We start from the raw sequence: 230,686 nt of genomic DNA, 5'->3' as shown, positions 1-230,686 counted from the left end.
ATTTTATTCTTACTTATTGTCGGCATTACTTTAGTCATAGCTAAATCTTTTTTGGGGATAAGGAGTCGTCTCTTATTAGTAGAGTCTGACACTCCAATCGACCCCAACTCACTAACTCATGATGGGATAACTACCCTTTTGTCTAAGATGGGACATCCTGAGTTTAGGGGCGTCTGTTATGGATTTACGCTGAATTGGGCATTAAATGTAGCTGATGGGCATGAGACATTATTCTATAAACAACTTCATTTGTTGCGTGTTCATCAAGTAACTTTACCAACGATCATGCAGCAAATACGAATTAAAAGGAAGGAGAGCAAATCATTAACTGGAGATGAGCATACTATTGAAACCCTTCCTAAATTACTTAGAAAAATTTGTATGGCGCAATCTCCTTTGCAATATAAGACATATTATGGAAAATTAGTGTGGCAGTCTGATGTGCCAACCATTTTAAGTAAAATCGCTTCAAAATATTCTAATGTTAAACGTATTTTTTATAAAACACATACCTTTGCTTCTATGGGGGATGCAAACAATTATTTTGATCTGTTAAAAAGCATAGGAATTAATGGCCGCACTGCTGTAATTATTAGTACAGATGATCATGCCATGGGATTTAAGTTAGCAGGTCATTTATGGCGTTTTATAGATATTAATGGACTCTTTAAGCAGCACGTAGAAAAGCCTTATTATGAATTTACCTCAAAACAATTAGCTCATAAGCTTTATAAGTTATGTAGCAATGGGACATTGATAACCAGACTTACTGTTAATACAGACTTCATCGCATTGCAATCTCATGACAGTTTGTCTAGGACACTAAGTAATATGTATCCAAGGTTCCCGTTAAAGTCAAAGATGACCTATGCAGAAAAAATAGCATTTTTTACCATGGCCGCGTTACAAGGAGACCTCGAAACAGTAAAACAATGCTTAAAGGCTGGATTGTCGATTTTTTTCCATGATCAGTTGAGTGATGATTCCCCCTTACTAACCGCGTTGTTTGAGGGAAGACGCGAAGTAGTTCAAGCCATGATTTCCTCGCCTCGTTTTCTTATTAATAAAAGACGGAAATCAGATGGCTTTACCTTGTTGCATCTTGCTTGTGAGTCCGGGGGAGCTGATATAGTTGGGGATCTGTTGAAAATTAGAAGGATTCTAGTTGATGCACAAGATAAAAAAGGAAGAACTCCCTTAATGGTAGCGTGTGAGAAAACTACATTTACCCGAGATAAAAAATTATTTGAGCAATTACTCGCTCATGGTGCCTCACGTACCATTAAAGATCAGTCAGGACTAACTGCATTAGATCATGCTATTCAGAATGATCATTACGTAGCTATAAGAATGATCCGAGATAAAAAGTTATCCAAGACAATCCCTGCCTCTAGAGCAATAACTAAAACAGGGAAAATTGCATCTAATAAAGCCACTTTTTTTAATAAGACGTTCAAGACGACATCTAGTAATGAAGTCTCTCCATGCATGGAGAGTACTATGATGTGTTGACCTTGAATTAAAGTCTTATCGTCTATATCCGTCTTGGTAAAATAATTAATAGCACTCGTACATTTAGTTTCCTATAAGAAGCTGTTATGATGCTTGCAACAAAGTATTGCAGAATAAGGATATTTATGACTCTACGAGGTAACTCACTATTTGTTACTGTTTCAGCACTTATTTCTTTTAGTTTTTGCTCATATGCTTGTACTGATTTTAAATTAACGTCGAAAGATAATACTGTTATTATTAGCCGAAGCATGGAATTTGCCGCTGATTTGAAATCCAATTTACGCACCTCTCCTCGTGGTCGCGTCTTTAATACGACGACACCAAATAATAAACCAGGATTGAGCTGGAAAGCTAAATACGGTTATGTGTACGTAGATGGTTTTGGCGTTGATGCTAGCTTTGACGGCATGAATGAAGCGGGGTTAACATTCGAATACTTATACCTTCCTGGTGAAACTCATTACCAATCAATACCGGCAGGGAAAGACGGGCAAACAATCCCTTATTCTTTATTGGGTGATTGGGTCTTAGCTAATTTTCAGACTATAGATGAAGTAAAAGAAGCGCTAAAAAAGGTTTATGTAAGTAATCAGACCATTCCACAATTAGGCGATACTATCTTACCTGCCCATGCTTCTATTTATGATGCAAGCGGCAAAGGAATAGTTGTGGAATTCTACGATGAGAGGATTAATCTCTTTGATAATATTGGGGTGATGACTAATTCTCCCAAATACGATTGGCACGTCACCAATTTGAGTAATTATATTAATTTATCAGCAGATACGCCTCAAACAATTCAAACCAAGGGTATATCTTTGGCTTCATTAGGGCAGGGGTCTGGTGCAGTGGGGCTTCCTGGTGATGCTTCTCCTCCTTCTCGATTTGTAAAAGTAGCCTTTATGCTAAAAAATGTGTTTCCTGCAAACAATGTCCAAGATTTACTTAATTTGGCACAACATATTATGAATAATGTTGATTTGCCATCAGGATATGTTCGGTCTGTAGATAATGGCCAAACAGCTACTGACATTACTCAATGGGTCGTATTTAAAGACATCACACATAAAACATTTTATTATCGTACCTATAATGATATGACCCTACATAAGGTTGCTATGGATAAGCTAAGTTTTTCTGAAAACGCACCGCGTTTAAAGATGTCGTTACAAGGAGAACCCAATATTATGAATGTAACTGATCAGTTTTTGCAGACTGGTAAATAATAATGTGGTATTTGCTTATTTTTTATGCGATTATTAAGGTTAACTTAAGCTTAAATCCATTATAATAAGTGTTTGAACCGATAAAGACTGTACCCAAGGAATGAAATGAGTAATACGAAGCACTCACTAACAATTTTTAGCCTGACTATGATTACGGTTGGTTCTGTAGATAGTATTCGTAATTTGCCTGCCACGGCGTTATTTGGCAGCCAATTAATATTTTATTTTATTTTAGGCGCTGTGTTTTTTTTAATTCCCACCGCTTTAGTCTCAGCAGAGTTAGCTTCAGGATGGGCAAAGCAAGGTGGTATTTATATTTGGGTGAAAGAAGCATTTGGCAAAAAATCTGGATTTTTGGCCATCTGGTTGCAATGGATAGAAAACGTTATATGGTATCCAACGATTTTATCTTTCGTTGCAGGAACAATTGGATATTTAATTAACCCAGAACTAAGTAATAATCCTTATTTTCTTTGGGCGGTTATTATTACTTGTTTTTGGGGGGCGACCATCCTCAATTTACGCGGTATGAGCTCTTCTGCTTTATTTAGCAATATTTGTTCTTTGGCTGGCTTGTTATTGCCTATGTCTTTGATAATTGGCCTAGGTGCTGTGTGGATTGTGCAAGGGAATCCATTACAGGTTCAATTTGATATTCCAAGCGTAGTTCCTCATTTGGCTGATAAATCTATGTGGGTATCACTAACGGCAATTATTATGTCTTTCTGTGGAATTGAAATAGCAACCGTACATGCTAATGATGTTAAAGATCCGCAACATGCATTCCCAACAGCGCTCATTTATTCCGTAGGTATTATTTTAAGTACTTTAATTCTTGGTTCTTTAGCTATTGCTATTGTTTTACCAGGAAAAGATATCAATTTAGTGGCAGGAATTATGCAAGCTTTTGAGGCTTTCTTCACCAGTTATAACATGAGGTGGATGATGCCTGTTGTTGCAGTAATGCTTGTTTTAGGAGGGCTTGGTGGTGTAAGTAATTGGATCATAGCGCCAACCAAAGGTTTATTAGTTGCTGCAGAAGAAGGGAATTTACCTGACATGTTTCAGAAAACTAATGCTAAAGGTGCTCCTGTAGTGATGTTAGTCACCCAAGCAATGATCGTTACGGTGTTATCTGCTTTATTCCTATTCATGCCCAGTGTTAATGGTTCTTATTGGTTACTCACTGCATTAGCTGCACAACTATACATGTTGATGTATCTGATTATGTTTATTGCCGCGATTAAACTGCGTCTAAGCCAACCTTGTCATTATAGGCCATTTAAAATTCCTGGAGGGATTCTGGGCATGTTATTGGTCGCCAGTATTGGCATTATTGGTGTACTGACTACTTTAGGTGTGAGTTTCATTCCTCCAGAAGGTATTAATGTTGGCAGTACTATTCGTTATGAGCTGACCTTAATTATCGGATTAGTATTAATGTGTGCGCCACCATTTGTTAGCTCCTGGCTGCAATCAAAATCAAGTAGTGCCGATTTTGAGCCTGCAGTATAATTATCTCCTTGGTGCAATGAAATAAATGGTGTTGTGTTCTAACGAGAAAATTCGGGAACAATTTACCTCTTATCGCTTATGAATTACATTAATGAATTGTTAGTAGAGTTAACTGCGCGCTTACCTGAGTTAGAATGGAAAATCAGTAGTTTTAACTTATTCCTTTCAAGTCATGATATACCCTCAGGATTATTTCGCTCGGGCCCTGAACTAACCGGGGAGGGGTGTATTAATGAAATTAAAGCGGATATTCAAACATTATCTCAGCAAAAAAACGAACGCAGTGCTCACTATCTCTCTAATAAAATTAGACAAAAAGTAAATGTATTAGTTACTCTTTGTCAGATGGAGAGTCGGAAAAACAAAATGGAAGAAAAAGTCCATTTTGGTATTAAAATGCTAAGTACTCGTCAACAGTGGATTGCAACGCTTGAGCAAGATATTAAGGCTCTAGAGAAACAACAGCTGGCCATGATTAATACTTTAGAACAAATGCAACGCAATTCTAATATAACTGCTATTTTAAGCCTTCAAGGTGAGTTGGGCGAAGTAGAGAAGCGTTTGACATTGGCAAGAGAAACATTGAATCAAGCTATTCGTTAAAAATATAATAAATCAAATCATTAAAATGACTCTTTTGCTTGAGTTAATAATACGTTACATTAAGGTCGCGTATGTTAGACTTCTTTCGAAACGTTACTGTATCGGCGAATTGTTTCGTTGGTACGGTGCTCGAGTCCTCATGTACTGGCGCGTATATACCTCGGTTCCGCGCTGCGTTCCTTCTCGCACCTCGCTCGATACAGTGGGTTTCGAAAGAAGTCTATTTTATTAACTAAAACGGAGTTTTTTTCATGTCAGATAAATTTTCCCATATAACCAAAGACATTAGCACCCAGTTAGCTAAAATGCGTAAAGAAATGCCTGATGTTATGGCTGGATTTTCTGCTTTGTCTCAAGCCGCGACTAAAGACGGTGCTTTAGATAAAAAAACCAAGGAGCTTATTGCCATGGCTTTGGCTGTAGCGAAACAATGCCCTGGTTGCATCGGCTTTCATGCCCAAACATTAATCAAACTACAAGCAACGCGAGAAGAGTTATTAGAGACATTAAGCATGGCTGTTTACATGGGCGGAGGGCCTTCTTTAATGTATGCTGCAGAGGCTTTAGAAGCTTTTGAAGAGTTTAGTCAATAATTTGTGTTCTATGCCACGCGGCCTGACTCTTGACCCATAGGCGCTAATGGCGCTACCTTAAGCTTTTGTAGCCTCGATTAGCGCCGCGTAATACGGGCTATGATGTTCCCTTCTTTTCCTTAAAACAGGCCATTAGATCAAGAGCCTGTTTTAAGTTACAAAAACTTAAATTGATGTGTTACATGAACTCATTCGGAAAAGTTTATTAAATTTTAGTGTCCCTGACCTAGTAAAGAGCCAACATGAGCTATTTGATTGGTATTATTAGTACAAGGATAACTCTTGGTAATTCCCATCCAGGCTATTTGTGACACCGTCATTTTATCTTTGTCACTTTGCTGGCTGGAAAGTTCTTTATAGGTTTTTTGAATCAGGTCATTTAGAGTTATGGCATTAAGTTGAGTGCCTTGTGGCAGACAAAAAATAGGTCTTCCTTGGCTTCTGGCTGCTTCGTTAGCCTGCATAATCGTCTCAGCAATACTTTCACAGGTTATAGTAAGAACGTGATGGGCCGATCTGGCCCATGCTTGTGCTTGGGGATCGGCTTTAATTTCCATTTGAGGAATATTGTTCGCAATATTCATGTAATTATTAATCGTATCAGCATGAACGTAGCCACAAATAGACATTAAACTAATGAAGAATAAACGCATAATTAATCCTTAAAAAATCATTTATGAGAATGTAACAAATAGTATTCCGTAGGATCGCCAGGACAAGCGAATGGGCCACACTCAAGGAATGTACTTATTCCATTAGCAATAATCAATAATAGGAATAAGCCAATTAGAGCTTTACCCCCTCTGTGCTGAACTTTATACTCTATGTTAATACCTTGATCAAGAATAAGAGCGATTGCTATAAGAACGATAATAATAGCAAATCCTATGGCTGCCCAAGTGTATAGATAATAGCCAAATAGTGGCATTCCATATCCTAGATCATTTGGGGCTAAATGAAGTGTAATTTGACGGAATGAAACAGCTAATCCTAACAGCGCGGCGAGTAGCATCAATCCGTAATGTGCGGGCCTGAAACCAAGATATAAATTCATGAGCATGCCCATTCCTATGGCGACATAGGCAATTCGTTGTAATAAACACAGAGGACAAGGTAAATCGTGATAAATTAGTTGCTCTCCTAACACAAAACATAAAATACTAGATAGAAGCAATAATCCCAGCCAATTGCCTAAGAGATGCAATGTTCCTTCTTTGTTCATAGATTCACCAAATGGCTATGGTAATTAAAACTATAAAGAGCAAAAAGTAATACAATGAGGGATTGGGTTAGTATGGTTTTATTCGGTTTAAAAACTATCTGTAAGCTAATTATAAAATAAAATACAAATAATAACGCTATCAACATGATTGCTCCCTGTTCCTTGGATTATGATAGATAAAATTATAATTGTAGGTGTTCATATTGCCGTACTTCCTAATTGAGTTGTTGTATTTAAACTCCATGAGGTTTGATAAGACCAAATTTAAGGGCAATGAATAAAAAAATAAATAATGTCAGCGAAATTGTAATTCTTATAGTAAGCGCCTTAACCATTCGTTTTGAATTTCCTGAGTCTTTTACAAGGAAAAATAAACCGCTAGCCAGAGAGCCTGCGATAATAATCATCACAAAGATGATGAACAGTTTGGTAATCATTTGGTATACTCCGCAATTGCTATTTTCAGTCAGGAGTTGGGACAGCTAATAATTCGTCAACTTTAGTCGAAATACCTTGATTTTAGAGCTTCGTAGAGCAATGCATAGAATACATGTGCGACGAGGAACAAAAAATCAGTGCATTGCGGCTAATACAAGAGGACGGTCAACAGCCCCTGCCAAACCATAGAGCAATGAATAAAAGATGCCTAGTTTAACGTGTTTTAGTTTTCGTTTCACCCCAAATTGGTTAATGACCATTCTTGCAATGGTATTTATTTCGTTATTTATTCGCTTGGGTTTTTGGCAAATACAACGATCAGATGAGAAAGCGAGAATGGTTGCCGCAGAAGCCGTGTTAGCAAAGCAGCAACCTATTTCCTGGGATTTTTCTCAGAAAGAACCCATGCAATATCAACGGTTGAAGTTGCAGGGAAACTATTTAGCGCCGATTTTTTTGCTGGATAATCAGCATCATCAACATCAATTTGGTTATGATGTTCTTTCTCCTTTACTTCTTGCAGACGGTTCGGTAGTGATGGTAGATAGAGGATGGGTTCAAGGAGATAGCACACGACGTTCTTTTCCTGAAACTCAATCTCCAGATGGACTAATAGAAGTACAAGGAAGTGCCTATTTTCCTAGCAAAAAACAATGGATTTTGGGACCTGGCATGGAGGAAAAGGAAAATAAAGTAATTATCATTGAGCTTTTAGATACAAAAATGTTAAGTCATATTTTGCAAAAAAAAGTCTATCCGTTTATTATTCGCCTCAACAAGAAGGATACATATGGATTTGTACGTGAATGGGCTATAGTATCCATGCCTCCGCAACGCCATTTAGCATATGCACTGCAATGGTTTGTTATGGCATTTGCTGTTCTAGTTCTATTTGTGGCATTAAATCTAAAGAAAAAAAATGAAGAAACAAGTAACTAAATATTATACTTTATTGCTGTTAGCCATAATGTTTGCGGCTCCTGGTGTAGCTGCTTATTTATTTTATCAGCATCCAACATGGTTAAGCTCTACAAAAGTGAATAAGGGAACCTTATTGACCCCTCCAGTAGAGTTGGGCTCGTTAAATGCACAGGCCAAATGGCAAATTATTTTTTGGAGTCCAGGCTCATGTGAGCAGGATTGCTTAACTCAACTGAATGTATTAGCGCGAGTCCGTTTAGCTTTAGGGCGTAAGCTGTATTTGGTCGATCAAAAATTAATTCTGGGCGATAATAGCGCCTCAATAACAGATAAGATGAAAAAAGTGCTAAGAGAGCAGGACTTTCACCTGACGGAGTTATCCAAAGATGATAGGGCTAAATTAGAAGATTTATCTGCAGAATCAAAAATTTTTATAGCAAACCCAGATAATTTTCTGGTTATGAGTTATCGATCAGGAGTGAATCCGGATGATGTCTATAAGGATATAAAACTTTTGCTTAATACAACTGAAAAGAAGAGTGGCTAAGTTAATGCAGAATAATTCAATACGTATTGCGGCAACAATTGCCGTACTATTGGCCCTATTTGTGGTGATGCTGGGTGCATATACTCGCCTTACTGATGCTGGATTAGGTTGTCCTGATTGGCCGGGTTGTTATGGTAAAATGGTTCTTCCTAGCGCGGATGGTGCATTAAAGGAAGCACAATCAACATTTCCACAAATACCTATAGAATCCAGGAAAGCATGGACAGAAATGGCGCATCGTTATGTGGCAGGAACTTTAGGTTTATTGATCTTTTTTATCGCTTTTTCAGTATTACGTAAGCGTTTACAGGGACACCAGCTGCCTTGGCATCTACCTTTAGCTTTACTTGTCTTAGTCGTGTTTCAGGCTGCTTTGGGTATGTGGACAGTAACGTTGAAATTGTTACCTGTGGTAGTAATGGGACATCTTTTAGGTGGAATATTAATTTTTGCATGTTTGAGTCGTTTCCGATTACAAATGAGTACCCTTGTTGGACAAGATTTACCTCAATGGAGGCCTTGGTTGCGGCTGGGGGTGATTATCGTTTTTTTACAAATTGCATTGGGAGGATGGGTCAGCTCCAATTATGCGGGTATTTCTTGCATCGGCTTCCCTACATGTAATGGGGTTTGGTTACCTGAATTGTATTTTGCTAAGGGCTTCAATTTGTTTTCTCCAGTTGGAGCTAATTATCAAGGCGGACTTCTAGATAATGATGTTAGAGTCAGTATTCAGTTTATTCATCGTATCGGAGCGGTGATAACGGCATGTTATGTATTGGCATTGTGCGCGCTTATTTTAGTGAACAATAATTCAAAATATTTAACGCGCGCTGCTTGGCTACTCACTGCTCTGGTAACAGTTCAGTTTGCATTAGGTGTGCTGAATGTCATTTATCTATTACCAATAAAAATAGCGGTAGCTCATAATGGAATAGCGGCTCTTTTACTAGCGGTTATATTTAGTATGCTGCATTTTACGCGAGGAGGACAGAAGCATGCCTACTGAGATGGTATCTCCATTACCTGTTGATTGGCGTGACTATGTGGAGCTATGCAAGCCTCGTGTTGTTTTACTTATGTTACTAACTGTTCTGGTTGGAATGTATTTAGCAACCCCGGGTTGGATTAATTTATCTTTAATAAGTTTTACTTTGGTCGGTGTTGGTCTATGTGCTGGTAGTGCTGCAGCTATAAATCATCTTGTCGACAGACATATTGACTCCATTATGGCGCGCACGAAAAAAAGACCAGTGGCTCACGGTAGAGTTTCTGTCATTCAAGCCTTATGGTTTGCATTAATAATGGGGGCTTTAGGTTTAACTATTTTAGCAGTATTGGTTAATCAATTAACCGCCTTACTTACTTTTGTGACTTTAATTGGCTATGCTGGCGTCTATACTGGTTATCTAAAACGGGCTACATCACAAAATATTGTGATTGGCGGTTTAGCTGGAGCAGCACCTCCATTATTGGGGTGGACTGCGGTTACTAATCATTTGGATCCGCAGGCTTTGCTATTGGTTTTGATTATTTTTACATGGACTCCACCTCATTTTTGGGCCTTGGCTATTTATCGCTTTGAAGAATATCAAGATGCTCAAATTCCCATGTTACCTGTAACTCACGGTATTCAATACACCAAATTGAATGTTTATTTATATACAATCTTACTGTTGGTTGTTAGTGTATTGCCGTTTGTAGTTGGTATGAGTGGTTGGCTTTATTTGGCTGGAGCTTTAGGTCTTGGACTTAGATTTTTATTTTGGGCGCATAATTTATATCATACTGAAAAACCTGTAGTAGCAATGCAAACTTTTAGATTTTCAATTGTATATTTGATGTCTTTATTTGTATTCCTTTTAATAGATCATTATTTGTAAGGAGATAAAATGAGTGTGAAAATAAAGAGAGTTACTTTAATTGCTGCCATTCTCTTCTCCCTTGCTGGATTATTGGGTGGTGTGCTCTTGTCACAGCATTTTTACTTCAAGAAAAAAATAGATGTGGCTGAGTTTCATGGTACTTACCTTGAAAATCCTAGGACAGTGAATCAGTTCAATTTGACAGGAATAGACCAAAAACCATTTAACAATTTAAGCTTACAGGGGCATTGGACTGTAGTTTTTTTTGGATTTACTAATTGTGGTTATCTTTGCCCTACGACTATGGCAGAAATAAGTAAAATGTATAAAATTCTGGAAGAGAAAAAAGTTAAAAATTTACCCCATGTAGTGATGATATCTATAGATCCAGATCGTGATACTCTTGAGAAACTAGGACATTATGTGACCTCTTTCAATTCTACTTTTTATGGCGCAAGAGGAAATGAAGAAGCTATTAAATTAATGACCAGAGAGATGGGTATTGCGTATGGCAAAGTAGCATATAAAGATAACACCGATCCTAAAAATTATGATGTGCAGCACAGTGGTGCTTTAATGTTATTTAATCCACAAGGTGAATTAAATGCATTTTTTACTACACCGCACCATGCAGATTTATTAGCAAAGGATTATATGTTGTTAGTTTCTTAGAATTTAGAATTGCAAATTCTATAAAAAATGGGCAAAATCCACGACTTTTTGTGATTCACTGCCCATTTACTTGCGTGTAAACTATGTAAAGTGCTTTCCAAAAATCGTGGCTTTTGCCTCATGCTTAGCGAGTTTGTAAACAAAATCTTAGTTGTACTCATTGCAGTTTTATTGGAGCTATCTCTTAATAAGGGGCGTATGTTTAACGTTTTTACGTTGCTTTGAGAATTAGTAATTGCTTGCCTTGTTTATCTTGAGCATAACAAGGGACTTCCTCGTTATGACTTGATGGCTTTTTGTTGTAGTCATGATAAAAGAGGATAAAGTAATTACTAAACGCACCCTACTTTATTTGATTAAAGAGGGTGAGATTTTATATTTTTTAAACTAGGCTTTACTTAAAAGAGAAAAAATAATTGAGGAATCATTCATTCATGAAAATTGCAATATTAGCCACTAATCCACATTTGTATTCGCATAAGCGTTTAAAGGCGGAAGGAGAGGCTGCTGGCCACGAGGTTAAAATTATTAATCCTTTATATTGTTATATGAATGTTGCTGCATCTAATCCTAAGGTTCATTACCGCGGAGGAGCTTCGTTGCCTCATTTTGATGCGGTTATACCAAGAATTGGTGCCTCTAATACTTTTTATGGAACTGCGGTACTCCGTCATCTCGAGACCATGGGGATCTACACTTTAAATGAGTCTATTGCTATTTCTCGCTCTAGAGATAAATTTCGCTCATTACAATTACTTGCACGGAAAGGCATTCCTATGCCGCTAACGAGTTTTGCACAATCACCAGATGATACTGAGGACTTGATCCATATGGTCGGTGGTGCTCCTTTGGTTATAAAACTTCTAGAGGGAACCCAAGGTAAGGGGGTAATTCTTGCTGATAGTCACCAATCTGCGGTTAGTATTATTAATGCATTCAAAGAAATGCATACCAATATTTTAGTACAGGAATTTATTGAGGAATCGAGAGGGACTGACATTCGGTGTTTCGTCATTGGCGATAAAGTCGTTTCGGCTGTGAAGCGTCAGGCCAAAGAAGGCGAGTTTCGTGCGAATGTTCATCAAGGTGGTAAAGCAATAAAGGTCAAACTATCACCTCAAGAGCGAGCTATAGCGGTCAGTGCAGCTAAAACTATGGGGCTAAAGGTTGCGGGGGTTGATTTGATTCGTTCTAATCATGGTCCTTTGGTATTAGAAATTAACTCCTCTCCTGGTCTTGAAGGTATTGAGAAAGCTACTGGCTTGAATGTTGCAAAAAAAATAATTGAATACATTGAGAAAAACGCTAAGCCGATAAGCGTTAACCACCGTTTTCATGGTTAGTTTTAGTGTGAGTCTGATTTGGAATCTGATTTACCGATTAGCCAATCAGCATTTACTTCAAGTTCCTGAGCTAAGGTATTCAATAGGGCCTCATCGGGATTTGTGTTGCCATTCAGAAGTGCTTCTGCTTTGAATCTAGGAATTTTAATAAGTTTTGACAACACTTCTATTCGTTCAGCGGTAGTTTCTGGGACACCAATGCTATCTAATTCCTTATTAAGCCGTTCAGAAAATCTCTTGTTAAGCATATGTTGCTCCTTTTAGTGTCCCATTGGGTCTACTGACAAAATCTAGCTGGTAAGTGCTCAATAGAACTTTTGCATAACCGCAGTTTTTGTCCGATTGCTGCGTTGTGAGTGTTTCTCCGATGTTCATGTTACTTGTATGTAAACTCCGCTCCTCGAAACGCTCGCTTCTTGCTCTCAAGCAAAATCTGCTGGTTATGCAAGAAGTCTAATCTGGGCTTGAATCTGATTTTCTATCAAGATTCAAGCATACTCCGTGAACGACATCTCTACCTATCACGGGGAATCAACGTATATGTATTTGATATAGCATAAAACTGGAGTTTTGCAATTTATTCATTAAAACTCTACTGCCGGGATAATTGTTTCGTCGATACGGAGTTCGAATCCTTATGTACTTGCATGTACACCGCGGTTCTGAGTTCCAATTTGCGAGTTTGGAACGAAGTCTATTAGAATCATAAAGAGTTGCAACGTTGGTGTTCTTTGTTTCGTATTAACTGGCGGTAATTATTTGCATGATAATAACGCACAAAGTAATAAACAGGCCCAAAGCTAATGCCACTATTATGGGATAGGTATATTCTTTGTTCCTCGTTACTGCATCTAATACAATAGGGGGAGGGGAGGGATTTAGGCGAGTAAAAAGATAAATAATTATAATAAGGCCATAAAAATTCATAGAATAGACGCTTACCTTGGAGAGAAGTGAGCTCATATTGATTGCTTCAACATAGCCTATAGGGAAGTTTATTAGTATTAAACACAATGCCCATAATGCTTGGATCTTAGTAGAGGTTGTTTTTTCTTGAAGGAGTGCTTGCCAGATTATTGTAAGAGGCATTATCAATAAAGAAAAATAATAAAGCCAGCCAAAAGGGCTTAGCAATAACATAATGAGCAGAGTAAAACAAAATTCTTTATGATCCGCTGGATTGTTATTAGCAGTTTTTCTAAATAAATGAATCTTGCGAATGTACCAAAGTAATATAATACCAAATAGAGGAAGATAGATAATTTTGATAAATAAGGTACTTTGATGGGATTTTAAATCGACAAAAAGACGGAAAAGAAAACCATAAAGAGAGGCATTCCAATTATCTCCAAACCATGCAACACGTGATAGCATATTAAAATAAATGGAGTAAATATCCATGCCTTTATCCCAAAGGGGGATTAGGAATGCTAATAAGCAACAGAGAATCATTATGAGAAAAACTTTATAACGCTTTTGGTTGAGAACAAAAAGGAACAGTAAGGCCGGGAATAGTTTTACCGCAATGATGAATCCCCAAAATGTCCCTGCTAAGTAATCATATTTTCGCAGATAAAAATAATAGCCTGTGATAATAAAAAATGAACAGATGCCACCAATTTGGCCAATCCCCGTATTGATCAAAGTAGCGAACATCCCTAAGTAAATAAATAATAAAGTAAGCCAATATTTTTTGAAGAAATCTTCAGGGAAGCTTAACTTAAAACTTAACAAGGCACCAATAGCGCCTAATAGAAGAGAAGATAAAAACCACAGAGAAGAGGCTACGTGGAAGTTGAAGTTAGTTAATGGGACTAATAGCGGTAAGAAAAATGGGGGATTCAAATTGGCGGGTAATTTTACAGGTACTGCCATATAAGAGGCTACTAAATTGATATAAGGATCAGTTCCTTGCGCATAAGCTATTGCTGCGGAATAAAAGCAAGCAAAATCTGATCTCAGTTGCGATGTTTGCAAGAAATAAAAAAGTAAGCTGTAAATGCACAGATAAATTATTGTTGAAATTATTTTTTCAAAAGGGGTATTCATGGTTGCTTTTTATAGATTAGGTCGGGATAAGTATTGGTTGATAAGGTGTACCTTACATGATGAGTAAAGAAATTTAAATAGACCTCTGTCATCATTGTAGTGCTGGAAGAGACTCAATGGAATTTGGGCGTGTAATTTTGATTGACGGATATCTCGACTCATGTAAAATCGATCTTGTTTTTAGGGACTTCAAAAGCAGACGATTGATATTGAAGTTAATGCAATAATAGAATGTTTTAGGATAAAACATGCTTGATGATGCAGTTTCCAAATATCCTTGCGATCTTATTTTGTTTGGCACTTTAGGCGATCTATCTTGCCGTAAGTTATTGCCTGCTTTATATCATTTAGAACAGGCCAATCTTTTACATCCAGAGACCCAGATTATCGGTTGTGCTCGTGATGATTTATCTCTCTTGGCATACCTTGAGCTAATTAAAAAGAAAGTACAAAAATTCTTAACAGAGGCAATTGAAGAAAACGTATGGCTACGTTTTATTGCCAAAATGGCATACTGTAAGATGGATTTAACTTGCTCCGGTGATTATCAAAAATTAATTGATTATGTTTATCCAGACACGAGAAGAACTATCTCTTACTTTGCAATTCCTCCTGCGTTATATGCTCAGGTTTGCTTAGGTCTATCTTCTATTGGTTTAAATAAACAACCTGCGTGCTTGGTATTGGAAAAACCTATTGGTAAGGATTTACCTTCTTCAAGAGAAATTAATGATAGGGTTGCTTGTTATTTTACAGAGGATCAGGTTTATCGTATCGATCATTATTTGGGTAAAGAAACGGTACTAAATCTTTTAGTGCTGCGGTTCGCCAATTCAATTTTTTCATCAAACTGGGATTACAGCTGTATTGATAAGGTAAAAATCACCGTTGCCGAAGAAATTGGGGTTGAAGGTCGATGGGATTATTATGATCAATCCGGGCAAGTAAGAGATATGTTGCAAAATCATATATTGCAAATACTCTCCCTAGTAGCTATGGAGCCCCCTCGAGATCTTTCCGCGGAAAATATACGTAGTGAAAAGTTGAAGGTGCTCAAATCGTTACGCATGATAGACCAATATAATATCCACGAACATGCGATACGTGCTCAATATACTGGGAATGTTATACAAGATAAAGTAATCCCGGGTTATCTAGAAGAAGAGGGGGCGAATCAAAGCTCTCAAACGGAAACTTTTGTAGCAATTAAAGCGTTTATTGATAATTGGCGTTGGTCAGGGGTACCCTTTTATTTAATAACTGGTAAACGGCTGGCGAAAAAGCAAAGTGAAGTCGTCATTTACTTTAAGCGACAACCGCATAATATTTTTTCTGCAATTGGGAAAGAGCTCTCTCCTAATCAATTAATTATTCGCTTGCAACCTGATGAAGGGGTTGAGGTCAGGATTATTAATAAGATGCCAGGATTGGATAGACGAATGCAATTGCGCGATGGCCGGCTAGATTTAAGCTTTAATCATCTTTTCAATATGCATCGAATTCCTGATGCCTATGAACGTTTGTTACTAGAAATCATGTTGGGTAATCAATATTTATTTGTCAGTCGAGATGAAATAGAACAAGCCTGGATATGGATAGATAGCATAAAAGAGGCTTGGGAAGCGGAACATGCTCCACTTTATAGCTACGCATCAGGTGCTTGGGGACCTGATGAGGTACTACATTTATTCAAAGATCAGGCGTATGTATGGGATGAACATCATGCAACTACATAGCTTTAGTGATGCAACTTTGTTACACAGTGATCTTGTTGCTCAAATCAAACATGTTTTAGAGCAAGCTATTACACAACGAGGCTATGCTTATTTAGTGGTATCCGGAGGAAGAACTCCTGTTGAGTTGTTTAAGCTCTTAGCTCAAACCCAAATACAATGGGAAAAAGTAACAATTACTCTAACGGATGAGCGTTGCGTAGGGATGGAAGACAAAGATCGTAATGAGCGTTTGGTGAGAAATTATTTATTGCAGCACGAAGCAAAAAGAGCAAAATTTATCAGTTTGTTTGATGAGCATATTAATATCACAGAGAGTATCCAGAACGCCTCTAATATTATTGCCGCCTTACCTACTTTTGATGTTGTGATTTTGGGGATGGGGGAAGACGGACACACAGCCTCATTATTTCCTTGCAGTAAAGAATTGACTTATGGCTTAGATGATAATGCAGAGGCTGTGTTTTTAGTAACACCACAAACAGCATCTCATCAACGAGTGAGCCTATCAAAGAATAGACTACTTGATAGTCGGATTATATTTTTACATTTAATAGGCCCGAAAAAGCGCTCTATTTTTAACCAAGCTTTGGCCGAGTATGATCCTTTAAGCATGCCCATTCGTGCTTTTTTAAATAATCAGAGTACCAATATGCATGTGATGTACGCACCATAATAAGGAAAGAGACGTATGCATTCTGTTATAGCTCAAGTCACTGCTCGTATTCGTGAGCGTAGTAAGCAAAAAAGATTAGAGTATTTGGAACGTATTGCAATGGCGCGAGTTAAAGGCCCTTTGCGTAGTCAACTTCACTGTGGCAATTTAGCTCATGGATTTGCGGCTTGTGCTAAGCAAGATAAACTAAACTTACGGGGTGCAACTAAAGCCAATATAGCCATCATTTCTGCTTATAATGAGATGTTGTCTGCTCATCAACCTTATGTAACCTTTCCTGAATTAATAAAGCAAACAATTGCTAATGCAGGGGGCGTTGCTCAATTTGCTGGTGGTGTTCCTGCAATGTGTGATGGCATTACCCAAGGCCAACCGGGAATGGAGTTGAGTCTATTAAGTCGCGATGTAATTGCTATGTCTGCGGCTATTGGATTATCACATAATATGTTTGACGGCGGTTTATTGCTTGGTATTTGCGATAAAATAGTCCCGGGGCTTTTGATGGCAGCTCTTAGTTTTGGTCATCTACCCTTTATTTTTGTCCCAGCCGGGCCAATGCCTTCAGGTGTGTCCAATCAAGAAAAGGCTCGCATCCGTCAATTATATGCTGAGGGAAAAGTTGATAAAAACGCCTTGCTGGATGTAGAGGCTGCCTCCTATCATTCTCCTGGGACTTGTACTTTTTATGGTACAGCAAACTCTAATCAATTAATCATTGAAATGATGGGATTGCAATTGCCCGGTTCTTCTTTCATCAACCCCAATACTCTTTTTCGTGATGAACTAACTAAAGCTGCGGCACTCCAAATACTTGCTTTAACTGATTTAAGCACTAATTATATGCCAATAGGGCAGATGATTGATGAAAAAAGTATAGTGAATGGCATTGTTGGCCTATTGGCTTCAGGAGGCTCAACTAATCATACTATGCATCTAATTGCTATAGCTGCCAACGCTGGATTTATAGTGACTTGGGATGATTTTTCTCAACTTTCCGCTGTAACTCCATTGATTGCTAAAATTTATCCTAATGGGCATGCGGATATCAATCATTTCCAACGAGCCGGGGGCATGGCCTATTTTATTAAAACCTTATTAGATGCTGAGTTATTACATCCGGACGTAAATACTGTTGTGGGTTTTGGGTTAGATAAATATACGCAAAAACCCATCTTGCAGAGCGAACAATTATCTTGGGTTGATGGCCCCGCTTCCTCTAATAATACTGAAGTATTAACCTCTGTATCTAATCCTTTTAAGAAGCAGGGAGGCCTGCAATTATTGCGTGGTAATATTGGTCGGGCAGTCATTAAAACCTCTGGTTTGTCTGCAAATCATACCGTTATTAAGGCTCCAGCCGTCGTTTGTGCTAGCCAAGATGAGTTTGAACACTTATTTCATGCTGGATCATTGGATAAGAACTGTGTGGTTGTTGTGCGCTTTCAAGGGCCTAAGGCATGTGGCATGCCTGAGCTTCATCAGCTTACGCCAAAACTTGGCGTGCTTATGGATAAAGGTTATCACGTTGCTTTGGTAACTGACGGGCGTATGTCTGGTGCATCAGGGAAAGTGCCGGCTGCAATTCATGTAATTCCAGAAGCAATTGACGGTGGTTTGATTGCCAAAATTGAACAAGACGACATGATTCTTATTGATGTCGAAAGGGGAATTTTACAGGTTTTGGTTTCTGATGAAGTATTGGCAAAACGTGAGTTAGCTATGATGCCAAATAGTGATCATCTCTATGGTATGGGGCGTGAGCTTTTTGCTAATTTAAGAGCTCAGTTTACTGGAGCAGAGCAGGGGGCATGCAGTTTATTTAGGCAAGAAGAGAATCATTATGACGCAACTTGAGGATAAGCAATACGCCATTGTGGCCGATATTGGTGGCACTTTTGCTCGTTTTAGTCGTGTAAATCTAGATAATTTGTACCTAGATAAAATTGAAATTTATTCCTGTGCAGAAGTTATTAGCTTTGAAGCCGCTTTATTGACATATCAAGCACAACATTCGCTACATGAAATAAAATATATAGCTATTGCTATAGCATGTCCTGTAATTGGTGATTTAGTGTGTATGACTAATAGCCATTGGCGTTTTTCAATCCAAGAAGTACAAAGCAACCTTAGCCTATCTAAATTAAAAGTGATGAATGATTTTACCGCAATTGCAATGAGCCTACCGGTATTAAGGCATCATGAGCTAACCCAAATAGGTAAAGGGCATATAGATGCTAATAAACCACGTGTTGTTCTAGGTGCGGGGACAGGTTTAGGTGTTGCCTATCTTGTGCCCAATCCTCATGGGTATAAATCCTATAGTGGAGAGGGGGGGCATGCTAGTTGGGGCGCACAGACCGAACAAGAATGGTTTATTTATTCTTATTTAAAAAAAAATTATACGCATGTGTCATACGAGCGCTTGTTATCAGGACAAGGATTAGAGAATTTGTATCAGGCTATAGCTGCTTATCACCAGCAGACCGTCGCCTCTCTCTCCGCTGCACAAATTATCGCTTTAGCCTTGAAACAAGAGTGCACTATTGCTAAAGCAACCATAGAGCAATTTTTTGCAACCATGGGAGTCTATGCTGGCGATTTGGCATTAACTTTCGGAGCTTTGGGGGGAGTTTATATCGCCGGTGGCATTGCTCCTCGTTTACTTTCTTTTATTCCCCATACTGATTTTAGAATTAGGTTCGAAGACAAGGGGCGTTTTAGCGATTTTAATTCATTAATTCCTACTTATATTATCACTGCTGAGCAGCCGGGGATGATTGGGGCGTCAGTTTGTTTAAAACAATCTTTGCAGGGAGTCTCTGATGTCGTTTATTAATTGGAATCTTCAACCTTCGGTGGTGCTTTCTACCTCTTCCGTTATTCCTGTGATCGTGATTAGAGAGTTAGAGCAGGCAATTCCTTTGGCATCTGCGCTATTAGCTGGTGGCATCAAGGTACTAGAGGTGACTCTTAGGACTGAGGTTGCTTTGGACGCTATCCAAAGATTAACCTCCACTTTTCCCGACGCATTAATTGGTGCAGGGACAGTAACAACTCCTGGACAATTGCAGCAAGTTATAGAGGCCGGAGCTCGATTCGCCATTAGCCCGGGACAAACCCAGTCTCTATTAATGACAGGGTGTGATGGATCTATTCCTTTGATCCCGGGTGTTTCAAGCGTGTCTGATGTCATGGAGGGATTAAATTTAGGTTATACCCATTTTAAATTTTTTCCTGCGGCAGCAGCAGGGGGGATCTCTATGTTAAAGGCAATTTATGGACCCTTTCCTCAGGCACGCTTTTGTCCCACTGGCGGTATTAATGAAGAAAACTTCATGGAGTATCTAGCCTTGCCTAATGTCTCTTGTGTTGGTGGCTCATGGATAGTCCCTGATGCTGCAGTTGCTAAAGAGAATTGGCCCTTAATCACTAAATTAGCTCAGTCAGTACAGGGTGAATTAAAGGAAGTATAAAGTGTTAAAAGGAGTTAACTATGACATGGATGGTTGCAATTATTGGGTCTGTTGCTGGATTTTTATTTGGATACGATGAGGGAATTATTGCAGGTTCCCTGGAGCTGGTAAAAAATCACTTTGACTTAACGACCACCCACATCGGTGTAATGGCTTCCGCATTGCCTTTTGGGGCTTTATTGGGTTCAATGCTAGTTGGTGCTTTTATGGCATCACAAGGAGCGAAACGTTTTGGACGACGCTCTTTATTGTCTTTTTCTGGGTTTCTTTTTTTCCTTGGTGCCTTAGGCGCTGGGCTTGCTGACTCAACAGTAGTGCTAATACTATCGCGACTGATTCTTGGTCTAGCCATTGGTATGGCTTCGGTTATGACCCCTTTATATTTGGCGGAAACAGCAACAATGGAGGCTCGAGGAGCTGTAGTTGCCATTTACCAATTAGCAATGACTATCGGTATTGTTTGCTCTTATTCAGTGAACTATTTGCTTATTGAGCACCATGCTTGGCGGGTGATGTTTGCTTCAAGCGCCTTACCGGCATTAATTTTAGGGGTCGGAATTTTACTGATGCCTGAGTCACCAAGATGGCTATGTAGCATTGGACGTTGCGATTTAGCGACTAAGGCGTTAAAAAAATTACGTAAAAATCATTCTATTGATTATGAGTTACACGACATTGAAATGACTCTAGCTAGCGAACCTAAGAAGGGGAGTTGGTTGTTGCTATTAAAAAAACCGCTCTTACCAGTGCTGATGTTAGGAATGACTTTATTTTGCTTACAACAATTAAGTGGAATAAATGTAGTCATTTATTTTGCACCAGAAATTTTTAAGAATTTAGGGGTAGACAGTACGACAGGGCAAATATTAGCAACTATAGGAATAGGCTTAGTCAACTTACTGGTGACTATAATTGCTATTTTATCTGTTGATAAAATAGGTAGGCGTAAGTTATTGTTGTTTGGGTTCGCAGGAACATGCTTCAGTTTATTGGTTTTATGTGTCTTTTCATTGAGTCACATTGCTTGGCTTTCTTCTTTATCAGTTCTTTGCTTAACAGTATATATCTTTTCCTTTGCAATCAGTGTTGGCCCTATTCCTCATATTGTCATGGCCGAAATTTTTCCTCTCCATGTCCGGGGGGCGGGAATGGGGTTATCTTCCATGAGCAATTGGACTTTTAATACGGTAGTGATTTTTAGTTTTCCTTTATTACAAAGTGCATTGGGGATAGAGTATACCTTTGCCCTGTATGCGATAATCTGTTTCTTAGGTTTACTTTATACCTATTTTTATATGCCAGAAACGAAAAATATTAGCTTAGAACAAATTGAGAATTATATAATGACCGAGAAACCACTTCGTTTTTTAGGCAGAAAAGATGAAACAGTATTGTTAGATCATGTGCAAGTCCAGCCCAATTTATTAGCTTCAACACATGCTAATTAATAGTGATGTTTGAGCTAACATGATCACATGAACAATTTATAGGCTCTTTGGTAAGTAGTAACTGCCATGAGTTTTTAATTCAAAGCCGTTACTCAGTCTTACCAACTCTGTTTTATTCAAAACGCATGTTAATTTATTGCAGAGTCCATGAGTTTTTTTTCAATTTTTTCTCGTAAGTCAATTGCTCTAAGTACAGCAACATAGCTCCAGGTTAATGAAGCAGCCCCCTGTTGTATCCCCGTATTTAAATTGATTTGTTCGCTCAGATGCATTTCAGGCGCATATTTTTTAATGAGTCTTAAATAATTATCTCCAGTGCTTAGATAGCCCTTTATCAGTGTTTTATTAGTTTCATTCATTGCTACATTATTAGCCAAAGTAAAATAATATTCGGCTATAGTCGCAGTGAGAATAAACCAAGGATTACCTACACTATTTGTATTGTATCCGTCATAAGTATCACCTGGGTAGCGACCAAACAATATGGCTCCTGGATTATTTTTATTAATGGGGAACATCAGATTGAATTGCTGGTGCAAGGCCTTAACTGTATTTTTTACTAAATTATTTTGTGGGGAGTAGAGTCCTTCTGTTTGCTGATTGATTAGTATTGCTAAAATGACCGATGAATCCAGCTCTAATGTTTTTTGTGGGCCGCTATGAAATGGTAGGGATGCTTGGATGATATTATGAGTCGGATCAATATGGTACTTTAGCTGATCAGTAATCAAATCGGCTTGTTTCGCATAATATGCAGCCGCCTGGTTGTCGTTGAGGCGGCGAGCAAGAGCAGCTCCATTTAACAGTGCTTTTCTTTGCGCTATAGAGGTGAAAAAATGGTGACCATAGACCTCCTCCCAAAGATCAAAGTTGGCATCTTGCCAATGGTGAGCTACATATTCTAAATCCATTTTAATAGCGCCCATAGTGTGGGGATCCATTCCTCCATTGTAGAGATGAGTTTGAACATATTCCGTTTCTTGATGAGCCAGTAATTGTTGAGCGAATCTAATTAATACTAAGGCTCTAAGCGCTGGCCCATCATTTTGTGGCCTGCCCCAAGCGTGATCAAAAGGATATCCATCAACATAAAATTTAGGTTCGCCCAAAATATCTTGCCCCGGATTTGGATCTTTTTGATGTTGAATGGTTTCAGTCCAAGAAATATAGGTGAATAAAAGATTCTTATATTGATTTAATTGAGTTGACTCATACCAGTTTTCCACTAATCCCATTGCTATAGCAGAGTCACGCACCCAGTCATAATAATAATTAGGCTCATGTCGCGAAGGAGAGGCAACTATGGCACCATTGGCGAGGAAATTTGTAAAGAATTGTTGTCTTAAAACTGTGATTTCTTCTTGATTAAACACAGCGCTAAATGCTTGTGAAGCAACAAAGAACAGTAAAAAAAATATCCGTTTCAACATAACCTCCATGGTATAAATAGTTGTAAAAAACAAAAGGTCTCATAATACAGTAAATAAAAATGGCAAGCCATAGTCTTTAGGAGGACTTGAAATTGACAAGATAGTGGCGAGAAGAATATTGTTTTAGACGCTATAAATGGCGCTGCGTCAGAATTTGCAAATGAGAGAAGTGAACTTTTGGGGCTATTGGACAGGCTTTTTCATTAGTTTTGATATGAGGTAATAGATAGAAGGCAGTACTAAAAGAGTAAAAAAAGTACCTATACACAATCCCCCTATTAACACTATGCCGATAGCATGCCGGGACTCAGAGCCGGCATCATGCGATAGTACTAAAGGTATGGCGCCAAATACCATAGCTGCAGTGGTCATGAGAATAGGGCGTAAACGTAAAGAGCAGGCTTTTTTTATAGATTCGATTAAAGATAAACCTTCTTTCTGCAATTGATTGGCGAACTCAACAATTAAAATCCCATGTTTGCTGATTAAACCTATTAATGTGACCAAACCTACTTGAGTATAAATATTCAAGGATTGTCCAAAGAAGTATGCAAAGAATAAAGCACCAAAACAGGCTAAAGGAACGGTAAATAAAACAATCAAGGGGTAAATAAAGTTTTCAAATTGAGCCGATAAGATGGCATAAATAAAAAGTAAGGATAATGCGAATAAAAGTATCATTGTGTGTGATGATTCGTTATAGGCTTTTGCGGCTCCTGTCCAACTGAGTTTGTATTGTGGTGGCAGAGTTTCTTTAGCTATACGCAAAAGATCATTCATCCCTTTTTTAAAAGATTGGTTCGCTAGCAAGTGGGCATGTAATGTGGTCGAGCGCATTTGGTTAACGTGCTCTAGAGACGCAGGTTGAGTTTGTCTTTTCATTTGGGCAATTGATCCTAGAGATATACGCTTCCCATAAGGGGTATTTAAATAGAGTTCATCTAATGTCCAAGGTTTTGATGAGCCCCGAAGTGTCAGATTATAAACTATGCCATCTTTTTGAAAGGATAACGATTTGTCACCGCTAAAAAAAACTTCTACTGTTTTGGCGACTTGATTAGGAGTTAGTCCTAATTGAGCCAAGGCATTTTTGTCTATATCTATCGTGTATCCCATAGAATCTAGTCGCAAATCATAACGTGTGGAGTCAAATTTTTTGCTTTTATCCAAAGCCTCTTTGAGTTTTTCTGTGACATCAAATAAGTTATGAAAATTTTCAGTAGTGGATATAACCAAGTCTAATTCGCCGCCATTTCTTGTATCATCAAGACCAGGCAAACCAGAATCCCAACTCCATGCAGAAGCATCTATAGAGGGCAACTGCTCCATTTGTGGCTTAACTGCAGCAACGATTTGCTCCGCTGAGCGATTTCTGATGCTATGCGGTTTCAATGGCAGCACGGTCATAACGCCCCAACTTCCTGCAAACGTGAGTTTATTTTTCGCTTCGGATACAGCGTTTAGAGAGTTTTCTATTTTTTTTATGTTTGCCTCCATGCTGTCTAAATTATCTTCTGATGAAAGCGGGGTATATACTCCTATTAACCCCCTATCTTCTTTAGGAGCGGTTTCACTAGGTAATAGTTTAAAAAATAAAAAACTTAATCCGATGGAGCAAAGCACTATGGTAACGATGAATTTTTTTCTGAAAATTAGAGAGTGCAGTAATTTGCAATAAATTTGAGCTGTTTTTTCTAAAAAAGAATCAATTACAGGCCACAATTGTGTTGTATTTTTATTGAGAAAAGTGGCACACATTAATGGAGATAAGGTTAATGCAACTACTCCTGAAATGAATACACTACCTGCTAAAGCAGCCGCAAACTCAATAAATAATTGCCCTATCATACCATCAATAAAAGCAATAGGAGCATAAACACTGGCTAATGTAAAAGTCATGGCAACTATGGCAAATCCAATTTGTTTTGAGCCCTGGAGGGCTGCATCAAATGGAGTTAATCCATCTTCAATGTGACGCCAAATATTTTCAAGAACAATAATTGCATCATCAACTACTAAGCCCACGGCTAATACCATCGCAAGAAGAGTCATTTGATTAATAGAAAACCCTGCAATTTTTAGAAATAATAAGGAGCCTAGAAGAGAAATAGGGATAGCAATTAATGGAATAATAGTGGCGCGTATATTTCTTAAGAAGATAAAGACGATAATTAAAACTAAACAAATAGCCTCAAAAATAGAGGAACGAATATTTTTTAAAGAAGCTCGAATGAATTCTGATTGATCGGTAATAATTTTGACTTTTATATCATCTGGCAAAGTCTTCTTAATGGCTTTAAGTTCTTTACGGATTTCTGCTGAAATTTCGAGGGGATTTGCATCAGCCGCTCGGTTAATGGCAAGTACTAAACCTGAATGACCATTAACTCGTACTCTAAATTGACTGTGGTCCGTTGTTAATTTTACTTTTGCCAATGATTTGAGAAAAATAGGATGGTTGTTTTCTGTCTTTATTATAAGGTTTCTATAATCTTCAGGTGTTTTTAATTCAAAATCTAAAGAAGTAGGTATTTTGTCTTGATAGCTACCCGCCGGTAGGGAAAGCCTATTAAGAGCTATTGCATCGACAATCTCATTGACATTGACGCCAAACGCATAAAGTTTTTGGGGGGATAGATTGATTTCATAAGTATAAGGTTGTCCCCACACCTCAACTGAGGCGACTCCTTTAATACTACGAAAAGCATTTTTTAGATTAAGATGAGCGTAATGCGTTAACTCACCAAATGTTAATGAAGTAGACTCCAAAGATAATCCTACAAATGGTAAGCCATCGGATGGTTTTTGTCGTTCAACTTGCGGGGCTTTTATGGTATTAGGAAGTAGTGATTGAGCAAATCCAGCCGCTTCTCGAGTTGAGTTCAAAGCTTTATCCATAGAAGTACCTGCGCGAAAGCGCAGAATAACAATGGAATTATTAGGACTGGAGCGTGAAGTCATTGACTCAAGTCCTTCAATTCCAGCTAACTGTTCTTCCATGACGTTAGTTACTGCCGACTCAACTAATTCAGGACTGGCATTAGGATAATTGGTTTTTACTGTAATTATTGGAAAACTAATATCAGGGTACTCTCTGATTGGGAGCGAGTGGAAACAAAGTGCTCCTAAAAGCAGGATCATGCAGTTAATAATAATTGCAATAACCGGATGTTTAAGAAAATAACTTGTCAATTTCATAATAAAGATTTAACTCTGAGATTTATTTTTTTTTGGTTGATAAATCATAACTTCTAATCCCGGATATAGGCGTTCAGGATTTTTAATAATGACCTGATCTCCTGAGTGTAGGCCTGCGATCACTTCTATTTTATCTTTTTCTTGAATACCAGTTTTGACGGCAACTAATTCGATTTTTCTATTATTTACTTTATACATATGTGGCTTTCCTTTCTTAAGAAATAAAGCCGCGGTGGGCATAACCAATGCACCTTGTTTCTCTTTAACTACCAAGTTTACTGATACATTGGCTCCTATTAAACAAGACTCACAATGAATATCTATATCTGCCGGGCACATGTGAGTATCATCATCTATCATTTTTTGCATATGGCTTAATTGATAGGGTTGATCAAACACACGAACAAGTTGATTGACCTTGATTTGGGGTTGATTGGTGCAGGGGATATCTAACTCTACAACCAATGAGCTGGGGTCGTACACAGTGACTACTTGAGCTGACTCATTAACTTGGGCACCTTCTTTTATTTTATAGGCACCAATAATGCCGTTAAAAGGAGCATAAAAACGCATGTTGCTCAGTTCAATTTTGGTCTTAGCTAATTCTTTTCGGGCATCTATCCAGATTTGCTTTTTTTCTTCTACCTCTCGGGCACTAATAAATCCTGTTTTGCGTAAACTAAGCAGGCGTTTGTATTGAATGTTTGCTAGTTTTGCGGTGGCTTTAGAGAGCTGATAGCTTTTTTCAATATCTGGATTGGTAATTTTGGCGATTAAGTCGCCCTTTTTTACCGTTTGTCCGGACGAGAGCAAGATATCCAACATTCCTGAGCCCTTAGCAACAAGGATTGTTGTATGTTTGGGACGAATAGTACCTATAAGTTTTATTGTTTTCTGAATAGTGGACGGTGTGACTATCTCTATTTCAACAAATTTAGTGGGCGAAGAGGGGGGGAGTGGGGAGGAGGGATGTATTATAAAATAACTGATCAAACCAAGACTGAGAGTTGTTGCAATAATGAGGGGTTTTGAGAGTTTACTTTGCCAAGCGTTTTTTACCATTGATTTGAGAGACAAAATATTCTCCGAAAAATAGGATGATGTCTTCCTTTATATGAGAACTCAGTAATATATCATGAGATTGGTTTCCAATTAAACAAGTTCAAGAGGTAATCGCCTTTCTGGAGTTAGTGGTAGTAAGGACTCACAGCTTTCTAGCATTAACAATCTTGCTAATAGCTCTGACCCACTGCTCATTGCTGTTTAAGCTAGGGATAAGGATAAATTGTTTTCCTCCTAATTGGAGCCATTGTTCTTTGGCACGCATTCCTATTTCCTCAAGAGTTTCGAGACAATCTGCAGTAAATGATGGACAGACAACAGCAAGATGTTTCACTCCTTGCTCTGCGAGTGCAATAAGTCTTTCATCGGTATAGGGTTTTATCCAGGGTATCTTTCCTAACCGAGATTGAAAGGCAGTGCTGTATTGATTGGCTCTTAATTGCAATTCTTGGGCTAACAATAAGCTAGTTTGATAACATTGAGCTCTATAACACGCTTGGTTATCTGCAGATATTGGAGCACAGGCCTCAGGGCAAATTTCATCGCAGCCACTTTTATGGAGTTGACGCTCAGGAATACCATGATAACTAAAAAGTAGATGTTCAGCGTTATTGAAATAAGTTTTTATAAGCTGAGCTTGCGATGAAATATAGTCCGGGTGGTCGTAAAAATCACGAATGAGGTGGACGGATGGAATAACGGCTTGAGTTGCGATAATGCGCATCACCTCTTCCATGGACGAGCCGGTGGCCGCCGAGGAGTATTGTGGGTATAAGGGAAGAACTGTAATGTTGTCGCACTCCGTTAAGTCATGGATTGCTTGTGCAATAGAGGGGGTACCATAGCGCATGCCTAAAGCAACTTTATATTGTGAGCCTATGGTTTTTTGGAGCTCCTTCATTAGGTTCTGGCTATGAAACAGCAAAGGGGAACCTTGTTTAGTCCATATTAATTTATAGGCATGGACCGATTGTTTTGATCTAAATGGCACTATTAAGCCATAAACTAAAAGATAACGAAGTAGCGTTGGTATATCTATTACTCGCTTATCTGTTAGAAATTCACGCAAATAACGATTAATATCCGCACTATTCGGGCTATTGGGGGTACCAAGATTAATGAGTAATACGCCGTGTTTCATTGATAATGACTGCTTTGTTAGTACATAAACGCATTATATCTTAATATAAGATAGGCGACAGCAATTATTCCCGAGACAGCGGAGCAAAATAATAGACCTCTATTAAAACGTTTCTGCAAAGAGCAGTTGCCTCTGTACAGCCAAATTCCGAAAGAGGTCTAGTGTCTGAGATTATAACAAGGGTTGATTACATAAGATTAAGCAGTTTCCGTTGCCATAGCCTCACCGAGAGGAATAACGTTCGAGGCATGAAGACCTCGCTCGCCATTTATCACGTCATAGGTAACTGTTTGTCCAGGGGCTAATGTTTTGTAACCAACACCATGAATAGAGGAAAAATGAACGAAAATATCTTCGCCACCTCCTTCTGGTATGATAAATCCCCATCCCTTCGCGTTATTAAACCACTTGACTTCGCCTCTAGCCATAAATCCTCCTTTTGCTAAAGCTTATCAATCGTCGACTGACAATTAATGCCAGAAGAGCAATTGCATTCGTCCTTAAATGACAATTGTTAATTCCTATTAATACAATAGGTTATTTCAACATAACGCAAAATAGGTTCATTACTCAATAGATTTATTAAAATTTATCCAATTGAAATTTAATTTAAGGTGTAATTACCTTTCAATGAGCATTAGTCCGATTTTTTTAAAAGCATAGTGTGCGGTTATATTGCTAAACGAAATGGCCTAGGTAAAATGTCATTCATCTATAAAGGTCATATTAAAGTACTTATACATTCTATGAGTACCTTCATATAGCATTAATATCGAGGTTATTTTGTTTTTTATTGATGAACGAATTCAATCCACTTGTTTTATTCTTGGTGACTGGCCATTATCGCGCGTCTTACTGAAGAACGAACAAAATTATCCCTGGTTTATTCTGGTTCCTAGAAAAGATAATCTTCAGGAGATATATCAGTTAGAAAAAGAAGAGCGACAGATTTTAATGGAAGAGATTAATCAATTATCTCTATTGATTAATGAATACTTTAAACCAGACAAACTTAATATTGGTGCCCTAGGCAATGTTGTTCCGCAGTTACACCTTCATATTATTGCCCGCTGCAAGAAAGATGATTTATGGCCCCAGGGAATTTGGCAATCATCGATGCAAGCAACACTGTATGAAGAAAAACAACTTAATGCGCTTTTACCTAGTTTAAAAGATTTAATCAGAACTAGGGAACATGCGTTTTGAGATAAAAATCTTTCATTATTAAGTATTTATTATCATATTGTTTCATCGAAGAACGAAAAAAAATTAAAATTCTTAATAATTCCTTAAGATGTTTATGTTATCTTGATTCTATAGATGTTTAGTAAGGAGTCCGGATGGCTATATCCCACAGTACTTCTAGGATGTTGGCTCGTATGGTTGATAAACGTAATATCAAGGCCACTGATTGTTCTGACGTAATGAGTCAAGAGCCAGGTGATGAATTTGATGTTCCTCAACTAGTGCCAATTGAACAGTGCAAACCAGTGGCTCAGCCAAAGCCAAGTGTTCAATCAAAGCTCAAGGCTGATATGGGGCAGGCTCTTACTAATATTCTTGGACCAAATGCTACAAAACAACATTCTCCAATGGATAAAAAATCTGGATAAAATTGTAGCGGATTTGCAAAATTTTGTTATAGATAGTGTTAATGCTCTGGTGCTAAAGGCTGATTTTAAGTATATACTTTTTTTAAGATTATTCTTTTTTAGGGTTTGAGTATGGCTGCTGGAGGATTTGCTGAAACAGCGCATTGGCGTGATTCCGCACGCAGTGCCCGTTTTTTCATGGTAGATGCACGAGCTGCTTTTCCCATTTTTCTATTTTTAATGCATATAAGAATATGGACGGGAATTTTAGTCATAGTATCTGCTATATTTTTTGGCATCATTGAGCATTATGGTTTTACTGTTCCTGTTTTCTTACGTTGGCTTAGAAGCGCTTTAGCAGGTTCTGTGAAGTCGTCACAACCGTGGTGGAGATAAATGGAAAGAGATATTAGCAAATGTATGGCAACCATTGCAGGTAGTTTGAGTGCTAAGTTTTATTTAAATGACAGATTTGTTAGTTTTGATGAGGTTTTTGCGGATACTGGGCTGTTGCCTGCTATAGCAAAACGAGCTGATCAATTGTGTTCTCTATGCTTGGGTTATGGCTTAGGGGCTACTTATGATGAAGCGGAAGGTGCATTATTAGGTATACGAGTTGTATTTGATGAGGTAACACCTAATGTCTTACGTTTGCTATGTATGACTGATGTTCTTAATGAATTAATTCAAGGTGGCCCCAGTCGAGATTATACTCCGTTAGACGAATTAATGTACGATTGAGAATAAGTGTAAATATATTGTAAAAAAATTGAAATTTTTTAAGAATATAGGTTTTCTAGTGGTTTAATTTGATACACTAAATTTAATAGTATTACATCTTTTTGGGAGTTGTAAAATGTCAGGCCCATCTGAAGAAAGTGTTGGAAATAATAGATATAGTACCTTTCAGGCGCAGGTCAAGCATACTTCTTTGCAACCAGGAGTATCCTCAGAGTTTGCTCACAACACGCTGCTGCGTTTAATTAAACTATTGCAAAAACTAGAGCCAACAGTAAATGGACCTTCTGTAAATCTTGGTACAAAAGAGTTTAATAATAAAGGGCTTTCCGCACTACAAGAGTGCATTTCTTCTGTCGATAAGCAAATACAAGAAAAGAGTGAGAGCTTTAGCCCTCGGATTTAAATAAATTTATAAACAGAATAATCATTTTTTACGTCTATTCTTAATAATTACTGTTATACTTCTTTTACATCCTTATAAATTTGGGGTATTACCCCTTGCGACTAAAGTATTGATGTTATGAATGATAAACTCTCTGATGAACAAAATGAAGCCATTTTAAAGGCGTTAAATGAGGCTATTGAACATGGTCCATGGGATAAATCAAATTTTCTTAAGATAATTGGAAAGAATTTAGTTGAAATACGCGATGATTTTGTAAAGCAGCTGGGGGCTAGTAGCCTGCAGCAAATAAAAGCAGAGGCTCATTTAGCTAATCGTATGGCTTTAAGGAGTGGTCAGCAAGAAGTTTATATTTCTCTTTATTGCTATGAAGGTTCTAATATGCAGTCCTGGGAAAGAATAGTGACTAATTTGCCAAAACAAATGATTTCTAGACCAATTTATGCAAATGAAGACGATGTTAAAGCAATTATAAAAAGCAAAGAAAATAAGCTAAATGAAGCTTATGTGGCAATCTACATTAATCAATCAGATATTTTAGCTCTCCCTTCTGATAAATTATCAGTAGATAAGTTAGGTAAGACCTTATTAAGTTTAAAGGATAAGAGTTTAAATTTAGACAATATTAGTCGGTTTGTGCATTTAAGTGGTGTTTATAGTTACACTAACGGCCGATTAAGTAAAAGTTAATACATCATTTTTGTGCAAGACCGTTTTGACCCATACTGTATAAAAAGCAAAATATTTTATTATTTACTAATAGCATATGAAAATGTCGCAAAATAATGCGAGAGCAGTATATACTTGAATTAAATAATCTTAATTAAAAGTTTGCATCAATGGCACAACAAGGGCAGCAACAAGGTTCAGATAATGGGATGGCTCCGGTTTGGATTACCATCTTGCTATTCTTTACAGTGTATATCATATGGAAAACAGCTCACCAGCATATAGTTAGCGCTGTTTTCTTTATTAATATTTGGCAAGCTAAATTCCTTAATTTGTTTTTACATAATCAGTCTTTAACCGATCAAATTAATTTAATGCAAACCATAGATCCTAATACCGTTGAATGGGATCAATTGGTCGATATGACACGTAATGTTGGGGATTTTATGCGTTATCCCATCGTTGCTATTTTAGTGGTTTTGGCCATTGTTCTTTATAAGTCCAATATTACGTTAAAGTTTCGTAGAGCTCATGATATGAAAACGTTAAGAGCCCAAGAGCAATTTAATTGGCCAGCCATTATGCCGATTATAAAAGAAGATCTAGTAAGTCAGGATGTTAACAAAGGGCCCTGGGCTATGGCTTTAACACCGATGGAGTTTGCCCGTAAATATAAGTTACTGAGAAAAGACGATGCCCTGCTTGACAATCCCATACCAGGTCAGGAAATGACTGCTGGCATACGACGTGGAGATGCCAAACGGGTTTTTACCATGCAACTGGGGCCTTATTTTGATGGGTTTGAACGTCTGTCTCCCCAGGCTTATGCTTTGGCAGCCGTTTTTATGGCACGAATAAATAGGGATAGAGACGCAGCCAACCATATATTGAAAGTAATAGATCAAACGTTCGTGACAGGCAAACCAGATTTCACAGTGGCAAGGGCTACATTGAAAAAATATGAAAATAGTGAGCTTGTACAGGAAGTAGTTAGTAAGCATGCCTATGTTCTTTCCGTCATGGGTTCTTTAATTACAGCCGCTCGTACTGATGGCGTTGTTCCTAGTTCAGAATTTTTATGGCTAAAGCCCATAGATCGTCGATTATGGTATATGCTTAATTGTATGGGGAGACAAACACCTTACTCTGAAGTAGCCGGAGCTTTTGCTCATTGGCGAGCAGAGAAAGAAATGGGGCGTCGCTGTTTGGTACCAATGATAGATGAAGCGATTAGAGCATTAGAAATTGCTATTAAAGAAGTGAAGTTAACACCCCGTCAAATGGAGGAGTTAGAGCCATGATGCGTGGTATTGATACTCGAAATGAGTTAGATCCGTCCCTTCTTTTACGGGACACGAGGAGTTTAAGTCAAAAATTAGCGGATGCGTTCGCTGATCCGACAAATATTTCGATTACACTGTTTACTTTAGCAGCTATTGCTTATTATTTTTCAGAAGCAGCAACGTTGCTCATGCTTATCGGAGCTGGATTTTTTCTTTACAGTTATACTCGTAAGCAAAAACTACCGTTTCGATTGCCATTGATTGCCAGAGTAAAAGATTATAATGACCTGAAACCAGGTATTGGAAAACCTAATATTGCGCGTGGTATTGCCTTTTTTGGTAATGATCGCAAAACAGGTGAAGAGCTATGGTTTGCCAATGACGATATGCGTACCCATGCCTTAATTTTTGGATCTACCGGTAGTGGTAAAACAGAATGTTTGGTATCGCTTGCATATAATGCCCTTGTTCAGGCAAGCGGCTTTATCTATGTAGATGGCAAAGGAGATAACTCGCTTTACGCTAAAGTATTTTCTATGGTAAGAAGCATGGGGCGTGAAGATGATTTACTTTTAATTAATTTCATGACTGGTGCTCGAGATATTGTTGGCCCACAAGAGAAAAGATTATCTAATACTTTGAATCCATTCTGTCAGGGTTCTTCTAGTATGCTAACTCAATTAGTTGTTAGCTTGATGGGCTCATCACAAGGTGGTGGTGATGGAGATATGTGGAAGGGCCGGGCTATTGCATTCGTAGAAGCCTTGATGCGGCTATTAGTTTATATGCGTGACGATGGAGCGATACTGCTAGATGCAAATAGCATCAGAAATTACTTTGATCTACAACGACTGGAGTCCATCGTTGTTGATAAGGTATTCCCTCGTGATGATATGGAAAGTATCAATATAGAATCTGTACCTAAATTAGTAACAGACCCTCTAAGAAACTATCTGAATACGTTGCCTGGATACAATAAAGAGAAAAAAGGAAAACAAGTATCGCAGGTACTAGAGCAACACGGCTTTATCACCATGCAGCTGGTAAGAAGTTTCTCATCTTTGGCTGATACTTACGGACATATTATTCGTACTAATTTGGCAGAAGTAGATTTTAAAGATGTGATCCTCAATAGACGAATTTTAGTCGTGTTGTTACCTGCTTTGGAAAAATCTCCGGATGAGTTATCTAACTTGGGCAAAATTATTGTTTCTTCCTTAAAAGCAATGATGGCTGCAGGTCTTGGTGAAGATGTTGAGGGTGATTATCGAGATGTAATTCTAAGAAAACCAACCAATGCACCAACACCCTATATGTGCATCCTTGATGAGTATGGCTACTATGCTGTTCAAGGGTTTGCTGTGGTTCCTGCTCAGGCAAGATCGCTAGGATTCTCAGCTATTTTTGCTGGTCAAGATTTGCCTGCTTTCCAGAAAGCATCAAAAGAAGAAGCCGCGTCAATAGGTGCGAATACCAACATTAAAATTTGTATGAAATTAGAGGATCCTACCGAAACGTGGGACTTTTTCACCAAAACAGCAGGCGAGGCGTACGTTACGAAAGTAGATTCATTCCAAACAAAAGAAGGTGGTGTAACGAATAGCTATATGGATACCAAAAGCTCTTCATTTGAAAAAAGAGCTCGTGTAGATCTTCTTGATTTAAAAGAACAAACAGAAGGTGAGGCACATATCTTTTTCAAATCAAAAATTGTTCGTGCTCGGATGTTTTATGCAAATCCAAAACCAGTTAAGCAGTTAAAAATCAACCAATTCCTCAAAGTAGAACCGCCTCCTGATGAGTATATGATGAAGTTACAAAAACAATTGGCTTCATTCCAAAAGATATTGGAGAGTGGTGATTTAAGCATTAATAAAGTAGTAGAAAATGAAGAAATTACGTTGATAACTAAAGCATTACAAGAAACCAATATTGAAGAGCCTATAGAGCGTGGTGTAGCGGCTCTTATTGCTTTTCACGGTCATAACGCTCCTGAACCAGTTGAAGACTTAATTGAAGAGGAGGTTGAAGGTGCTCTGACCATCTTTAGTGCCTTGCGTATTACTCCTACTTCACCTCCTATTTTAGCAACAGATAAAGCCGCATTTGCTGAGGCTTTACTGCCAATTAATGAAACTAGAAACCAAATGATGATGATTGAACGTTTGGCTGGGGCAAAAGATAAGTACGCCGGAACCGTTTCTAATGAATTGATTAAAGATTTCCAAATGGCAACGAGCTATCCGCCCGATGATAGAGATGTAATTGACGTTCAAGAATTAACTGATGTCGTAAAAGGTTTATCATCAAAAATTGCCAACGAGCGTGAAAAAGCTAACAAGAAAAGTGAAGAAGAAATAAAATAATAAAAGAGCCGATTCAAAATGTAATAGAGCTTTAAATAGAGTGGTGTTGTAACAGCTAATCTCCTAGTTCTTTTTCTATTCATTATCTATCTTAGATAAAGCAAAGAATCTCCAAGTTCTTCAATAAGGGGATTCTTTGTTACATACAAGTATTGATTGTGCAATGCTCTCGCTAAGATAAATAAATTTTTCAAAAAAATAGCAATTTTATTAAATTCATTGTAACGTAATGGCTTATATGTTTTTATTATCACTAAGTTAAATTAAGATAGTTAGACAGCGATAAAATAAGAAGTTTATTTAAAAGGCGGGGATAGCAGTTGAGAGTAATGCTTACTAACTACATAACCACAGTAATCCGTATTCTAGGCTTAATGCTTTTGCTTCAGGTGAGTGCTTGTCATCGTTGGGGTGGCTATGTCCCTGAAAAAGAGGATCCTAAATTGCCATGTAAGGTATTAGGGGCCTGTGATGCAACGGTAATGAAAAAGATTAAAAAATTTAATAAAAGCGGAATAAAAATAATTACAATTGGACAAGATTATTTAATAAGCATCCCTGCTAGTCGCTTATTTGAAGAGCAAACCCCTCATTTAAAATGGGGTTCTTACCGTTTGCTAAATGAAATTGCTTCATTTCTAAAGCAATTTCGTAAAGTTGCAATCAATGTAACCAGCTATAGCAGCAAATATGTCTCTATGCATAGAGAGCTGGCTTTAACTACTGCTAGAGCGAGAGTAGTCGGTGAATATTTATGGTCGCAAGGAATTGATAGCCGTTTTATCTTTACACAAGGATTAGGTAGTGATAAACCTGTAGTAAGTTTCACTCAAGGTGGGGATTCATCGCCAAACGCGCGAATAGAAATTACGTTTAGAGATGCAGTTGCATAATTGAGGAAGAAATGAGTCGTGAGTCATGGGCTTTAATTAAACAGCATAAAAGTTTTAATGTTCATGTATATAGACGTGGTTTGTTGATGATAATTATTTCTCTTATATTGAGTTGTATTATTAGTTTGTTAATGTTTTATTTGTATTTACATCAGCCAGAAAGAGATTTTTATGCAACTAGTGGGATTACGCCACCAATAAAGCTTCAACCTTTATCGGCCCCCAATGAGTCATCAACTGCATTACTTCCTCCTGATCCACCGACGGATGATGTACAAAGAGTTATACCGCAATAAATAGAGGATATTATGGCTGAAGATGCCTTAACTGTTGTTGCTTTACGAAACAAATTTTATAAAGATAGTCAGCGTAAGGTTATGTTCGCGCTATTAATGGCTATCGTAGTTAATTTAGTTTTAGGTGCAATGCTGGTCTATATTATTACACATCCACCGGCCCCTAAATATTTTGCAACAAGCATTAATGGACGCATTACTCCATTATTTCCTTTGGATCAACCTAACCAATCCGATTCGGCTGTATTACAATGGGCAAATCAGGCTGCTATAGCTGCTTTCACCTATAATTTCGTAAATTATAGAGATGAATTACAGTCATCGTCTGGGTTTTTTACACCGGAGGGATGGGATCAATTTCTTAATGCATTACAACAATCTAATAACCTTGATGCAGTAAAGGCTAAGAAATTAATTGTTTCTGCTGTGGCAACTCGCGCTCCCATTATTCTACAAAAAGGGGTCTTAAATGGTAATTTCTCTTGGCGAGTGCAAATGCCCATTTTAGTTACCTATCAAAGTGCGAGTGAGTTTACGCAACAAAATAACGTAGTTACTATGCTAATTACTCGAGTATCTACTTTAAATTCTCCTCGAGGAATAGGTATCTCACAATTTGTTGTTGGTCCTGCCAGTGGTGGGGTAAGTTAATAATGAGAATTATGAGTAAAATATTAAGAATTTGTTTAGCAGTGGTAATACCTTGTTTTTTTACAATGACTTCTTTTGCTGTAAATCAAACAGATGATGCGCAACAGGCATTACAACAGCTGCGTTTATTACAGCAACGTCTTTCTCAAAATGCTGGACCTGATAATGGCCAGCCTGGTACCGATGCAAATCCAGCTGGAAGCGCTACAGCAGGAGCTATAAAGGTTCCAGGAGCCGCTCAAAATAGACCACCTGTGAATCCTAATCAAACGCAAAATTCTCCTGGTAATGAAGATCAGACGATTAGTCAAAATGATGCGGAGATTATTGATAATAAAGCATTTAAAGACATGACCCGCAATTTATACCCTTTAACTCCAGAACAAATTGTTCGCTTAAAGCAAATATATCAAACTTCTGAGTATGCCCAGACGTCAACAGCTGGCACACCGCCGAAGCCGACAGCAACATCTCAGTTTGTTAATTTATCGCCAGGCTCTACACCTCCAGTCATACGTCTGTCTCAAGGTTTTGTTTCTTCGTTAGTATTTCTTGATTCTACAGGATCTCCCTGGCCCATTGCTGCATACGATTTGGGGGATCCTGCCTCTTTTAATATTCAATGGGATAAGACTAGTAATACCTTAATGATCCAAGCAATAAAGTTATATAATTACGGTAATTTGGCTGTTCGATTAAAAGGTTTAAATACTCCCGTCATGTTAACACTGATACCAGGACAGAAAGCTGTAGATTATCGCGTCGATTTACGTATACAAGGAATTGGCCCCAATGCGAAAACCATGCCGATGGAGCAAGGAATTCCTGCTGCTGCAAATGATTTACTTCTTCATGTTTTAGAGGGAGTTCCGCCTCCAGGGAGTAAACGATTGGCAGTTAGTGGTGGAGATGCGCGAGCATGGCTTTCAAATGAAAAAATGTATGTGAGGACTAACCTTACCATACTATCTCCAGGATGGTTAGGCAGTATGACCAGTGCTGACGGGATGCATGCTTATGAGATGCAGAAATCACCGGTCCTCTTAGTATCCTGGCATGGAAAAGTGATGCAACTCAAGGTAGAAGGGTTATAAACAAATGGCAAGCAGAAAAGAAAATTTAAAGTCACTGTTTTCCAATACACGAACACGAGTGATTATCGTTTTTACAGCAGTATTATTGATACTCACTGTAGTAATTGGCTATGTAAAACTAAAAAATGCAGCTGGGGGAACAACAGCAAGTTCTTCCCTGCCTCAAGGCCCTGTAGGAATTCAATCTATCCCTGGAGTGCTTGATCCCACTGCTCAATATGCAAAATTACAACAGCAACAAAATGTTAATCAGGCTGTTCAGGCTGAAAAAAGTGGCAGTAGTGCTATTCCTACAATTATTAGGACTCAAGCTTTAGGAGAAGGCGTTGGGGTTATTGGATCGACTAATGGGGAAACTGGGGTAGGGTTTACTGCTTTAGCTCGCGAAGAGAGTGAGGGCCCACAAAATAGTTTATGGATACAAGCTCTGAAAAATGGCAGTTGTAGTAAAAATGCTATTGATCAGGTCGTAAGTCAAGGGGCGCAACTATCGGATTTAAAGGCAGCATGTACTTGTGTGCAATTAAAGGATGTTGGGTATGGCTTGCAAGATCTCGATCATATTTGTCAATGTAAAGAACTAAAAGCTGCTGGGTATAGTGCAAGACAATTAAAAGATATTGGCTATACTGCTGGACGCCTAAGGGATTGTGGTTTTGATGCATGCGAGCTTCGTAATGCGGGTTATACAGCTCAGGAAATGAAAGACGGTGGTTTCTCTGATGGTGAGTTGAAAGGTGCGGGCTTTTCTGATGCAGAGATAGCTAGAGCTAGTGGTTTGCCCGATGGAATTACCGCGGCTGATGTTTTAAAAGCGGGTTGCGGGGAAGCTGCGTTAACTAAATTACGTAAAGCCGGGGTAAGCGCGGCAGCCATAAGACGTATAAGTGGATGTAGTGCTGAACAATTAAAAGCAGCGGGCTTTACTGCTAAGGAATTGAAAGATGCTGGATTTAGTGCCGCGGACTTAAAGCGAGCCGGTTTTTCAGCCGATGAATTGAAGGCGGCAGGTTTTTCAGCTCGAGATCTATTAAATGCGGGCTTTTCTCCCGCGGATCTTGCTAAGGCTGGTTTTACCGCTGCAGAGATAAAAGCTGCTGGAATGGAATTACCTCCAGGCATTTCCCCGTCGGATGTAAAGAATGCTGGCTGTGATGTAGATGTTTTGAAAAAAGAAAGAGCGGCCGGGGTTAGTGCTGCTATGATTAGACAATATGCGGGTTGTAGCGCTCAGGCTCTGAAAGCCGCGGGCTTTAGTGACACGGATTTAGCTAATGCAGGATTCACACCACAGCAAATCAGTGCAGCAACACCTCTTTCGGATAGTGCTATTAAAGCTGCTGGCTGTGATCCCGAAAAATTAAAAAAATTATTAGCTGCTGGTGTTTCGGCTAAACGTATTAAAGATCTGAATGGTTGCAGCGCTCAAGCATTAAAAGAAGCCGGATATGATGCCAAATCTTTGTTAGATGCTGGGTATACTCCCGCACAATTACAGGCTGCAGGATTTACACCTAAACAGCTAGAAGATGCAGGTATAACTCCTGCCGCGACCATTGCAAATGGAAGAGTTGCTGATTGTAGTGTGGATGCCTTAAAAAAAGCTAGGGCGGCAGGAGTCTCTGCTTTGACTATTAAACAAACGCTTGGTTGCTCAGCTCAAGCACTCAAAGACGCTGGTTATACAGCTAAAGAACTTAAGGATGCGGGGTTTACTGCAGCAGAATTAAAAGCAGCAGGGTTTAGCGCCAAAGAGTTAAAAGATGCGGGATTTACCGCGAAAGAATTACGTGATGCAGGCTTTACTGCTGCACAGCTGAAAGCAGCTGGCTTTAGTGCCAAAGAGTTAAAAGATGCTGGTTTTTCAGCGGCAGAATTAAAAGCAGCAGGATTTAGTGCGGCTCAGCTAAAAGCAGCTGGTTTTAGTGCTAAAGAATTAAAGGACGCGGGCTTTTCGGCGGCTGATCTAAAAGCAGCAGGCTTTAGTGCCAAAGAACTTAAAGATGCCGGTTTCTCAGCATCAGATCTAAAAGCAGCAGGCTTTAGCGCTAAAGATTTAAAAGACGCTGGTTTTTCAGCGGCTGATTTAAAGGCCGCAGGGTACAGTGCTAAAGAACTGAAAGATGCTGGATATACTGCACAGCAATTAAGAGATGCCGGGTTTACTGCTAACCAGCTTCTTAATGCTGGATTTTCTCCACAAGAATCAAATGTAGCTGGTTTACAAAATCCACAGTTGCAACAAAATCCATCGAGTTTAAATGCAATGCCAGCTTTCCCTGGGACTACTTCGCAACAGGGAGCTGGTGCATTAGCCAATTCAAATAATGATCAGTTGCAGGCAATTATTAATAGGCAAAACCGAGAGCAAGCAGAGCAAAAATATCAACAAAAAATTCAACAAAGAACAAGTGATATGTTAGCTGCGGCTAATCAGGCGTTGCAAGGCTGGAAGCAAGTAACAGTTCAGGTTTACACAGAAGGCAATGCTGAGCAAGCAGAAAAAGGAGCAGAAAACGGGGCGGCTCAAAATATTAATAATTCAACAACTATTAATAATCAAAATGTATCTATCACGAATACTCAGCAAAGAGCCATAATCAGAACAGGGGATATACTTTTTGCAGTAATAGATACTTCGATAAATAGCGATGAGCCTGGTCCTATATTGGCAACAATTGTATCTGGTAAATTAAAGGGAACCAAATTAATCGGTAGTTTTAATTTACCCTCGAATGCAAATAAGATGGTTATTACCTTTAATACTATGTCTGTGCCTGGGGCTGCAAAAACAACTACAATTTCAGCTTTTGCTATCGACCCGAACACTGCTAGAACGGCTCTTGCCAGTCGTACTGATCATCACTATTTAATGCGCTATGGCTCTTTATTCGCATCGTCATTCCTACAAGGTTTTGGTAATGCATTTCAATCAGCCAATACCACAGTAACTATTGGAGGAACTGGTGGGGGTAATAACATTACTGTTTCTAATGGTGTTGGCCGCTCGGCGTTACAGAATGCTGTTATCGGATTGGCACAAGTAGGTCAAAACTGGAGCCAACAAGCGCAGCAGTTATTTAACACACCAACTACAGTTGAAGTTTATTCGGGTACGGGTGTAGGTGTTTTATTCACACAAGACGTACAGTCTATTTAATTTGATGGTAGGTAATAATGGCAGAACACGATCAAGATAATGATGAATATAAGTTCGCTGAGTTAGATTCTCTAGATAGTGAGTCTATGGGGGAGGAGAATGAGGCTCATCAATCTTTTTCTCCAGGGCAGAAGCAAGCTCCCGGGGGGAAAAATGTAAAAAGGAATGCTTTGATTGCCGTAGGTATCATTGTTTTTGCTATGGCAACATACAAAATCGTGGGTTGGATATATTCAGGGAAAACTAATAATGCTTCACAGGTCACGCCTACTCCTACAGCTCAAATAACTCAACAACCCTCTCAAAGTGCAATTACTCCAGCACCCTCAACAACTCCCACTTCGATATCGACGGCTGCTCCTATTGTACAACCGACACAATCAGTTGTTACCACTACGGATAATGATTTAAAGCAAAAAGTATCTGCCATAGAACAAGCTCAGCAAACCGTACGCGCGGAGGTAAGCTCAGTGGGAGAGCAAGTCGGAACAGTGAATAATAATATTAATAATTTAAATACTCAAATTGCTAATCTTAACCAGGTTATTGGCAATCTAACGAATCAAGTAGCCAAACAATCAGAAGTAATTAATGTATTAATGGCGCGCTCTCAACCCAAAGTTGTACATAAAACAAATAAAAAAATAATAGCCCCTCGAATTATTTACTATATTCAGGCTGTAATTCCTGGGAGAGCTTGGCTAATTGGCACAAATGGTTCTACACTTACAGTAAGAGAAGGGACGAAAATTGCAGGATATGGACGAGTTCGATTAATAGATTCAATGCAAGGTCGTGTATTGACTAGTTCAGGGCAAGTAATAAAGTTTAGTCAAGAAGATAGTTGAGGTATATATGGCATGTACAGGTGGTACTGTTGCATGTTGGATTGCAAGTCAGGCTAACATATTAAACAATATAGCCAATTCAATGGGACCTGTACAAAAGCTAATTACAGGTGGCGCATACCTTATTGGTTGCGCCTTCATATTTAAGGCAATTTATAGTTTAAAAATTTATGGTGAAGCGCGAACGATGATGTCGTCTAACACCAGTATCAAAGAGCCGCTTGCATATTTATTGGTTGGTGCTATGTTAATATACTTTCCAAGTGCCTTTTCGATACTAATGCAAACCAGCTTTGGCTATCAAAATGTACTGCAATATGCCCCAGTAAACAGTAGCAATGCGGCGTTGGATACTCTTTTTGGAAGTGGAAGTGTTGTCGGTCAGCCCTTGACAGTGATAATCAGGGTAATTGGTTTGATTGCTTTTGTCAGGGGATGGGTTTTAATTGCACGCTCAGCATCTCAGGGGCAACCCCCAGGAGGGACTGGTAAAGGTTTGGTGCATGTTTTTGGTGGGATATTAGCAATTAATATTGTGGGCACACTCAATATGATTAATAATACTTTATATGGTACATAGTTTAAGATAAAGAAAAGAGGGTAGGAGTAAGTGGTGAATAATATTTTTAATAGCAAATCAGATTATAAATCTTGGCTTATCAGTCTAGTATGTATAGGTTTTATTGCATTAGTTAGTCAAGAGGCAGCTGCAAGTCCCACATTAGGGAGCATGGCTTCTTCTATTACTAAATCATTTACTAATGTGGCTAAATTAATAACAGCCGGTTCGTATTTAGCGGGCTTAGGTTTTTCGATTGGCGCTATCATGAAATTCAAGCAGCATAAAGATAATCCTACTCAAATACCTATTGGTACTCCAATTGCGTTGGTATTTATAGCTGCAGCCTTGTTGTTTCTCCCTACAATTTTAGGGGTAACAGGGCAAACAATGTTTGGTCAGGCTGGTAAAACTGCAGGTCCAACAGGAAGTATTTTCCAATAAGTTGTTTGGTTGATTACTATAAAATAGGAGAAAGCCGTGAACAATAAGGTTATTTGTAAGTCAGATTATAAGGCTTGGTTAGTCAGTTTTATCTGTATCAGCCTAATTGCCTTAGTGAGCCAGGATGCAGCGGCTACTCCGACATTAGGTAAAATGGCCTCTTCAATGTATGGCTCATTTACTAATGTTGCTAAGTTAATTACTTCGGGTTCTTACTTAGCAGGATTAGGATTTTCAATTGGAGCTATTATGAAATTCAAGCAGCATAAGGATAATCCAACCCAAGTGCCTATAGGTACGCCTATAGCCTTGGTCTTTATCGCTGCTGCTTTATTGTTTCTTCCTACAATTTTAGGAGTAACAGGACAAACTATGTTTGGTTCATCAGGTAAAACTGCTGGTCCAACTGGTAGTATTTTCCAATAATCTTAATTTATTGTTAACGAAGAGGGGGAGCTTTAATGTTCCGCCCTCTCGTTATTCGATTCAAGTTTATTTAATTAAGAAATAGCATAAATGATTTTTTGAAATAATTGGTTAAATATTGTTAGCTTCATAGAGGCTGTAATTTTTTACTAGAATAATGCCATAATAAAATCAGATGAAAGCGAGCTAATATATGGCGGAAAATCGCACGCAAAATGAATTAAAATTAAATGCTACACCCGGTTCCTGGCGATTGTATTCAGCTAGGAAGATTGATGAGCGATTTAAGTCTTATGAACAAAAAATATTTCAGAGAGATAAGTACACTTGTCAATTTTGTGGATTTCAAGCACGTCTCTTCCAAGAAATAGTAAATCTAGATAGTGATTATACCAATAATAGATTATCGAATTTAGCAACCGCTTGCTGTTTTTGTGCTCAGTGTTTTTTTATCGAGTCTGTTGGGGTTGGGGGTTATGGTGGGGGTACTTTGATCTATCTGCCTGAGCTAACCCAGACGGAATTAAATAGTTTATGCCATGTTTTATTCTGTGCAATCACAAATGATACGGGTTATAAGTCAAGTGCGCAGAATATCTATAGAAGTTTTAAGTTTCGTTCTCAAGTTGTCGAAGAAAAATTTGGAGAGGGGACAAGTGATCCGGCAATATTTGGTCAATTAATGATTGATGCTGGGGTTAATCAAGAAGAGATCAAGGCCCAATTGTTTAAAAACGTGCGTTTGTTGCCTTCTAGAGCCAAATTCCGAAAACAAATAGAAAAGTGGGCTGCTAGTGCATTAGAAGAAATTGCGGATTAGGGGCCGTTAATCATTCACTTGTTCTGGTTGAAATGCCTTGATTTTCTGTGCATTTTTATCAAAAATCGAGATATTTCGTTTACTGCTAGTGAATTGGTCAACTGCTCGTTGATATGAGTAATACATGTATAAAATTGGGGATTAGGGATGGCAAGTTGGTCAGAATCGTTTTTTGAAGGTATAGATACCTTTTTTGCCTGGTTAAGTACTTCATTGCGACAAACAACTGAATCTTATATTGATCTAGAGACAGCAGATAGCCCAACAGTATTGGTTAATCATGATGGCAGTTTGTTATCCATAATTAAAATAGAAGGAATAACCGCTCTTGCTGGTGCGGATGAATTTGATCATTTAGTTGAAGGACTGACTAACTCATTTCAAGCGGCCATGGGTAGACCAGGACATGCTTTACAAGTTTATTTTAGCCATGATAAGCAAAATATCAGAAAGTTGATTCAAGATATATATGAGCCTGCAGAAGCGACTGCTGATCGTTTGGAGCTGAAATTAAGCGATTTGTTTCAAGAGCGTGTTAATTATTTATCCCAATATTGCGCAGAAGAGCGCCTCTACTTTGTGCTAATTACTCGTCCATTCAATTTACCTAGCGATCAATTAAAGGCAGCAAATAAAGCTAAGTTAAAGATGATTAAAGAGAGTAAGGCTTTGCCTTTTAAAAATACTCAAACCCTCTATGCTGCAATTCCAGAATTAAGAGACACTCATGATGCCTATGTTCGTGCCATTATGAATGATATTGATTCTTTGAATATTTTAGGTGAACTATTAGAGGTACATGAGGCTATTCATGCGATTCGCATGACGGCAGATCCTGATTATACTGCAGATGATTGGCGCGCGACCCTGCCTGGTGATAAATTACCAGTTCGTGAAGTAAACAGTTTTGAAGGAGATCCGTCCGATTTGTTATGGCCTTCACTGGCAAAACAGGTACTTCCAAGAGATGGGGAAGTTATTGATTTACGGACAGTTAGAGTAGGTGACAAGATTTATTCGTCAACTTATATTGATTTGTTTCCTAAAGATGTTAGACCATTTATTAATTTATTTGCACGTATACTACCTTCACACATACCATGGAAAATTTCATTTTTAATCGAGAGCGAAGGACTCAGCACTATAAAACTTAAAGGTCTTTTGTCAGCAATTCTAAGTTTCAGTTCTGCACAAAATCGATTAATAAGTGACTCAGTGAATTTATTGAAGTATTTGCAGCTCAATACAGACGAATCAATTATTCGTTTACGCGTGGTGGCAACCACATGGGCACCTGAAGGTAATCTTGCTTTATTGAGAAGGAGAAGCTCTGAATTAGTTAAGGCCATTGAAGGATGGGGCTCAACTGATGTATCTGAAATTTGCGGCGATCCCTTCGCTGGTTTTATTTCGACTATGTTGGGCGCCTCTCTAAATAGCGCGGCAGTTCCAAGTGTTGCCCCCTTAAGTTCTGTAGTTTCCATGTTGCCCATTACACGTCCAGCATCACCGTGGTCAACAGGGGCATTACTATTTCGCTCTCCGGATGGTAAACCTTGGCCATTTCAGCCGGGATCAACGGAACAAACAACTTGGATTGATTTAGTTTATGCACGCCCTGGTTCGGGTAAATCAGTATTATCTAACGCGATAAATTTAGCATTATGTCTCTCTGGAGGACTAATCCGTCTACCACGTATTGCTATTATTGATATAGGACCTTCAAGTAGTGGATTAATTTCTCTTCTCAAAGAAGCCTTACCTGCTTCTAAACGACATTTAGTGGCGTATCATAGATTGAGAATGACTCCAGATTATTCGATCAATCCTTTTGATACACAATTAGGATGTCGTTATCCAACCGCGTTAGAGCGCTCATTTTTAGTTAACTTTATGACCTTACTAACAACTCCATTAGGAGCAGAAAAACCATATGACGGTATGCCCGATTTGGCTGGTATGGTAGTTGATGAATTATATAAGAGCATGGCTGATGAATTTAATCCAACTCCTTATGCTCCTGGGGTAGAGGAATTTATTGATAGTATATTAGAGGAAATTGGTTTTGTTCGTGATTCTAAATCAACATGGTGGGAAGTGACTGATTCACTTTATTCTGCCGGATTTGTGCATGAGGCATTATTAGCTCAACGTTATGCTATGCCGTTACTCGCTGATGCAGCATCTATCTGTAGAACACCTTCAATTGAAGATCTATATGAAAAAGTAACAGCGCCCACGGGAGAGTCTTTAATTAATGCTTTCTCACGAATGATTTCAGCCGCAGTGCGCGAATACCCTATTTTATCTCGCGTTAGTAGTTTTGATATAGGTGATGCACGAGTTGTTTCACTTGACCTTGACGAAGTAGCAAAAAGTGGTGGAGATGCGGCTGATAGGCAAACAGCTGTGATGTACATGCTAGCCCGCTATGTTCTTGCAAGGCATTATTACCTTACAGAAGAAAGTTTAAGTAGTATTCCCGATCAATATAAGGAGTATCATAAGCAAAGAATTACAGAAATTAGAGAGGATCATAAGCGCATTGTATATGACGAATTCCACCGTACCGCAAAATCTCAAGCTGTTCGTGATCAAGTTATTATTGATATGCGGGAAGGGCGTAAATGGAAAGTGCAGATTGCTTTACTTTCTCAGGCAGTAGATGATTTTGATCCTGTGATGATTGATTTTGCTACATCGATTTATATTATGGATGCTGGTCCCTCTCAGGCGGTTGATAAGACTACAACAATTTTTGGTCTTTCTGAAACGGCAAAAGTTGCTTTGCGCACTAGAGTTCATGGTCCAAGATTAGGTGGTGCTACGTTTTTGGCGCAATTTGCTACTAAATCTGGTATTAACGTTCAATTGCTAACGCTAACCTTAGGGCCTGTAGAGCTATGGGCATTTAGTACTACCGCGGAGGATGCTGCAGTAAGAAACCATTTATATCGGCATCTTGGTCCTGGGGAAGCAAGGCGTCTTTTAGCAGGGCTCTTCCCAAATGGTTCTGTCGCCAAGGTAATAGAAGCTCGCCTAGCTGGCATGAAAGAAAAGGGTGGTTTGATTGAGGAAGAGGACAAAGAAGGTATTATAGACCAGCTGGTTAATGATATTCTTGAGGCTTATGCGAAAGATCCAAACATTAAGAGTTTACCTGTAAAAGTATGATCGTTATTGGCTGGCATTAAATCAAATCAATGTAGGTCGGGTAACTTATTGCCCGAACCACAGAAAATTTTATTTTCGAGTATCAATAGAAACATTCGTTTAGATAAAAAATATCACGTGATTAGGAATATATTGATGATTTCTCAGATGGTGATTTGTAGAGAGCATTTTATCTGACAACTTGTTGTCCTGTCGACCACGGCTGATATAACGAACAGATAAGCGACTTCTAAAACGAGTCAATACGATGCTGTAACATTAAAAGGAGAAGCCTCCTGTGGGGGCCGTGTCTTCAGGAGCTTCTTCGTGGTGTTCTGGATAAGCGCCGAGTAGGGCTGCTAGCTGCTTACCTAAACAACAGCCTCGCTTAAGGTGAATCCATTTAAGATACCAGGAGTAAAGGGATTAATTTGATTATTGGTTTTTAATAAATATCGGCCGGAGTTGCTATTTACCTCAAATAGAATTTGTAGGCTTGAGCTGTCTTGTTCATCAACTAAAACATTTACTTTCTCTAGAAGTTTGAATAAGGCCCATGTTCCGTGTTCTGCTATTTCGTAGTGATTACCTTCTATGGAGCTAAGCGATAATTTTGCATTATTTTGTGGCCAAGTAAAACGCATAAATGAGTCGCTTCCTTGAGTATCAGTCAGTTTTGTACTACCAATTTCAAGCTCTAAACTGGCAACTATTGGATCAAGATTAATTTTTTGCAAACTAAAATCAATTTTGCTCTCATAATTGCGATCAGGGAAAAACATATTAGTTATAATGTTAGCTCGGATAATTTCATCTAAGGTTTCTGTAGCGATGGGCAATACGAAGTCATTGATTGCTTTGGGCTTCCATTCTGCATTTGAAACATCCAGGAATGGTTTTATATATTGTTCGCTAAACGTATTCAATACTCCTCGTGGAGCAAAGAAATGATTGAAATCAGCAATAGAGATTTCATCCCGTTGAGATGAATCCAGAGGGTAACGTCTGGCTATAGAGCTTTGAAACTCTCTGTAGACAGTTTGTTGCCATTGTTGATTGATGTATTGGCGACTGTCTTTTATTAAAATACTCCATGCATCCCCAGCGATTTGCTTAGTCCATAAACTTAGGGGCTCTGGTAATTGTTTTGCTTGACTATAAAGGGCGCTAACAGGATCTGATGAGTTTTCATTAATAAATCGAGATCTTGTAATCGTAAAAGCGGTTTTTCCGTTATCATTGACCACGGATAATGTAGCAATAAACCGCTCAAGTTCGTTTATCTTGTTACTTAGCTCTTTAGTGCTGGATTGACTCATCAGGTTTAAATCAGTAAATTGATGAGCAATAAGCTGATTAAAAGTAGAACTATTTTCAGTTAGATCAGGTTTTGTTTGTTGCTGAATTAAATTAGTTAATTGACTAATGGCATTAGTTTGTTGTAACTGTTGTGCTATTTGTCTTCCCTGTTGATAATCCTGATAATGTAAGGGCTGTGATTTGCGCATGAACGTTTGCCACCAGGTAACATAATCAAAGCAATAGGCCTGACTCAACATATTTTGCAGTTGTGGTAGGTCTTGCCGTGCTAGGACCCAATTTTCTGCTTGTAATGCGCTGCTGATTTTAGGCATATCATGTACTACTTGTTCAAAGCCAGCTTTTGTAAAATAGACGGGCAATTCATCTGTTGCTAAATTAAACCCTTGCACGGAAATTTTTTGTTTGGACGAGGGAAAAGATTCTTTAGCTATGGAATAATATAAATAACTGGTAGGCAGCGCATTTAAATAGTTTCTTGCATCACTAATTATTTGTTGATTAATTGGTATGTTACGTAGAGGCTTGCTTAAAGTATGCTTGAGAAGTGTTAATTGCTTTTTAGAACCATTGGATGTTTGTCCTTTCCACTGATTTTTAAACCAATCTTCTACTTCGCTGGTTATTAAGTGTTCTGGCTGGCTTAACATTAAGTATATCTTTAGAGCTTTATAGCGCACTATGGGAGTGTTACTGGGATTAGTAATAGCCTGTTCTAATTCCTTAGTTAAAGATGGTAAAAATTCACCTTGTAATCGATTTTGAGCATTATAATGAAGGTTTAACTTTAATTGATGAACAGTAGGAAGCGATATGGAGTTACTTGGAATATGATCTACTTTATTAGCTGCTCTAGATAAATGATAGAGTGCTTGTGCTCCATTGTGTCCTTGATTATTGAGTACATCATAAGTTAGTAGTTCTTTACTTACCTCATCTAAAAGATGGGCTGTCTTATAGTGATTATAACCTAAAATAAACAAACCTATTCCGGCGATGCTTGCAGCAATTGCAATTAATGGTTTTTGTGAAAATTTTCTTATTTGTGGAGCTTGGCTGCATTGCTCTTGTATATTTTTTAAAGCCCCCTCAACGAAGTATGCTCTAAAGTTGGTCGCTTGAGGAAATGTATCTTGTACGATGAGCTCGTATTCATGCCGTATTTTTTTATTCAGTCTATCTACACTGACTCCTCCCTGTTCTGCACTGGTAAAATAAATAGAGTGCAGGTTAAATAGCTTTGGAGAAATACCTTGAATCAAGGCTTGTACAGGAGCACGTAGACTAGATAATTGGAGAGGAAGCTCGCGAATCAGACTACGCTTAATAGTTGAGCGTACAGGATGCATTTTACTGATGACCTGTTGACCAAGCATTTCAACTAGTTGATTAAATTGAATGTTATAGGCCTCTATTTTCTTTTTTAGCTGGTTCATGCAATCAAGAGAAAATCCAAGAGGTTTAGATAAATCCGTGGCATGTTCCATTTGATAGAACTCTGTAAAACCCGCCAGTGTATCCATCTTAGTGAATATTATGGCTAACTCAACATGATAGCCAATATTGGTACCTAATCGATTCAACAATTGTAAGTGCGCTTTTTTTTGTTCCGCGAATTGTAATGGGTCTGATATTAATAAATCATTAACATCAACACATAAAATAAGACCAGTTATTTTAAGATAACGGTTACATCGATTTAATTGTTTTAGGGTATTTTGCAATAGCATTTTGCTGTTAGTAAGCCATGCTTCACCCAATTCAATAATGATACCTTGTTGATTAAAATATATTTTTGCATGTTGCTCACTAAAAATAGGCATTTCTTCCAAATTGCTTTGCTTTAATAGAGCAGATTTACCCTGACTGTTTTTTCCCGTAACTACAATAAAAGACAGTTGATTTACTTGGGGTTTTAATTGGGAAAGTATTTTTTTTATTGCATCACATAATGCGCGTAAAGAATTGTCCATTAGTTATCCAGAACTGCTAATTGTGAATGTCCAAATAAAACTGATTTTGCTTTATTCTCCAATATGAATTGACTGGTTAAGAAAGCACAAACGATGATACTTGCAGCAACTATTGCACTGACTATGGCTGCTCTGTAGCTTTTTTTGACGGTTTTCGGTATAGGGTTTTCATTAAATAAGCGATGGGGTTTATTAAAACGATATTGCTGTATTATTTGATACAGATCTTCAATAGTGTTATCAAGAGCCTGACGTCCATCTGCTTTTAAATGATATTCCCCTTCAAACCCCGCAATCAGACAGAAATAGATTAATTCAATTGTATCGAGATATTGGTTCGGCCTTTCTTTAATATAACTAAGAATTTCAAAGAAACGTTGTTGGGGTTGTGCTCCATCACTAGTTAATGGAGTAAACGATTTAAACTCAGCGGCTAAATTATACACCCTGAGATAGCTTTTTCCGAGAATTTCATCGATGGTAGCAGCGATTAGATAATGGGCAATGCGAGTAAGATCTTGTGGGTATTGAGACGCATCTAGCTTACTGTGGAAAGCATGTAGCTCATGTTCAATATTGTCACGAATATTTTCAATAGGAGGTAAAGACGGACTTAAACAAAGTCTTTCTAATAATGATAATAGAGGGCCTGCTGCAGCTACCAGGATATTGGTTGAAAAGGGGGCAATAAATAATTTAGAGCGATAGTAGCCTTGCGGTACTATCGATGAGTCCGAAATTGCAAGACGATTGACAATTGAGATTGGATAATGCTCAGTTGTCATGGCTTTGCTCCGAATGAGTTTTGAACACACCTGGCTGCATTTACAATAACGTCAAATTTAAAAATAAGATAATACGTTATATACTGCTTTGGGTTCAAGTAAGTTAAGTAGTTTAATGTTTAAAGTGTCGGGTGGCAGTAAACACCATGGCTAAACTATGAGCATCAGCGCATGCGATAATTTGTTCGTCCCTAATAGAGCCCCCTGGCTGGATGATTGCAGAAACCCCAGCAGCAGCTGCAATTTCTACTGTATCAGCAAAGGGAATAAATGCATCGGAAGCCATAACAGATCCTTGGAGATTAACCCCCATATTTTCAGCTTGCCAAATACCTATGCGGGCACTCATCACTCTACTCGTCTGACCACCGCCAATGCCGAGCGTAGCGCAATCCTTGGCGTATACTATAGCATTTGATTTCACATGTTTTGCCGCTATCCAGGCAAACATCAAATCTTGTATTTCTTGTTCAGTAGGTTTTTTGCGAGTTACAGTTTGTAGTTTACAGGTGACTAAAGATAGGGAGTCATGCTCTTGTACTAGTAGTCCACCATCAACTTTTCTCATATTTAATCTGAATTCATTATCTTGATGCCAAACTCCTGTTTTGAGTACGCGAATATTTTCTTTACTGGCGAGAGCTCTTTGGGCTTCTTCACTGACATCAGGAGCAATGATTACTTCTACAAATTGCTTTTCAAGTATGGCTTTAGCTGTTTCACTATCTAATGTTTGATTAAAGGCTATTATGCCTCCATAAGCAGATGTTGGATCACATTGAAATGCTCTTAGATATGCATCAAGCGTCGTATTACCCAAGGCTATCCCGCATGGATTAGCATGTTTTACAATGACACAAATAGGTTTGTTATTAGGATAGGATTTGACACAATCAAGAGCTGCATCAGCGTCGAGAATATTATTATAGGACAATTGCTTGCCTTGAAGCAGGCGCGCAGTACCCAGTGAACCCGGGGCACTGTTTTTATCTGCATAAAAAATAGCTTGCTGATGGGGGTTTTCTCCATATCGCAAATCGCTTATTTTAGCAAATTGACATGTGAGTACATCAGGGAAGCCACTGGGTGCATGGGTCGCGTCTAGAGTTGTTAGATAATTAGCAATAGCTGCATCGTAGGCTGCAATTTGCACAAAAGCCTTTTTGGCTAAAGTAAATCGCCAATTCGATGGAGCTTGCTTCTTGTGTAGACATTCAATTAGCTCATCATAGTCATCTGGAGTCACTACAACATAAGTATGGGCATGGTTTTTAGCGGCCGAACGCACCATCGCTGGACCACCAATATCAATATTTTCAATTGCTTTATCAAAATCACAGTCTGGATCACTGATTACCTGCTCGAAGGGATATAAATTCACTACGAGCAAATCAATCGGTTTTAGTCCATGACGTTTCAATGTTTCTTGATCATAGTCTCCACGAGCCATTAAGCCGGCGTGAATAGCAGGGTGAAGCGTTTTAACTCGGCCATCCATCATTTCGGGAAAACCGGTGCATTCACTGACATCCGTTACAGGTAATCCTTGTTCTTTAAGTAATGCCGCGGTATTACCTGTTGCAATTAATTCCACACCTTGTTTATGTAACGTATGGGCAAGCTCACTAATGCCTCTTTTATCTGATACACTAAGCAACGCTCTTCGTGGGAGGAAAGGAGATAAAGCAGGTTGTTTGTCCATTGTAGTTTACCTTAAATAAGACAGTTATATTCTTGCAAAAACGATTAAGGCCCAACCATCTAGATATTCAGTTGTAACCGGAGTGAACAGTGAACTATAGGCTTTAATCAGATCTGCTGCCTGCTCAGCCAATAACCCAGAAACCACTAAATGAGCATTAGGATGAAGTAATTGATGAAAACGTTCTTTTAATGAAATTAATGGAGCCAGTAGAATATTAGCAATGATTAAATCTACCGGATCTTGTAGAACCTCTGGTTTGCTTATAAAAAGTCGGGATTCTTCAATATTATTGCTATGAGCATTATTGTGAGTAGCTTGCAATGCCTGCTCATCAATATCTACTGCATGTACAGTTGTAGCCCCTAGTTTTAATGCAGCTAGAGACAGAATGCCTGAACCGCAGCCGTAATCAATAACTGATATATTGCTAAGGTCTGCTTGTTCTAACCAAGTTAAACACAATGCTGTGGTCGGATGAGTACCGGTGCCGAAAGCCAAGCCAGGATCAAGCATTAAATTGACCGCCTCGGGTTCAGGGGGAGTATGCCAAGTGGGGCAAATCCATAAACGTGTTCCAAAACGTTGTGGTTTAAAATCATCCATCCATGCTCTTTCCCAATCTTGTTCAGCAAGAACTTCTATGTGACAGGTTACTGTAGGTCTTGTCAGAGCTAATTGTGTTTTGATTAGCTGAGCTTCTTCCGCTTGTGCAAATAAAGCCTGGATGATGACTTCAGGCCATAATGGAGTAGTTCCGGGCTCAGGTTCTAAAACAGGATTATCGTTTTTATCAGTGAGCATAATAGATAATGCTCCTGACTCTTCTAACTCCTCACTAAGCCTCTCTACTTCTTCACTAGGGCAATGTTCTATTTTTAATTGAAACCACACAATATTAACCTTTCAACATTTTTTCTAAATAATGGATGTTTGTACCGCCATCTATAAACGATTTGTCGTGAAGAATACGTTGATGTAATTCAATGTTGGTTCTAATGCCATCAATAATAATTTCATCAAGCGCATTGCGCATCCGAGCAATTGCTTCAGCGCGTGTTGCTCCATAGCTGATCAACTTGCCTATCATGGAGTCATAATTGGGCGGTACTGTATAGCTACTGTAAATATGAGAATCAAAGCGGATACCTGGCCCTCCTGGCTGATGAAGTAATTTTATTGTTCCAGGCGACGGTATGAATGTTTTAGCGTCCTCGGCGTTGATTCTACATTCTATAGCATGTCCGCGAAGCTCTATATCTTCCTGATTTAAGGTAAATGGAATATCACTGGCGATTTTGATTTGTTCTTTAATCAGATCAAGGCCGGTGATCTGTTCTGTTACAGGATGTTCTACTTGGATTCGGGTATTCATTTCAATAAAATAAAAACAACCATCCTGATATAAAAACTCAAAGGTTCCAGCTCCACGGTATTGTAAATCTTTACAGGCTTTGACTACTGATGCTCCAATTTCTTTTCGTAACTCAGCAGAAATTCCTGGAGCAGGTGCTTCTTCTAATACTTTTTGGTGGCGTCTTTGCATGGAGCAATCGCGCTCTCCTAAATGAATCGCATGTCCTTTTCCATCTCCCAGTATCTGAAATTCGACATGTCTGGGATTTTCTAGGAATTTTTCCATGTATACCGTTGGATTATTAAACGCTGCTTTAGCTTCACTTCGGGTGAGAGCTATAGAGCTTAATAAATTGGATTCACTGTGAACTACGCGCATGCCGCGCCCACCACCACCACCGGCAGCTTTAATAATTACTGGATAACCAATTTTGTTAGCAATTTTTAAATTGAGATTATCATCATCGCCTAAAGGGCCACCTGAACCGGGGACGCAAGGGACTCCCGCTTTTTTCATGGCTTCTATGGCGGATACTTTATCTCCCATAAGGCGTATAGTCTCTCCGCGTGGACCAATAAAACGAAAGCCACTTTGCTCAACGATGTCTGCAAAATCGGCATTTTCAGAGAGGAATCCATAGCCTGGATGAATAGCAACCGCATCAGTAATTTCTGCTGCAGATATAATGGCTGGAATATTAAGGTAACTTTTCTGAGCAGGGGCTGGACCTATACAGACTGTTTCATCGGCAAGACGAACGTGCAATAAATCTTTATCCACATCAGAATGGACGGCAACAGTTTGAATGCCTAGTTCTTTACACGCACGCAATATACGAAGCGCAATCTCGCCTCTATTTGCAATAACAATTTTACTGAGCATAGACACATTCCCTACTCTATAATAAATAAAACTTGGTCATACTCAACTGGGTCACCATTTTTTACGAGTATATCTACGATTTTACCTGAGCGATCGGATTCAATTTCATTAAACATTTTCATTGCTTCAACGATGCACAAGGTGTCTCCAACTTTAACTGTTTGACCTATAGTGACGAAAGCTGGTGCTTCGGGCGAAGGAGAAGTATACATTGTTCCAACCATAGGGGAGCGAATTTTATGACCTGCTGTCATTGGCGCTTTATGCTCAGGAACAGCTGCATGGGCAGTATTGCTTTGCACTGGTTGTTGCGCTAGTAGTGATTGGGCGGGAGCCGCTACGGGGGCTGAGACATAGTGAACTTGTGGCGCTTCAACTGGGGCGTTACTGTAACGACTTAATCTAAGCGATTCTTCACCTTCTTTTATTTCGATTTCAGAAATGCCAGTTTCTTCCAGCAATTCAATTAATTTTCTAATTTTTCGGATATCCATTGTTTGTTCTCTCTACTTGAATTCGTCAATAATTGCTTGTAATGCTACTCCGTAACCTTTGACACCAAACCCGCTGATGACCCCTGTTGCTATGTCGGAGAAATAAGAGTGGTGACGAAAGGCTTCACGGGAATAAATATTACTGATATGTACTTCAATAAATGGTATTGCGACAGCAGATAAAGCATCACGTAGTGCTACGCTAGTATGAGTAAATGCTGCGGGGTTAAATATTATGTAATGAACTTTATCAGTGCTTGCTTGATGTATAGCCTGAATTAAATCACTTTCGGCGTTACTTTGATAGCACGTTAACTGCAATCCTGCATCATTTCCCATTTTTACTAAGTTGGTATTGATTTGGTTTAAAGACTCCGAACCATAGATAGATGGCTCACGAGTTCCTAAAAGGTTTAGATTAGGACCATGTAATACAAGAATTTTTTTCATTACACTATGTGTATTATGATTTTTGCAGATTTTGCCTGAACTTTATGATTCTGTCTATATATCCGCGAGGATATCGGCAAGATCCGTACAATATAGCTTCATGTTTTCAGAAAAAAGGAGTCTGCATTTAAAGGGTAACATTCCATAATGATCGGGGATGATTGAGTATCATTGCTAGTTTAGAAAGAGGTCTAGTATGCAGAGATAACTAAAGAGTGAAAATGAATTATCATTTTCAATGATGTTCCATGATTTAGATTATGGTATTGTTTTTATATAAAAAAATCAGGGATAGCTTTATGGTAAAAACTTTAATCACCGATGTGACTCTTCGAGATGCGCATCAATGTTTAATAGCAACGCGTTTAAGAACAGAAGATATGTTGCCCATATGCAAGAAAATGGACGAAGTTGGTTTTTGGGCCATGGAAGTATGGGGTGGGGCAACTTTTGACGCCTGCCTGCGTTTTTTAAAAGAGGATCCTTGGGAGCGATTGCGTTTGTTAAGGCGAGCGTTGCCTAATACGCGTTTATCTATGCTGCTTAGGGGGCAAAATTTATTAGGCTATCGTCATTATGCGGATGATGTAGTCAAAGAGTTTATCAAATTGGCAGCAAATAATGGTGTTGATGTATTCCGAATTTTTGATGCATTAAACGACTCTAGAAATCTGAGAGTTGCCATAGAGGCAGTTAAGGCTGAAAAAAAACATGCGCAAGGAGCAATCTGTTATACGACTAGTCCAGTACATACCTTAGAAGGGTTTGTCAATTTGGGAAAAGAATTGGCAGATATGGGATGTGACAGCCTTGCAATTAAAGATATGGCTGGACTATTAACTCCTTCCATCACTACAGAATTGTATAAAGGACTTTCACAAGCAACAGGATTACCTATCCATTTACACAGTCATGCTACATCGGGTTTAGCTAACGTTTGTCATTACGAAGCGGTTCTTGCTGGTTGTTATCATCTAGATACCGCTATTTCGTCTTTTTCAGGCGGGGCCTCTCATCCGCCTACCGAAGCATTGGTCGCTGCCTTAGCGGGTAGTGAATTTGATACAGAGTTAGATTTAAATTTATTATTAGAAATTGATGATTACTTTAAGGTCGTTCGAAAGAAATATTCTCAATTTGAAAGCGAGGCGAGTGCTATCGATCCGAGAGTGCAACTTTATCAAGTTCCTGGAGGGATGATATCTAATTTGTACAGCCAACTAAAAGAACAAAATGCTTTGGACAAAATAGATGCTGTTCATCAGGAAATTCCTCGAGTTCGTGAAGATCTAGGATATCCACCTTTAGTTACGCCAACGTCTCAAGTGGTGGGAACTCAGGCTGTAATCAATGTATTAACTGGTGAACGTTACAAAACTATAACGAATGAGGTAAAACTTTACTGTCAAGGTAAATATGGTGCTCCTCCGGGTAAGATAAGTCCTAAATTGCGTAAAAAAGCCATTGGGCGAACTGATGTGATTGAAGTAAGGCCTGCCGATCTGCTGTCTAATGAATTCAAGCAATTAAAAAAAGAAATTGAAGCTTTAGCTTTGAGTGAGGAAGATGTTCTGATTTATGCGATGTTTCCTGAAATTGGCCGGCAATTTCTCGAGCAGCGCCAAAATGATTCTTTGGTACCTGAGCCCTTATTACCTCAGTCCGGCACTGCAGAGCACCATAGTTTGTCAGAATATGATATTACTCTTCATGGGGAGCATTATCATGTGAAAGTCGCGGGCTTCGGCACTCCTCAACACGGTCGTCAGACTTGTTTTTTATGGGTGGATGGTGTTCCTGAAGAAGTGGTCATTCACGGTTCAGAATTTGAAGAGCAAAATAAAGCCGTTGCCAGAGCAAAAAATAATGAGCCTGGTGATGTCTCCGTGTCCATTCCTGGCACAATTATGGCTATTCATGTAGCAGTAGGTGAACGAGTGAAAAAAGGCCAGGCATTATTCGCTATTGAAGCGATGAAAATGGAAACAGAAGTACAAGCATCTGAGGATGGAGTAGTTACAGAAATATGTTGTCAAAAGGGGGATAAGGTTACACCAGGACAAGTACTGATCCGGCTTAATTTAAAAGCAAAGAAAAGCAGTAATGCTAATTAAACAATTTCAAAAAAAGTGAAATTGTGCTAATTTTGTATGGTTTTAAAAAGATCTATTTGTATTTTTGTATAGTAGCAGTTCATTCTGTACGCGTATTTCTTTGAAATATTATGGTTTTTCATAGTATTTTAATTGAGAAGAGCTTATGTTCGATGTGAAGTGATTTGCATTGAGCATTAGCTGTATTTTGGACTACCCTAGCTTTTTAAGCTGAATGATTATGATATTAAGAGTTTTTTGTTAATCAACTGTCCTTAAAAAATCAATGGGTAATATAAAACATCATGGACATTCCAGGAAGGTTGTCCTACCCGAATTAATCTAAGGAGTTAGTTTCGATGCATCCAAATTATTATTTGTCACCTTTAGCCATTGCTGTAGCCCTAGGATTAGCTTCACCTGTAAAAGCGGCAGAGCCCGTGGCCCTACAAAAAACACCTTTTGTTGAGTTAAAACAAAAATTTCAATTAACTTTACCAGGTGTAATGAAAGGTACTTCAGTGTCGACTGATAGTTTACAATTTGTAAGACAACATACTGACGGCAATAAAGTAACTCACGTGCGTATGCAGCAATTATATGCTGGTTTTCCTGTTTTTGGTGGCTATGCCATTATGCATAGTAAACAAAAGGCACCATCTCTTGCAACCACAAACTCAGATGTGCACATGAATGGTACTGTTTATCAGGGGTTACAACTTGAGTTGGGACAACCCCAGGCCTCCTTTGTAAAAAATGCTTCTGTTGCTTTACAGCAATTTAAAAATCACTATGCAGATAAACGTGTTAGCGAAGAACAAGTAACTCCTATGGTTTATATCGATGACAAACATCAGGCTCATTGGGCCTATAAGGTCAGTGTCTTTGTTAGTCATGATGATAAAATTCCTGAACGTCCAACAGCGATTATTGATGCGCAAACTAATAAACCATTTGTGCAGTGGAATGATGTGAAAACTGAAATGGTTCCTGTGAAAGGAGCTGGCTTTGGTGGAAATAGTAAAGTAGGTGAATATCAGTATGGTAAAGAATTACCTTTATTAGAGATTACTAGAGATCTTAATGCCAAAATGTGTTTCATGGAAAATACAAATGTTAAAGTGGTTGATATGCAACATAAGTATAGTTCAAAGAATATTGCCATGAAATTTTCTTGTACTACGGATTTGGGTGATCAGTCTAACTCTATGTTTTATACCGGTTATTCTGCTGATGGTTATGATAAGGCAAATGGGGCATCCTCTCCAACTAATGATGCCTTATATGCCGGCCATGTAATTAAGCATATGTATCACGATTGGTATGGTTTAGAGGTATTGACTAAGACCGATGGCTCTCCAATGCAATTGGTGATGCGTGTTCATTATGGTGAGGGTTATGAAAATGCTTATTGGGATGGCAGACAAATGACCTTTGGTGATGGTGATACCATGATGCATCCTTTAGTTTCTCTAGGGGTCGGTGCTCATGAGATTAGCCATGGTTTCACTGAACAGCATTCTGCCTTGGAATATTATGGCCAGTCAGGTGGATTAAATGAGTCATTCTCTGATATGGCAGCGCAGGCCGCTGAATTTTATTCTGCAGGAAAGAGCAGCTGGCAAATTGGCCCTGAAATAATGAAGGAAGATAGTGGTTATGACGCTTTACGTTACATGGATAAGCCAAGTCGTGATGGCGAGTCAATTGATAGTGCTGATGATTATTACGGCGGTTTAGATGTTCATTACTCTAGTGGGGTATACAACCATTTATTCTACATCTTAGCGAATAAACCTGATTGGGATATTCGTAAAGCATTTGACGTAATGGTTAAAGCGAATATGGATTATTGGACTCCTTATGCATCTTTTGATGATGCTGGTTGCGGTGTTCTTAATGCCGCCAAAGATTTAGGATTTTCTCTTGACGATGTGAAAGCCTCATTGACTGAGGTTGCTGTTAGTTATCAATCTTGTGCTATTGATACTAATAGTTAATATGACTTGACATAAAGGGCGCTATAGCGCCCTTTATGTATTATTTCATAATGCGTGTAGATAATGGATGTCATTACAACGAAAGATAAAAATCAGTGAGAAGTTGTCCTACAAGTTCAGGTTGTTCCATATGAATGTGATGTCCGCCATCTAAGTGCATAATTTTTAAATTGCTAACTGTTTTTATACGTTCTTGCATTAATTTAGAATCAAAAGAAAATCCTTTGCTAGCCCAAATCAAACATGTTTTGGCGCTGATTTGTTTTAGACAAGAAAGAATTTGCTGTTCGGTCATGCGCAAAGGAGAGGGAGCTAACAATCGTTTGTCATGTCGCCAATAATAAATGCCATGTTTTTTAACCAGGGCCCTTTGGCATAATATTTTAGCGATCTCAAAAGAAACATAGCCCTTTAGTGAACGGGCTAAGGCAGCATGTTCAAATTCGTGATATCCCTTGGTTTTCTTTATCTCTTGATGAGTAAGATAGTCTAAATAGGTAGTCAATTGTTCGCATGCAGATTCATCAGGATGTGAAAATGGGCCTAATCCTTCGATTAAACCAATTGACAGGAAACGATTGGGGGCTATCCCTCCGACTATGCTTGCTAAACAAGCTCCCATAGAGTGGCCTATTAAGTGAACCTTATCTAATTTCAGGGCGTTGATTATTTGCACTATAATGAATATGCCATCAATAAAGTGGTAATTACTACTTTGGGGAAGATGAGCGGAATGGCCGTGACCGGGAAAATCTATGGCAATAAAATAATAATTATTTTTTAAATATTCTGCCAAAGGGTCGAAACTATTTGCGTTATCTAGCCAGCCATGTAGTGCAATAATAGGAGGGTTTTCAGGATTACCCCAAGTTTTATAAGCAATAGATAAACCTGGAATAACTAATTCTTGAGAGTTCATTTTTATTTATTATTCTGTTACTTAGAACCATAGCTTATTACCTCATGTGTTGCTCTATAAATCCAGACCTTTAATCAATAACCCCGCGAAAAAATGTCAACGAAGAGAGGAGTCTCCAAATTCAGGCACAGTGCTAATGTCTGGAGATCTCTCACTTCGTTCGCGATGACGTTTATCTGACTTATTGAGAAGCTACATAATCTTTATCTAAGCTATTGCTTTATAAGTTCATTTTCTAATTATCTAGAAATGTATTATTAATTAGTCCTGTTAATGCTATGCTTAATAAACATAAGGTAAAGGTACAAAGAGAATGCAAAAGGTTGTAAACAGCATATCGCTGATAACGTACAACATTCATAAAGGATTTGGTGTGGGTGCTGTTCGTTTTTTGCTTCCTGAAATGCGCGCAGCCATTACTGGGTTAAATCCTGATTTTGTTTTCTTGCAAGAAGTGCAAGGTAAGCACAAAAGGAAAGAGCGGCGAATAGATTCTTGGCCTGACGCACCGCAGTTTGAATATATAGCAGAGAATATATGGCCACATTATATTTATGCTAAAAATGCCATATATCAATCAGGCCATCATGGCAATGCTATTTTAAGTAAGTATCCTTTTGCAGGTTTTGAAAATATTAATCTTTCCAATACCAGTAGAGCGTCCAGAGGTATTTTGCATGCGCAAGTAAAACTAGATAACACCACGATCCACCTATTATGCGTGCATTTAGGGCTTTTTAAAGCAGAGCGTGCAGAGCAATGCAAAGCTTTAATTCAGCGTATTAAGGATGTTGTTCCGCAAGATGAGCCTTTATTAATGGCAGGAGATTTTAATGATTGGCGCACTATTATCTCTAAAACGCTTGCGGATGATTTGAATATACATGAAGCATTTGTTGCTGTCGAAGGACAACATGCCCGCTCTTTTCCGGCGATTAAGCCTGCATTGCGTGTTGATAGAGTTTATTTTCGCGGGATGGAAGTACAAGACGTTGCTTGTTTCCAGGGGAAACCCTGGCGTATGTTATCTGACCATTTGCCGTTATATGCGCGCTTTACGCTACTTTGATTTTTTGAATGAGAATTAGGTTCAGTGATATTAAAAGTAGGTCTGGCCATTGGCGCAATGGTGCTACCTTAATAAAAGGAAGAAAAAATCGTAGCCCGTATTAGTGCAGCATAATACGGGAATACCCTAGCTCAGTGCACTGAAATCCCGGATTACGCTGCGCTCATCCAGGCTACAAAAACTTAAGGTAGCGCCATTGGGCCATTGGCGCGACCTACTTTTAAGCGGCTATTGCTCCATAGCACTTTCATATTCACCGACACAGGCCATGCTATTTAACCGAGCACGCTTCAATAAAGCTTCCTGAGCACTGGCAATATTTTCTTTTTTTCCTTCCCAAGTTTTTAAGCAATCTTCTTGTAACGCTCGTCCATAGGAAAAACTTAACAACCATGGTTGATGCCCAACAGTATTGATAGCATTTAAATTTTCTGTTGCTTGCTGAGGTGTTTGTCCGCCAGATAAGAAGTTAATTGTTGGTACAGAAGCAGGGACATTGTTACGGAATACTCCAATAGTGTAATCTGCTACTTCATCTGGTTCGCTAAATGGAGTGACCGCTTTACCGCTGGTTACCATGCTTGGTTTTAATATGATATGTTCTAGTTCTACTTGATGGATAAATAAGGCATGAAAGAGTTCATGTAAAACCATTTCGCTGACTTCTGCGCATTGTTCTATACTGTGATCGCCATCCATCAGAATTTCAGGCTCTACAATAGGGACTATCCCTACTGATTGACATGTTGCTGCATATCGAGCGAGGTTTTCAGCCCCTGCTTTAATTGCAGCAATACTTGGAGCATATTCAGAAATAGAATATACATTGCGCCATTTAGCAAATTTAGCGCCTAGTTTTTTGTAATGGAGTAGTCGATCAGCTAAACCATCCAGACCTTGAGTTACTTTTTCATTTTGAGTATTGGGCAGATCGATTAGTCCTTTATCTACTTTAATACCAGGAACTATGCCTTTATTAGCAAATAATTCTGCTATGGGGGTTCCATGCTCATCTTTTTGCTCAAATGTTTCTTCAAATAAGATCACGCCATTTATGTATTGCTCCAGATCGGGAGTGGTAGCTAGTAATAGGCGGTATTCTTTACGATTTTCCTCTGTGTTTTCAACGTCGATTGATTCAAAACGCTTACCTATAGTGCTATTGCTTTCATCAGCAGCTAAGATGCCTTTTCCATCTTGTAGTATTTGCTCCATAGTTTCTGACAATTCTTCGTAATGCATAATGTATTATTCTCCTCAATTTATATTCAGCGGTTATCGGGAAATGTATTTTTCACGAATAATGTGCTGCATAGCAAAACCTTGATCTTTTAAATAGTTAAATGCGTCGTCGATCATACCTGGATTTCCGCATAAATAAACAATATCTTGTTCTGGATTAAGATTCAGTTCGGGAAATGCGTGCTGAACATATCCTGTATATTCATTCTCCTGTAAACCCTCAGGTAGTTCTCGACTTAAATGAGCTCTAAATGTTACTTGTGGGTATCGTTGCGCAAAGGCCTTAAATTCATCTGCATAAAGAATTTCTTCTCTTTTTTGTATGCCTTGTAGAATAACGACCTGTAGATGAGGATTTTGGTCAAGACGTTTACTTAATTCAGCGAGCATCGCTCGATATGGAGTTACTCCTGTACTGGTAGCAACTAAAATATAACGCCCAGGCACTTCGTCTTTAAAAATTAATCGACCAAAAGGGCCTGAAATATGGACAGTATCTCCTGGTTTTAAATTAAATAGGAGTTCTGTACCGGGACCATTGGCAAAATATCCTGCGGCAAACTCTATTTGGTTATCTTGTTTTGGAGAATTGGCTATACTGTAACTACGCTTCAAGTTTTTTCCATCACGTTCAAAATGAATGGTAATAAATTGTCCTGGTATGTAGTTAAATGAAGGGGTGATCTCACAATTAAAAACAAAATGTTTTACTTTGGGGGAGATCATAAAAGATTCTACCAAAGTAATGGGAAAGATATTTACTTGCATGACGATTATCAACTTTTATTATAAAGTGCTTAATATAGGGGAAAAATTATGCATTGCAAGTGTTGAGATAATATAATTAACATATGACGACTACAGATTTAGTAACAATGATTGGCAATTTAAGCCAATCACTCTACCCAGTCCAAAAATTTATATCGGGCGGCGCTTATATATTGGGGTTTTTATTTTTCATAACAGCACTAAGTAAATTAAAAAAAATAGGAGATAAGAGGGCTCAATCCTCTTCTTCTGAGAAAATGTTTACCCCAATGATGTTGATATTGATGGGCGCTTGTTTGCTCTATCTCCCTTCAGCATTTCATGTCTTGGCTAATACTGCTTTTGGAGTGGGGAATGTGATTTCCTATACCAATTACAATCCAGCAAATATTTATTCTTCTATGGGGCTATTGATAAGAACTGCAGGGATATTATGGTTTGTGAGGGGATGTGTTCTCGTAGCACATGCTAGTGAGCCGGGAACCCAGGAGGGGCCTAAAGGGCTTGTGTTCATATTAGCTGGCATTTTAGCGATGAACTTTGATAACTCTATCGCGGTAGTCAATTATATCGTCAGCTCTTTAGTGAGTTGGACTATGACGTTCAAAGCGAGTCAGGGATACTAGGCGACATTTCCGATTTTCTTATAGATGCTGTGCATTTATCAAGTTATCTCAGGCAATGAATAAAAGAAACATTAAACTTGCATATTGATTGTTTTTTGATCATACTATTACATAAATGATCTTGTATTTGTAGTTAAGATAAAATAACACTAAAGATGCTGTTGGGCAGTCTATTAAGTTCATTTTTTATTTGCTATTCATACCTGTTGTTGTCAATTTAAATTGAGTGTTTGGAGGTGGTGTATGCCCAGACCCTTTGTTCAGCTTGGTAATGCCAAAATAGCGCCTTTTAAATATGGTGACAATCCACCTTATGGTGCTTTCATCAATACAACTAAAGCAGGGGAATATCCTGTAGCTCAAAATGTTATGATTGACGGTAAGCCAGTAACATTCAATTGGCCTTCCTCAGAACATGCTTATCATGCGCAAAAATTAATTCATTTAATGAATAAAAATCCTGGAGATAAAGGAATGCAGATGATTGTATTGCAGACCTTACGTAAGATTGAAGTTACTAAAGCAGGTCCAGGAGACGAGTTTCTTCCTCATACGGATTGGGATGGACCTAAAGGTATAGTTGCAGATTTAACCAATAAATATCCGCGATTATTTGGAGCTGACAAAAGAGCTTTTGATGCGCTTAGTGATTCTAATTACCATAGTTTGGGGGCTCCTAATAAAGGGTTAATGGCTAATGGCGAACCCTACACCTTGAAATTTATGCGTGAAGTGGTGAAATTGAAATTAGAACAACATCCAGAGCTAAAAAAATTGGCTATGGATTGTGCTCGTGACGGTATTTTACCGGTAGAGGTGGCTTCCAAAGATGATAATTGGGCTTCTGGGCCAGATGGTCGGGGTGCCAATATGTTAGGAATAGCGATTTTGGAGTTAGGTAATGAGTATTTAAGGAAGGAAGAGCCGCAAAACCCTCCTAAAATTCCTAATCCTAAGGCCTATTATCAGCAGCTTCAGCAACAGGCTTCCACACAATTAAGACATGATTCTTTGGTATCGTATACTCAAAATATGCAGGGATGGCGGCAAAATGTCTCTCCTACAAGCCATCAAGCATCGACACATGGTATTTCAAAACCAACAGCACCTCATTCTTTGGGTAATCCTTCTCCTAAACAAACCGCTGCAAAACAGACGCCTCTCGAGTATGTGCGAGATAGAGTGAATTGTGCGGAAGTAAGAGTGGTTCCTGATAAAAACAATCCGTCACAGAAAGTGGTGCAATTGGTATTTAAAAATATACAAGATGCCTCTAATTTTAAAGCTCTTCATAGTGGTTCAACTACGCCACAAGAGGGGAGAGTATTAACTTTAGGGCCTACCAGGGCTGAGAGGTTATTCGAAAAATTGAACATCAAGGAGTATGGCAGAAAACACCCTAGACCTACAATGGAGGCGTTGGTTGATTTCGCTCAGCCGATGCAACCGAAAACAACCGCACCTCATTCTCCAAGCCATACATCTTCCGCACAGACTCTATCAAAAGAGACTCCTGCAGAATATGTAAAACGTAAATTAGATTCATTACATAGTGGTTGTAATAGTATACGTGTCGTTCCAGATGCTGCAAGACCATCGCAGCAAGTGATTCAGCTCGTATTTGATGATGCACAAAAAGCAGCTAAATTTAAAGCTCAATATAGTGGGGGAACAACGCCTACGTCAGCGGATGGGAAGACATTGACGTTAGGTGTTAATAGAGCCCCTCAAACATTCCAAAATTTGGGAATTGAGTACTATGGCAGGAATCATCCTAGACCCACAAACCAGGCTTTGATCGACGATCATCAACGAAAGCTAGGAGCTAATAATACATCTAAACCAATATCGCCTCAATCATCAAGAGATACTTCTTTTTATGCATTTGGTGACAAGCGCCTGATAATTCAAAATAATGCAGTAGTAGGCTATCAGTATAAAAATAATGGAGGATCATGGCAAGACAGCGGCGACCCTAGTAGATTTAAGCGATTAACTGAGAACTTTCGTGAATTACAACAGCTTAAAAATACTCATTATGAACATGCCACCCATATTACTGAAAATAATCGTTGGTATTTTTGTCAGGCTTCTTCGGATAAATTTCGTGATCTGAAAGGAGATTGCCTTAAGACTAGATTATTGCTTGATTTTAAGTCCGAATTAACTACTTACGCACAAATGTGTACCAGTAAAGAGCAATTTGATAAGCATGTAGAAGAGCTAAAGCAAAGTAAAGAGTATGAGGTATTAGCAACAGGCCAAGGCCAAGTGACAAAGATTTTCGGATTAGAAACAAGTTCTGTAAAAGCATTTAACAATATCGCTGCGGAGTTACGAGACGGTATTGACGATTTATCTTTGGATGAGAAAGGACCTCAATTAGGATTTTAAATCCAGATGGAGAGTAGGAAAACCCATCTGTGACACGGTTTATTCCTCTTCATTACAGATGCGGAGATTGTTCGCTTTTGCGAAATCCATGATGGATTGGTAAATTTGTGGACTGGATTCTTTAAGTTTGGGATCTAGTAAAACGCAATGATAGCCATCACTGTGTACGCTAGGTTGTAAAAGAGGCGAGTAATAAATACGACTGTTTTTAAAGCTTGCTAAAGAACCACTCATACGTTCTGCCCAGTCGCGTGGGCGAAAGGTTTTACCTTGAGCAGTCACTCCTTCAATAATAATTTTTTTACTCATCTTTGTTTTATCTTCGGTATTAGCCATAAATTTATGTATTTTAAATACAGTATGCCAAGTATAGCATCATCATGCTTTTTATGTACGGAGATTTACCTATTTTGAGACAATAAATTTGTAGCAACTAGTTAAAATTGAGTTTTAATAATTTTTTTGTATGGTTTAGATGAATTTGTGGAGGAATATAGTATGAACGGCATATTACGCCTTTTATACTTAACAGCGTTTATTTAGAACTAGCTCCCGTATAAATGCTGCGTGTTTTACGGAATAACGTTTGTTTAGCGACATAAAAAGCATTTCCATGCTTTTTATGTTGAACTTACGTTAATTATGTTAGGATGTTCGTGATTTTACATTAGTGAGGTTTCATAGCGAATGGAAAAAGAAAGTCATTCTGGAATTTATTTACTGCCCAACTTACTAACTACTGCCAGTTTGTTTGCAGCATTTTACTCGTTGGTTTCTTCCATGAAGGGACAGTATGAGGCTGCTGTTATTGCTATGTTTATAGGTATGATTGCAGATGGTTTAGATGGGCGGATTGCGCGTCTTACTAATACCCAAACGGAGTTTGGGGCACAATATGATAGCTTATCCGACATGGTTACTTTTGGTGTGGCTCCTTCATTATTGCTATATAACTTAACATTAAGCCACTTAGGAAAGTTTGGTTGGTTAGTTGCTTTTGTTTATACTGCTGCAGTGGCATTACGTCTTGCGCGTTTTAACACCCAACTTGGAACAGCAGATAAACGGTATTTCCAAGGGCTTCCTTGCCCACCATCTGCGGCAGTAATGGCTTCTTTTGCCTGGTTATGTTATCAAAATGAATGGCAGAATATGTTTATTTCTTTATTAACAGCAATTTTAGCTTTGTTGGCTTCTGTGCTCATGGTGAGTAATTTGCGTTACTACAGTTTTAAGGAAATAGATTTTAAAGGGAAAGTCCCATTTTTATATGTATTAATCGTTATTATCTTATTCGTAGCTATCGCGGCTAACCCAGCCATAGTTCTTTTTGGTGGTTTTAGTATCTATGCTTTATCTGGCCCCATGTTAACTTTTATTTCTTTACAAAGAATGAAAAAAGAGCGCGGGAACTCACATAAAGAATAATTACAGCTACTGTTCACATAATTGTAGCCTGGTTGCAAGAAACCGGGCTACAATTATGTTACTCAAGGCTACGTTGGTTTGTAATCGGGCTACACGTGCTGAATCTGACACCATTATCTGAACGTTTTTTATCTATTCGCCTTCGCCGAAGTAATTATTGATTAATTGGACTAAAGCTTCGTTCATTGCTTCTTCATCTGGGCCATCTATCTCTAAAGTGAGTTCGCTGCCCTTATTAGCGGCAAGCATCATCACACCCATAATGCTTTTTCCATTAACGGTTTGAGAGTCCTTGGTTACATCTATATGACTTTGAAATCGTGCTGCGGTTGAGACAAATTTCGCCGATGCGCGTGCATGTAAACCGAGTTTATTTATTATCTTGATTTGAGTCTTTATCATAATCCTTACAATGTATCATGACTCGCGCGTTAGGTACAGGATTTATGCAAGATGTTCTATCGGTCGTTTTTTGTAGATTCTATGGGATGTAATTACAGGGCTCATCGCTGCTGGAGCAGCGATGAAGAGGAAAGAAACTGAATATTATTCTCTGTGATCACGAAGGCCTAGTAGCTTTTCTTTGTGTTTAATAAGCTGTCGATTCAGTTTATCTACTAGTGTATCTATTGCAGCATACATGTCTTCAGATTCAGAACTGGCATGTAATTCTCCTTTAGCTACTAAAACAGTTGCCTCAGCAATTTGTCTTAATTTTTCGACATCAAAAACCACATTAATAGCAGTAATATGATCAAAATGACGCTCAAGTCTATCGAACTTTTCTTCGGTAAAGGCTCTGAGGGCAGGAGTAACATCGATACGATGTCCAGTGATGTTGATTTGCATAAGGCTCTCCTTTGTTTACTAATTATTAGCTACGAATAATTTTTCGTTCATTAGATGGGGCAATGCCCATGGCTTCACGATATTTGGCAACAGTACGTCTTGCCACCTTAATACCTTGTTCTGCGATTAGCTCAGCGATTTTACTATCACTTAATGGTTTTTTTCTATTCTCCGCCGAAATTAATTTCTTTATGACAGCTCGTATTGCTGTTGACGAGCATTCACCTCCAGTATCTGTATTCACATGGCTGGAAAAGAAATATTTCAGTTCAAATACACCGCGTGGTGTATGTATAAATTTCTGAGTAGTGACACGAGAAATTGTTGATTCGTGCATATCTAGGGCAGAAGCAATATCATTAAGCACTAATGGTTTCATTGCCTCTTCACCACTCTCAAGAAATCCTTGTTGATAGTCAACAATACATGTCGCTACTTTGAGTAGAGTTTCTTGCCGACTCTGAATGCTTTTCAGAAACCAACGTGCTTCTTGCAGATTATTTTTTAGAAATTGGTTATCAACACTATTATTCGCTCGTTGAATTAACGCTGCATATTGACTATTAATACTTAACTGAGGAAGAACGCTTTGGTTCAGGTAAACTTTCCATTGATTTTCTACTTTTTTTACTGTTACATCGGGAATAATATACTCAGTAATATCTTGGTGTATCAGATTACCTGGCTTCGGGTTAAGGGCTTGAATAATTTGAAGAGTTTCATTTACAGTTTTTTCATTAATTTGATGATTTTTCATCAACTGTCTGTAGTTATGCTGCCCTAACAGATCTATATCTTCAGTAATAATTTTTTTTACTAATGCCAAACGCTTTATATCTAACTGGGGTTGTTCTAATTGAACAAGTAGCGTTTCTGTCAAACTTAATGAAGCACAACCTACAGGGTCAAAATGTTGCAGTCTATGCCGTACTGCCTCAATTTCTTCAATGTCCAGAGGGAAATCATCGCTGCTTAGGCTGGAATGCAAATCACTTACAGGTATAGTAAGAAAACCATCATCATTAATTGCATCGATGATTGCAGTGGCAATAACCCTATCTATATCACTCATGGGTGAGAGAGCAAGTTGCCAACGCAAATGATCTTGTAAATTGGTGGTAGTGCAATGCAAATTATCAAAGTTATAATCGTTATCTTCAAAATTATTGCGCTTATTCAGGTTGTAGAGTTGTGACCACTGAAAATCAGCAAACTCATCTGCATCAGGCGGGCTATTAAGTCGAGACTCTTCCTTTTCCTCAACCGGAGTGGCTTCCAGCATAGGATTAGATTCAACTATTTGTTGGATTTCTTGTTGTAAATCTATTGTAGATAACTGCAATAGTCTTATTGCTTGCTGTAGTTGGGGTGTTAGAGTTAGATGTTGTCCAATACTAAGCTGCAATGATTGTTTCATTCAAATCCTCTTTGTTTTCACTGCTATTATGTATCAGTTTAAACGATCCGTAAGGATTATCCAGTATTTATAAGGGTTAATTTATGTAAATAGGAATTAATTTTTTTATTTTTTGAGCGAAATGAGTGAGTTATAAAATAAAAGCACAGGAAGGATTTATTTTTGTCACTATGAAATAAAAAGCCCCGAAATGATAGGGGCTTATATAATAACTACTTTACTTTTTTCTCTTTAAAGAGCACATGCTTACGTACTTTAGGATCATACATCATCAATTCCATTTTTTCAGGATGATTACGTGGATTTTTTGTAGTGGTCTTATAGTATCCAGTTCCTGCTGTGGATTCCATTTTCACCTTTACTGTAACAGCTGCCATGGTTTATCCCCTTAATTATACCTTTTCGCCTTTAGCTCTGAGTCTATCCAGAACTGCTTTTATGCCTAATTTGTCTATTATACGCATACCTTTGGCAGTGAGTTTCAATGTGACAAATCGATTTTCTTCTTCAACCCAGAACTTGTGATTCTGAATATTAGGCAGAAAGCGTCTTCTTGTTTTATTGTTAGCGTGCGACACTTTGTTACCAGTCATGGGCCGCTTGCCAGTTACCTGACATACTCTAGACATTAGTGTTACTCCAAAATAAAAGTTCTATATCGTGTTTTTTCAAACCCCTAGCATCATCATATCTTTTGCTTCAGTGTCTCTTCGGTGCTTGTTTGTTTACTTATATGTAAACATAGCCTTTCAAATCACTTATGCCTTGCATTTAAGCAAAACTTACTGCTGGTGCAAGAGGTTTTTTGTAAAATTCGGGGTTTTCGTTAAACAAAATAACCGGACATGAAATACAAGAGCGGTTTTATAACAAAAAAACTCAAATATTGCAATATTTTTACTTTGCTTCCCTATAAATAATTATACTGAATAAGGAAAAATCGGAACTACCGAGAAGCATAATTTACCAAATAAATGGCGAGCAGGGAAGCTTAGTAGAAATTTTAAGCAAAGTCGGTATAATTCGCGGTTTTTGAAAATTGAGAAATAATAATGCAGCGTCGGATAAAAAGTTATGTGTTACGGGCCGGGAGAGTAAGTAACCGACAGCAGCAAGGACTGGATTTATGGTTGCAACATTACGAATTAACGGTGAGTAATGAGCCTTGGTCTTTGGATAAGGAGTTTGGTCGCTCTGCTGATACTGTGGTTGAAATAGGATTTGGTATGGGGACTTCTTTATTAAGTATGGCTAAAGATAATCCTCAGAACAACTATATAGGTATTGAGGTTCATAAGGCGGGAGTGGGGAGCCTAGCCGCTGATTTACATGAATATCAATTGTCTAACGTACGTATTGTGGCCCATGACGCAGTGGAAGTACTGCAAGCTCAGGTGGAAGACAATTCCTTAGCAGGGGTTCAGATTTTTTTCCCTGATCCCTGGCATAAAAAACGTCATCATAAAAGACGATTGATCCAACCAGAATTTATCCAACTAGTAAGCAAGAAAATGAAACAAGGTGGTTTTATTCATTGCGCTACTGATTGGCAGGAGTATGCCGAACATATTTTAGATGTATTGTCTGCTGAGCCTATGTTACGTAATCAAAATTTAGCTGGTGGGTATTCTCCTCGCCCAGACTCCCGTCCTTTAACAAAATTTGAAAGACGAGGAGAACGTTTAGGTCATGGTGTGTGGGATTTAATTTTTATAAAAAATGAGTGAATGAGAATAAATGAAGCAGTATCTTTAATAAGATTTATTCTGTAAATTATGGATTGAAAATAACCAATAGACAAAGGTGTAATATGACGGATTTTGCAAGAGAGATGGATGAAGCGATACAATCGGGATTAGATGAGTTTAAAGCCTTTATTCAAAAAAAAATAGGCGAGAATAAAGACTTTCTGAAACAGTCTTTCTGGTTACTGCAAAATAGCGCGCAGATGACTGTTTTAAATTATTTGATAGATGTTCATCAAGAAGAGCCGCAAAAAGCTCAGCAAGAGACGGTGGGGACTGATAATGAGGAGTCTCAAGAGTTACAAAGTGATGTAACTGATGAATATCAAGGTGATTTAACAGAGTTTATTGACTACGTACTCGAGCATTCTGAGGACAAAAACGTTGGGGAGCCTTTACATCAAGCGATTGCTACAGGCAAATTTCAGTTGGCTTTTCATCTCTTAAACTTAGATATTGATGTTGAGCGCCCGCTGACAGAAAAAAGGGATAAATTGAACCTTCAGCGTACATTAGAGCGGTTAAGAAAAGAGGCTGAATTTGATAAGTTTGATCTTGATAGGCGTGATATCGAGGGACGTACCCTGATTTCTTTAATTCTAGATTTTAGAATTTTTGAGTTATTAATGTATCTAATAGCCGGTAGAGCTAATATTCATGCAGCAACGCCTAGATCAGGTAGTCGAGTACGGTTCCAACCATTACACCAGGCCATAGTATTAGATTCTGCTGATGCTGTTCGGTTGTTGGCTTCCCAAGGAGCGCAACTGTCTAATCCTTTGGGAGTAATGAGAGATACACCTTTAATATTAGCTGCACGTTTAGGCAAACTTAGTGCTATGGAGGCATTGCTAGAGTTTCCTGTGGCGGAATTAGATCTCGAAGCTGAAAATAAGAACAGAGCAGATGACGAAACTGGCCGCACGGCGATGGAGGAGCTTTGTCATCGTATAGCGAATAACGAGGATAGAGACGAGGCCATTCGTGGGGTTGCAATGCTATTTTGTCGGGGAGCCGAACCGCCACGTAGTGAAGAAATGCGCACTCTATTAACTGACTATCGTATCGATTTATTGAAAGCGATAGATCAATACTTAGGGGATAAACCTGCTCTTGTTGATGCCTTCGTGAGTCGTTGCCATGTCATTGAAAGTACTCTACACAACATAATATATGCTGACCATTCATGGGGTAGCTCTATTCGTCATTTATTTGGTGTTCCTAGTGACGCCGCATTTATGGTTGAAAATTTGGTAACAAGAAAATACGATGCTCCCCAAATCGAGCATCCTAATGTTGTTCCTCTATCTTCTGCTACAGCGTCGGACTTTCAACAGGAAAAAGACTCTCTTAAATTATATGCTGAATTTGTTAGGCGCTATACAAAAGCTTATGATAACCAAATATTCACCAATCGCTGGAGTACCATGCGCTGGATGATTGCCGAAGGGAATTGTAATTGGCAAAGGGTTGTAGAATACGCTAAAAATCATCCAACGAGTAGAACAAGAATTGTTTTAGGAGACATGTTACAGCCTATACCTAATGTTCATATAGATGTTGAAGAGAGGCCGACGGAAGAATTAAGAAATCAAGCACAAATCTAACTCATTAAGCTATGCTCCTTGCACGATTGTAGTGCAAGGAGCACTTTAGAGAGGAGAGTGTTCAGTATCTACTTGCTTAAACTTCATATACACCCTAGAATTCTAGGTTTCTTAGAAATTGTCGGGAGTTGTGATGGGGTGGAATGAACCAGAGAAAGGCAAAGATCCTTGGAAGGGTAAAAATCAGCCTCCAGATTTAGACGAAGCGTTCAAACGACTTCATGAAAAAGTAAAAAAACTGTTTGGCGGTTCAGGTAAGTCAAGTAATAAATCATCCAATGGTTCCAGTGGTGGCTTGTTGACTGGTATGGTTATTCTGATTGTATTTGTTCTTTGGGTTCTTTCTGGAATATTTATTGTTGATGCTGCTGAGCAGGCGGTAATCTTACGTTTTGGTAAATATGTAGAAACAGTTGGTGCTGGACCTCATTGGATCCCTCGAATCATTTCTTCCAAAATAATCATGAATGTGGATAGAGTTTTAGATTACTCTTATTCAGCTCAAATGTTGACTAGTGATGAAAATTTAGTTTCTGTTTCTATAGCAGTGCAATACAGAATTGGTGATTTACAGCAATATTTATTTAATGTGGCTAATCCCGAGGAAAGTTTGCAACAAGCGACATCTAGTGCTTTAAGACAAGTTGTTGGGACTACGACCTTAGATCAAATTATTACTGAAGGGCGAGAAATTTGGGGTAATAAAGTGCAAGACTCTCTTGTAAAAACCTTAGAACGCTATAAAACCGGTATTTTTATTGTTAACGTTTCTCCCCAGCCGGCCCGTGCTCCAGAAAGTGTGCAAGATGCCTTTGATGATGCAATTAAAGCTCAAGAAGATGAAAAGCGTTTTAAAGAGCAGGCATATGCTTATGCGGCCAAGGTTGTTCCTATTGCTGAGGGTAACGCAAGTCGTATAGAACAAGAGGCCGAAGCATTTTCTAAGCAGGTAGTATTGCGAGCTCAGGGTGAGGTAGCTCAGTTTCTCGCATTGCTTCCCCAATATCTCTTGGCTCCTCAGGTGATGTCAGAGCGGATGTATTTGGATACCATGGAAAAAGTTTTAAATAATAGCAGTAAAATTATTGTTGATAATAAGTCGGGTAATTTGTTGTATTTACCATTAGATAAATTATCTATAAATCAAAGCACTCAATCTGATAATTCCAAAGCAAAAAAAGGAGAGGCTGCTGATAACAACGACGAAGATAATGGAACTTTAGCTGGACGAGATCTCACCAGACCTACTTATCGTCAAGGGAGGGATTAAGAATGAATACAACTAAAACAGCCCTAGGGATTATCGTATTTTTTGTCTTATTGTTGTTTTTTAGCAGTATATTCACAATAACAGAAGGACAACAGGGGATTATCCTTCGTTTAGGTCGTCTAGTTAAAGAGAGTAATTCGGATAAGGTAAAGGTTTTAAATCCTGGTTTGCATCTGAAAACACCTTTTATTGAGAATGTACGTATATTTGACACTCGTATTCAAACAATGGATATCAAATCAACACGTATTGTGACCAAAGAGAAAAAGGATGTAATGGTTGATTATTATGTCAAGTGGCACATTACAGATTTAGCGCAATACTTTAAATCCACTGGTGGTAATGAATTTAAAGCAGAAACATTACTTGAGCAGCAATTGAATACTTTATTACGAGCTCAATTTGGTAAACGAACCATATCTGAAGTTGTTTCTGGTGGCCGTGATGACGTGATGGAGCTACTACGAAAAGCTGCTGAAAAACAGGCTGGTGAACTTGGTATTAATGTGGTAGATGTTCGTCTCAAAGGTATTGAATTACCCGCAAATACTAGTAATGCGATTTATCAGCGCATGCGGGCCGATATGCAGAAAATTGCCAACAGACATAGAGCGGATGGCCAAGCTGCGGCAGAGCAAATTCAAGCTAAAGCTGATGCTGATGTCATGGTTTTATTAGCTAAAACTAATAGTCATGCACAGGAAGTAAAAGCTGTGGGGCAGGCTAAAGCTGCAGCAATTTATGCTAAGGCCTATAGCCAAAATAAGGAATTTTTTGCTTTATACCGTAGTTTAATTGCCTATGAAAATAGTTTTCATAGTAAAAAAGATATTTTTGTCTTAGATCAAAGTAGTGCTTTTTTTGATTATTTTAAGCAGCCGATACCAAAAAATGATGGTGTATCCGCTAAAAAGTAATTATAATGTCCGATTTTGCTGAAATTGGGGTTAACTTCAATCAGCGCTTTGCAAATTAAGAGTAGATCATGGGTAAGAATGTTGTTGTTGTAGGTACACAGTGGGGCGATGAGGGCAAAGGTAAAATTGTTGATTTGCTAACCCAAGATGCACAAGTTGTTGTTCGTTATCAAGGCGGACACAACGCGGGGCATACTTTGAAAATTAACGGAGTGAAAACAGTTCTTCGTTTAATTCCCTCAGGCATGCTCAGACCACATGTAACCTGCTATATTGCTAATGGTGTGGTTCTTTCTCCTCAAGCGTTGCTTTCCGAAGTAAAAGAACTTGAGGATAAAGGGATTAATGTCAGAAGCCGTCTGCGTATTAGTGCTGCCTGTCCACTTATTTTGCCGTATCATGTGGCTTTAGATAAAGCAAGAGAAGGGCACATGGGGAGCGCTGCAATTGGCACTACTGGACGTGGTATCGGCCCAGCTTATGAAGATAAAATTGCTCGTCGTGCACTGAAAGTTAGTGATTTATTTCATCCCGAACGGTTTACTAAGAAATTAACTGCGTTATTGGATTATCATAATTTTGTTTTAACACAGTATTTTAAGCAACCAGCAGTAGAACTGCAGCCCATCCTAGATGAGGCTTTAGTTTGGGCTAAAGAATTACAGCCTATGGTTTGCGATGTGTCTGCTTGTTTACATGAGCATCGGGAAAATGGAGACAATATTTTATTTGAGGGAGCTCAAGGTGTCTATCTTGATATAGACCATGGAACTTATCCTTTTGTTACCTCCTCAAATACTTGCGTTGGCTCTGTAATTAATGGCGCTGGCGTTGGCCCTAAATATCTAGATTATGTTTTGGGTATTACTAAGGCTTATACTACACGAGTGGGCGGAGGTCCTTTTCCAACAGAACTTACTGATGAAATTGGAAAAAGAATCGCTGAGCGCGGACAAGAGTTTGGCGCAGTGACGGGCAGACCGAGACGGTGTGGCTGGTTTGATGCTGCTTTGCTAAAGCGCTCTATTGAGCTAAATAGTATTACTGGTCTATGCATGACCAAATTAGATGTGTTAGATGGATTCGATGTTTTGCGTATTGCTGTAGGGTATAAAGACAGTAATGGTAACTATCTATCTCGCCCTCCGCAGGCAGCCGATGATTTTGTTGGTTTGGTACCGGTATATGAAGAAATGCCTGGTTGGCATGAAAATACTGCTGATGTCACTGTAATGAGTGATTTACCTGCGAATGCTATTACTTATCTAAAAAGAATTGAGCAATTGCTCGGTATTCCTATTGATATCTTATCTACAGGACCAGAAAGAGACTCGACAATTATCCTGCGTGATCCTTTTACTGTTTAATTATGTGCCTCTAATAGAGTGGTAGATAGTTCTACCACTCTTTTTCTTATTCTTTGTTACCCTCATACATTAACTTTCTTTCGAAATGCTGCTATATCGACGAAGCAACTCACTGATACAGCAGCATTTCGAAAGAAGTCTAATGTATATCAGGCTATTCTTCTTATTAACTAACAATTGTTATACTATAATAGCGGGATTTTTCCTCCGTTGAGTTATGCACTTCAAGAAGTAATAAAGGATTTCATATGTCAGAAAATATAGAACAAAGGCCGTTGATTTCTCATTCTATTGATCCCCAATCTATTGATATCACCATAAAACATATTGCTGATAGAATAAGGCAACAAGGTGATAAACCTTACGCTACGGTAAATTATCAGCTAGAGCTACTTAAACAATTAAGTGAATTTGCTTTTGGACGTTTCTTGCTTGCCAATCAAGGAATTAACGGCTATTGGACCCATTATATGTTAACGCATCCTTGGTTTGGGCGAAAAACAAGAGAAAGCGCTCCGGGTATCCCTTTGACCGAGTTAGAGGCATTTATTCTTGATAAAGCTCCATTGATGTTAGCCACTCAGGAGAGGTTTGAAATTTTTCTGCAGAAAAATCAGATGGCCGTGAAGGATAATGCGGTGCTTGCATGTATTCCCTGCGGGATGATGGGAGAACTTTTATATCTTGATTTTAAAAAAATCAACCATATTGAATTAATTGGATTCGATTATGATCCAATGACCTTAAATGATGCTAGCATTCTAGCAAAACAGCAAGGATTAGAGTCTTACGTACAACTCGAGCAAGGTAATGCATGGGAACTTAATCTCGAAAATAAATTAGATTTAATTTCTAGTAATGGTCTTACAATTTACGAGCCTGATGACAAGCAAGTAGTAAAATTATTCGATAAATTTTATAGCGCCTTAAAACCTGGCGGTAAATTGGTCACTAGTTTTATCACATATCCTATAAGCCTGACAGAGCAATGCGAATGGGATATGTCCCAAATCAATCAAAAGGATTTACTACTCCAAAAAATTATTTTTGCAGATATTCTTGAAGCAAAATTCCAATGCTTTCGTTCTTCTGCTCAAACTAAGCAGCAATTGGAATCTGTAGGTTTCACTAATATTGAATTTATCTATGATAAGGCAAAAATGTTTCCTACTGTACTTGCTTATAAATAGGGCGATTTATATAGGTAATAGTTCACATTTTCCATGCTCATGTTTACTCGAACGGTCGGATTAGTGCATAGACTATTATGGCATCCGGCCTCGCTGCGTATTGCCCTCCGATTATAATAAAGGGCGTTCTATTTTTCTATGCCAGATAACTGGTGCAAACTGTTGTATAGAGCAATCTAATAGAAACGAATAAGGAGCTTTGGTTTCTAAATTGGTACTAAGTAAATTAAACCCTCCTCTTCCATGGGTACCTGGACGGAGTTTCCTAACTATAGTTTCACCAGAATAAAGCACAATGATGCAGGCAGAACCAAAGTATTTTTCGGCATATTGTAGGGATAGTATTTTCCCACCTACATAATCTCCCATATCAAAATAAGGAAGCATGGCATCGTCATTAATGGTGGTGATTAGAGTATTTTTATTCTGTGTTTCAAAAAAATTGATTTCTTTAAGAATAACACTGTTTTCTGCAGCAAAAACATCAGGCAAGCCACTAACGGGTCTCGGCGGCAAGCCTAGCCCCAATAAGAACCATTCTGTTGTCGTGATGAGCCCGCAATCCAATACAGTTTTTACGTATTTAACTATGCTTTTTTGAGGGACAGAATACCTTCCATCTTCCCATGCTTGAAGAGTTGCTGCTGAAAAACCACATTTTCCGGCAAACTCTCTTCTAGAAAAACCTAACTGCATCCTAACACTTTTGAGCCTATTGCCAATAATTTTGTCTGTTGTCTTATCCACTTAATATCTAACTGTAATAAGAGTAAATAGTAAATTTATCGTTAATTATTAAAATTTAATATTTATCACTTGTACACGTAATCTATTTTAATTGCCGTAAGATTTATGTCAACTCATAGACAGCCTCATACATCATTTCTTTCTGCGAGAGATATTTTTAAACTCCATTCGACTAATTATAGAACAAAGCTTTAAAAATATTAACTCATATGCCTGCCCAAGGATATAAAAGTTTATTGTCATGCTTGCGATTCACATGATATTAATATTTGTCATGGTCTTTATAAAAAAATAATAAATATTAATATACTATTTCATCGCAGTGAAATGGAGTGTTCATAAAGTTCAGGAGGATCGTTGTCATATGGCTTTTATTTACTAATTTTTTTAAGTAGCTCTGGCTGAGTTTCCAAATGTATTTAATCCGTTAAGTTACGGTAATACCCTACATCAGTCTTACAATATGAAGTTTCCTTCTACCTATATGGAAGGAAGCGTTAGTACCCCAGCTTATGCAGTGTCGCTGATATAACGACTAATGCGGTTAACGTGACTTTGGGATTGTAATGAGTATCTGTAGGCACTAATTGATTTTAGTGCCTATTTTTATTGATTAAGGCTCATTATTATATTGGTTTTCAAAAGATATTAATTTCTGTTCCAAATTCCATTGCAATGTTGCTTTTTCGCTATCCTTAATAACCTCTTTGCAGCGTTCGCTATTTAAATCGCTGCACTCTTGTATTGGAACTGCTTTGCTTGCATTAGCCCAAATACTTTTTCCAGGAAGAAAGGCATAGGTTAATGCATTTCTATTGATTTGTTTTAATGTTGGATAATCCACATTATGTTTCATTACTGCTGCAACATATTGGTGTGTTAAATCAGTTCTTAATACTCCTTCATCGTCAGTGGATAAAACTACTGGAACATGGTGAGAGAGATAATAATTAATGGGATGAGCGCGGCCAGAGAGATTAAGTATCTTTTGATTGCTAATGAGACTTATTTCAACTGGCACGGATTGTTCAGCCATGTACTTCAGGATATCTTCAACATTATTTTCATAACCTATATCAGAGCCATGGCCAATTCTTTGCGCTTGCCCTGTAAATAAGGCTTCATGGATATGATAGCTTAATTCTTCAGGAACTACTGCTTCTGAGGCTAACTCTCCTGCATGGAGCGAAACAGGCACTTTCGGATACATTTGGTGAAGATATTTAAAAATCTGCATTTGTTTTCGATAATCATGTAGGGAGATAATACCATCTTCTGCCTGAACTAAATTAACTCCTACAATAGTACCTTTTGAACGAGAAGCGGCCTCAAATGCACTCAGAGCTTGAGCAAACACATTATCTAATGGTTGTTCGCGTAGTGCGTAATAAAGGAATTTAATTTTTACTTTACAGGGAGGCGATTGCGGATTTTTCTCACAACCTAAATAATCTCGAGTTTGTTGGATAACATTATCACTTTCATTCACCGCATTGGTTATGTTGTTTTGAAAATCAGTATTCGCTAATAATAATCGTCTTTTTTCAGAATAGGAGGGGACTCCTTTTATAAGGTCGCCGAACTTAATGGATTGTCCATTGTCGGGAATATCTAATATTTCTAAATATTGCTCTTGTTGTTGCGCTGCTCTTTGTACTATTTCTGCTAGTAATGCCGGCCTATAGTTGAAAACTATGGAGATATACTTACTAAAACCATTAAAAAAATGATCATGCCCTGATTCTTCTCCTGGAATAAAATCTTTCATGGACCAGCTTTTTATTACTTTAGAGTAGAACTCTGGTTGGCTCATTATTTCTTTAGATTGAATTCCGTCACAGTGCTGTGTATTTGGGCTGATAGCGAATGTTGTTTTGTTAATGCAATAATTTCCTTCGGATGCTAGTAATAACATCGTCTCAGGATAGGCCCCTCCTGCTAAATGATAATGTAATTCTCCTCCTTTAGGCATTGTTTTAAAAAAGGTATAAAGGGCATTAGGATCATTTTTTATTTGATTAAAATGCTCTATAACATCAGCCTGAATAAGAGAAAAATAGGAGACACACAACAAAGATAAGCTGAGTTTAGCAATGTTCATAGTAATTTCTTGATTAATAATTAGTCAATTATTATCGCATAATCTGTATTGAATCCCAACAGATTTAATAATTATTTAATGTCCTCCCTCCACTCCCTGGAGCTACCCTAGCAATGTTGTAGTTTAGAAAGAATAGTGAGATTGAATGTAATAATGATTGTATTTATAAAGTATTCATAGCAGAATATTTTTCATCAATTATTTCTAGGGTGAAGATGAATATGGCACGAATACAGTTAAAATCAGTCATTGCATTTTACAGTTTAATTTTGTCCTTCTGGCTCACTGGTGCAGCGCATGCCACTTCTATTCCTAGTGGGGCTGTGAACAAAAATGCAGTTGAAATTAATATTGGTATTTATGCTCCATTTACTAATAAACGTGCATTTATTGGGAGAAATATATTAGGGGCAATGGAAATGGCTCACGATAAATTATCCTCTTCTCAAATTCATTATTCTTTTTTTACACTTGATAGATTAGCCGATAACCAGGATTCAGCGAGTACTTTGCAAAAATTTGTAACAACTCATCATATTAATGTTTTGGTAACTGAAGGTTCTGTTAATGGTGGTTCCTTAGCTGCTTTTGCGAAAAAAAATAACCTTATTCACTTTAGCATGGCTAGTGATCCTGCGATTGCAGACGGTAAAAACAATTTCCTTATTTGGAGTCCTGCATATGAACAAGCCGAGGTGTTAGTAAATACCTTAAAGCAAAAGAAAGTGAAACAATTAGGTATTATTACGACGAATCATCCTTCTGATAGCGTATTAACCCAGTCTGTAATGAAGCAATTACAAGCTGATTCATCAATAAAAATTGCTACTTATGAGCAATATGATGCTGGCACCAAAGATTTTTCTGGTTTGATTAATAAAATTAAAGGAAAAAATCCAGATCTCTATTTCATAATGGCTTCACCCGAAGATATTGAATTAATTCAATCTAATATGAAACAAGCTCATATTGATAAACCTGTTACAAGCATTGTTGAGCGCGTTACTCCCAAAGTAATGAAGGTGTTTAATGGACAATGGTATATCGATACCCATGAAATGAAACCTGAATTTATTAATCAATACTTAGAAGAAAATATGAATTATCCAGTAACCGAAGCTGGTTATGCGTATGATTTATTCAATATGCTCAATCAGAGTGTTATTATGGCGATGAAAGCCAAATCTGGTTTTTCTACTCAGGAACTTGCAGAACAAATTCATACCCTAGCTACTGGCACAGGGGTAATGGGGCCATTTAATTTAGATAAAAATGGAGTTTTATATACTAAATCTGAAGTAAAAACAGTGAATAAAGGGCAAATACATACAGCATAAAAAAAATCAGCAGTTGTAAACTGCTGATTTTCGAATGAACCTCTTATATTCAATTATCTGTTGGCTAATGACATCCCTTCTAAAACAGTTAAGGCAGCATATAATTGATAATCTTCATGAATTAAATCGTCTGTTTTAGAAGATTTTTTAGCCGCCGTGTTATTTTCAGGATTATTTTTATTGATTAAGTGTCCACTAAGTTCTGCTTCGCTAAATCCAGTTAAGTCTGATTTTTTGCTAACATCTTTAGGAACATCCAACTCTTCTACAACGATGTCAGGAACAATACCTTTAGCCTGGATAGACGTTCCTGATGGGGTATAGTATAGAGCCGTAGTTAACTTGATTGCCGTCTTGTTATCTAAGGGTAATACCGTTTGCACTGAGCCTTTCCCGAAACTTTTAGTCCCCATTATTATTGCTCTTTTATTATCTTTTAATGCTCCAGCAACGATCTCAGAAGCCGATGCCGAACCGTTATTAATTAAGACTACCATTGGAGCATTATCTATCGAGTCTATCGGATTAGGTTTTGCCAATGCGGTAAATTTTGAACCGGGTTGACGGCCTTCAGTGTAAACGATCATTTCTTGTTTACCTGATTTATCAGTACCAAGGAATGCATCGGAAACTTGGATTGCTGAGTCGAGTAATCCCCCGGGGTTATTTCTTAAATCTAAGACCAATCCTTTTAATTTACCATTAGATTGTTGTTTTAATTGTGATATGGCTTGAAGCATGTCTTTTCCTGTTAAGGCTTGGAATTGAGTCAAGCGTATGTATCCATAACCATCGGCGAGCATTTTACTTTGTACGCTCTTAATTTGTATGACTTCTCTCATTAAATCAAAAACTAAAGGTTTACTTACTCCTTTACGAAGTACGGTAAGCTCGATAGTAGAACCTGCTTTACCGCGCATTAAATTAACAGCATCCTTTAGAGAAAGACCTTGAACAGATTCTTTTCCTAATTTGATAATATAGTCACCTGATTTAATTCCAGCTTTGAACGCAGGAGTGTCAACTAAAGGTGTAATGACCTTAACAACACCGTCCTCCATAGTGACTTCTATGCCTAAGCCACCGAATTCACCACTAGTTGATGTTTGCAGCTCTTTAAATTCATCTTCATCAAGATAGCTAGAGTGAGGGTCAAGACCAGTTAACATTCCACGAATGGCGTTATCAAATAGTTCTTTATCATCAACAGGTTTTACATAATATTTTTTAATTTCACTAATAGCGTTAGAAAATCTTTGCACATCTTCCAATGGAATTCGTTTCGTATTAGAATCACTTGTGGCAGGGGTATCGGTAGCAAATGCAGTTAAAGGAAGCATTAAACTTAATGCATATACCACAGCCAAGGTACGTGGAAATGTTTTCTTAATAACCATAGCGATCTCCTCAGATGCAAGGCCCAACATCAGCCGCTTCTTTTTTGTTTTTATTAAATTTTAAAATGCAATTTGAATGCCAGAGCTTAATTTAAGACAACCAGTCTAGCGGCGATACCGCTTTTCCTCTCAGTCTTATTTCAAAGTATAGACCGTTTTGTTTAATTCCACCGCTATGGCCTACGCTGGCAATTTGTTCTCTTTGATGTACTGATTGTCCTTTATGCTTAAATAAAGATTGATTGTGAGCGTATAAGGTCATAAATCCTTGACCATGATCAATAATAAGTAGTAATCCATAGCCCTTTAACCAGTCACTAAATACTACTTTTCCGGGGTAAACGGCAGTAACAACTGCTCCCTCATCGGCAAAAAATGTCACCCCTTGATTCATTCTCTGTATGGATCTATGGTCCGTTTGTACTGGTAACGGCAATTTCTTGCGCATTTGGGCGAACGGTTTGCTACTTTGCACAACACTCTGCTGAGTTAATGATTTTAATAAGCGAGATAGATTTTCCTTATCTTTTTGAAACTCTTTTAGAGCGAGCTGATTGGTTTGAATTTCTTTATTCAAAGATTGGATTAGCGTTGTATGATAACTTTTATTTTGTTGTAATTGTTGCTGATTTTGCGTTAGTTGCTGTTGTAGTTGCTGATTTTTAGCTAGTTCATCATTTAGGTTATTTTTATTTTCGTTAATTTTTTTTCGTGTATCGTCAATTTGAGTAATCAGTTGCTGACGTGATTTGATTACATATTGATAATAGGTAAGAATTCTGCTCACTCGATAAGGACTATCCTGATTAAGTAGCCATTTTAGGGGTTGATATTCACCCATTTGATAACGGGCTCGAATATGACTTGCCAATAATTTTTGTTGTGTTAATAACTGTCCATTTAAATTATTTGCCAAATTTTGTAGTTCGGTAATTTTTCGTTCTTTGCTTGCCATATCATTTTGAATGGCTCGTAGTTTGCGTACGCCATCACCAATTTGTTTTTCTGTTCCAGACAACTCTTGGTTTAATAGGCCACGTTTATCATTAGCTGTAGCTAAAGAGTGTTTTAAGGTATCAATTTTGGTATCTAGCTGCTTTAATTTACTTTGTGTCTGTGTCACAGAAGACGAGTTTGCATGGGCAAAGGAGGCAATGCAAAAGGTCATGGCTAGAACTATTTCGTAATGCCTAATGCGCATGAGCATGGTCTTTTTCCAATAGGGCATGGCCAGTCATCTCAGCTGGGGGATTAATTCCTAGGAGAGTTAGTAGGGTTGGTGCTATATCGATTAAACTGCCCGTTGATTGAGTGAAATGCCACCCACCTCCTACATAGAGAAAGGGGACTGGTTCGCTCGTGTGGGCAGTATGGGCTTGGTGAGTTGTTTCATCAAACATTTCTTCAGCATTGCCATGATCTGCGGTAATTAATAGTTTTCCATTTTTTTTGGCCAGAGCCTGTCCAATTTGACTCATGCATTGATCTAAACATTCAACGGCTCGAACCGTGGCGTCGAAATTGCCACTGTGACCGACCATATCCGCATTAGCATAATTACAAATAATTACATCATAGGTCTGGCAATTAATTGCCTCTACTAAAGTAGCTGTTAATTTGGGGGCACTCATTTCTGGTTGTAAGTCATAGGTTGCAACATGGGGAGATGGGATAAGTATTCTTTTCTCATTAGGGAATGTCTGTTCGCTTCCCCCATTAAAGAAAAAGGTTACATGAGCATATTTCTCTGTTTCAGCAATACGTAATTGCTTGAGGTTATTAATTGCCAGCAGCTCTCCTAAGGTGTTGTTCAATGGGATAGGAGGGAATGCTATGATTGTAGGTAAATTTTTATCATACTGAGTCATGGTGATGAAATTATATAACTGAGGGCGAGTGTCACGGTTAAATCCGTTGAACTCCGGATCAATAAAAGCCGCAGTTAATTGTCGCGCTCTATCCGCCCGGAAGTTAAAGAAAAAAACGGCATCACCGCTTTCAATTGGTTTTTTTTCTCCAATTTGAGTAGGGGGAATGAATTCGTCTGATAAATTGTTCTTATAGAAAAATTCAATAGCTTCTTTTGCGTCAGCAAAATGGTTTTTACTCTGTCCCTGAGTTAATAGCGTATAGACAGGTTCTACTCTATCCCATCGTTTATCTCTATCCATAGCATAGTAGCGACCACTAATCGAACATATTTTCCCCACTTTATACTTTTCAAGTACTTTATTTAGACGATCTAGGCTGCCAAGGGCGCTTTGGGGGGGAGTATCTCTACCATCAAGAAATAGATGCAAACATACAGAGTTAAATTGTTTACTGGCACAAAGCTCAAGGAAGGCAAATAAATGCTCTTCATGACTATGTACGCCACCAGGAGATAGTAAGCCCATGATGTGTAGTGATTTATAGTTTTTTTTTAAATGATCCAGCGTCCCATTAAATAAAGGACTATTTGCAAATTCTCCATTGCTAATCGCTTGGTTTATTCGCGTAAAATCTTGTTGTATTACTCGGCCTGCACCAATGTGCATATGGCCTACTTCCGAATTCCCCATTTGTTCATCTGGTAAGCCGACAGACAGTCCTGACGCATCTAAGAGAATGTGAGGACACTTGTTCCACCACTCATCCCATTGAGGGGTGTGGGCTGTTGCAATTGCATTATGCTTTTTTCTTGGATTATAGCCCCAACCATCAAGAATCAGGAGCACCAGAGGGCCATTTTTTTTCATGAAAGAAGATCCTTCATTTATCAATAAATTAGTCATTTTCTGAATTATACCTATGCTCATCCAAGAGGTATATAGGTCTTATAGAAATTACCCGCTGGAAAACTCAGCGCGGATAAGAGGTCTATTGATTATGTCTAAATACGTAATACGTACTAATAGCAATCTTGAGTTAGAATACACGTGCCGTCATCATTGCACTGTTGAATGGTTTGGCAATCACTCTCATCAACAGTGGTATTAACCGATGGATCAATCACAACGGTCGGGGCTACCCAACCACCACTCGGATAATAGTTGCCGATACTATATCCTGAATAATAGTTATTATCATAATTGTGATGATATCCATCGTATTGATTGTATATCCCTTGGTGATAGCCTCCGGTATTGCCTTGGTGATAGCCTCCAGTATTGCCTTGGTGATAGCCTCCGGTATTGCCTTGATGATAACCTCCGGTATTACCTTGATGATAACCTCCGGTATTACCTTGATGATAACCACCACCTCCATGCTCGGCAAAAACTATACTGCTGAGAGCAAAACCTATAACTAAGAAAAGAGCACGGCATCGATGAGATGAGTTCATGACCAACTCCTTTTACCCAATAACTGGAAAAAAATAACCATTTATTAAAGTATAGCTCTCTCTCACTATAAAATCCGTCTTAAGTGATTGGCATGTCCTCATTTTCTTTTGGTTTAAATTGGGATAGATATTTAGTCAAACTAAGTTGTATCGTTGAGGTAATCCCATATTGGTTTTTTAGTAAAATTAAGGTGCTCCAACCCCACCAGTTACTAGTCAAACGCCTATCGTAGGGATTGGATAAATCAGTTCTTCTTAAAAGTTGTTTACTTTCCTCATCCCAAACAAACATGGGGGTAATATCTAAGTTATCATCAGCGTTGAATGGCTCGGCATGAGGTACCATTGTTAATACACTACTTTGTACAGGTATAGCCCCTGAGTTATAGGCTTCGAATAGTTCATCTGCTGAACGTTGTAATGCTTTCAACAGCATTTGTCGGTTTATTTCATTCATTGGGTTGAAATACGAAAAATCACCATAAACTCGCCATCGGTCGCCCTGAGCATTGTGTACATACAATCCATATTTGTTTTCTTCATTATGCATGTAGTTGGATAATAAGGAGCCTAGTACTGCTGGAGTCACTTTATGCTTTAGTTCTCCTTTCGGAGTGCGTAAATGCCCTGCGGCAAAACGATCAGATAAGAAGTGGGCGGCAAAAGCATCCATAGCATAAGCAAGTTCCAAATCAGAACGATTTCCGGTTTTTTGGGCCTTGATGGCCTGTTTTAAAGCGACTTGATGTCCGTGTTTATAGACGATGATGTTATTAGGTGAAAAATGATCGTAGTTTTCCATAGCTAAAAGTAAATAACGACCAGGATACAGCCACCATCCATGAGAGGCACATCCTCCTCCGGTAATACAATTGACTTGACGTGCTGTTTCATTTCCTATGCGTTTATAAATATCTTCTACAGTTTCACCTCTTTGGATGCCTTCTTCAATATCATGTATTTCCGTTTTGATCACCGCATTAAGTTCTTTCACTTCGCTGATTGCAGCGATGCTCTTAGAAAAAATGTTAAACACTTCTTTAAATCGAGCCTGTTTTGCCCTTTTATCAAGGCCATGGCTTATCGGACTTCCCAAAATGCCATAAAGATCACCAAGGCTAATAATGTCACCAAAAGTAAGTAACAAACCATTCTTCAAATGAAGAGGGGTAGCTACTTCGGGGGACTGTGCTATATCGTAGTGTAACATCACTTGCTGTCCCATTGACCAGTGCTCTGATAGGGCAAAACCAGTTGAAGAGTCCGCATGTATCGTTGGAGAAAATAAACTCCAGAAAAATAAGAATAGGGAATAGAGGGATGTAGCCGCGAATAAATATTTTTTCATCATATTCCTTATTTAAAATAAGATAGAAATAAATACAGTAAGAACAACGCGAATCAAAGAGTGCTCAGTGATAATTTATCGCTCCTATCTTTTCCCTTCTTCCTTAGTATGTTGAGGCTCAGGGGAAAAGGTAGTTGCAAATTAGCTACTAATAATGAAATTATTTAACCAATAAGGTCAATTGAATTATTAGGAAGACTTAAATTTTTTCATTAAAGAGGGTACACTATAGGGCATTTAGTTGAGTGGGAATAGTAGTTTGGATGATAAATTACCCCAACACATAGCCATCATTATGGATGGTAATGGGCGTTGGGCTGAAAATCGTGGTTTAGCGCGTATTGAGGGGCATAAAGCAGGCGTAGAATCAGTAAAAGAAATGATCCGCTGTTGTCTGGGAAAAAAAATTCCTTGTCTTAGTTTATTTGCGTTTAGTTCTGAAAATTGGTCAAGACCTGTTGAGGAAGTTAATTTTCTTATGGGATTATTTTTAGACGCGCTTAGAAAAGAGATAGCCGAGTTAAATCAGCATGGCGTTCGAATGCGGTTTACGGGAGATAGAAGTCAATTATCGCCTGTATTACAACAGCAAATGAGTGAAGCTGAAGCCTTGACGGAGGCTAATCAACAATTGATTTTGAATGTGGTTGTTAATTATGGTGGGAAGTGGGATATTGTAACCGCAGCAAAAAAAATGACGAAAGCGGTGATCAATGGTCAACTGAATCTTGATGATATTAATGAAAAGACCTTCTCTCAGTTTTTAGATACAAGTGGACTGTCTGAGCCTGATTTATTTATCAGAACTAGTGGAGAGTTGCGAATTAGTAATTTCTTCCTTTGTCAGTTAGCTTATACCGAGCTTTACTTTACCGAAGTGCATTGGCCAGACTTTAATGAGTATGAGCTAGATCTAGCTTTGGACTCTTTCAGTCAGCGTAATAGGCGATTTGGGCAGATTGCATCTAAATAAATTAAGGGCACATATTATGTTTATGCAACGTTTAATTACTACACTTGTTCTCGTGCCTTTAGTTTTATTAATTCTTTTTTATGCTCCGGCCTGGCTTTTAGAGGGAGTCGTTCTGTTGATTCTATTAGCAGCGGGCAGAGAGTGCTGGCAACTCATCCCACTAAATACACTTCCTTTGCAGGCGGGTTTCCTTCTACTCCTTCTATTAGGTCTCTGGGTTTGTGGCTCTTTATTTACTTACTGGTTAATTTTGGGGCTTTTGGTATGGGTGTTTAATTGCATCGCCATATTAACTTTTCCTAAATCTCAAGATTATTGGGGGTATCCTTGCGTAGTAGCTGGCACCTGTTTTCTTTTATTGCCATTGTTTGTTCAAAGCCTTATCCATCTTTATTATTTGCCCAAGGGTAAATTCTTGCTAGTCTATTTATTGTTTTTAATTTGGGCCTCTGATATCGGCGCTTATGTTACAGGTAAACGCTTTGGAAAGCATAAATTAATCCCCCAAGTTAGTCCAGGCAAATCATGGGAGGGCGCTTTAGGTGGGTATTTATTATCTATGATTGTTGCGTGTGTGGGGTTTGTTTCTTTTAAACCAGGTTCGATTTTATTGTGGTTCGGTCTTGCCTTGTTAACGGTCACTATTTCTATTTTTGGTGATTTATTCATCAGCATATTAAAGCGACGTTGTCATTTAAAGGATACAGGCACGCTGATTCCTGGTCATGGTGGTGTTCTTGACCGGTTGGACAGTATGATAGCTGCTTTGCCTTTATTTTATTTTGGATTAACTTTTATATACCGTTAGAAATTTCGGTTTCTGTCTGTATTAACTTTGGGATAGCACTATGCTTTTAACCCTTGTTTATTTTTTATTAGCCTTACTGTTATTGGTTCTAATACATGAGTATGGACATTTTCAAGTAGCTCGGTGGTGTGGTGTGAAAGTACTACGCTTTTCTTTTGGTTTTGGAAAGGTACTGGCGCGCTGGGTGGATAAAAGAGGCACTGAATATGCTTGGTCTCTATTTCCTCTTGGTGGTTATGTCAAAATGCTTGATGAGTCTGAGGGGGAAGTTGAAGAAAATGAAAAGCATTTGGCTTTTAATAATCAATCAATTTTTGCACGTATTGCTATTGTATTAGCAGGTCCCTTGTTTAATTTTATCTTTGCTTTTGTTGCCTTGTGGTTGGTTTTAGTTATTGGCATGTATTCTTTAGCACCAATGATTGAGTCGGTGAAACCTAATAGTGTTGCTGCGAAAGCGGGCCTGACTGCAAAAGAAGAAATAATTGCTCTTAATGATACGAAGATAAATAGTTGGCGTGATTTTCAATATGCTATGATGCCTCTAGTCGGCTCTCAAGAAACAGTTAAAGTTACTGTGAAGTCTTTGGTTGATGGGCATCAGCGGGTTGTTTTTCTCCCGTTAGCGCATTGGCAATTAGATGATAAAAAACCCGATCCATTAAAGAGCTTGGGAATTGCCCCTTTTATTCCTACTATTCCTCCTGTTATTGGTGAAGTAGTACCTGATTCTCCAGCAGAAAAAGCAGGGTTACATATTGGCGATAAAATTCTAAGCGTCGATGGCAAATCCTTTGATGATTGGATGTTTCTAGTAGATTATGTCCGCCAACGTCCAGATACTCAGTTAGATTTACAAATCAAACGTAATGGAACACTACAAAATATTACGGTGCATACTGGTAGTCAACAGAATAAAAATAAGACTGAAGGGCTTATCGGTGTACGCTCTCAGAAGGTTGATTGGCCGGCGCATTGGTTGCGTTTGGAGAGGCAAGGCCCTATAGCTGCTATTGGTACCGCATTGAAGCAAACCATCCATCTTACTGGAACCACTTTTGTTTTAATGGGAAGATTAGTCACAGGAAAATTAGGCTTAAATAGTATTAGTGGCCCTGTTGGGATAGCCCAAGGTGCTGGTGATTCTGGACGTAGTGGTTTGGTTTCTTATTTGTTTTTTCTCGCTTTGGTGAGTATTAGTCTCGGTGCTTTAAATTTATTACCAATTCCTATGCTCGATGGCGGTCATTTATTGTATTATGTTTTGGAAATTATTAGACGCAAACCTTTATCGGATGGAGTTAAGTCCATAGGTCTTTATATCGGTTTATTTCTCTTGGTTGCCTTAATGTTTGTAGCGCTTACTAATGATATCTCCAGATTGACTGGTTAGACCTAGAAAATGCAGCTGGGACTAAAATGAGAGGTCTTTTTTGTGAAAAACAGTAGCTACCCAAAAATCTAGAAAATTCAGCGTCATTAGCTTGTGTGAGAGAATCCAACAACTTTTTCAGCTTCAAGTTGTTGGGGGTGTAAAGTAAATAAAATAATTTATTTAGAGAGGAAGAAACTTGACAGAGGTTTCTACTTCCTATAAAAGGGTTTCACTTTTTGGCATGACTGAAATATTTTTTAATTCAGAAATGCACGTAGTACTGGACGTAAAATAACAATGAAAAAAGTCGGTAATAAATTAATTTTAGGTGTTTGTTGTTCCACTCTTTTAGTTTGGTCGGCACAAACCATGGCGGAAAGTGGTTTTATCGTTCGTGGTATCAAGGTTACCGGTTTACAAAGAGTATCCACTGGAACTGTGTTAAACTATATTCCCGTTCAAGTTGGTGAGGAAATAAGTCCTGACTCCACAGGTCAAATCATTCGTGCGCTATATGATACTGGTTTTTTCCAATCAGTTTCATTAGAGCGGCAAGGTAATATCCTAATCGTGAATGTAGTAGAACGAGCCACTATAGGTTCTATTACTGTTGTTGGGAACAAAGAAATTCCTAGTGATAAAATGAAATCATTTCTTAAAGAAATGGGATTGGTTAAAGGTCGAGTATTTCAAAAGTCAACTTTAGAGCGCTTAGAAAAAGAACTGAAACAAGCTTATACGGCTAGAGGAAAGTATAATTCCCGCATTGACACTAAAGTAACTCCTCTGACTGATAATAGGGTGGCTATTACCATTACCGTGTCAGAAGGTCGAGTGTCTCGTATTAGAGAGATAAAAATAATAGGAAATCATGATTTTTCGAGCAGTGAATTGCTGCCTCAAATGGACTTAACAACGAGCAATATCTTCACTTACTTTTCAAAGAAAGATCAATATTCCAAAGCAGCGATGGATGCTTCTTTAGAAGCTTTGCGCTCTTATTATTTGGATAGAGGTTATTTGAAGTTTAATATAGTGTCTTCTCAGGTATTGTTGTCTCCTGATCGGAAAGATGTTTATATCAATATTCACATTGATGAAGGTCCTCAGTACCGTTTTTCAGGTTATGCGGTATCCGGTAAGACGGTGTTGCCCAAGGAGAAAGTCGATTCTTTAGTTCAAGTTAAGAAGGGAGAGGTCTTTTCTCGTAAAAAAGTGACCGAATCAATTTCTGCTATTGGTTTAGCATTAGGAGATATAGGCTATGGATTCCCGGCAATTAACGCGGAACCTAGATTAGATGAAAAAGATAAAACAGTATTTATTACTTTTATGGTTGAACCTGGACGCCATGTTTACGTTCGTCGAGTTAATTTCCATGGTAATACCAAAACAGGTGATTATGTTTTACGTAATGTAATTCGGCAGGATGAAGGTGGATTGTTATCATTACACAATATTAAAGAGTCCGAGCGACAATTGCGTTTATTAGGCTATATAAAAAGTGTTGATATGAAAACAAATCCAGTGCCTGGAACAAATAACCAAGTCGATTTAGATGTGCAAGTAGAAGAAGCACCTTCGGCTGAAGCAAGCGCTTCTATTGGCTATGGAACTAACGGTTATCAATTTAATACCTCGGTCACACAGCACAACTTTATGGGTAGTGGTCGCTCCATGGGGGCCTCTTTTAATGCTACTAAATGGGGACAAGATTATTCTGTAAACTATTACAACCCATTTTATACTGATACAGGCATTGGTCGTGGAGCAAGTTTGTACTACTCAAGAATCGATCCTAAAAATCTTAATGTTAGTACTTACAGTTCCGATCGTTATGGTGGTGACGTGAGTTATAACTTCCCACTTGGGGAGTCAAGTAGTTTTCAGCTTGGTTATGGATATCAGGATGTAAACATCAAAACAGTTGGTCCTGTAATTCCGATTCAGAACTTTGTTAATTTATTCGGTTCTCATTTCCAAGAGATACGTTTAACTTCTGGATGGAGCAGAAATGGTTATGACCAATTGCCTTATCCAACTCGAGGTATTAATCAGCAGGCGATTGCAGTGGTTGCTTTACCTGCCACCTCACAAGCTTTAACCTATTATAAGACTTCTTATCAAGCACATGCTTATTATCCTGTTTGGCGCGGGTGGATTTTCTCTATATTAGGTAACGTAGGCTATGGAAATACCTTTAACAACGAAGGCCTTCCATTTTTTGAACATTATTATGCTGGGGGTACTGCTCAACCTGGGCAGGTGCGTGGTTATGATAGCTACTCGTTGGGACCATTAGATAATTTTGGCAATGCTATGGGAGCTAACTTATTAGTTAATGGTAGCGCGGGCGTGATATTGCCTTATCCTTTGAGTCGAGAAACCATAAGAACGACTATTTTTGCTGATGCGGGTAACGTATTTTCAATAAATACCCCTGTGCCTTTAGCCGGAATTTTAGGTGGACCATTAAGATATTCAGCGGGTGTTTCTATAGAGTGGCGTTCTCCTTTTGGACCTTTAGCATTTAGCGTTGCTAAAGCATTGAACCCACAACCTTTTGATAAGACACAAATTTTCCAATTTGCTCTTTCTTCGGGTTTCTAAAGAAACTGAATTTAAGGCTTACGTAAACGTCGAAAATTAAGAGGAAATTGATTGCGATGATATTGCGTAAGTCTTAGTCGATGAAAGGAAGCAAAGAAATATAGCATTGTGCATATCGCAACCTTTTTCCAGTTGTGCTAGTATCACGGAGTTTAAATTAGGAGATCATTATGAAGCGTATTGGTGCGGTCATAGTCGCATTAGTTTTTGGTTTGTTTGGCACAAGTTTATTTGCTGATTCTGCGAAGATTGGCGTGGTTGATCTACAGAAGATCATGCAAACTTCTAGTCAGATGAAAGACATTCAACAAAAATTAGAAAAAGAATTTAAGCCTCGTCGTGATAAATTAGTGGCAGCTGAAACTGTTCTAAAAGGCGATATGGAAAAATTCAAGCGTGATAGTGCGATTATGAGCGCGAGTCAAAAGAAAGAACTTGAAAAGAAAATTGTAGCGGCACAACAACAATTTGAGCGTGATGGTCAACAATATCAACAAGAATTGAGTGCTGCTCATAACGAATCGATGGAAGGTTTATACTCCAAAGTTCGTGCTGCAATTGGTAAAATTGCTAAAGAAGAAAAGTATGACATTATTGTTCAGAAAGATGCTGCACCTTTTAGTATAGAAGCTCTTGATGTAACTGATAAAGTCATTAAAGCAATTAACTAATTTGGCGCGGTTGAGTTGCTCACTTTAGCGCAATTAGCAGAACATTTAAGTGGCGTGTGGCATGGAAATGCCGATCACGCCATTTTTAATTTATCCTCCTTGAGTCGAGCTACTTCTCAAGATGTGGCTTATTTCGATAATCTTTTATTACAAAGGTCACTAGAGTCTACTAGCGCAGGCGCTGTAGTATTAAAGCAGGAGCATGCTTCTGTCTGTCCAGTAAATTGTATCGTTGTGTCTGATCCATTAGCAGCCATTTATAAAACGGCAAGATTATTATTCACAGAAAAAAAGAGTATGTCAGGGATACATCCGACGGCGCAAATTCATCCATCGGCTCAGATTGGTCAAGACGTATCCATAGAGGCCAATAGCATCATCGGTAAAATGACCCGATTGGCGGATGGTGTTTGTATTGGCGCGAATACTGTAATTGAGTCACACGTACAGATTGAACGTAACAGCCAAATAGCAAGTGGAGTTATTGTTCATTCAGGTAGTCGGCTAGGGCGGAATGTGTTAATAAATTACGGAGTGGTTATTGGTTCATCTCCTTTTAATTATCTGAAACAGCATGGTGTATGGCAACAAGATCCCGTGGTTGGAGGAGTAATCATTGCCGATGGTGTTCACATAGGAGCTAATACTGTCATCGACCGAGGTACGTTTGGTGATACTTTTTTAGCTGAAGGGGTTTGTATCGATAATTTGGTACAAATTGCCCATGATGTAATCATAGGTACTAATACAGCAATAGCAGGTTGTGCTGCGATTGGCAGTCATGCACAGATTGGTTCTGATTGTATTATAGGTGGCGCAAGTTGTATTGCTGCAAATGTTCATTTATCTGACGATGTAGTCATTACAGGAATGTCTACTGTTAGTAGATCAATCATTAAACCAGGGGTTTACTCTTCAGGTACTTTGGTACATGAACATCAACGCTGGCGTCGCAATGCTGCACGATTCAGACGATTGGATGATTACATCGTAAAGCTTGGGGAGTTAGAGAAAAAAATAGGAATCACCTCTGAAGATTAAGAGTAATGAATCGGTTCATCTTTTTTATCATTTAATGATAATTTAGCTTAAAGTAGTAGCGAAAAGATAAATTTTTGAAGTTTACGATTGATTCGAGTTGATTAAAACAAGATAATGCTTTTTTCTAAACAAATAGCGATTTAGACGAGAAACAGTGTATGAATGAGGTTATAGACATAAATCAAATAGTTCGTTTGTTACCACACCGTTATCCATTGCTTTTGGTTGACAGAGTATTGGATTATAAGGTAATGGAATATTTGACAGCAATTAAAAATGTCACTATGAACGAGAATTTCTTTACTGGCCACTTTCCCAGAAACCCAATAATGCCTGGTGTGTTAATGCTTGAGGCTCTGGCTCAAGCTTGTGGCATTTTAGCAAGTTTGTCCGAGAAATCACCTGCTCCTGAGGGATATGAAATATTACATTATTTTGCAGGCATTGATAATGCGCGATTTAAACATGTGGTAACTCCTGGGGATCAATTACGTTTAGAAGTTAATGTGACAGGAAAGAAAAGAGATTTTTGGCGTATGCATTGCGAAGCTTATGTCGGTGATAAACTAGCGTGTTCCGCGGACTTAATAAGCGCAGCGAAGGAAATTAAAAGTGATAGATGATAAAGCTATAATTCACCCATCTGCAAAAATAGCAGAAGGGGTATCAATAGGCCCTGGAACAATAATCGGTGCGGATGTAGAAATTGGTGAAAATACTTGGATTGGTCCTCATGTCATTATTGACGGCCCTACTACTATAGGTAAAAATAATAAAATATTTCAATTTTCTTCTATAGGCGATGAACCACAAGACATTACTTATAAGGGGGAGCCTACACGCCTGGAAATCGGTGATAATAACGTAATACGTGAATATTGCATGATTAGTCGCGGTACAGTAAAAGGTGGGGGAGTTACCCGAGTAGGTAATGGTAATTTTTTAATGGCTTATGCTCATATTGGCCACGATTGCATGGTTGGTAATCAAATAATTATGGTTAATTATGCTGCGTTGTCAGGTCATGTGACTATCGATGATTTTGCTATTATCGGTGGTTATGCTGCCGTACATCAATTTTGCCATATAGGTGTTTACGCGTTTATTGCGCGTGCTACCTATGTAGTTAAAGATGTGTTGCCGTATGTAATGATTGCCGGGCACACTACTTCCGCTTGTGGAATAAATACAGTTGGACTACGCCGGCGTGGATTTTCCTCTGCGGCGATTGATGGCTTACGTCGTGCTTATAAAATAATTTTCCGCAAAGGATTGACTGTACAGCAAGCTGTTGCTGAATTAGAGCTTATGCAGCAAGAATGCCCAGAAGTTATTCCTATGATAGATGCACTAAACCAGTCTACACGTGGTATTGTGAGGTAAATAATGATTGCTCCTTACCTAGCTGTAGCACTAGGCGGTTCTATAGGAGCAATTGCACGTTATGCCATAGTAATTTTCTCGCAAAGGGTGTGGGGAATATATTTTCCTTATGGCACCTTAATAGTGAATACTTTAGGCTCTTTTTTGAGCGGTTTTTTCCTGGTTTTGCTAGTGGGTCGTTTTAGTGCTGAAATGTATTGGCGCTTGTTCTTTTTCACGGGGTTCCTAGGCGCGTTTACTACTTTTTCTAGCTTTGCAGCAGAAACAATGTTTCTGTTCGAGCAAGGACAATGGTTTAAATTATTTGTAAATGTACTAGCGAACAATGTTGGCTCTTTGGCAATGGTGTTACTAGGTACTTTCATGGCACGATTTTTTGTTTTAGAGTACTTAAATTAATTTTAATTTTGAGTGGTAGCGTATGTTAGATAGTCAATTGTTGCGAGATAAAACCGAGTATGTAGCATCTCAATTGTTAAAGCGTGGTTTTAAGTTGGATGTTGCTGCATTTGTTTCTTTAGAAGAGAAACGTAAATCATTGCAGGTAGCAACCCAATCTTTGCAAAATGAACGTAATTTACGTTCTAAAGCAATTGGTGAAGCTAAATCTCGTGGTGAAAATATAGAGCCAATGCGTGAAGAGGTGTCTCGGTTAGGGGGTGAGCTAGAGCAAAAAAAAGCTGAGTTAGAACAAGTACTTCAGCAGATAGAAGCTATGGTTTTAGTTATGCCTAATATTCCTCATGAATCTGTACCTGTAGGAAATAGTGAACTGGATAATCAAGAGGTTCGCCGCTGGGGAGATGTTCCTGTATTTGATTTTAAAGTTAAATCTCATGATGAGTTAGGTGAATCTTTAGGGCAAATGGATTTTGCACTAGCAGCAAAAATTACTGGAAGTCGATTTGTCGTACTAAAAAATCAATTGGCAAGACTGCATCGAGCCTTAATTCAATTTATGTTGGATATACAGACTCAAGAACATGGCTATCAAGAAATATATGTACCTTATATTGTCAATGCAGATAGTTTGTATGGCACAGGACAGTTACCTAAATTTGAAGAAGACTTATTTAAGTTAACTGGAGATAGCGCTTATTATTTAACATCGACAGCTGAAATTCCTGTTACTAATACAGTACGCGATACTATTTTAGCAGCTGAAACATTGCCTATTCGTTACGCGTGTCATTCTCCTTGTTTTCGTAGCGAGGCAGGTTCTTATGGAAAAGATACCAAGGGAATGATTAGACAACATCAATTTGAAAAAGTAGAGCTGGTTTGGATTACTAAACCACAGGATTCCTATAATGCCTTAGAACAATTAACGCGTCATGCAGAGTCAATTTTACAGCGATTAGAGTTACCTTATAGAGTTCTTACCCTATGTACCGGTGATATGGGAGCTGGTTCTGCTAAGACTTATGATCTTGAAGTTTGGTTGCCTAGTCAAAATACATATAGAGAAATTTCATCTTGCTCGAATATGGAAGCATTTCAAGCTCGTCGTATGAAGGCTCGCTATAGAAATCCAGAGACTAATGAAATGGAGTTAGTTCACACTTTAAATGGTTCAGGATTAGCTGTGGGGAGAACTTTGGTGGCGATTATGGAAAACTACCAGGATAAAGATGGTAATATTCATATACCACAGGCATTAAGACCTTATTTGAGCGGTATGAATATTATTAAAGTTAAAGGATAAATTTAGTCGGGCAATTTGTTGCCCGGCCTAAAGCATTGCTAATGCTATTACGTGAACGCTTGCCTCTTGACTTGCTTTTTGTTATTTACTATTAGAGAAAGAATATGGTTATCTATGAGGTGAATCTTACTATTTGCAGTGCAAAAGAGCGTAAGAGCGTAAGACGTTAGAGCAGGAGCAATTAATGCCTATTGCCGTTATTATTCTTTTAATTGCCCTTATTGCTATTGCTTTGCGTAGGCTGATAAGGATTGTTATTCCTATTTGGGGTATTATGGCCTTTGCCGCCATCATCTCTATACTATTTCAACAAATTACACCATTGCATGCCATTAGAGCTATTGAGCCAGATGTGATGATTTATCTATTCGGTGTTTTCTTTATTGCCCAGGCAGCGGAAGAGAGTGGTTATTTAGGGCATTTAACTCATAAGATCTTTCATTTCACTCGGACGGGAAAACAAGCCTTATTACTTATTACTTTTGCCCTGGGGATAAGTGCTGCTTTTCTTATGAATGATACCATTGCTATTATTGGCACGCCTATCATAGTGCAATTATGTAAATCACATAAAAGTCTAACCAAACCATTGCTGTTTGCCTTGGCATTTGCAATTACTATTGGTAGTGCAATGAGTCCAATTGGCAATCCTCAAAATTTATTAATAGCGGTCAAAGGAGAAATGACGTCTCCATTTTTTGATTTTATCAGACCTTTGGTGATTCCGACCTTACTTAATCTTGTTATCAGTTATTTTCTTATTTATTTTGTGTATCAAGACATATTAGATGAGCCAATTAAAAAAAGTACTCCAACAGAAATTGATAATGACTTAACAGCAACTCTGATCAAACTTAGTTTGATAGCAATGTTTCTTTTGGTAATTATCAAAATTATCATGGATTTTATCCATTCATCTTTTAGAATTAATTTTAGCTATATTGCCATTGTATCTGCTTTACCTTTATTGTTTAGTGAGCAGAAATGGTCTTTTATCAAGAGGCTTGACTGGGGAACGTTAATCTTTTTCGCGAGCACTTTTGTCTTGATGCAGAGCGTATGGGATAGCGGATTTTTCCAAACCACGATCACCCATTATCAAATTTCATTACAGAGCTCTTTAACTATCCTATTGGTCAGTATTATATTGAGCCAATTTATTTCTAATGTTCCGTTAGTGGCCTTGTATTTGCCTTTATTGTTGCATCATTCTTACTCTAACGCTCAATTATTGACTTTAGCAGTTGGGAGTACTATTGCTGGAAACTTATCTATTTTAGGCGCAGCAAGTAATATTATTATCATTCAAAATAGTGAAAAACGAGGAATTAAAGGTTTGGGATTTTGGGAGTTTATAAAATTAGGGGTTCCACTCACATTAATGAACATTTTAATTTACGCCTATTTTCTTTAAATAAAAGGAGGAGGAATGCGTTGGAGGTTGTTTAAAAAGGAAGTTTGTAAGGTAGTTCTAACCTAAAAAGTGCCCCTGTCCCTAATCCTTTACTGAATACTTTTATTTCCCCTCCCATTTCTCTTGCAGCTAAAATACTGGCATGTAAACCGAAGCCATATTTTGTTTTTTTTGTTGTAAATCCATGTAAAAAAATAAGGTCTAAATTTTCTGGAGAAATTCCAAGGCCATTATCTAGAATTTCAATCACAAATTTTTCTTTTGTGTGCTGAGCGAGCTTGATTTTAACGTCCAATAGTTTAGGCAATTTCTTGGAATCCATGAGCGATTCTTTGGCATTAGTTAGTAAATTAACTAAAATTTGTAATAACTTAACCTTATCAATTAATAGAGGTTTAAGTCTCGCATAAGACTTGTGTAGCGTAATACCATCCTGTTGTATTTTAAAATCAACAATTTTTAATGCTTCATTAACAACGGACTCTATTGTGGTGATTTGTTCTAGGCTAGGAAGTCGACTTAAACTCTCTTGAGTTTCAATAATCTCCTTAACATGTTGGATGTTCAAAACCAGTGTTTTGCATTCATTTAAAAGAATATCACGTTCCTTTTCCCAACAATGGGCAAGATTTGCAATATATTGGGGCAACAGAGAGCCCTTAGGATCATCGACTAAAAATGAATTTAAATCGTGTTGATGTGCTCTTAATAAATCGCGAACACTAACTAAGTCTGATAATTTAGACTTGGTTACTTTTTGTGATAATAGATCCACAGACACGTTAATACTGTTCAATATATTTCCAATGTTGTGTAGAATCGTCCTGGCTATTTCTGCCATCCCACTTCGACGTGCTAGCTCTAATAATTGTTGGTTCAGCGATAGTTGATAAGCTGAAACAGCAAAGGCTATTCCTAGGATGATGAATGTTACTCCTGCAATAATTACAGATAAAATATCGGGATTGATTGTATTGAGATGAGAGGTAAGATGGCTGAGATGGAAGGGCGTAAAAACAGTCGCAGCCATTCCTGTATAATGCATACCACAAATTGCCCCTCCCATAATAAGAGCACTGATTATTTTGAGATGAAATTGCTTTTCCATTTCTACTTGATTGCTTTTGATTGCCAACCATAACGCAGCTTCGGAAGCAACAATGGCAATTACAATAGAAAGTAGGAATAGACTCGGGATATAGCGCAAAGTCATATCCGCTTTCATAGCCTCCATACCCGCGTAATGCATCGAGGCTATGGCAAGACCTAAAACAATACCACCAAAGGCAAGTTGGGGAATATGAATGACCCTTTTTTTTAGAATAAAGAAAGCAAACCCGGATGCGAGAATAGCGATTACCATCGATGCTTCTGTCCACATTAGGTCGTAATGCATATCCATGTCGGGAATGCTAAAGGCTAGCATTGCAATGAAATGAGTGGACCAAATGCCAATACCCATTGCAAATGCACCACCAATGATCCAGGAAATAGTTTTAAAAAAGGTATTATGATGTCCGCGTAAATGTCCGTTTATATTGATGGCAACGTAAGACGCAAAACAGGCTACAATAAATGATAAAATAATTAGGCGAACATCATGGGTCCCGGATAGACGGTCAAGAGGGAGGCTCCCTAGTTGGAAAAAATCAGCCAGCATTCCATTGTCCTTATGTAAAGCCTATTTATACTATAACACTCAATTACTGGTTTCGCGTTTATAGGGGGAGAAAATAAAAAATCGGATTTATGTCGCATTCACATTATTTAAGAAGTTAATTGTCCTCATTTTTTCACAAGAGTATTTAAAGTTTAGATCATTTAGATGGGACGTACATAATTTAACGTCAACTTCGGATAAGGAAGTTAGTGTCTAGGCCTTTCCTCAGAACGAACGGTTCCGAAGTGGATGACACTCTTATCCGTAACTGACGTTAATTTATGGGAAATTTGCTGAATGTATATTTCTGGGCTAGTATAAAAATAAGTCAGTCGAACAAAAAATAAACAATTAAATTTCTGAATTTAGTATTGGACGGTGTAAAGGATAAACAATTTTTAAAGACGCAATTTTAGGGAAGCGGGTATGGAAATATCGGCGGCGGATTTAGATAAACCTTACATATTAGAAGCAGAACTTCCAGTTATTCTGTTGGTAGGGGCTGAGCCAGGGCTGTCCCATCATATTATTTCATCGCTTGCAAACGTATTTAAAGTGACGTCGGTCATGACAACACAAGAGACTGTTGATGGAGTTATGCAACATCAACCGCAACTCATTTTAATCAATCATTTACTACCTAACTTAGACGGAGTAGCGATCGCCCAATCGCTAAAAAATAATGGGGACATAGGATATATACCTAGTATTTTGATGCTCACTAAAGAAGAGCAACAACAAATCAAGGATAAGAGTGTTAATGAGTTAGATGACTATTTATTAAAGCCATTTTCATCGGAAGAATTACATACCAGGATTCAAATAAGTTTGCGGCTTCATCAGATGAATCAAAAGTTAAATAATGAAGTAAGCAAGCGGATAGATTTGGCGAAAGAAAATCAGGACTTATATGCCCAATTAAATACAGCAATAAAAAAAGCCGGTATGACGGATGTTGTAACTAATGTCTTACATGATATTGGTACTATATTGAATAGTATTAATACGTCTATTTCCATTATTTCAGAAAAAATTAGTAAGTCTAGAGTCGCTGATTTAGCAAAGTTAACACAACTTTTATATGATCATCAGGCAGATATACAAAACTATATTAGCAATGATCCTCATGGAAAACATGTCTTAAATTATTTGCAGTTATTGTCTAATAATTGGGTTCGAGATAACGAGAGCTTAATTTGTGAAACGTCTTCACTTCATAACAATATTGGTCACATAAAAAATATTATCGCGCTGCAACAAACATCAAGCCGTTCGATTGAAACGTGTGAAGAAGTTTCAATTTCAGAATTAATAGAGGATAGTCTTTCACTCAATAAAGCTGCTTATGAACGTTATAAGATTAAGGTGGCGCGCGATTTTCAATTACAGAAAAAAGTGGTCATAGATAAAATCAAATTATTTCAAGTCATTATTAATTTAATAAAAAATAGCATTGATTCCTTAAAAGAAAAGAAAGAGAAAAATAAAAAACTAATTGTTACAACACAAACAAAAGATGAGGCCAATTTTATAATAAAAGTCATCGATAATGGTGTGGGTATTGCGAGTGAGCATCTTAATAAAGTCTTTACTTATGGTTTTACAACGAAAAAAACGGGACATGGATTTGGTCTACATGCCTGCATTAATGCAGTGAAAGAAATGCACGGAACGCTAAGTGTTGCAAGTGATGGATTAAGCAAAGGTGCTACATTCACACTTATTTTACCTAATAAACCCTATCGATAAATCGGAGAAGGTGATGGAACAAAAAAGACTCTTAATTGTCGATGATAATGAAGAAATACATAAAGATTTTTTAAAAATTCTTGGAGAAAAGAAAACTGATGAAGAAATAGATGGGTTACGGGCGATGATATTTGGCTCAGATGAATCTAATGATATTGCTCTTAATATGCCTACATTTCAGATTGATTCAGCATATCAGGGAGAGCAAGGATTAGAGTGTATTCAAGCAGCAAAAAAAAATAATCAACCTTATGCACTTGCCTTTGTTGATGTACGTATGCCACCTGGATGGGATGGGATTTATACTATTGAACAGTTATGGAAAATGGATCCTGATTTACAAGTGGTGATTTGCACTGCTTATTCTGATTATTCCTTTGATGATATTTATCGTCGATTAAACGGTTCAGATAATTTTCTTATTTTGAAAAAGCCTTTTGATGCGATTGAAATTTTACAATTGGCATCCACGCTAACAAAAAAATGGGAACTTTCAAAACAAGCACAAAAGCGCATTAAGAAACAACATACACAAATTGAATACCATTTAAAAAAATCGGAGTTTTTATTCAATTTAAGTCAATTATCGCATACGGAATTTAGTACGCATGGTGCCTTACAGTTATTTGTTAATGATATTTGTAAATTGCAGCATTGGCCTGTAGGGCATATCTACAGAGTAAAGGAACAGGAAGCTCATCCTTCCGTAGAGCTGATTTCGACAGATATATGGTATGTAGAAAATAATGTTATTTATCAAGATATGCAAAAATATCTGAGCCAATCAAGTTCCGAAGTTGCTCTCCCATTAGCAAAACGCATTTTAAAAAATGGTGTACCTTGCTGGCTTAATGATGATGGAAATCAGGTCCTTTTGAATGAAGATTATTTCATGCATTCCATCCGTGATGGTTTTGCAGTACCTATTAGACTCTACGATAAAACTATTGCTGTAGCTGAATTTTATTCTGAGCAGACCATGCTAAAAGACCCGAAGTTTTTAGATTTTATTACTACCGCAGCCAATCAACTGGGGACTCTACTCGAGCGCAGACAAAATGAAAAAAAGCTGAAAAAGAATTATGAAAAAGTAAAAAAACTATATCAAGAGTTACAAGCGACTCAAGCTCAATTGATCCAACACTCAAAACTTGTTGCTATCGGCCAACTCGCAGCAGGAGTTGCACATGAAATAAATAATCCTATTGCTTATGTCATCAGCAATACAAAAATCTTACAAGGCTACATGAGCAACATTCAAGAGATCATCTCTGATATCAATAATCAATTGTTGCAAATAGATTCTGACTCTGTCGACAAATTAAAGGAACATTGGGTTACTTTGTTGAGTGAAAAAAACATACCATTTCTGCAGGAAGATATTCAAGTGCTATTAAAAGAATGTTTGGAAGGACTCAATCGAATAAAAGAAATTGTAGGCGATCTCAAAACTTTTTCTCATACAGATGAAGGAGAATTGCAAAAAGCGAACGTGAATCAATGTATCGATGTGACGCTAAAGATAGTTTGGAACGAGTTGAAATATAAATGCACGGTGAAAAAAGAGTATAGTGATGTGCCTTTAATTTGGTGTAATCCACGACAATTAAACCAAGTATTTATGAATCTATTAGTTAATGCAGTGCAGGCAATTCCAGAAAAGGGCGAAATCATTATTAGAACTCGGCACAATAATGACCTGATTGAAATTGAAGTACAAGATACGGGTACTGGGATAAAGCAGGAGCACATTGAAAAATTGTTTGATCCTTTTTTTACAACGAAACCTGTTGGTACAGGAACCGGTCTGGGCTTATCAATTTCTTATAATATTATCAAAAAACATCAGGGGCGAATTGAAGTCAAAAGCAAACTTAATGAAGGCACTACGTTTACTATTTATTTACCCGCTATAGAAAGAAAGAAGGATAGCGAAGAAGATTTTTCTACAGAAAAATAAAATAGACCTTGTGCATAACCAGTGGATTTTGTTTGAGGGCAAGGCGTAAGGATTTCGCGTAGCGGGGTTTAATGCGAGTAAACGAGCGCCGGAGAAACACTTATAACACAGCAATCCAGCAACAGACGCAGTGATGTACGAGGTCTAATAGGAAAATTTTGGAGTCAGGAATATGTTAAATACGTTGAGTCAGCATCAAGGAGAGCCGAGCAAAGGAACATTACTATTAGTTGATGACGAAGTGAACATTGTCAATTCATTAAAAAGAGTGTTTCTACCCCTTAAATATGAGGTGTTTGCGGCTTGTAGCGGTAGCGATGGTCTAAATATCCTTGAACAAAATCATATTGATATCATCATTTCCGATATGCGTATGCCTGAAATGGATGGGGCTACTTTTTTAAAGAAGACCGCTGAAAAATGGCCCGATATCAGCCGTATTTTATTAACAGGGTATGCAGATATCAATTCAGCAATTTCTGCTGTTAATGAGGGGCAAATAGAGTATTACTTGCACAAACCCTGGCAAATTAATGAATTAGAAGTCGTTATTCAAAACATAATGGAAAAACGTATCTTGCGGGAAAAGAATATAAATTTACAAATTGAACTGATAGAAAAAAATAAAGAATTACAATTTTTAAATAATAATTTAGAAAAAATTGTAAAAGAAAGAACGATCAAATTACAAAAAGCGTATAAAGCAATTCAGCAAACCTATGATTCGGTGGTGCAAATTTTATCGTCTATAAGCGAGCGACGCGAGAGTATCTTTAAAGGCCATTCAAAGCTGGTAGCTAAATTAGCTAAACTGACTGCCGAAGCAATAGGATTGTCTTCGGCAGAAATACAAACAATCTATATGGCTGGTTTGTTGTATGCGATTGGCAAAATTGGCATGCCAGAAGCAATAATTACTAAGGTCTATAAACATTTATCTCCCTATGAGCGTAAAGAATTTGAAAAATATCCTTTATTAGGCGAGGCTATCTTAATGGGATTTCCCCCCTTAGAAAACGTTGCTAGAATTGTGGCCTCACATCGGGAGTTATTTAATGGCAGAGGCTATCCCAACAAATTAGCTGGCAGTGCTGTTTCAGTTGGTGCTCGTATTCTGTCCATTATTGTTGATTATGTAGAATTGCAAGTAGGATTAATTGTGCCGAGAAAATTAGCTCCCCAACAAGCATTACAAATGCTTCGTGATAATGACGGGCAACGTTATGATCTGGCAATTGTTGAGATTTTTGCAAGTGTTATTGAGCAATTACCCGATATGCAGAATAAAATCAAAGAGCGCATTTTGTCAGCTAGGGCACTAAAGCCAGGAATGGTATTGTCCCAAGATTTAATAACCGATAGAGGCTTAAAATTATTATCACAGGGCCATGTATTAAATGAGCAAGCTATATTAACCTTAAGCCAAATTGGCGACATGATGATTCATGTACAAGTTAAATAATCAAGTGAAGATTTATTATTGCTCAATAGACCTCATTCTCATCTGAGCTATCTACCTAGACATTTTATTAAGTAAAGACAAGGTGTTGGTTCAAATAAGCCCATTAAAGGCAAAAATAAAATTGTTTGGTTTATTTTTATTCGTTATACTCCAGCTGATTTTCACTTGAGGGATTGGAATAGACATGGAGCGTTTTTGAGCAAATGAGGCTATTATGAAATTAAACCATTTTTTAGATAAAGTACAGCACGATGATCCTTTTCTTGCAACAGTAAAGCTTAGTTTAAAAAAGAAAAATAACATGAAAAAATTATTAGCTGCTTTAGATGATGCTAATAATCTGGGATGTAAAAATATTTCTGAATTGGATTTAAGCGGCTCTCGTTTTACGCAAGAGGATTTTGCGTTATTGGTTCAAGCGCTAAATAAGTTACCTAATATAACAACATTACGCTTAGATGGGTGTCATATTACCGATAGAAATACTCATAATCTAGTGCGATTAGAGCATGTTAACGCGCTTTCATTAAAGAACAATTCTTTGGGAAGTATGCCTCTTTTTAGCATGAAATTGACAGCGCTTTATCTAGATAATAATCCCCAGCTCAATGTCAAAATAGCATTGAGTCAATTTAGGACTTTTCCAAATAGCTTAAAAGTACTTTCTTTGAATCAGTGTAATGTAACGGATAGCTCGTTACAGTATTTTATAAGTGCGGGCTCTAAGTTAAAACAACTAACCCAATTGCATTTACGACAAAATAAGCTAACCTCTGGATGCATGGCGACCTTAAATGGCTTGGATTCATTAACTACTTTAGATCTGGGAAATAATTTTAAGATAAAGATGTTAGGGGATGCTTTACATCTGGGATGTCCCTCCTTAGAGGTGCTTTGTATCGATCATTGTGATCTGAATCATCTTGCTTTTAAATCTATTGCCCAAATGGCAAAGCTTCATACGGTGGATCTCAGTGATAATTCGCGACTTCGACAACAATTTAGCTTAAATAAGATGGATTTTAGCGATACGACTCATTTCGCAAATATCCGTACGATGAATTTAAGTGCCTGTAAATTGGGGGATGCATTTTTGTCTGAATTGATTCAGTTTTTCCCTAATTTAGTCCATTTGAATATGGCTAGTAACCAAGTTTCCCAAGCAGGTGTAGAGTGCTTATTAAAGAATCTACGTCTACAAGTTCTTGATATAAGCGCTCAAGAACTTTATAAAATTCCAAGTCGGCAGAAAAACCCTCTTACGGATAAACAAAAAGAGGCTAAACGAGGACGAAAAAAAATTTTAGATAGCCTATTGAGTTCTATTTGTGAGGCTGATCAGCTAACGGAGATTAATTTGGAGGGGACAGGTTTAAGTCCTAAAATGTTGTTAAGCATAATCCCTACTGAAAAGGACCAACGAAAATTAACTATCATTAATGGACTTAATTACTCCAAGTTAGAACCTATATTGAAGAAACGTATAACAGATAAAAAGAAAGCCAAACTAGCCTCATCTGAAGCAAAGGTGAGTTCTTCTCAAGAGCTTTCTTCTTCAGCTGAGATGGCTGTGATAGAACTTTCCCCAAGAAAAACCTCTAAAAAGACAGAACAAATTAAGCATCTGCAAGCGGAAGTGAAACGCTTAAAACAAGAGCTTGAAGTAGCAAAGGCAACGATTGTTGCGTTGGCTGGGGGAGAGGACAAAACAACAAAACAAACATCAAGTCATGTGAAAAGAACAGCGGCTATATTTGAAGGCTTAAACACTTACGGACAGTTCAGTAGTCCTCCGCGACGAGTAAAACAAGGACAACAACCTGACCCTATCGCAACTAGTTCATGTCAGCGTTAGAAAGTCCTTTCTAGTTGGTATAAATGCCCCAGTCTGATCCGGGAAAAATTCCGATGGCGATTGGGCCGTTTGACTGGGGGTATCCTCTGGTCAAACGGCCCAATCTACTTTCATTCATCAACCCAATGATAATGGAGCAAAGCCCAGTCAACGTTGCAAAGCTTAACTTAGACCTCTTGTATAACCGGCTCTATCGCTAAGATAATCGCTAGAATTAGTATGATTTAAAGGATGTGATAAAAAAAAGACTCACTCTGGGTTAGGGGCCAGATGAGTCCTAAGTCGTCCTTGGAGTAGAGTCGTCATCCACATCCTTGTGGGAGGGTACCATCCTTGATACCAAAGACCTAAGTCTTTTTAAGACATCCATTGTCTTTAACTCTGATTTTAGTATAGCAAAGACTAAAAAATACCCCTAGGGACATTGCTCTAAATCCAGGTAAGAAATTTCTTATAATGCTAGAAGACAATACAGGTTAAGAAAAAATTGCCTCATTCGTTTCGTGTCACAGAGGAGATTATTGGGTTACGAAGTAAGAAGATGGATGGTATTGCATAATTAATGCAGTCCCATATTCTATAGCGGTTAAGCTATAGAATATGGGACTTAACCCAATCTATTGACTAGAATGGATCCATGTAATTATTTCTGCGAATCAATTTTTTATTGATAAACTCAAAAATACCCAAATCAGATAGTTCTCGCCCGTATCCTGAAGTTTTAGTACCGCCAAAGGGGAGCTCTGGGGCTGTCCATGTGGGGTGATTGATAAATACCATACCGCTATCAATTTGTTCCGCTACGTGTTCTGCCCTTTTGCTGTCGTTACTGAATACAGAGGCACCTAGTCCAAACGATGTATCATTGGCTAGTTTAATAGCTTCTTCTTCAGTTCTAACTCGGAAAATGGTAGCTACAGGGCCAAATAATTCTTCGCTATAAGCAGGCATTCCAGGTTTTACATCTACTAAAATTGTTGGACTAATAAACGCACCATGGCGTTTACTACCACCAATGAGTGCTTTAGCTCCCATTTTTAGGGTATCATCAATCTGTTTTTCCAGTTGTACCGCTGCTTGTTCACTAGATAAAGGGCCTAAAGTGGTCTTCTCATCTAATGGGTTTCCTTCTTCTAACTGAGAGAGCTTCTCACTGAATTTTTTAATAAATTCATCCGCAACACGGTCCATTATAATAAAACGCTTAGCAGCAACACAGCATTGCCCTGTATTATTCATTTTTGCCCATACTGCCGAATTAATGGTTTTCTCAATGTCTGCATCATCTAGAACAATAAATGGATCACTGCCTCCTAATTCCAGTACCGATTTTTTGAGTACTTTACCAGCGGTTTCTGCAACACTAGCTCCTGCAGCTTCGCTTCCGGTCAGTGAAACTCCAGCGATCAGTGGATTTTCAATGATTCGACTTACATGCTTGGCAGAGATGAGCAGGTTAGTAAATACCCCTTCCGGCGCTCCAGCTTCACGAAATATTTTCTCAAGGCTAATAGCGCATTGAGGGACGTTTGATGCATGCTTAATCATCACGGTGTTTCCCACCATAATATTAGGTCCGGCCACCCTAACCACCTGATAGAAAGGAAAGTTCCATGGTTCAACACCAAAAATAACTCCAATAGGACAACATTTTATGTAGGCTTCCCCTGTGTCTACTTTTAAGGGTTGATCCTTTAAAAAACGTTGTGCGTTATCAGCATAATAATCTAAGATATTCGCGCTTAATTCTACTTCAGCACGGGCTTGAGCGATTAGCTTACCCATTTCCAAAGTAATGGTACGTGCATATTCTTCTTTATTTTTGCGCATGATTTCTGCTGCTTTATGAATTAATTGAGCTCGATTAGCAAAAGAAGAGTTTTTCCACGATAGAAACGCTTCATGTGCTTTTGTTATTGCTTTCTCAACCTGTTCGGCACTCATTTCAGAAAATGAGTGAATCACTTTATTATCAAAGGGATTGATTGTTTGAATAGTCATGATTTCTCCTTAATCAACCAGTTATGCAAGAAGGCTAATGATTAATTTCTATAATCAAGCACGATTCGTCCATTAATAGTTCCTTGCTTCATTCGTTCAAATACTGAATTTATTTCTTCTAATTTTGCTGTACTTACTGTCGCTTTTACTTTTCCTTCACTGGCAAAAGTTAATGCTTCTTGTAGATCAAGACGAGTTCCTACGATAGACCCTCTTACAGTGATCCCATTGAGAACCATATCGAAAATAGAGATTGGAAATGAGCCCGGGGGTAAACCTGTAAGAACTGCTGTCCCACCGCGACGAAGCATTCCTTGAGCTTGAGCAAAAGCAGTAGGGGATACAGCCGTTACTAATACCCCGTGAGCTCCGCCAATTTCTTTTTTTATAAATAGGGCTGGCTCAGTATTTTTGGTGTTAATTGTTAATGCGGCGCCTAATTGTTTAGCTAAAGTTAATTTATTGTCATCAATGTCTACGGCAATTACATTTAGCCCCATTGCCTTGGCATATTGCACTGCCATATGACCAAGCCCACCTATTCCAGAGATAACTACCCAATCGCCGGGTTTGGTGTCTGTCATTTTTAAACCTTTATATACCGTGACGCCGGCACATAGAATTGGGGCCGTTTCAATAAAATCTGCATGAGCAGGTAGGTGGCCTACATAATTAGGATCGGCAATAATGTATTCAGCGAAGCTGCCATTTATTGAATAGCCTGTATTAAGTTGTGACTCACATAATGTCTCCCAACCATCTAAGCAGTAGACACAATGGCCACAACTATTATAAAGCCAAGGAACTCCGACACGATCTCCTTCTTTAACATAAGTAACGCCAGACCCTACAGCTGAAACGAATCCGACACCTTCGTGTCCAGGAATAAAAGGTGGCTTAGGTTTTACTGGCCAATCACCATCTACGGCATGTAAGTCAGTATGGCATACCCCTGAGGCAACTACTTTTACCTGGATTTGACCCGCTTGGGGCTCTGGAATGGGAACTTCTTCTATACTTAATGGCGCTTGAAATTCCTTAACAATTGCTGCCTTCATCGTCTTTTTCATTGAGGCCCTTCCTTGATGTGTGGGGTGAATTAACATCTTTGTTTTATAATATAGAACAAAAAGAAAACAATGCAAAAATGAGCAGGAGAAAATTGCTATCTAAGTGTTAAGTCAAAATCCAGCGCAACCGAACGGATAAATGGATTAGGGCATTTTTTTCATTAGACCTCTTGCATAACCGCATCTTTTGCCCGATTGCTACGTTATAAGTGTTTCTCCGGTGCTCATTTACTCCTCTGTAAATTCCGCTCCTCGAAACACTTATGCCTTACACTCAAGCAAAATCTGCTCGTTATGCAAGAGGTCTATTTGTACACAGGGCAAGTTTCTTAAAGCCATTCATTAAAATCAATAGTGGTTCTGTGCCCTACGGAATCATAATGTTTCTCTATCCAAAGACTAGCCTCAGCTCTACCCAAGTCACGTAATGTGGTCAAAAAATCCCATTCAGGAGAGTAAACAGAATATAAAGGGCAGTCACGTAAACTATTGTCTGCGCGTATACAATGCATGAATAATTTTTTTAGATTGTGTTCAAACTCTTTTTTTATCCAACCCCGGTCAATTAAATTACCTACAAAGGCTATTGCTCTCATTTCGCGCATTAAAGAGGAGTTAAATGAAACCTCCCTCAATCGAGCATCAATTTCTGCTGTAGTCGTGGGAATTTCCTCGCGTAGGATGGGGACAGTATGAAAAACAATAATATCTCTGCATTGAGTGTTATAGATTAAAGGAAAAATTGCAGGATTTCCTAAATAACCCCCATCCCAATAAAACTCATTATCGATTTCAATAGCTTGAAATAATTTGGGTAAACAGGCTGATGCTAATAATGCATCAATAGATAGTTCCGAATTATTAAAAATTCTAATTTTTCCAGTTTTTACATTGGTAGCGCAAATAAAGAGTTTAATTTTGCTATTATTTTTAACTTGTTCAATGTCGATTTCTTGTTCCAAGACATCTCTAATGGGGTGAAAATTTAGTGGATTAAATTGGTATGGTGATAACAGATTGGTTATGGAACTGAATAAACTGAAATTGAGAGGCGCTTTTAATATAGGTTCATAAAAAAAATCAAAAGGGTTTTTATTAGTAATACCAAAGGCCGTACCATATTCACTCATTGCATGCCAAAACTCATATAGAGCTTGCCTGGCTCCTTCAGTACCTCCTTTCAGAAATCCGTAAGCAAGAACTGCGGCATTCATGCTACCTGCGCTGGTAGCAGAAATGCCTTCTATTGAGAACAAATCTGACTCAAGAAACTTATCTAACAAGCCCCACGTGAAAGCCCCATGAGCTCCTCCACCTTGAAGAGCAAGATTTACTTTCTTCCTTTTGGGCATTGAGGCTCTCCTAGTGGATTAAGTTCACCTTTTATTTTAGATAGTCTTCTACCACCTCACCGTAAGGCAGAGTCAAATCGGTGATAAAATGGGATACTGAAACGATTTTCTTCACTGGAAAATCAGCGATTGGCGCTAAACAATGGGGATGCAATTCGATACTCCCCGGCCCTGTCCATGCACCTTTTACAGTAATGTCTTGCAAATAAGTCCTCGTTAATTGATTGACCTCTGGTTTGCCGTCGACACCGGGGATATTTTTAAGTAGAAAAACCGGTTTTTTCATGCTTTGTAGTATAAGCTGTTGGTCCAGCATATGGTGTTTGTACCCCATGGTTGCTGTAGCAATACGAATACTTCCATAATCAAGTTGGCCGATCAGAACATCTTCTTCAACAATAAGTTTGGGTTTTGCTAATTTTTTGGGGAAGCCCCATATTTCTCTTCCTCCCGCGATAGGTGCATGGCAATCAAGAAACATAGCAATGGTAAACGTTCCTTCTTCACCCTTATAACGAACAGGGATTACTTGTCCTGATTCAGTATAATCACCAAATCCTGTTGAGTCTGGCATACGAATAAACTCAAACTTTATCACTGGCTCTAGTAATTCTAATCCTGGTGGTAAAACTTCTTTTAATAATTGTGGATCGGTTTCATAACTAATAATGAAAAATTCTCGGTTAACAAAACGGTACGGGCCACTGGGGTAGGTATTAATCCATCTTGGAGCTGGCATATCGAATTCATTAATTATTTTTCCGTTCATTTATTTATCTTCCTGTATAAATAACTTCTATTAAGAGTATGTACAATAACTAGGAAATATTCAAAGTGATTTTTATTTTTTCTTTGTTTTGGTGCATTAAGGTTCGATTCGATTTTGCTTCAGATTTATTTTTAAATCCTTATAAAAATCATAGAGTACTATAGTGCTTAAGTACACTGCTTTCTTCGTTGGCCTAAGTTTTCGGCCTAAATCCGCGCAATAACTATTGCATCCCTCTCAATGTATTTGGAATAATGGTCTTGGTATACAACATCTCTCGGAAGAGGAAGGATTATGATGTACAAAAAATCAGATAAGAGAGCCAAGAGAAAGCGCGTTATTGCCCCTTGCCTCATGAGCGCTTTTTGTATCCTATCTGCTGTAGGAAGCGTCCCTAGCTGGGCCCATCCATCTGGCGGCGGTGGCTTTCATGGGAGAGGAGGATTTGGTGGGGGAGGCTACATCCATAATTATGGAGGCACTTATCATCAGTATGGTGGTTATCATGCGGGAGGTTTTTCAGGTGGTTATCGAGGAGCCGAATATTATCATAATTCGCTTGGTCACTCACCTTTTGGACAGATGCATCATCAATTTCAGGGGCACCCACAGACATTTCACTCCTTTAATCATGCATCTGCAGCAATGGCCCATTCGGGAAACTTTCATCATGATGGGGGCATTAACGGACGATTTGCAGGCCATGCCAACTGGGTGAATCATGGTTATTGGCACGGATCATACTGGCATGGAGGATATGGTCCTTATTGGGCTGGTAGACCGTATTGGGGTTGGGGCGGTGGCTTTTTTTATGGCGCATTCTTCGGTGCAGCAATTACCACAGCATTTTTTTTGCCACCGGTTTATGCAGAATATTACTACTATCCTCCTTTGTATTATTATCCCGGGCCTTATAGTTATACCGTTATCGTCAATGAATACCCGCCGATGCCTGCACCTCCTTTACGCCTTCCCCCACAAAGGGTAGAAACTTGGGTAGCTGTCAAAAATGGTCGTATTCCAGTGAATGCAGTAGCTAATAATAAAGTCCATAAAAAAACAACTTATTATTGTCGTGTGCGATTCCATGGGAAGACATCTTATGGTGTTCTGGTTCCTAAAGACGGTTGTTATGTTGATGAGCCATCAGTTTCGATGCGGTTTTCAAAATACGATGTTTTAGTTTCTTCCATAGTAGGATAGCAGCGGAGAATAAAAATATCATGTCAGAAAGTTTAAAATTTAACGAACTTGTTTTTGCTATTCACCAAACACATGAGACCTTTTCAACACAAGCTAGTAAAGCAGTGAATCTCTGCTTAACAATACGTAATTGGTTGATTGGTTATTATATTGCTGAATATGAATTACAAGGCGCTGATCGTGCTGGATACGGTGCTCATTTGTTAGATAAACTTGCTGAGCAGTTGAGTCAAACTGGTCTTAAGCGCATGGATTCACGAGAGCTAGGGCGATTTCGGCAATTTTATATCATGTATCTTCAAATTCGGGAGGCACTGACTCCCGTTTTGTCGACTTTACCTTTAGCAATAAAAATACCCTTGGGCAGTTGCTACATAAGTTATATCAGCAACCCAACGTTGATTTGGTCTATCTGCTGCAAAATTTTGATTTAATAAATTAGGGGCGGCCTTAGCTTTGGGATTAGTTATCGTTGTCTTTTTAAAACGCTTTTTGCGATCATAGGAACTCATCGCCTCCATTAACAATGTTCCTGTTAATTTTTTAGGATCAGGCAGATCTGCTTTTACTGTTCCCTCTCCTAATCCTGGTATTTTTCCAGAGGTTTTCAGCTTTTTAATATTGATTGGTGTATTCAAGTTGGACCAAATTTTGGCAAATCCTTTGGGCTCAATTATTTTATAAAATTTTGATACTAATGCTGTAGCAGGATCTATCTTTAGCTCCCAAAGATTAGTATATACAACCAAATATCCTGCTTTTTCAGCTACAGGAATAAAATCTTTTTTTAAAAATTCCGTTTTGCCCATCGGCCAGTTGATTCACTTTCTTCAAAAAATGCTCGTTTGGGATTAAATTCTCAAAATCTGAATCAGAAATAGTTTTCGTGTAACAAATTGATCCTTGCATACGAACAGTCTAACTCATTGAAAATGATGAATTAGATCATTCTTGATAAGTTGAGCAAATTTTCCTCATATGTTTTCAGCAGGCCGTCCCATTTTATTTACTTAATTCTGTCTTCTATACCATATTGATGAATAATAATTTAATTACAAAAATAACTTGCAAATGAAATATTATTTAACTATAATTTCAAATGAAATGGGGTTCAAAATGAAAACTTCTAATAGTACACATCATAAAGAAAAAGAAGATGTTGTTTTGTCGAAGGCTTTATGTAACTTGGCAAAATTTTATTCTTTAACCGGAAAAGACTTAGGTAAAATCATTGGAATAAGTGAACCCAGCGCATCTCGTCTCACTCAGGGGAAAAAATTAATTTCACCTCATACAAAAGAAGGTGAAATCGCGCTGTTACTTTTAAGGATATATAGAAGCTTAAATGCTATGGTTGGAAATAATCATGAAAAAGCTAAATTATGGCTCAATAATCAAAATAAATATTTTAAAAATAAACCTATTGAAGAAATGAAAACCATTTCTGGTTTAATTAGGGTTCTTAACTATTTAGATGCAATGCGCGGTAAATTATGAGTATTTGGACCGAATGTGAAGGTTTAAAATTTTTCAAATATTTGGAATTGGAACCATGGAGAATAGTTGAGGATCAATATAGCTCAAGCTCTAGAGATTTAGTTGAGAGCAGCGAAGAACACGATCTTTTAGAAAAATTATTAGATGATTCAAAACCTCTAGTAGCCAATAATAAGCACTATCTAATATTTACTCCTTTTAGATATCCTCCTCTTGAATATGGATCCCGATTTGGTAATACTTATGAGCCTTCGCTGTGGTATGGGGCTTTAACTCAGCATACAGCGTTTGCAGAAGTAGCATTTTACCGTTTGAAATTTTTTGATGATACTTTAGCTAATCTAGAGTACATTGAGATTCGAATGACTGCATTTAAGGCTTATATACAAACAAAAAATGGAATTGATTTAACAAAGTCTCCGTTTCAAAAATATCAAGATAAAATTTCAAACAAAACAAATTATGAACAAAGTCAGCTTTTAGGCACGGAGATGAGAGAGGCAAAAGTTGAGGCTTTTATATTTGCGTCAGCAAGAGATAAAAATGCAGGGGAAAATGTTGCTGCATTCACATCAGACGTATTCAAAATTAAAAATAAAGAATATATAACTAATATGCAAAATTGGCGATGTATAGCAAACAAAAATATTATTGAATTTAGTCGTGATGAAATTTCACAAAGAAATAAACTGGAATTTTCTAAAGCTGAATTTGAAGAGTTGAGTAATGTGAATTAAGGGATCGAGAAGTGGTCTTCGAGTATATATCCTAATGCCATGACTAAACAGATGCTAAATTACATAACATCTGACTGTTGTTCCTTATACTTCTTAATTTATTTCTAATCTATAGGAATAAAAAATACTATAAAATCAAAGAGGTATATCCTTATCATTTTCCAAAACTAATCTATAAAAATAGCTAACTCCATTGTTTTTTTATAGCTATTTGAGTTGTTCAATTTGATTTAGCTATTTTATTGAAAAATAATCCAATATTATTCAACAATGCCCCTTATAGCATTTACTTAAAACATTTATAAAAAGCATGATCAGCGTAATTGAGTAATGCGATATCATTAACACTATCTCCATATGCATAAAGTTCATAGTCCTCTCTATGTACATAGATCTTCTTAAATTCTTCTAATTTTTGTTGTCCCAGACAATATTTATTTCGCATGCGTCCGGTACTTTTATGACTTACAGGGTCAAACTCCAGTTCAGTACAAATCAATTGCTTAAAGTGATATCGTCTTGCCAAAGGCTTCAGGTAAATATCCCATGCTCCACTAATTAAAACACAGGTATGACCTTGTTGTTGATGAAAATTGAGGCATTCTAAAGCTTCTTTACGCAATTTCTTGATGAGCACTTGTTCTAAAAACTGCATAGCCTGCTCATTAAGTTCCTTCTTATCTCGATCTTTTAAAATAAGATTATCGAGATAATCATGCCAGCTTAACCTATCCAGCTTAAAGCGTCCCAGCTCTGAATAAACAAAGCTCGACAATAAGCTACTTACTACTTTAGGTAAACCAATCAGGTACTTTAAAAATAGGATTCGACTTGACGTACTTGTAGTCAACGTCCCATCAAAATCAAATGCCGCAATAACTTTTTTATCCATTTGCGTCTCGCTAAAAAGGCAATTCCAATAAGGGATTAATCATTGTAATTAATCTTCTAAATAACCCTTTAATGTCTTGCATGGCATCATAAGTCTTTGCTTCAAAACGAAGCGTTAAATAAGGCCCCGTATTGGAAGGACGAACTAGTCCCCACGCATTGGCAAGGTTTACTCTTAACCCATCAATATAGATAAGCTCACCGCCTATATGCATAGGAGCATGTAAAATTAACTGCCTCATAAACTCCTCTTTCAAATGTTCAGTGATATTAATTTTTAATTCGTTAGTACTTAATGACTTAGGAAATTGCTCAAAAAAATGATGACTATCTTCTTTATATTCACTTAACATCTCTATTGTACGTGCTGCAGCATAAATACCATCATCATATTGCAGCCATCGATCATTAAAATAGAAGTGTCCACAATATTCTCCGCCGATTGCGGCTTTATGCTCTGACATACCTGCCATAATATGCGCCATGCCAGATCGAGTCATAATCGGGCGTCCTTTACGGGTTAAGATGTACTCATTTAAATGTTGGGTGCATTTAATATCAAATACTACGCCCACATTAGGTTCTTTTTTAAGCAATGCATCAGCAAAAGCCAGCAACATATAATCTGAAGGAATGATACAGCCGTGATTATCCACAACACCCAAACGATCTCCATCCCCATCAAAGGCTACACCTAAATCAGCATTTTGCTCCAAAACAGCCTGACGTAAATCACTTAAATTTTCTTCTACTGACGGATCTGGATGATGATTAGTAAACGTTGATTGCACATCACAATATAAGGGTATGACCTCACAACCCAGAGCAGTCAATAATTGAGGAGCCGCATGCCCTGCAACACCATTACCACAATCTACGACGACGCGAAATTTTTTCAATCTTCCCATACGTCCTTTGATGACACGAATGTATTTATTTATCACTTGTTCAGGAGGGTATTGAAGCAGCTTTCCTCTTCCTTCCTTATCAAGGAAAAATTTTTTATCCATAATGCGTTGATATAAAGCTCGAAGCCTATTCCCATAATAGTTCTTGCCGCCCAGAGTGATCTTCAAACCATTATAATCTACTGGATTATGACTCGCAGTGACCATTAACCCAGACTGACATTGCAAGTCATACATTGCAAAATGTAACACCGGGGTTGGTAAGCAACCAATATCGATTATCCGGGTACCACTTTCCAATAAGCCTTTGATTAATGACTCTGTAAATGAATGGCTACTTGCCCGACTGTCACGACAGAGCAATAGCACGTGCAATCCATGGATTTCCTGCAGCTCAGTCCCAATTGCTAACCCTAAGGTGTAGTAAGTATTTTCATTTAAATCTTCGCCAATTTGACTGCGCACATCGTATTCTTTGAATATGGACAAAGGAGGTTTTATTAAGTAGGACTTACTCATAATTTGGCTCCACACAAATCAGTTAAGATGCTACATGTACTTTCAGGTTTATCGACAACCCCCTTAATTATCGTCAGAAACTGCCTGGTAAGAAGAGCAATCGTTTCACAGTCATACAAATCAACTCGGTATTTAAGGTATCCAGTTAATAAGGTTCTATTGTAAGTAAACTTTAAAGAAAGCTTACGGGGATTAGATCCCCAAAGAGGGATATTTGCATCATCAAAAGCGAATGGTTTCAGCGTAAAACCAGGATCAACAGGTTGGATCTCCAAGTGTTGAAAGTCGAAAGATACATCCGGCACCGGTAAACCAAGCTCTGTAATTTGTTCTGGTTGTAAATACTGATATTCAGAAAACTGAACCAGGTTGTTTTGGAACTTTCTTGCTATATCAATGAAACTCATTACCGGGGAATAATGAATAATCAAGGGTAACTCATTAGCCACGTTGCCCATTATTGTCTGATGTTTCTCCGTTTCTCGCCCAGCACAAAGCATAGTAATAAAAGCTTGATCGGTTTGAGCAAACTGTGCGAGTAACAATCCATAAGCCGTAAATAATAAATTAGGAAGAGTAACCTGACTTTGTTTTGTCAGCTCTTGTAACTTATTAAGTAGCTCTACAGAGAAATGAATAGGCTCTTTCGCTCCTATGGCTAATGCCTGTTGCGGGATGGGTTTATCCGTAGGCAAAACGGGAGGATTATAGTTCAGCAAGGTATCATGCCAAAACGCAACGTATTTTTCGTAAGTACCATTCACTACGTTCGCTAATTGCCAATCAACAAAATCTTCATAAGGTGTTGCCGCAGGTAAGGTTTGGCTGCTTCGATTTTGATTTAATGCATAAAAATGCAGAATATCTTGAAACAAAATAAGACTACTGCCACCATCTGTTAGCAAATGACTCACACTAAAGGCCCAAACATATTGTTTCTCAGCATATTGAATCAAATAACTTTCCAATAACGGAGCTTTATGCAAATCAAATTGATGATGACTTATTTTTTTCAACAATTGATTGATGTGTTGGTTTTGCTCTTTGGCCTCTAAAGTACGAAAATCAAAATAATGTAATTTAAAATCAACTTGGTCATGACAAAATTGAAATGGCGTTCCCATAGAAATATGAAAACTGCAACGTAACATGGAATGTCTCTCAATGACCTGTTGGATACTTTTTTCCAAAACCAACACGTCCACAGAACCGTCAAGTTGAAACAAATTAGTCACTACATAAGCAGGATTGCCGGGCTGATCCTGGATATGTCTCCAAATGCGGATTTGTTGCACTGAAAGCTGTAATAAATGACGCGGCGCTTTAGTTAACAAGGTAGTTTCTTCCGAATCCTCGGCGTCGCCTATTTTTTCATTCAAAAAATGAATCAAATCTTCAAGAGAGCGGTTCTCAAATAACAAAGATTGAATACTTAGATTTTCAAGCAATAATTTGCGTTGAAGCTGGTGTAATAATTCCGAAGCAAGCAATGAGTCCATCCCAAGTGATAACAAATTGGCACTCATCGGCAACGTATCGCTTTCTTTTAAACGAAGAATGATGCGAATTTCATTGATTAATAAATTCGTTAAATCAGTCAATCGCTGTTGTTGGTGCGCTTTCTTTAATCGCGTAATAAAATCTTGGTCTTGTCGGTTGGTTGCTTGAGAAATAGGTGTTGGGTTCTCTTGGGTCGCGGGAATAATCTCTGCCAATAATTTCTTATAGGAGCACGGTAAATGTTCCATCACGGAAACAATATTATTCGGCATCAAACACAATTGTGTGAAAGAACTTGATAGCATACGCTTTAGGGAAGCCAACCCTACTTTCTCAGTAATGTTTTGAATACCATAAGCCAACCAAGATTGTACTAAATTGTGGGTCATACCTATTTCTTGCCAAGGACCAAAATTAATACTTAATGCAGGCAATCCTGCTTGCATGCGATAATGAGCTAAATTATCGAGAAATGTATTAGCCGCAGCGTAGTTCGCTTGTCCTGGCGAACCAAATAAAGAGCTAATGGATGAAAACATAATGAAATGCTCTAACTCAGGCATAAGTTCTTTACTTAAACAGTGTAAATTAAATGAACCTTGCACTTTCGCACAGAAAACTTCCTCAAATTGCTGCCAAGTTAAATGTGACCATGAACCATCGCTTAAGGTACCTGCTGCATGAAAGATCCCTTTAATCGGAGGCATTGTATTTTGTGCCATGGTTAAAACCTGACGCAATTTCTGGTAATTACTTACATCAGCTTGCAGATATTGGATTGCTATGTCATTCACACGAAATTCGTTGAGTCTTTCGTGGATTTTATCGGTTAAAGGCTGCCTTCCCAGTAAAATAATAGAGCTGACTTCTTGCTGCACCAGCCACTTACATAAAATAGATCCTATTCCCCCCAGTCCACCAGTAATCAGATAAGAACCATTTTTTCGTAATGTTTTTTTATTTTCAATCGAACGAGGCAATAGTGCGGGGACAATACGTGGCACGTATAATGAGTCTTGTTGATAAGCTAAAACCGGTTCATCCTGGAAAGGTTGACTGATAAGTTGATGGAGTTGTCGCGCTGTTTTTTCGGCTTTTGCCTCCGCATCAACATCAAAATGATGGTAATCCAGTTCGGGATATTCAAGCACAAGTGTTTTACCCATCCCCTCCAATGGTGAAAAAAATGGCAGAGATTGATGCTGTATGGTCGTTGTAGCTCTGGTTAGAGTCCATAGCTTACTCTTCTGCTTTTGGTGCATGAGTGCTTGCGCTAAATGAAGCAAACCCGCACAAGAACATCTAATTAATTGATTAAAATCATCATAAGTTAATGCTTTTAATTGCTCCTCTTGAAAAAACTCACTGCCAACTAAACCCCATAAATAAAATATACCCTGGATTTCTGAGTGCTTATTTAAGAAATTCAAAAAATGCTCTGGTTGATAAGGATTAAGCATTACTGTATCTCGGGATATTTGATATTTTACCCCGGGATTAACCACGATAACATCTCGTAAATAGGTTGATAAATGACGCACCATATTCTTACTTTCTGAATCCTTATTTGCAAAAATCAACCATTTACCAGTAATTGGTGTTGGTTTCACAGGGTTATGAGTCTCAGCCAATGGTTTCCACTCCACCTGATAAAGAGATTGGCTTAGAAAACTATCTAGGACTCTATTCTCTTGATCTCTAGGATCCACGGTCAGCCAATAAGATTGATGCTGGAAAGGATACGCAGGTAAAGGTTTTGTAGAAATCTGTAGGTTAAATGGAGCATCATAAGCATGCCAATCAATTGCATTCCCGTTCTTATAAAGTTGAACTATTGACTCAGATAACGTTTGCCAGCTGGAGTGATTTTTCTTGAGAGAAGCAAGCCACAATATCTGTTGTGGCTGAATAGAATGTTCCTTGACAAAATTTAATAGAACTGGCTGAGGCCCTATTTCAATAAAAGTTCGATAATTTTCTAAAAGTAATTCCTGTATCCCGGCGCTAAATCGAACTGTAGCGAGCACATGTTCGGCCCAATAATCTGCATTGATAGACGAGATCGCTTTGCCGCTGACATTCGAGATAAGTACCATTTTAGGAACATGATACTGAATGCTTGCAGCAATCTGCTTAAATTCAGCAATCATAGGGCGCAAGAGTTCTGAATGAAATGCATGAGACACTTGCAACTCAGTTGTTCTCAAGCCTTGTAACTGACACTTCTGATCTAATAGACGAATTACCCCTTTCTCACCTGCAAATACAACTTGGCTAACGCTATTCACCGCAGCAATATTTAAGATAGCATGGGGTGAACAAGCCTTGAACTCATGAAGTAATGCTAAAGCCTGGGATTCTTCCACATTCACCGCAAGCATACTGCCTTTTTGCTGTGCTTGCATCAGTTTTGCGCGAGCGGTAATAAGTTTTAAACCATCAGCCAAACTCATAACGCCAGCTACAGTTGCAGCAACATACTCACCCACACTATGCCCAATAACTGCTGTAGGATGAATCCCCCAGCTCATCCATAATTGAGCTAAAGCGTATTGAAGAACAAACAAAGCAGGTTGGGTATACTGAGTTTGATTCAGTAAATAAGCTTTCTCTGAAGCAAACATCACAGTCGTGAGTGGTTCAGGCAAATCATTCGCCAATAATTGACTGCAATGATCCACTTCTTTCCTAAATAATGGATGGCTATTATAAAGCTCCCACCCCATCCCAGAATATTGTGATCCTTGCCCGGTAAATAAAAAGGTAGTTTTACCAACATTTAGCCCTACAGACTCATTAGATCTAATCGCGGCGCGCAGTTTCTCAATTAATTCACTATGTGTTTGTACTGGAATAGCAAATCGATAATCTAATGTACAGCGACCAATAGCAAGACTATGGCATAAACTAGCTAAATCAACACAATCTTCATCTTGGATAAACTCTAATAATCTTGTTTGTTGTGCGGCTAAAGCTTCTGGCGTATGTCCTGATAAAGTGAAAACATGCAAAGGCCGCTGAGGAGCATCAGTGGGTGTAATGGTTGCATCAGCAGTTGGAGGTTCGGCAAGTATTAAATGTGCATTAGTTCCAGTGAAACCAAAGGAGCTTACACCTGCATAACGTATGTGTTTTCCATCACCAGTTTCCCATGCATGCAATATCGTAGGAACTCGCGCAGGAATTGATGCCAAGTTAATTAAAGGATTCGCCGTTTCAAAATGCAAATTGGGTGGAATTTGTCGATGTTGTAACATCAATACTGTTTTGATAAGGCTCGCCATACCCGCTGCAGCTTCCAAATGTCCTATGTTGCTTTTCACAGAACCAATATATAAATCTTTTTGGCGCGTACTTGTCGCAAAAACCTTTTTCAGCGCATTAAACTCTATAGGATCGCCTAAACGAGTACCTGTTCCATGAGCCTCAACATAATCAATTGCATCAGGAGAAATACCCGCCATATGAAGTGCCTTACAAATTAAGTCCTGTTGTGCTTTAGGGCTAGGTGCTGTAATGCCATTACTGTGCCCATCACTATTAACTACGGCGCTTTCAATCACAGCGATGATATTATCTTTATTGCGTTGCGCATCAGACAAACGTTTTAAGATTAAAATGCCACACCCTTCACTACGGACATACCCATCCGCTTTAGCATCAAAGACTTGGCATTTACCATTAGGGGATAACATGCCTGCTTGCGAAAAACTCACACTTAAAGAAGGGTCAAGAATGCTGTTTACGCCACCAACAATAGCTAAGCCGCAGGTTTTTTCATGCAAATCCTGACATGCATTAAACACTGCAACCAGCGAAGAAGAACATGCCGTGTCCACAGCTATTGATTCACCATGGGTCCCTAAAAAATAAGCAATACGTCCAGCTGCCGCACTGTGCGCATTACCAATTCCATAATAGACATCTGCATGATTAGATGCGGCATTGTGAGCTAATTGACCATAATCATTCGAAGAAATTCCAATAAAGATACCCGTATCACTATTATCTAAAGATAAGGGTGCAATACCTGCTCGTTCCAATGCTTCCCATGTTAACTCCAGCAAGAGGCGATGCTGGGGATCCATTGCTTCTGCTTCACGGCGACTAATATTGAATAAAGCGGCATCAAAATGATCAATATTATCAATAAATCCACCTTTAGAGGTTACCATTTTTCCCGGAGTGCCTGGTTGTGCCGCATAATATAATTCACTATCCCAACGCTCAGGAGGGACTTGCGTAATCCCATCTTCACCTGCTTTTAAAAATTCCCAAAATGCTTCGGGGCTATTCGCTCCTCCTGGAAAACGACAACTCATGCCAATAATAGCAATCGGTTCTGTTGGATGTTCTTTATCCATTTCCTGAGTAACCTGTGCCTGCCTTCCGTCTTGGTCAATTTCCAAATAAGACGCTAATTGCTCTATGGTTGAATGTTCCCAGAGCAAACTTGGATTAACTTCGCGCTGAACTTTAAATTCGAGAGCCCCACAAAACTGAACCGCCAAGCTGGAGTCAACGCCATAATAAGCAAAATTAGCTCTAGAATTAATCTCTTCTGGATTTAGATGGAGCCGATCCGCAAACCATTGCTTCATCCATTGCTGTAATTCATTTGGATTTGAATCAATTTGTTGTGTTTTAACATCCAAGCTTGCTTTTTGCCATTGAGCAATAATTTTTAATTCATTTCGCTCCACTGCCTGACGAGAGGCATTGCGTTGAACTTTTCCACTTGAGGTTTTAGGTAACGTTGCCTGTTGAATTAAAATAATGCGAGCCGGTAATAAGGGTAAATCCTCACCACAACGTTGGAGAATTGCGTTAAAAACTTCATCGTGATCTTTAGCACGACGATGCACCTCTTGTACAATCACTAATTCAGGTTCTTCATCGATTTCTAAGGTAAATGCAGCACAACCATGTTGAATTAACGCCGGATGGCTGTCGTGAACAATTGACTCAATATCTTGCGGATAAATATTATGACCTCGGATGATAATTAAGTCTTTTAAACGGCCAGTAATAAATAATTCACCATACTCATCCAAAAAACCAAGATCACCAGTACGTAAATATTTCTTATCGCAATTTAGCAGCTTAAGTTCAAAAATTTGCTGGCTAATCTCTGGTTTATTCCAATATCCTTGGGTAACACTAGGCCCAGAAACAACAATTTCACCTATTTGGAATGCCTTTAATTCAGTAAAAGTTTGAGGATCGATAATCTTAATTTCATGCTCAGAAGAAGCATAACCACAGCCAACCAAATCCAAATGATCAACACCTGTTCCATTCAATTGGATCTGGTGTTCATTCTGTAAAGCGTGTTTATCTACCTGTAGAATTCGCGTACTACTAGCCGTTTTTTTACCACTAACCATTAACGTTGTTTCTGCCATCCCATATACTGGATAACAACACTCTGCTCGAAAACCATATGCCTTAAATGCCTCGCTAAATCGAGCCAAGGTTTTCGCACTTACAGGCTCCGCACCATTAAGAGCAAATAACCAATTACTTAAATCCAATTGTTTTTTTTGCTCATCGCTTATCGACGTCACACACATTTCATAAGAAAAATTAGGTGCCGGAGAAATATTTGCTCGAAAATCACTAATTGTTTTTAACCAAATGAAAGGATTTTTTAAGAATGTGGTCGGTGCCATTAAAACGCTGTGTTTGTTATATGCTAAAGGATATAAAATGGCGCCAATTAATCCCATATCGTGAAAAGGAGGCAACCAGGAACAAACCGTTTCAATTTTTCCCTCAAAGAGAGTATCAATAACTGTTGTGTTAGCAATAATATTCCCATGACTGACCATAACCCCCTTAGGATTTCCGGTAGAGCCAGAGGTGTATTGTAAAAATGCTAAGTCATCCAGAGAAACCTGAGGCATTCCGCCACTATAAGACGTATGAGACTCATCATCGATGGCAATGACTTGTACTTTTTCAAAAACATATTGCTGTGCAATTGCAGTAGTTGTCAGGATAATCTCTGCTTGAGCATCATCAATAATTGCTAAAATACGTTGAGCATGTCGATTACTACGAGAAGGATAGGCGGGCACAGCAACAATGCCAGCCATTAAGCAAGCTAGAAATGAGGCAATATACTCTAATCCTGGCTGCAATAATAAAATACATCGTGAACCGGGTTGAGTCACTACCAGTAATCTCGAAGCAATATCAATTACGTTATGTAGCAGTTCCTTGTTGGTTAAAGTATTTTTTTTATTTGCGCCTAAAAAGGTATAAGCTGTCCTATCTGGAAAAAGTGTTGCATTTTGACTTAGAGTATTAATTAAAGTTTTCATATTGATTAGACTTCTTACTAATACTGGTTCGCTTGCCAATCAAGTTTCCTTATGAATTAATCCATGTTCATATAGCAAGAGAACAATAACCGAACTGGAGTATATCTATACAATATAGACTATATTTAAACATAAGCCTAACTTATTGAACCTCCCTCTTTGTATCAATATTGAAAATTATGTGCGCCGCAGCAATTTAGTACCGTTCATTCCCGTTGTATGTTGAACCTAGTGCTTATCATATAAGGGTAATTCTAACTATAAAAAATCAGGATTATCTTCGGATAGGATGAATGTGATGGTTCATAACAAAATAAAATCATTAATATTGGAACAGCACTATAATTAATTACCAGATCACCGAAGTGTCTAAATTTGAATCAATATGTGCTTTACAACATATGTATTTAATGCCATAAATTGCTAATGATGGGAAATTCTTAAAATTAATAACCACTTAATTTCATTGGTCGGAGTGACAGGAATTGAACCTGCGACCCCTGCCTCCCGAAGGCAGTGCTCTACCAGACTGAGCTACACTCCGTTGTAAGTACGTAAATGTTCACTATGACGCAAGCATACTTCGTGAACGATTGCGTAAGTAGATTGGGCGTGATAAAACAACGAGTAGGCTAGAACATGTTAACCCAAAAAGATTTACAAAAATCCCTAACTTACCCTGTTAAAGCCAGTTAAAACTAATAATTTCTTTCCAAAGCAAATTTAGCTAAGTCTATGAGTGCATCTTTATATTCTGATTCAGGTAGCTCGAAAAGAGAAGATAAAGCATAGTCAATTTCTTGAGCAGCGGTTCTTTTTGTGAACTCAATTGCTTTTGTTTCTTCCAATGCAACCAGAATTTCAGGTAAAAAAATCAGGTTACCTAGCTGCAAACTTTCTTTGATTTGTCGCTGTTGTTTTTCAGTGCCATTTTGTAGGGCGTGAATCAGAGGAAGTGTGACTTTTCCATCCGCTAAATCGTCCCCTATATTTTTACCCATGGTTTTGGCATCAGAACAATAATCTAAAGCATCATCAATCAGTTGGAAAGCGTTTCCAAGGTGCAAGCCATAAGCATAGAGGCTACGTTGTATATCTAACGATGCATTACTTAAAATAGGTCCAATGCTGGCAGCTGCAGCAAATAAAAGAGAGGTTTTCGCACGAATTACATCAAAATAATCATCGAAATTTAAAGCAGGATTATGGCGGTTGGCCAGTTGTTTCACTTCACCACAACTAATTTGGTGGGAAGTTTTGGCCAATAAATTAAGAATTTCAGTAATTCCCACTTCAACCATTAATTGAACTGACTGCGTGAAAAGGTAGTCACCAACTAGAACACTGGCTTTAGATCCCCATATGCTGTTTGCGGTTTGCCGGCCTCTTCTTAAAGTGGACTCATCGACAACATCATCATGCAAGAGGGTCGCTGTGTGAAAAAACTCAACCATAGCGGCAAGGGCAATATGATCTTTGCCTTTGTAACCACAGGCATTACTAGCTAAAAGAACGAGTAAAGGGCGTAGGCGCTTACCACCACTTTCAATAATGTGTTGTGACAAGTCATGAATTAAACCAACTTCAGATTGGATTTTATCAATAATTAGTTTATTAACCGCGTCAAAATCTTCACTTACTAGAGCGCGTAAACGGTTAATAGTCATTAGATACCCTCTGCTTTTTAATCTTTTGAATGCTAAGGTGGGTCATGTTAATTGTCAAGTAGAAGTGCGGAAACTTGTTAGTTTATGGTCGATTTTTTCTTATTTTTGTTCTTGGTGCATATTTTCTTGGTTCAGATTGTAGTACTTTGATTTTTTATTTTCGTACATAGCCTGATCGGCGATTTTCAATAAAGTTTCAGCATTCGTCGCATCCTCTGGATGATTCGCTTTGCCCACACTCATAGTACATTTTATTTGGAAATTTTTAATAAGAAAGGGTTGTAAAAATTCGGTTGTTATTCGTTCCACCAGGCTCTCCGCTATTGTGTCATTGAGCGAGTGAATGATAACCGCAGTAAACTCATCCCCACCTATGCGCGCAATAAAATCTTTTTCTCTAAAGCAAGCTTGGAGACGCTTACCGGTTTGCAATAATAAAATATCGCCAATTTCATGCCCATATTTATCATTAATTTTTTTAAAGCCGTCCAGATCCATAAAATAAAGGGTTAACGCATTAGCGGAGGTATTTGTCGAATCAAGAATAGTTTGTAAATGATGATTGAAAAAAGAACGATTAGGTAAATTGGTTAATGAGTCATGATGAGAAAGGTAATGAAATTTTTGCTTATCGGAGTAAAGTAAATAATTCTGCTCTTTCAGCAGAAACTCATAGTTTCTATTTTCATTTAGAATATTGTATAGGGTAGTAAGAATAAGTAAAAAAACATAAATATGGTTAACATAATTAAAAAAGTCTAAATAATCTGTTGGTATGGAGTAAATTGGACTGAAATATCCAGCGATAAAGGCAATACAAATAATGATGGATAAAAATCCATAAATTATTAATCCTTCTAGACCTATAGTTGCTGCCCCAAGAATAGGAGGGATATAAAACCAACCAACATAAGAATTAGATAGTCCACCTAGCCATAAACTACCAGCAGAAATTAATATTAAAAACAATGCCGTTATGATATGCCCACAGAGCAAGAAATTATAATTTTTTTTAACTAAGGCTAAATTGAAGAATGCAATCATCATGGCGATAACTATCATGCCAGATAACACCCAATAATGAAGATAAATATCGAGGCAGATTAATGAAGCACCTAGAATGAAAAGCTCTATTGTTATGATGTTTATTAATTTATATTTTCTATCATTTTCATTAATAGGCCCTAAATGTTTATGCTCCCATGTATACAACCACTTAAATCGTGACATCATTGTTCCTCGGCATTATCTATGATGCTAAGAATGCTTAGAGGGCATCATATGTGTATTATAGGATAAAAATTGACTACAATTGACAAAAGTTGTCACTTATGGGTGGCTTTCGGACGAGGTTTAATTATCCCTCTATAGCTTAGAGGGATAATTCAGATAGTTGTAAAAAGAGTTCTTTAGTAATGACCAAAGAGGGGACACATAAGATCTAACACTAGACGTTAAAACGAAAATGCATTACGTCGCCATCACATACGATGTATTCTTTACCCTCAAGACGTAATTTACCGGCTTCTTTTGCACCTTGCTCTCCACGACAGGAAATAAACGCTTCATACGCTATAACTTCTGCACGAATAAAGCCTTTTTCAAAGTCTGTATGAATAACGCCTGCAGCTTGAGGAGCGGTAGCACCTTTATGGATAGTCCATGCTCTCACTTCTTTTACTCCTGCGGTAAAATAAGTTTGTAATCCTAATAACTCATAACCTGCTCTGATTACTTTATGTAAGCCCGGTTCACTAAGACCCAAATCAGCCATAAACTCATTACGGTCTGCATCATCTAATTCAACCAGTTCTGCTTCGGTGGCCGCGCATAAAGCAACAATGCTGGCATGCTCTTGGGCTGCTAGAGTTTTAACTTTTTCCAAAAGAGGATTATTTTCATAGCCATCATCATCTACGTTAGCAATGTAAAGCACTGGTTTTTCTGTAAGCAAGAAGAAACGACGAGAGACTTGTTTTTCTTCTGGAGAAAGGTTTAAGGTACGGACTGGATGACCTGCATCAAGATGCACTTTAATCTTTTCTAAAGTTTTCACTTCAAAAATGGCATCTTTGTTGCCACTCCTGCTGTTTTTTCCAGCTTTTAACATCGCCTTATCTACTGTTTCCATATCGGCTAAGGCCAACTCGGTATTGATCACTTCTATATCACTTAGTGGGTCAACCTTACCCTCTACGTGAATCACATCAGTATTTTCAAAACAGCGTACCACGTGAGCAATAGCATCTGTTTCACGTATATTGGCTAGAAATTGGTTGCCTAATCCCTCACCACTGGCGGCTCCTTTTACCAAACCAGCAATATCCACAAATTGCATGGTCGCAGGAAGCACTTGTTGGGGATTAACTATTTCACTTAAGGCATCGAGACGTGGATCTGGGACGGTAACTATACCTACGTTGGGCTCAATGGTACAAAAGGGATAATTAGCTGCTTCTATTCCAGCTTTAGTAAGTGCGTTGAATAAGGTTGATTTACCAACGTTGGGCAAGCCCACGATTCCGCATTTAAATCCCATGAGTAATACCTCTGTTAAGTGTTTAATTGATTCATTGCTCTGGCTATATCACCAGATAATACTAAAGGCATAACTGCTATGCCTCTATCTATCGCATCAAAAATTAGTTGTTTATCATGAACTGAAGGTTTGCCTAAAACATATTGATGCACCTGATCTCTATGGCCAGGATGACCTATACCAATGCGTAATCGGTGAAATTCGGAGCTGCCTAACTGTGCTGTAATATCCCTTAGTCCGTTATGCCCACCATGCCCACCACCTGTTTTTAGTTTAATACGTCCAACAGGTAAGTCCAGTTCGTCATGAACAACAAGTAATTCCTCCGGCTGTATTCGGTAAAATTGACAAATTGCTCTAGTGGGTTGGCCACTAAGATTCATAAATGTTAGTGGTAAAGCCAACTTACAGGAATCATTGTTAGACTCTAACTCAGCAACTTCTGCCTGCATTTTTTTATCAATTTTAAAACGGGCATTATGTCGTTGTGCTAAAGCAAAGGTTAGCCAACCGCCTGCATTATGCCGGGTTTGTTCATATGCAGAGCCTGGATTACGCAAACCGATGATAAGTTTTATGGCCATGGGCAGTGTATTCTTCGTTTTGTTGTGTATTAATTCGTTTGTCAGAAGTTATCGAGTCTATCTGCATACCCAGTTGAGGATATCTACATTGAAGACACAGTCTCGGCTGTAAACAACCAAGACTGTATAGAATTTGAAAGCAAGAAAATTACTCTGCGCTTTCTTCTTCGTCAGTAGTTGGTACTGCTGATGGTGGAACAGCTACTGTTTCTTCCTCAACTGCACTAACTTTAGGCGCATGAATGCTAACTACTGGCGAATTATGGACGCCGTCAGTAGCATCAACAGTCAGTTTAGCGCCTTTAGGTAATTTTAGGTCAGACAAATGAACTATATCGTTCATGCCTATATTAGCCATATCTACTTCAATAAACTCAGGTAGATCTTTTGCTTGGCAACGGATTTCAACTTGAGTCATTGTGTGGTTAATGATACCGCCTGCTTTAATTCCAGGAGATTGTTGTTCATTAATGAAATGGATAGGAATCAATTTTACCAATATATCTTTTGCAGAAACGCGTTGTAAGTCCATATGCATTATAATGGGCTTATACGGATGGCGTTGTAATGCTTTTAAAATAACGTGCTCTGTTTTACCATCTACAGAGATATCAAAAATACTAGAATAAATACTTTCAGTTTCTAGTGCTTTGATTACTTTATTGTGTTGAAAATGGATCGATTTAGGTTTCTTGTCTCCACCATAAATAATCGCAGGTACTTTATTTTCAAGACGTCTCAGGCGGCGGCTCGCACCTTTCCCCAGATCCGCCCTTGATTCGGCTACTAAAAGAATAGTTGTCATTATGATAAACTCCAATATATTTAAGGAACCCTTATTTAATCCGCGACCAGATTAAATATCCAAACAGTAGAGTTTCCGAAGAAGTCTAGTGTAAAAAAAACGGAATAGGGCGGCGAAGTATACAATATTTTAAAATGAACTTGAAGTCATAGTCATAATTTCATAGAATATGCCACTTTAGTGCAATTATTTAGCCAATCAGGCGAGTTGGAGAAGAGTTATGTATGCGGTAATTAAAACTGGCGGCAAGCAATACACCGTCAAAGAAGGTGATGTGCTCAAAATTGAATTGCTGCCTGAAGATGTTGGCAACGTAATCGAGTTTTCAGAAGTTCTCATGTTAGCAGATGGTGACAAAGTCGTATGTGGCACACCTTTCGTTGCTAAAGCAACCGTTAAAGCAGAAGTTCTAGATCACGGTCGTCACAAAAAAGTAAGAATTATTAAATTTCGTCGTCGTAAGCACCACATGAAAAAAATGGGGCATAGACAATATTATTCGCAAGTTAAAATTACTGCGATTAGCAAGTAAGAGGGGATATAGTAATGGCTCATAAGAAAGCAGGTGGTAGTACTCGTAACGGCCGCGACTCGAATCCAAAGTTTCTTGGTGTAAAGCGTTTTGGTGGCCAGTTTGTAAACGCTGGTGAAATTATTGTAAGACAACGTGGCACACGTTTCCATCCAGGAACTGGTGTTGGTTGTGGACGTGATCATACTTTGTATGCTTTAGTTGATGGGTTAGTGGAATTCACAGTTAAAGGCAAACAAAATCGTAAGTACGTTACAATAGTTGCAGAGCAACAACAAGAAGCTGCAAATTAATTTAGACTATTAATTTAGTATGTAACCCCGGTAACGGGGTTTTTTTTTAAAGCTTATTAACAAATTCTACTAAAGATAGATCTCTTTCGAAATTCTACTGCAAAGAGCAGCGGTGTTGTCGGCTCAGTGCTCGATCCTTTATGTATTGTGTGTACATTGCGCTGTAAGCTCGTAAATAATGTCTATAGTTCTATTTTGGGTTAATTTATTAATAAGTTATAAGGTTAAGGTGTGTCATGAAATTCGTCGATGAAGCAATTATTAAAGTAGATGCCGGTAAAGGAGGAAATGGTTGCTTGAGTTTTAGGCGTGAAAAATTTATACCGCGCGGCGGCCCTGATGGCGGGGACGGTGGCGATGGGGGGAGTATTTTTTTCGAGGCCTCTACTGACTTAAATACGTTAGTCGATTTTCGTTACACACGTCATTATAAAGCAGAAAATGGTCAATCGGGTATGGGTAGTAACTGCACTGGAAAAAAAGGTGAGGATCTAATCATTAAAGTTCCCGTAGGAACGATGATTTATGATGTTGATACAGATGAGCTGCTAGGCGATATTAATAAGCCAGGTGAACCTGTTCTTATTGCTCAAGGTGGGTTTCATGGATTAGGGAATACACGTTATAAAAGCAGTGTTAATCGCTCTCCTCGGCAGACGACTCAAGGAACGCCCGGCGAATCACGACATTTACGCTTGGAACTACGTGTATTAGCTGATGTAGGCTTACTCGGCTTACCTAACGCAGGCAAATCGACCTTGATTCGTGCAGTATCAAGTTCAAAAGCTAAAGTGGCCGATTATCCTTTTACCACCTTACACCCTGGATTGGGCGTAGTCAGTGTTTCCTCACATAAAAGCTTCGTGATGGCCGATATTCCTGGTCTAATTGAAGGCGCGGCTTCAGGTGCAGGCCTTGGTCATAGATTTTTAAAGCATCTATCTCGTACTTGTATTTTGTTGCATGTTATTGATATTGCACCACTAGATGATAGTGATCCTATCGCTAATGCTAAAGCGATTATTAATGAATTAGCTGAATATGATCCTGAATTAGTAAAGAAGCCTCGATGGCTGGTATTGAATAAAATCGATATGATTCCCGATGAAGCGCTGAGAGAAGAAAGGATTCAGGCCATAATCAAAGGCCTGAAGTGGAAGGATAAAGTATTCACCATCTCAGCGATTAGTAATCAGGGAACCCAGCAATTATGTTATGCTTTGATGCAATTGATTGATGAGATGAAGGAGGCGGAAGCTTAACCATTCAGCAGCATAAGGTACTACAGACGCACTGCGGTAAGGAATAATGTGGGTTTCGCCACCTTCTTGGTTTTGATTACTATAATGGATAGTCAGTTGTGTTTGTCCTTTTGCAGGTTGACCAGACCAATACTCCGTTAAACCGCGGAGATGAAAAGAAAGATTTCCTTTGTCCATAGTATGGAAATTCAATAGAGGATGAACTCCTGGTTTGGTCAATATATACTCCAGCAATCCTCCTGTTGCCTCATCAATAATATTAATTGGCTCATTAATACTTAACACCAGATCGCGCAATTTTTCAGATGCTTTTTTATCAATTGTGGCAATAATATGAGGCGCTATAATGGGCTCCACTATCGATTTGGCCTTTTCAAGCAGATCACTGGTGCAACGCACTTTAAATTCAATATAAGGTGTGTCTAATCTATATCCCGTTTGACAATCTAATTCGGCTAGAGCATCTTCTAATGCTTGCCCTATTTCACTTTCTGCTACGCCAAAAATGCGCCATTTTATAATTTGCTTATTGCTGCGCTGCGTTTTTTGCAGCAAGGGGAGGGCGAAGTTATTAAACATAGGTAGGCATTCGCGAGGAGGTCCGGGCAATAAAATAAAAATTTTATTGTTCCACTGATAGTAACAACCCATTGCGGTACCTTCTGGATTAGGCAAAAGAACGGCTTTTTCCGGGAAAAGACATTGTTGTAAATTACCTTCATTAATTATTACATTGGCTCTGCCCAAACGATTTTGGATATGGGCCAATGCTTCTGCATGTTGCACTAAAGTATCTTGAGTAAATTGAGCTAGTGCAAAACGGGTGAGATCGTCAGTAGTCGGACCTAGTCCGCCAATGATAATAATAATGTCGTGTTTTTCTATTAAAAAACGTAAACAATCGATAATATCCTTTTCCTTATCGCTACACGAAACGTGCAGTCCCAATGGTATTCCTTCGGAGCTTAGTGCATGGGCAATGTTATGACTGTTAGTATTAAGGGTATCTCCATGAACTATTTCGTCGCCTGTTGCTAGAAGAGCTATTGTCATTATTATTTTCCCATATTTTAAAATGTCCCTGACAAAAACAGAGGTTTTTGGAGTACTTGCGCCTTGCACTCAAGATAATGCAAAAAGTCTAATAGGTGCTTTTTCTAGGCTGATGAGTCAAATTATATAGCAGAATTCGAAAAATCAGTAATAATTAATATACAAGATGTTGACATTTAGCGTTTCGTTGGGTAATTACTGAAGATGAATATTAATGATACGAGATGACTTTTTTTAAATGAGTGGGTTAGGAGGGTAGTTTATGCAATTTTTTAGTAGTTATGTCGCACACGTACCCGACGCTCAAGGATATGTTACTTATTCAGCCGAGGAAAATAGAGTTTGGAATATTTTATTTGAACGGCAAATGAATATATTGCCTGGTAGGGCTTGTGATGAGTTTTTATCCGGGTTACGTACTTTAGGCATTACTGCTGAGGCTATCCCTCAATTACCTGAGTTAAGTGGCTATTTAAAAAAACAAACCGGTTGGCAAGTCGCTCCAGTAGACGCTTTAATTTCAGCGCGCGCCTTTTTTGAACTTTTGGCGGAAAAAAGATTTCCTGCGGCTACTTTTATTCGTCGTGAAGAAGAGTTGAATTATGTTAAAGAACCAGATATTTTTCACGAGATATTTGGGCATTGTCCCATGTTAACAGATCCAGTTTATGCTGATTTTGTACATGACTATGCCTGTAAGGTTTTAACTTTTCCTGAGTCAGATTGGCCGTTATTGCAAAGAATGTTTTGGTTTACCGTCGAATTTGGTTTAATTAATACATCTAAAGGACTAAGAGCTTATGGTGGTGGAATTTTATCCTCTATCAGTGAAACGGTTTACTCCGTTGAAAGTGATATTCCTGCGCGAATATTATTTGAACCTGTTGTTACATTTCGTACACCGTATCGTATCGATATGCTGCAACCAATTTATTTTGTTATAAATAATTACCAAACTTTATATGATTTTGTGCTATCTGATATTGGTGTATTATTAAAACGTACGCGAGAATTAGGTGAGTTCCCTCCTTTTTTTGACGTCGATCCTAATAATCCCAATATTCATATTAGAGCATGTTAAAAAGAACAAATTGCTATAAGATGTTGTTAACTAATTGTTTTTCTTGTTTATTTGATAAAGGGCTATGATTAAAATATCTATGTATTGTAAAGATAAGCGACTCTTGTTAACATCGATCAATGCGGTTTGTTCATTGGCTATTAGTCAAGGAGCATCATTTGATTAAAGTATTAATTGTTGATGACCATGCATTGGTTAGAATGGGTATTCGACGATTGCTTGAAGATATGTCGGACGTAAATGTTGTTGCTGATGCAGAAAATGGTGAGCAAGCATTACAGCTGGTAAAAATACATACTCCCGATGTAGTCCTTTTAGATATGAAAATGCCTGGGATTGATGGGTGGGAAGTAACTCGCCGCCTAAAAAAATCCAATCCTCATGTTAAGGTGATTGCTGTTACGGCAATATGTTCTGAGCCTCTGCCTACACGAGTTTTGCAATTAGGCGCTATGGGATATCTTACAAAAGAATCTGGAGCCGAGGAAATGGCTGCTGCAATAAGGAAAGTTGCTAAGGGTGAAAAATATCTCAGTGCTGAAATTGCGCAGAAAATGGCAATCAATAGTTTACAGGAAGCACAGGAGTCGCCTTTCGACATGTTGTCCGAGCGCGAAATGCAAGTCATGTTGATGATTACCAGTGGTATGAATGTGCAAGATATTGCTGATAGACTGTTTCTGAGTAGTAAAACTATTAATGGCTACCGATATCGCATGTTCGAGAAATTAGGGATTAAAAATGATGTAGAGCTTACTTATTTAGCAATGAAGCATCGCATCATAGAGCATCCTTCAGATTCAGATATAACGCAAGACGATTAATTTTGATTTCATGAATAACCCACAGCTTTCTGCTGAATTAGCCGCCTTTCTTACTAAGCTCCCTAGTGAGCCAGGCGTTTATCGCATGTTAGATGCAGACAACGCTGTTCTCTACGTAGGTAAGGCTGCAAATCTAAAGAAGAGAGTTACGAGTTATTTCAATAAACAAAATAGTGGAGCCAAAACTCGTTCTTTAGTCAATCAGATTGCGTCTATTGAAATTTCGGTCACTCGTAGTGAAACCGAAGCTCTGCTTTTAGAAAGCAATCTGATTAAATCTCTAAGGCCCAAATATAATGTTTTATTAAGAGACGATAAATCATACCCTTATATTCATCTTTCCAATCATCCGCAATTTCCAAGGGTTGAAAGTTATCGGAGTAAAAAAAAGCCGCTTTCTGGCGATTTTTTTGGTCCTTATCCCAGTGTTGCCGCCGTTAAAGAAACCATAGTAACCATTCAAAAAGTATTTAAAATCCGTAATTGTCGTGACAGTTATTTTAATGCCCGTTCACGTCCTTGTTTACAATATCAAATCAAACGCTGTACAGCACCTTGCGTGGGTTATATTACTCCAGAAGATTATCGCCAATCCGTTGACGATGCCATGCGTTTTTTGCAAGGTAAGTGTCAGGCCATTCTCGATGAGTTGGCTCAACGAATGGATAAGGCGGTGAGTCAATTAAATTTCGAAGAGGCTGCATTGCTGCGTGATCAGATTAAGAATTTGCGTTTGGTACAAGAACAACAAGCGGTAGTGCAATTGCGTGGTGATGCTGATGCAATTGCTATAGATGTAAGACCCGGATTTGCTTGCATTCAATGCGCTACTATACGTGAAGGGCAAGTTTTATCTAGTAATGGTTTTTTTCCAATAGTACCTCATCACAGTTTAACTGAAGCGCAAAACAGCGATGAGTTATGGCAACAAACTTTTGAAGCATTCATTAGCTTTTATTATTTAGATACCCCAGAACGAATTCCGGCTTTAATTATTACCAATCAATCGATTAAAGAGCACGCTTCATTAGAAGAAATTCTGTCACAACATCGTGGTAAATCTTGTAAAATTCAAGTGAATCCTCGTGGAGTTAAATCAAGATGGATGGATTTTGCGTTAAATAATTTACGTATTTCCGTGGCAGAATATGTGAATCAACATGCAACAACTAGAGCTCGCTATCAAGCATTGGAACATTTGTTATCTCTTCCTAAACAGATAAAACGTATGGAGTGTTTTGATATTAGTCATACTCAAGGAGAGGCAACGATAGCCTCATGTGTTGTTTTTGACGATCAAGGACCATGCCCTAGCGAATACAGGCGTTTTAACATTGAGGGAATCACTCCTGGAGATGATTATGCGGCAATGGCTCAGGCCATAACACGACGTTTTAAACGCTTGGTTGAGACTCAATCTTTACCTGATGTGTTGATTATTGATGGTGGTAAAGGTCAAGTTGCTGTGGCCAAAGAAGTTTTTCGTTCATTAAATATTTCTGATGTCATTTTATTGGGAGTCGCGAAGGGGCCTGACAGAAAAGCGGGTTGGGAAAAATTGATTCTAGCTGATGAGGCTAGAGAGTTTACATTACCTGAAGATTCAAAGGCCTTGCATCTATTGCAGCACATACGCGATGAGGCTCATCGTTTTGCTATCACAGCCCACAGGAAAAAAAGACAAAAAGCACGTCTTGATTCAACTCTAGAAACTATAGAAGGAGTAGGCGCTAAGCGCCGCCAAGCCTTACTCCACCGTTTTGGTGGTTTGCGGGAGCTTGCAAAAGCGCCGATGGAAGAAATAGCTAAGGTCCCTGGTATTAGTGAAGGCTTGGCACAACGTATTTATCATCACTTTCATAGTTAATGGGCGTCTGTGCTCTAAGGGTCATTTCTGTCCGCCTGATAACAAAATTTGCCGTAGTACAGTTTTAAATATAACCTCATTTTCCCTGGCATCCTGATTATAGAGCAACGTTGGGTAATTTGTTGTCCGGTCTAAAGCTGTTTTACTTAAAGTTCAATTAGTAGAAGATTTAAATTACAGAAACTATTGGAGTTAATAAAACCGCAGAAGTTCCGTGTATTTCTAAATTATTTGTCATATTATGATAAATAAGGTTTTTTTAATCTTAAGTTTAAAATAATGCTTTTGGGCCAGAAGAAGTAGACACTCTATTTTCTTTATACAATAAATATAATATAACCATTTGAAAATTATTTATTTATTTTCATTTTATATCTTTGGCCGCTGATAAAAATTATTTTCTTAAGATACTACTGCAAAATTAATGATTAGAGCTAAACTTATTATAGAAGTGACCGACAAAAAAGAATAATAAATCAAATTTACATTTAAGCACAATTCTTGCATGTAATTATAAAAAAATAGGCATGAAAGGGGGCAGCACCATGAAAAAAATACTTCTAACAGCATTCATGATATCAATGACAGCTGTAGCTAATGCTGCAAGTTTCTTTGGGACGGCATTATGTGGTTATCCTCAATACGAATGTATTAAAGTTAATGGGGGGGATACCTGGGAAAAACTATTTCCTGATCCAGTACAAAGGGATTTAGTACAACGAATTAATCGTACTTATAACCCCCTGTGGACAGGAAAAGAAATCGCTGTACCTAAGAACTTAGCCCATATTAATATTTTCGATATTGCTCCTTTCCCTACTAAATTAGAGGGCGAGACTGAAAAACAAATTATTGTCGATCAAGAAAAATTAGCATGGGGCGCATATGATGCTCAAGGTAATTTAGTATGGTGGGGGCCTATATCTTCAGGAAGAGATAAGTGCTCGGACTCTAACCGTTCCTGCAGAACCTTAACAGGTATTTTCAGAGTATTTAGTAAAGAAAATGCCAAATGTGTTTCTGATGTATTTCCTATAGGTAAAGGGGGCGCTAAGATGCCTTTCTGCATGTACTTCCATAAAGGATTTGCATTACATGGCTCTGATGATATTCCGGGGGTAAGGGCAAGTCATGGATGTGTGCGTATGTTTGTTCAAGATGCTAAATGGCTCAATCTAAATTTTGTTGAGTTATCCAGTGAGCGCAATAATTTTATGGGTACTAAGGTAGTTGTTCGTCCGCTAAATGACAGTGAGAAAAGAATATGAACACAATAACTAAAACAAAAATACTCTCAATATCATTGTTAGTCTTATCTGGGTTATTAAGTGCGCCACTACAAGCTGCTCACCAGAAAAAAAGCAGTGATGATGCAGAGCAGGCAGAAGCAAAAAAAGAGAAAGATAATGAGCGTTATCCCATAGGATGTCGTCCCGTGGGATATAAAGAAAGTTTAAAAATTATTTCTTTATTTCCGGGAAAGGAGGGCGCTTTACAGTCTATGTATTTTTTCTTTAATACCAAACCTCAAACTATTAGTTTGTACCAAATGCGTGATAAAGATAGTGAATATTCCACTCGTTATAATCACGCAATTAAACCAAGATCTTGGGCTGTATTGGCCACGGGGGAGCCTTTAGTTAAATTTATTTGTACTTTAGGGGATGGCAAAGCGGCTTACGGTCAGATAGTTGATTGCGGTGATACAATTAAAATTTGTGAATACGTTAATGTAAAATTTGGATTGAATAATAAGGGTAATTTCTGGATAGTAGATAGTAATACAAGAAATGGGGCCGTCAATGAAGTGGTACATTATGGCATAATACCAGGAGTATAAGGTGCCATTGTAAGAGGGGAATCTTCATGAAATCACTAGTACCTTGGATTTGTTTAGTCGCTGCATCAGCAAGCCAACAGGCATTGGCTGACAACGATTTTAATGCCTATAGATTAGGCAAATATAATAAAGCTGCGGAGCCTTTACTGACTAAGTCAGGAAAAGACGCTATAGCTGATTATTATTTGGGGCGATTATCTCTTTATGGCTATGGTCAGCTGAAAAATAATGACTTAGCTATGCGTTATTTTCTCCAGTCAGCGGAAAAGGGTTATTTGCCATCTATTCAATTAATGGCCAAATATGCATTGCTACGAGATAAAAACCCTGAACAAGCGATTCGTTGGTTTAAGCAAGCAGCATCTATGGGCGATGTCGAAGCGCAAATGTTCTTAGCCGCGGCCTACTTATATGGTATTGGAGTAAAGAAAAATACTGATACGGCGACTCATTACTTCATCGATGCGGCAAAAAATGGAAATCCTATTGCGCAGTTTGCTTTAGCAGAAAATTTCATCGACAGTCGGCATTCTGCGAATAATAAATTAGGCTTAATATGGTTAAACAAAGCTGCGAACAATGGTAATCCTAAAGCTCTTGAACGACTTGGCCGCCTCTATATGGATGGCAAGTTAGTGGAAAAAGATAAGGATAAGGGAATAGAATTATTAACTAAAGCTGCATCGCTAAATTATGCTCCTGCGATGACCACTCTTGGTGATATTGCTTTGGCAGATAATCAGCCACAGGATGCGGTGAAATGGTATAATGATGCGATTAAGCAACATGATTTGACTGCCTATTTGCATTTAGCTCATGCCTATTTGCAGGATAAAAGTTCAATTTATGATGTGAAGTCTGGATTTTTATGGACTTTAAAAGCCGCCCAAGAAGGTTTGCCTGAAGCTAAAAGTGAACTTGCTAACCTATATCAAAAAGGAATAGGGGTTACTGCGGATGCGGATTTGGCAAAGCAGTGGGCAGCTCAAGCCACATTAGATGCTAAGAAAAAAGTACAAACCTCTCCATTAGCTCAGGCCGCACTATGGTTAAGCAATGGGGCAACAGATCAATTAGAAAAAACGAATTATCAACTGAGGGGGATATTCAGTGCTTGGCAAAATCCTTCTGGCTTAAGGAATAATACCTATAATCAAGCACCTCAATTGAATGTAGTATCTCGTCAAGATATTTTTAGACCACAATTTGAACTGACTCAGCCTAATGAGATACCTATTAATGATTATTATGATGCATTGATCAATCGGAAAGCTGATTTTCCAGCAAATCAATGGACTTATCCGATGTATCATTTAAATCCTTTTATAGAGGCGCTAGATAAGGCAAATAGTTTGGTTGTATCTCATACTAATTTACCGGCTCCTTATATTGATGCCAATTATTATCAAGATGAGAATGACAATAATGCAAGCCTAATAGATCTCTGGACCCCCGGCTGGCAACAAAAAGTCAATTATATGTCGGTCTTTAGCCAAATGTATTTCAAGGCAATATTAGGCGATCCTCAATCACAATTTGAAATAGGGCAGATGTTTCAATATGGTTTAGGTGTTACGCAAAACGATGAGTCAGCAATTGTTTTCTACCAGAATGCAGCTGAACAACAACATTTAGGGGCCGAATATAATTTAGGTATCTTATATCTTGAGCATGCTAAGGATGAAAAGGATTACCAAACGGCCTTGAATTGGCTTACAGACGGCGCTTTTAAAGGGAATAAACAGTGCCAATATGTGCTTGCTAGAGTTCTTGAGCAAGGTAAAGTAGGGCCTGATGGAACAGTATATATTAAGCCTAATCATGAACAAGCACTATCAATGTTGTATTTATCATCAGCTAATAATTACGGACCTGCAGAGTATGAGCTGGCTGAGCATTTGGCCCATGAATTTAATAATGGGTTTAGTGTCGACGTTAAAAAACACAAGCTAGCTTTGATACGTCAGCTTTATCAGGGAGCTGCAGAAAATGGAGTTGCTTTAGCTCTATTACCGTTGGCTTATTATAATGCCATGGATAATGATAAACAAAGACAAGCAAATGCTTTTAGTGTTGCCGATGAACAGGCGCAACTAGGCGATGATAAGGCTGCGTTATTATTAGGGATGCTTTATGATCGAGGCATAGGAGTAACCAGCGATACAGCTAAAGCGATGTATTGGTATCAGAAGTCAGGTCAAAATCCTGTTAGCGACTTTATTTTAGGTACTTACACTACAGAAGGTAAAGGGGTTGCTAAAGACAGAACAAAGGGTACGGACTTAATTCAACTTTCTGCGGAAGCGCAATTTCCTTACGCTGACTTTAATTTGGCCGTATTAAAACGTCAAACAGAACAAGATTTTCTACCTGATTTGATTAAGGCTTACAGCTTAGGTAATAGCCATGCTGGAATCGTTTTAGCTGATTATTACTTGTCAGATAACAGCAATAAAGAGCAAAGCGATGAAGATAAGCTGAATCAAGCAAAACAAATCTATTCAGGACTAGCTGAGAAAGGAGATCAGTATGCTCAGTTGAAGCTAGGTTTTATGCTTGAAAAGGGATTAGGTGTTGCGCCAGATTTATCCGCAGCCCAACGTTGGTATACCGCTGCAGCAGAGCAAGGTAATGTCGTTGCACAGTATTTATTAGGGCAGTTCTTTCAAGTTGGCGAGGGGGGGCAACCCGATTATAGCCTTGCAAAAGAATGGTACAAAAAAGCCGCTACTCAATTGCCGAAAGCATCCGTCGCTTTGGGATTCATTTATGAAACTGTCGATGATAATTATGCTGAAGCCTTAAAAGCTTATGAGCATGCAGCAAGCGCAGGAGATGTATTAGGTGAATACAATTTAGCGCTAATGTACGAGTATGGTAAAGGTGTATCGGTTGACTATACAAAGGCTAAGTCTTTGTTTCTTGAAGCCGCTAATAAAGGGGTTGATGAGGCAATGAATCAACTAGGTGGTATGTACTTCTACGGCCAAGGACAAGAACGCAATGTACCTCAAGCTTTGGTCTGGTATAAGAAAGCCGCCGCTCTAGGTAACGGAAATGCATTGTATACCTTGGGATTATTCTCAGAAACTGGTGTGGCGACCAAACTTGATTTTCCTGATGCAGTGAAATATTACCAAGAGGCTGCTGAGAAAGGTAATGAGAAAGCGATGTTAGCTCTTGCCAGGATGTACCATTATGGTTTAGGAGTAGAAAAGGATAACAAAATGTCTGCAAGCATCTATCAGAAACTGGCTGAAAGACAAAATGCTTATGCTCAATACCAACTAGGTACTTATTATTTGGAGGGTACTTCTGGAGAGCACTCACTAGAAAAAGGAAAACAACTACTCAAACAAGCTAGTGAGAATGGTAGTCCGCAAGCTCGTCGAATATTGCAACGATTAGAGGCAGCTCAAGGTCGTGTTAGTTTTATCGAGCCAGTACAAATGAATAGTGCACGTACATCTTCTGGCCAGCCTGCTGACTTGATGTATCTTGATGCCTTAAATGAATGGAATAGAGGGGATGAGGTGTTATCTCGGATGATTTTACAACGCTTAGTTACCCAATACCCTAATTTTGCTCCAGCAAAACAAGTGTATGAAAAACTGAATGAAGCCAAACGGACGAATACTTTCGGTTAGATAAGACAGGGTGCTATAGAGCACCCTGTTTTTTTCCCCTTATCGTATAAAACACTTCTGTTTTTAATCTTTTTCCTTGATTGCAGTCGGCTTATTGCACGAGTACACTATACCCACATTTGCAAATAAGTGAGCATGGAATAATGTTTTTGACCATTGAGGAATTACGCGCGCAAATTCAAATTGCAAAGGAACAGTTGATAGCCGCAGCTACAGCTTGGATGGATAGCCAAGGAGATTTGCTTTCCAGCGAAGTTAAAAAAAATTGGCTTATTGCTGCTAATGCGGCAACACGAGAAGAAATGCAAGAAAGCCTTAGAGAAAATAATTTTCCCTTTGGGCGCTATGATACAGCTGAGGAACGATTTAATACCGAAACTGATAATCAAAAAGAGGACGAGACATCCGAGCTATCGTTTCAAGAGCTTAATCATCCGGTAGTGATTACAAAAAGTATTTATACCCTTTATAGTAATAGAAACGTGGCGTTTTCGGGATTATGCCGTTTGACCACCTTGCTGGATCAATTGCAAGAGTTAGATAACTTACTTGCTCCAATGGAGCTATTCATTAATTTAAAGCAGTTAGCTTGGGCGCATTCTATGACTACTGGCATCCTTGATGAGCTACGCTTTGCTAAATCAGGTGTTGATACATTAGAGCACTATCGCCAACGCGTGCAAGTGGCTGTAGAAATTTATACTGCGGGTCAGCAAAATAATTTACAGGCATTTACGTTGTTTGATGAGCAGTTATATGCGCGAAGATTACAATTTGTTACTACTCTACAATGCTTTGTTGACTCTTTAAGTGAGGGCTATGCTGCTGTAGAAGATACACGATTTTGGTTAATAAGATCGTTTGGTCCTTATTTGCCTTGGCATGGAATGTTGCATCAATTGGCAATTAATTTATTTGAAAAAGATGGGGTAGTTCATCCAGAGCGTCGATTGCAGATTCAATCAAGTAAGTTAGATATGTTTAATGGCTTGTTTGTGAATGGTCAGCAAAAAATTAAAATTGAGCGGGAAGCACAGCATTTGATTACATGTGATGCAATAGAAAAGGACTCAAGAGAAATAAATAATAAATTAAATAGCATGGCAAGCAATTGCGCCACGCTTCAATTTTTGGCGTCAAGACGTAGTACTGCTACTTACCTAATCAGACCAACTCAATTGATGGGGATATTGGGGTTATTCAACACATTAGGTGCTCTTCATGCAGCTACAATTTTGCCATTAGTTGCTAGCGAAAGACAAGAAGACACAACAAGAAATGACCTAAGTAATGTAGAGTCAACTTATCCAGGCAGTTATCGCTATTAGCTACAAAGAACCGAACCGACTATGTCGGTTCGGGTGTTTTCGAACTTAGAGCGACGGAAACACGGTATCAAGCGGCCATCGTTTTAAGACGTGCGATTAGACGACTTTTAATACGAGCAGCTTTATTTTTATGAATTAAACCTTTAGTTGTAGCTTTGTCAATAATAGGTTGTGCTTTAGCATAGGCAGTTTGGGCCGCTTCTTTATCACCAGCGATAACTGCTTTTAGCATGTTTTTAACATAAGTGCGGAACATAGAACGTGCACTTGCATTATGTTGACGGCGTTTTACGTTTTGGCGAGCACGTTTGATCGCTGATTTAATATTTGCCACTTAAAGTCTCCACTCATTCAGGTAGTACAAAAGACGTTGATCATGCACAATGAGTCAGAATTTGTCAATATCAACCTTGATGTAACTTTGATAATTTCAGTATATCATAGAGCATATTTCTTTTTTAGCACAGAATGATATGTCAGCGACGGATGTTATGGTACCTAAACGACAAAGTTTATTGCGTTCAACCACACTGGTTTCAGTGATGACTTTTATCTCTCGTATGGCGGGCTTTGTCCGCGATATGGTGCTTGCCAATTTTTTTGGTGCTCAGGCAGGAATGGACGCATTCTTTGTCGCATTTAGAATACCTAATTTTATGCGTAGACTTTTTGCCGAAGGAGCTTTTGCTCAGGCATTTGTTCCCGTATTGGCGGAATACCAAAAAACCCGCTCTCCGGAGGATGTTCGCACCTTTATCTCGCGTATTTCGGGATACTTAAGCTCTATTCTTACTTTAGTGACTCTATTGGGGATAGTCGCTGCGCCGCTCATTATTTATTTATTTGCTCCAGGCTTTCATGATAGCGCGCGCTCGGAATTAGCTACTTTAATGTTGCGCATTACTTTTCCTTTTTTGATGCTCGTTTCTTTAACTGCTATGGCTGGGGCTATTCTCAATACCTATGGTTATTTTGGAGTGCCTGCTTTTACTCCGGTATTACTGAATATTAGTATGATTTTAGCCGCTATTTATTTATGTCCTACTATGCCTCAACCTGTTATAGGTTTGGCTTGGGGGGTATTCGTTGCCGGAATTGCCCAATTACTTTTTCAACTTCCTTTTTTATACAGTAAAAATCTGTTAATCAGGCCACGATTCGTTCGTAATGACCAAGGGGTTAATCGAGTACTGAAGTTGATGGTACCGGCTTTATTTGGGGTCTCAATTGCCCAATTGAATTTAATGGTTGATAGTATTTTTGCTTCATTTTTGAAAGTAGGGAGTGTTTCTTGGCTGTATTACACGGATAGGCTGACTGATTTTCCTTTAGGTGTTTTTGGCGTGGCCATTGCCACTGTAATTCTTCCTCATCTTTCGCGAAAACATGCAGAGCAGAGTAACGCACAATACTCACGAGCTTTAGATTGGGGGTTACGTTCTATTTTACTCATCGGAATTCCTGCGGGATTAGGTTTGGCACTTTTTGCTATGCCTTTAATTGCCAGTTGTTTTGCCTATGGCAAGTTCCACGTTTATGATTTGTTGCAGACGCAAAAGAGTCTGATTACCCTAGCCTCAGGGGTTCCTGCATTTATGATGGTTAAAGTTCTCGCTTCTGGTTTTTATGCACGGCAAGACATTAGTACTCCTGTAAAAGTGGGAGCAATTTCTATGGTTGTCAATACTATATTGTGCTCTGTTCTTGTCTGGCATTTAGCTCATGCAGGGTTAACTTTAGCTTCCGCATTGGCGGGGTATGTGAATTGTGGTCTATTATTATTTTTATTGGTTAAAAAAGGTATATTTCAGCCTTCTTCAGGGTGGTTTAAATACAGCATGCAATTGTTAATTGCTAATGGTGTGATTGCTGTTTATTTGTATCTGATGAATGGTTCAGTACATTATTGGTTGAGTTTCCCTCCTGTGATGCGTTTGAGTCTTTTATTAGCTCATGTTTTAGCGGTGGTAGTAATTTATTTACTCGTTTTGGGTCTTACTGGACTTCGGTTTAGTCATTTCCGTGGTCAAATGAAGGAATGAGAATGATGCAGGCTGATTTATTTTATACAACTCATAGCCAGAGGGCTATCCCTCTCTTTCTAATGTCACTAAACCAATGGGAAGAACAAGTGGCGCGTTTGTCGGCAGCGGAACGCAATTGTTTTGCTGTGCGTCAATTTAAGGGAAAGTTAGGTGACTGTTGTTTGATTCACAATGCGGATGGAGTTGTCGATAAGGTTTATATCGGTTCTGGCTCAGGTCAGCAAGAAGCGGCTCTAGCTCATGCTGCTCAGTTATTGCCATTTGGAAGTTATCAGCTGCAGGAGCAGTTAACTCAGCAGGCTGCTGTTGCTTGGGGATTAGCACAATATCGCTTTGTTTCCTATAAACAATATGAGATACAGCCTCGAGTACTAATGGTTGAAGAACAACAGCTAAACGAAGTTCTTGCTATGACTCGGTCCATTTATTTGGTGCGGGATTTAATTAATACCCCACCTAACGATATGGGGCCTAAAGAGTTGGCGGATGCTGTAGAGCAATTAGCACAAACTTATGGGGCTCAATTTAAACAATGGGTTGGTGATGAGTTACTGACAAATAATTTCCCTGCCATTCATGCGGTAGGCCGGGCTTCTGACTCTGCTCCGCGATTATTGTCTTTAACCTGGGGCGATCAGCGGCATCCACGCATTACTTTGGTCGGTAAAGGAGTCTGTTTTGATAGTGGTGGACTTGATATCAAGCCGTCTTCAGGTATGCGTCTCATGAAAAAAGACATGGGGGGGGCGGCGCACGTGATTGGTTTGGCGCAATGGATAATGACGAGCCAGTTACCTATTCGTTTACAAGTCCTTATTCCCGCTGTTGAAAATTCCATAGGGCCTAATGCATTTAGACCCGGCGATGTTTTGACTATGCGTAATGGTTTGACGGTTGAAATTGATAATACTGATGCCGAGGGGCGTTTAATATTAGCGGATGCTCTAGTAAAGGCTTGTGAAGAACAACCTGAATTGATTATCGATTTTGCTACATTAACAGGTGCTGCGCGTGTTGCTGTAGGTTCTGACATAGCCGCCATGTTTTCTAATAATGATCAATTAGCTGCACAATTAAGTGAAATTGCGTGTAAAGTAGCGGATCCAGTGTGGCGTTTACCTTTATTTACAGCCTATGAGGACTTATTGAACTCGGCTATTGCCGATATAGCTAATTCGAGCTCTTCTCCCTACGCTGGTGCTATAATTGCCGGTTTATTTCTCCAACGTTTTATTACTCAATCTGTTCCTTGGGTGCATTTTGATGTTATGGCTTGGAATGTCAGTAATAAACCTGGAAAGCCTGAAGGAGGAGAGGCTTTGGGATTACGTACTGTTGCAGAATATTTATTGCGCGTCTATGGTCAGTAAGGTAAGGTCTACGTAAATCGAGTAGGTAAACACGAGGGACGACCTATGTTGTTCTCTAAAGGCATTTATGCTTTTAGGGGGATATCAAGAAATAAAAGTAGAAAAGGGAGAATTGTAATTGATTACTTTTAGTTGCGATGCTTATGAAAATATTAGTTATTTTAACGATGTTGCAAAAAGTTTACTGTCTTTAATGGGGCATAGTGGAGCTGTACCTGGGGCTTTGACGGCAGAAGAAGTGTCTGAGGCATTGTCTAATTTGCAGCAAGGTCTTGGCCGAGATAAAACAAATTCCGCTCAAAAAGATACTGATGATGAGGAACCACAAATTAGCTTGAGAAAGCGTGCAGTCCCGTTAATTAGTATGTTAGAGGCTGCAGTAAAAAAGAAATGTGATGTAATGTGGTCATAGCTTAACGTCAAATAGAGTCAAATAGCCTGGGTGGAAGGACTGTAACCCGGGTTTTACTTCGTTACAACCGGGCTACAATGCTAAATTTTATTTTTTCATAAAAGCGATTTTAATAGGTAAGAGGTCATAATTATTCCCAGGAAGTTGGGCCGTATTTATATTAATACGGACTGCTTATTCTAAGTGATGAGTGTGCAACTCATAACCCTTGGCTCTATATTCTTTATAATGAATCCGACTTTGCTCTTTCTCTGTTTCCTGGTTAGATACTAATTCCATTACTCGTTTAAATTTACTATGGAATGCAGGAATTTCAGGTGCAAGATTGAGTAAAATATCATTAAATCCTCTTGGTTCTTTACCAAAGCCAATTTGTATCGGCGGGGGCGGTTCTGGTCCTTCGCCTATGAGATTATGCGGAATAAAGCTGTCATCTCTAAATGACCATAATAAATCATCCAGGAATTCAGCGTCGTTCTGACTACCACAGTGCACATAAACCTTGTGATTTCTCTTATATGCTTTTTCTAAAAGACGGCAAGCGACCAGCCAGAGTGCATCTGGTTGGTCGCTTGCTAGTAAATAAAAATCAACGCGAATTGGCGACATGGCGTATTATCTGTGTAAGTAAAGGAACAGGTCTTCCTGTTGCATTGCGTTTTTTTCCGGATATCCAGGCGGTACCGGCAATATCCAAATGCGCCCAGCGATATTTTTCTGTAAAGCGAGATAAAAAGCATGCAGCGGTAATGCTTCCTGCAGTGCGGTCAAAGCCTGCATTAATCATATCCGCTAAAGGACTATCTATTGCATCTTGATAGGCATCATCTAACGGCATACGCCAGACTTTGTCTTCGCTTTCGGTTGCCGCTGTTTCAATCAGTTTTGCCAATGGCTCGTCTTTCGTCATGTATCCAGTTGCAACGTTGCCCAAAGCTACAATGATGGCACCAGTGAGGGTTGCTATATCAATGACAAATTCTGGGCTGTAGCGTTCGGCATAAGTCAGTGCATCGGCCAATACTAAACGACCTTCAGCGTCTGTATTTAGTATTTCCACTGTTTGCCCTGACATACTGGTTATAATATCCCCAGGTTTTACTGCAGAACCATTGAGCATGTTTTCAGTGCTGGCGATTAGGCCTATTACATTAACCGGTAGCTTCAATAACGCACAGGCCTTTATAGTGCCTAAAACGCTGGCAGCGCCAGACATGTCATATTTCATTTCGTCCATAGCATTAGCAGGTTTAATGGATAAACCACCAGAATCAAAAGTAATGCCTTTACCAACCAGGATAATCGGCGCGCTAGTTCCTGCCCCTTTATATTGAATATCTATAAGTCTTGGCGGTTGATCGCTACCCTGAGATACGGCTAACAAAGCGCCCATACCCATTTCCTGGATCTCTTCAGGCCCCATTACTGTGCAGCTTATCGAAGCAAACTGCTGCGCTAAGTGCTGAGCTTGTTCTCCAAGATAGGTCGGAGTGCAGATATTGGCCGGCATATTAGCTAGATGCCGAGTTAATTCAACTCCTGTGCTTATCGCTTGCGCTGTTTCCACTACCTTTTCATCCGCTCCTGGTAAATAAAAGCTAATGGTTTCAAGTGGGTGAGGCTTGGCATTTTTCTTTTTGAAGTCAAGGAGTTGATATCGTTGGTTGTTGATTTGCAGAATCATTTGTTCTAACTGCCATTCTGCTGTATATCGCTTTAATTGAGGCAGACAAAGAGTGGCAGAAGTAAAGCGCTGTTTTATTAAGGAATCAACTATTTCACTTAATCTTTTTTGTAATTTATTGGGAGTAAATTCTGCTTTCTCTCCACATTGTATAAGCAATAAACTATGTCCCTGCACATCTGTTTGCCAGACTGCATCACCTGGTTCAGTAGCTCTTTGGCTTAATTTTTTAATGAGACCATGATGTTCTGTATCCAGAGTCCGTGCGAATTCTGGTAAGTCCGCGTCCGAGAAAACACCCAGAACCAAACATTCACTATGGCTCAATGAGGGGGTTTGTGTTAGTGCATAGTTCATTTTTTAACTCCGCGCCACTAAAAAGATTCTAGTGTACCTAAGCATTTTCATGGGTGCAAATTAATGCGTCATGAATTATCATGAGCAATTGTTTTTTGGTTTTTTCAAACTCTTTATTACATCTTCTCATCTCAGGGGTATTGAGTGATAATTTTTCGTTATTTGGCCAAAGAAGTGTTTATCACTTTAACTGCATTAACGGCAGTTTTGATGCTAATTTTTTTGAGTAATCAATTTGTCCAATATTTAAATCGTGCCGCATCTGGCAATATTCCTGGCATGATTATTATGAAGTTGATGATGCTGGAATTACCTAATTTATTGGGGCTACTTTTGCCCTTAGGCTTTTATATGGCCTTATTATTGGCTTATGGTCGCTTGTATGCAGAAAATGAAATGACGATTTTACGTGCTTGCGGTTATGGCCCAAAGCAGTTATTAAAACACAGTTTTATTATGGCCAGTTTTGTTGCGGTCTTTGTAGGGGTGATGATGATTTGGGTAAGTCCGTATATCGCTCTTGAGCGTGCCAAACTGTTGCGCTCTACTGGGATTCAGACTTTGATTCAAACCATTATGCCAGGGAGGTTTCATGCAATAAGCTCGGGGAAACAAGTGTTTTATGTGCAATCTATGAGCCGTGATCATAGCAAAGCAGAGCAAGTATTTCTGGCGAAGAAAAATGAGAAAGAGGATACGGTACAATGGGATGTGTTGTGGGCCGATAAAGCTTATGCGGAAACTGACCCAAAAACTTTAGAAGAATATATAGTGCTGCAAGATGGGAAGGAGTACCAAGGGGTTCCGGGAAAAGCGGACTACCAGGTTGCTCAATTTGTTGATTATAAGGCACGCTTACCTCATCCAACGATAAAGGGACTTAATGAAGATCTACGCACGGCGAGCATAGCCAATTTATGGCCGCTAAATAATCCAGATCGCGAAAAAGGCGCTGAATTACAATGGCGTTTATCTATTCCTCTTATGGTCTTTGCTTTAACCCTGGTAGCAGTGCCTCTTAGTCGCGTCAGTGCGCGCTCGGGGAAGTTTGCTAAATTGTTACCGGCGATTATTATTTATATTTTGTATGCTAATTTTATGTTTGTAGCCCGTAACGCAACTGCTTCAGGAAAAATTCCTTTATGGATAGGCATGTGGTGGTTACACCTGCTTATGTTATTCATAGGCTTATTTTTGATCTGGCGTAATCAGGTGAAATTGGCATGAGCATCAGGATATTGGATCGCTATATCGCGAAAACAGTGCTTTTGGCCATAGGATTAGTGACCTTGATGTTGGCTGGACTGCAGGTCTTTATTTTGTTTGTTGGTCAGTTGGATGATTTAGGTAAAGTAGACTATGGAATACTGCAAGCTACTTATTTTGTTTTATTGCAATTACCTTATCAAATCTATTTATTTTTTCCTATGGCCAGTTTATTGGGGTGTTTGATTGGTTTGGGAGTGATGGCTAATCATAGTGAGTTAATTGTCATGCGCTCCGCTGGCATGTCTATTGGGCAAATCACCTGGGCAGTGTTAAAAGCGTCTATTATCGTGATTATCCTTATTACTTCTATGGGCGAAACTCTAGTTCCTTTTATGTCGCATTACGCAAATGATTATAAAACCGCGGCATTAAGTGGGGGACAAACGTTACGAACCGCGCAAGGGGTTTGGCTTCGCTATGGCAATGACTTTATATCCATAGGCTCTATTCTTCCTAATAATGTATTGCAAAATATTTATCAATTTCGTTTTGATGAGCAACACCATTTGAAAATCGCTCGTGATATCGATGAAGCAAAATATGTTGATAATTCATGGATTGCCTACGGAGTCAAACAAACTGAATTTTATTCGGATCATACTAAGGCTACGACATTTAACTCCATTCCTTGGGATGTTCAGGTGAAACCGCATATTTTGCAAATTAGTGGTATTAACCCGGATGAAATGACCTTACATGAATTAAATCGTTATATACGTGAGCAAAAGCGCAATCATCAAAATGCCCATAATTATAAATTTGCTTTTTTACAACGAATTATACAGCCATTAACAACAATGGTAATGATGATATTAGCTATTCCTTTTATATTTGGGCCATTACGTTCGTCTACAATGGGCTTTAAATTGCTAGTAGGGGCAACAGTGGGTTTTGGCTTTCATATCGTGAATCGTTTTTTTGGACCTGTCAGTACTGTATTCCAATGGCCTGCTGAACTCGCTGCTGTAGGACCTACACTGATTTTTGCTTTATTAGGTTTGTATTTGATGAAACGGGTTAGATGATGGCTGTATTGAGACATTGGACTGAGTTCTTGGTGAACCCTTATTTTTTATGTTTATTTTTCTTAGGGTTAAGCCTCTATTTCTTATGGCGTCGAACTCATTTAGGATTTGTGCGCATTACTTTAACTGTAGTCTTTATGGTGTTGCTAATTATTAGCACGGGTTGGTTGCCCCGATATATGACCTATAAATTAGAAGAGCAATATCCCGTAGTGCAGCATGTTGATCCCCAAGTTAAATGGGTCGTTGTGTTAAGTGGTGGATCAGGTCAATCTGCCGGAATGCCAGTTAATGATTTGCTTACTGCCACAAGCCTTAAACGATTGATTGAAGGTATTCGCTTGTTTAGAGCCTTACCCCAGGCACAGTTGGTTTTATCCGGTGGCGGTGATACCGGCGAGCAACCTGAAGCAGAACGTTTAGCTCAATTAGCTAAGTGGTTTTCCATTCCCGAACAGAGAGTTGTACTGGAGGGTAAATCCATTAATACGGCGGATCAGGCTAGAGAACTAGTAGCCATAGTTCATGATCAGCCTTTTTATTTGATTACTTCTGCTATTCACATGTCTCGTTCTATGGCTCTATGCCAACAGCAAGGACTCCATCCTATTCCTGCGCCAACTGATTTTACCTTTTATTGGACTACCGATAGTTGGGGGAAAATGATTATTCCTAATGCTTATAATTTGTCTTATTTTGCTATTGCTATGCATGAGGTGTTAGGGAAAATATGGGCCAATAGTACGCTCGCAGTGGGGACTCAGCTCTGATATTTTGTGCGGCATAATCGCAGCCTGATTGTAAACAACCAGGCTAGAGAGAGAAACTTCTTATGGTGCTATCCCATACTCTGACATTGTTCCCTGTAAAAGATCTATCCCCGTAACGGATTGAGCAAATAAGCCATTGTTACCAGCAGTGCCTTTTTTCTCTATCGTTAACTCTAGACCTAAAGGTTTAACACCTGCGTGAATAATAGTTTTTTTCAGTATTTTGAACGTAGCTTGTGGTAAAGAGTCTAAATTATTGGCTTGCAAATTTACTTCAGTTATTTGTGGGAGGGTAATTAACTCCAAGATGGCGTTAAATTTTACGGAATCCATACAACATTTATTCAGTTGAGTATTTGCAAGGCTTAATGAGTGCAGAGCGTTATTGGCTTTTACTGCTTGAACAAAACGTAAAAAAAACTCTACAGTCCAGGCATTCATATTAATTTCATCAAGGACTAATCGTTCCGCTTTAGCGATACAGGATAAGAAAACATCTATTCCTTCTGGACTCATTTTCTCTTGATTACAGTCACTAAACGTGAAGCTTGTCGGTATTGAACAGGCATTAATAAGAGAGCTTAGTACGGACAACTCTTCATTAGAACTGAAATTACCAACAATAAGCATTTCCGGGACAAATGTTTTGATACAGAACAAGAAAACAGCGCGCTTTTCATTAGGGATTTGCGCTAGTTGATTCAAATAAGCTTTGAAAATAATGGGATGATTAGGGAGGTTTAGTAATTCATGGTGAAAGGCTGCGACTATTTGGGCGGGGCAATAATCGTGTTCTGTTATATGACGCAAATTGACATAGCTGACAGATTGATAGCATACGATGGTCAATGCTGCAAGGAAGTTACTATGAGTGGTAAAGTCTTTTGCATCACAAATTTCTTTAATATCAGTAACGGCTTTCTCAGAGCTATTCAATAACAACATATTATTATTTAAATGATTCATGAAATAAAAGATTAACTCATCAAGAGCCGCTTTCCGTTTCATTCCTTTAGTTTGGGCAAGGTGAAGGAATTCCTCAATTGCATGAATATTTAAATTAATACTCAAGTTCTTGATGCTTTCTGCCATTATTCTCTCCTTGAATGATAAAGCAAATTTTAGATTTGTTGTTTGTATGCAGAAACATAGATGTCAACTTAAATTGCTCTATCTATGTATTCTTCCTGGCATTGCTTTGGTGCTGCGATCAAAGGCTATAATGATTTGTGGTTAATATTAATCCAGAAATATCATTAAAAATCAAGTTTGATTAAACAGAATAAAAATAGTACTTCTATACCTCTTTTCAAATGTTAATATACTGGTAATAGGTTTGTTCTTAAACAAAATCTGCTAGTTATTCAATGGCTCTATTCTTTCATCAGGGGGATTTGACTTAGGAGTGAATTGTACATAAACTAAACATAGTGTCAGGACATGGATTGTAATTGTAGACGGGGGCTCTAAGTGCATGACGCAGTTATTTAATTATAAGCCACAACAAGGGACTGCAAAATGTATGTGTCGAAAGAAAATAGGAAAAAACTATTTATAATTTGTTTTGTCATTTTTCTTGCTACAGTTTCTCTAATTACCGGAAAAACTCTTGCAAATACGATCATTTTAACTTCTTATCCTACAAAAGTTTTACCTTATTTTTACTTTTCTTTGGCAATATTAATGATACTTGCCACAATGATTTCAAGTAAATATTTGCAAAGGTCCGAAAGAAAGTTTGCAATTAGCTTCAAGTTTATTACTCTTTTTTCACTAGTAGTTTTTATTCCGGCATTAAAAACAGGATGGTTCATCGCTCCATTTCTTATCGCCATTATTCTCTTAACCTATACATCCATAATTACGCTTATTGCTTGGAACTACGCTTCTGATATCTTTGATATTCAGGAATTTAAACGATTTAGTAAAATATTACAGGTATCTTCTACAGTGGGGGCTATTGCAGCAGGGGCGTTAGTTGGAGCTATTTCCAAAGAGTTTTCTCCAGTAAAACTTGTAGCATTAATGTTTCTCATTGAATTAATTAGTCTCTTTTTTATTAATCCGATGGCTCGGTTTGCCGCAGCTCCTGTCACAGTAGTTAAGAAACACTTAGATCTTTCATCAACGATTAAGAAAAATTCAATATTCAAATACCTGGCATTGATGACTATAGCATCAACCATTACAGGTACCCTTATCGATTACAATTTAAAATTGGAATTAGTTGCTGATATAGAAAAAGAGAAAATAGCCCATTTCATCAGTATGATTTTTGTCATTAGTACCTCGGGCATTTTAATCATTCAGTTTGTTTTCATAGATTATCTCTTTAAGGTTCTGGGGAGTAAAAAAATTATCATTATTTACCCCATTGCAATACTAATAACTGCTGTAACCACCTTATTTCATTTTAATTTATACTCCATGACGGCTTTGTTCATTATTAATGACATGTTTAGTTATACCACTGCATCATTATCTAGAAACCTCTACCTCAATATTTTACCGCGCGCTATAAGACTTCTTGATCGATTAAAGTTAAACGGCACTATTACTCCCTTAGCCATGATCTGCTCTTCAGTCATCGTTTTATGTATTACTTATGCAAGTCATAAAACGGTACTTAGTTTAATTGCGGTAATTAGTATTTGTATTTTTTCTCTTTATTTAGCTCAAGTTTTGATAGGTCAGTATCGTACCCAATTAGCTCAATCAGTTTATTTACGTCGTTTTAATCCTGATTTGATTAATATGTCTCAAAGAGACAATAAAGATATTGAATATTTATTAAAGCAAGCTCTCGATTACCCCGATCCAGGGGCTAAGCTTTTTGGTTTACAACTTTTAGAACATTATAAATCGTTGCAATTACCTGACTCGATTACCGATTTATTGACTGGCGAAAATGTACCAATAATTAGAGAAGTTGCCAGGTTATTGTCAAAACGTAGAGCACAACGACAATTTGATCACGCAGCAAAAATTGCTTTTTTGAAATCAGAAGATGAGGAGACCCAATGGTATCTTGCACTTTATTTGTTGGAATCAGACTCCGCTCATTTTCTGCTTGAAAGCATGCAATCATTAAAAAATAAAACAGCGTCTTCATTAGCCATTTTAAGCTTGATTTATCTTAAACAAGGTGATCTTGAGTTGCAAATTGATGCCATACAAGCTCTTTTAAATATGTTTCATTCTGACGATATCAAGCAGAATAAGTGGTTCTTATATGTCCTCAATGAAATGAGCATGGGTGAGAAAGAAAAATACCTTATTCAATTCGTTAATCAAGACAACTCAACATTACAAAATCTCGCTTTAAAGCAAATTAGTTCTGTACCAAGCGATCGCTTGCTGGACTTTTTAGTGAATCATCTAGGCGAACCACGGATTTCTTATGCTCTACACGGTTGTCTTATTAATATAGGGGATAGGGTGATAGAGCGAGTAGAGAATAAGTTCAATAATACCTCTACTTATATTGTCAAAATGTCTTGTTTTTATGTTCTTAGCGATCTACGCGGTGATAAAGCGGAGCTTAGTTTAATGAGTCTGGTATCAACTAGTCAGGATGTCGTCATGAGAACAATAATGGCTAAATATATAGCCTACAGAGGAGTAAAAGTTAAAATAAGTGAGCAATTCCATAACTTTTTGATTAATACAATGAAAATTGAAATTGATCTTTATATGCAATTATCGACACAATTAATGCGCTATAAAGATCCATTAATTCATGAAGAAATCGCTTCACGTCTTCAATTTATCAAAAAACGGGTCTTATATTATACAACAGCTATTGTTGGATCTCCTGATATACTTAATAGTATCCCTTTATTAACATCTCGCAATCCGGATAGGAGTCAACAAGCAGTAGCCCTTGAGTTAATTGATTCAACGATTGAAGATAGAAAAATTGCTTTATTTTTGATGACGCTATTTGTTGATAAGAAACTCAAGGAAGTCTCAACGAGCTTGTCCATGGATGACCCTTGGTTGAGTCAATATATTCAAGATATAGAGAGTAATAATATGGATTCAATTTACATGTTAACCAGATTAAGAAAAGTAGATTTATTTAAAAATCTGGCCGCAGAAACACTACAAGTACTAGCTGATTGTTGCTTAACAAGAGATATGGCAAGTGGTGAGGTAATTTGTAGTGAGGGGGAAGAGGGGGATGGCGTTTATATTATTGACTCTGGTGAGGTCAATGTGACGAAGAAAGGGGTGGTCATTGGTAGATTATCTGAGGGAGCTTATTTTGGAGAACTCGCTCTACTTGCTGATATACCCCGGTTTGCAACAGTAACGGCACTTTCTGACGGGGTATTATTTTATATTAATAAACAGGATTTCGATAAGATTACCGATGAAATCCCCGAGATCATGAAAAGTATTAACAAACAAGTGATTCAATATTTGATAACCAATGTCAATGCGATGTCGGATAATCATTAGTCATTTGATTTTTTAAAATGCTATCGATTGCATCGCTCTATACCGTATCAAGCAACCGTATTGAATACTTAATTCCATACAGTTGCTCTTCTGCGATTTAGTATCCATTTTTAATCAAAATGAGGGGCAACGCTATCTCGTTTGTTCCTTTATCTGGTAGTTAAGGTTGCCCCAACAACTATCCGTTTAGTCATTCAGAACTTTTATAGGAAAGGGATGTAAATTGGGTTGTGTTTTTAAGAAGTCAGTAATTTGTGTGACATCATCGACTGTAGCTGATGAATAAATCCCTTGAGTACAGGATGCCGCCTCATGACCCTTGGGGACAATGATGTATTTACCTTGATTTTTGGCTAAAGAGCAAATGCAAGTCGCTTTGCTTGGATCTTGGGGATCCATGATGCAGGGGCTATCTAAACAAAATGCCCAAGGTCTGTCATTAGTGCAGACTTTATAAGATTTGATGGGATAGTAGCGTGAGCTAACGGCTTGTCCATGTTGGGTTTTTATTACACCAGTACAGGGTTTTGTTCCAGCTGAATAACCAGTTTTTACTTTACAAGAACAGGTTGCAAAGCCGGCCTTGCCCGGTAGAGGCTCACACAATGCTTCAGTACACAGAGCATAAGTACTTTTACACGCAACAAAATTAGAAGATTTCGCATATCCAATCATGTGAATAAGCGATAATAAAGCGATAATGACAAGTCTATTCAACTGACACCTCCTGTTTTCTATGATGCAATGAAATTATCTTTAAAACACGTAAGATTAGCATATTTACATGATGTTAAATACATCAATGAGGGTCATACTACCTGTCCAGCGGCCCAACCAGATGACCACGCCCATTGGAAGTTATATCCGCCTAACCAGCCTGTTACATCCAACGCTTCACCAATGAAGTACAATCCAGGGATATCATTTACTTCCATAGTTTTCGAAGAAATGGCATTGCAATCCACACCGCCTATAGTGACTTCTGCCGTTCTATAGCCTTCGGTACCATTGGGTTTTACAACCCATGCATGCATTTGGTGCGCGATTGCTTCTAAGTCTCGATTAGATAGTTCTGAAAGTTTTTTTTCGGCTAAGTTTTTGGGGATAAACACTTCTACTACCCGTTTAGGTAAGTACAAAGAAAGAACTGAATTTAATTGTTTTTGCGGCATTTCAATACGAGCCTCTTTTAGATGCTCAAAAAGATTTTGTTCGGGTAAAAAATTAATACTAATGGGTTCCCCAGGATGCCAATAGGAGGACAGTTGTAAAATAGCAGGGCCGCTTAAGCCTCTATGAGTAAATAAGATATTCTCTCTAAATTCATTCCGTTCATTTTTAACATGACTATCAATGCTAATACCTGAAAGTATGGATAGTTTTTCTTTTTCCATAACGTCCAAGGTTAAAGGAACAAGTCCCGCTCTGGTAGGCCAGACTTTTATTCCAAACTGTTCTGCAACTTTATAAGCAAAGGGGCTGGCACCCATCGTAGGTATAGATAAGCCACCACTGGCAATGATTAATGATTCGCAACGGAATTTGCCTCTATTGGTGTAAATTTTAAAGTGATGTGTATCGAGTTGTTGGATTTTTTCAATGGCTGTATTCAAGTGGATTGATACTCCTGCCTTATCGCACTCGGCAAGTAACATATCGACTATATCTTTTGATTTGTTATCACAAAATAATTGGCCTAAAGTTTTTTCATGAAAAGGAATAGCATGTTTTTTTACTAACTCGATGAAATCCCATTGAGTGTAACGACTCAGGGCCGATTTAAAAAAATGGGGATTATGAGAAAAATACTTATGAGGTTCTACATAATAGTTAGTAAAATTACAGCGTCCTCCTCCAGACATGAGAATTTTTTTGCCGACCTTGTTGGCATGATCCAGAATAAGGACTTTACGGTGACGTTTGCCTGCCTCAATGGCGCACATCAAGCCAGCAGCGCCAGCGCCAATGACAATAACATCGGTTTGTTCCATATTTACTACAACTCTTAAGAAACCAGCAGGAAATTTGGGCCTAAGGTTAAACTAAAATAATTAAGATTGAAATGGGGGACTTTGGAGTGGACATAGAATGACAGTAGCGTTTTTTTAAACTCCATCGATTAAAAAAGATATTAAAAGGAAAATAAACACTAATCTTGACGCGCCTGGATTGTTTTTATACAATTCGTCATCAAAATAAGGAAAAGGCGTAATTTATGACTATACCTGAGCGTTTGTTAGCCATGTTATTGGGAGTTACGGCCTTACCTCTTCGCGTAATTTATAATAGCGTTCAATCCGTCATTCAAGCGCTTTCGATAACCTTTTCTGCTTTATTTTGGGTGCCTGCATTCATCAGTACGGTTTTAGATAGACGAGGCTTTTCTTTTCACAATAACTTATTAGTGACTGCTTTCTTAGTGGTTCCGATTTCCGTTGCCTTAATCGTTATTGGCTTAGGGCTGACAGGCATTTATTTGGTATATTCAACTTTGGTTGACCTGATTAGCATGACATGGTCTGGTTTAACCACGGGCTTTACTGATGGCATGGACGGTTTTTGGGAGTTATGGGCTAGCCAAAGCTCTAATCTGGATTGGTTAGTTCTTATGCTACAAGAAAATACCAATCAATTTGCTAAAGAACATCAAATTAATAATGTCGAAGATTTTGACTTAATGCAAATCGATGTAACGCAACTGGTTGATGTAGAGAGCACACTGGTTGAACATGAAATTCCCAATATGCAAATTCCAGTTCCAAGTTCCTTTGCTACTCTTTTGAAGCATGAAGAACTACAAGAGGCTGAAGTATTAAATAAAAAGTTTTTAGAGTTAGACACTCCGTTATCTCCAGAACTAAAAAAGCAATTAAGTCAGCTAAAAATAAAAATTGAACGTTATAAGAGTTTAGCAGATCGCCTAAGCTCCGTGTACCAAGCCTTGGCTGATGGGCATGTGACTAATATTGACAATGAGGTAATCGAGGGAGTAGATGTTGTAACTCCTATTCTATGGTTTAAGCAATATAATAAAGATAATAATTGGTACATTGTTCCAGGTTCAAGTCATGTTACCGATAAGGATAGTTTATTGCATTGGTTAAAACTAAGTCCCACCGATCCTAATAATAGAGATATTGTTAAGGAACCTTCGAGATATAAGAGAATGCCCACTCGTTATCGATGGCATTCTCTGACTCTTGAATATTGCTTTGCGCAAGAACTGCATGAAATTGCCGTAGAAGTTCAGCAACTGTTAGAAACTTTGCCCAAGGAATTAGAGACCTTAAAGGATAATCGAATGAGCATAGGGGCTGTTCCCCAGAGGTTTTTTGGCGCATCACTAGCAACTGGGACAGAGGAGCCTAAGGCTTCTCACTCAGTAGTCTATCATCCAGGTTAAGGAATGGACTCTATGTTGCTTGCAACCGCGGTTATGCAAGAGGTCTAATGAATAACTGTTCCATCTTTCTTAAGACGAATAATAGAGCCATCCACATTCTTAATAATTTTTGAACCATCTGGGTTCGTTGTTACTGATGAGCCATCGCTATTTTTGACAACAACAGTGCCGTCAGGGCTGGCTATCACAATCGAACCATCATTTTTTTGCATTATTTTGGTTCCATCCGGATTGGTTTGAAACGCGGTACCATCACTACCAATAGTAATTTTTGTGCCATCAGGTTTAGTGATAGTCTTACTTCCATCTGGATTGGGAGTGACTATGCCACTATCATATGACTCATCTACAGGATTGGATTCCATTGGCAGATTAGGTGCAGGGCTATTGCCAGCAAAAAGTACCGTGCTTGTAGGCAATTGTATTAACAACAATCCTAAAATAAATACAAACAATTGTATTTTATGAGGTAATATAAATTTATTCATTTGTTCATTCTCTCCTTGTCGCTAAATCAAATAGCTTGATTTAATAGACTTCGTTCGAAACGCTACTGTCTCGGTGAATTGCTTTGTTGGTACGGTGCTCCAATTCCCATGTATGGATGTACATTCCGGTTCTGCGCTCCGTTTCTTCTCTCATCTCACTTGCTATAGAGAATTTCGATAAAAGTCTAATACCTAATCCCAGGTATGTATAAATTATATCCCAACTGGGTATTTTATTCCATTGCGTGCTTTTTTGTCGTCACATTAGAGATCGAAGTTAAAGCCTGATCTGAAAGATACAGTGATTTTTATTTAAAGCAGGGTAATAGACTACTTCTTAGTTTAATATTGTTCCGCAATATTAGTTAAAGCTAACTAAATCAATAGCTGAATCAATTACTACCTATAATAGCCCTCTTTCCTCACTATAGTGAGTTTGGAAAGAGCTTTAGTCACTAGCCAATAGCTTTAGAAAATAGTACTAATGCTATGACAGAAAGAAATTCCAATGTAGACAATAATTGGAATACTTTTAATCAGTTTATAATTATTGCTCATGGTGCTCTCCTCTTCTTGTATTAATATCCATTCAAAAACTATGCCTAAAATTGCAGGTTAAAGTTTTCTCGCTAGACACGCTCAATACGCGGAGAATTTATTATGGTATCACAAGATTGGCTCCTCTTAGCTGATTAGCTGAGCGCATACCAATTTATTATATGAGGCAATCTACAGAGTTTACCTTCTAACTAGCCATTTTAGATTAATACTGACATAATTTGGCAGCATTAAATCTCCTAGGAATCATATAGTGTCCCGTACTGAACGTTTATTTGAATTGATGCAAATGTTGCGGCGTCATCGCTTTCCAATCAGTGGTGCCAAATTAGCAACTGAATTAGGTATAAGTGTGCGCACCCTTTATAGGGACATAGCTACTTTACAAGCACAAGGAGCTCAGATAGATGGCGAACCCGGCTTAGGCTACGTATTGCGGCCTGGATTTATGCTGCCTCCATTAATGTTTTCAGAAGAAGAAATTGAAGCATTAGTTCTTGGTTCACGCTGGGTGGCTGACAGAGCAGATAACCAGTTAAAAATTGCTGCACGAAATGCTCTTGCCAAAATTTCTGCCGTTTTGCCGGCAGATCTTCGCCATCAGTTAAATGCCTCCTCTTTATTGATTGGTCCTGGACAACCTATTGCGACTGGAGATGAGGAGCTGTCTTTGATCCGAAGCGCTATTCGTGCGGAACGGCAGTTAACTATTGTTTATACTGACGTGATGGGAAATAAAACCGAGCGAGTGATTTGGCCTTTTGCTTTAGGTTTTTTTGAACGAGTTCGTATAGTGATTGCTTGGTGTGAGTTACGCCAAGAATTTCGTCATTTTCGTACTGATAGGATAATCCAACTTACTGTGATGGAAACACGTTATCCTGCTCGTCGTCAGGGATTATTGAAAAAATGGCGTGAAATTGAAAGAGTTCCTGTTCAATAGTCTTCTTTTGAGAGAGGCGATGTATATACTTTGCTTTTTGTTCCTTTCCCCTAGATGTAGCGAGTATCTAACACGCTCTTATAACCGGTTATTTTTCTACTGACAAAATCTGTCAGTAAGATGATGTAACATAGGATACTAGTGACCTGTTGCATTTTGATTATTTGCTGTTAAAGGAGAGTGACCATGAACAGGAATTGGTTAGCAGTGGCATCGGCAGAGCATGTACGTCATGGTCGTCAATTAGGGATTATGCAAGTTTGTCATGGACAATTAGCTCCCTTGCGCCGCCTCAAATCGGGAGACTATATTACTTATTATTCTCCAACAATTACTTTTCGTGGAAAAGACAAAATTCAATCTTTTACTGCACTAGGACGAGTGAAATATGGTGAACCTTACCAGGTTGTGATGACGGCTGGCTTTTGTCCCTATAGGCTCGATGTAGACTGGTTTCCTACACAAGAAGCCTCCATTATCCCTCTCTTGAATACCTTAGAGTTGACTAAGGGGAGAATGAACTGGGGATATCCATTGCGCTTTGGTTTGGTGCCTCTTAGTGAACATGATATGCGTATTATCGCTCAAGCAATGAATAGATCTTTTGCATAACCTCCACTTTTGCCCGAATGCGGCGTGATAAGTGTTTCTCTGGTACTCATTTACTCATATGTAAACTCCGTTCCTCGAGATACTTATGCCTTACCTCAAGCAAAATCCGTTGGTTATGCAAGAGCTCTAATATTTCAATAGAGCAATAAATTTAAACCAATGAGGATGAATAGAATGAATGAGAATAAGCCTGATTTAGTTCAAATTAACGAGTTTCTTGTGGCTGGGTTGAGTGTGCGAACCATTAATAGTGATGAGTTTAATCCTGGTAAAGCGAAGCTGTCCAAATTATGGGATGATTTTTTTTCTACAAATATGGCTAATAGCATTCCTTATCGTACCCCTAACTCACCTATTTTTGGTGTGTACTCCAATTACTCCTCTGATGCATCAGATTTTTATACCGTAACAGCAGGAGTTAATATCAGTCAAGAAATGGGTGACCTTGAATTCAATACTGTAGCCATTCAATCTGGCGATTACTTGGTTTTTAGAGATAAAGGACTCATTCCAGAAATAGTGATTAGAACTTGGGGACGTATTTGGGAGTATTTTGCGGATGACAATGCGCCACAACGACGGTTTGGCACTGATTTTGAACTCTATGTCAGTACAGATGAAATTGCCATTTATATTGGAATCAATAATTCTCATTAGTTAAAAAGTCCCCTATATTTTTCATGAAATATGGGGGCGTGTATTAATAGTCATAGTCTGAAAGAGTATGAATACTAAACTAATCTATACTAATAATTATGAATGACGAGTTGGATAGCAAAAAAATGAATGAAATGGATATTTTGAGATTGTTTTATGATGAAATGGTTGCCCAAGGCGTTACCAGAGAGCAAGTATTTTTGAGTATCGAAGAAGAGGCCGCAGCAAAGCTTTCTCAAAAAATAAAGGCTCCTGTTTCTGTAGAGGATGCTCAGAAATTGGCTGATATTTGTATTGCCAATGAATGGTTAGAGCGGACAACAGCGGATCCAAACTATAAATATTTATCACTAACTGAAAATGGATTACAGATAGTTTTAGTTAATCAATATACTTAAATTTTAGTAAACCAATTTAAGGCCTTTATTACTCGCCACTTCCTTCATTACAGCGAGTGTGGAAGAGGTGTAATATAAGCCTGTCTTGATGAATTGTCACAAGACCTTATCTTTTAATTAAAGATCATCAATTAAGGGTATAATCTTTAGGCAAAACTCGGTAAAATACATCACTTTATTCTTTTTTTGTTGCCATCATGCCAAAACGAACTGATATTAAATCCATCCTTATCCTTGGGGCTGGTCCAATTGTAATTGGGCAAGCTTGTGAATTTGATTATTCGGGTACTCAAGCCGTACGTGCTTTAAAAGAAGAAGGTTATCGGGTGATATTAGTTAACTCTAATCCAGCCACGATTATGACGGATCCTGAATTGGCAGATGCCACGTATATAGAGCCTGTACAATGGAAAGAAGTTGCTCGAATCATAGAAATAGAACGCCCAGACGCTATTTTGCCTACTATGGGAGGGCAGACCGCACTCAATTGTGCTTTGGATTTGGTACGAGAAGGGGTTTTAGTCAAATACTCTGTTGAAATGATAGGCGCTACGCGTGAAGCGATTGATAGAGCGGAAGATAGAGAAAAATTTCGCCAATTAATGATTAAAATTGGGTTGGACATGCCGCGCTCTGCTATTGCCCACAGTTTGGAAGAGGCAATTCAAGTACAAGCGCGCCTAGGGTTCCCTGCAATTATTCGCCCTTCTTTTACTATGGGGGGGAGTGGTGGTGGAATCGCATATAACCGTGAAGAGTTTGAAGAAATTTGTACACGAGGTTTGGAGCTTTCACCAACTCATGAATTATTGATTGATGAATCAGTGTTGGGATGGAAAGAGTATGAAATGGAGGTTGTGCGTGATAAAAATGACAATTGTATCATTATTTGTACTATAGAAAACTTTGATCCCATGGGGGTCCATACTGGAGATTCTATAACTGTTGCCCCAGCGCAAACGTTAACTGATAAAGAATATCAGCGTATGCGCGATGCGGCTATTAAAGTACTAAGAGCTGTTGGAGTTGATACCGGTGGTTCTAATGTGCAATTTGCCATTAATCCAGAAGATGGTCGTATGCTGGTAGTTGAAATGAATCCGCGAGTATCTCGAAGCTCTGCTTTAGCATCTAAAGCAACAGGATTTCCTATTGCCAAAGTTGCAGCAAAATTAGCGGTTGGTTATACACTTGATGAATTAAAAAATGAAATTACCGGAGGCATTACGCCTGCTTCTTTTGAACCCAGTATTGATTATGTAGTGACTAAAATACCGCGTTTTAATTTTGATAAATTCCCTCAAACACCTACAACCTTAACGACACAAATGAAGTCAGTTGGTGAAGTAATGGCCATAGGCTCTAATTTTCAGGAGTCCTTGCAAAAAGCCATTAGAGGTTTGGAAATAGGGCGTAGCGGCTTACATTCTATTTTTCAAAAGGGAGATATTGCTCGCTTAAGAGGACATTTGCGAGAACCCACTCCCGATAGACTGTGGTATATCGCTGATGCATTTCGACAAAAATTATCGTTAGAGGAAATTCATGGGGAAAGTCGTGTTGATCCCTGGTTTTTAGCCCAAATCGAAGAGCTAGTGCATTTGGAGCGCAGTGTATTTGGCAAATCGGTTCATGAGTTGGATAAGGCTACATTGCATCTATTAAAGCGTCGTGGATTTGCTGATAGTTACTTGGCTAAATTGATGTATTGCACAGAGGAACAAGTTCGAGCAAGGCGTTTGGAGTTAGGGATTACTCCTGTATACAAACGTATTGATTCTTGTGCTGGAGAGTTTCCCAGTGACACAGCCTATTTATATTCTTGTTATGAAGGAAGTTGTGAAGCGCGCCCAGAGCACGATAAGAAAAAAATTATGATACTTGGTGGTGGGCCTAACCGTATAGGTCAAGGTATAGAGTTTGATTACTGCTGTGTCCATGGAGCGATGGCATTAAGAGAGGCCGGGTATCAGACTATTATGGTGAACTGCAATCCAGAAACGGTATCAACAGATTTTGATACTTCAGATCGATTGTATTTTGAGCCAGTTACTTTAGAAGATGTTCTATCCATCGTCGATGTAGAACAACCTGACGGGGTTATTGTACATTATGGTGGACAAACCCCCTTAAAATTGGCGAGGGCATTAGAGGCAAATGGAGCAAAGATAATTGGTACTTCCCCTGATGCTATTGATAGAGCTGAGGATAGGGAGCGTTTTCAGCAGTTAGTAACTGAGTTAAAACTGCATCAACCAGAGAATGGTACCGTTAGGAGTGAAGCGGAGGCGATAGAGTTGGCCAATCGTATTGGTTATCCTCTCGTGGTTAGACCCTCCTATGTTCTCGGCGGAAGGGCTATGGAGGTAGTCTATCAGGAAGATGATTTACGTCATTATTTATCTCATGCAGTATCGGTGTCTAACGACTCCCCAGTATTGCTCGATAGATTTTTAAACGATGCTATCGAAGTAGATATTGATGCTGTTTGTGATGGCAAAGAGGTATTTATTGGTGGCATCATGGAGCATATAGAACAAGCGGGCATCCATTCTGGTGATTCAGCCTGTACCCTGCCTCCGTTTAGTTTAAGTGTGGTAGTACAGCAGGATTTAATGGAACAAATGCGGCAAATGGCTTCGAAGTTGGGGGTCGTGGGATTAATTAATGCTCAATTTGCTATTCAGGCTGATGATATTTTCGTGTTGGAAGTGAATCCACGCGCTTCAAGAACAGTTCCCTTTGTTTCAAAAGCTACAGGATTGCCTTTAGCTAAAATCGCGGCATTGTGTAAAGTAGGAATTAGCTTAAAAGAACAGGGCCTAACTCAGAATCATCACATGCCAACATTTTACTCCATTAAATTACCCGTCTTTCCTTTTATTAAGTTTTCTGGGGTAGATTCCATTCTTGGGCCCGAGATGAAATCTACGGGAGAGGTCATGGGTATTGCCAAGCGATTTGGACAAGCTTATGCTAAAGCTCAGTTGGGTGCTGGTTGTCATATAGCCAAGCGACGACGGGCTTTTGTCTCCGTTCGCGATGCAGATAAGACACGAGTCGGTGAAATTGCTAAGAGATTAATTGAGTTAGGTTTTGAAATAATCTCCACACGTGGCACTGCTCTTGCCTTACAAGCTGCGGGTGTTGATTGCAGACGGGTTTTCAAAGTAGCAGAAGGTCGTCCGCACGTGTTGGATTACATAAAAAATAATGAAATAGATTTTATTGTGAATACAACTGAGGGTAAGCAAGCTATTGCGGATTCCTTTGCTATTAGACGCAATGCATTGCAGCACAAAGTTAGCTATACTACAACCTTATCAGGAGCGGAAGCAGCATGTCTTGCTATGAAATATGAAGATAGAGAAACAGTAACTCGCTTACAGGATTTACATTAGAGGTGGATATGAGTAAACATCCCATGACCGTACCAGGGGCAGAAGCATTAAAAGAAGAATTAAAGCGCTTAAAATTTGTAGATAGGCCTCGTATTGTTGAAGCTATTGCTGAGGCTCGAGCACATGGTGACTTAAAAGAGAATGCTGAATATCATGCTGCGCGAGAGCAACAAAGTTTTAATGAAGGCCGTATTCAGGAGCTTGAAGCAAAATTATCAAATGCGCAAATAATAGATATTAGTAAGATACCTAATACAGGGAAAGTTATTTTTGGTGCAACAGTGACTATTTGCCATGTTGCAACAGATGCCGAACTGACCTATCAAATTGTTGGTGAAGACGAAGCCAATATTAAATTGAATAAGATCTCTTATAGCTCTCCTATTGGTCGTGCTTTGATTGGTAAGCAATTAGATGACACCGTCACAGTGACCACTCCGGGTGGTATAGTTGAATACGAAATTATAAATGTTCAATACTAGATAGATTGGGCTTGTAGCCTGGGTGCCGCGCTAGCGGAACCCAGGCTACAATTCATATCCGAAACTGACATTAAAGTAAGGGTTTATTTTATAGACCTAATGCCGCGAGAATTCGAAATATCTTAACTTAATGGCAGGCTCCTTTTGGAGACAGATGACGGGAGTAATGTAGGTCGGGTTCCTGTTGTGTCCAGAAGCCAACCTACTATTTATGAGATTTCGACTTGATTAAAGTGGATTTATTTCTTGCTGGATTCCGCCGACAACCCAATCTTTGCTGTTACCAAATCGACGGAAATGCCATATTTCATTAAGTTGAGTAATAGGATCATCATTTTCTTTAATAGTTCCAGTAAAACGAACGCTGGCTATACTAGAGTCGACTTGTTTTGAAACATCGAGCAATTCTGCATTTAAAGTAATGACTTCTGTTTTATTGGGAGAATCGCCACGCTCGTCCAATTGCATTTTAATTTCTCCAAAAACTTCTGGAGCAGTAAAGGTTGTTAAATCTTGCAGATTCTTTTGATCGTAAGCAGTTTGTAGTCGTATAAAACAAACTTTGGCATCACGCAAAAAATTCTCTTGGTCAAAATCTGCTGGATAATCTGAGGCTGAGCTATTGCTGGATGAGCCACCAGGATTATTGTTAGTAAATTGTTGGGTAAAATTACTAAATGATTGCCCAAATGCATTGGATCCTGCCCCTTGCATACTGGGTTGCATTCTTCTGCGGAAGAAACCGACAATGAAAAATACTACGGCTCCAAGAATTAACCAGGAGATGATTCCGCTGGCTACCCCATGCCCCATAAACAAACTGGCTAATAAACCTCCAACTAAAAGACCACCGAGCATGCCGCCCCATTTGCTTGCAGGAGACTTCTGTCCCAATGCAGCAGTACTTTGTTGTGGTTTATGTGATGACATTAGACTACTTTGTGAACGTTGTACCCCAAAACTACGGCCCCCACCAAAACGCTTCGCTGCTGCTTCATTAACTACCAATCCAAATGATAGTAATGTAATTAGTAAACATGTAAAAAGATTACGCATTTGACCTGCCCCTTTTTTATTAAGTAACCATAGTATAACTGAACAAATAGCAAGTTGCTTACACCTTATATTGGGTGTAAATAAAAATATTCAAGGAGGCCATGAGCTTATCCTTGATTTTCTGGCTGTTCTGCGTTGATATACACCCAAGCTTGAATGCCTGAGGCTAGTTGAACACTGATGCGTTTATATTCTGCTACTTCATATTTATCTGCTTGCTCTAATTCATCGCTGCCGATATGAAACACCATGCCCTCTACTTGATCGGAGGGATTGCCAGTATAAGTAATAATTGGATGAAATCTCTCGCCACTGGTTAAAACAACTTCAGGAGCTTTTATTTCAATCATAGACAGAGCAAATCCAGGTAAAGCATCTTGAGTGCCTTCTAGTTTACGACCAAAATTAGTTAACTGGACATTTTCATAGCGCAAGGTGCCATAGGAAAATAGCTTTTCAGTATGATTAGCATTCATTAAATAGTTCCTTCGAGGTCAAATGAACTAAGAGTACCTTACCTGTCATGAGACAGGCAAGGATAGAGTGGGGCAATTTAGAATGTATAAATGGCCATCCAACAAATTAAAAACGAAAGTGAAATGGAGTCGTTATTTCATCTTTTTCCGTGTTCGGCAGTAGTAGGAACATGCTATTGAAATTACCCTGTGAATGTACCTTGGGAGTTGGCGGAATGTATCTAAGGGGGATAGCAAAAAATCGAGACATTTCGGTAAAAATCCGTTCATTTAATGCTGATGAATTTTCACCTTCAGATAAGATAACTTTTAAACCTCTATCCAGCCTTATCAGCAGGAAGTCTTGATTCTTAGCACGTATTGCATCTGCGAGCTCTACAATCTTGTAGTTATTGTTTAATAAAATACCAATGGCTTCTTGGATATTAGGGTATGGCTTATCACATTGGTCCATAAAGGAACCTAATTCATCTAAATCCTCAAAATAATCGTTCATCTCTTCGAACTTGGTTTTGAGTTCTTTTTCAGGTAGTGTTTGGTCTACTACATGTTTAATCAATGTAGCGAACTTCGTTTTATTTGCTTCAATAATGACATCAGATTGATTAATTAAGCATGCATAGACATCATGAATTAAAAGAAGTAACTCTAACTTTTGAGACAAAGCCGTAACCATTTGTAAATCAGCCAGTTGTAATTTCTTAATAGACTCCTCAATTGACTGCCAATTAATAGGGGACTGGTTTAATTCTGGAACTAGATCAAATAGAGGCATTATAACTTGACGTTGAGTGTCAAAATGAGTCAGCAACTCAAAGAGGAAGGAATAATGAGTAAAATACTCATCAATTTTCTCAGGAAAATTTCCTTCCTCGGCATTATTAAAGATCGTCAGTCCCCATTTTTGAAATTGCTGCTTAAGGTCATTCTGTGAAGAAAAGATTGGAGTTATTTTCTTGCGTAACTCTTCTGTTTTAACAACACATTGATATTGTCTATTAAACAACTTAGCAAATTCAGGTAATTGCTCTACCCAGTCTTTATAATCTAACTTCAATTGTTCAGCGAGCTGCTGTTGCATAACATGGAATAACTTAAGCGATTTCTCATGGATTTTTTGCTTCAAGAAGTGACTTATATTGCGTTTTAGCAGACCCAATTCCGCACATTGATCGGCTTGTGTTGTTGTCAATTGTAGCGACATTGAATGAGTAAGCATTTGAAAACGTTTTTGCCAAAGGTCTGGTAAAAATTGTTCTGTTTTTAACGGTGCGATGAGTTGTTCGTGACGAAGAAGGAGGCGAACACATGCCTCATCATTGTACTCATTAAGCAAATTAAACCGCAGTAAATTGAAAATAAAAATGCTCTGGAAACGAAAATTTACGCTACTGGAGCACCACGTATTAAATCGTTTACTTTCTTCCGCACTTGCCAAAGAGCACAATTTGCGAAACTGCCCAAGCCATGATTTCAGCGTAATTTTTCTATCTCGTCCTTTATTTTCTTCCACAAGTATCATCTGGTCTAGAGGTTGCTCTACCCACACTTTTAGGCCTTCAGCTGTGACTTGTATGGTGTTTGTATTCGGTGTTGTCATCTGAGGCATCAATTTATTTTTGCGAACTTCTGCTAATGCTTTTTGAAAAACAACTAAGACTTCATTATGAGGTGTTCTTTGCATTTTGTTAGCACGAAGAGCTCCTCTAATGGCTTGTTCCAATTGGTTTTTCATGTTTAAATCAAAGTTCATAGTGCTGAAAATGCCTGTAAGATCGGGATTTTCTATATCATTGAGCACTTCATCATCAGTGAGTTCGTCTCTGGATGGTGCGCCAGCCAGTTCACAGATACAGATAAATAATGCATATAAATCGCTTTGTATATCATAGATCTTGGGTTCTTCATTCATATCAGCAAGCAGCATTTCGCCATCCCATACCAGTTTGTTGCCATAGGGTTGTAGGGTAGAATAGTGGCTATCTTTTTCTATTGCTTTGGTTAATCCCATGTCTATAACCGTGACGGTCCATTGACCGTTCACATAGGCAGCCATAATATTTTCTGGCTTTAGATCGCAATGAATCATCATGCGGCCTTTGTGTTTTCCTGCATCGATGATACGATGAATTTGTTGTGGTACTTCTTCTATCAAGGTACAAACAAGGCTTAAAAACTGCTCGCCAGAGAGTTTGTTTCTATAATGCTCCAGAGATAAACCAGGGGCACGATTCATATGTAAGAATGAGGTTTTTTCCCTTTTTACTAAGGTATAGTGTATTCCCAATGTTGGATGTTGTCCTCCTAGATATTGCTCTTTATTTGCTACGCGAACAAACCAATTCGGCTTGTTGGGTTTATCACTAGGCGCGCTTTCATTTGCGGTCATTTCTTTAACTACATAGGAACCTGAATCATCAAAAACTCCATTATCGTTGTGTGGAATTATGGATTTGATGACCGGATAAACTTTGCCAAAATTTCCATTATTTTCACTACTCGGTTCAAAAATATCTAAGCGGACAGCAGGGACGTTCGAGTTGACTGTAGGGTCAGCGATAAATTGAAGAACTGGCAGGGTTAAAGCATAGGATGTGTTTTCTCCTAAAGAATAAACGGTGTAGTGTTCTAACAGTCCAGGATTATTGCCGAGGATTGATTTTGCCAAAGCAATAACTATAGGAATATTTTCAGGGAGTGTTGGATTAATAATACGAACAGGATTTGTCATAAATTTTACTCAATTATGCGTATAAAAATAAATAGTGGGCAACATGATATCATATTGAGTGCCTATAGGCTAATTGTTTTCTAATTGTTGCAATTTGTTTCATTTATTCCCTAATTTTAAAGCTTAGGACTTTGCAAAAGATTATTTATTGCATTTACATTACCTCTTGATATGATGCTAAAGGTCTAAATTAAAGGGATGTAATGTATGAATAAACTAATTAATGCAGCAATTTTGTCACTGTCTACCTCTCTGGTTTGCGCCAGCCAGGTGACTTTGAAGGGGGAAGTAGATATTCAGCTGAATCCTAAAAATCAATATGGTGCTGTACATCATTTAAAGTTCCGTCTACCTAAATATGAATTATCTCCCAGTGCAAAATCTTATTTGCATGAGCAACTGAAGCAATATCCTAAGAACTCAGTGTCTAATGCTTCTTTTTCATCTGAATTACCACCTAAGATAAAATTAGGAATGCAGTTAACACCCGTGTTGGATCAAGGCTATCATGGTAGTTGCGTGACTTTTGCTGTGACTGCGGCTCTAGATGCGGCTTTAGGTGCGGGTGATTATATTAGCCAGTTATGCAATCTTGAGTTAGGCAGTTATTTGGCCATCCATGATAAAATACAAGCAAGCGGCTGGAATGGTTCTTTAGCTCCCTGGGTATTACAACAGATTAGTGACTATGGCATTATCAGTCAGAACTACCAAAAACTGAATGGTTGTGCAGGGGTGAGGCAGTATCCCTTAGATAATCAGACCGATGAGGGCACTCCTATGTCTGATACTGAATTTATGGCACATAGTATTCCTTTATCCAATTTAATCAACTGGGAGCCTTTGCTTTCTGATGAAGATTCATTTTCTGCACAAGCCGATATGGATCAAATCATCAGACAGATTAAAGAAGAGTTGGCAAAAGGCAATCGTTTAACTGTCGGCATACTGTTAGATATTAAGAATGGGGATGCTGGGGCTGTAGGTACTAACAGAGCCTACAATGATACTTGGATGTTAACACCTGAGATTCTACAAGATGCGATGAATAGTGACATTATTATTGCAGGTCATGAGTTAGTTATTACTGGATACGATGATAATATAGAAGTAACTGATGAAGAGGGTAATGTTAACCGAGGGGTGTTTACTTTACGGAATTCTTGGTCCAGATTTGCAGGTGATCAAGGGGATTATTATGTTACCTATGATTACATTAAATTCCTAACAATAGAGGTCAATGCCATTCGTATGAAAGGCAGGCTATTCGAAAGCAAAAAGACCGTCTAAGTGTAACAGTATTCTTCGACTTACTCATAAATGGGCCTATAGCTACCAGGTTAAGGAGTCGATGAGATGGTTTCCCCTCTCCTACGAAGAAGAGGGGATTCGCAGTGGAATAATGTTTTGATGACACAAAAAGCTCCGCGCCTGTGAAAAAAATTTTTGAGTAAAAATAGATACTCTATCGCGGGAGAGGGTCGTAGCCGCTAACTTTACATGGCCACTGAAATTTGATTTTTTTCAACTCTAGTTTTATTAAAGATTAAAAAAACCTAAGTCAAGACTGTTTTTTTATAATTTTTTTGTTATGATGGCAATCCGCCTAAATCTATCCACTCAATCTTTTCTTGTGGATATTCTTATATTTCTTTCCCAGATATTATTTTCAATTTAGACTCTCTTTTTATAAAACCCCTTGCCCTACATGGATTGTGACAAATTAATTGACTTTAAATAAATACTAACTTATCCCCATTTTCTGTGGATAACTCTGTGAATAGACCTTGGGTAATCTCTTAAAAGCTGCATTTAATCGGATGATTTTTCTTTTAACTAAGTGCGGTAAAAAATGAACGAAAATAGCTACTAACTCTGGTGAAGTAACTTTTTGAAGTGGAGGGGAGACCCATCCGCTGTTAGCATTTCAGATGAGTCCTTTTCCGTTAGCTAGAGTAATCATCCACATCCTTGTGGCGGGTATCGTCCTTGATACCGAGACTAAAGTCCTTTTAAGACATCCATTGTCTTTACTCTGAAATCAGTATAGCAAAGGATAAAAAATACAATAAGGGACTTTGTTCTAAATAGGTGCAAGACATTTCTTATAATGATAGAAGATATAATAGGAGATTCGACATCTGCGCATTTTTGATGCGCTGTATGGGATAATACGTTGCTCAAATGATAGATTATGGTTTTTTTAGTAACATGATTTAATACTCTAATTTAAATTTAAATTTAAATTTAAGTTGCAGTTCGGGCAACACATTGCCCGAACTGCGATTGCTGAATGCTTTTGTTATTTTTATGGCAAATAATAGTAGGGATTAGGTAATTTAAACCCTTTCTGAGCGTAGCCTCCGCGAATGTCACTGTATTGGTCACCAATTGATGCGATAATAGTGTAACCTTGCTCGCTGATTTTTTTTCTTGCATCCGTTTTGAAAGGAATAATGGAGGAGGCAGAGTATTTTTCTGGGCGTAAATAAAGACCCGTCCAGTTGGTATAACCCGCTTTGATTAGGTTGTTTACTGTTGCTGCTCGCTCTGACTCATTTCTACCAGTTACAAAAAACACTTTAATACCATGATTTTTAGCTGCTTGGTAAAGAGCCAACATGGGTTTAATTGCAGGGGCGTTTGCTGCCAGGATTTCTTTGTGAATCCGAGCACGATTGGCAGTAAAATCATGCTTAATCATTTTATCGTAGTTGGATAAACTGGTTTCATCTATATCTAAAACTAATGCTAATTTTTGTTTGGACGTATGCTGTTGATTAGCAATCGCCTGCTGAATAATGTATTGCCGGGCTTGCTTAATTTTATCGGCTAATTCCTGCTGATACTCTCCCGAATCATGGTATTGAATCAACTCTTTTTTGACTAAGGTGAGATTAGCGGGTTCAGCAGCAGCTGAGGTAGAAAAAATAAGTGATAGACTCAGAGACAGAGCAATAAGGCGAAATACATTTGCGTAGCGTTTCATTAGCATCCTTTAAAGTTAGAGAATGGTGTATTAGTTTTTTCTAAAACTTGTTTTTCCGCAGCGAGTTTCGGAATAGGCGCATTATATAAGGCTGATCTTGTTTGTCAATTGTTCATGTTGGTAGTAACTGTTGCAATAATAACCTATAAGATAGAGGGGCGGCCATACGAGAGAACAAAATAGTCATACCGGCCTTCCTCAGTTATAATATCTGATTATTATTTTTGTATCGTTATCAATATGCATCTGAAGCAATTGAAATTAGCGGGGTTTAAATCCTTTGTTGATCCTACCGTAGTTCACTTTCCTAGTCAGTTAGTTGCTGTTGTTGGCCCTAATGGTTGTGGCAAGTCGAATATTATTGATGCGGTACGTTGGGTTATGGGAGAGAGTTCGGCTAAAAATTTACGTGGTGAATCCATGACCGATGTTATTTTTAATGGTTCATCTAATCGTAAACCAGTCGGTCAGGCTTCAGTTGAACTTGTATTTGATAATAGTTTGGGGCGTTTAACCGGTCCTTTTGCCAGTTACGGCGAGATTGCGGTGAAGCGTGTTGTAACACGAGATGGCGATTCCTCCTATTATCTGAATGGTAGTCGTTGTCGGCGACGAGATATTACAGACATCTTTTTAGGTACTGGCGCCGGTTCACGCGGTTATTCTATTATTGGCCAAGGTACTATTTCGCGATTGATTGAGGCAAAACCAGAAGAGTTAAGGGCTTTTCTTGAAGAAGCGGCGGGCGTTTCAAAATATAAGGAGCGTCGTCGTGAGACGTTACAGCGTATAGAACATACTCGTGATAATTTAAACCGAGTCGCAGATATCCGCGAAGAGCTCGATAAACAATTGCAGCGTTTAGAGCGTCAGGCAAAGGCTGCTGAACGTTATACTGTACTGAAAGAAGAAGAAAAAATCTGTCGCGCAGAAATACTCGCACTTAAATGGCAAGATTATACCCAACAACAGTTACGTAAGCAGAGTGAACTGCACGATTTAGCTGTTCGGTATGAACAACAACAAAGCTTGTTGACTGGGTCTAATAAAGAACGCACCATTTTAAATGAACAATTGCAGGATGCTAATGATAATTCGCAACAAATTCAGGCTGCTTTCTATCAATTAGGTACAGAGATTGCTCGTTTAGAAGAATCGATACAACAACAAGATAGAGAAAAAAAACGTCTAGAACATGACAGACAACAGATGCAAGAAGATTGGCAAATTGCTGACGAACAATTAAAACAAGATCAAGAAGAATTACAAAACAGCGAACAACAAGCGGCACATCTAGAAGAGCAGCTCCGGCAATTAAACATAAAATTCAAAGAAAAAGAAGAATTGCGGCAAGAATCTCAAATACAACAACGTGAATGGCAATCACGCTGGCAAGAAGTACAGAATGCAACAAACTCAGTTAAAAGTGAGTTACAAGTTACCCAAGTTAAAGCACAGCATTTAGAATTAAGACGCCAGCAAATAGGATTAAGGCAGGAGAAATTATTTCAAGAACAAGCCACTATTTCTTTAGCTGACTTGCAACAAACTAAAGCAGATCTAGAGAGTAAACAATCTAAGCTAAAAGAAACCCAAGAGTTTGATGAGGCGCAGTTAAAACAAGGGAATGAACAGGCTAATTTGCTGCGAGCCCAATTGCAGGAAACAGAGCAACAATTACATCAGTTACAGGATGATTTTCATCGCCAAAATAGTGAGCACGCTGCATTGATTGCGGCACAAAAGGCTGCAAGACAAAGCAAAACACAGAATAAACAAGCAATTAAAGAATGGTCTAATAAACCCCAATTAATGGACATTTTGCAAGTGGAACCTCAATGGCAATCCGTCTGTGAAATGGTATTAACTGATGCTTTGCATGCCTATGTGCTGGATGACTTTGAGGAGCTATGGCCCCAGTGGACTCTTTGCGAGTCTCAAGGGGAAAGCGTAGTCACAATGAGGCCCTTGCTTAGTAAGCAACGCGAATATCCTAGCCTTGCTGATAAAATTAAAGGCTCTATTCCTGCGTCAGTACCTAACCTGGAGCATATCTATACGGCAGAACATTTAGAGCAGGTAGTTAGTTGGTTACCTCACTTAGCAGATCATGAGTCAATTGTGACGTCCCATGGCTTTTGGTTGGGGAAAGGATGGGTTAAATTAGCTCATCCTGAAGAGCAAGATGAGCTTGGTTTTCTTGGGCGACAACAGAAAATTGTTGATTTGGGTGCGGTAGTCGATACGTTACAGCAAAAGATTACAGAAGTTAGAGCATTACGTGACCAATATCACGCGCAGCTACAACAAAGTGTCAATTATATTGAGTTATATCAATTAAATCTTTCCGGGAGCAACGAGGCTTTAAGAAGTAATATTAATGCCCTGACTGCTAATGAACAGGCTATTCAACAAGCAGAAAGACAGATAGCCATGCTGGCTACCGAACAGGAAGAACTACAAATTTCTCTAGAAGATACTGCAACAGAACTTATAGAAATTACTGAAAAATTAAATCTACTAGATAATCAATTTAAAAATTATGAATTACAGCAGGCTCAATTTGCTGACGAAAAACAAAATTGGCTTGATACCTTCGCAATACAAAACAAAGAAGTAGAAGAGCTGCGCATTACTTTGCACCAAGCAGAAAAGGAACATGATCGAGAGATTACCAAAACCCAACAATTAACCGATAGAATTGCAAGAGAACAGGAGCGTTTAAATGTACTACAAGAACGGTTAGAGCATTTAGCACTTTTATGCATACAATCGGCTGCGCCAGAGACAGAACTTAGGGAACAACTGGCTGAGCAATTGATGAAACATAATGAAATAGAGTTGCAATTGACTGAAAGTCGCGAGCAACTAGTACAATTCAGAAGCAACATGGAGAGTCTAGAGCAATCTATTTTTAATTATGATCGTGAGCTAAAACAGGTACACGAAGTGATTGCACAAACCCGAATGCAGGAGCAAGAATTAGCTGTTCGTGCCAGTTCAGTACAAGAATCTCTTGATGAGTCAGGTTTGCACGCTTCATCTTTATTGGAGCATATTCCGCAGGGAACAACTCAAAGTATGCGCGAAGATGAATTAATTGCTTTAGCGGAGAAAATCAAGCGCTTGGGAGCAATTAATTTAGCCGCTATTGAAGAGTTTGTTGCTGAGCGGCAGCGTAAGCTCTATTTGGACGAGCAATATGAAGATTTAAGCCAGGCCTTAGCCACATTAGAGATGGCCATTGATAAGATGGATAAGGAAACTCGCTTACGACTAGAAAATACGTTTGATGAAGTGAATACTTCTTTTAAAGCCCTTTTCCCCCGACTTTTTGGCGGTGGAAGAGCACAGCTTGAATTAACTTGTGATAATCTGTTAGAAGCTGGTATCGTAGTAATGGCACAACCGCCTGGAAAACGAAATAGTACTATTCATTTGTTATCCGGTGGCGAGAAGGCAATGACTGCTGTCGCATTAGTATTTGCGATTTTTCAGCTAAATCCTTCACCATTCTGCATGTTAGATGAAGTGGATGCTCCTTTAGACGACGTAAATGTGGGACGGTTTTGCGATTTAGTAAAAGAGATGTCACAATTCGTACAATTCCTCTTTATTACTCACAATAAAGTGACTATGGAATTGGCAGATCATTTGATGGGGGTAACTATGCGTGAACCAGGCGTGTCTCGTTTAGTTGCAGTTGATGTGAAAGAAGCTTTGACTATGGAGTAAATGATGCAGGCAAATTGGAGTTTAATACTTAATGTCCTGTTGTTAATCGGTGTTATAGTGGCCATTGGGCGCTTAATGAAAGCGAGAAGGCAGAGCTTAAATCCAGCCCGATATCAGCCCGATCTTGGCCCAACTGAAAAGGCGGCATCTAAAGAAGCTCAGTCTTTTAACGATGATATTATAGCTGTCCGTAAGGTGAATAGAGAGAACTCATCATCTCCTGATCTAGGTCTTGGTGCGGAGACTGAGTCAGAACCAGTTATGCAATTATTTACTAAGCCAGTAAAAAACTCGCAGCAACCGAAATTGCTTCCTGAAGATGAGCCTACAATAGAATATAAAGAAGAGCCTCAAATAGTGACCCCGTCTACATTGATGATGTTTTTATTGGCTAAAGATAATAGGCAGTTTGCTGGATATGAATTATTACAAACTGTTCTTGCTGCAGGCTTGCGTTTTGGTGAAGGACATTTATTTCATAGACATCAATTTTCTAATGGCCAAGGCCCAGTAATCTGTAGTTTAGCTGCCGCTACAGCAACAGGTGTTTTTGATTTACAAAATATAGGTGCTTTCAGTGTACGCGGTTTATGTTTATTCATGCAAACCTCAAAAAACCCAATCATTGATGAAGAGCGTTTCTCTATTATGCTCGATACCGCAAGGCAGTTAAGTGATGGAATGGACGCTTATCTGCTTGATGATCAACGTAAGCCATTAACCGAAGAGCGCATTGCACGCTATCATCGTTTGCTGCATATTGAACAGAAAGCGCAGGAATATGCTATTGCTTAATTAGGAGGTCTGTGCAGCACTACCCTGTCATTCCAAGCGGTGCTTGCAACGAAGGAGCTTCTGAACGTGGCGCAATGCGTTTCGCAGGAGATCCTTTTGTTGCGCTCTGAATGAAGGTGATAGTAACGTAGACCGGGCAATAAATTGTCCGACCTGCAACTGTTCTTTTGGGAGTACAATATTAATTCTCAATACGATGGTCTTGAACTATGAGCCAGAGTGTTAGTACACTAGACTTTTGGCCTGCCCTTAATACTATGAACCTAAATACTATTGCATCACTTCTTACTCAGTCACATCAAACAAATACTGAAATTAACGGTATCTCTACCGACAGTCGTCAAGTTCAACCTGGAAATTTATTTATTGCTATAAAAGGTGAGAATTTTGATGGTCATCATTTTATTAAAGAAGTCGAGGAAAAGGGAGCTGTAGCCGTCGTAGTGGATCATTACATTGAAGGAGTGCATATCCCTCAGTTTGTAGTGGCAGATACTATATTGGCTTTAGCAAAAATTGCAGCGGCTCATCGACAGAGTATTCATTGCCCTGTCATCGCCCTAACTGGTTCAAACGGTAAGACTACAGTTAAAGAAATGATTGCCGCTATTTTACCACCACCATCGCATGCGACTAAAGGCAATTTAAATAATCATATTGGTGCTCCGTTAAGTGTTTTACAATTAAATAATCAGCATCGTTATGCGGTTTTTGAGTTGGGCGCTAATCATCAGGGAGAAATTGCTCATACAGTAGCGGTAGTGCATCCCGATGTGACTTTGATTAACAATATAGCCCCCGCACACGTTGAGGGGTTTGGTTCTATTGATGGTGTTGCTCGAGCTAAAGGAGAAATACATCAAGGATTATCTACGGCGGGCACTGCTGTGGTTAATGATGATGATGCTTATGCTCATTTCTGGGATGAACTATTAGCGGATAAAAGGGTTCTTCGTTTTTCTGCTAATCATGTTGCAGATGTTTATGCCCAGGATGTGCGGTTAGACACTCATGGTCGTGGGCATTTTTCTTTAGTATTGCCTAATGGTCGTGCAGACATTGAGTTGCAAGTTCCCGGATTGCACAATGTGCGGAATGCCTTAGCCGCTGCAACATGTTGTTACGCTGTAGGTATTTCAATTAAAGACATTCAACAAGGCTTAAGCAACTTCAGTGGCGTTCGTGGGCGTATGACTATTCTTACCGGGAAGAATCAATCAACAGTTATTGATGATACTTATAATGCTAATTTGCGCTCGGTGTTAACCGCGCTTGAGGTGCTAGCCAAGCGCCCCGGGAGAAAGATTTTTGTATTTGGTGATATGGGGGAGCTGGGTTCTTGGGCAACCCAACACCATCAAGAAGTAGGATTAGCTGCTCGCCAATTAGGAATTGATAAGTTATTGACTTGTGGTTCATACAGTGAGTTAGCCTCAAAAGCATTTGGCGTTGGTGGGCAACATTATCCTAGCCAAGATGACTTGGCTCAAAACTTATTCAATGAGTTGAATTCAGATACTACGATTTTGGTAAAAGGATCACGATCGAGTGCTATGGAAAAAATTGTGCATAAACTGCTTAATTGATGTCTAGAGAGTATGATATGCTTGGCCACTTTTTGGCCCCATTTAGGGATTATGTGAGTTGACCACAGTTTTTATTAAGTAAGAGGAACAATTATGCTCTATTGGCTAACGCAGTTATTTCAAGGACAGTATCATGCGTTAAGAGTTTTTCAGTATCTGACATTTAGGTCTATTTTAGCTTCTTTAACTGCTTTAATGGTGGGGCTGTTGTGTGGCCCATTGATGATTCGATGGCTACGTGGACTGCAAATTGGGCAGATGGTTAGGAATGACGGTCCTCAAACTCATCTGTCAAAGGCAGGAACTCCTACTATGGGCGGAGTACTCATTCTATTAGCTATTACAGTGAGTTGTTTACTGTGGTGTGATTTACAACAATCTAGTTTGTGGCTTGTTCTTTTGGTGACTCTAGGTAATGGCTTAGTGGGTTGGGTTGATGATTACCGTAAATTGGTCTTAAAAAATAGTAAGGGATTGCCTGGCCGCTGGAAATATTTTTGGCAATCAGTGATTGCAATTATTGCTGTAATTTATCTGTATACGAATGCTAATTTACCGGTACATACTCAATTAATCCTGCCTTTTTTTAAAACAGTAACTTGGGATCTAGGAATCTTTTTTCCAGTGCTTGCCTATTTTGTTATTGTAGGAAGTAGTAATGCCGTTAATTTAACTGATGGTTTGGATGGTTTGGCTATCATGCCCATAGTAATGGTTGCTGGAGCTTTGGGTATTTTTGCTTATGCCTCAAGTAATGCAGTTTACTCGAATTACCTCGCTATCCCCTTTGTACCTAACACTGGGGAATTAACTATTTTTTGTTCTTCTATCGTGGGCGCAGGCTTAGGTTTTCTATGGTATAACAGTTATCCAGCCCAAGTATTTATGGGCGATGTAGGATCTCTCGCTTTAGGGGCTGCGTTGGGAATCGTAGCTATAGTAGTAAGACAGGAACTTGTGTTATTAATAATGGGTGGGCTGTTTGTTATTGAAACGATTTCAGTAATTTTACAGGTGACTTACTTTAAATATACTCATGGCAAAAGATTGTTTCGTATGGCTCCTTTACACCACCACTTTGAATTAAAAGGATGGTCAGAGCCCAAGGTTATAGTCAGATTCTGGATTATTACAGTTGTATTTGTGCTATGCGGATTGGCTACTTTAAAACTTCGATAAGCAAGGTGCATCATGGATCATTCTTTACATTTAGTTGCAGGGTTAGGCAAAACGGGGCTTTCAATTGCTCGTTATTTGCACAGAAACAACAAGCCATTTATAGTATTTGATACCCGTAAAGATGCTCCTGGTGTCGCTGAAATTAGGGCAGAGTTTCCTGAGGTACCGATTTACCTAGGGCATATACCAACGGAACTAATAAGCCAATTGACTGATATTGTTGCTAGTCCAGGGGTATCATTGGATCTGCCTTTTCTCAAACAGGCAAAACAAGCAGACATCGCTATTTATGGTGATATTGAGTGTTTAGCCAGAGAGGTTAAGGCTCCTGTAGTGGCCATTACGGGAACTAATGGTAAGTCAACGGTCACTACTTTAGTTGGCGAGATGGCTAAAGCTGCAGGATTTCGTGTTGCTGTAGCAGGAAATATTGGTACTCCAGTTCTAGATTTATTGGACGATGGGCATCAATATGACTTATGGGTTTTAGAGTTATCTAGTTTTCAGTTGGATTTAACTTATTCTTTGTCGCCAATTGCAGCAACTATCCTTAATGTAACGCCAGATCATTTAGATAGACACCATTCTTTTGAAGCCTATGTCGAAGCAAAACAGCGAATTTATCATCAAGCAAAAATAGCATTATTCAGCCGTGATGATTCTTGGACTACTCCTATAACGCAATATGATAATGATTTAACTCATATTTCTTTTGGTCAAAATGCCCCTGATGAAGGTCATTGGGGATTAATTAATCAAGACAATAAAATCTTTTTAGCAAAAGGTAGAGACCGTATTTTGGCGGTAGATTCTTTATTAATTAAAGGTGTGCATAATTGGCTAAATGCATTGGCATCGTGTGCTTTGGCTGAAGCTGTCGGTATACCTATGCATCATATAATTGACGTATTAAAAATGTTTAGCGGTTTGCCTCATCGTTGCCAATGGGTAAGAACGTTAGATCATGTTGAATGGATTAATGACTCCAAAGGAACTAATGTTGGGGCAACAATTTCTGCTATTAATGGAATAGGAGGTTCTATGCAAGGGAAAATAGTTCTTATTGCTGGAGGACAAGGAAAGGGGGCGGACTTTCAAGAGTTAGCGCAGCCTATAGCCGATTTTGTACGCTCAATAGTACTTATAGGTGAAGATGCAGATAAAATGGAAGCAGAATTAGGGCATGTTGTTCCTACAACACGGGCATCATCTTTAGAGGGGGCTGTTGTCATTGCAAAAACTCAGGCTAAGCCTGGGGATGTAGTGTTGCTATCACCAGCCTGCGCTAGTTTAGATATGTTTCGAGATTTTAATCATCGCGGTGAAGTATTTACAGCCTCTGTGATTGGATTATAAGAGCTATGAGGCCGAGACACTTAAACCAACGCGGAAAACCGGTAAGTAAACCGATATCACTTTATGATAAATGGTTAATTAGTGCTGTTTTTGGCTTGCTCATTATTGGCTTAATGATGGTTGCTTCCAGCTCCGTAATGATTTCTACAAAATATTATCACCAACCGTTTCATTTTTTGATACGGCAAGCCTGTTATTTATTTGCTGGATTGATGATTGCTTTAGTCATCATTCGTACTGACAGTAGTTTCTGGGAGAGAATCAGTGCGCCGATGATGATTGTTTGCTTGCTCATGTTGCTGATTGTGTTAATTCCAGGGATAGGACGCACGGTGAATGGAAGCCGAAGATGGTTATCTTTGGGGCCTATAGGAATTCAAGTATCAGAAATGGCCAAACTAACGATGATATTTTATTTATCCGGTTACTTGGTTCGGCAACAAAAAGCAGTCAGTGAAAGTATTTTTGGTTTTATTAAGCCTATGGTTATATTGGGCGTTGTCTCAGTGTTATTGTTACGAGAACCAGATTTTGGTGCGACAGTAGTTATTGCCGGCACGGTGATGGCGCTTCTTTTTTTAGCAGGCGTGAGACTACGTTATTACGTTGGTTTAATGCTATTGGTAATTAGTGCGCTTGCTTTATTAGCCGTGTCTTCTCCTTATAGGGTTGCTCGTTTAACGGCATTTCGAGATCCTTGGGCTGACCAATATAACAGTGGCTATCAATTAACTCAGTCTTTAATTGCTTTTGGGCGCGGGGGATGGTTTGGCTCTGGTTTAGGTGAAAGTATTCAAAAATTACTCTATTTGCCTGAGGCTCATACTGATTTCGTATTTGCTGTTTTGGCTGAAGAATTGGGTCTTTTCGGTATTTTAGTTGTTATGGCTTTATATAGTATACTTGTTATTAGAGGGTTTGCTATAGGGTATACCGCTCATTGCCAAGAGCGTTTTTTTGCATCGTTTACAGCTTATGGTCTGACCTTTTGGTTGGGTTTGCAGGCAGCGATTAATATGGGGGTAAATGCTGGTTTGTTACCAACAAAAGGATTAACACTACCATTACTCAGTTATGGTGGTGCCAGTATGATAATTAATTGTGTGGTCGTTGCAATATTATTGCGCATCGATCATGAAAATCGTTGGCAGTCTCTGGGATTGGGAACGCTGGCAACATAAGGGGGAATTGTGAATAATTCAGAGCAATTTGTATCTCCAAGGATGGGGCATGTAGAGCAAATACATTTTGTTGGTATTGGCGGTGTTGGTATGTGTGGTATCGCAGAGGTATTACATAACCAAGGTTATCGCATTACTGGTTCAGATATTGGGGAAGGGAGTTCCGTTCAACGTTTAAGATCTTTAGGGATTCAAGTTTATATTGGACACCGCGTCGAAAATATTAAAGGCGCTGATGTTGTTGTTCGCTCTTCTGCTGTGGATATGAATAATCCCGAGATTGTCGCTGCGCGTGAATTAATGATTCCAGTCATTCCAAGGGCCGCAATGTTGGCTGAGCTTATGAGATTCCGACACGGAATTGCCATTGCTGGAACCCACGGTAAAACAACAACGACCAGTTTGGTCAGCAGTTTGTTAGCTGAAGGGGGTTTAGATCCTAGTTTTGTTATTGGTGGAAAATTAAATAGCTGTGGTGCGAATGCTCAATTAGGTAAGTCGGCTTATTTTGTGGTGGAGGCTGATGAAAGTGATGCCTCGTTCTTATTTTTGAAGCCGATGATGACCGTTGTTACCAATATAGATGCTGATCATATGGATACTTATGAAGGTAGCTTTGATAAATTAAGAACAACCTTTATTGAGTTCCTTCATCATTTACCTTTTTACGGTTTGGCAGTAGTCTGTATTGAAGATGAGGAAATTCGTCGTATTCTCCCCGCGATTCAAAGACCCACTCTAACTTATGGATTCAGAGATGAGGCTCACTATAGGGCGGTGGATTGGACTCAAACTGAGATGTTAAGCCGGTTTACCGTAATCAGACCTGCACCTCATTTGCCTTTGACTATAGAGTTCCAATATCCTGGGCGCCATAATGTGTTAAATGCATTAGCTTCTATTGCCATAGCAACAGAGGTAGGAGTCGATGACGAGTCGATTATTCGTGGTCTAAAAAAATTCCAGGGGGTTGGGCGCCGTTTTCAAATGCTGGGTGAAAAGCAATTTGAGAAAGGTTCTGCTATTGTGGTTGATGATTATGGACACCATCCGCAAGAAATTTTATCAACGATTGATGCATTCAGAAAAGTTTGGCCTAACAAGCGGTTAGTGCATGTTTTTCAGCCTCATCGTTATACTCGAACTCAATCCTTACATGGCGAATTTGTTAACGTATTGAGCCTTGCTGATGAATTGTTGCTGTTTGATATTTATTCTGCGGGTGAACAACCCATCCCAGGAATCAGTAGTGAAGGCCTAGCGGATCAAATTAGAGCAAAAGAAAAGAGAGTCACTTTAGTAAATGAGCAATCATTAAAAACCAAACTTGATGAATTCATTAAGGATGGTGATGTTATTTTGATGCAAGGAGCAGGAAGTATTGGTCAAATGGCTGTAAACCTAATGAAAAAAGCGTGAGAATCAATATGTCCATAACTGAGAAGGATTGCGAGCTTGTAACACAATATCAAGGGACTTTGCTTTTAAATGAACCCTTAGGTGATTACACTACTTGGCGCGTGGGAGGACCTGCCACGCGGCTTTATAAACCGACTAGTGTTGCTGATTTAGCCTTTTTTTTGCGCCAACTCCCTGAAAATGAACCATTGCTGTGGTTGGGTCTAGGATCTAATTCTCTAATTCGTGATAAGGGATTCTCGGGGACTGTAATTCTGACCCAGGGATGTTTGAAAGAAATGACTCTTTTACCGGGGCAAAGCATTAGAGTAGAGGCTGGAGTATCTTGTGCCAGTATGGCTCGTTTTGCTGCGCGGAATAATTTTTCTGGGGGCGAGTTTTGGGCGGGAATTCCCGGCACTATGGGCGGTGCATTACGAATGAATGCCGGTTGTCATGGTGGAGAAACATGGCAATCGGTAGTAGAAGTTCAGACCATTAATCGGCAAGGTGAAATCAGAGTTAGAAAACCAGAAGAATTTGAAGTAGGGTACCGACACGTTGCTGGTTTAGGAGAAGAATGGTTCATATCTGCAACGATAAAGTTACCTACTGGCGATAAAGAAACCTCTTTACAGGTTATAAAAGAATTGTTAGCTCATCGAACAAACACTCAACCCACTAATGAATATAATTGTGGTTCTGTGTTTAGAAATCCCCCTGGTAATTTTGCCGCTCGCCTTATTGAGTCTTGTGGTTTGAAAGGGGCTAGTATAGGTGGGGCTCTAGTATCGCAGAAACATGCTAATTTTATTATTAACCACCAGGGCGAGGCAACTGCTGCTGATATTGAAGCACTAATTCATTTAGTGCAAACTAAAGTTCGTGAGCAAACAGCTATTGAGTTGATCCACGAAGTACATATTATTGGAGACTGTTAATGTCTAAGCTTATCAACCTTGTTTTGCTTTACGGTGGAAAATCAGGCGAGCATGAAATTTCATTAATTTCGGCTGCATCGGTGTTGGCTTATTTAGATGCTAGCAAATACAATATTATTCCAATTGCCATGGATAAAAAAGGGCAATTCCATCTGCATAATTATCAGGACTTGCTTTCTCACAGAGACCAACTGCCTGTCGAAACAGAACATTCCAAACCTCTAGACAATTTACTTATAAATGGCCGTTTATCGGTTGATGCGGACGTTGTTTTTCCTGTAGTGCATGGACCTCTATATGAAGATGGTTGCTTACAAGGAATGCTAGAATTGGCTAATGTCGCTTATGTGGGTTGTGATGTTTTACCTTCAGCCATAAGCATGGATAAGGATATGGCAAGAAGAATAGCCTGCATTAATGGGCTAAAATCAGCACGATACAAAGTACTGTCTTGGTATTCTAATGCTAATGAGCGACAACAGTTTTGCACTGAGGTCGCTGCTGAGTTTGGATGGCCCTTGTTTGTTAAACCCTGTTCTTTAGGTTCTAGTGTAGGTATACATAAGGCAAAAAATAGCGCTGAACTAATCGCCGCGGTGAATGACGCCTTACGTTATGATGAAGAGATTTTAGTTGAAGAATTTATTCAAGGTCGTGAGATAGAGCTGGCCGTATTAGAAAATAGAATCCCTTCAGCAGCTCCAAGGGTATCAAACGTGGGTGAAATTCATGTGAATCATCCAGACGGTTTCTATTCTTATACCGCTAAATATTTGGAAAGTGGACAAACTGATTTAATTATTCCTGCTGCTCTTAGTGAGCAACTTAATGAGCGTTTAAAACATGCCTCAGCTGATATTTTTACACGCTTAAAATGTAAAGGAATGGCTAGAGTAGATTTCTTTGTTAATGATGAGACAGAAGAGATTTATTTTAATGAACTTAATACCTTGCCTGGCTTTACATCAATTAGCATGTATCCCAAATTATGGCAAGCGACTGGCTTGGCTTATCCTGATTTACTTGATGAGCTCATCGAAATCGCTAAAACTCATCATCAATGTCGTCAACAACTAGTGACCGATTATCTGTGAACGAACGTATCAGAAAAGCAAAAAAAAATAACAGCAGTTTGCGATACAATGGACTGCTGTTGTTATTAATTATGAGCGCCATAGTGCTAGCAGGGCGCTTAGGCTATTTGTATGTTTCAGACGCTGAACGATTTCCAATTACAACAATTAAAGTGGCTGCAAGTTATCAACATTTAACTCATAAAGAATTGGAAACTGTTTTAACTAAATACGTCAATTCTAGTTTTTTTGCTCTGCCAGTTACTCAATTACAAAATGAATTAAATAGCTTGATGTGGATTGATACAGCTTACGTCGAGCGCGTTTGGCCAGATACATTAAAAATTAAACTTGTAGAAAAGGTTCCTGTAGCAATTTGGGATGATTCTCTAATGACAGAAGATGGGCGTTTGTTTAATCAAGGAACAGTTCCTGCTGATTTGAATGTACCACGATTAAAAGGTCCTGCATCTCAACAGTTAGAAGTCTTACAAGTTTACGAAAAATTGAGTAAGATATTATCAGCGTATGGATTAAAATCTTCTGGATTGTATTTAAGAGATAACCAGGCTTGGGTATTAATTCTGGGTAATGATATAAAAATTTACTTAGGAAAGAAAGAGTTAGAAGCGCGATTAGAGCGTTTTTGTAAAGCATATCCTGCAGTATTTGCTGAAAAAGCAGATCAGTTGGCTAGTGTGGATCTACGATATCCGCGCGGAATGGCAGTGCAGTGGAAACAACAAGTGGGACGATGATGGCTAAAAAAATAGAAAAAAATATTATTACAGGGTTAGATATCGGCACTTCAAAAATTATAGCTTTAATTGGTGAAGTGACCACCGATGGGGCTATAGAAATCATTGGCATTGGCCGTCATCCCTCACGTGGGTTAAAGCGAGGGGTTGTTGTTGACATAGAAGCCACAGTGAACTCTATCCAACGAGCAGTGCAAGAGGCAGAACTTATGGCCGGCTGTGAGGTAAGAACAGTTTATGCTGGAATAGCCGGTAGCCATATACGTAGTTTAAATTCACACGGCATTGTTGCTATTCGCGATAAAGAAGTATCCCAAGCGGATATAGAGCGCGTTATTGATGCTGCTAAAGCAGTGGCAATACCCGCGGATCAAAAAATTATTCATGTTCTACCTCAAGAGTTTATTATTGACCATCAGGGAAGTATTCGCGAGCCTGTTGGCATGGCAGGAGTAAGATTAGAGTCACGGGTACACATAGTGACAGGTTCCGTCAGCGCGGCACAAAATATTATTAAATGTGTTCGCCGTTGTGGACTAGAAGTTAATGACGTCATTCTTGAACAATTGGCTTCAAGTCATGCAGTACTTACAGAAGATGAGAAAGATCTAGGCGTTTGCTTGATTGATATTGGCGGTGGAACAACGGACGTAGCTATATTTTCTGAAGGAGCAATACAGCACACTGCAGTGATTCCCATAGCTGGCGATCAAGTGACCAATGATATTGCTATGGCATTACGTACTCCAACAAAAGCAGCCGAGTCAATTAAAGTGACTCATGCCTATGCTTTACCTGAGCTGGCTAATGCGAGTCAGATGTTGGAAGTTGCCAGCGTGAATGATAGACCAGGAAGAAAAATCTCTGCTAAAGCGTTATCTGATGTAGTTTCTGCTCGTTATGAAGAGTTATTTTCACTGGTACGTAATGAATTACGCCGTAGCGGATTTGAAGATCGAATGGCTGCAGGCATTGTTTTGACCGGAGGAGCCGCAAACATACGTGGCGCTATAGAACTTGCAGAACTTTGTTTCGAGATGCCTGTACGTAAGGGATGTGCTCACCATGTATCAGGATTAGCCGAAGCTACTGAAAATCCTTCTTTTGCCACAGGCGTTGGTTTGCTACTTCAGGGCTTTCAACAGCAATATGAAGGAAGCTATAATGCGCCAACAACGAGCGATAATAGCAAAAATATTTGGCTGCGAATGAAGGAATGGTTTCAGGGAAATTTTTAGCGAATTAGCTATATTTTTACCAAACGTTTGAAATATACTCACAGATTATGAGTATAAGATCTGGGGTTGCATGATAATGCAACAAAAACGAATTAAGCAAAGAAAAAGCAGTACACTAGGGGAGACAGGGGTATGTTTGAATTAATGGAAAGCAGCCAGCAAGGTAATAACGCCGTGATCAAAGTAGTTGGTGTTGGCGGCGGTGGAGGAAATGCTGTTGAACATATGGTTGCTGAAAATATTGATGGCGTTGAATTTATTTGTGCCAATACTGATGCGCAAGCATTACGAGCCTCTAACGCTAAAATACATATTCAATTGGGTGATGAGCTAACGAAAGGCTTAGGCGCTGGTGCGAACCCTCAAATTGGTCGTGAAGCTGCTGAAGAAGACAGAGAGCATATCAAAGAAATCTTAAGTGGTGCAGACATGGTCTTTATTACTGCTGGAATGGGCGGTGGTACAGGCACTGGCGCTGCCCCTGTTTTTGCAGAAATAGCAAAAGAGTTAGGTATATTAACTGTTGCTATAGTAACCAAACCGTTTTCCTTTGAAGGTAAGCAACGAGCTATGGCAGCTGATGAAGGTATTCGCCGTCTAGCAGAACACGTCGACTCATTGATTACTATCCCTAATAATAAGCTATTAAGTGTTTTGGGAAAAAATATTAGCTTACTTAATGCATTTAAAGCGGCAAATAATGTATTGCTTGGTGCTGTAAAAGGTATATCTGACTTAATTACACGCCCTGGCTTAATTAACGTAGACTTTGCTGACGTACGGACTGTGATGTCTGAAATGGGTATGGCTATGATGGGAACTGGTAGCGCTGTTGGCGAACAAAGAGCGCGTCAAGCAGCTGAAGCCGCCATCGCTTCTCCTTTACTAGAAGATGTCAATTTTTCAGGAGCTCGAGGAATATTAGTAAATATTACGGCGGGCCTTGATATGTCCATAGGTGAGTTTGAAGAAGTGGGCGATGTAGTTAAAGAGTTTATTTCTGATGATGCGACTGTAGTTGTTGGTACGGTAATTGATCCAGAAATGAGCGAAGAAATGCGTGTCACCGTAATTGTGACTGGGTTGGGTGATACTAGACAGCGTCATCAGCAACAGCAGCCACAGCAACAACATCAAAGAGCTCGTTTGGTTGAGTCAATGAGAAGTGATGGTTCTTTGGATTATCACCAATTAGATAAACCAGCGGTAATTCGTAAACAAGTGCAATCAACCTCTACTGCGACAGTAAATACCACAAGGCAAGGTAATGAGGGTGTTCCTGATGTGGATTACCTGGATATTCCTGCTTTCTTACGCCGTCAAGAAGAAACTCAATAAACGAGTTGATATTAGTGCCGCCTAGCTAAAAATTTAGACGTGGCACTAATACTTTTTCTGGGGAATATCAAAGATTTGTACCATTGTAGTAAGGCTCTTGGCCCAACAAGAGAGAGGCTCGGTGTTCAGATCAAGAATAAAATGGTAATAAGATATCAATCGTTAACCGATCCTAATAAATTATTAAAATAATGGAACACAATAAAAAAATTAGACTAATCAATAAATTGTTGTTAAGATTATACGGTTTTTGCGCGCAAAATAAATACAAAAGGGTGAGCACTGAATGATAAGACAAAGAACTCCTAAAAAGGTGATCCAAGCTACTGGTGTTGGATTGCATTCCGGTGAGAAAGTGCTTTTAACATTAAGACCCGCTCCTGTAAACACAGGTATCGTTTTTAGACGAGTAGATCTATCACCCGTAGTCGAAATTCCAGCATCCTATGAGTATGTTGGTGATACCATGTTATGTACTACTTTGCACCATGGAACCGTTAAAATAGCCACAGTGGAACATCTTTTATCTGCTTTAGCAGGCTTAGGTATAGATAACGCCTATATTGATGTTAATGCGCCAGAACTACCTATTATGGATGGTAGCGCTGCTCCCTTCGTATTTCTTATTCAATCAGCCGGTATTAAAGAGCAACCCGCAGCTAAAAAATACATTAGAATTTTGAAGCCCATTCGTGTTGAAGACAATGGCAAATACGTACAATTTAAACCGCATAATGGATATAAAATTTCTTTTACTATAGATTTTGATCATCCAGTATTTAATGACAAACCACAGACAGTGAGTTTTGATTTTTCTGGAACTTCTTATGTGAAAGAGGTGTGTCGTGCTAGGACTTTTGGTTTTCTTTCTGATTATGAGAAATTAAGAGAGTTTGATTTAGCTAAAGGCGGCAGTCTAGATAATGCTATAGTGGTTGATGATTATCGAGTGCTTAATGAAGATGGTTTGCGTTTTGAGTCAGAATTTGTGACACACAAGGTTTTGGATGCAATCGGAGATCTCTATCTATTAGGCTCTAGCCTCATTGGAGCATTCGAAGGTTATAAATCAGGTCACGAACTAAATAATAGGTTATTACGGGAATTAATGGTAAGACAAGATGCTTGGGAATACACCTATTTCGATGCAGAGAATTATCTTCCAGTAAGACAACCTGAATTTTATCCTGTTGAGGCATGATAGATCTTAAATGCCTACTTAATTTGAATAATACTCCTTATTTTATTGCTGTAAACGTAATAGTTCAGATAATGGTGTCAACTTAAGCTTTTAACGTAGCCCGTATTAGCGCAGCGTAATAGAGAAATGTAGCTTCAATCCCTGATTACGACATCGCTTAATCCGACTACACTTCCTTGAATTGGCCCATTAATGGTTCAGTTAACTGCATTAACCTAAGCTTTTGTAAAGCAGGTTAGGTCCTTGGCCTGTACTATAGCGTCAGGTTAAGAAGTAAAAGAGGTTAATCTTATCTCTTGCTGCTATTAAATAAAGAACACCGTTGTCATCCAGAGTAGCTTGCGACTAAGGATCTCCTCAATATGCTTTGTATGAGTTCCTTCGCTGTGCTCTGGATGAAAGATATAACCTATGGCTATTTGATATCTCGCTAAAAGGAGAGTAGCACGATGAAGTTTACTAAAAGTTTATTTACTCTTAGCTTGCTTTGTTCTTCACTGGGGTTTGCAAGTTCAGATGTTAAAAATACTCAATCCAGTGATGCATTACATATGGATTGGCTTGATACCAGTGTATCACCTGCCCAAGACTTTTATCGCTATGCTAATGGGAATTGGCAAAAAAATAATCCTATCCCTCCAGAATATGCTTCCTGGGGCACGTTTAATATTTTGAATGAGAAGGTGATTGACCGAATCCATCAGATGCTTATAAAAGCGTCTAAAAACACTCATGTTAAGACTGGGAGTATAGAGCAAAAAGTAGGGGATTTTTATTATAGTGGCATGGATGAAGCCAATATTAATAAATTAGGTGTTAGCCCGTTAAATCCTGAATTTGCAGCTATAGAAGAGATTCATTCTTTAACTGATTTACAACAAGAGCTAATTCATTTACATCAAATTGGTGTAGATGCCTTGTTTGGTTTTGGCAGCATGCAAGATTATAAAGACAGTAATTTGATGATTGGTGCTTTGACTCAATCCGGTTTAACTCTACCCGATAGAGATTATTATTTAAAAGATGATGCCAAATTCAAAAAAATTCGTGAAGCTTATGTCAATCATGTAGCTAAAATGCTGGAGTTGTTAGGCGATAAGCCAGAGAAAGCAGCAAATGAAGCTAAAACAATAATGGATATAGAAACTAAATTAGCTATTGCATCCATGTCACAGGTAGATCAGCGTGACCCGCAGGCAGTGTACCATATGACGACTATCGCGGCGCTGGAGAAAGCGACTCCTAATTTCTCCTGGTTACACTATTTTAAAGCCCTTAAGCAAGAGAATAATGAACAAATTAATCTAGCGATGCCAGAGTTTTTCAAGGCGGTAAATGAGTTGTTAAAAACGATTTCTATTGAGGATTGGAAAATTTATTTACGTTGGCATTTATTAGATAGTTACGCTCCCTACCTATCTCAACCCTTTGTCGATCAGAATTTTAAGATGGTAACTGTTTTAAGTGGTGCAGAAAAAATATTGCCGCGCTGGAAACGAGTAGTACATGTGGAAAGTGCAGCCCTAGGTTTTGCCATTGGGAAAATGTATGTAGATAAATATTTTTCTCCTGAGTCAAAACAAACTGTCTTAGAAATGTTGAAAAACATTCGAGCTGAACTACGAGATGATATCAATACTTTAAGTTGGATGACGCCAGCAACTCGTCAGGCTGCCTTAAAAAAATTAGATTTAATGGAAGAGAGAGTAGGTTATCCTTCGAAGTGGTGGGATTATTCCAGCTTAAAAATTGATAGAGGTCCCTACGTATTAAATGTGATGAGAGCGAATCAATTTTTAATAAATCGAGATCTGAATAAAATAGGTAAGCCCATAGATCGTAGCGAATGGGGAATGACACCACAGACGATTAATGCCTATTATGATCCTTCAATGAATAATTTGAATATTCCTGCAGGAATATTATTTCCACCATTTTTTGATCCTAATGCACCTGCAGCTATAAATTACGGATCTATTGGTTTTGTTATGGGGCATGAAATGACCCATGGTTTTGATGACCAAGGTGCTAAATTTGATGGCCATGGTAATTTAAAAGATTGGTGGACACCTAGTGATTTAGCAAAATTTAATAAAGCGACCCAATGTATTGTTGATCAGTTTTCCAAATATGTTGTCGATGGAGATATGCATGTCCAAGGAAAATTAGTAGTAGGTGAAGCTACTGCTGACTTGGGAGGGATTACATTGGCCTATAAAGCTTTTCATAGGTCCAAGGAGTATAAAAGCGCTAAGACTATTAATGGGCTTACACCTGATCAGCAATTCTTTCTAGGAACAGCTCATGTCTGGGCAATGAATATTAGACCGCAACAAATCCGCAATCAGGTAACGACTGATCCTCATCCACCGGCTCAATATAGAGTGAACGGAAGTTTGGCTAATATGCCGCAGTTTCAACAGGCATTTAACATTGCTGATCATAGTCCTATGATAAATGAGAATAGGTGTGTTATCTGGTAAACACTAAGGGAGTTAAGATTATGTGTCGCATAGTAGCTTACTTAGGACGTCCAGCTTTATTAGAGGATATTTTAGTCACTCCTAAAAACTCTATAGTCATGCAAAGTCTGCATGCGCGAGAAACTGATTTGCGTGTGAATGGTGATGGTTTTGGATTAGGTTGGTACATTCCGCAAATTAGCTCCTCTCCTGCTTTATTTACCTCAATTGCACCGGCATGGAATGACAGAAATTTATTGCACCTAACTGCGAAAACTCAGTCCCCATGCTTTTTTGCTCATGTACGCTCAGCCAGTGCTGGTGGCGTAACAAATTACAACTGTCATCCTTTCATTTATGGGGATTGGATGTTCATGCATAACGGGGATATTAATCATTTTTCTTTGGTAAAAAGGCATCTACGCCATTTATTGGACGATGATATTTATGATTGGATACAAGGTGAGACCGATTCAGAACATTTGTTTGCTTTATTTCTACAACTGGCTAAAGGACATGATTTGACACAGCTGTCTGTTGTTGGTGATGTGTTAGAGCAAACCTTACATAAGGTAGATGAAATCATTACTGAGTTTGGTAAAAAAGGACCTTCTTATTACAATCTTTGTATGACTGATGGTCGTAGAATAGTCGCTACTCGTTATTGCACCGATAGGAAGAAAAAAAATCTTAGCTTCCATTATTTAGAAGGATATGTTTTTTCCAATGAGGATGAATGGCCTAAAAAAGAAGAGCCACCTAGTTACATAGTGGTTTCCTCTGAACGATTTAATGATTTAGCTGAGGGATGGCAAGATATTCCTGTAGGGCATATGATGTTAGTAGACGAAAACAAAGTAATCCAATTGCGTCCTTTATAAACAATTGTTAGACTGATCATTCATAATAAACTAATTGGTGAACCAATAATGACTAAAGATGAAATGATTTGCCGAGTAATTCGTTACGTAGCCCAAAAGCCCAGTACTAAACAATCGTGCTGTGGCAGGTGAGTGTTGAACTTGCTACCCTGCTTCGTTATAAAAACGAGAGGGTAGTATCTCATTTTTGTCATCACCATCCAGAGGTTTCTATTCAAGAAGGACAAGAGCTATTTACAGACCTTCTGGCATGGTTATGGCTGAGTAAACAAAGAACTGGTTTAGGTAAAAAGACTTATCTTTTTGGTCCTTTGCTCAGACTAGATGAGCTGTGGCACACCTTTATTTTGCATACTCAGGATTATTTGAGTTTTTCTATGACCTATTTTGGTGAATATATGCACCATGAGGTTGAGCGCATAGGTTTTGAGCATGTCTTGGAAGAAGAGGAGCTGACTGATTTTTTGCAGGATTGTTTTAACTATTTAGATAGTAGCTGGGTAGAGCGACGGTTTGCAGAAGCGTTCGCTTAAGGGGTGCGCCTTCATTCAGGCTACAATTTCCTGTTAAGTTGGTGCCATTATCCAGTGAAGATAAGGTCGGTTGGGTATGAATATTTACAGTTCATCTTCTCGAGCTAGATGCAACAACGCTTTTTGTAGCGGTTGATACGTACAGTGTTGGCCTTCACTGATAATAGTGGCTTTGGCCTTGGTGGATAACTCATGGGGGTGTTGCTGTTTTTGCTTTTCATAGGGCTCTGGGGGAGCGATGATATTAATTTTTATTGATGTCAGTTGGTACATCCCTGCTTCTTTTCGTAGCTTATCTCGGAGTTCGGGAACCGCGTAACGTAATTGAGAAGCCCAGGCAGCATTAGTAGTCGTTAAAGTTAAACATCCTTTATTGAAACTCCCTACTTGGCATTGTGTTGCTAAATTAGGGGGTAATAGCTGGCTAACTTTATTAGAGAGCTCTTCTAATTGCATCGAACGTTGGCATAGTTCTGCAAGTTGAGCATTGAAGCAACGACTAATGGAACGCATTATTTTTACCTTTGTTCATTTTAAGAGCTCAACACCACTAGGGAAATAGCCATATGTGGCCATTTTATTCAAAAAAACTGACGGCTTCTTGAGCCTAACTTCAATCATAATTGTTCACGAGGAGTGCCATCCTTCGAGAACCAATAAAAAACAGTCATCGTTTCAACGAAGCATCGCTCTAGATTGCTTGGCCAAGCTCGCAAAGACAGAGCAAGGGCGTCAACTTGGAGGATGTCGCCTGGGTGAAGGCATAGCCGTAAGCCGCGATCTAGATCTGATTCGAGCCTTGATCCCTGATTACGCTTTGCTCCATCCAGGCTACAATTTTATCTCAAGTTGTCGCCATTACGTGAATGATTACTTTCAATCTATTAGGTGCAGAGCTACCCACAAAAAAAAGACTGTTTTCCATATAGGATAGCAAATTATTACTAAGTACAATATCATAATTTCTTTAGAGTATTCGAAGGTGTGTAATGACTGAAAATAAAATGGACAAAAAGGTTGATAATAGTGTCATTTATTTTACTAAACTTAATTGGATCGTCTTTTTTTGGCCTATAGTGATGTTATTTCTTGCTGTTACGGTCTATATGTCTATTGTACAGCTAGAAGAACTTAGTATTTTTGTAGCTGTGTTTGCTTTACTTTGGATAGGAATGACTTGGGTCACTTACCATTTTTCTTCCATTACAATAAAAAAAAAGCAGGTGATCTTGCGTACGGGACTTCTTGTTAGAAAAACAGTCGATATACCATTAAGTAAAATTGAAACTATAGATATACGGCAATCTATTTTGGGTGGTATTTTTCGTTATGGAACTTTAATCATTACAGGTACCGGTGGAACACGTCATTTAATTAATTACTTAGATAAGCCGCTAACTTGTAGGCGCTATATAGAGCAGCTAATGAATGAACCTCATTGAGTAGTCAACATGGAGGATAATCGAAGATGAGAGCACGGGGATTCGAAATATCTTAACTTAATGGCAGGGAGACTATGCTGGGGTAGGAACATTACTATAGCTCATCGTACTGTCTAGAGAATCGTCAAGCTCAGGTGTCGAGTTGGTTTGTTGATATCCCTGACCTGTATCAAATTGTTCGCTATCCATCGATTGCAGTGGGTCTTGGGGATCTGTAATTGGATCACTCAATTGACTTAGCTCAGTAGGTGAATTTTGAACAATAGAGCTGTTAGTTTCAATTAATGAACTTTCATCCTGTAGTGACGATGCATCGTCATTTTGTATTGCTGAGCTGCTCGTTTCAATTAATGAGCTTTCATCTTGTAGTGACGATGCATCGTCATTTTGTATTGCTGAGCTGCTCGTTTCAATTAATGAGCTTTCATCCTGTAGTGATGATGCGTCGTCATTTTGTATTGCTGAGCTGCTCGTTTCAATTAATGAACTTTCATCCTGTAGTGACGATGCGTCGTCATTTTGTATTGCTGAGCTGCTCGTTTCAATTAATGAGCTTTCATCTTGTAGTGACGATGCGTCGTCATTTTGTATTGCTGAGCTGCTCGTTTCAATTAATGAACTTTCATCCTGTAGTGACGATGCGTCGTCATTTTGTATTGCTGAGCTGCTCGTTTCAATTAATGAACTTTCATCCTGTAGTGACGATGCGTCGTCATTTTGTATTGCTGAGCTGCTCGTTTCAATTAATGAAGTTTCATCCTGTAGTGACGATGCGTCGTCATTTTGTATTGTTGAGCTACTCGTTTCAATTAATGAACTTTCATCTTGTAGTGATGAGGCATCATCTTGTATTGTTGGGCTGTCAGTTTGTGGAGCCGGGCTATCTGTTTGTTGTGTTGGGCTGTCAGTTTGTGGAGCCGGGCTATCTGTTTGTTGTGTTGGGCTGTCAGTTTGTGGAGCCGGGCTATCTGTTTGTTGTGTTGGGCTGTCAGTTTGTGGAGCCGGGCTATCTGTTTGTTGTGTTGGGCTGTCAGTTTGTGGAGCCGGGCTATCTGTTTGTTGTGTTGGGCTGTCAGTTTGTGGAGCCGGGCTATCTGTTTGTTGTGTTGGGCTGTCAGTTTGTGGATTCGGAGCACCTGCTTGTTGTGTTGGGCTGTCAGTTTGTGGATTCGGAGCACCTGCTTGTTGTGTTGGGCTGTCAGTTTGTGGATTCGGAGCACCTGTTTGCTGTGTTGAGCTGTCAGTTTGTGGAGTAGGGGCACCTGTTTGTTGTGTTGGACTGCCTGTTTGTGGTGCTGGGCTACCAGTTTGTTGTGTTGGGTTGTCAGTTTGTGGAGCCGGACTACCAGTTTGTTGTGCTGGACTGTTTGTTTGTGGTGCTGGGTTTCCTGTTTGTTGTGTTGGGTTGTCAGTTTGTGGTGCAGGAGTGCCTGCCTGTTGTGTTGTGTTGCCAGTTTGTGGTGCTGGACTGCTGGTTTGTTGTGTTGTGCTACTACTTCGTTGTGTTGGTTTGTCACTTTCAGGAGCGGAATTACCTTCACCTTTAATTTTATCTACTGTGGAATTAAATCCTGTTCGGACAGCATTCTCCACTGCATCAGTCACTGCTTCGTTAATGCTCCTTATCGCGTTTTCAAGACCATCCATCATCTGTTGCATAGGATTTTTCTTTTTATCATCCTCATCCATTGGCTCGTCTTTTTTTGTTTCACTGGTCTGGCCAAAGTTTTTTTGCAGTTGATCACCAATATTACTAGCTATCTTGTTGACTGCATTTTTTACCGATCCCATTACTCCGTCAGATTGAGTCCCTGCCTTAGGTTCTGATTGGGCGTTTAATTTGGGACCTGGTTGTTCAGATTGAGCAGACTCTTGAGAACCTGAACCTGAACCTGAACCTGAGCCTGAACCTGAACCTGAGCCTGAACCTGAACCTGAACCTGAACCTGAACCTGAACCTGAACCTGAACCTGAACCTGAGCCTGAGCCTGAGCCTGAGCCTGAGCCTGAGCTTGAACCTGAGCCTGAACCTGAGCTTGAACCTGAACCTGTACTTGATCCTGAACCTGAGCTTGACCCTGACCCTGACCCTGAGCCTGACCCTGACCCTGAACTACCACTAGAATTAATATCTGATGTTTTGGCGGAGGAAAGTGAATCACTTATGTTACCAACGCTATTTTCAGTACTAGCCATAGAATAAGCCTGATAATATTTGAGCCTGATAGTCAATAATAGTATAAATGAGCTTGGTGGCGTCAAATTTAAGTCACATATTTAGTATTATAGGATATTTTTTTAGGGTATAACGCTTGCTCCGAGCTAAAAACATAGTCTGGTAGCGATTTTTAGACTGGTAAGGGCTGGAAGGGAGTAATAGAACGACCGGCCGACGTTAGATAACGTATCTTATTTATCTTACATAAGACATTGCCCAAGAACTTAGTGGCATCGTATCCATTGAAGAAATTTTTCGTTATGCTAAACCAAATCAAGAAGAAATGCGGTCTAAAACTGAGAGTCTATTTGATCATTAATATAATGCCAAACGCGGAGTAAGTTAAAATGTCTTTTACATGTAATATAGATAAAACAGATAGAGTTAACCGCATAATAATTGGTGTAGGGTTATGTCTTGCTGCCTTAGTTGGGTTAGGCCAGTTTTTTTATATTACATTGGGATTGATTCTTGTTATAGAAGGTCTTATTGGGTGGTGCTCTATTCCCTATTTCATCACAAAAATTAAAAGCAGCTTCTCATTGAAGGAGAAGAGATGATGAAATCAACTCTATAATGTATGCCTATAAGATGGTTAGGCATAGAGATAAAATTAAAACAAGAGTAGGTATGTGAGAGCATACAACTGCCTTGTTTTTATCGCTCTCGCCGACGCAATGCTATTGGTGAATTGTGTCTGAAATTCAGGTTTTTGCATTTATGATATTATTTGCAAGGAATCCTGGTCTCTTAATATTCGTTTAATGTAAATTTGATACCATGAGCCAATTCTAATTTAACTGGCATTAAAAATGCCTGCTAAAAAATTTACTATTCTTTCTGCTTCCATTGATAAAGACCAATGTGATGCGGCTGCTCTCTCGTCAGTATCTTAAACTGATGAAAACCAGCAAACATCGAGAAAAACAAGTCCATAGTTACTTATTTGATGATTATCGTCGGAACCCCTTGTTTGGAAACGGAAATGCTACTGAGGAGCCAGAATCTAATTCAAGTACGATTGAAACGGTAGATATTAATTTGATTTAATAGCTACCGAATTACAAGGGACTGTAATAACTCGTTAATAATTTTTTACTGAGAAATAATATGTCCTCCAATAAACTATATAATTTTGTTCATACGGTTGTTTTTAAAAATGATAATCAAAGTGTTGATAAAGCAACCTTATTTCAACAAACTCACTTAAATGGTACGCCCTATTATTTGCTTCAGCTTTCAAAGAAAAGCAATGCATTTCCTGATGGGTTAACTTTGATTGAGCATCATATCAGTATTTATAAAGAGCCAGTCAGTACCGTTGATAAAAAAAGTGAGTATCATTACACCGCAATATTTAAGGATAAACAAAAAAAAACCTATCGGCTTCACGTTTATTTCGATCAATTCAATGAGATGGTTACCCCACCTCATCTTGATTTAGATACAGGTAATCAGCAGTATGAGTCGATTAAAACAGATGAACTTGATGTGGATTGGTTTGCTCTGAGTCACAAAATGAGTGATTCCGTTATTACTCAGTTGAGAAAAGAACAAAATCAGCAATGTACTCTTCTTAAAAATAAAATTGAGCCTTTAGAGAAAAAAACAACTCAATTATCAACAGATCTGACCAAAAATAAAAAACTGTACTTAAATACATTGAGTCAACAAATTGAATTAGGAATTCAGTTGGATGCGATCAATTCAAAAGAAGACAAACAAAAAGAAATTGAGTTTCTGCAGCAGATGCATCAAAAAGTCAGCTCTGAAATTACTGTCGCGTATAAAAAAACTAAAAAATCAAAAAACGAGCCATCATCTTCAGTATCTTCAGTTCCTGCAATAATAATGGGTGACTCAAATGAAAAGAAGACCTCTACTTCTTTAAAGAAACAGAAAGCTGCCTCAAAGAATACAAAAGATAAATTGACGCAACTTCATCAAGAGTTCATGCAAGAAATGAAGAGATCAGCTGATGCTTTACTTACGATTGAAACAATAGGCAATGAGTCAGAAAAAGGGGTTCTTATTAGAAATATTTATAAGCAAATAGAGGGATTACAATTGACAACGCCTCCTTCTCTACCTAATGATTCAATTCAGGCTTTGAATAAAATGCAACAACGCATTACAACAATAGCAAGGAAACATATTCATTATTTATTGTCTAAAAATAAATGGGATGAAGCACTGGCGCTAAGCTCTCTTTTTTCAGTTGCACTTGACGATGCTATTTTTAATCAAGCATTAAGGCAGTTAAATCCCGTCTTAATCGATTTTTTATTGGAAAATGGAAATTATGATTTAGATCGGTTTAAGCCCAAAATAAATAAAAAAGACTATAGTTCAATAATGGAGTTTTTATTTCAATGCGATTTGAAGTCTTCAAATGTAGTACGGTGTTTTGATGTTTTATTAACTTATAAAATGTCTTTGTTACGAAAAAATTCTGATGGGATTCCATGTCTCTTTCGTCTGATTGAAGATGCTGAACAACTTATAGATGCTACTCATCCAATGGTTCAAGCGCTTATTAAGAACTTAAAAAAATCACCTAAAAATATATGTGGGTTAAGAGGAGTCATTGAATATTTCAAAACCCAAAATAATAATTTTACGCATGATATCAAGCTACATGCTCGAATGATGACTGCAACTATCAAGTTGTACAGTTTGTTTATGAACTTAAACATAGAAATGGACTTAAGCGCTGAAATGAACTTTGCGGAAAGTATTGATATACTCGTACAAGCAGATACGCTTATGAAACAATCAAATGCGTTGGAGACACAAGCATCTACATCAGTATCAGATACAGACTCAGTTACCGATCAGTTTACTACTACATCAACCTCTGCTACAGGCTCACTTCCTGAGCAGTTTACTACCGCATCAGCCTCAGATACAGACTCAGTTACGACCTGCAGCCCAGAAAAGACAGGTCAAGTACCTCTTAATTTTCAAAGAGGTGATATTTATGGTGGTTTTGGCATATTCAAGCTTTCGGAGTACTCAATTGAATCAACACAAGACGAAGTTCCAGAAAAGACCCTGATGAGAAAAAATAACAAATAATTTACAGCTTCGTTGCAAAAACAGACAGTAGACCCTCACTCAAAGAGGGTTATGTAATAAGGTGTTGTATTTGGACTTTTGTATTTCTTACACTAGTTAGAGAAGAGAATGGACGTTTTAGTTGGGGCAAAATGACTCAGTCTATGCGTGCTTAATTTTAATCAGCATTATGATTAGTGAGATACCATTCACCATGTTCACAAAAAAGATGAACCTTATGTCCATCAGTGGAAACAACAAGACCAATCGGAAAGTTAGCGTTTTTTATAGCTCTTAAGAACCTATATTCCTAAAACTTCTGCCAGTGCAACAAAGCTATCGACACATAAATCAAACCAAGGTTCAGGAGCAAGGTCTGGTTTAATGTCTAGACCAAATTCTAGCGGGCGTGCTACAAATGCAGTACGCATTCCAAAGGCTTGTGCAGCATTTAGATCATATTTGTGACAAGCTACCATCAATATTTCATCTGGTCTATAACCAAGATAATCCACCGCAAGCTGATACACAGTAGGAGAGGGTTTGTAGTTATGTGCTAGTTCAGACGTTAGCAATGCATCGAACGGCAGGCGGGCATGCTTGACGATAGAAACCATTGTCGCCATACCCGCATTGGAAAGTGTCGAGGTAACGAATTTTTGGCGCAGTCTGCTAAGTCCTTCTATACTGTCTGGCCAGGGCTCCAGACGACTCCAAATTGTATTGAGCTCATCACGTTCAGCGATTGAGAAATACGCTGACAGCTTTTTGTTTTCCAGCAAGGTATCCAATGTTTGACGGTAGATGTGATCAACCCTTATCCATAAGCGTTGGCCAGAAATCACTTCATCAAGCATGTTGCGGTACAATCTGCGCCATTCAAAAGACAACGTAGCCCAATCGATTTCCAGTCCCTTTGCATGATTGATTTCTTCCCCTGTGCGCAGGAGAGGTTGAACAAAATCAACACAGGTTCCCTGCACATCGAAAGTAATCGCTTTAATCGTCTGCAAGGTAAGCATACTGTTTCCATTTGTCGGCTTTCTTTGCTGCATCATTATCTTTATTTTGTTTGGGCTATTACTGATAATAATGGCATGTCTGAGTGTCTTTATCCAGGAGCAATCAGTAATCGCAGTAAGTGTCCGTTGAGTTGTAAAAGCTCAGCATGTTACTCGACAAATATAAAATGGCGACGTTACAGCAAAGAAGTATCGGCTGCTCTATTTTTTATAATGAACTTATTGATTTTAAACGTAAAAAATAATAATGGATTTTGGAAGGAAGTCTATTTTGTCGGGCAGTTTGTTGCCCAATGGCGCTACCTTAAGTTTTTGTAGCCTGGATGAGCGCAGCGTAATCCGGGATTTCAGTGCACTGAGCTAGGGTATTCCCATATTATGCTGTACTAATACGGGCTACGATTTTTTCTTCCTTTTATTAAGGTAGTGCCATTGGGCAGTTTGTTGCCCGACCTACGTCTCGAGATGGCTCTAAAGCCACCTCCTCATAGATAAGACAGGCGTTCAAGATGGGCTAAATATGGCTTTCCGGTGATGCTGCAGATAAGCCATTAGCTGTGATCTTTTACTCTTTCTCTTCCTCTGAGGCAGAATAGCCACACCCTTCTTGTGGGCAAAGAATTTGCCGTCCCATTTTTTTACTTTCTTTGACCGTTAATATAGGCCAGCTACATTTGGGGCAGGGGCCTGCAATGGGCTCATTCCACAAGGCATAGTCACATTTTGGATAATCACCACAGGAGTAGAATATTTTTCCTTTCCTTGATTTTCGTTGCAGAATTTTTGCATGGTTGCACTTAGGACAAGTTATACCCGTATCCGCAGGTTTTTCCAAGGGTTCCATATGTTTGCATTGGGGATAATTACTACAACCTATAAAACGACCATAACGGCCTGTTTTGATTTGTAATTGGCTATGGCATAGAGGGCAATCTCTTCCTTCAACCACTTCAGGCTCTGGTTTCTCATTGTCTATGCCGCTCATATCTTGAGTATAATCGCATTCTGGATAGCCGGTACATCCTATAAAGCGACCTCGTTTACCTAAACGGATAGATAGTGGTTTTTGGCATTTAGGACATTTTTCTTCTAATATCTCAGTAGTCACATCTTTGCGTTGTACTTGTTCATCCGTATCTTGAATTTGTTGCACAAAAGGTTGCCAAAAGTCTTCTAAAACAGGAATCCATTCTTTCTCGCCACGGGCAATAGCATCAAGTGTATCTTCAAGCCCCGCGGTAAATTTGTAGTCAACATAACGGGTAAAATAGCTGGTCAAAAAGCGATTGACTATACGACCTACATCTGTAGGTAAAAATCTTTTCTTATCCACTACAACATACTCACGTTGTTGTAATGTATGAATAATTGAGGCGTAAGTAGAGGGGCGGCCTATGTCATATTCCTCTAAGGCTTTAACCAAGGTCGCTTCAGAATATCTCGGTGGCGGTTCTGTGAAGTGTTGATTAGCTAATATATCCAACACTTTGACTTTTTCACCAACAGAAAAAGGTGGCAAAATACCTGCATCACCATCCTCATTTTTAGAGTCATCTCGGCCTTCTTCATAGACAGTAAGAAATCCAGGAAAGGTGACTGTGGAACCATTAGCTCTAAAAAGATTACCTTCGCCACAACTAAAATCTACGGCAACAGTATCTAAGATGGCATCTGCCATTTGACATGCTAGAGTACGTTTCCAAATCAAATCATACAGCTTAAATTGATCACTGGTTAATGCTTCTTTTACCATTTCAGGAGTGCGTTTGATCGACGTTGGTCTTATTGCCTCGTGCGCTTCTTGCGCATTTTTTGATTTTGTTTTGTAAACCCTAGAGCTTTGTGGGCAGTTATCCTTTCCGTAGCGAGAGGTAATGTATTCACGTATTTCTTCGACTGCTTCGTTAGCTAAATGAACTGAGTCAGTACGCATATAGCTGATGAGACCTACGGTGCCTGTTCCTATATCAATACCTTCATAAAGTTGTTGCGCTACCATCATCGATTTTCGAGCAGTAAATCCTAATTTTCTAGCTGCTTCTTGTTGTAAGGTCGAAGTGATAAAAGGAGGAGAGGGCTTGCGTTTACGTTGCTTTTTATCAATTTGAGTAACGTGCAATAAACCTTGAGCTTGTTGCAGCAGTTGGTCTCTAATTTGATGTGCTTGTTCCTGATGTGTGACCGTAAATTGTTGTAATTTTTCATCTTTATAATGAGTCAATCGTGCTTCAAAGGGGGCATTGGCATGATTACATTGAGCGAGTATTTTCCAATATTCTTGAGACACAAAACGCTCGATTTCTTCTTCTCTTTCAACAATGAGTCTTAACGCGGGACTTTGTACTCGTCCTGCAGAAAGTCCACGTCGGATTTTTTTCCATAATAAAGGGGAAAGATTAAAACCTACTAGATAATCCAAAGCTCGTCTTGCTTGCTGCGCATTAACTAAGTCCATAGAGATGGTACGTGGGTTATTGATGGCCTCCTGAATGGAGGTTTTAGTAATTTCGTTAAAGAAAATTCGATGAACTTCTTTATCTTTAATGAGGTTCCGTTCTTTCATCAATTCAAAAATATGCCAGGAAATGGCTTCACCCTCTCTATCAGGGTCTGTTGCCAGTAATAGCGAGTCTGATTTTTTTAGTGCTTTTGCGATAGTCTCGATGTGCCTTGCATTTTTTTCAATAGGCGCATACGTCATATGGAAATGTTGTTCTGGATTGACTGAGCCTTTGCGCGGCGGTAAATCACGGACATGACCATAGGAGGCTAACACGTCATAATCGTTACCTAGATATTTTTGAATTGTTTTTGCTTTTGCGGGTGATTCAACGATCACCAAGTGTTTACTCATATGAAATAAACCTTATCCTCTTAATGGTTATATCAATACTGTCGAAACTCTATATAAAAGAAGAAGCTTACAGTTATTAATGTGTTGTCAGATCATCTTCTATGCGATAAAGCACTAGATCAAGAAAGGTCAATTGCTTTTCATCTAACTCAGCAGCTAAAGTACTTCTAATTGTCCATTTAGTTTCTTCCAAAGTAACAATACGCGACTCTGAAAATTGCAATTGATTAATAATTGTTTCGAAGACGTCTCTATCTATTATATTCCATAATTGCATACGCATGAGAAATTGGTAACTGGCTTTGGTCAATTTCATTTGCTCTTCGTAGGTTAATACTCGAGTTGATGCATGTTGGGCAGATTTAACATAGAGGTTTTGTGCGTCACTATTGGATAGATCTTCTGCATCCTCAGACTCTGAAGAATTTTTATCAATGGATTCATGGCTTTTTTGAAGTTGAGTCAGACTTTTTTCAAATAAGTTTAATAACATTTCAAATAAGTTATCTTTCATATTAACACCTCATATAGCCGCCAGGGACTGATACAATAGTTCCTAATAATTCCAATTCTGCAAGTTGGCCAGTGACCTCTTCTACACTGTATCCACTGCGCTTAATAATTTGATCGACTGTTGTCGTTTCAAATCCAATGAACTTTACTAGGTTTTTATTCCCGCTGGCAAGGGAAAAAATCGGTTTCTCGTCGGTAAACATAGTATGATGTTCAATTTTTAACTCATCGAGAACATCATTTACTGAAGTTACTAATTTAGCACCTTGTTGTAACAAGTAATGGCAGCCTCGAGCCAATGGATTATGAATGGAGCCTGGTATAGCCAATACATCTCGATTTTGCTCTAAAGCCATTCTTGCTGTGATTAAAGAGCCACTTTTTATTGCTGCCTCTATAACCAAAATGCATAATGACAAACCACTTATTATACGATTTCTGCGTGGAAAATGTCCAGCGATTGGCGGACTTTTTAATGGAAATTCTGAAAGTAATAGGCCATTTTGGGTAATTTGCTCTGCTAATTGCCTATGGCGTTGAGGATAAATGCAATCAATACCTGTTCCTAAAACGGCTATCGTCTGTCCTCCCACTTCCAAACATCCTATATGAGCCTGAGCGTCTATTCCTAAAGCTAAACCACTGACAATCGTGAGTGGGTGAGTTGACAGTTCTTTGGCAAACTGTTTGGCATTATCACTGCCTGTGATGGATGGATTACGGCTGCCAACAATTGCCAGGGTGGGGCGTTGAAGGCAAGACAGTTGTCCTTTGGCATACAAGACTACAGGTGGATCGGCAATTTCTTTTAATAGCTGGGGATAATTAGCGCAACTCCATGTTAACAAGTGATGGTCTTTGCTCTGTTCCATCCAATTTAAATCCGTCTCAATTTCCTTTAGATCAAATGTTGTAATGGTATGAGCTAATAAAGGGGGCAAACCCGCACTTTCTAATTCTTGGGCGGAGAGTTGAAACATCTCCTGCAAATTAGGCCAACGTTTTTCTAATTTGGCTATGGTTCTTGGGCCAATTTTATTCATTCTATTTAAGGCGAGGTAGTAGGGTAATTGATTCATGGGTTAGTCACTAAATCTAATAAGTAAACAGGGCGTGTGGAGCGAACAATTAAAACAAAGCTGGTTTTGGTAAATGCACGAAACACCATCGCTTCACCAATGCGTTCAGGAGGCAAGAGAATAGGAACGAGATAGTTTTTAGGATCTTTAACTGTTCGTGGCTTTTTATATATTCCAAGTACATCTCCCGCCTTGAGACCAGCATTCGCGCCAATGTTAATTATTGCGACACCACCAATGGCCGATTGACTATTACCTCCCGGCATTCCATCTGGAAGTTCAATAATGCAACCAGATACCGAAACAGAGGGCGCTGCTGGTTCAAAAGAGAAATCAAACTCAGGACTATCGTTAATTAGCACCTTATCTTCTTTTTTTATGCCGGCATTTATACTAGTCAATAAGACGGTTGCAGGATCTCCGCCGGCGACTAATTCACCGTAACCGACTAGAGAAGCCTTATATCCTAGTAGTTCACTTGTTATCGGATCAGTGTAATCCCTTCCTGATCTGAATATTGAATAGGCAATAGTTCCTCCCACGGACAATTCCCGGGATGGATGTAGTCCTTTGACGTAAATTTCATCGCCTTGTCCGCCAATCATATATTCCCCTACATAAGCAACTACGTAGGGAGCATGATTTAAAACATCTTCGTCCAAGATTAAAGATTCATCGAGAAAGGGTCTTATATCGCCTAAGGGGATTGGTGGTACTACTTCTCCAAATGGTGTAGGACGAACAGTGGGCGAAAGTTTAATGGTTCCATTGGATAGCACTCTTAGATAAGGTGTGTTTTTATAATAATCTAAAACAATGACCGCACCCTCGTACAAACGGTTAGGGTTTTTTATATTGGGATTTGCATGCCATAGTTCTTTCCATTCCCAGGGATTTTTCAAATAGCGACTAGCAATGCTCCATAGCGTATCTCCTTTTTGGATTACGTAACGAGAGGGGGAATCGGATCGGAGGCTTAGCGCATAATTGGTTGTCGATATGAAGAAGCAGAATAAGAGAAGAAAAAATCTCATGCACATTCCTTTGTAAATCGTGATCTCTTGCGGCAATACTGTAGATAGGAGATAATATCACGATTCCCATAAAGAGAACCAGATAAGCAATGGCTATTCGCAAGATTCTTTATTTACCCGATGAGAGACTAAGAAAAGTTTCTACGCCGGTCGAAACTTTTGATGATAATTTACAAACTTTGATTGACGATATGTTTGATACTATGTATCACGCAAGAGGGGTTGGTCTTGCGGCACCACAGATAGGTATTAACCTACGCTTGTCAGTCATCGATGTTATTGGTGATAAAAGTAATCAATTGGTTATTATTAATCCCGAAATCATTGCCTCTGAAGGTGAAAAAGAATATGAAGAGGGATGTTTATCCGTTCCGAGTGCCTACGATACAGTAATAAGAGCAGAAAAAGTGACTGTTAAAGCATTAGATCGCACCGGTAAGCCCTTTGAAATTAGCGCTGATGGTCTGCTGGGAGAATGCTTGCAGCATGAAATCGATCACCTCAATGGTAAATTGTTTGTTGATTTATTATCGCCATTGAAAAGGATGTTAGCTCGAAAAAAACTGGACAAATTCAAGCGACGTCAACAAGCTCGAAAATCATGAGTGGTTTGAATATTGTTTTTGCAGGCACCCCTGAATTTGGATTGCCTTGTCTTAACGCGCTAAATCAATCAGAACATCATCTTACAGCGATTTATACCCAGCCGGATCGTCCCGCGGGGCGTGGACGTAAATTGCAGGCTTCTGCTGTAAAAGAATGGGCTTTAGCGCATAATCTTCCCGTCTACCAACCGGTTAATTTTAAGACCCCTGAATCCATTGCTGAGCTGGCCGCCTTAAAACCTGATGTGATAGTGGTTATTGCCTATGGGCTCATATTACCCAAAGCAGTATTGGATATACCTCGATTAGGCTGTGTTAATGTCCATGCATCAGTATTGCCTAGATGGCGTGGTGCATCTCCTATTCAACATGCGGTTTTGCATGGGGATAGTTATTCCGGTGTAACTCTCATGCAAATGGATGTAGGAATGGATACGGGTGATATGTTGTGTACAGTAGAATGTCCTATAACTTCTCTTGATACAGCAGGAAGCCTGCATGATCGCTTAGCACAAATTTCTGCTCAACCTTTATTAGCTACTTTGGATGCATTAGCGGGAAATACAGTGCAACCAGAGAAACAAAATAATGAATTGGTAACCTATGCCGGTAAAATTAATAAGGAAGATGCATTAATTCACTGGGGAGATTCTGCCATCGCGATTGATAGGAAAATTCGTGCTTTTAACCCCTGGCCTATCGCTTATACTAATTTGGAACAAGACGTTTTGCGTATTCATCAAGCTCAAGTAGTTAATGTAACGTGTTCCCAACCCCCAGGAACCATTGTCCAATTGGATAAAAAAGGAATGCTTGTCAGTACAGGTGATCAAGGACTACTGGTGACTAAGATTCAATTTCCCGGAGCTAAGGCTGTTACTGTGGCTGACTGGTTAAACTCTGGTAAAACCACTTTGCATACAGGCCTGGTATTGCAATGAAAAAAAAGAAAACCGGGACGCCTGGGGATTCTATTGTTCAAAAGAAGCCTAATGAACGGCTTCAGGCCCTAAAAATACTGACTTCATTATTAGTGGATAAAGCCTCTTTATCTCAACTGATGCCCGCCTCTGCTGAACTGTCTCCTATGACCAAAGAATTGTGCTTCGGATTTTGTCGGCATTATTTTAGGTTAGAAGCTATGGCCGGTCATTTGGTGAAAAAAAAGCCCAAAGAGATAGAAATATGGATTATCTTGTTAATGGGGTTTTATCAATTACACTATATGCACATCCCTGATTATGCGGTGGTTAAAGAAACAGTCGCTTTATTGGAAAAAATAAAAAAAATATGGGCTAAAGGCCTTATCAACGCGGTTTTAAGAAATTTTTGTCGTCAGCAGAATGAGATTATTGCTACCTTAGCTAATGATGCAGCTTTTCTTTATGGTCAACCTAATTATTTATTGAAACATTTACAGGCTGACTGGCCTAATGATTGGCAAAGTATTGCTGCATCTAATGATGCTCATCCTCCCATGACCTTACGCGTGAATTTAAGAAAAAAATCGGTAGATGAGTATTTAAAAATACTGCAAGAGGCTGGGATGGAAGCAGTGACTCATTGTGCTGCACCAGAGGGAGTTACTCTAAAAGTTCCCTGTGATGTGCACAGTCTTCCTGGTTTTGCAGAGGGTTGGATTTCGGTGCAGGATGGAGCAGCACAGTTGGCCGCATCTTTATTGTCCTTAGAGCCGGGGTTGCGCGTATTAGATGCTTGTTGTGCCCCTGGCGGTAAAACGTGCCATATGTTGGAGCGTGAACCTAACCTTAAAGAATGTGTTGCTATAGATGTTGAGCCTAAGCGACTGAAACGAGTTGGTGAAAATCTAACGCGACTACGTTTACAAGCGACTTTATTAGAAGGGAATGCCTTGTCTCCGCAACAATGGTGGGATGGGCAGCGTTTTGACCGTATTTTATTAGATGCCCCCTGTTCAGCCACGGGAGTGATAAGGAGGCATGCAGATATTAAGCTGCTGCGTACAGAAGAAGAAATTATAGCTGTTACTCAGGTGCAGTATGCTATGTTGCGTTCTTTATGGCCATTATTGGCTCCAGGTGGTTTAATGGTTTATGCCACTTGTTCCGTTATTTCTGAAGAAAATGAGAAACAAATTGCCAAATTTGTAGCAACACATTCTGATTGCACTATAGTTAAAATTAATGGTGCATGGGGAAGAGCAACAGGACATGGACAACAAATTTTACCCGGAGAGCAGGGAATGGATGGCTTTTTCTATAGTGTGTTACTAAAGGATGAGAAATGATAATCGATTGGCCTTTAATTATTGTATTGTTTTGTCTCTCTGTTCCTGGTGTTTGCATTACAATAACACGGCTAATTTATTTTCTACTACCCAATAATACCGATGAACTGAAAAAGAGAATGAGTCGCTTTGCGATAATACAAACGCTCTTTATGGTATTTGTCATGAGTTTTGCCGGAGCTGTTTTATCGTTTCGAACTGGATTACATGCTCCTTTACTCGAAGCGCTTTTGCAAGGTAAAGCCGGTTTTGATGCGTTTAAGATTATTTTATTACCTACTCTTTTTTGTGCTCTTTTTGGATTACTTATTTTTTTCATTCTTTATTATGCTGTGGTGGGTAAGATTCTTGATGAGCATAGTTTTAAAGTAATGGCCAATTTGCGTCAGGCTTTGCGTCTTGACGGTTGTGTTCTCTATGGTGGTGTTGTCGAGGAAGTCATTGCTCGATGGGGGTTAATGAACTTAATTGTATTTTTTGCCATCCTTTTTGCTGGCCAAAATAGTAATGCCATTATATGGACTTCCATTGTTTTAAGTGGGTTGATGTTTGGCGTGGGGCAGATTCCGGTCTATCTGGCCGCTGGATGTCGCTCAAGTAGACGATTAATTTATTCTATTTTATTACTTTGCCTATGGCAGTCTTTGGTGTTTGGCTTTTTATTCTGGCAATATGGAGTGATTGCTGCAATTTTCGCGCATATGCTGTTTCACTTTGGTTGGTATTTTTTCGATATGCGTCAAGGATAAAAGTACTTTATCAGTGATTTCCAAGCCTAAAATGACTAGCAAGCCCTTAGCCGTCTAATAAAGCTTGTTGGAGGAAATCAATACATGATTGCACGACTTTTTCTTTTTCATTATCCACCGTAATAATATGATAACTGTCTTGTAAAGTTAATTGTTTCACAAAAGGTGATGAGATGTTTGCCAAAACGAGCTCCATATTTTTTAAACTGGCTGTATCATCCTCTACTGCATGAATGACTAGTGTTGGGCAGGTAATTAACGATAAATTTTTGATCACAAGATGATTGAGTTGACGTGCTTGATAGAGTTTAAATAGAGATATTGCTGAGCCTCCTGTAATGGAGACAGCGTTCTCGGTCATGCCTTTGGATGCTATTGCACGACGCTCAAGATTTTTAATGCCAAATGGTTCACTTTCTTTAAAAGATAGCTTATAGCGGAATGGACTAAAATAAAGTAAAGGGAGAAATACTTGATACCAAGGAATGCTCCATCCATCGGTATATAAGGTTGTTGACAATAGAATTAAAGCGGACACCTCATTACCTACTAGCTCAGCTAATCGAAGACAAAGAACTGCTCCAGCAGATAAACCTCCTATGGATACTGATTTATATTTTCTCTTCATTTGATGAAAGTAATCTATAGCGCTATTTACCCAAAACTCATGAGGTTTAATTATTTCACCTTGAACTGAATGTTCGTAACCTGGAATGTGGGGAATTTCAACAGAATAGCCCTCTTCATTCAGCTTCGTTGCCAGGTAAATAATTTCTAATGGGCTGCCGCTTAATCCATAAAGCAGCATGACAGCATGCTCTCCCCCATTTAAATGTATATGATCCATAGCTTTCATCGTCAATAAATAGACTTGGTTTATTGTTATATTAGACTATTTTGTGACTATGTGTGTCCTGCGAAGAATAGCTAATGGTGTTCCTCATTACTTTAAATGTTTACCTAAGATATTCAATAAGTAATCGTGAAAGGGCGGTATTCCTGCCTCACTGGGCAGTTGATAGGGACCTGTATCATCTATACCTTGTTCCGCTAATGATTTTTTTCCTCTAAAAATGCGATCGCATATGGTTTCATCTTCTTTTGCTGTTTCATGATAAGCAATCTGCGATAAATGAATAATCTCTTGATAAGTGTCTATTACTTTTTTAGGATAAAAAAAGTCTACTGTATTGATGCATCGTTCAGGCCCATCAGGAATGACCACGCTGATAGTAAGCATCTCAGGGTAATGTTCAATCATAATGTTAGGATAGAGTAAAAACCAAACGGCTCCATATTCTGGCGGGGCATTATTACGGTATTCTAAAAGGGCATGATGCCAGTTTTTATAAGCGTCAGGACCTTTTTTAAATAAATTTTTTTGAATTCCAACTTTTTGACTAGAGTAGTTTTTACCGAATTGCCATAAGATTTGATTGCAATCAACCAGGTTTCTTAAGCCTGGGTGAAAGGGTCTAACATGATAATCATCGAGATAATTATCAATAAATACTTTCCAATTAAAATCGTGTCTGAATGATACGCTATTAGAGTAGGCATAATCAGTAAAATCCAGATCATCCATTATAATTAATTGATTATCAAAGCAAATTGGAGATGGATCTAAATCACCAGAAAAGAGTAGCCCACTCCAGGTTTTTAATTTTTTTACCGGTAGATGACGGCTGTGCTCGTGGCTAAAATGAGGTGTTTTTAATAAGGTGCCCTCGTTGTTATAACACCACATGTGAATAGGGCATACTATTTTATTGCTATTCCCGCATCCCTCTAACATCAGCGCTTGGTGGTGCCGGCAAATATTAGAAATAAGTTCTATACCGTTTTTATTGTGTACCAGAATTTCTGTATTATTAGACAATACGCGGTAATCATTAATGTCAGGAACCATTAATTCATGGCCAATATAAATTAGTTTATTTGCGAAAAGCAGCTGTTGTTCCTGCTCATAAATATCGGGACTAGTATACCAGTCCGTGGTGATTTCATTTTTAATTGTCTTAGTTTTGGATGACATAACGTCGCATTTCTAGCATGTATAAACAAATTTAACTGTATAAACTAAATCTAGCTTAATTCATTAAAAAGTCCAATCGAAGCCTTATTACAATGCTTTGTATAGTGAATCTTATTAGACCTCTTGCCTCATCGAGTTATAAGGAAATTTTTTAGGGTACGAATTTTCATTACAAAAGGAAGAACTTTATTTTTTATCGTCTATACTATATGAGTGTTGTCCAGTAATTGAACAGTTCCCTCACTGCAGGCACGGATGCTTAAAGATAGCAGTCTGCAGTTCATATATAGTTGCTATTTACAAAGGTAGCATTCACGGAAGCCATAGATTTCCTGCAGCGAGTTTCGAAAGAAACTTATTAGAGTTAATAATCACAGTTATTGGTTTGCTCGTCTAATTGAATGAGTTAGGAAGTTACTATGTCGAAACCTTATAAAAATTTAGCTGAATTATTAGAAAGCGCTGCTTATACCAATCCCACACAATCCTTCACTTTTACAACCTATGACAATCACTCATCAGAATCCATAACTTTTGTTGAGCTGCTCATTAAAGCAAGAGAGATTGCTGCCATAATTCAAAATAAAGTCCAACGCGGGGATAGAGTCATATTGTTATTTGCACCTGGCATTAATTTTATTACTGCATTTTATGGTTGTATTATATCTGGGGCTATAGCTGTTCCCTTGCCTCCACCGGTTAATGTCGAGTCCGCTATTCGTTTTGAAAACGTGGTCAAAAATTCGCAGCCTAAATTGATTCTTTCTGAAAAGAAAGTAACTAGTAAACTGTACGCCATAGCAAAAATAGGTCGATTAAGAAAGCTCCCTTTTTTTATATCCATTTATAATTATTTTTCTAAAATCTCTTGGTCGCAAACTACATTTATTCATCATAAGATTCAAATGTTTGGTTTGCCTTGGGTTGAGCTTGATGCGTTGAAAAAGAAAGAAAAAAATCTCAAATTGAATGAGATAGATTCTGAACCATTTGAACACTGCTACATTCAATATACTTCCGGTTCAACGAGACAGCCTCAGGGCGTTATAATGAATCATGCCAATGTCATCTCCAACCTTGAAGGGATAAAGACAAGGTTAAATGTAACATCGTCTGATGTGGCAGTTAGCTGGCTTCCTTATTATCATGATATGGGATTGATTGGCTATTTATTTGGTCCAATCATGTACCGTGCTAGTTGTTATCTTATGTCCCCCTTTGATTTTCTCAGAAACCCTTATAATTGGCTGCATAATATCTCTGAGCATGGCGGTACGGTTACCTCCGCACCTAATTTCGCTTATGATCTATGTGTGAGTAAAATAACAGAAGAGCAAAAAAGTAATTTAGATTTAAGTACTCTTCACATAGCAATGTCTGGTGGAGAACCTATACAAGCAGATACGTTACAGCGTTTTACAGAGAAATTTAAAGAGTGTGGTTTTAATTATGATGCTTTTGTACCGGCATATGGTCTTGCTGAATCTACTGTTGCCGTGTCGATGAAAGGACGCAAAGAACCGGTAATTTATTTGAACTTAGATAAAGATGATTTGAGACAAAATACCGTTTCTGTACTACCCATGGATGCAGTAGAAGGAAAATTACTTTATAGCTGTGGTAAGTTATTGCCAGATCAAGAGGTTGTTATTGTTAACACCGAAAATAATACGGTAGTGAAAAGTGATAATATAGGTGAAATTTGGTTAAAAGGACCTTATGTTGCCCAAGGATATTGGGAGGATTCCGTTGATGCAAATCAGATATTTACTTCCTTTTTACAGGATGGTTCGGGGCCTTATTTACGAACTGGAGACCTTGGGTTTATTCATAAAGAACATTTATATATTACGGGGCGATTTAAAGATTTAATTATTATCCGTGGCCATAATTATTATCCACATGACATAGAGCAAACAATAGAGCAATGTTATTCGGGAATAAAACAGGGATATACCGTTGCTTTTTCAATTAATAGTGCCTTCGAGGAAAAATTAGTTATTGTTTCAGAAATAGTGTCATCTAAGATCTTTAATAATGAAGAGTGTATTGATGCAATAAAAAATGCGGTGAGCAAATCTCATGGATTGGCTCCTTATGAAATAGTGCTGATTCCGGCAAAAACACTACAAAAAACTACTAGCGGTAAAATTCAAAGACAAAAGACAAAACAATTATTTCTTAATAAATCACTGCCCATTATTGGTCATTGGCGAACAAAAGATGAAGCGCATTCAATAGTCACTGCTGTACATCATCCAAGTTATGCCCCAAACGACGTACATAAATGGCTATTGAGTTGGATTAAGGCGAAGAAAAATTTATCCGAAGATGAGATAAATAAAATAAAGGATGTTGCTCATTTGGGTATGGATTCACTGCATTTAACTGAGTTTGTGGTTGATTTAAAAAATAAATTTAATATCTCGATAGATCCTTTGGATTTATTAAATTGTGGCTCTATTGAGCAATTAGCTCATCACTTGGTGTCTTTAAGGAGAAATTAATCATATGTGGTGTAAGGCGTTTGGAAAGAGATCTAAATGTAAAAAAAATGTAAATTTTGCTCCAGTTAATCCTACCTTAAGTTAGTACATTTATGCTGTGGGTAAATAAGTTAGAGGTTAGGTATGGCAGTGCAATTAGATTTGAGTCATGAATTTGATTCTTTAGTGAAGAAGTTAAAACTGGATCCCGATAATCCGGTACTTAAGATGGAAATTGTGAAACGCATACCTGAGATGAAGGTGTTAGCTAAGCTAAATCCTTTAGCACAATATAGGTTGGCTCAAGCCTATTCTCCAGGTTCAGACGAATACAATGAAATGATGGCAGAATCTGCAGAGAAGGGATGTACTAATGCAATGTTGACTATTTGCCAAGACAAATTGAACTCAACGTCGAGAACCACAGGTGATTTAAAAATTGTAGCGCACTACATCGCAATGATTGAGCGTCTGGCCACGAGAGAACAGTCTAAAGATTCTTATATTCTCAAACAAAGTAGAGCTTTATTAGAATCTCATCCGGAAGTTGCAGCCTTAATGAAAGGGGAATTTAAAGCGAATTCTTATAATTCAGGCATTCGATTCTTCCAGCCACAACCCGAGAACAACAGGTCATCACAACCCGATCTGGATAACGGTTCTACTCTAGAACCCGATCTGGATAACAGCCCCACTTTTTAATATGGGTGTGATTGATAAAGTAAGTTTTAAAGCCTTTATGTCTGCGTGCCGCGGTACGTAGACGAAGCACTGCCATTAAGTTAATGGATTATTTAATGCCGCGTGGGATTCAACCATGGGTATTTCCTTTTTTCTATGTATTATGAAACAATTTATGTTCCTATTATCTGGTGTATCGTTTCATGACTACTGAGTTTAGTTATTTACCTATAGAACATTTACAAGCAAGTCAATATCAACCAAGGCAAGACTTTAATTCTTCAGCGCTACAAGAGTTAGCTCAATCTATAGCATCGCAAGGGTTAATTGAACCTTTGGTTGTTCGTCGTATTGCAAAACAGCACTATGAAATTATTGCTGGTGAACGTAGGTGGCGAGCAGCCAAGCTAGCGGGTCTTACAGCGGTACCTTGTCTTATTGGCGAATATACTGATAAACAAGCTTGCGCCTTAACTTTAATTGAAAATATTCAGCGTGAGGATTTAAATTTAATCGAAGAGGCTAATGGTTATCGTCGTTTAATGGATGAATTTCATTATCATCAAGATGAAATTGCGGCCTTAGTTGGTAAATCACGCAGTCATATCGCGAATATTTTACGTTTGCTAAGTCTAACCGAACACCTTAAGACTTTGATTCGTGATAAGGTTCTGTCTTTAGGCCATGCTCGGGTTTTAGTTGGGCTAAGTCCAGATCAGCAAGAATGGTTTGCTTCTAAAGCGCTTGATGAGCAATGGTCGGTAAGACAATTAGAGCAAGCAATAAAATTACATAAAAGCAAGAGCGTCGGGCAACCCCAAAACGCGAAAAAGGATAGAGACGTAGAGCGGTTACAAACATTGCTATCAGAACAAGTAGGCGCACCTGTACAAATAATAAACGATAATGCGGCTGGTGGATGGTTACAAGTCAAATTTTTCGATAATGATACCTTAGCAGGCCTTTTGGAGCGCTTGGGCTTAAGATATGATTAGGTCAAGAGTTTATTATTTATTTTTAAGGAATATACCTTGATGAACAAGGTGCTAACTGGCGTGTGTTTATGGTCTCTAGGAGCGATGTCGTCTTTTGGAGCCAGTATGCAAATTGATGTGGATAGACTGATTAATCGTCTGAATCCGCGCGTTAATCTTGGGATGGTTGTTGTTGACTTATCTTCTGGCGACACACTCTATAAGCGTAATGCTGAGCGTTTATTTATTCCTGCAAGTAACATGAAGTTGTTTTCTGAAGCAGCTGCCTTAATGGCTTTAGGTCCAGATTATCGTTTCAAAAACCAACTAAGCACCAATGCCACTCAATTGCAGCAAGGTGTTTTGCAAGGCAACCTTTATTTGCATTTAAGTGGTGATCCTTCTTTTACCCGTAAGGATTTGCGAACGTTGCTGGCGGCCCTTAAAGATTGGAAAATCAGCGCCATTCAGGGCAATGTGTATATTGACAGTAGCCTTGCCGCTGTTCCTGCTTATCCACCAGGCTGGTTAACTTCAGATTTATCGTATAGTTATGGGGCTCCTATAGCACCGCTAATGCTTGATGCCAATAGGCTTACCGTTACAGTTAATCCTGGTGCTAAGGTAGGTGAGCCGGCCATAGTTGAAATGGAAGATGATAACGAAGGGGGCATTGTTTTAAATAATCAAGTTAAAACTGCGGCTAATGCTAAAGGTTGTGGTGTTGGTTTTACTTTGGATAATGAAAATAAATTAACAGTACGCGGTTGTGTTGCTGTTGGTCAATGGGCAGTGCAACAGCGTTTAGCGATTAAAAACCCGTTGGTGTTTTCCCAGGAGATGATCAAAAATCAGTTAGCGAAAGCTAATATTACACTTAATGGTCAAGTGCAATTAGGTAAAGCACCTGTGGGTTCTTTATTGATTGCTACAGAGTATTCCAAGCCCGTTTCTCAATTAATGGCAGATACGCTAAAGCCTTCAGATAATTTATATGCGGATAGTTTGTATCTTCACGCCGCAGCTAAACTTAAAGGTTTTGCTGTGAATTGGAATGATGCACAGCCTGTGATCAAAAACTTTTTAGAACAACAAACAGGTATTGATTTTAAAAAAGCGATCTTTACCGATGGTTCAGGTTTATCGCGTTATAATTTGGTAACGCCTGAGCAAACCATTTCATTATTAAAGTTTTTATATCAACGTTTTCCTTTGTCTTATGAGTACATTGCTGCCTTGCCTATATCGGGTCGTGACGGTACCTTACAGAAACGATTTAAGATTCCCACGCAACAAGGCTTCGTTCGCGCTAAAACTGGAACTATGACTGGTATGAATAGCCTCTCCGGTTATTTATATTCAGCAAATGGTCATACTCTAGCTTTTGCGATGTTTATCAATCGAGTGCCTGGCAAATCGGCCGGGCCTGGTCGTCCTTTGATCGATGCCTTATGTACTTATTTTTTACAACAAAGTCCAGTCTCCAGTCGATTAGCCAGGGTATTTGCTCCTCACAGTCGTATTAAGTTTCAGAGTAATCCCACTCAGGGAGAAGTACAGCGGGCACATCAGGCTAAATGGCGGCGTTTGGAATCCTTAGTTAGGGCCGCGTTAAAAGGACAGGCAGTGGATGTTATTTATAGAGGAAATGAATTAATCGTTACTGATAATCAATCGGATGCTAATAAAGTATGGTCTGCCTTACAGTCAGTAGCGGCTAAATATCCTTTTGCTGTTGCTTTATCCTCAAACGTTTTGTCGGTTACCCCATCAGCTAAGCCAATGATGCTTTGGGTACAAACAGCAACACCTGATTCTCAAGGAAAACGTTCTTGGATTATCCGCGAAGCGGTATAAAGACAGTTATGGTGGCATGTGGCAATTCTAGCGGTCTGATAATAAAATAGCGCCCTAATTGCTTCACCAATGATCGCAATGACATTTTTCTATGCTATATTATCTTTTTTTCGATAAACTCAGTAGGGTAGTGTTTTGGAAGAGGCTTAAAAAAGTAATCGTTTACTTAATAATGTGTAGCCTGGATTAGACGAAGTCGTAATCCGGGAGCCGAGGTTAATGCGGAACTTCTAGGCTACCTATAAAAGCTTAAGTAGACGTCATTACGTAAACACTCACCTAAAAAACGGAGAATCAATTGGCTCGTATAATGCAAGTTCTTTTATTGTGCTTATGCTTTTTGCAATCGGCTTTCGCGACTCAAGAGTTTTTAACCATTAGTGATATTCATTACGGTAGTGAAAACAAATCACAACAGGGGCATGATACGGGCGATGAGTTTTTGCAAATAACTTTGAATCAACTGCAGCAATTAAGCAAAAATGTAAACTTTATTCTTATTCTGGGAGATCTCCCTACTCATTCATTGTTTGTTACCTCAAAGAAAGAAGAGTTTGAGAAAACTGTATTTCATGGATTATATGAGGCGAATCAAGGAAAAAAACCAATGTTTTATATTACAGGAAATAATGATTCTCTGTTGGGTAACTATCAGCCATTTGAGTCCAATGGTAAATCTCCTTTGACGTTGGCAACAGATTGGACCGGTGCTTGTGCTTATTGCGAAGGTTTAATGATAGATGATTCCCATATGCATAGTGAAGGTTATTATTCTAGTTATGTTGTTCCTGGCAATAAGGACGTTATGTTAATTGCTTTAAATTCAACACAATTGATAAAGCCAACTATTTTCTCTCCTAAATATCCTAATCAGGAACGAGATGCTACAGCTCAATTTAAGTGGTTAGAGCAACAATTACAAAATTCGCACGCCAAGCAATTATTAATCGCTATGCATATTCCTCCAGGTAATTCATATGCCGGAAATCCATTTTGGCAAGAACAATATACACAGAATCTTATCAATCTATTAGAGCAATATCACTCCTCTTTTGAGCAGATCACTCTTCTTAGTTCCCATACGCACATGGATGAGTTGAGAAAAATTCATTTAAAAGACGGGCGTAATATCTATGTTTATTCGACTCCTTCCATTAGCCGTAATCATCATAATAATCCGGGAATGAAGATTTTTACTTTAGATCAACAAATGGCAATTAAAAATTATACCACTTATTACACGACGGACTTAAACGGCTGGGGGCAAGAACAATATCAGGCCTTGGGGCCTTTAGAGGCTATTTTTCCTAATTGTGACACTAAAAACTTAGCGCAATGTCTGGATAATTTAAGTGTGGAACAGGTATGTAATTTTTTAGAGCAAGACTTGTTTTATGGGGTGAAAAGTGCACGCGTCCCGCAAAATGTGTGTAATAAAACCTATATGATTAATTAATCTGAATGCGGAGCCTTTTTGGGGCTCGGTCATTAAGTTAACGTGAATTTCGGATAAGAAACTCAGATTTTACCTTGCCCTCCTCAGGGCTAACGGATCGAGATAGCGACTCGATCTAATAAGCTTCTTATCCAAAGCTGACGTTAAGTTAAGACATTTCGAATCCTCGCGTGGCTCCATTTATGGATACCGCGGTCGATGCTGCGGTAATTCAGCATTTTTGAGTTTGGTAGGAGTTCCTTGTCGGACAATTTGTTGCCCGACCTACTTCAATAATTAGATAATATAAACAGTACTCGCGGCGGGCCCGTCACTGCTTTTTGTTGCTTCAACAAATCGAACTCGTCCTCCTACAGTTAATTTGTTGAAATCATAATCAATGACGCTTTTACTGTTAAAACGTAGTCTTCTGCCATCAATAGTTTCAATAATTCCATAGTCTGCTATTGGTGCAATTTCACGAATAAGTCCTTCTGGTGGCGTTTTATGATGCTTGACGGAACCACGTTGCTTGTCTACATGACATTTAAGCTGTCTTTTTATCGCATTAAATGCATCTCTCATTGCAACATAAGCATTTTCATGGGCATGATTATCAGCAGGGTCACGATTGACAACGAGCTCTGCATTAGGAACAGTAAGATCGATGCGAATATGATAAATGTTACCCTGATTATGATTGCGGTGCATTTCAATACTGATGTCACAACGCATAATCTGTGCGCAATAGGTTCCTAATTTTTCAGCATGTTTGCGAGCCTTGTCTTCAAGAGCTTGTGAGTGTTCAAAATTAAGAAATACTACGTGTATTGGAAAATGGACTGAATTGTGCATTGTATTGCTCCTTATATCATACATTAATACAGTTCAGCTGCATTCTTTATTCACCTCTCAGTAGAGTGTCTGAAGAGGCCTATTGATCCATTAGTATTTATAATAACTATTTTCCTGTTATCGTATTTACTAATTTTTACAAAGACTTTTCCTAATAATAACTATTTTATAAGATATGATTTTTAAAGGAAAAACCTCATCTTGAGGATATTGGTTATTTATTTCCTCATCTAGACTACTGTCGTAAAATACGAAGTAGAGATGATTTATTAATAGTATAGTACATAAAATCTTAATCTAGGTTATGCCTATTTTAGATTTTAAAATAAAGAAATTGGATTAAATATGAACCATAGCATTGAAATTAGATGTGCCACGATTTCTGATGTTCCTTTAATTTTGCAATTTATTAAAGAACTAGCAGAATATGAGCGATTGTTTCATGAGGTCGTAGCAACTGAAGAACTATTACAGGAAACCTTATTTGGTGCTCAATCTCATGCAGAAGTAATTATCGGCTATTTGGACGACAAAGCAGTTGGCTTCGCATTATTTTTTCACAATTTTTCTACTTTCTTAGGTAAGCCAGGAATTTACTTAGAAGATCTCTATGTTAAACCAGAAGCGCGTGGGCAGGGAGTAGGAAGAATTATGTTAGCTTATTTGGCTAAGTTGGCTAAGGATAGAAATTGCGGAAGATTAGAATGGCGAGTATTAGATTGGAATGAGGCTGCCATTAATTTTTATAAAAGTATTGGTGCTGTAGCCTTGGATGATTGGATAGTGTATCGAGTAGTCGATCGAGCATTGGATGATTTAGCAAATAATTAGATTTATTCGAAAGCCCAATACAGAGAGAATACGGTGAGGGGAAACAGAGCGCGGATGTTAATAAAGTTTGGATCCCGCGCATAAAGCGCGGGACGTAGAGAGGTCATATTCCTTCTTAACTTAATGGAAGAAGGGCTATGGGCTGACATTCAAGTTGCAACGCTACCGTATTACAGACTCAAAATTAGATACTCATTTGTTTAGTGGCCGGTTCTAAATGTGCTCTCACCGTATTTTCTAAGAGAGTAATTGTATCTTCTGAGCGAGTTGTTTTTTTGCCAACAAAAAAATCATAAATAGGATTTTGGTGTGTTCCTATTATTTTCATAGCATGAGTATTCAACTTAAAGGTAGAAATGACCTCATGTATTTCTTCTAGATTTCCGTTGTGACTCCTGAAAGCAAAGATGAGTCGCTTTAATAGATCTCCTTTTTTTTGACGGATGGCATCACTTGATTCACACATTTCTTTTGCATGCTCATGCATTTCATCAAGA

General features: G+C 38.6%; 192 protein-coding genes and 1 tRNA gene (2 of these 193 running past the window's edge). 122 read left to right on the top strand and 71 right to left on the bottom strand.

Annotated features, from left to right (window positions below; translation table 11 throughout):
* The 5 genes from ankG to LFA_RS12355 all read left to right on the top strand — a co-directional run.
* A protein-coding gene (gene ankG / locus LFA_RS12375; RefSeq protein WP_052673961.1) for a Dot/Icm T4SS effector AnkG/AnkZ/LegA7 crosses the window boundary here: on the top strand, positions 1-1,512 show its 3' portion. Its footprint begins 9 nt before the window's first position; 1,512 of the gene's 1,521 nt are visible here — the last part of the coding sequence; its start codon lies off the left edge, out of view; the stop codon is at positions 1,510-1,512.
* A 125-nt stretch (positions 1,513-1,637) separates the two neighbouring features.
* Positions 1,638-2,741, top strand: a complete 1,104-nt coding sequence (locus LFA_RS12370) for a linear amide C-N hydrolase (RefSeq protein WP_157010357.1) — start codon at positions 1,638-1,640, stop codon at positions 2,739-2,741.
* 105 nt (positions 2,742-2,846) lie between these two features.
* Positions 2,847-4,256, top strand: a complete 1,410-nt coding sequence (locus LFA_RS12365; protein WP_045096472.1) for an APC family permease — start codon at positions 2,847-2,849, stop codon at positions 4,254-4,256.
* 78 nt (positions 4,257-4,334) lie between these two features.
* Positions 4,335-4,859 carry a primosomal replication protein PriC gene (gene priC / locus LFA_RS12360; protein ID WP_045096471.1) on the top strand — a complete coding sequence of 175 codons (525 nt, stop codon included), beginning with the start codon at positions 4,335-4,337 and terminating at the stop codon, positions 4,857-4,859.
* Positions 4,860-5,110: 251 nt separating this feature from the next.
* Positions 5,111-5,452 carry a carboxymuconolactone decarboxylase family protein gene (locus LFA_RS12355; protein ID WP_045096470.1) on the top strand — a complete coding sequence of 114 codons (342 nt, stop codon included), beginning with the start codon at positions 5,111-5,113 and terminating at the stop codon, positions 5,450-5,452.
* Positions 5,453-5,664: 212 nt separating this feature from the next.
* Here the strand turns inward: LFA_RS12355 and LFA_RS12350 are convergent, their stop codons facing one another.
* The 3 genes from LFA_RS12350 to LFA_RS12340 all read right to left on the bottom strand — a co-directional run bounded on the left by LFA_RS12350 (position 5,665) and on the right by LFA_RS12340 (position 7,081).
* The gene (locus tag LFA_RS12350) at positions 5,665-6,105 is read right to left on the bottom strand and encodes a hypothetical protein (RefSeq protein ID WP_045096469.1); all 441 of its coding nucleotides are present in this window, start codon (positions 6,103-6,105) and stop codon (positions 5,665-5,667) included.
* Positions 6,106-6,122: 17 nt separating this feature from the next.
* Positions 6,123-6,674: a disulfide bond formation protein B gene (locus LFA_RS12345; RefSeq protein WP_045096468.1), complete on the bottom strand. Its 552-nt coding sequence runs from the start codon at positions 6,672-6,674 to the stop codon at positions 6,123-6,125.
* A gap of 233 nt (positions 6,675-6,907) precedes the next feature.
* Positions 6,908-7,081 (bottom strand): twin transmembrane helix small protein, encoded by a 174-nt coding sequence (locus LFA_RS12340; protein ID WP_231865935.1) that lies wholly within the window; start codon positions 7,079-7,081, stop codon positions 6,908-6,910.
* A gap of 235 nt (positions 7,082-7,316) precedes the next feature.
* Between LFA_RS12340 and LFA_RS12335 the strand changes: the two genes are divergently transcribed.
* The 6 genes from LFA_RS12335 to rimK all read left to right on the top strand — a co-directional run bounded on the left by LFA_RS12335 (position 7,317) and on the right by rimK (position 12,460).
* On the top strand, positions 7,317-8,051 hold the full coding sequence (locus tag LFA_RS12335) for an SURF1 family protein (protein WP_045096466.1): 735 nt from the start codon (positions 7,317-7,319) through the stop codon (positions 8,049-8,051).
* On the top strand, positions 8,032-8,580 hold the full coding sequence (locus LFA_RS12330) for a hypothetical protein (protein ID WP_045096465.1): 549 nt from the start codon (positions 8,032-8,034) through the stop codon (positions 8,578-8,580). Before LFA_RS12335 ends, LFA_RS12330 begins: the two co-directional genes overlap by 20 nt.
* Positions 8,581-8,584: 4 nt before the next feature.
* Positions 8,585-9,589 (top strand): COX15/CtaA family protein, encoded by a 1,005-nt coding sequence (locus tag LFA_RS12325; protein WP_045097586.1) that lies wholly within the window; start codon positions 8,585-8,587, stop codon positions 9,587-9,589.
* Complete coding sequence (gene cyoE, locus LFA_RS12320; protein ID WP_045096464.1) at positions 9,579-10,463, top strand: heme o synthase; 885 nt, start codon at positions 9,579-9,581, stop codon at positions 10,461-10,463. The genes LFA_RS12325 and cyoE overlap by 11 nt, the downstream gene beginning before the upstream one ends.
* A 9-nt stretch (positions 10,464-10,472) precedes the next feature.
* Positions 10,473-11,117 (top strand): SCO family protein, encoded by a 645-nt coding sequence (locus tag LFA_RS12315; protein WP_045096463.1) that lies wholly within the window; start codon positions 10,473-10,475, stop codon positions 11,115-11,117.
* Between the two features lie 434 nt (positions 11,118-11,551).
* Positions 11,552-12,460: a 30S ribosomal protein S6--L-glutamate ligase gene (gene rimK, locus LFA_RS12310; protein WP_045096462.1), complete on the top strand. Its 909-nt coding sequence runs from the start codon at positions 11,552-11,554 to the stop codon at positions 12,458-12,460.
* A 2-nt stretch (positions 12,461-12,462) separates the two neighbouring features.
* Here the strand turns inward: rimK and LFA_RS12305 are convergent, their stop codons facing one another.
* Positions 12,463-12,708 carry a hypothetical protein gene (locus LFA_RS12305; protein ID WP_045096461.1) on the bottom strand — a complete coding sequence of 82 codons (246 nt, stop codon included), beginning with the start codon at positions 12,706-12,708 and terminating at the stop codon, positions 12,463-12,465.
* Positions 12,709-13,201: 493 nt separating this feature from the next.
* Positions 13,202-14,509 carry a glycosyltransferase family 87 protein gene (locus tag LFA_RS12300; protein WP_045096460.1) on the bottom strand — a complete coding sequence of 436 codons (1,308 nt, stop codon included), beginning with the start codon at positions 14,507-14,509 and terminating at the stop codon, positions 13,202-13,204.
* A gap of 248 nt (positions 14,510-14,757) precedes the next feature.
* Between LFA_RS12300 and zwf the strand changes: the two genes are divergently transcribed.
* The 6 genes from zwf to LFA_RS12270 are packed head-to-tail and all read left to right on the top strand — an operon-like array spanning position 14,758 to position 21,839.
* A complete protein-coding gene (zwf, locus tag LFA_RS12295) occupies positions 14,758-16,245 on the top strand; it encodes a glucose-6-phosphate dehydrogenase (protein ID WP_045096459.1) in 1,488 nt (495 codons plus the stop codon).
* Positions 16,232-16,918: a 6-phosphogluconolactonase gene (gene pgl / locus LFA_RS12290; RefSeq protein WP_045096458.1), complete on the top strand. Its 687-nt coding sequence runs from the start codon at positions 16,232-16,234 to the stop codon at positions 16,916-16,918. Before zwf ends, pgl begins: the two co-directional genes overlap by 14 nt.
* A 15-nt stretch (positions 16,919-16,933) precedes the next feature.
* Positions 16,934-18,772: a phosphogluconate dehydratase gene (edd, locus tag LFA_RS12285; protein WP_045096457.1), complete on the top strand. Its 1,839-nt coding sequence runs from the start codon at positions 16,934-16,936 to the stop codon at positions 18,770-18,772.
* On the top strand, positions 18,759-19,754 hold the full coding sequence (gene glk / locus LFA_RS12280) for a glucokinase (protein ID WP_045096456.1): 996 nt from the start codon (positions 18,759-18,761) through the stop codon (positions 19,752-19,754). The genes edd and glk overlap by 14 nt, the downstream gene beginning before the upstream one ends.
* The gene (locus tag LFA_RS12275; protein ID WP_045096455.1) at positions 19,741-20,391 is read left to right on the top strand and encodes a bifunctional 4-hydroxy-2-oxoglutarate aldolase/2-dehydro-3-deoxy-phosphogluconate aldolase; all 651 of its coding nucleotides are present in this window, start codon (positions 19,741-19,743) and stop codon (positions 20,389-20,391) included. Before glk ends, LFA_RS12275 begins: the two co-directional genes overlap by 14 nt.
* A 20-nt stretch (positions 20,392-20,411) precedes the next feature.
* A complete protein-coding gene (locus LFA_RS12270) occupies positions 20,412-21,839 on the top strand; it encodes a sugar porter family MFS transporter (RefSeq protein ID WP_045096454.1) in 1,428 nt (475 codons plus the stop codon).
* A 128-nt stretch (positions 21,840-21,967) separates the two neighbouring features.
* Here the strand turns inward: LFA_RS12270 and LFA_RS12265 are convergent, their stop codons facing one another.
* From LFA_RS12265 to LFA_RS12245, 5 genes are all read right to left on the bottom strand, one after another.
* Positions 21,968-23,269, bottom strand: a complete 1,302-nt coding sequence (locus tag LFA_RS12265) for a glycoside hydrolase family 15 protein (protein WP_045096453.1) — start codon at positions 23,267-23,269, stop codon at positions 21,968-21,970.
* Positions 23,270-23,452: 183 nt separating this feature from the next.
* Positions 23,453-26,467, bottom strand: a complete 3,015-nt coding sequence (locus LFA_RS12260) for an efflux RND transporter permease subunit (RefSeq protein ID WP_045096452.1) — start codon at positions 26,465-26,467, stop codon at positions 23,453-23,455.
* A 9-nt stretch (positions 26,468-26,476) separates the two neighbouring features.
* Complete coding sequence (locus tag LFA_RS12255; RefSeq protein WP_045096451.1) at positions 26,477-27,544, bottom strand: efflux RND transporter periplasmic adaptor subunit; 1,068 nt, start codon at positions 27,542-27,544, stop codon at positions 26,477-26,479.
* Positions 27,545-27,671: 127 nt separating this feature from the next.
* Entirely contained in the window at positions 27,672-28,670 is a 999-nt protein-coding gene (gene hemH / locus LFA_RS12250; RefSeq protein ID WP_045096450.1) for a ferrochelatase, read from the bottom strand.
* 197 nt (positions 28,671-28,867) lie between these two features.
* A complete protein-coding gene (locus LFA_RS12245; protein WP_045096449.1) occupies positions 28,868-29,098 on the bottom strand; it encodes a cold-shock protein in 231 nt (76 codons plus the stop codon).
* Positions 29,099-29,453: 355 nt separating this feature from the next.
* Between LFA_RS12245 and LFA_RS12240 the strand changes: the two genes are divergently transcribed.
* From LFA_RS12240 to LFA_RS12150, 19 genes are all read left to right on the top strand, one after another.
* A complete protein-coding gene (locus LFA_RS12240; RefSeq protein ID WP_045096448.1) occupies positions 29,454-29,876 on the top strand; it encodes an HIT domain-containing protein in 423 nt (140 codons plus the stop codon).
* Between the two features lie 134 nt (positions 29,877-30,010).
* On the top strand, positions 30,011-30,283 hold the full coding sequence (locus LFA_RS12235; RefSeq protein ID WP_045096447.1) for a hypothetical protein: 273 nt from the start codon (positions 30,011-30,013) through the stop codon (positions 30,281-30,283).
* A gap of 111 nt (positions 30,284-30,394) precedes the next feature.
* A complete protein-coding gene (gene icmT, locus LFA_RS12230; RefSeq protein WP_045096446.1) occupies positions 30,395-30,658 on the top strand; it encodes an IcmT/TraK family protein in 264 nt (87 codons plus the stop codon).
* Positions 30,659-31,003 (top strand): type IV secretion IcmS family protein, encoded by a 345-nt coding sequence (locus LFA_RS12225; RefSeq protein WP_045096445.1) that lies wholly within the window; start codon positions 30,659-30,661, stop codon positions 31,001-31,003.
* A gap of 115 nt (positions 31,004-31,118) precedes the next feature.
* Entirely contained in the window at positions 31,119-31,406 is a 288-nt protein-coding gene (locus LFA_RS12220) for a hypothetical protein (RefSeq protein ID WP_045096444.1), read from the top strand.
* Positions 31,407-31,523: 117 nt separating this feature from the next.
* Entirely contained in the window at positions 31,524-32,096 is a 573-nt protein-coding gene (gene icmQ / locus LFA_RS12215) for a Dot/Icm secretion system protein IcmQ (RefSeq protein WP_045096443.1), read from the top strand.
* Positions 32,097-32,245: 149 nt separating this feature from the next.
* A complete protein-coding gene (icmP, locus tag LFA_RS12210) occupies positions 32,246-33,376 on the top strand; it encodes a type IVB secretion system coupling complex protein DotM/IcmP (RefSeq protein WP_045096442.1) in 1,131 nt (376 codons plus the stop codon).
* The gene (locus LFA_RS12205) at positions 33,373-35,724 is read left to right on the top strand and encodes a TraM recognition domain-containing protein (RefSeq protein ID WP_045096441.1); all 2,352 of its coding nucleotides are present in this window, start codon (positions 33,373-33,375) and stop codon (positions 35,722-35,724) included. Before icmP ends, LFA_RS12205 begins: the two co-directional genes overlap by 4 nt.
* Before the next feature lie 320 nt (positions 35,725-36,044).
* Positions 36,045-36,617 (top strand): type IVB secretion system protein IcmN/DotK, encoded by a 573-nt coding sequence (gene icmN, locus LFA_RS12200; RefSeq protein ID WP_157010356.1) that lies wholly within the window; start codon positions 36,045-36,047, stop codon positions 36,615-36,617.
* A gap of 11 nt (positions 36,618-36,628) precedes the next feature.
* Positions 36,629-36,913 (top strand): type IVB secretion system protein IcmM/DotJ, encoded by a 285-nt coding sequence (icmM, locus tag LFA_RS12195; RefSeq protein WP_045096439.1) that lies wholly within the window; start codon positions 36,629-36,631, stop codon positions 36,911-36,913.
* Positions 36,914-36,925: 12 nt separating this feature from the next.
* Positions 36,926-37,564 carry a type IVB secretion system apparatus protein IcmL/DotI gene (locus LFA_RS12190; RefSeq protein WP_045096438.1) on the top strand — a complete coding sequence of 213 codons (639 nt, stop codon included), beginning with the start codon at positions 36,926-36,928 and terminating at the stop codon, positions 37,562-37,564.
* A 2-nt stretch (positions 37,565-37,566) separates the two neighbouring features.
* The gene (locus LFA_RS12185) at positions 37,567-38,658 is read left to right on the top strand and encodes a DotH/IcmK family type IV secretion protein (RefSeq protein ID WP_045096437.1); all 1,092 of its coding nucleotides are present in this window, start codon (positions 37,567-37,569) and stop codon (positions 38,656-38,658) included.
* Between the two features lie 4 nt (positions 38,659-38,662).
* Positions 38,663-41,818 carry a type IVB secretion system protein DotG/IcmE gene (gene dotG, locus LFA_RS12180; RefSeq protein WP_045096436.1) on the top strand — a complete coding sequence of 1,052 codons (3,156 nt, stop codon included), beginning with the start codon at positions 38,663-38,665 and terminating at the stop codon, positions 41,816-41,818.
* 14 nt (positions 41,819-41,832) lie between these two features.
* The gene (icmG, locus tag LFA_RS12175; RefSeq protein ID WP_172653496.1) at positions 41,833-42,666 is read left to right on the top strand and encodes a type IVB secretion system protein IcmG/DotF; all 834 of its coding nucleotides are present in this window, start codon (positions 41,833-41,835) and stop codon (positions 42,664-42,666) included.
* A 7-nt stretch (positions 42,667-42,673) separates the two neighbouring features.
* Positions 42,674-43,246 carry a hypothetical protein gene (locus LFA_RS12170; protein WP_045096434.1) on the top strand — a complete coding sequence of 191 codons (573 nt, stop codon included), beginning with the start codon at positions 42,674-42,676 and terminating at the stop codon, positions 43,244-43,246.
* Positions 43,247-43,279: 33 nt separating this feature from the next.
* Positions 43,280-43,669: a type IV secretion protein IcmD gene (locus LFA_RS12165; RefSeq protein WP_084602174.1), complete on the top strand. Its 390-nt coding sequence runs from the start codon at positions 43,280-43,282 to the stop codon at positions 43,667-43,669.
* Between the two features lie 36 nt (positions 43,670-43,705).
* Positions 43,706-44,095: a hypothetical protein gene (locus LFA_RS12160; protein WP_045096433.1), complete on the top strand. Its 390-nt coding sequence runs from the start codon at positions 43,706-43,708 to the stop codon at positions 44,093-44,095.
* A 193-nt stretch (positions 44,096-44,288) separates the two neighbouring features.
* Entirely contained in the window at positions 44,289-44,915 is a 627-nt protein-coding gene (gene icmJ / locus LFA_RS12155; protein WP_045096432.1) for a type IVB secretion system protein IcmJDotN, read from the top strand.
* Positions 44,916-45,062: 147 nt separating this feature from the next.
* Complete coding sequence (locus LFA_RS12150) at positions 45,063-48,089, top strand: type IV secretion protein IcmB (protein WP_045096431.1); 3,027 nt, start codon at positions 45,063-45,065, stop codon at positions 48,087-48,089.
* Positions 48,090-48,439: 350 nt separating this feature from the next.
* Here LFA_RS12150 and icmF read toward each other — a convergent pair whose 3' ends face one another.
* The 7 genes from icmF to aroQ all read right to left on the bottom strand — a co-directional run bounded on the left by icmF (position 48,440) and on the right by aroQ (position 57,031).
* Positions 48,440-51,361, bottom strand: a complete 2,922-nt coding sequence (icmF, locus tag LFA_RS12145) for a type IVB secretion system protein IcmF (RefSeq protein ID WP_045096430.1) — start codon at positions 51,359-51,361, stop codon at positions 48,440-48,442.
* A complete protein-coding gene (gene icmH / locus LFA_RS12140; RefSeq protein WP_045096429.1) occupies positions 51,361-52,146 on the bottom strand; it encodes a type IVB secretion system protein IcmH/DotU in 786 nt (261 codons plus the stop codon). The genes icmF and icmH overlap by 1 nt, the downstream gene beginning before the upstream one ends.
* Positions 52,147-52,258: 112 nt before the next feature.
* Complete coding sequence (purH, locus tag LFA_RS12135; RefSeq protein WP_045096428.1) at positions 52,259-53,848, bottom strand: bifunctional phosphoribosylaminoimidazolecarboxamide formyltransferase/IMP cyclohydrolase; 1,590 nt, start codon at positions 53,846-53,848, stop codon at positions 52,259-52,261.
* Between the two features lie 24 nt (positions 53,849-53,872).
* Positions 53,873-54,742, bottom strand: a complete 870-nt coding sequence (gene prmA / locus LFA_RS12130) for a 50S ribosomal protein L11 methyltransferase (protein ID WP_045096427.1) — start codon at positions 54,740-54,742, stop codon at positions 53,873-53,875.
* Between the two features lie 4 nt (positions 54,743-54,746).
* A complete protein-coding gene (gene accC, locus LFA_RS12125; protein WP_045096426.1) occupies positions 54,747-56,087 on the bottom strand; it encodes an acetyl-CoA carboxylase biotin carboxylase subunit in 1,341 nt (446 codons plus the stop codon).
* An 11-nt stretch (positions 56,088-56,098) separates the two neighbouring features.
* Positions 56,099-56,581: an acetyl-CoA carboxylase biotin carboxyl carrier protein gene (accB, locus tag LFA_RS12120; RefSeq protein ID WP_045096425.1), complete on the bottom strand. Its 483-nt coding sequence runs from the start codon at positions 56,579-56,581 to the stop codon at positions 56,099-56,101.
* 12 nt (positions 56,582-56,593) lie between these two features.
* Positions 56,594-57,031 (bottom strand): type II 3-dehydroquinate dehydratase, encoded by a 438-nt coding sequence (gene aroQ, locus LFA_RS12115; protein ID WP_045096424.1) that lies wholly within the window; start codon positions 57,029-57,031, stop codon positions 56,594-56,596.
* Positions 57,032-57,330: 299 nt separating this feature from the next.
* On the opposite strand from aroQ, the gene oadA reads away from it, so the two are divergent.
* On the top strand, positions 57,331-59,145 hold the full coding sequence (gene oadA / locus LFA_RS12110; protein ID WP_045096423.1) for a sodium-extruding oxaloacetate decarboxylase subunit alpha: 1,815 nt from the start codon (positions 57,331-57,333) through the stop codon (positions 59,143-59,145).
* 338 nt (positions 59,146-59,483) lie between these two features.
* The gene (gene proA / locus LFA_RS12105) at positions 59,484-61,124 is read left to right on the top strand and encodes a zinc metalloprotease ProA (RefSeq protein WP_045096422.1); all 1,641 of its coding nucleotides are present in this window, start codon (positions 59,484-59,486) and stop codon (positions 61,122-61,124) included.
* Between the two features lie 73 nt (positions 61,125-61,197).
* Here proA and LFA_RS12100 read toward each other — a convergent pair whose 3' ends face one another.
* The gene (locus tag LFA_RS12100) at positions 61,198-62,043 is read right to left on the bottom strand and encodes an alpha/beta fold hydrolase (protein WP_045096421.1); all 846 of its coding nucleotides are present in this window, start codon (positions 62,041-62,043) and stop codon (positions 61,198-61,200) included.
* 313 nt (positions 62,044-62,356) lie between these two features.
* On the opposite strand from LFA_RS12100, the gene LFA_RS12095 reads away from it, so the two are divergent.
* Positions 62,357-63,112, top strand: a complete 756-nt coding sequence (locus LFA_RS12095) for an endonuclease/exonuclease/phosphatase family protein (RefSeq protein WP_045096420.1) — start codon at positions 62,357-62,359, stop codon at positions 63,110-63,112.
* Positions 63,113-63,340: 228 nt separating this feature from the next.
* Here the strand turns inward: LFA_RS12095 and LFA_RS12090 are convergent, their stop codons facing one another.
* The gene (locus LFA_RS12090) at positions 63,341-64,354 is read right to left on the bottom strand and encodes a class I fructose-bisphosphate aldolase (RefSeq protein ID WP_045096419.1); all 1,014 of its coding nucleotides are present in this window, start codon (positions 64,352-64,354) and stop codon (positions 63,341-63,343) included.
* 33 nt (positions 64,355-64,387) lie between these two features.
* Positions 64,388-65,122, bottom strand: coding sequence for a ferredoxin--NADP reductase (locus tag LFA_RS12085; RefSeq protein ID WP_045096418.1), 735 nt, complete (start codon positions 65,120-65,122; stop codon positions 64,388-64,390).
* Between the two features lie 83 nt (positions 65,123-65,205).
* On the opposite strand from LFA_RS12085, the gene LFA_RS12080 reads away from it, so the two are divergent.
* Both LFA_RS12080 and LFA_RS18955 read left to right on the top strand, forming a co-directional pair.
* Positions 65,206-65,748 (top strand): hypothetical protein, encoded by a 543-nt coding sequence (locus LFA_RS12080; RefSeq protein WP_045096417.1) that lies wholly within the window; start codon positions 65,206-65,208, stop codon positions 65,746-65,748.
* 243 nt (positions 65,749-65,991) lie between these two features.
* Positions 65,992-68,142: a hypothetical protein gene (locus LFA_RS18955; RefSeq protein WP_052673959.1), complete on the top strand. Its 2,151-nt coding sequence runs from the start codon at positions 65,992-65,994 to the stop codon at positions 68,140-68,142.
* 39 nt (positions 68,143-68,181) lie between these two features.
* Here the strand turns inward: LFA_RS18955 and LFA_RS12070 are convergent, their stop codons facing one another.
* Positions 68,182-68,478, bottom strand: coding sequence for a DUF3579 domain-containing protein (locus LFA_RS12070; protein ID WP_045096416.1), 297 nt, complete (start codon positions 68,476-68,478; stop codon positions 68,182-68,184).
* 351 nt (positions 68,479-68,829) lie between these two features.
* Between LFA_RS12070 and pssA the strand changes: the two genes are divergently transcribed.
* The gene (pssA, locus tag LFA_RS12065) at positions 68,830-69,570 is read left to right on the top strand and encodes a CDP-diacylglycerol--serine O-phosphatidyltransferase (RefSeq protein WP_045096415.1); all 741 of its coding nucleotides are present in this window, start codon (positions 68,830-68,832) and stop codon (positions 69,568-69,570) included.
* Positions 69,571-69,702: 132 nt separating this feature from the next.
* Here pssA and LFA_RS12060 read toward each other — a convergent pair whose 3' ends face one another.
* The 5 genes from LFA_RS12060 to rpmB all read right to left on the bottom strand — a co-directional run bounded on the left by LFA_RS12060 (position 69,703) and on the right by rpmB (position 72,465).
* Positions 69,703-69,972 (bottom strand): HPr family phosphocarrier protein, encoded by a 270-nt coding sequence (locus LFA_RS12060; RefSeq protein ID WP_045096414.1) that lies wholly within the window; start codon positions 69,970-69,972, stop codon positions 69,703-69,705.
* Between the two features lie 144 nt (positions 69,973-70,116).
* Positions 70,117-70,419 carry a ribosome hibernation promoting factor gene (gene hpf, locus LFA_RS12055; RefSeq protein ID WP_045096413.1) on the bottom strand — a complete coding sequence of 101 codons (303 nt, stop codon included), beginning with the start codon at positions 70,417-70,419 and terminating at the stop codon, positions 70,117-70,119.
* A 25-nt stretch (positions 70,420-70,444) separates the two neighbouring features.
* Entirely contained in the window at positions 70,445-71,836 is a 1,392-nt protein-coding gene (locus LFA_RS12050; RefSeq protein ID WP_045096412.1) for an RNA polymerase factor sigma-54, read from the bottom strand.
* A 212-nt stretch (positions 71,837-72,048) separates the two neighbouring features.
* Complete coding sequence (rpmG, locus tag LFA_RS12045; protein WP_006872450.1) at positions 72,049-72,213, bottom strand: 50S ribosomal protein L33; 165 nt, start codon at positions 72,211-72,213, stop codon at positions 72,049-72,051.
* Positions 72,214-72,228: 15 nt separating this feature from the next.
* Positions 72,229-72,465, bottom strand: a complete 237-nt coding sequence (gene rpmB, locus LFA_RS12040; RefSeq protein ID WP_045096411.1) for a 50S ribosomal protein L28 — start codon at positions 72,463-72,465, stop codon at positions 72,229-72,231.
* Positions 72,466-72,888: 423 nt separating this feature from the next.
* Here rpmB and trmB point away from each other — a divergent pair, with 423 nt between their 5' ends.
* The 6 genes from trmB (at position 72,889) to LFA_RS12010 (ending at position 79,932) form a co-directional block, all read left to right on the top strand.
* Positions 72,889-73,563 carry a tRNA (guanosine(46)-N7)-methyltransferase TrmB gene (gene trmB / locus LFA_RS12035; RefSeq protein WP_045096410.1) on the top strand — a complete coding sequence of 225 codons (675 nt, stop codon included), beginning with the start codon at positions 72,889-72,891 and terminating at the stop codon, positions 73,561-73,563.
* Between the two features lie 83 nt (positions 73,564-73,646).
* Positions 73,647-75,188 (top strand): Dot/Icm T4SS effector AnkC/LegA12, encoded by a 1,542-nt coding sequence (gene ankC, locus LFA_RS12030; protein ID WP_045096409.1) that lies wholly within the window; start codon positions 73,647-73,649, stop codon positions 75,186-75,188.
* Between the two features lie 133 nt (positions 75,189-75,321).
* Positions 75,322-76,458, top strand: a complete 1,137-nt coding sequence (hflK, locus tag LFA_RS12025) for an FtsH protease activity modulator HflK (protein ID WP_045096408.1) — start codon at positions 75,322-75,324, stop codon at positions 76,456-76,458.
* A gap of 2 nt (positions 76,459-76,460) precedes the next feature.
* Positions 76,461-77,375, top strand: coding sequence for a protease modulator HflC (hflC, locus tag LFA_RS12020; RefSeq protein WP_045096407.1), 915 nt, complete (start codon positions 76,461-76,463; stop codon positions 77,373-77,375).
* 68 nt (positions 77,376-77,443) lie between these two features.
* The gene (locus LFA_RS12015) at positions 77,444-78,742 is read left to right on the top strand and encodes an adenylosuccinate synthase (RefSeq protein ID WP_045096406.1); all 1,299 of its coding nucleotides are present in this window, start codon (positions 77,444-77,446) and stop codon (positions 78,740-78,742) included.
* Positions 78,743-78,990: 248 nt separating this feature from the next.
* The gene (locus tag LFA_RS12010) at positions 78,991-79,932 is read left to right on the top strand and encodes an SAM-dependent methyltransferase (RefSeq protein WP_045096405.1); all 942 of its coding nucleotides are present in this window, start codon (positions 78,991-78,993) and stop codon (positions 79,930-79,932) included.
* Between the two features lie 111 nt (positions 79,933-80,043).
* Here the strand turns inward: LFA_RS12010 and LFA_RS12005 are convergent, their stop codons facing one another.
* The gene (locus tag LFA_RS12005) at positions 80,044-80,679 is read right to left on the bottom strand and encodes a helix-turn-helix domain-containing protein (protein ID WP_157010353.1); all 636 of its coding nucleotides are present in this window, start codon (positions 80,677-80,679) and stop codon (positions 80,044-80,046) included.
* Between the two features lie 613 nt (positions 80,680-81,292).
* On the bottom strand, positions 81,293-82,780 hold the full coding sequence (locus LFA_RS12000; RefSeq protein ID WP_045096403.1) for an adenosine deaminase family protein: 1,488 nt from the start codon (positions 82,778-82,780) through the stop codon (positions 81,293-81,295).
* Positions 82,781-83,001: 221 nt separating this feature from the next.
* Between LFA_RS12000 and LFA_RS11995 the strand changes: the two genes are divergently transcribed.
* Positions 83,002-84,117, top strand: a complete 1,116-nt coding sequence (locus LFA_RS11995) for an ABC transporter substrate-binding protein (protein WP_045096402.1) — start codon at positions 83,002-83,004, stop codon at positions 84,115-84,117.
* Positions 84,118-84,170: 53 nt separating this feature from the next.
* On the opposite strand, the gene LFA_RS11990 is transcribed toward LFA_RS11995, so the two are convergent.
* From LFA_RS11990 to LFA_RS11970, 5 genes are all read right to left on the bottom strand, one after another.
* The gene (locus tag LFA_RS11990) at positions 84,171-85,514 is read right to left on the bottom strand and encodes a S41 family peptidase (RefSeq protein WP_045097583.1); all 1,344 of its coding nucleotides are present in this window, start codon (positions 85,512-85,514) and stop codon (positions 84,171-84,173) included.
* Between the two features lie 91 nt (positions 85,515-85,605).
* Positions 85,606-86,715, bottom strand: coding sequence for a murein hydrolase activator EnvC family protein (locus LFA_RS11985; RefSeq protein WP_084602238.1), 1,110 nt, complete (start codon positions 86,713-86,715; stop codon positions 85,606-85,608).
* Positions 86,705-88,252, bottom strand: coding sequence for a 2,3-bisphosphoglycerate-independent phosphoglycerate mutase (gene gpmI, locus LFA_RS11980; protein ID WP_045096400.1), 1,548 nt, complete (start codon positions 88,250-88,252; stop codon positions 86,705-86,707). The genes LFA_RS11985 and gpmI overlap by 11 nt, the downstream gene beginning before the upstream one ends.
* Before the next feature lie 152 nt (positions 88,253-88,404).
* Positions 88,405-88,839: a hypothetical protein gene (locus tag LFA_RS20185; protein WP_052673958.1), complete on the bottom strand. Its 435-nt coding sequence runs from the start codon at positions 88,837-88,839 to the stop codon at positions 88,405-88,407.
* Between the two features lie 79 nt (positions 88,840-88,918).
* Complete coding sequence (locus tag LFA_RS11970; RefSeq protein WP_231865840.1) at positions 88,919-90,190, bottom strand: phospholipase; 1,272 nt, start codon at positions 90,188-90,190, stop codon at positions 88,919-88,921.
* A gap of 256 nt (positions 90,191-90,446) precedes the next feature.
* On the opposite strand from LFA_RS11970, the gene uppS reads away from it, so the two are divergent.
* From uppS to LFA_RS11915, 11 genes are all read left to right on the top strand, one after another.
* Positions 90,447-91,160, top strand: coding sequence for a polyprenyl diphosphate synthase (uppS, locus tag LFA_RS11965; protein ID WP_045096398.1), 714 nt, complete (start codon positions 90,447-90,449; stop codon positions 91,158-91,160).
* 16 nt (positions 91,161-91,176) lie between these two features.
* Positions 91,177-91,968, top strand: coding sequence for a phosphatidate cytidylyltransferase (locus LFA_RS11960; protein ID WP_045096397.1), 792 nt, complete (start codon positions 91,177-91,179; stop codon positions 91,966-91,968).
* Between the two features lie 40 nt (positions 91,969-92,008).
* The gene (gene rseP / locus LFA_RS11955) at positions 92,009-93,361 is read left to right on the top strand and encodes an RIP metalloprotease RseP (protein WP_045096396.1); all 1,353 of its coding nucleotides are present in this window, start codon (positions 92,009-92,011) and stop codon (positions 93,359-93,361) included.
* Between the two features lie 279 nt (positions 93,362-93,640).
* Positions 93,641-95,953 (top strand): outer membrane protein assembly factor BamA, encoded by a 2,313-nt coding sequence (gene bamA, locus LFA_RS11950; protein WP_045096395.1) that lies wholly within the window; start codon positions 93,641-93,643, stop codon positions 95,951-95,953.
* Positions 95,954-96,123: 170 nt separating this feature from the next.
* Positions 96,124-96,624, top strand: a complete 501-nt coding sequence (locus LFA_RS11945) for an OmpH family outer membrane protein (protein WP_045096394.1) — start codon at positions 96,124-96,126, stop codon at positions 96,622-96,624.
* 15 nt (positions 96,625-96,639) lie between these two features.
* Positions 96,640-97,665 (top strand): UDP-3-O-(3-hydroxymyristoyl)glucosamine N-acyltransferase, encoded by a 1,026-nt coding sequence (gene lpxD, locus LFA_RS11940; RefSeq protein ID WP_045096393.1) that lies wholly within the window; start codon positions 96,640-96,642, stop codon positions 97,663-97,665.
* Between the two features lie 158 nt (positions 97,666-97,823).
* Positions 97,824-98,288 carry a 3-hydroxyacyl-ACP dehydratase FabZ gene (gene fabZ, locus LFA_RS11935; protein WP_045096392.1) on the top strand — a complete coding sequence of 155 codons (465 nt, stop codon included), beginning with the start codon at positions 97,824-97,826 and terminating at the stop codon, positions 98,286-98,288.
* Positions 98,278-99,048 (top strand): acyl-ACP--UDP-N-acetylglucosamine O-acyltransferase, encoded by a 771-nt coding sequence (lpxA, locus tag LFA_RS11930; RefSeq protein ID WP_045096391.1) that lies wholly within the window; start codon positions 98,278-98,280, stop codon positions 99,046-99,048. Before fabZ ends, lpxA begins: the two co-directional genes overlap by 11 nt.
* Positions 99,049-99,447 (top strand): fluoride efflux transporter CrcB, encoded by a 399-nt coding sequence (crcB, locus tag LFA_RS11925; protein ID WP_052673957.1) that lies wholly within the window; start codon positions 99,049-99,051, stop codon positions 99,445-99,447.
* A 22-nt stretch (positions 99,448-99,469) separates the two neighbouring features.
* Positions 99,470-100,753 (top strand): serine--tRNA ligase, encoded by a 1,284-nt coding sequence (gene serS / locus LFA_RS11920; protein WP_045096389.1) that lies wholly within the window; start codon positions 99,470-99,472, stop codon positions 100,751-100,753.
* A 184-nt stretch (positions 100,754-100,937) separates the two neighbouring features.
* Positions 100,938-102,167 carry an anion transporter gene (locus LFA_RS11915; protein WP_045096388.1) on the top strand — a complete coding sequence of 410 codons (1,230 nt, stop codon included), beginning with the start codon at positions 100,938-100,940 and terminating at the stop codon, positions 102,165-102,167.
* A 31-nt stretch (positions 102,168-102,198) separates the two neighbouring features.
* Here LFA_RS11915 and LFA_RS18945 read toward each other — a convergent pair whose 3' ends face one another.
* Positions 102,199-103,827, bottom strand: a complete 1,629-nt coding sequence (locus tag LFA_RS18945; RefSeq protein ID WP_052673956.1) for an MHYT domain-containing protein — start codon at positions 103,825-103,827, stop codon at positions 102,199-102,201.
* 426 nt (positions 103,828-104,253) lie between these two features.
* On the opposite strand from LFA_RS18945, the gene LFA_RS11905 reads away from it, so the two are divergent.
* The 4 genes from LFA_RS11905 to LFA_RS11890 all read left to right on the top strand — a co-directional run bounded on the left by LFA_RS11905 (position 104,254) and on the right by LFA_RS11890 (position 110,853).
* A complete protein-coding gene (locus LFA_RS11905; RefSeq protein ID WP_045096387.1) occupies positions 104,254-105,576 on the top strand; it encodes an ATP-binding protein in 1,323 nt (440 codons plus the stop codon).
* Positions 105,577-105,589: 13 nt separating this feature from the next.
* Positions 105,590-107,536, top strand: a complete 1,947-nt coding sequence (locus LFA_RS18940) for an ATP-binding protein (protein ID WP_052673955.1) — start codon at positions 105,590-105,592, stop codon at positions 107,534-107,536.
* Between the two features lie 172 nt (positions 107,537-107,708).
* Positions 107,709-108,998: an HD domain-containing phosphohydrolase gene (locus LFA_RS11895; RefSeq protein ID WP_045096386.1), complete on the top strand. Its 1,290-nt coding sequence runs from the start codon at positions 107,709-107,711 to the stop codon at positions 108,996-108,998.
* Between the two features lie 214 nt (positions 108,999-109,212).
* Positions 109,213-110,853, top strand: coding sequence for a leucine-rich repeat domain-containing protein (locus LFA_RS11890; RefSeq protein WP_045096385.1), 1,641 nt, complete (start codon positions 109,213-109,215; stop codon positions 110,851-110,853).
* A gap of 624 nt (positions 110,854-111,477) precedes the next feature.
* Here the strand turns inward: LFA_RS11890 and LFA_RS11885 are convergent.
* From LFA_RS11885 to LFA_RS11870, 4 genes are all read right to left on the bottom strand, one after another.
* Positions 111,478-112,854, bottom strand: a complete 1,377-nt coding sequence (locus LFA_RS11885) for an NAD-dependent succinate-semialdehyde dehydrogenase (RefSeq protein WP_045096384.1) — start codon at positions 112,852-112,854, stop codon at positions 111,478-111,480.
* Between the two features lie 41 nt (positions 112,855-112,895).
* Positions 112,896-113,924, bottom strand: a complete 1,029-nt coding sequence (gene adhP / locus LFA_RS11880; RefSeq protein ID WP_045096383.1) for an alcohol dehydrogenase AdhP — start codon at positions 113,922-113,924, stop codon at positions 112,896-112,898.
* A gap of 329 nt (positions 113,925-114,253) precedes the next feature.
* Positions 114,254-115,276, bottom strand: a complete 1,023-nt coding sequence (locus tag LFA_RS11875; RefSeq protein ID WP_045096382.1) for a patatin-like phospholipase family protein — start codon at positions 115,274-115,276, stop codon at positions 114,254-114,256.
* A 31-nt stretch (positions 115,277-115,307) separates the two neighbouring features.
* Positions 115,308-116,045, bottom strand: coding sequence for an acetoacetate decarboxylase (locus LFA_RS11870; protein ID WP_045096381.1), 738 nt, complete (start codon positions 116,043-116,045; stop codon positions 115,308-115,310).
* Positions 116,046-116,339: 294 nt separating this feature from the next.
* On the opposite strand from LFA_RS11870, the gene LFA_RS11865 reads away from it, so the two are divergent.
* Both LFA_RS11865 and LFA_RS20630 read left to right on the top strand, forming a co-directional pair.
* Positions 116,340-117,248 (top strand): hypothetical protein, encoded by a 909-nt coding sequence (locus tag LFA_RS11865; protein WP_157010352.1) that lies wholly within the window; start codon positions 116,340-116,342, stop codon positions 117,246-117,248.
* Positions 117,249-117,268: 20 nt separating this feature from the next.
* Entirely contained in the window at positions 117,269-117,682 is a 414-nt protein-coding gene (locus tag LFA_RS20630) for a DUF1016 N-terminal domain-containing protein (RefSeq protein ID WP_084602173.1), read from the top strand.
* On the opposite strand, the gene LFA_RS11860 is transcribed toward LFA_RS20630, so the two are convergent.
* Positions 117,590-118,057, bottom strand: a complete 468-nt coding sequence (locus tag LFA_RS11860; protein WP_045096380.1) for a hypothetical protein — start codon at positions 118,055-118,057, stop codon at positions 117,590-117,592. The two genes, LFA_RS20630 and LFA_RS11860, sit on opposite strands and share 93 nt — an antisense overlap.
* Before the next feature lie 307 nt (positions 118,058-118,364).
* Here LFA_RS11860 and LFA_RS11855 point away from each other — a divergent pair, with 307 nt between their 5' ends.
* A complete protein-coding gene (locus LFA_RS11855) occupies positions 118,365-118,745 on the top strand; it encodes an antitoxin Xre/MbcA/ParS toxin-binding domain-containing protein (RefSeq protein ID WP_045096379.1) in 381 nt (126 codons plus the stop codon).
* The gene (locus LFA_RS11850) at positions 118,742-119,482 is read left to right on the top strand and encodes an RES family NAD+ phosphorylase (protein ID WP_045096378.1); all 741 of its coding nucleotides are present in this window, start codon (positions 118,742-118,744) and stop codon (positions 119,480-119,482) included. The genes LFA_RS11855 and LFA_RS11850 overlap by 4 nt, the downstream gene beginning before the upstream one ends.
* Positions 119,483-119,768: 286 nt before the next feature.
* Here the strand turns inward: LFA_RS11850 and LFA_RS11845 are convergent, their stop codons facing one another.
* From LFA_RS11845 to LFA_RS11805, 9 genes are all read right to left on the bottom strand, one after another.
* Positions 119,769-120,374 carry an HAD family hydrolase gene (locus LFA_RS11845; protein WP_045096377.1) on the bottom strand — a complete coding sequence of 202 codons (606 nt, stop codon included), beginning with the start codon at positions 120,372-120,374 and terminating at the stop codon, positions 119,769-119,771.
* Between the two features lie 10 nt (positions 120,375-120,384).
* On the bottom strand, positions 120,385-121,800 hold the full coding sequence (locus LFA_RS11840; protein WP_045096376.1) for a phosphomannomutase/phosphoglucomutase: 1,416 nt from the start codon (positions 121,798-121,800) through the stop codon (positions 120,385-120,387).
* Positions 121,797-129,626, bottom strand: coding sequence for a type I polyketide synthase (locus LFA_RS11835; RefSeq protein WP_157010351.1), 7,830 nt, complete (start codon positions 129,624-129,626; stop codon positions 121,797-121,799). Before LFA_RS11835 ends, LFA_RS11840 begins: the two co-directional genes overlap by 4 nt.
* Positions 129,627-130,093: 467 nt before the next feature.
* A tRNA-Pro gene (locus tag LFA_RS11830) sits at positions 130,094-130,170 on the bottom strand.
* Between the two features lie 154 nt (positions 130,171-130,324).
* Positions 130,325-131,293 carry a polyprenyl synthetase family protein gene (locus LFA_RS11825; protein WP_045096375.1) on the bottom strand — a complete coding sequence of 323 codons (969 nt, stop codon included), beginning with the start codon at positions 131,291-131,293 and terminating at the stop codon, positions 130,325-130,327.
* 99 nt (positions 131,294-131,392) lie between these two features.
* Entirely contained in the window at positions 131,393-132,526 is a 1,134-nt protein-coding gene (locus LFA_RS11820; protein WP_231865839.1) for a GGDEF domain-containing protein, read from the bottom strand.
* 214 nt (positions 132,527-132,740) lie between these two features.
* The gene (ychF, locus tag LFA_RS11815) at positions 132,741-133,832 is read right to left on the bottom strand and encodes a redox-regulated ATPase YchF (RefSeq protein ID WP_045096373.1); all 1,092 of its coding nucleotides are present in this window, start codon (positions 133,830-133,832) and stop codon (positions 132,741-132,743) included.
* A 14-nt stretch (positions 133,833-133,846) separates the two neighbouring features.
* Positions 133,847-134,416 carry an aminoacyl-tRNA hydrolase gene (gene pth / locus LFA_RS11810; RefSeq protein WP_045096372.1) on the bottom strand — a complete coding sequence of 190 codons (570 nt, stop codon included), beginning with the start codon at positions 134,414-134,416 and terminating at the stop codon, positions 133,847-133,849.
* Between the two features lie 148 nt (positions 134,417-134,564).
* Complete coding sequence (locus tag LFA_RS11805) at positions 134,565-135,221, bottom strand: 50S ribosomal protein L25/general stress protein Ctc (RefSeq protein ID WP_045096371.1); 657 nt, start codon at positions 135,219-135,221, stop codon at positions 134,565-134,567.
* A gap of 220 nt (positions 135,222-135,441) precedes the next feature.
* Between LFA_RS11805 and rplU the strand changes: the two genes are divergently transcribed.
* The 3 genes from rplU (at position 135,442) to cgtA (ending at position 137,308) form a co-directional block, all read left to right on the top strand.
* Entirely contained in the window at positions 135,442-135,753 is a 312-nt protein-coding gene (gene rplU / locus LFA_RS11800; protein WP_045096370.1) for a 50S ribosomal protein L21, read from the top strand.
* 14 nt (positions 135,754-135,767) lie between these two features.
* A complete protein-coding gene (gene rpmA, locus LFA_RS11795; RefSeq protein WP_045096369.1) occupies positions 135,768-136,046 on the top strand; it encodes a 50S ribosomal protein L27 in 279 nt (92 codons plus the stop codon).
* 236 nt (positions 136,047-136,282) lie between these two features.
* A complete protein-coding gene (gene cgtA, locus LFA_RS11790; protein WP_045096368.1) occupies positions 136,283-137,308 on the top strand; it encodes an Obg family GTPase CgtA in 1,026 nt (341 codons plus the stop codon).
* Here cgtA and LFA_RS11785 read toward each other — a convergent pair.
* Entirely contained in the window at positions 137,255-138,361 is a 1,107-nt protein-coding gene (locus LFA_RS11785) for a competence/damage-inducible protein A (protein ID WP_045096367.1), read from the bottom strand. The genes cgtA and LFA_RS11785 overlap by 54 nt on opposite strands.
* A 262-nt stretch (positions 138,362-138,623) precedes the next feature.
* Between LFA_RS11785 and phhA the strand changes: the two genes are divergently transcribed.
* From phhA to LFA_RS11750, 7 genes are all read left to right on the top strand, one after another.
* A complete protein-coding gene (phhA, locus tag LFA_RS11780) occupies positions 138,624-139,442 on the top strand; it encodes a phenylalanine 4-monooxygenase (protein ID WP_045096366.1) in 819 nt (272 codons plus the stop codon).
* Positions 139,443-139,600: 158 nt separating this feature from the next.
* On the top strand, positions 139,601-140,266 hold the full coding sequence (letA, locus tag LFA_RS11775) for a two-component system response regulator LetA (protein WP_045096365.1): 666 nt from the start codon (positions 139,601-139,603) through the stop codon (positions 140,264-140,266).
* 10 nt (positions 140,267-140,276) lie between these two features.
* Positions 140,277-142,133, top strand: coding sequence for an excinuclease ABC subunit UvrC (gene uvrC, locus LFA_RS11770; RefSeq protein ID WP_045096364.1), 1,857 nt, complete (start codon positions 140,277-140,279; stop codon positions 142,131-142,133).
* A 545-nt stretch (positions 142,134-142,678) separates the two neighbouring features.
* On the top strand, positions 142,679-143,401 hold the full coding sequence (locus LFA_RS11765) for a L,D-transpeptidase (protein ID WP_045096363.1): 723 nt from the start codon (positions 142,679-142,681) through the stop codon (positions 143,399-143,401).
* On the top strand, positions 143,398-143,973 hold the full coding sequence (locus tag LFA_RS11760; RefSeq protein WP_045096362.1) for a hypothetical protein: 576 nt from the start codon (positions 143,398-143,400) through the stop codon (positions 143,971-143,973). Before LFA_RS11765 ends, LFA_RS11760 begins: the two co-directional genes overlap by 4 nt.
* Positions 143,974-143,999: 26 nt before the next feature.
* Positions 144,000-147,620, top strand: a complete 3,621-nt coding sequence (locus LFA_RS11755) for an SEL1-like repeat protein (RefSeq protein ID WP_045096361.1) — start codon at positions 144,000-144,002, stop codon at positions 147,618-147,620.
* Between the two features lie 143 nt (positions 147,621-147,763).
* Complete coding sequence (locus tag LFA_RS11750; protein ID WP_045096360.1) at positions 147,764-148,948, top strand: hypothetical protein; 1,185 nt, start codon at positions 147,764-147,766, stop codon at positions 148,946-148,948.
* Positions 148,949-149,015: 67 nt separating this feature from the next.
* Here the strand turns inward: LFA_RS11750 and rpsT are convergent, their stop codons facing one another.
* Positions 149,016-149,282, bottom strand: a complete 267-nt coding sequence (gene rpsT / locus LFA_RS11745) for a 30S ribosomal protein S20 (protein ID WP_045096359.1) — start codon at positions 149,280-149,282, stop codon at positions 149,016-149,018.
* A 139-nt stretch (positions 149,283-149,421) separates the two neighbouring features.
* Here rpsT and murJ point away from each other — a divergent pair, with 139 nt between their 5' ends.
* The 3 genes from murJ to LFA_RS11730 all read left to right on the top strand — a co-directional run bounded on the left by murJ (position 149,422) and on the right by LFA_RS11730 (position 152,775).
* On the top strand, positions 149,422-150,990 hold the full coding sequence (gene murJ / locus LFA_RS11740; RefSeq protein ID WP_045096358.1) for a murein biosynthesis integral membrane protein MurJ: 1,569 nt from the start codon (positions 149,422-149,424) through the stop codon (positions 150,988-150,990).
* Positions 150,991-150,995: 5 nt separating this feature from the next.
* Entirely contained in the window at positions 150,996-152,363 is a 1,368-nt protein-coding gene (locus tag LFA_RS11735; RefSeq protein WP_045097577.1) for a leucyl aminopeptidase family protein, read from the top strand.
* Positions 152,364-152,481: 118 nt separating this feature from the next.
* The gene (locus LFA_RS11730; RefSeq protein WP_045096357.1) at positions 152,482-152,775 is read left to right on the top strand and encodes a DUF1840 domain-containing protein; all 294 of its coding nucleotides are present in this window, start codon (positions 152,482-152,484) and stop codon (positions 152,773-152,775) included.
* Between the two features lie 174 nt (positions 152,776-152,949).
* On the opposite strand, the gene LFA_RS11725 is transcribed toward LFA_RS11730, so the two are convergent.
* Both LFA_RS11725 and LFA_RS11720 read right to left on the bottom strand, forming a co-directional pair.
* Positions 152,950-153,384 carry a DNA polymerase III subunit chi gene (locus LFA_RS11725; protein WP_045096356.1) on the bottom strand — a complete coding sequence of 145 codons (435 nt, stop codon included), beginning with the start codon at positions 153,382-153,384 and terminating at the stop codon, positions 152,950-152,952.
* Positions 153,365-154,816 carry a leucyl aminopeptidase gene (locus LFA_RS11720; protein ID WP_045096355.1) on the bottom strand — a complete coding sequence of 484 codons (1,452 nt, stop codon included), beginning with the start codon at positions 154,814-154,816 and terminating at the stop codon, positions 153,365-153,367. Before LFA_RS11720 ends, LFA_RS11725 begins: the two co-directional genes overlap by 20 nt.
* 144 nt (positions 154,817-154,960) lie before the next feature.
* On the opposite strand from LFA_RS11720, the gene lptF reads away from it, so the two are divergent.
* Genes lptF through LFA_RS11705 form a run of 3 tightly spaced genes read left to right on the top strand, consistent with a single transcriptional unit; the run spans position 154,961 to position 157,880 of the window.
* A complete protein-coding gene (gene lptF, locus LFA_RS11715; RefSeq protein WP_045096354.1) occupies positions 154,961-156,043 on the top strand; it encodes an LPS export ABC transporter permease LptF in 1,083 nt (360 codons plus the stop codon).
* Positions 156,040-157,110 carry an LPS export ABC transporter permease LptG gene (gene lptG / locus LFA_RS11710; RefSeq protein WP_045096353.1) on the top strand — a complete coding sequence of 357 codons (1,071 nt, stop codon included), beginning with the start codon at positions 156,040-156,042 and terminating at the stop codon, positions 157,108-157,110. Before lptF ends, lptG begins: the two co-directional genes overlap by 4 nt.
* Entirely contained in the window at positions 157,107-157,880 is a 774-nt protein-coding gene (locus LFA_RS11705; RefSeq protein ID WP_269447715.1) for a YdcF family protein, read from the top strand. Before lptG ends, LFA_RS11705 begins: the two co-directional genes overlap by 4 nt.
* 60 nt (positions 157,881-157,940) lie before the next feature.
* Here LFA_RS11705 and LFA_RS11700 read toward each other — a convergent pair whose 3' ends face one another.
* Positions 157,941-158,972: a hypothetical protein gene (locus tag LFA_RS11700; RefSeq protein ID WP_045096351.1), complete on the bottom strand. Its 1,032-nt coding sequence runs from the start codon at positions 158,970-158,972 to the stop codon at positions 157,941-157,943.
* A 426-nt stretch (positions 158,973-159,398) separates the two neighbouring features.
* On the opposite strand from LFA_RS11700, the gene LFA_RS11695 reads away from it, so the two are divergent.
* Entirely contained in the window at positions 159,399-162,344 is a 2,946-nt protein-coding gene (locus LFA_RS11695; protein ID WP_045096350.1) for a cyclic nucleotide-binding domain-containing protein, read from the top strand.
* Between the two features lie 186 nt (positions 162,345-162,530).
* Here LFA_RS11695 and LFA_RS11690 read toward each other — a convergent pair whose 3' ends face one another.
* Complete coding sequence (locus LFA_RS11690; protein WP_045096349.1) at positions 162,531-163,061, bottom strand: hypothetical protein; 531 nt, start codon at positions 163,059-163,061, stop codon at positions 162,531-162,533.
* A gap of 92 nt (positions 163,062-163,153) precedes the next feature.
* Positions 163,154-164,335: a BaiN/RdsA family NAD(P)/FAD-dependent oxidoreductase gene (locus LFA_RS11685; RefSeq protein ID WP_045096348.1), complete on the bottom strand. Its 1,182-nt coding sequence runs from the start codon at positions 164,333-164,335 to the stop codon at positions 163,154-163,156.
* Between the two features lie 224 nt (positions 164,336-164,559).
* Here LFA_RS11685 and LFA_RS11680 point away from each other — a divergent pair, with 224 nt between their 5' ends.
* Complete coding sequence (locus LFA_RS11680; RefSeq protein ID WP_045096347.1) at positions 164,560-165,747, top strand: hypothetical protein; 1,188 nt, start codon at positions 164,560-164,562, stop codon at positions 165,745-165,747.
* Positions 165,748-165,791: 44 nt separating this feature from the next.
* On the opposite strand, the gene LFA_RS11675 is transcribed toward LFA_RS11680, so the two are convergent.
* The gene (locus LFA_RS11675; protein ID WP_045096346.1) at positions 165,792-166,235 is read right to left on the bottom strand and encodes a T-complex 10 C-terminal domain-containing protein; all 444 of its coding nucleotides are present in this window, start codon (positions 166,233-166,235) and stop codon (positions 165,792-165,794) included.
* An 811-nt stretch (positions 166,236-167,046) separates the two neighbouring features.
* Between LFA_RS11675 and LFA_RS11670 the strand changes: the two genes are divergently transcribed.
* The 6 genes from LFA_RS11670 to greA all read left to right on the top strand — a co-directional run bounded on the left by LFA_RS11670 (position 167,047) and on the right by greA (position 173,286).
* Complete coding sequence (locus tag LFA_RS11670; protein WP_045096345.1) at positions 167,047-167,736, top strand: helix-turn-helix transcriptional regulator; 690 nt, start codon at positions 167,047-167,049, stop codon at positions 167,734-167,736.
* Positions 167,737-167,922: 186 nt separating this feature from the next.
* Complete coding sequence (locus LFA_RS11665) at positions 167,923-168,348, top strand: EVE domain-containing protein (protein WP_045096344.1); 426 nt, start codon at positions 167,923-167,925, stop codon at positions 168,346-168,348.
* A 174-nt stretch (positions 168,349-168,522) separates the two neighbouring features.
* Positions 168,523-169,005 (top strand): GyrI-like domain-containing protein, encoded by a 483-nt coding sequence (locus tag LFA_RS11660; RefSeq protein WP_045096343.1) that lies wholly within the window; start codon positions 168,523-168,525, stop codon positions 169,003-169,005.
* A 125-nt stretch (positions 169,006-169,130) separates the two neighbouring features.
* Positions 169,131-169,403 carry a hypothetical protein gene (locus tag LFA_RS11655; protein ID WP_045097576.1) on the top strand — a complete coding sequence of 91 codons (273 nt, stop codon included), beginning with the start codon at positions 169,131-169,133 and terminating at the stop codon, positions 169,401-169,403.
* Positions 169,404-169,600: 197 nt separating this feature from the next.
* Complete coding sequence (gene carB, locus LFA_RS11650) at positions 169,601-172,804, top strand: carbamoyl-phosphate synthase large subunit (protein WP_045096342.1); 3,204 nt, start codon at positions 169,601-169,603, stop codon at positions 172,802-172,804.
* Between the two features lie 8 nt (positions 172,805-172,812).
* Positions 172,813-173,286 carry a transcription elongation factor GreA gene (gene greA / locus LFA_RS11645; RefSeq protein ID WP_045096341.1) on the top strand — a complete coding sequence of 158 codons (474 nt, stop codon included), beginning with the start codon at positions 172,813-172,815 and terminating at the stop codon, positions 173,284-173,286.
* A 228-nt stretch (positions 173,287-173,514) separates the two neighbouring features.
* Here greA and LFA_RS11640 read toward each other — a convergent pair whose 3' ends face one another.
* The 3 genes from LFA_RS11640 to LFA_RS11630 form a co-directional block, all read right to left on the bottom strand.
* The gene (locus LFA_RS11640; protein ID WP_045096340.1) at positions 173,515-174,342 is read right to left on the bottom strand and encodes a Tim44 domain-containing protein; all 828 of its coding nucleotides are present in this window, start codon (positions 174,340-174,342) and stop codon (positions 173,515-173,517) included.
* Positions 174,343-174,449: 107 nt separating this feature from the next.
* Entirely contained in the window at positions 174,450-174,818 is a 369-nt protein-coding gene (locus LFA_RS11635; protein ID WP_045096339.1) for a gamma-glutamylcyclotransferase family protein, read from the bottom strand.
* A gap of 106 nt (positions 174,819-174,924) precedes the next feature.
* Positions 174,925-177,549, bottom strand: a complete 2,625-nt coding sequence (locus LFA_RS11630; protein ID WP_045096338.1) for a protein kinase family protein — start codon at positions 177,547-177,549, stop codon at positions 174,925-174,927.
* Positions 177,550-177,756: 207 nt separating this feature from the next.
* On the opposite strand from LFA_RS11630, the gene LFA_RS11625 reads away from it, so the two are divergent.
* Positions 177,757-178,839, top strand: coding sequence for a C1 family peptidase (locus tag LFA_RS11625; protein WP_045096337.1), 1,083 nt, complete (start codon positions 177,757-177,759; stop codon positions 178,837-178,839).
* 1,018 nt (positions 178,840-179,857) lie between these two features.
* Here LFA_RS11625 and LFA_RS11620 read toward each other — a convergent pair.
* Positions 179,858-180,538, bottom strand: coding sequence for an HAD family acid phosphatase (locus LFA_RS11620; RefSeq protein WP_045096336.1), 681 nt, complete (start codon positions 180,536-180,538; stop codon positions 179,858-179,860).
* Between the two features lie 240 nt (positions 180,539-180,778).
* Here LFA_RS11620 and smc point away from each other — a divergent pair, with 240 nt between their 5' ends.
* From smc to LFA_RS11540, 16 genes are all read left to right on the top strand, one after another.
* The gene (gene smc / locus LFA_RS11615) at positions 180,779-184,273 is read left to right on the top strand and encodes a chromosome segregation protein SMC (RefSeq protein ID WP_045096335.1); all 3,495 of its coding nucleotides are present in this window, start codon (positions 180,779-180,781) and stop codon (positions 184,271-184,273) included.
* Between the two features lie 3 nt (positions 184,274-184,276).
* A complete protein-coding gene (locus LFA_RS11610; protein ID WP_045097575.1) occupies positions 184,277-185,068 on the top strand; it encodes a cell division protein ZipA C-terminal FtsZ-binding domain-containing protein in 792 nt (263 codons plus the stop codon).
* 257 nt (positions 185,069-185,325) lie between these two features.
* The gene (locus LFA_RS11605; protein ID WP_045097574.1) at positions 185,326-186,654 is read left to right on the top strand and encodes a UDP-N-acetylmuramoyl-tripeptide--D-alanyl-D-alanine ligase; all 1,329 of its coding nucleotides are present in this window, start codon (positions 185,326-185,328) and stop codon (positions 186,652-186,654) included.
* A gap of 93 nt (positions 186,655-186,747) precedes the next feature.
* A complete protein-coding gene (mraY, locus tag LFA_RS11600) occupies positions 186,748-187,833 on the top strand; it encodes a phospho-N-acetylmuramoyl-pentapeptide-transferase (RefSeq protein WP_045096334.1) in 1,086 nt (361 codons plus the stop codon).
* Positions 187,834-187,845: 12 nt separating this feature from the next.
* Positions 187,846-189,189 carry a UDP-N-acetylmuramoyl-L-alanine--D-glutamate ligase gene (gene murD, locus LFA_RS11595; RefSeq protein WP_045096333.1) on the top strand — a complete coding sequence of 448 codons (1,344 nt, stop codon included), beginning with the start codon at positions 187,846-187,848 and terminating at the stop codon, positions 189,187-189,189.
* Between the two features lie 5 nt (positions 189,190-189,194).
* Entirely contained in the window at positions 189,195-190,370 is a 1,176-nt protein-coding gene (gene ftsW, locus LFA_RS11590) for a putative lipid II flippase FtsW (protein ID WP_045096332.1), read from the top strand.
* A gap of 9 nt (positions 190,371-190,379) precedes the next feature.
* Positions 190,380-191,789 carry a UDP-N-acetylmuramate--L-alanine ligase gene (gene murC, locus LFA_RS11585; RefSeq protein ID WP_045096331.1) on the top strand — a complete coding sequence of 470 codons (1,410 nt, stop codon included), beginning with the start codon at positions 190,380-190,382 and terminating at the stop codon, positions 191,787-191,789.
* An 8-nt stretch (positions 191,790-191,797) separates the two neighbouring features.
* Positions 191,798-192,709 (top strand): UDP-N-acetylmuramate dehydrogenase, encoded by a 912-nt coding sequence (gene murB / locus LFA_RS11580; RefSeq protein WP_045096330.1) that lies wholly within the window; start codon positions 191,798-191,800, stop codon positions 192,707-192,709.
* Positions 192,709-193,803 (top strand): D-alanine--D-alanine ligase family protein, encoded by a 1,095-nt coding sequence (locus tag LFA_RS11575; protein ID WP_045096329.1) that lies wholly within the window; start codon positions 192,709-192,711, stop codon positions 193,801-193,803. The genes murB and LFA_RS11575 overlap by 1 nt, the downstream gene beginning before the upstream one ends.
* Before the next feature lie 71 nt (positions 193,804-193,874).
* Positions 193,875-194,540, top strand: a complete 666-nt coding sequence (locus LFA_RS11570; protein WP_231865933.1) for a cell division protein FtsQ/DivIB — start codon at positions 193,875-193,877, stop codon at positions 194,538-194,540.
* A complete protein-coding gene (gene ftsA / locus LFA_RS11565; protein ID WP_045097572.1) occupies positions 194,540-195,778 on the top strand; it encodes a cell division protein FtsA in 1,239 nt (412 codons plus the stop codon). Before LFA_RS11570 ends, ftsA begins: the two co-directional genes overlap by 1 nt.
* Before the next feature lie 132 nt (positions 195,779-195,910).
* Complete coding sequence (gene ftsZ / locus LFA_RS11560) at positions 195,911-197,116, top strand: cell division protein FtsZ (protein ID WP_045096328.1); 1,206 nt, start codon at positions 195,911-195,913, stop codon at positions 197,114-197,116.
* 286 nt (positions 197,117-197,402) lie between these two features.
* A complete protein-coding gene (gene lpxC, locus LFA_RS11555; protein ID WP_045096327.1) occupies positions 197,403-198,317 on the top strand; it encodes a UDP-3-O-acyl-N-acetylglucosamine deacetylase in 915 nt (304 codons plus the stop codon).
* Between the two features lie 449 nt (positions 198,318-198,766).
* Positions 198,767-200,800, top strand: coding sequence for a M13 family metallopeptidase (locus LFA_RS11550; RefSeq protein WP_045096326.1), 2,034 nt, complete (start codon positions 198,767-198,769; stop codon positions 200,798-200,800).
* Between the two features lie 20 nt (positions 200,801-200,820).
* Complete coding sequence (locus LFA_RS11545; RefSeq protein ID WP_045096325.1) at positions 200,821-201,660, top strand: class II glutamine amidotransferase; 840 nt, start codon at positions 200,821-200,823, stop codon at positions 201,658-201,660.
* A gap of 128 nt (positions 201,661-201,788) precedes the next feature.
* Positions 201,789-202,193, top strand: coding sequence for a glycine-rich domain-containing protein (locus LFA_RS11540; RefSeq protein WP_045096324.1), 405 nt, complete (start codon positions 201,789-201,791; stop codon positions 202,191-202,193).
* A gap of 84 nt (positions 202,194-202,277) precedes the next feature.
* Here the strand turns inward: LFA_RS11540 and LFA_RS11535 are convergent, their stop codons facing one another.
* Positions 202,278-202,706 carry a DUF721 domain-containing protein gene (locus LFA_RS11535; protein ID WP_045096323.1) on the bottom strand — a complete coding sequence of 143 codons (429 nt, stop codon included), beginning with the start codon at positions 202,704-202,706 and terminating at the stop codon, positions 202,278-202,280.
* A gap of 476 nt (positions 202,707-203,182) precedes the next feature.
* Here LFA_RS11535 and LFA_RS11530 point away from each other — a divergent pair, with 476 nt between their 5' ends.
* On the top strand, positions 203,183-203,635 hold the full coding sequence (locus LFA_RS11530) for a PH domain-containing protein (RefSeq protein ID WP_084602171.1): 453 nt from the start codon (positions 203,183-203,185) through the stop codon (positions 203,633-203,635).
* Positions 203,636-203,707: 72 nt separating this feature from the next.
* Here the strand turns inward: LFA_RS11530 and LFA_RS20065 are convergent, their stop codons facing one another.
* On the bottom strand, positions 203,708-205,831 hold the full coding sequence (locus LFA_RS20065) for a hypothetical protein (protein WP_052673952.1): 2,124 nt from the start codon (positions 205,829-205,831) through the stop codon (positions 203,708-203,710).
* 369 nt (positions 205,832-206,200) lie between these two features.
* On the opposite strand from LFA_RS20065, the gene LFA_RS11520 reads away from it, so the two are divergent.
* Positions 206,201-206,413 (top strand): YgaP family membrane protein, encoded by a 213-nt coding sequence (locus tag LFA_RS11520; RefSeq protein WP_045096322.1) that lies wholly within the window; start codon positions 206,201-206,203, stop codon positions 206,411-206,413.
* A 550-nt stretch (positions 206,414-206,963) separates the two neighbouring features.
* A complete protein-coding gene (locus LFA_RS11510) occupies positions 206,964-208,931 on the top strand; it encodes a hypothetical protein (RefSeq protein WP_045096320.1) in 1,968 nt (655 codons plus the stop codon).
* Positions 208,932-209,212: 281 nt separating this feature from the next.
* On the opposite strand, the gene LFA_RS11505 is transcribed toward LFA_RS11510, so the two are convergent.
* From LFA_RS11505 to LFA_RS11485, 5 genes are all read right to left on the bottom strand, one after another.
* Entirely contained in the window at positions 209,213-209,932 is a 720-nt protein-coding gene (locus LFA_RS11505; RefSeq protein ID WP_045096319.1) for a haloacid dehalogenase type II, read from the bottom strand.
* Between the two features lie 565 nt (positions 209,933-210,497).
* On the bottom strand, positions 210,498-212,786 hold the full coding sequence (gene topA / locus LFA_RS11500; RefSeq protein ID WP_045096318.1) for a type I DNA topoisomerase: 2,289 nt from the start codon (positions 212,784-212,786) through the stop codon (positions 210,498-210,500).
* A 76-nt stretch (positions 212,787-212,862) separates the two neighbouring features.
* Positions 212,863-213,300, bottom strand: a complete 438-nt coding sequence (locus tag LFA_RS11495) for a DUF494 family protein (protein ID WP_045096317.1) — start codon at positions 213,298-213,300, stop codon at positions 212,863-212,865.
* 1 nt (position 213,301) lies between these two features.
* Positions 213,302-214,378 carry a DNA-processing protein DprA gene (dprA, locus tag LFA_RS11490; RefSeq protein WP_045096316.1) on the bottom strand — a complete coding sequence of 359 codons (1,077 nt, stop codon included), beginning with the start codon at positions 214,376-214,378 and terminating at the stop codon, positions 213,302-213,304.
* Positions 214,375-215,412 carry a LysM peptidoglycan-binding domain-containing protein gene (locus tag LFA_RS11485; RefSeq protein WP_045096315.1) on the bottom strand — a complete coding sequence of 346 codons (1,038 nt, stop codon included), beginning with the start codon at positions 215,410-215,412 and terminating at the stop codon, positions 214,375-214,377. Before LFA_RS11485 ends, dprA begins: the two co-directional genes overlap by 4 nt.
* 89 nt (positions 215,413-215,501) lie before the next feature.
* On the opposite strand from LFA_RS11485, the gene def reads away from it, so the two are divergent.
* The 4 genes from def to LFA_RS11465 are packed head-to-tail and all read left to right on the top strand — an operon-like array spanning position 215,502 to position 219,035.
* Positions 215,502-216,017 (top strand): peptide deformylase, encoded by a 516-nt coding sequence (gene def, locus LFA_RS11480; RefSeq protein WP_045096314.1) that lies wholly within the window; start codon positions 215,502-215,504, stop codon positions 216,015-216,017.
* Complete coding sequence (gene fmt, locus LFA_RS11475; RefSeq protein ID WP_045096313.1) at positions 216,014-216,958, top strand: methionyl-tRNA formyltransferase; 945 nt, start codon at positions 216,014-216,016, stop codon at positions 216,956-216,958. The genes def and fmt overlap by 4 nt, the downstream gene beginning before the upstream one ends.
* A complete protein-coding gene (gene rsmB / locus LFA_RS11470) occupies positions 216,955-218,286 on the top strand; it encodes a 16S rRNA (cytosine(967)-C(5))-methyltransferase RsmB (protein ID WP_045096312.1) in 1,332 nt (443 codons plus the stop codon). Before fmt ends, rsmB begins: the two co-directional genes overlap by 4 nt.
* Positions 218,283-219,035, top strand: coding sequence for a CPBP family glutamic-type intramembrane protease (locus LFA_RS11465; protein WP_045096311.1), 753 nt, complete (start codon positions 218,283-218,285; stop codon positions 219,033-219,035). Before rsmB ends, LFA_RS11465 begins: the two co-directional genes overlap by 4 nt.
* 46 nt (positions 219,036-219,081) lie before the next feature.
* Here LFA_RS11465 and LFA_RS11460 read toward each other — a convergent pair whose 3' ends face one another.
* Complete coding sequence (locus tag LFA_RS11460; protein WP_045096310.1) at positions 219,082-219,882, bottom strand: alpha/beta hydrolase; 801 nt, start codon at positions 219,880-219,882, stop codon at positions 219,082-219,084.
* 96 nt (positions 219,883-219,978) lie between these two features.
* On the bottom strand, positions 219,979-221,070 hold the full coding sequence (locus LFA_RS11455; protein WP_045096309.1) for an aromatic ring-hydroxylating oxygenase subunit alpha: 1,092 nt from the start codon (positions 221,068-221,070) through the stop codon (positions 219,979-219,981).
* A gap of 419 nt (positions 221,071-221,489) precedes the next feature.
* Here LFA_RS11455 and LFA_RS11450 point away from each other — a divergent pair, with 419 nt between their 5' ends.
* From LFA_RS11450 to LFA_RS11430, 5 genes are all read left to right on the top strand, one after another.
* Entirely contained in the window at positions 221,490-223,577 is a 2,088-nt protein-coding gene (locus LFA_RS11450) for an AMP-binding protein (RefSeq protein ID WP_045096308.1), read from the top strand.
* Between the two features lie 123 nt (positions 223,578-223,700).
* Positions 223,701-224,258, top strand: a complete 558-nt coding sequence (locus LFA_RS11445; RefSeq protein ID WP_045096307.1) for a hypothetical protein — start codon at positions 223,701-223,703, stop codon at positions 224,256-224,258.
* A 182-nt stretch (positions 224,259-224,440) separates the two neighbouring features.
* On the top strand, positions 224,441-225,232 hold the full coding sequence (locus tag LFA_RS11440) for a ParB/RepB/Spo0J family partition protein (RefSeq protein ID WP_045096306.1): 792 nt from the start codon (positions 224,441-224,443) through the stop codon (positions 225,230-225,232).
* Positions 225,233-225,271: 39 nt separating this feature from the next.
* The gene (gene dacB / locus LFA_RS11435; RefSeq protein ID WP_045096305.1) at positions 225,272-227,068 is read left to right on the top strand and encodes a D-alanyl-D-alanine carboxypeptidase/D-alanyl-D-alanine endopeptidase; all 1,797 of its coding nucleotides are present in this window, start codon (positions 225,272-225,274) and stop codon (positions 227,066-227,068) included.
* A 298-nt stretch (positions 227,069-227,366) separates the two neighbouring features.
* Positions 227,367-228,524, top strand: coding sequence for a metallophosphoesterase (locus LFA_RS11430; RefSeq protein WP_157010346.1), 1,158 nt, complete (start codon positions 227,367-227,369; stop codon positions 228,522-228,524).
* A gap of 276 nt (positions 228,525-228,800) precedes the next feature.
* Here LFA_RS11430 and LFA_RS11425 read toward each other — a convergent pair whose 3' ends face one another.
* Positions 228,801-229,358 (bottom strand): HPF/RaiA family ribosome-associated protein, encoded by a 558-nt coding sequence (locus LFA_RS11425; RefSeq protein ID WP_045096303.1) that lies wholly within the window; start codon positions 229,356-229,358, stop codon positions 228,801-228,803.
* Between the two features lie 345 nt (positions 229,359-229,703).
* Between LFA_RS11425 and LFA_RS11420 the strand changes: the two genes are divergently transcribed.
* Positions 229,704-230,189, top strand: coding sequence for a GNAT family N-acetyltransferase (locus LFA_RS11420; RefSeq protein WP_045096302.1), 486 nt, complete (start codon positions 229,704-229,706; stop codon positions 230,187-230,189).
* A gap of 184 nt (positions 230,190-230,373) precedes the next feature.
* Here the strand turns inward: LFA_RS11420 and LFA_RS11415 are convergent, their stop codons facing one another.
* Positions 230,374-230,686: the 3' portion of an SGNH/GDSL hydrolase family protein gene (locus LFA_RS11415; protein WP_065814371.1), read on the bottom strand. Its footprint extends 1,217 nt past the window's final position; only the last 313 of its 1,530 coding nucleotides appear in the window; its start codon lies beyond the right edge, outside the window — the gene reads right to left on this strand; the stop codon is at positions 230,374-230,376.

Source organism: Legionella fallonii LLAP-10 (assembly GCF_000953135.1).
Lineage (GTDB): Bacteria > Pseudomonadota > Gammaproteobacteria > Legionellales > Legionellaceae > Legionella > Legionella fallonii.
Note: the sequence above shows the minus strand (reverse complement) of the source record. Positions and strands in the feature narration are given on the sequence as shown.

Coding starts and splice junctions, on each gene's coding strand:
- LFA_RS12370 (WP_157010357.1), top strand. CDS start 1,638: ATGACTCTACGAGGTAACTCACTATTTGTTACTGTTTCAGCACTTATT.
- LFA_RS12365 (WP_045096472.1), top strand. CDS start 2,847: ATGAGTAATACGAAGCACTCACTAACAATTTTTAGCCTGACTATGATT.
- priC (WP_045096471.1), top strand. CDS start 4,335: ATGAATTACATTAATGAATTGTTAGTAGAGTTAACTGCGCGCTTACCT.
- LFA_RS12355 (WP_045096470.1), top strand. CDS start 5,111: ATGTCAGATAAATTTTCCCATATAACCAAAGACATTAGCACCCAGTTA.
- LFA_RS12350 (WP_045096469.1), bottom strand. CDS start 6,105: ATGCGTTTATTCTTCATTAGTTTAATGTCTATTTGTGGCTACGTTCAT.
- LFA_RS12345 (WP_045096468.1), bottom strand. CDS start 6,674: ATGAACAAAGAAGGAACATTGCATCTCTTAGGCAATTGGCTGGGATTA.
- LFA_RS12340 (WP_231865935.1), bottom strand. CDS start 7,081: ATGATTATTATCGCAGGCTCTCTGGCTAGCGGTTTATTTTTCCTTGTA.
- LFA_RS12335 (WP_045096466.1), top strand. CDS start 7,317: ATGCCTAGTTTAACGTGTTTTAGTTTTCGTTTCACCCCAAATTGGTTA.
- LFA_RS12330 (WP_045096465.1), top strand. CDS start 8,032: ATGAAGAAACAAGTAACTAAATATTATACTTTATTGCTGTTAGCCATA.
- LFA_RS12325 (WP_045097586.1), top strand. CDS start 8,585: ATGCAGAATAATTCAATACGTATTGCGGCAACAATTGCCGTACTATTG.
- cyoE (WP_045096464.1), top strand. CDS start 9,579: ATGCCTACTGAGATGGTATCTCCATTACCTGTTGATTGGCGTGACTAT.
- LFA_RS12315 (WP_045096463.1), top strand. CDS start 10,473: ATGAGTGTGAAAATAAAGAGAGTTACTTTAATTGCTGCCATTCTCTTC.
- rimK (WP_045096462.1), top strand. CDS start 11,552: ATGAAAATTGCAATATTAGCCACTAATCCACATTTGTATTCGCATAAG.
- LFA_RS12305 (WP_045096461.1), bottom strand. CDS start 12,708: ATGCTTAACAAGAGATTTTCTGAACGGCTTAATAAGGAATTAGATAGC.
- LFA_RS12300 (WP_045096460.1), bottom strand. CDS start 14,509: ATGAATACCCCTTTTGAAAAAATAATTTCAACAATAATTTATCTGTGC.
- zwf (WP_045096459.1), top strand. CDS start 14,758: ATGCTTGATGATGCAGTTTCCAAATATCCTTGCGATCTTATTTTGTTT.
- pgl (WP_045096458.1), top strand. CDS start 16,232: ATGCAACTACATAGCTTTAGTGATGCAACTTTGTTACACAGTGATCTT.
- edd (WP_045096457.1), top strand. CDS start 16,934: ATGCATTCTGTTATAGCTCAAGTCACTGCTCGTATTCGTGAGCGTAGT.
- glk (WP_045096456.1), top strand. CDS start 18,759: ATGACGCAACTTGAGGATAAGCAATACGCCATTGTGGCCGATATTGGT.
- LFA_RS12275 (WP_045096455.1), top strand. CDS start 19,741: ATGTCGTTTATTAATTGGAATCTTCAACCTTCGGTGGTGCTTTCTACC.
- LFA_RS12270 (WP_045096454.1), top strand. CDS start 20,412: ATGACATGGATGGTTGCAATTATTGGGTCTGTTGCTGGATTTTTATTT.
- LFA_RS12265 (WP_045096453.1), bottom strand. CDS start 23,269: ATGTTGAAACGGATATTTTTTTTACTGTTCTTTGTTGCTTCACAAGCA.
- LFA_RS12260 (WP_045096452.1), bottom strand. CDS start 26,467: ATGAAATTGACAAGTTATTTTCTTAAACATCCGGTTATTGCAATTATT.
- hemH (WP_045096450.1), bottom strand. CDS start 28,670: ATGAAACACGGCGTATTACTCATTAATCTTGGTACCCCCAATAGCCCG.
- LFA_RS12245 (WP_045096449.1), bottom strand. CDS start 29,098: ATGGCTAGAGGCGAAGTCAAGTGGTTTAATAACGCGAAGGGATGGGGA.
- LFA_RS12235 (WP_045096447.1), top strand. CDS start 30,011: ATGGCTATATCCCACAGTACTTCTAGGATGTTGGCTCGTATGGTTGAT.
- icmT (WP_045096446.1), top strand. CDS start 30,395: ATGGCTGCTGGAGGATTTGCTGAAACAGCGCATTGGCGTGATTCCGCA.
- LFA_RS12225 (WP_045096445.1), top strand. CDS start 30,659: ATGGAAAGAGATATTAGCAAATGTATGGCAACCATTGCAGGTAGTTTG.
- LFA_RS12220 (WP_045096444.1), top strand. CDS start 31,119: ATGTCAGGCCCATCTGAAGAAAGTGTTGGAAATAATAGATATAGTACC.
- icmQ (WP_045096443.1), top strand. CDS start 31,524: ATGAATGATAAACTCTCTGATGAACAAAATGAAGCCATTTTAAAGGCG.
- icmP (WP_045096442.1), top strand. CDS start 32,246: ATGGCACAACAAGGGCAGCAACAAGGTTCAGATAATGGGATGGCTCCG.
- LFA_RS12205 (WP_045096441.1), top strand. CDS start 33,373: ATGATGCGTGGTATTGATACTCGAAATGAGTTAGATCCGTCCCTTCTT.
- icmM (WP_045096439.1), top strand. CDS start 36,629: ATGAGTCGTGAGTCATGGGCTTTAATTAAACAGCATAAAAGTTTTAAT.
- LFA_RS12190 (WP_045096438.1), top strand. CDS start 36,926: ATGGCTGAAGATGCCTTAACTGTTGTTGCTTTACGAAACAAATTTTAT.
- LFA_RS12185 (WP_045096437.1), top strand. CDS start 37,567: ATGAGAATTATGAGTAAAATATTAAGAATTTGTTTAGCAGTGGTAATA.
- dotG (WP_045096436.1), top strand. CDS start 38,663: ATGGCAAGCAGAAAAGAAAATTTAAAGTCACTGTTTTCCAATACACGA.
- LFA_RS12170 (WP_045096434.1), top strand. CDS start 42,674: ATGGCATGTACAGGTGGTACTGTTGCATGTTGGATTGCAAGTCAGGCT.
- icmJ (WP_045096432.1), top strand. CDS start 44,289: ATGGCGGAAAATCGCACGCAAAATGAATTAAAATTAAATGCTACACCC.
- LFA_RS12150 (WP_045096431.1), top strand. CDS start 45,063: ATGGCAAGTTGGTCAGAATCGTTTTTTGAAGGTATAGATACCTTTTTT.
- icmF (WP_045096430.1), bottom strand. CDS start 51,361: ATGGACAATTCTTTACGCGCATTATGTGATGCAATAAAAAAAATACTT.
- icmH (WP_045096429.1), bottom strand. CDS start 52,146: ATGACAACTGAGCATTATCCAATCTCAATTGTCAATCGTCTTGCAATT.
- purH (WP_045096428.1), bottom strand. CDS start 53,848: ATGGACAAACAACCTGCTTTATCTCCTTTCCTCCCACGAAGAGCGTTG.
- accC (WP_045096426.1), bottom strand. CDS start 56,087: ATGCTCAGTAAAATTGTTATTGCAAATAGAGGCGAGATTGCGCTTCGT.
- accB (WP_045096425.1), bottom strand. CDS start 56,581: ATGGATATCCGAAAAATTAGAAAATTAATTGAATTGCTGGAAGAAACT.
- aroQ (WP_045096424.1), bottom strand. CDS start 57,031: ATGAAAAAAATTCTTGTATTACATGGTCCTAATCTAAACCTTTTAGGA.
- oadA (WP_045096423.1), top strand. CDS start 57,331: ATGGTAAAAACTTTAATCACCGATGTGACTCTTCGAGATGCGCATCAA.
- proA (WP_045096422.1), top strand. CDS start 59,484: ATGCATCCAAATTATTATTTGTCACCTTTAGCCATTGCTGTAGCCCTA.
- LFA_RS12100 (WP_045096421.1), bottom strand. CDS start 62,043: ATGAACTCTCAAGAATTAGTTATTCCAGGTTTATCTATTGCTTATAAA.
- LFA_RS12095 (WP_045096420.1), top strand. CDS start 62,357: ATGCAAAAGGTTGTAAACAGCATATCGCTGATAACGTACAACATTCAT.
- LFA_RS12090 (WP_045096419.1), bottom strand. CDS start 64,354: ATGCATTACGAAGAATTGTCAGAAACTATGGAGCAAATACTACAAGAT.
- LFA_RS12085 (WP_045096418.1), bottom strand. CDS start 65,122: ATGCAAGTAAATATCTTTCCCATTACTTTGGTAGAATCTTTTATGATC.
- LFA_RS12080 (WP_045096417.1), top strand. CDS start 65,206: ATGACGACTACAGATTTAGTAACAATGATTGGCAATTTAAGCCAATCA.
- LFA_RS18955 (WP_052673959.1), top strand. CDS start 65,992: ATGCCCAGACCCTTTGTTCAGCTTGGTAATGCCAAAATAGCGCCTTTT.
- LFA_RS12070 (WP_045096416.1), bottom strand. CDS start 68,478: ATGGCTAATACCGAAGATAAAACAAAGATGAGTAAAAAAATTATTATT.
- pssA (WP_045096415.1), top strand. CDS start 68,830: ATGGAAAAAGAAAGTCATTCTGGAATTTATTTACTGCCCAACTTACTA.
- LFA_RS12060 (WP_045096414.1), bottom strand. CDS start 69,972: ATGATAAAGACTCAAATCAAGATAATAAATAAACTCGGTTTACATGCA.
- hpf (WP_045096413.1), bottom strand. CDS start 70,419: ATGCAAATCAACATCACTGGACATCGTATCGATGTTACTCCTGCCCTC.
- LFA_RS12050 (WP_045096412.1), bottom strand. CDS start 71,836: ATGAAACAATCATTGCAGCTTAGTATTGGACAACATCTAACTCTAACA.
- rpmG (WP_006872450.1), bottom strand. CDS start 72,213: ATGGCAGCTGTTACAGTAAAGGTGAAAATGGAATCCACAGCAGGAACT.
- rpmB (WP_045096411.1), bottom strand. CDS start 72,465: ATGTCTAGAGTATGTCAGGTAACTGGCAAGCGGCCCATGACTGGTAAC.
- trmB (WP_045096410.1), top strand. CDS start 72,889: ATGCAGCGTCGGATAAAAAGTTATGTGTTACGGGCCGGGAGAGTAAGT.
- ankC (WP_045096409.1), top strand. CDS start 73,647: ATGACGGATTTTGCAAGAGAGATGGATGAAGCGATACAATCGGGATTA.
- hflK (WP_045096408.1), top strand. CDS start 75,322: ATGGGGTGGAATGAACCAGAGAAAGGCAAAGATCCTTGGAAGGGTAAA.
- hflC (WP_045096407.1), top strand. CDS start 76,461: ATGAATACAACTAAAACAGCCCTAGGGATTATCGTATTTTTTGTCTTA.
- LFA_RS12015 (WP_045096406.1), top strand. CDS start 77,444: ATGGGTAAGAATGTTGTTGTTGTAGGTACACAGTGGGGCGATGAGGGC.
- LFA_RS12010 (WP_045096405.1), top strand. CDS start 78,991: ATGTCAGAAAATATAGAACAAAGGCCGTTGATTTCTCATTCTATTGAT.
- LFA_RS12000 (WP_045096403.1), bottom strand. CDS start 82,780: ATGAACATTGCTAAACTCAGCTTATCTTTGTTGTGTGTCTCCTATTTT.
- LFA_RS11995 (WP_045096402.1), top strand. CDS start 83,002: ATGGCACGAATACAGTTAAAATCAGTCATTGCATTTTACAGTTTAATT.
- LFA_RS11990 (WP_045097583.1), bottom strand. CDS start 85,514: ATGGTTATTAAGAAAACATTTCCACGTACCTTGGCTGTGGTATATGCA.
- LFA_RS11985 (WP_084602238.1), bottom strand. CDS start 86,715: ATGCGCATTAGGCATTACGAAATAGTTCTAGCCATGACCTTTTGCATT.
- gpmI (WP_045096400.1), bottom strand. CDS start 88,252: ATGAAAAAAAATGGCCCTCTGGTGCTCCTGATTCTTGATGGTTGGGGC.
- LFA_RS20185 (WP_052673958.1), bottom strand. CDS start 88,839: ATGAACTCATCTCATCGATGCCGTGCTCTTTTCTTAGTTATAGGTTTT.
- LFA_RS11970 (WP_231865840.1), bottom strand. CDS start 90,190: ATGATGAAAAAATATTTATTCGCGGCTACATCCCTCTATTCCCTATTC.
- LFA_RS11960 (WP_045096397.1), top strand. CDS start 91,177: ATGTTTATGCAACGTTTAATTACTACACTTGTTCTCGTGCCTTTAGTT.
- rseP (WP_045096396.1), top strand. CDS start 92,009: ATGCTTTTAACCCTTGTTTATTTTTTATTAGCCTTACTGTTATTGGTT.
- bamA (WP_045096395.1), top strand. CDS start 93,641: ATGAAAAAAGTCGGTAATAAATTAATTTTAGGTGTTTGTTGTTCCACT.
- LFA_RS11945 (WP_045096394.1), top strand. CDS start 96,124: ATGAAGCGTATTGGTGCGGTCATAGTCGCATTAGTTTTTGGTTTGTTT.
- fabZ (WP_045096392.1), top strand. CDS start 97,824: ATGAATGAGGTTATAGACATAAATCAAATAGTTCGTTTGTTACCACAC.
- serS (WP_045096389.1), top strand. CDS start 99,470: ATGTTAGATAGTCAATTGTTGCGAGATAAAACCGAGTATGTAGCATCT.
- LFA_RS11915 (WP_045096388.1), top strand. CDS start 100,938: ATGCCTATTGCCGTTATTATTCTTTTAATTGCCCTTATTGCTATTGCT.
- LFA_RS18945 (WP_052673956.1), bottom strand. CDS start 103,827: ATGCTGGCTGATTTTTTCCAACTAGGGAGCCTCCCTCTTGACCGTCTA.
- LFA_RS11905 (WP_045096387.1), top strand. CDS start 104,254: ATGGAAATATCGGCGGCGGATTTAGATAAACCTTACATATTAGAAGCA.
- LFA_RS18940 (WP_052673955.1), top strand. CDS start 105,590: ATGGAACAAAAAAGACTCTTAATTGTCGATGATAATGAAGAAATACAT.
- LFA_RS11895 (WP_045096386.1), top strand. CDS start 107,709: ATGTTAAATACGTTGAGTCAGCATCAAGGAGAGCCGAGCAAAGGAACA.
- LFA_RS11890 (WP_045096385.1), top strand. CDS start 109,213: ATGAAATTAAACCATTTTTTAGATAAAGTACAGCACGATGATCCTTTT.
- LFA_RS11885 (WP_045096384.1), bottom strand. CDS start 112,854: ATGACTATTCAAACAATCAATCCCTTTGATAATAAAGTGATTCACTCA.
- adhP (WP_045096383.1), bottom strand. CDS start 113,924: ATGAAAAAGACGATGAAGGCAGCAATTGTTAAGGAATTTCAAGCGCCA.
- LFA_RS11875 (WP_045096382.1), bottom strand. CDS start 115,276: ATGCCCAAAAGGAAGAAAGTAAATCTTGCTCTTCAAGGTGGAGGAGCT.
- LFA_RS11870 (WP_045096381.1), bottom strand. CDS start 116,045: ATGAACGGAAAAATAATTAATGAATTCGATATGCCAGCTCCAAGATGG.
- LFA_RS11865 (WP_157010352.1), top strand. CDS start 116,340: ATGATGTACAAAAAATCAGATAAGAGAGCCAAGAGAAAGCGCGTTATT.
- LFA_RS20630 (WP_084602173.1), top strand. CDS start 117,269: ATGTCAGAAAGTTTAAAATTTAACGAACTTGTTTTTGCTATTCACCAA.
- LFA_RS11860 (WP_045096380.1), bottom strand. CDS start 118,057: ATGGGCAAAACGGAATTTTTAAAAAAAGATTTTATTCCTGTAGCTGAA.
- LFA_RS11855 (WP_045096379.1), top strand. CDS start 118,365: ATGAAAACTTCTAATAGTACACATCATAAAGAAAAAGAAGATGTTGTT.
- LFA_RS11850 (WP_045096378.1), top strand. CDS start 118,742: ATGAGTATTTGGACCGAATGTGAAGGTTTAAAATTTTTCAAATATTTG.
- LFA_RS11845 (WP_045096377.1), bottom strand. CDS start 120,374: ATGGATAAAAAAGTTATTGCGGCATTTGATTTTGATGGGACGTTGACT.
- LFA_RS11840 (WP_045096376.1), bottom strand. CDS start 121,800: ATGAGTAAGTCCTACTTAATAAAACCTCCTTTGTCCATATTCAAAGAA.
- LFA_RS11835 (WP_157010351.1), bottom strand. CDS start 129,626: ATGAAAACTTTAATTAATACTCTAAGTCAAAATGCAACACTTTTTCCA.
- LFA_RS11825 (WP_045096375.1), bottom strand. CDS start 131,293: ATGACTATTAACCGTTTACGCGCTCTAGTAAGTGAAGATTTTGACGCG.
- LFA_RS11820 (WP_231865839.1), bottom strand. CDS start 132,526: ATGATGTCACGATTTAAGTGGTTGTATACATGGGAGCATAAACATTTA.
- ychF (WP_045096373.1), bottom strand. CDS start 133,832: ATGGGATTTAAATGCGGAATCGTGGGCTTGCCCAACGTTGGTAAATCA.
- pth (WP_045096372.1), bottom strand. CDS start 134,416: ATGGCCATAAAACTTATCATCGGTTTGCGTAATCCAGGCTCTGCATAT.
- LFA_RS11805 (WP_045096371.1), bottom strand. CDS start 135,221: ATGACAACTATTCTTTTAGTAGCCGAATCAAGGGCGGATCTGGGGAAA.
- rplU (WP_045096370.1), top strand. CDS start 135,442: ATGTATGCGGTAATTAAAACTGGCGGCAAGCAATACACCGTCAAAGAA.
- rpmA (WP_045096369.1), top strand. CDS start 135,768: ATGGCTCATAAGAAAGCAGGTGGTAGTACTCGTAACGGCCGCGACTCG.
- cgtA (WP_045096368.1), top strand. CDS start 136,283: ATGAAATTCGTCGATGAAGCAATTATTAAAGTAGATGCCGGTAAAGGA.
- LFA_RS11785 (WP_045096367.1), bottom strand. CDS start 138,361: ATGACAATAGCTCTTCTAGCAACAGGCGACGAAATAGTTCATGGAGAT.
- phhA (WP_045096366.1), top strand. CDS start 138,624: ATGCAATTTTTTAGTAGTTATGTCGCACACGTACCCGACGCTCAAGGA.
- uvrC (WP_045096364.1), top strand. CDS start 140,277: ATGAATAACCCACAGCTTTCTGCTGAATTAGCCGCCTTTCTTACTAAG.
- LFA_RS11765 (WP_045096363.1), top strand. CDS start 142,679: ATGAAAAAAATACTTCTAACAGCATTCATGATATCAATGACAGCTGTA.
- LFA_RS11760 (WP_045096362.1), top strand. CDS start 143,398: ATGAACACAATAACTAAAACAAAAATACTCTCAATATCATTGTTAGTC.
- LFA_RS11755 (WP_045096361.1), top strand. CDS start 144,000: ATGAAATCACTAGTACCTTGGATTTGTTTAGTCGCTGCATCAGCAAGC.
- LFA_RS11750 (WP_045096360.1), top strand. CDS start 147,764: ATGTTTTTGACCATTGAGGAATTACGCGCGCAAATTCAAATTGCAAAG.
- murJ (WP_045096358.1), top strand. CDS start 149,422: ATGTCAGCGACGGATGTTATGGTACCTAAACGACAAAGTTTATTGCGT.
- LFA_RS11735 (WP_045097577.1), top strand. CDS start 150,996: ATGCAGGCTGATTTATTTTATACAACTCATAGCCAGAGGGCTATCCCT.
- LFA_RS11725 (WP_045096356.1), bottom strand. CDS start 153,384: ATGTCGCCAATTCGCGTTGATTTTTATTTACTAGCAAGCGACCAACCA.
- LFA_RS11720 (WP_045096355.1), bottom strand. CDS start 154,816: ATGAACTATGCACTAACACAAACCCCCTCATTGAGCCATAGTGAATGT.
- lptG (WP_045096353.1), top strand. CDS start 156,040: ATGAGCATCAGGATATTGGATCGCTATATCGCGAAAACAGTGCTTTTG.
- LFA_RS11705 (WP_269447715.1), top strand. CDS start 157,107: ATGATGGCTGTATTGAGACATTGGACTGAGTTCTTGGTGAACCCTTAT.
- LFA_RS11700 (WP_045096351.1), bottom strand. CDS start 158,972: ATGGCAGAAAGCATCAAGAACTTGAGTATTAATTTAAATATTCATGCA.
- LFA_RS11695 (WP_045096350.1), top strand. CDS start 159,399: ATGTATGTGTCGAAAGAAAATAGGAAAAAACTATTTATAATTTGTTTT.
- LFA_RS11685 (WP_045096348.1), bottom strand. CDS start 164,335: ATGGAACAAACCGATGTTATTGTCATTGGCGCTGGCGCTGCTGGCTTG.
- LFA_RS11680 (WP_045096347.1), top strand. CDS start 164,560: ATGACTATACCTGAGCGTTTGTTAGCCATGTTATTGGGAGTTACGGCC.
- LFA_RS11675 (WP_045096346.1), bottom strand. CDS start 166,235: ATGAATAAATTTATATTACCTCATAAAATACAATTGTTTGTATTTATT.
- LFA_RS11665 (WP_045096344.1), top strand. CDS start 167,923: ATGAACAGGAATTGGTTAGCAGTGGCATCGGCAGAGCATGTACGTCAT.
- LFA_RS11660 (WP_045096343.1), top strand. CDS start 168,523: ATGAATGAGAATAAGCCTGATTTAGTTCAAATTAACGAGTTTCTTGTG.
- LFA_RS11655 (WP_045097576.1), top strand. CDS start 169,131: ATGAATGAAATGGATATTTTGAGATTGTTTTATGATGAAATGGTTGCC.
- carB (WP_045096342.1), top strand. CDS start 169,601: ATGCCAAAACGAACTGATATTAAATCCATCCTTATCCTTGGGGCTGGT.
- greA (WP_045096341.1), top strand. CDS start 172,813: ATGAGTAAACATCCCATGACCGTACCAGGGGCAGAAGCATTAAAAGAA.
- LFA_RS11640 (WP_045096340.1), bottom strand. CDS start 174,342: ATGCGTAATCTTTTTACATGTTTACTAATTACATTACTATCATTTGGA.
- LFA_RS11635 (WP_045096339.1), bottom strand. CDS start 174,818: ATGAATGCTAATCATACTGAAAAGCTATTTTCCTATGGCACCTTGCGC.
- LFA_RS11630 (WP_045096338.1), bottom strand. CDS start 177,549: ATGACAAATCCTGTTCGTATTATTAATCCAACACTCCCTGAAAATATT.
- LFA_RS11625 (WP_045096337.1), top strand. CDS start 177,757: ATGAATAAACTAATTAATGCAGCAATTTTGTCACTGTCTACCTCTCTG.
- LFA_RS11620 (WP_045096336.1), bottom strand. CDS start 180,538: ATGAAACGCTACGCAAATGTATTTCGCCTTATTGCTCTGTCTCTGAGT.
- smc (WP_045096335.1), top strand. CDS start 180,779: ATGCATCTGAAGCAATTGAAATTAGCGGGGTTTAAATCCTTTGTTGAT.
- LFA_RS11610 (WP_045097575.1), top strand. CDS start 184,277: ATGCAGGCAAATTGGAGTTTAATACTTAATGTCCTGTTGTTAATCGGT.
- LFA_RS11605 (WP_045097574.1), top strand. CDS start 185,326: ATGAACCTAAATACTATTGCATCACTTCTTACTCAGTCACATCAAACA.
- mraY (WP_045096334.1), top strand. CDS start 186,748: ATGCTCTATTGGCTAACGCAGTTATTTCAAGGACAGTATCATGCGTTA.
- murD (WP_045096333.1), top strand. CDS start 187,846: ATGGATCATTCTTTACATTTAGTTGCAGGGTTAGGCAAAACGGGGCTT.
- ftsW (WP_045096332.1), top strand. CDS start 189,195: ATGAGGCCGAGACACTTAAACCAACGCGGAAAACCGGTAAGTAAACCG.
- murB (WP_045096330.1), top strand. CDS start 191,798: ATGTCCATAACTGAGAAGGATTGCGAGCTTGTAACACAATATCAAGGG.
- LFA_RS11575 (WP_045096329.1), top strand. CDS start 192,709: ATGTCTAAGCTTATCAACCTTGTTTTGCTTTACGGTGGAAAATCAGGC.
- LFA_RS11570 (WP_231865933.1), top strand. CDS start 193,875: ATGAGCGCCATAGTGCTAGCAGGGCGCTTAGGCTATTTGTATGTTTCA.
- ftsA (WP_045097572.1), top strand. CDS start 194,540: ATGGCTAAAAAAATAGAAAAAAATATTATTACAGGGTTAGATATCGGC.
- ftsZ (WP_045096328.1), top strand. CDS start 195,911: ATGTTTGAATTAATGGAAAGCAGCCAGCAAGGTAATAACGCCGTGATC.
- lpxC (WP_045096327.1), top strand. CDS start 197,403: ATGATAAGACAAAGAACTCCTAAAAAGGTGATCCAAGCTACTGGTGTT.
- LFA_RS11550 (WP_045096326.1), top strand. CDS start 198,767: ATGAAGTTTACTAAAAGTTTATTTACTCTTAGCTTGCTTTGTTCTTCA.
- LFA_RS11545 (WP_045096325.1), top strand. CDS start 200,821: ATGTGTCGCATAGTAGCTTACTTAGGACGTCCAGCTTTATTAGAGGAT.
- LFA_RS11535 (WP_045096323.1), bottom strand. CDS start 202,706: ATGCGTTCCATTAGTCGTTGCTTCAATGCTCAACTTGCAGAACTATGC.
- LFA_RS11530 (WP_084602171.1), top strand. CDS start 203,183: ATGACTGAAAATAAAATGGACAAAAAGGTTGATAATAGTGTCATTTAT.
- LFA_RS20065 (WP_052673952.1), bottom strand. CDS start 205,831: ATGGCTAGTACTGAAAATAGCGTTGGTAACATAAGTGATTCACTTTCC.
- LFA_RS11520 (WP_045096322.1), top strand. CDS start 206,201: ATGTCTTTTACATGTAATATAGATAAAACAGATAGAGTTAACCGCATA.
- LFA_RS11510 (WP_045096320.1), top strand. CDS start 206,964: ATGTCCTCCAATAAACTATATAATTTTGTTCATACGGTTGTTTTTAAA.
- LFA_RS11505 (WP_045096319.1), bottom strand. CDS start 209,932: ATGCTTACCTTGCAGACGATTAAAGCGATTACTTTCGATGTGCAGGGA.
- topA (WP_045096318.1), bottom strand. CDS start 212,786: ATGAGTAAACACTTGGTGATCGTTGAATCACCCGCAAAAGCAAAAACA.
- LFA_RS11495 (WP_045096317.1), bottom strand. CDS start 213,300: ATGAAAGATAACTTATTTGAAATGTTATTAAACTTATTTGAAAAAAGT.
- dprA (WP_045096316.1), bottom strand. CDS start 214,378: ATGAATCAATTACCCTACTACCTCGCCTTAAATAGAATGAATAAAATT.
- LFA_RS11485 (WP_045096315.1), bottom strand. CDS start 215,412: ATGAGATTTTTTCTTCTCTTATTCTGCTTCTTCATATCGACAACCAAT.
- def (WP_045096314.1), top strand. CDS start 215,502: ATGGCTATTCGCAAGATTCTTTATTTACCCGATGAGAGACTAAGAAAA.
- fmt (WP_045096313.1), top strand. CDS start 216,014: ATGAGTGGTTTGAATATTGTTTTTGCAGGCACCCCTGAATTTGGATTG.
- rsmB (WP_045096312.1), top strand. CDS start 216,955: ATGAAAAAAAAGAAAACCGGGACGCCTGGGGATTCTATTGTTCAAAAG.
- LFA_RS11465 (WP_045096311.1), top strand. CDS start 218,283: ATGATAATCGATTGGCCTTTAATTATTGTATTGTTTTGTCTCTCTGTT.
- LFA_RS11460 (WP_045096310.1), bottom strand. CDS start 219,882: ATGGATCATATACATTTAAATGGGGGAGAGCATGCTGTCATGCTGCTT.
- LFA_RS11455 (WP_045096309.1), bottom strand. CDS start 221,070: ATGTCATCCAAAACTAAGACAATTAAAAATGAAATCACCACGGACTGG.
- LFA_RS11450 (WP_045096308.1), top strand. CDS start 221,490: ATGTCGAAACCTTATAAAAATTTAGCTGAATTATTAGAAAGCGCTGCT.
- LFA_RS11445 (WP_045096307.1), top strand. CDS start 223,701: ATGGCAGTGCAATTAGATTTGAGTCATGAATTTGATTCTTTAGTGAAG.
- LFA_RS11440 (WP_045096306.1), top strand. CDS start 224,441: ATGACTACTGAGTTTAGTTATTTACCTATAGAACATTTACAAGCAAGT.
- dacB (WP_045096305.1), top strand. CDS start 225,272: ATGAACAAGGTGCTAACTGGCGTGTGTTTATGGTCTCTAGGAGCGATG.
- LFA_RS11425 (WP_045096303.1), bottom strand. CDS start 229,358: ATGCACAATTCAGTCCATTTTCCAATACACGTAGTATTTCTTAATTTT.
- LFA_RS11420 (WP_045096302.1), top strand. CDS start 229,704: ATGAACCATAGCATTGAAATTAGATGTGCCACGATTTCTGATGTTCCT.